The following is a 228,163-nucleotide window of genomic DNA, read 5'->3' as shown; positions in this document are numbered from 1 at the left end:
CGCCGCGCCCGTAAGAGGCGACGACTGCGCAGACGGGGTGGCCGCTCTGCAGCAGGGCCGCCAGACCGGCGGCGCCCGCCCGGTCCATGTCTACGAGAATGGGTGACACAGCAAACACTCCTTTTCTCTGTGGTGGCCCCGGCAAAGGCGGAGGGCGGCCGGGGCCCTTGATCGACTCTAGTATACCAGAGGTCAAAGAGGGGGCGAAAGGACGGGCGTCCCTCTTTTTGCGTTTGTCCCCCTTGGGGGGATGTGGTATAATAAAAGCAATTGAAAGTTGACAGAACGGGCAGCGCGGGACGGCTCCCGCGCCGCTGTAAAGGGGGTGGGGAGATGGGCCGCGCGAGTGCACAAGAGCTGTTGTCCACCTGCCCGCCCGAGGTGGCCGCCGGCATTGAGCGGCGCACCTTTCCCCACGGGGCCCACCTGGTGGAGATGGGGCAGCGGGGGGGCCGGGTCTACCTCCTATTAGAGGGGGCGGCCACTGTTTCCACCGTGGGGGAGAGCGGCGCCGCCATGGTGCTGAGCATCTACCGGGCGGGGGACATGGTGGGCGAGGCCGAGGTGGTGGACGACCTGCCCGCCATGGGCCAGGTGGCCGCCCTGGGGGAGTGCCGGGTGGCCGCCATGAGCCGGGAGACCTTTCTGCGCTGGCTGAAGGCGGACGAGCGCTTTGCCCGCTTTGTGGTGGGCGGCCTCTCCCGCAAGCTCTACGACTTTTCCGACAAGGCGGTGACCAACATCACCACCCCCCTGCGCCACCGGCTGGCGCTGCTGGTGGCAGAGGCCCCCGGCGGGGTGCTGCGGCTGGACAAGGAGATCGTCGCCGCCCAGTTGGGCACCAGCGTGCGCAGCCTCAACCGCACCATCAAAGAGCTGGTGCAGGAGGGGCGGCTGCGCTATCGGGCAGGGGTCCTCTCCCTGGTGCAAAGGGGCGAATAAATTACAATCTTGTCACATTGCTCCAAAAACACCTTGGAGGAGTTGTGCAATCTGGTAAAGTGCGGTATAATGACCGCGTAAAGATGAGCGGTCGGCGCAGGGCCGGGGGCGGCGTGCCCAGTTGGACCCGCAGCCAAAATCGTAACAAATTCTTCATCTCCGTTTAAGCGGTTTGATGGGCGCCATCGGCTATAGTGATGGTGCGGGAATGAACACCACAGGACAACATGGGGGAATCACAGATGAATGTGTTGATTTTAACAGGTCACTTTGGGCAGGGCCATTTTTCTGCTGCCCAGACACTGGGCGATGAGATACGGCGTTCCTTCAGCGATGTGAACATCACCCTGCGGGACATCTTTGAATACACCATCCCCAATTACAGCAGCCGGCTCTACCAGGGCTACACCCTGCTGGTCAACCGGGCCGGGAAACTCTACAACTGGTACTACAAGTTCACCGAGAATTGGAAGCGGGACATCCACCCGCCCTTCTGCCGGTACTTTCAGGCCAAGCTCAAGACCCTCATCGCCGAGACAAAACCGGACATGATCGTCTCCACCCTGCCGTTTTGCTCCCAGTTGGTGAGCCAGTACAACCTGAAAAACGGCCAGAATATCCCCCTCATCACCTGCATCACCGACGTGAGCACCCACCGGGAGTGGATCAACCCCAGCACCACCATGTACCTGGTGCCCTGCGAGGCGGTGCGCCAAAACCTGATCGAAAAGGGGATCGCCCCGGGCAAGGTCTTCATCAGCGGCATCCCGGTGCAGGAGCAGTTCAAGGCCAACGTCCACCCCCTGGCAAAGGACGGCAAGCACCTGCTCATCATGGGCGGCGGGCTGGGGATGCTCCCCCGCGCCAAGTCCTTCTACCAGGGCCTCAACGGCCTCAAGGACGTCAAGACCACCATCATCACCGGCAAGAACCGGGACCTCTACCAGCGCATCCACGGCAGGTACGAGAACATCGAGGTGGTGGGCTACACCGATCAGGTCTACCGCTACATGCAGGAGGCGGATCTGGTCATCTCCAAGCCGGGCGGCATCACCCTGTTTGAAACCGTCTTCTCCGAACTGCCGATTTTGGTGTTCAGCCCCTATCTGCAGCAGGAGATCAAGAACGCGGCCTTTATCGAGAACCAGAAGATCGGCCTGGTGCTCCCCACCCGGCCGGAGGAGTGCGTGGAGGAGATCGAGCGGGTCATCCACAACGACACCCAGCTGGAGCGGCTGCGCGCCAACATGCAGACCTTCAAGGCCGGCATCGACTCCGACGCCATCCTCAAAATCGTCACCGGGATGCGCAGCGGGTTGGAGGTGCGCGCCTCGTGATCCCTCTCGCTACCACCCAATCGGTACTGGCGGCCGGCGCAGCCTGCGCGGCCGCCTATTTTGTGGCCCCCAGCCTCTCCTGCAAGGCCTTTAGCCGCTCGGTCTGGCGGCAGACCGGCCGCCCCGGCAAGCTGCTGCTCACCTTTGACGACGGCCCCGACCCCCGCTACACCCCGGCCCTTTTGGACCTGCTGGGGGAATGGGGGATCCCCGCCTGCTTTTTTGTGGTGGGGGAGAACGCCGCCGCCTGCCCGGACCTCATCCGGCGGATGACAGCCGAGGGGCACGAGGTGGGCATCCACTCCTACCGGCACGAGAACGCCCGCTTCCGCCGCCCCTCCTTTGCCGGGGCGGACCTGGAGCAGTCCCTCGCCGCCCTGCGGGAGCTGGGGACAGAGCCGCGCTACTACCGGCCGCCCTGGGGCAACTGCAACCCCTTTACCCTCTACGAGGCCCGGGCCCGGGGGCTGGAGACGGTGCTCTGGAGCGTCATGGCCCAGGACTGGGAGCGGGGGGCCACCCCCCGCCGCACCGCCCAGCGGCTGCTGAGGCGGGTGGGCAGCTCGTCGATCATCTGCCTGCACGACCGCAGCATGGGCAAGAGCGCCGACGACACCGCCCCGGGTCGGACCATCCAGGCCTTGCGGCTGGCGCTGCCCGCCCTGCAGCGGGCCGGTTTCACCTTTATTCTGCCGGAGGAGATGGCGCGATGAACCAGAGATCCCCCCTGGGCGACAAGAAGAAGTTCGCCCTCAACCTGACCCTCTTCGGCGCCCTGATCGCCCTGACCTTTGTGGTGCTGCTCTGGGGCAGCGACCTGCCCGCCCTCTGGGCGGTGATCCGCCGGGCAAACCCCCTCTACCTGCTGCTGGGGCTTTTGTGCATGTTCGCCTTTGTCAGCTGCGAGGCCTGCAACACCCACCTGGTGCTGGGCTCCCTGGGGAAAAAGCTCTCCTTTGGCCACTGCCTGCAGTCGGCCTTTGTGGGGTTTTACTTCTCCTCCATCACCCCCTCGGCCACCGGGGGGCAGCCCGCCCAGGTCTACTACATGCAGCGCGACAAGGTGCCCCTCTCCTTGGCCTCCCTGAACTTTCTGCTCATCACCGTCTGCTACCAGGCGGTGATGCTGGGCTACGGCGGGGCGATGTTCCTCCTGCAGCGCGACTTTGTGAGCCAGAACGTCAAGGGGATCGGCATCCTGCTGGTCTACGGCATCGCCGTCAACGGGCTGTGCATCGTCGGCATCACCTGCGCCATGTTCTCCCACAAGCTGGTGCGGCGCTTTTGCTACTTTGTGCTGCGCCTCCTCTGCCGCCTGCGGCTGTGCAAGCACTTTGAGGAGACCGCCGCCCGGCTGGACAGCCAGTTGGAGCAGTACCGCGAGGGGGCGGCCCACATCCGCCGCCACCCCACCGTGCTGCTGCGGGTCCTCCTCTACACGGTGGCCCAGCTCACCGCCCTCTACCTGGTGCCGGTCTGCGTCTACAAGGCGCTGGGGCTCTCGGGCTATTCGGCCCTGCAGATCCTGGCGGTGCAGGCCCTGCTGACGGTGGCGGTCTCCTCCCTTCCCCTGCCGGGGGCGGTGGGGGCCCAGGAGGGGGGCTTTGTCACCCTCTTTCGCCTCTTCTTCGGGGCCGAACTGGTGCTGCCGGCCATGCTCATGAGCCGGGGGATCAGCTTTTACGCCTTCCTCCTCATCAGCGGTGGGGTCAGCATGGCGGTCCACATCCAGTTTTTGAAACACCGCCAGCAGCAGCGGGCCGAGGTGAAGGCGGGGGGTTGAACCCGGGAACGAAAACTCCAACAGGGGCGGCGCAGGCCGCCCTTTTTTTGCGCTCGATCGGGCCCGGTGGCGGCGCTGCAACCGGGGTTTGCCCATCTGCCACCCCGGTTTGCTGGACGGATGGCGGCTTCACCGACTATAATGGACAGCGAGAGAGGAAGGGGAGTGGCAAGAGATGACCTTTGGGGAAAAGTTGCAGCGGCTGCGCTGCAGGGAAGGGCTCTCGCAGGAGCAGTTGGCCGCCTCGCTGGGGGTCTCCCGGCAGGCGGTCTCCAAGTGGGAGCTGGGAGAGGCGGTCCCCGGGACCGAGAATGTGGTGGAGATCAGCCGTCAGTTCGGGGTGAGCACCGACGACCTGCTGCTGGCGGAGAGGGACCTCCCCCCGGCCGCCCCGCCCCCGGCGGGCGAACAGGCTGCCTCTTATACACATCGAGATGGGCATAAGAGACATCAGACCATCTCTTTGAAGCGGGCGGGGTCGATTTCGGTGATGAGGGTACAGTTTTGGGGGTTGCCGCTGCGGCCGTCGAAGTCGTAGAGCAGCCCGCCCCAACCGGGCCCTGCTGATCGCCGGCGTCTGCCTGACGGCCCTGGGCGGGCTGGGGGACCTGGTGCTCTGGGTGCTCTCCACCATGATCGAGAGCGGCGTGCCCGCCGCCTCGATGGACAGCCTGGGCCGCATCTGGTACACCACCCAGCAGGTCTATGCCTTTTGGCCGTTCATCGAGGGGAACCGGCTGCAGGCAGTGCTGGGCCTCTGCACCCTCTCCCTGTTGGCAGGGGCGGCCCTGCTGGGTGCATTCCTCTGGCGCAGGCGGCAGGCGAGGGCAGCCGCCTGTAACCGGGGCGCTTGAGGAGGAGCGGTCGGAATGGAAAAGAGAGGGGGCGGAACTTCCCAAATGAGGGAGGCCGCCCTCTCTCTTTGGCGTTTGGGGACGCCGCCGTGTCCGGGGGAGGTCCCCCCGGACAGAGGATAGGAAAAGGTTCCTCAGCCACCCATCCCACCCGATAACTGCCCCATATTCCAATAGATGGGGGAGAGGGTCCCGTGGCCGCCTATCTCACCAATAGCTGTCCCACCTCCCAGCAGATGAGAAAGTGGCCCTCGCCACCACGGAGAGAGCGCGGCTGGAAGGGCAGCGCCCATCCTCCCACAAAAAAGGGGCGGGGGCGAACCTTCTGGGAGTTCGCCCCCGCCCCCCTTGAAAAGAGGAGAAGAGAAAATGAAAAAAGTGGGAAAGCATTTGAAACGGGCTGTTTTCTAGTAGAGCTGTTGTCTGCCCTGGGGGAAGGTCTGTGTGGCGTCAGACCCGCCGTAGCTCCCCTGGCCGCTCAGATCGTCCCCGCCGCCGGCCATCAGCTTTTCGAGGATCGGCTTGGCGGTGTCGATGGGGATGGCAAATCCCAGCCCCTCGATGCCGGTGCCCGAGGATTTGGCGTTGACGATGCCGACGAGTTCGCCGTTTTTGTCAAACAGCCCGCCCCCCGAGTTGCCGGGGTTGACGGCCGCCGAGGTCTGCAGCAGGGTCATGGTCTCGCCGTCGACGGTGATGTTGCGGTCCAGGGCGCTGATGATGCCGTCGGTGACGGTGCCGCCCAACGCGCCCAGCGGGTTGCCGATGGCCACCGCCAGGTCGCCCACCTCCAGGGAGGAGGAGCTGCCGAGCACGGCGGCCTGCAGGCCGCTGGCCTCGATTTTGATGACCGCCAGGTCGTTTTGCGAGTCGGTCCCCACCAGGGTGGCGGGGTACTGGGTGCCGTCGGAGAGGGTGACGGTGATCTTGGAGGCGCCGCTGATGACGTGGTTGTTGGTGGCGATGTAGCCGTCAGCGGTGAGGATGACGCCGCTGCCGGCGCCGGTGGCCACCGACTGCTGCACCCGGCCGTAGTAGCCCTGCATCGTCTCGGTGGTGATGGCCACCACCGAGGGGGCGGCCTTGGCGGCCACCGAGGAGACGGTGCCGCTGTTCTCGCCGGTGCTGGTGTTCTGGGTGGGAACGCCCTGGTAGAGGACCGGGGAGCTGCCCGAAAGCTGCCGGGTGAGCAGGTTGCCCGCCACGGTGCCGCCAAAGCCGAAGAGGCCGGCCCCCATACAGCAGGCCGTCACCAGGGCGGCGGTCTTGGCCTTGGCCCCCATCTTTTTCCGCGCCTTCTTGGGGGGCGGGGCGTAGGGGGCGGGACCTGCGGAATAGGGGGCGTAGGGCGAATAGGGGGCCGCTGGCTGGGACGGATCGGGGGGAGGGGAGGTGGGGTGCTGTTGATTCCAAAATTGGTCGTTCATGGCGGGTGGGCCTCCTTTTGTCTTGTTCGCTTTCGGTGATTCTAGGATACCGGCCCTCTGTGAAAGCTGGATGATGAAAAAATGAAGCAAAAAGGCGGATTTTGTAAAGGATCTGTTTCCGGACCCGCGAAATGGGGCGGGGGGATGAACAGGGTGTAAAGGGCGGCCCCAAGGGGCAAAAAAGCGGGCCCCGAGCTGAAGCCCGGAGCCCGCTTTTCCCCTTTGCCGCCAGCGTCTGTCAGCGGCCGGAGACCGAGAGGCCGTCCACCCAGACGGTGGGGGAGCCGATCTGCCCGGCGCCGCCCGGCGCGTCGAAGGCCAAGTCGTCGGCCAGCCCCCGCACGTCCTTCAAGAGCTGGTAGAAGTTGCCCGCCACGGTGATGCCCGAGACCGGCCGCCCCAGCTGTCCGCCGGTCACCAGGTAGCCCTTGGCCTCCAGCGAGAAGTCGCCGGTGGTGGGGTTGGCCCCGGCGTGCAGCCCCTTGACGTTGGTGATGAAGACACCCTCCCCCATCTCCGCCAACAGCTGTGCGCGGCTGCGGTCCGAGGGGGTGAAGTAGAGGTTGGTGGGGGTCACCCCCAGGGGGGCGGAGGCGCCTGCCTTGTAGGCGTTGGCGGTGGTCTCCGCCCCCAGCAGGGCGGCGGTCTTGCGGTTGTGCAGCAGGGTCTTGAGCACCCCTTTTTCAATGAGGTCCTTGCCGAAGGTGGGCACCCCCTGGTCGTCAAAGCGCCGGTGGAGGATGGCCTCCATGCAGAAGGGGTCGTCCCGCAGGGTGAGGACCGGGGCGGCCACCGCCTCCCCCTCCCGCCCCTTTAAAAGGGAGAGCCCCTTCACCGCCGACAGCCCGGAAAAGACGCCGGAGAAGGTGCCCAGCAGGTCGCAGGCCACCTCGGGTGCCAGGGCCACGGCGTAGCGGCCGGTGTCGGCGGGCTCGCTGCCGATGAAGGAGAGGGTGGCCTCCACCGCCTTCTGGGCGGCGCTCGGCAGGTCGAGGGCGGAGGGGTCGGGGGCGGAAGTCACCTCGTACTCGTTGTAGGAGCGGCCCCCCTCTTTGGCGGTGGGGCCGATGACCCCCACGGCGTAGCAGGTCTCGTCGGACAGGTCCAGCCCCCGGCTGTTGCTGTCTCTTATACACATCTAGATGTGTATAAGAGACAGCGCCGAGGGCGTCCGGGGCCCTTGGTGGACGCTAGTATACCAGAGGTCAAAGAGGGGGCGAAAGGACGGGCGTCCCTCTTTTTGCGTTGGTCCCCCTTGGGGGGCTCTTGGTTCACGACATGACTTCTTTACAAAATCCGCCTTTTTGCTTCATTTTTTCATCATCCAGCTTTCACAGAGGGCCGGTATCCTAGAATCCTGTCTCTTATACATCTCGAGGCAGGCCCGCTCGGCCGTCAGCACCTGGCGCTGCAGCTGGCTGTAAAGGGCCTCGGGCTCCGAGAGGCCGTCGGTCTGGGCGGCAAAGCCCTCGGCCGGGGCGCAGATCTCATCGATGTCTGCGTTCTGGGTGGCGCGGGCGCTGTCCAGGGCGCTCTCCACCAGCCAGCTCGCCTCCTCGGGGGAGAGGACCTGGGTGGTGGCGTACCCCATCCTCCCGCCGGCGAGCAGCCGCAGGTTGACGGCGAAGTCCTGGTCGCTGGAAAAGGTGTCCACCTCGCCCTCGTGGGCGGCCACCTCCATGGTCTTGTTGCGGACGCTGTAAAGCTCGAACGCCTCCGCCCCCGCCTCTCCGGCCCGGCGGGCCACCTCTTCTTTAAATGCATCGAAGGTCATGTTATTTCCCCCCCACTGTGATCTCTCTGACGCGGATGAGCGGCTGCCCCACGTTGGTGGGCACCGAGCCGCTGGCGGCCCCGCACATCCCCTGTCCGTGGGCCAGATCCTTGCCCACCATGTCGATGTCCAGCAGCACCTGGGAGCCGGTGCCGATGAGGCTGGCCCCCCGCACCGGGGTGGTGATTTCCCCGTGCTCCACCAGGTAGCCCTCGCTGACGGCGAAGTTGAACTCCCCGGTCACCGGGTTGACCGAGCCGCCCCCCATCTTCTTGCAGTAAAGCCCTTTGTCCATGGAGCGGATGATGGCCTCGTTCTCGTCGGGCCCGGGGGCGATGAAGGTGTTGCGCATCCGCGAGACCGGAGCGTAGCGGTAGGATTCCCGCCGGCCGCTGCCGGTGGAGGGAAGTCCCATCCGCCGCCCCCCCAGCCAGTCGACCATATAGCTTTTGAGGATGCCGTTTTCGATGAGGACGGTGCGCTGGGTGGGGTGGCCCTCGTCGTCGATGTTGGTGGAGCCCCAGGCCCCGGGGAGGGTGCCGTCGTCGATGGCGGTGACCTTCTCCCCGGCGATCTTTTCGCCCAGCCGCCCGGCGAACTCCGAGTTGCCCCGGCCCACCGCCTCCGACTCGAGGGAGTGGCCGCAGGCCTCGTGAAAGAGCACCCCGCCAAAGCCGTTTTCAATGGCCACCGGCATCCGCCCGCCGGGGCACTCGGGGGCGTGGAGCATGGTCAGGGCGGTGCGGGCGGCCTCCCTGGCGGCGGCCTCCACATCCACCTCCCCGGCAAAGATCTCGTACCCGGCGCTGCGGCCGGGCCCCTCGAAGCCGGTCTGGTTCTGCGCCCCGTCGGAGGCGACGGCGCTGATCCCCATCCGGGTGCGGGCGCGCCGGTCCTCGGCCCAGAGGCCCTCGGTGTTGGCGATCAGCACCCGCTGCACCCGGTCGGCCAGGGTGGCGCTGACCTGGGCGATCTCCTCCCCGCAGCTGCGGGCGGCCCGGTCGGCCAGGTGGAGGAGGGCCGCCTTCTCGGCGGTCTGGACCTCGGTGGGGGAGAGGCGGCAGGGGTGCAAGTCGTCAAATGACAGGGGGACAAAGGGCTGGGGCCGCACCAGGGCGGGGCCGTCGCAGCAGGCGGCAGCGGCCTCCCGGGCGGCCTTCAAAAGCCCCTCTCTGCCCACGTCGGCGGTGGAGACATAGGTGGAGCGCAGCCCCTTGACCACCCGGATGCCCGCCCCGCGGATGTGGTTTCGCAGGGCGTTTTCGATTTTTTGGTCGATGAGGTTGACCGAGTGGGTGTGGGTATCCTCCCAAAAGAGCTCGGCAAAATCCGCCCCCTGGGAACAGGCGGCGGCCAGCACCTCCTCCACCAGGGCGGGGGAGGGCGGTTGAAAACGGCGATCGGACACGGCGTATTACCTCCTTTGGCGCCCGCCTCAGCGGGGCGGGCAGGTGATTTGTACCATCGTCTGTTATTATAGTCAAAATTGTGCTAAAATACAAAGCGAATGAGCGCCCTTGCCGCCGGAAGGGGGATTGTAACCAAACGGTAACCCAATCGGGGCGGCGGGTGTGCTACAATACCGACAGAGGGACGAAACCGGAGGAGGGATGACCTGTGGCCCACAAAAACCGCCTGTCGAGGCGGGTCCTGCCGCTGCTGTTGGCGGCGCTTTTCTGCCTGAGCGGCTGTACCTTCGGCCTCTCCGCCTCGGTGGAGGACTTGATGAAGGCCCCCCTCTTTTCCAAGGAGCAGCAGGCCATCATCCAGGCGCTGAACCGGGGCACCAAGGGGGAGATCAAGCTCAGCTACCCCAAGGAGGGGGCGTACCGCACCCCCGTCGTTCTCTTCGACATCAACTCCGACGGGGTGGAGGAGGCGCTGGCCTTCTACACCGAGAAGGACAAGGTCAACGTCCACCTGGCGGTCCTGCAACTGCAGTCGCACGAGGACGGGGAGAGCGAGTGGAACATCGTCTTTGACCAGGAGGGGCGGGGCAACCAGATCGGCTTTGTCCGCTTCGACCACATCAGCCACCTCTCCTATTACAACATCCTGGTGGGGTGGAACGTCTTTGGCGAGAGCAACAACAGCCTGGCCATCTACGGCTACCAGCAGGGGGAGGACGGCGAGCACATCGTCGAGTTCATGAGCCGGGAGTACGAGCAGTTTATCTGCGAGGACATGGACGGCGACTACTTCTCCGAGCTGGTCTTCCTCTCGGCCTCCCGCACCGAGGAGGGGGTCAAGGCCGCGGTCTACAAGGACGTGGGCCGCTCGGCGGTGGAGAAGGTGACCGAGCAGACCCTGGACCCCCGCATCGTCGCCGTGCGAAAGCTGGCGGTGGGCAGCGGGGAGAGCGGCAAGCTGCTCTACATCGACGGGCTGACCAAGGAAAACCTGCTGGCCACCGAGGTGCTGGCCTACCAAAACGGCGTTTTGAGCCTGGTGCAGCGGGAGGCGGTGGTGAGCCAGAGCCAGCGCCAGAAGACCGAGCTCTACAGCCAGGACATCGACCGGGACGAGAAGGTCGAGGTCCCCATCTTTACCGCCGACAAGAAGGCCAGCCTGGTGCAGATGCGCCCGGCCTCCGGCTACCAGGTGGACTGGTACGAGGTGGGGGAGAAGCGGTTTGTCTACGACCGCACCACCTATGAAAACGAGGTCTACAAATTCCGGCTGACCCTGCCCGCCCAGTGGCAGACCGGGGTCACCTTTGAGAGCAACCTGGACAACACCGTCATCACCTGCAAGCGGGGGGATGCGGTCCGCTTCTCCATCCTCCGCCTCCCCCGGGACGAGAGCGCCCAGAGCTACCAGTCTTCCGGCTTTGAAAAGATCGGCAGCAGCGGCAACTACATCTACTACTGCAAGCCGCAGGAGGACAGCAACCGGGAGTCGATCCTCAACGTGGTCAAGAGCGGGTTTTCCATTCTCAACTAACGACAGACAGGAGGGGCTTTGCGTGGCAAAAAAGACGATTTTGGTGGTGGAGGACGAGGAGAACATCCGCGAACTCATCTGCCTGAACCTGCAAAAATCGGGGTTTGAGGTGCTGGAGGCCGGCACCGGCGAACGAGCGCTGGAGGTCTTTGCCGAGCGGGGAGAGGGCATCGACATGGTGATGCTGGACATCATGCTCCCCGGCATCGACGGGCTGAGCGTCTGCCGCCAGATCCGCGAGAAAAACAGCGCGGTGGGGATCATCATGCTCACCGCCAAGACCCAGGAGATGGACAAGATCAGCGGGCTGATGCTGGGGGCGGACGACTACGTCACCAAGCCCTTCAGCGTCTCCGAGCTGATGGCCCGGGTGGACGCCATCTACCGGCGGGTCTCGCTGCAAAACAGCCGCCCCCAGGAGGAGCTGGAGGTGGGGCCCTTCACCCTCAACCTCAAGAGCCGGATGCTCTTCAAGAGCGGGCAGCCGGTGGAGCTGACCCAGGTGGAGTACCAGATCATGGAGCTGTTCCTGAAAAACCCCGACGCGGTGTTGGGGCGGATGGAGATCTTGCAGAAGATCTGGGGCGACAACTACTACGGCGACGACAAGATCATCGACGTGAACATCCGCCGGCTGCGGATGAAGATCGAGGAGGAGCCCTCCCACCCCCGGCACATCAACACCGTCTGGGGCGTGGGCTACCGGTTCAAAGCGTAAAGAAGGCCCGCCCCGCCGCCGCGCGGGGCCCGGGCGCGAAGGGGAGTTTTCATGCAGAGCGTAACCAAGCGGTGGATGCTCAATTTTCTCACCATCATCGTCGTCATCCTCACCGTCGTCATGCTCCTCATCGTGGTGGGGGTGCGGGAGTTTTACTACTCCAGCGCCCAGCAGGTGCTGACCTCCCGCATCGAGGTGATGGTCAACGCCATCAAGTACCGCACCAGCGACGCCCTCACCCCCCAGGAGCGGGTGGAGCAGGTGATCACCGGCTTTGAGGAGAAGACCAAATACGAGGTGATGGCCCTGGACCGAAACGGCGCCCCCACCGTCACCTCCAGCGGGTTTTACCCCGGCGACACCTTCACCGGGGTGGACTACGCCCGCGCCCTGCAGTCGGACAACGGCTACGGGGTCTACACCGGCCGGGCGAAGGACGCGGGGAACGTGATGTCGGTGTGCTATGTGTCCGACAGCCTGGGGGACGGCGTGGGCGGTATCCGGCTGGTCTGCGACCTCTCCCTGGTGGACGGGGAGATCTTCAAGACCGCCCTCTTCTTCCTCCTCTTCTCCACGGTGGTGGTCCTCTTCGTGGTCCTCTCCAGCACCTACTTCATCCGCTCCATCGTCACCCCGATCGGGCAGGTGGGGGTCATCGCCACCAAGATCGCCTCGGGGGATTTCAGCGTCCGCCTCAAGACCCAGCACAACGACGAGATCGGCCAGCTGTGCAACATCATCAACTACATGGCCGACGAGTTGCAGAAGGCCGAAGAGGTGAAAAACGACTTCATCTCCCAGGTCTCCCACGAGCTGCGCACCCCCCTCACCGCCATCAAGGGCTGGGGGGAGACGGTCCTCGACGCCGACCCGGTGGAGAACCGGGACACGGTGGAGCGGGGCATCCACGTCATCCTCAGCGAGACCGACCGCCTCTCGGGGATGGTGGAGGAGCTGCTGGACTTCTCGCGGATGCAGAGCGGCCGGCTGACCCTGGTTCTCTCGAAAATCGACGTCCTGGCCGAGCTGGAGGACGTGCTCATCATGTTCGGCGAGCGGGCCAAGCGGGAGGGGGTCACCCTGGAGAGCGAGCTGCCCGAGTTCGTCTCCCCGGTGTTCGGGGACAAAAACCGGCTGCGGCAGGTCTTTGTCAACATCCTCGACAACGCCCTCAAGTACAGCGAGAAGGACGGGACCATCCGCACCTCGGCGGCCGAGGAGACTGGCTACGTGGTCATCCGCATCGCCGACACCGGCCTGGGCATCCCCCGCAGCGACCTGCCCCGCATCAAGGAGAAGTTCATCAAGGGCTCCAACAGCCGCCGGGGCACCGGCATCGGCCTGGCGGTGGCCGACGAGATCATCGCCCTGCACAAGGGCCTTCTGACCATCGACAGCACCGAGGGGGAGGGGACGACCGTCACCATCTCCATCCCGGTGATGGACAAAAAGGTGGATTCCACCACCATGCAGATCGCAAAAATAGATGAAGAGGAGATACGGCGTTATCGTGAACAGCAACAACGGGACAAATAGCGGGCCCCGCCGCACCAAGATCGGCGGGCAGGCCCTGATGGAAGGGATCATGATGCGGGGGCTGGACTGTTACAGCGTGGCGGTCCGCCGCCCCGACGGGGGGATCGAACTGGAGGTCAAACCCGACAAGCACCTGGCGCGGTGGTACAGCCGGGTGCCCTTTGTGCGGGGCATCTTCAACTTTGTCTCCACCCTGGTGCTGGGCTACACCTGCCTGATGCGCTCGGCCGAGATCTCCGGCGCCCTGGACGAGGAGGAGCCCCCCAAGGCCCCCGCTCCGGCGAACGAGGGGAGCGGCGAAGGGGAGAGCGCCCCGCCAACCGGCGGGGGCGAGGAAGCGCCCTCGGCAGCCCCCGCCCCGGTGGGCGAGGGGAGCACGCCGGAAGGGGCCGGCAGCGGGTTGGAGATGCCCTCCTCCCCGGCCGCCGCCCCCAACGGAGAGGGTGAGGGCGCGGATGCGCGCGGAGAGCGGCCCGCGCCCCTACATACCGCCGCCCCGGCGGCGGAGAAAGAGGAGAAGGGCTTGGGGGCCGGCTTCTCGGTGGCGGTCAGCGTGCTGGCGGTCTTTTTGGCCCTGGCCCTCTTCATGGTGCTGCCCACCGCCATTGTGGGGGGACTGGGCAAGCTGGTGGAGCTGGGCCGCTGGCGCACCCCGCTGGAGGGGCTGGTCAAGCTCTGCATCTTCCTGGGGTACATGGCCCTGGTCTCGCGGATGAAGGAGATCCGGCGGATGTTCGAGTACCACGGGGCCGAGCACAAGACCATCGCCTGCTACGAGCACGGCGAGGCCCTGACGGTGGAGAACGTCCGCCGCCACCGCCGCTTCCACCCCCGCTGCGGCACCAGCTTCCTGCTGATCGTCATCCTGGTGAGCATCCTGGTCTCCTCCTTTGTCTCCTGGCAGAGCCTCTGGCTGCGCATGGCGCTGAAGGTCCTCCTCCTGCCGCTGGTGATGGGCATCTCCTACGAGATCATCAAGTACGCCGGCGGGCACGACAACCTCCTCACCAAGGTCCTCTCGGCCCCCGGCCTCTGGCTGCAGCGCCTCACCGTCAAGGAGCCGGACGACTCGATGATCGAGGTGGCGGTGGCCGCCATGGAGGCCGTCATCCCCCAAAACGGGGAGGACGACCGGTGGTAGAGCCCCGCACGGTCCGCGCCCTCTGGCGGGAGGGGGAGGCCCTGCTGCGGGAGCAGGGGGTGGACGCCCCCAAGTTCGACGCGGCCGAGCTCCTCTGCCACGGGGCGGGCTTTCCCCGGGGCGAGCTGCCCCTGCACCTGCGTGACGAGCTGTCCGCGGCCGCGGTCCAGCGGGTGCGGGCCCTCTTTGCCCGCCGCGCCCGGCGGGAACCGCTGCAGTACCTGCTGGGCTGCTGGGCGTTTTACGGCCACCCCTTCCGGGTGGGGGAGGGGGTGCTCATCCCCCGGCCGGACACCGAGTGCCTGGTGGAGGCGGTGCTGGCCCGGGCCCCCCAGGGCCCCTGCACCATCGCCGACCTCTGCAGCGGCAGCGGCTGCATCGCCGTCGCCCTGGGGGCCGCCCTCCCCCAGAGCCGGGTGTTGGCGGTGGAGAAGAGCGGGCGCGCCTTCGGCTATCTGCAGGCCAACATCCGCCTGAACGGGGCCGCGAACGTCTGGCCGGTGCGGGGGGATGTGCTGCGCTACCAGGGGGTCTGCCCGCCGCTGGACGTGTTGGTGGCCAACCCCCCCTATATCCGCCCGGAGGAGATGGAGACCCTCTCCCCCGAGGTGCGCGCCGAGCCGCGGGAGGCGCTGGAGGCCCCCGAGCGGGGGCTGGCCTTCTACCGCCACTTTGCCGTCGCCTACCGCCCGGTCCTCCGCCCCGGGGGGCTGCTGGCGGTGGAGATCGGCTGCGGCCAGGGGGCCGAGGTCTGCGCCCTCTTTCGCGGCCAGGGGTATGAGGGGGTCACCTGCCTGCAGGACCTGGGCGGCCTGGACCGGGTGGTGCTGGGCCGGCGGCCAAAATAGAAGAAGCAGGGGGCTGCGGCGGAGCCGCGGCCCTCTTTTTTTGCCCTTTGGGGGGCGGGCGGCCCGGGGACGCCGGTTTTTTCTGCCAGGGACGGCAAAGGCCGCTGAACGCTTGCGGCAGCGGGAGAAATGCAGTATAATAGCTCTGTAATGGCAGTCGCGGCCCGGGCGGCGCGGCCGTCTTTTTTGGAACTGCTGTCTGCGCCATGCCCGCCCCGGCGGGAATGGTTCTATTTTTATCAACAGAGTGAACGAACGTTTGGGAGGACGATCCATGGCGGAAAAGAACAAGGCCAAGGAGACGGCTCAGGAGAGCCGTCAAAAGGCGCTGGAAACAGCTCTGGCCAACATCGAAAAACAATTTGGCGCGGGCGCTGTCATGCGCCTGGGCCAGCACTCCACCCTGAACATCGAGGCCATCTCCACTGGCAGCCTGTCGCTGGATATGGCCATCGGCGTGGGCGGGGTGCCCCGGGGCCGGGTGGTCGAGATCTACGGCCCGGAGAGTTCGGGCAAGACCACCGTGGCCCTGCACATCGCCGCCTCCGCCCAGAAGGAGGGGGGCACCGCCGCCTTCATCGACGTGGAGCACGCCCTCGACCCGGTCTACGCCGCCGCCCTGGGGGTCGACATCGACGCCCTGCTGGTCAGCCAGCCGGACACCGGCGAACAGGCCCTGGAGATCTGCGAGGCGCTGGTGCGCTCCGGCGCCATCGACGTGGTGGTCATCGACTCGGTGGCGGCCATGGTCCCCAAGGCCGAGATCGAGGGGCTGATGGGCGACAGCCACGTGGGGCTGCAGGCCCGGCTGATGAGCCAGGCCCTGCGCAAGCTCACCGGCATCATCGGCAAGACCAAGTGCGTGGCGGTCTTTATCAACCAGCTGCGCGAGAAGATCGGCGTCATCTACGGCAACCCCGAGACCACCGCCGGCGGCCGGGCGCTGAAGTACTACGCCTCGGTGCGCATCGACGTGCGCAAGGCCGAGACCCTCAAGGTGGGGGGCGAGTTCGTGGGCAACCACACCAAGGCCAAGATCGTCAAGAACAAGGTGGCCCCCCCCTTCAAGATAGCCGAGTTCGACATCATGTACGGCACCGGCATCTCCAAGGAGAGCGAGATCCTCGACATCGGCGTCAACATGAACATCATCCAGAAATCCGGCGCCTGGTTCAGCTACAAAGGCGAGCGGCTGGGCCAGGGCCGCGACAACGTGAAGAAGTACTTTTTGGAGCACCCGGAGGTGGCCCAGGAGATCGAGGCGACCATCCGCCAGAACGCGGCCGAGGCCGAAAAGTCGCTGATGCCCAAAAAGCCCGCCGCCCCGGCGGCCGCCCCTGCCCCTGCCTCAGCCCCCAGCGCCGCCCCCGCCCAGCCCGCCCCCGCCGTGATGGACATCGACATCGAGGTGGAGGACTAGGCCATGCCCGAGTGCGGCGAGATCACCGGGCTGGAAAAGACCAAGCGGGGCCGGTACAGCGTCTTTGTGGACGGGGAATTCCTCTGGTCGCTGGACGGGGAGACCCTGCTCAAGAGCCGGGTGCGCCCGGGCGCGGTACTGGAATACGCCTATTTGGAGGAGGTCAAGGCCCAGTCCGACGCCGTGGGCTGCCGGGAGAAGGCCCTGACCCTGCTGGGCCAGCGGGCCTACGCCCGGGGGGAGCTGGTGGAGCGGCTCTGCCGCGACTGGCCCCGCCCCACCGCCCGCCAGGTGGTCGCCCAGCTGGAGGAGGCCGGGCTGGTCAGCGACGGCGACTACGCCTTTCGCCTGGCCGACGAGCTCTACCGCTATAAGCACCTCTCCCGCCGCTTCATCGAGCTGGAGCTGCAAAAGCGGGGGATCGACCCCGCGCTCTGCCGGGAGGTGCTGGACGCCGGCGGCTTTGACGACGGCGCCAGCATCCGCGCCCTGCTGGAACAGAAGTACGCCGCCCGCCTGGGCGATCGGGCGCAGCGGCAGAAGGTGCTGGCCGCCCTGGCCCGCCGCGGGTTTGGCTACGGCGACTGCCGGGCCGCCATGGAAGAATACGACACCGATTACGAGACAGGAGACCCTTATGTCGATTAATGTGGGAATGGTCTCGCTGGGCTGCCCCAAAAACCAGGTAGACGGCGAGATCCTCTTAAACCTCATCCAACAAGATCCCGAGTTCGCCCTGCAGGGCGACCCCGAACAGTGCGACGTGGTGCTCATCAACACCTGCGGCTTCATCGACGACGCCAAGCAGGAGTCCATCGACACCATCCTCGAGTTCTGCGCCCTCAAAGAGACCGGGCGGCTGCGGTGCGTCATCGTCACCGGCTGCCTGGCCCAGCGCTACAAGGAGGAGATCCTGCGAGAGATCCCCGAGGTGGACGGGGTGGTGGGCATCGGCTCCAACGCCGAGATCGTCTCCATCATCCGGCGGGCCCTGGGGGGCGAAAAGGCCCAGTCCTTCGGCAGCGAATACGACCTGCCCCTGGGGGGCGGCCGCATCCTCACCACCCCGGCCCACTACGCCTACCTGAAGATCTCCGAGGGCTGCTCCAACCGCTGCACCTTCTGCGCCATCCCCTACATCCGGGGGGACTTTCGCTCCCGCCCCATCGAAGAGGTGGTGCAGGAGGCCGGCGAACTGGCCGATTTCGGGGTCAAAGAGCTGATCGTCATCGCCCAGGACACCACCCGCTACGGGGAGGACCTCTACGGCGAGCCCAGCCTGGCCCGGCTGCTGCGGGAGCTGGTCAAGCTGCCCTTCCGCTGGATCCGGCTGATGTACTGCTACCCCGACCGGATCACCGACGAGCTGCTCTCCATCATCCGCGACAGCGACAACATCGTCAAGTACATCGACATCCCCCTGCAGCACACCAACCGCGAGGTGCTGCGGCGGATGGGGCGCAAGGGGGACGACCGCTGGGTGCGCTCGGTCATCGAGCAGATCCGCCGCGAGGTCCCCGGGGTCTTTATCCGCACCACCCTGCTGGCCGGTTTCCCCGGCGAGACCGAGGAGCAGTTCGAGGAGCTCTGTCGGTTTGTGGACGACATGCGCTTTGAGCGGCTGGGCTGCTTTGCCTACTCCCAGGAGGAGGGGACCCCCGCCGCCCGGCTGGACGGCCAGCTCGAGGAGGAGGAGAAGCGGGCCCGCGCCCAGCTCATCATGGACAAACAGACCCTCATCATGGGCGAGTACTGCCAAAAGAAGGTGGGCGCCCAGGTCGAGGTGATGGTGGACGGCTACGACCCGGAGGAGTTTTGCTATGTGGGGCGCACCCAGTACGACGCCCCCGAGATCGACGGCACCGTCCGCTTCTCCTCCGAGCGGGAGCTGGAGCCCGGCGAATTCGTACAGGTGCTGGTGGAGGAGGCCGACGACTTCGACCTCTACGGCCGACTGATCGAGGAGGGGGGGAACGGCGATGAACCTGCCCAATAAGCTCACGGTCCTGCGGATGTGCATGGTCCCCTTCTTTGTGGCGGCCCTGCTCTGGCAGGGGCTGTGGCAGAACAGCTTCATCGCCCTGGTGCTCTTTGCCGCGGCCTCCCTCACCGACCTGTTGGACGGCCAGCTGGCCCGCAAAAACGGCCAGGTCACCACCTTCGGCAAGTTCCTCGACCCCCTGGCGGACAAACTGCTGGTGGTCTCGGCCATGATCTGCTTCATCGACATGGGGCTGGCCCACAGCGTGGCGGTCCTCATCGTCATCGCCCGCGAATTTGTGGTCAGCGGCATCCGCCTGGTGGCCGCGGGCGAGGGGACGGTCATAGCTGCCAACATTTGGGGCAAAGTAAAGACGGTGGCCCAGATGGCGGTGATCATCGGGGTGCTGCTGCTGTTGGGGCTGGGGCAGAACGGCCTTCTCCCCGCGGGGATCGACGTCCCCCTCATCAGCAACATCGGCATGTGGCTGGTGGCGGCGCTGACGGTGATCTCCGGCGCAACCTATGTGGTGGACAACATCGGCTGCATCAACGCCACAAAATAAAAAGACCTGCTTTTTGGCATTGTAGAATGAAATGGAATACTTTTCCATTCGCCTAGTGAAAGCGCCAAAAATCGGGGATAAAATGGGAACTGGGAAGCGAAAAATGGGGTTTATAACAGCTTATGAAGAGAATGCGCAGGAACGAAAAAGTATATAAAAGAAGACGGATCGCCGTGGCCTGTGTGGCGGCCGTGGTGGTGCTGGCGGCGGCCGTGGGGCTGACCCTGCTGCTCCACCCGTCCCCCCGCTTCACCTTTGACGGGGAGAAGGCCGCCGCCGGCACCATCACCGTCTCCTCTGCCGACATCAGCGGGGAGCTGGGGCGGGTCAAGGCATACGACTGGCTGGGAAAAGAGCGACCGGTGCAGTGTCCCGAGATCGGCTTTGCCGGGCCGGGGGAATACCCCCTGACCCTCACCGCCGAAGACGGCCTGGGCAAACAGGCCCAGTTCACCCTGACGGTGGTCTGGGAGGCGGCCCCCGAGGCCCCCACCGAGCCGGAGGAGGAGCCTGAGGAGCCCGAGACACCGTCCGGCGGGGAGGGGAGCAGCTCCTCCTCCCAGGGGGGGCAGTCCTCCGGCGGGAACACCGGCGAGGTGGTCTATTCCGGCGGGATCGTAGAGCCCGCCTCCATCACCCCGGAGGTCATCTCCAACCCCTCCGCCATCACCGCCATCGTCAACAAATACCACGCCCTGCCCGAGGGATACACCCCCAGCGACCTGGTGGCCATCACCACCAACTGCGGCAAGAACCTGCAGCTGCGCAAGGAGGCGGCCGAGAGTTGGGAGCAGATGATGGAGGCGGCCAAGGCCGACGGCATCACCCTCAAGGCCGTCAGCGCCTACCGCACCAAGGACTACCAAAACGGGCTCTTCACCCGCTACACCAGCCAGTACGGCAAGGAGTACACCGCCCAGTACAGCGCCTATCCCCGCCGCTCGGAACACGAGCTGGGGCTGGCCCTGGACATCAGCAACACCGCCGGCATCCCCGACAACTTTGAGACCACCGCCGAGGGCAAATGGCTGATGAAAAACGCCCACAACTACGGTTTCATCCTCCGCTACCCCGAGGACAAGGTCAAGATCACCCAGTACGGCTACGAGCCCTGGCACTACCGCTACCTGGGCAAGGACCTGGCCGAGACCCTCTACAAGAGCGGCCAGACCTACGAGGAGTACCTGGGGGTCAAATAGCAAATTGAATGACGCGACATGCGATGACGCGGGAAAGAGTACCCGGCATGAGAGGGCGGCGACAGAGAGGCGAGCAGCGAGCTGAGAGCGCGCCGGCCGCACCCGCCGGGGAAGGTGCCCCCGCCAGCACGCGGGCCGAACACAGGGGAGCGATCCCCCGTTCAGTAGGCCGGCGCGGTTTGGCCCCGTTAGCGGCCTCAAGAGCGAGAAACAGAAGTGGAACCGCGGACTTTTGGTACCCAAAAGCCGCCTTCGGTCGAGCGCCGGTGGACCCGGCGCCGCCGGAGGCGGCTTTTTTTGATAGAAAAGACGACAAACCCGATTGCGAGAGAAAGGGAGAAGGGCTTTTATGAAAATTTTCAACACCCTCACCAGACAGAAAGAAGAGCTGAAAACCATCACCCCGGGCCAGGTCAAGATCTACGCCTGCGGCCCCACCGTCTACAACTACATCCACATCGGCAACGCGCGGCCCATCTGCGTCTTTGACACCTTGCGCCGGTTTTTGGAGTACATCGGCTACCAGGTGACCTTTGTGCAGAACTTCACCGACATCGACGACAAGATCATCCGCAAGGCCAACGAGGAGGGGAGCGACTTTGCCCAGGTGTCCGAGCGCTTCATCGCCGAGTACAAGGTGGACGCCCAGGGCCTGGGGGTCAGAGAGGCCACCTACCACCCCAAGGCCACCGAGAACATCCAGAACATCATCGACCTGATCTCCTCCCTCATGGAAAAGGGATTTGCCTACCGCGCCGAGAACGGGGACGTCTACTTCCGGGCGGCCCGATTCGACGAGTACGGCAAGCTCTCCCACATGCCGCTGGAGGATCTGGAGGCCGGCGCCCGCATCAGCGTGGGCGAAATCAAAGAGGACCCTGTGGACTTTGCCCTCTGGAAGGCCGCCAAAGAGGGGGAGCCCTACTGGGAGTCCCCCTTTGGCAAGGGCCGCCCTGGCTGGCACATCGAGTGCTCGGCCATGGCCAAACACTACCTGGGCGACACCATCGACATCCACTGCGGCGGGCAGGACCTGATCTTCCCCCACCACGAAAACGAGATCGCCCAGTCCGAGTGCGCCAACGGCTGCGCGTTCGCCCACTACTGGATGCACAACGGCTACATCAATATTGACAACCGCAAGATGTCAAAATCCCTGGGCAACTTCTTCACCGTCCGCGAGGTGGCCGAGCAGTTCGGGTACGAGCCCATCCGCTTTATGATGATTGCCGCCCACTACCGCAGCCCCATCAACTACAGCGTCGAGGTCATCAACCAGTCTATCTCCGCCCTGGAGCGGCTCTACAACTGCCGGGACGAACTGGACTTCGCCCTCTCCCAGGCGGGGGCAGAGGGGAGCGACGCCCTGCAAAAGGCCGCGGACGAGGCCAAGGAGAAGTTCATCGCTGCCCTCTCGGACGACCTGAACACCGCCGACGGCATCGCCGCCCTCTTTGACCTCTGCAAGGAGATCAATCTCCGCCTCAACGGGGAGGAGCCCCAGCAGAAGGCCGCCCTGGAGCACGCCGCCAAGATTTTTGACGAGTTGGCCGGGGTGCTGGGCCTGCTCTACAACCGCAAGAAAAACGAGGTCACCCCCGAGATCCAGGAGCTGGTGGACCGCCGTCAGGCCGCCCGCAAGGCCAAGGATTTCGCCGAGGCCGACGCCCTGCGCGACCAGTTGGCCGCCATGGGGGTCACCCTCAAAGACACCTCTGAAGGGGTGCAGATCATCGTCAAATAGCCCCACAGGATAAAGGGCGGAAGAAAGGCGCTGGGATCGGGCGATCCCAGCGCCTTTTTTGTTTGAACGACCGGCAGGAGCGGAAAAATCAGTCCAGGGTGATCTCCCCGGCCAGGTCGGTCTCGAAGAGGGCCCGCACCTGGGCGGGGTCCTGGGTCTGGCCCAGGGCCCAAATCAGCTTGGTCACCGCCGCCACCGAGGTCATGTCCCGGCCCTGAATGACCCCCTTTTCCAAAATCCGCTTGCCGGTCTCGTAGACGGAGAAGTCGCTGGCCTCGTAGAGGCACTGGCTGCAGACCACCACCGAGATGCCGGCCTCGGTCACCTTTTGCAGCTTGCTCACCAGGTCTCGGTGGATGAAGTGCAGCCCGCCGATGCCGAAGGCCTCGATGACGATGCCGCGGTAGTCCATCCCCAGCAGCATGTCGAAGATGTCCGGGTTGAAGCCGGGGGTCAGCTTGATGAGGATGACCCGGCAGTCCAACTGGTCCTTTAGCTGGCAGAGACCGGCCGCCGGCCGCACAACCGAGGGGTTGATGCGCAGCCCGCGGGAGTCCACCTTGGCGGCGTAGGGGCAGTTGACGCTCTCAAAGGCGTCAAAGCCGGTGGTGCGCACCTTCACCGCCCGGCAGCCCAGGGACACCTTGCGGTTGAAGCAGAGGAAGATGCCCGGCTGTCCGCTGGCGGCCATGGCAAAGGCGTCGCGCAGGTTTTCCCAGGCGTCGGAGAGGGGGTCGGCCAGGGGGAGCTGACTGCCGGTGAACACCACCGGGATGGGGATCTGCGGCAGCATAAAGCTCAGGGCCGAGGCGGTGTAGGCCATGGTGTCGGTGCCGTGGGTGATGACGATCCCGTCGTATCCCAGGTGCCGCTGGTAGACCCGGCGGGCGATGACCTGCCACTCCTCCGGCTGGATGTTGGAGGAATCCAGGTTGAGCACGTCCTCGCTCTCCAGCTGGTACTGCTGCACCGAGGGGGCGATGCGCGACAGCAGTTCCCGCCCGTCCACCGCCGGGGCGAGCCCGTGTTCGGTGGGGGCCGAGGCGATGGTGCCCCCGGTGGAGAGGAGGAGGATCTTCTTTGACATGTTCAAAAACCCCTTTTCAGGTGAGATGTGGGCCCTGCCCTTGCCCCCACCGCTGCCGGAGGGAGCGACGGGCAAAGGGCAAAAAAAGAGAGGGGAACGATCTTCCCCTCCATTTTACATGGGGCCGCCGGCCATTGCAATGGCGGCGGAGAAACCCCTTCCTTTTTAAAGGGAAGGGGGACTTTGGCTCATTTTTCTTCGGTTTTTGAGGAAAGGGTCTCGGCCCTCCCGGCGGGCCATCCGCCGCAGGAACTCCTCTTTCCTCCACAAATTCCAGGGCGTCGGTCTTGCTGTCGATTGGAACCAGGGTTTTGGACTGGTATGGCGCGGCAAAGCGATGCAAGCCCTCTTGCCCGGCAAGGCTTCAGCGTTTGCTGTCGCTGGCGGGTGGGGGAAAAGGGAAAGGAGGGGGGCAAAGCCACCCCAATTTAAAGGGAAGGGGGACTTTGGCTCATCTTTCTTCGGTTTTTGAGGAAGAAGTCCCGGCTCTCCCGGTGGGCCATCCGCCGCAGGAGCTCTTCTTCCTCCACAAATTCCAGGGCGTCGGTCTCGCTGTCGATTGGAACCAGGGCTTTTGGTCGGTATGACGCGGCAAAGCGATGCAAGCCCTCTTGCCCGGCAAGGCTTCAGCGTTTGCTGCCGCTGGCGGGTGGGGGGAAAAGGGAAAGAAGGGGGGCAAAAGCCACCCCAATTTAAGGGGAAGGGGGACTTTGGCCCATTTTTCTTCGGTTTTTGAGGAAGAAGTCCCGGCTCTCCCGGTGGGCCATCCGCCGCAGGAGCTCTTCTTCCTCCACAAATTCCAGGGCGTCGATTTCGCTGTCGGCGGGCGCCAGAGGGGCCCGGCCGGTGTAGCGCAGCAAAAACATCCGGGTCTCCTGCCCGGTAAAGCCCAGACGCGCCGCCATCTCCGGCGGGAAGGAAAAGGAGATGGGCTCTGCGAAGGCGGCCTCCAGCACAAACGCCCGGCTGCCGGTCTCCTCCCACAGCTCCCGCCAGAGGGCCTCTTCGACCCCCTCTCCCGGCCGAACGCCCCCTTTGACAAACCCCCACTCGGGGGGGATGGCACCATCGCCCTGCCGGGCGTCCACCCGCACCTTTCGCGCCAGCAAAAACCGGCCCGCCCGGTCCCTGACAATGGCTCCCACCGCCTGTCGGATCACCGCATCCGTCTCCTTTTTTATAAAAGATACCGCACCGGCTGCCGGTCTGTCAAATTTTCTCGCCGGCGGGGGTATAACGGGGCGATTTTGGGGCAATGCTCTCTCTGTCAACAAGAGAAGGGGGAAGCGAACATGCAGCAGTACATAGAGGACAGGGACCGGGCGCTCTTTTCACTGGACCGTCGGCGGATCGAGGCCTACGCGCAGAAATACCAAATTTCCCTGCCGGGGGACAGCCGCTCCTTCTGGGCGGTGGTCTACAAGGCCATCCTCCAAATCGAGGGCGCGCCAGCGGGCCTGCGCCGGGCCGCCCAGGCGTGGCTGCGGTGCTGGGGGTACCGCGGGGCCGCAGCCTAGGCGCTTTAACTGGGCAAGGGGTGAGAGCAGGGGAGAGGGGAGAGGAAAAAGAAAAAAGGGGGCCGCCCGGACAATCACTTGTCCGGGCGGCCCCCTTGGCCGTCGGCGGGAAATGGGCGCAAAAAAATGCCGCCCCCGCTATTGCAGGAACAGCACCCCTGGTGGACGATGAGGGACTCGAACCCCCGACTTCCTGCACGTCAAGCAGACACTCTACCAGCTGAGTTAATCGTCCATATAACCTTTGTCCATTCGGAAAAAGAACAGAACCAGATTGTTAAAAGAACTTTAACGTCTCTTGTCCTGTGGTTGAAATTATAGTACAAGGCGGCGAAAAAAGCAAGTCCTTTTTTTCATTTTTTGCAACTTTTTTTGGCGGGGTGGGCGCGCTCCCTTTCCCGGGCTGCTCTGAGGGGGCGAAGGGGCCGGGGTGGAGGCCGGCGCGGGCCGCCCCCTGTCTCCCTGCCGGCCCACCCGCCGGGCGGGGGAGGGGGCTTCTCGTTTCCCTTGGGACAGGGCCGCTTTTCCGGTTGTTGCGCCGGGGAGTTTGTGCTATACTGATACCGTTCAAATTCTAAGATGGAGAAGTGTGCGTATGAAGATTCTGGGCATTGACCCCGGCTATGCCATCGTGGGCTACGGGGTGGTGGAGTACCGGGCCAACCGCTTTACCACCCTGGACTACGGGGCCATCCTCACCCCGGCCCACACCCCCTTCGGCGGGCGGCTGTGCACCATCTACGAGGAGATGTGTCGCATCCTCGACCTCCATCGGCCCGACTGCATGTCGGTGGAAAAGCTCTACTTCACCAACAACAAGACCACCGGCATCGACGTGGCCCAGGCCCGGGGGGTGGTCCTCCTGGCGGCGGCCCAGCGGGGGGTGCCGGTGGCCGAGTACACCCCCATGCAGGTCAAACAGGCGGTGGTGGGCTACGGCAAGGCCGTCAAGAGCCAGGTGATGGAGATGACCCGCGTCCTTCTCAACCTGAAGGCCGTCCCCAAACCAGACGACACCGCCGACGCCCTGGCCGTGGCCATCTGCCACGCCCACAGCTCCGGCTCCCTGTTGCAGGCGGCCATCGCCCGCCAGGGGCGCAGATAGCAAACCGTCCATTTTACAAGCCGAGAAAGGGGACATGTGCCCGTGATTTACAGCCTCACCGGCGAGGTGGCCGTCAAGACCGACAAGCTGGCCGTCATCAACTGCGGCGGGGTGGGCTTTTCCTGCAAGACCACCCGCAACACCATCGCCGACCTGCCCCACACCGGGCAGACGGCCACCCTCTACACCCATCTGGCCGTCAAGGAGGACGCCCTCGACCTCTACGGCTTTTCCACCCAGGCCGAACTCTCCTGCTTTCAACTGCTGGTGACCGTGTCGGGGGTGGGGCCGCGAAACGCCCTCTCCATCCTCTCCAGTTACCCCCCCGACCGGGTGCTCCTCTGCATCGCCAGTTCCGACGCCAAGAGCCTGACGGCCGCCCCCGGGGTGGGGCAGAAGCTGGCCAACCGCATCGTCCTCGAACTCAAGGACAAAATCAAGGGCCTTGCCTTCGGGGGGGGCCAGGGGGTCTCGCTGGAGGACATCACCCCCGCCGGGGAGGACAGCGAGGTGGGACAGGCTGTGGCCGCCCTCACCTCCCTGGGCTACACCCAGTCCGAGGCGGCGCTGGCGGTCTCCAAGCTGGAGCAGAGCCTGCCGGTGGAAGAGCTGATCAAGGGGGCCCTCAAGGCCCTGGCGGGAAGGAGGTAGCGCGCCTGTGGACAATTGTGAGATGGACTTTGAAAACCGGCTGGTGACCCCCGAATACACCCCCGACGAGGCCCAGTTGGAGCAAAACCTCCGCCCCCGCACCCTGGAGGAGTATGTGGGCCAGACCAAGGCCAAGGAAAACCTCTCGGTCTTTATCGAGGCGGCCAAGAAGCGGGGCGAACCGCTGGACCACCTCCTCCTCTACGGCCCTCCCGGCCTGGGCAAGACCACCCTGGCCTGCATTGTCGCAAACGAGATGAACGTGGGCATCCGCATCACCTCCGGCCCGGCCATCGAGAAGCCGGGGGACCTGGCGGCCCTGCTGACCAACCTGTCCGCCGGGGACATCCTCTTTATCGACGAGATCCACCGCCTCAACCGCAGCGTCGAGGAGGTGCTCTACCCGGCGATGGAGGACTACGCCCTGGACATCATCGTGGGCAAGGGGCCCAGCGCCCGCTCCATCCGCATCGACCTGCCCCCCTTCACCCTCATCGGGGCCACCACCCGCGCCGGGCAGCTGACCGCCCCCCTGCGGGACCGGTTCGGGGTGGTGCTGCGGCTGGAGATGTACACCCACTCCGAGCTGCAGAAGATCGTCTCCCGCTCGGCGGCCATTCTGGAGATCCCCTGCGAGGAGGGGGGCGCCCGGGAGCTGGCTGTCCGCTCCCGGGGGACCCCCCGCATCGCCAACCGGCTGCTCAAGCGGGTGCGGGACTTCGCCCAGGTCATGGGCGACGGGGTCATCACCGACCAGATCGCCGACGAGGCCCTCTCCCGGCTGGAGATCGACCCCCTGGGCCTGGACCAGAACGACCGGCGGATGTTGGAGATCATGATCCACAACTACGGCGGGGGGCCGGTGGGGCTGGACACCCTGGCCGCCGCCATGGGGGAGGAGGCGGTGACCATCGAGGACGTCATCGAGCCCTTCCTCATCCAACTGGGCTTTTTGGGCCGCACCCCCCGGGGGCGGGTGGCCACCGCCAAGGCCTACGCCCATCTGGGGCTCCCCGACCCCCGGCAGGCCCCGCCGGCCGACGACGGCCAGCAGCGGCTGGTCTAAAACGGGGCAAAATCGGCAAAAAAACACGGCTGCCGGGGCAAAAGGCGTCCGCTTTTTGCAATTTGTTCATATCCTGGTGGTATCTTATAGAGAATTCATTTTGGAGGAATCGAAATGGGCAAGTACTTTGGGACCGACGGTGTGCGCGGCGTCGCCAACACCAGCGAACTGACCTGCGAGATGGCGCTGGCCATCGGCCGCGCCGCGGCCACCGTGCTCACCGAGCACAGCCACAAGAAGGCGCGGATCATCATCGGCAAGGACACCCGCATGTCTTCGGACATGCTGGAGTCGGCCCTGGCGGCCGGCCTCTGTTCGGTGGGGGCCGACGTGGAGCTGCTGGGGGTGGTCCCCACCCCCGCCGTCGCCTATCTGGTGGGGGCCTACGGCGCCGACGCCGGGGTGATGATCTCCGCCTCCCACAACCCGGTGGAGTTCAACGGCATCAAGATCTTTAACGGCCAGGGCTTCAAACTGCCCGACGCCATCGAGGCCGAGATCGAGGACCACATCGACCACCCGGAGAAGCTGCATCTCAAAACCGGCACCGAGATCGGCAAGGTCCACGTCAGCACCACCGCAGTGGAGGACTACGTGGCCCACATCCTCTCCACCGTGGGGGAGCGGGCGGCCGCCGGGCTCAAGGTGGCCATCGACTGCGCCAACGGCTCGGCCAGCGCCACCGCCCACAAGCTCTTCACCGCCCTGGGGGCCTCCTGCACCATCATCAACGACCGGCCCGACGGCACCAACATCAACCTGCAGTGCGGCTCCACCCACATCGAGGGGCTGCAGCGGTGCGTGGTGGAAAACGGCTGCGACATCGGGGTGGCCTTTGACGGCGACGCCGACCGCTGCCTGGCGGTGGACGAGACTGGCGAGCTCATCGACGGCGACAAGATGATCGCCATCTTCGCCAAGGCCCTCAAGAAGAGCGGCCAGCTCAAGCGGGACACGGCGGTGATCACCGTCATGACCAACATGGGCTTTTTCGAGTTTGCCAAGAACAACGGCATCGAGACCGCTGTCACCACCGTGGGCGACCGCTACGTTCTGGAGGAGATGCTCAAAGAGGGCTACAACATCGGCGGCGAGCAGTCGGGCCACATCATCTTTTTGGACCACGTGACCACCGGCGACGGCCAGCTCTCGGCCTCGCAGCTGTTGCAGACGCTGGCCCAGAGCGGCCGCCGCGCCAGCGAGTTGGCGTCGGTGATGGCGGTCTACCCCCAGGTACTCATCAACCTGGAGGTGCCCAGCGACAAAAAGGACATCGCCGCCAACCCGGCGGTGGCCGCCGCCATCGCCGCGGGCGAGAGCGAGCTGGGGGAGAGCGGCCGTATCCTGGTGCGCGCCTCCGGCACCGAGCCGCTGGTGCGGGTGATGCTCGAAGGAAAGGACGACGCCCAGATCCAGCGCATCGGCGAGGCCATCGCCGACGCCATCCGGGGGCAGCTGTAAGCCGTGCGCCCGGCTGCGAACTGGCGGGACTACCAGGTGCTGGACTGCTCCGGCGGGGAGAAGTTGGAGCGGTGGGGCGACAAACTCCTCATCCGCCCCGACCCGCAGATCATCTGGAACACCCCGAAAGACCCCGCCCTCTGGGACAGGGCCGATGCCCGCTATCTCCGCTCCAAGACCGGCGGCGGCCGCTGGGAGTACCGCAAAAACCTCCCCGAGAGCTGGCAGATCCGCTACCGGGAGCTGACCTTTAAAATCTCCCCCACCGGCTTTAAGCACACCGGCCTCTTCCCCGAACAGGCCGCCAACTGGGACCTCTTCGACAGCCTGATCCGCGCCGCCGGCCGCCCGGTGAAGGTGCTCAACCTCTTTGCCTACACCGGCGGGGCCACCCTGGCCTGCGCGGCGGCCGGGGCCAGCGTCTGCCATGTGGACGCCTCCAAGGGGATGGTGGCCTGGTCGCGGGAGAACGCGGCCCTCTCCGGGCTGGGAGAGCGCCCCATCCGCTGGATCGTGGACGACTGCGAGAAGTTTGTCGCCCGCGAGATCCGCCGGGGCAACCGCTACGACGCCGTCATCATGGACCCGCCCTCCTACGGCCGGGGGCCGGGGGGAGAGGTGTGGAAGTTGGAGGACCAGATCTACGACCTGGTCTGCCTCTGCGAACAGGTGCTCTCCGACGACCCCCTCTTTTTCGCCCTCAACAGCTATACCACCGGCCTCTCCCCCTCGGTGATGGCCCACCTGCTGGGGGCCGTCCTCATCCCCCGCCGGGGCGGCCGGGTGGAGGCAGATGAGATCGGCCTGCCGGTGCAGTCCACCGGCCTGGCCCTCCCCTGCGGGAACACGGCGCTCTGGCTCCGCTCAAACGCTGAAAGCGTTTGAGCTTTGACACAGCCCTTCGCCAAACACCGTTTGGCGATTTTGCCCTTGGCAAAACCGGGCCGTGTCCCGCTGCAGGGAGTTTCCCGGTGAGGCGGTACTGTCGGGCGCGAACGGCTTCCCGGTATCCGGCGGCATTTGCACTTTGGCACCCCCCTTCGCCAGCCGCCGTTTGGCGATTTTGTCCTTGGCAAAACCGGGCCGTGTCCCGCCACCGGGAGTTTCCCGACGGGGAGGGGCTGTCGGGAATGGGCGGCTTCTCGGTCTCCAAAGGCATTTGTGCTTTGACACCCCCCAACTGTCGACTGCCATCTGGCAGTCTTCCCCCGGCAAACCGGCTTGTCTCCCACTTCCGGGAGCATTCCGGCGGGACGGCCCTGTCGGAAACGGGTGGACTTCCCGTTTCCGGCGAGGCGGCGGGACCGGGGGTAGACCAATTTTTGGAATAGAAATGGGGCCGCGCGCTGGCGCGGAGCCACGCACCGCCGGGCGTGCGCATCCCGTCCGCCCCGGCGACCCTTGATTCGGCCTGGAACCCCCCTGCCCGGCAGGGGGGACGGGACCGCGCGGCGGGGACTTCCCCGCACAGACAACCAGTTAGGAGATACATTGGAGAAAATGGCAGAGAACTTACTCGAGTGCAGAGACCTGGTCTTTCGGTACAGCAGGGAGGGGCAGCAGGGCGAAACCGTCCTCAAAGACCTCTCCCTCTCGGTGCCGAGCGGCCAGTTCTTGGCTGTTTTGGGGCACAACGGCTGCGGCAAATCCACCCTGGCCAAGCACCTCAACGGCATCCTCCTCCCCACCGAGGGGACGGTCCTGGTCGAGGGGATCGACACCCGCGACGACGAGCGGATCTTCGACATCCGCCAGAAGGTGGGGATGGTCTTTCAAAACCCCGACAACCAGATCGTCGCCACCATCGTCGAGGAGGACGTGGCCTTCGCCCCCGAAAACCTGGGCGTCCCGCCGGAGGAGATCCGCCAGCGGGTGAACTGGGCGCTGGAACAGACCGGGATGGCGAGCCGGCGGGAGAGCGCCACCTACCAGCTCTCCGGCGGGCAGAAGCAGCGGGTGGCCATCGCCGGGGTGCTGGCCATGGGCCCGGACTGCATCGTCCTCGACGAGCCCACCGCCATGCTCGACCCCCACGGCCGCCGCCGCATCCTCGCCACCCTGCGCGAACTCAACCAGGCGGGGATGACGGTGGTCCTCATCACCCACTACATGGACGAGGCCGCCCAGGCCGACCGGGTGGTGGTGATGAACGACGGCGAAATTTTGATGGACGACAGCCCGGCGGCGGTCTTTGCCCGGGTGGAGGAGCTGCAGGCCATCGGCCTGGACGTGCCCCAGACCGCCGAACTGCTCCACCAGCTGCGCCGCGAGGGGATCGACTGCCCCGAGGACGCCCTCACGGTGGAGGACTGTGTCGAGGCCCTCTGCGGCCTGTTGGGGGGGGTGGACAGATGAGCGCGCCGGTGATCGAGACCCGGGGCCTGGGGTATGTCTACAACCCCGGCCTGCCGACGGAGAAGGTGGCCCTGAGGGACGTCAACTTGCAGATCGAGCGGGGGGAGTTCGTGGGGGTCATCGGCCAGACCGGCTCGGGCAAATCCACCCTCATCCAGCAGCTCAACGGGCTGCTGCGCCCTACCTCGGGCCAGGTCCTCATCGACGGGGAGGACATCTGGCAGGACAAAGAGCAGCTCCGCAGGTTCCGCTTCAAGGTGGGGCTCTGCTTTCAGTACCCCGAGTACCAGCTCTTCGAGGAGAGCGTCTACAAAGACATCTCCTTCGGCCCCAAGAACATGGGCCTTTCGGAGGGGGAGGTGGACGCCCGGGTGCGGGACGCGGCCCGCTTTGTGGGCTTGGGGGAGGAGATGCTGGACAAGTCCCCCTTTGAGCTCTCCGGCGGGCAGAAGCGCCGGGTGGCCATTGCCGGGGTGCTGGCCATGGACCCCGAGGTCTTGATCCTCGACGAGCCCACCGCCGGCCTCGACCCCCGGGGCCGGGACATGATCCTGGGCCAGATCAGGGCCTATCACGCCGAAAAGGGGAACACGGTGCTGCTGGTCTCCCACTCGATGGAGGACGTGGCCAAATTCGCCACCAAGGTGCTGGTGCTCAACGACACCGGGGTGCTCCTCTACGGCACGGTGGACGAGGTCTTCTCCCGGGCCGAGGAGATCCGCGCCATCGGCCTGGGCATCCCCCAGATCACCCAGGTGTTCAGGGCCCTGCGGCAGCGGGGCTACCCGGTGAGCGACACTGTCTACACCGTGGCCCAGGCCAAAGGGGAGATTTTGCGCCTGTTGGCGGAGAGGGGGGCGGCGAGATGATCAAGGACATCACCATCGGCCAGTACTTCACCGGCCACTCCCCCCTGCACCGGATGGACCCGCGGGTCAAGCTGCTGCTGACCATCGCCTATGTGGTGGCCCTCTTTCTGACAAACAGCTTCTGGGGCTACCTGCTGGCGGGGGCCTTTCTGGTCTTCTGCTACGCCCTGGCCAAAATCAAACTCAAGGTCATCCTGCGCAGCCTCAAGCCGGTCATCCCCCTGGTGCTCTTCACCGGCATCCTCAACATGTTCTTTGTCACCGGCGAGCCCATCTGGGAGTTCTGGGTCTTTCACATCACCTGGGAGGGGCTGCGCTTTGCCGCCGTCATGTCGGTGCGCATCGTCTGCCTCATCGCCGGCACCTCCCTGCTGACCTACACCACCTCGCCCATCGCCCTCACCGACGGGTTGGAGCGGCTGCTCAGCCCCCTGAGCAAGCTCCACTTCCCCGCCCACGAGCTGGCGATGATGATGACCATCACCCTGCGCTTCATCCCCACCCTGGTGGAGGAGACCGACAAGATCATGGCCGCCCAGAAGTCCCGCGGGGCCGACATCGACTCCGGCGGGCTGATGAAGCGGGTCAAATCCCTCATCCCCATCCTCATCCCCCTCTTTGTCTCCTCCTTCCGCCGGGCCGACGAGCTGGCCCTGGCCATGGAGTGCCGCTGCTACCGGGGGGGCGAGGGCCGCACCCGGATGAAGCAGCTCAAACTGCGGCTGGTGGACGGCGGCGCCACCCTCTGCATGGCCGCGGTGGTGACCGGCTGCATCCTGCTCAACTACCTCTAAACCACCCACGGGAGGGGCCTATGCGAAACATCCTCATCGCCCTGTGCTACCGGGGCACCGCCTACCACGGCTTTCAGGTGCAAAAAAACGCCCCCAGCGTCTGCGCGGCCATCCAGGACGCGCTGGAGCGGGTGCTGGGCCACCGGCCCGACGTGAAGGGCTGCTCCCGCACCGACGCGGGGGTGCACGCCAACATGTTCTGCCTCTCCTTTGGCACCGAGCGGCCGATCCCCTGCGAAAAACTCCCCCTGGCGCTGAACTTTCACCTCCCCGCGGACATCGCCGTCTACCACGCCAGGGAGGTGCCGCTGGGCTTTCACCCCCGCTACGACTGCCTGGGCAAGGCGTACAGCTACCGCCTGCTGGAGAGCCACTGCCGCCCCCCCTTCGGGGCCGACCTCTGCTGGCAGCAGGCCGGGCGGCTGGACGAGGGGCGGCTGAACGCCATCTGCCGCCGGTTTGAGGGCCGCCGCGACTTTCGGGCCGTCTGCTCCCCCAAGACCGAGCAGGAGGACACCGTCCGCTGTTTAGAGGAGTTCTCGGTCCGCCGGGAGGGGCCGCGGCTGATCTTCACCGCCCGGGCCGACGGCTTTCTCTACAACATGGTGCGCATTTTGGTGGGCACCGCGGTGGAGATGGAGCGGGGCCTCCTCCCCGACGACGTCTGCGCCCTATTGGTCGGCAGGGACCGGCAGAGGGCCGGGCAGACCGCCCCGGCCCGGGGCCTCTACCTGGACCGGGTCTTTTACGACCTCCCCGGCTGGGAAGCGGTGCGCTTCCTGGCCCCCACACTCTGGTGAGAAAGAAGGTGACTCCCCGTGCGGGAACTCTCTGACATCGAACTTGCCCGCCGCAAGAAAAAGCGGAAGAAGACCGTCAAAAAGTTGGCCCTGTTGGCCCTGCTGGCGGTGGTGCTGGTGGTGGGGTACAGCTACCGCCACCTCCTCACGGCGGAAAACCTGGGCGCCGTCTGGGGCAACATGACCTCCAACCTGCAAAAGGGGGAGGGCTACCCCCTGGATCTGGGCAGCGGGGTCCCCAGGGACCTGCAGTGCTCCACCATGGGGGCGCTGGAGGTGCTGACCGACAACGAGATCATCACCTACAACAAGACCGCCAAGCAGGTGAAGAACATCCCCCACAGCATGGACGAGCCCCAGATGAAGGTGCGGGGGGGGAACACGGTGGTCTTTGACCGGGGCAACCGGGAGTTCGCCCTCTACTCCAAGACCACCCAGGTCTACAAAAAGACCGCCGAGACGACCATCGTCGACGCCGACGTGGACGCCGGCGGCAACGTGGCGGTGGCCACCGGGTCGGAGCGGTATCTGGGCCAGGTCTCGGTCTACGACCGCAACCAGCAGCTGCTCTTCAGCTGGTCCTCCTCCAAGGAGTACATCCTCTCGGTGTCCATGGGCAGCGGGGGGAATTTGGCGGTGGCCTGCGTCAATGCGGTGGACGGGCGGGTCACCACCGTGGTCTACGCCCTGAACATCCACCGGGAGGAGGAGCTCTCCCGGACCGAGTTCCCCGGCTCCCTCGCCCTGCAGATGCGGTGGGAGGGCAGCTACATCCAACTGGTCTGCGACGACCAGGTCTTCGCGCTGAAGAAGGACGGCTCCCTGGCGGGGAGCACCGCCTTTGAGGGCAGCGTCCTCGCCATTGGCAACATCGGCGGCGGAGACTACGCCGTGGCCCTGGGGGACAACACCCAGAGCCACCTGAACAAGGTGCTGCTGGTGGGGCAGAAGGGCCAGGTCAAGGCCACGGTGGAGGTGGGCCGCGAGATCGTGGGGGTCTACGCTTCCGGGGGGAAGATCGCGGTCCTCGGCCACAGCGACCTCACCGTCTACAAAAAGGACGGCACTGTCCTCTCCACCACCGACATCGGCAAGCCCTGTCTGGACTTGAGCGGCGCCGGCAAGACCCTCTTCGTGCAGACCAACGACAGCCTGGAAAAACTGACTTTGTAGCCCCTTCAGCCCCTGCCCTGGTGGGGGAAGGGGGACCGCCCGTGACCCACCCGCCTCAGGGCCGACCGCCGAGAGAGGAGAATGCACGTGATTTGGCTGCTCTACGATTTGGCCGCCCTGCTCATCGTCGTCATCGCCGCCTGCGCGGCCGCCAAGCGGGGCTTTATGCGCACCCTGGTGAGCTTTGTGGGGGGGCTGGCGGCCCTGGTCGGGGCCTATTTTGCCAGCGAGCCGGCGGCCCGCTGGGTCTTTGCCCGCTTTGTCCGCCAGCCGGTCTACGACAGCGTGCTGCAAAACCTGCAGGGCTTTACCGGCACCGACGCGGGGGCCGCCCTCCAACAGGGGATGGGGAAGTGGGCCGGCTGGCTGGCCCACCTCAGCGGCGAGGAGGGGCAGATCGCCGCCCACCAGCTGGAACAGTCCCTCTCCAAAGGGGTCGAGGGGATGGCCGCCGCCGTCACCGACTACGCCTGCGGGCCGGTGGTGGTGATGGCCCTGCACATGGCCTTCTTCCTGGTCTTTCTCATCCTCTTCGGCATCGCCGTGGGGCTCATTGCCCGGGCCTTCGACATCTTCAACCACCTCCCCCTCATCAGCGGGGCCAACCACTTTCTGGGGGCGCTGCTGGGGGTGTTGCAGGGCTGCCTTATCCTCTTTCTGGCGGCGGCGGTGCTGGGGCTGCTCGTCTCCCTCACCGGGGGCTGGCCGGGCGTCAACGGCGAGGTCATCTCCCAGTCATATCTTTTTAACATTTTCTACAAAATGGGTCCATTTATTTAGGGTGGATATTTGGTATACTGTCCTTCGGGCACCAGGGAAGGATCGATTTGTAGGCGGGAGGGCGTGTGCTCTCCCGTTTTCTTGATGATTCCAGTACCCTTTTTTACCAGATTGGTGTATAATGATTTCGTTATTCCGCGCCCCCGGGCGGCTTTGCCCGGCGGGAGCCTTCAAATTTAGGAGTTATTGTTATGCTTTGTTCGCGCTGTAAAAAACGTATGGCCGTGGTCTTTATGACCCGGATGGAGGGGGACAAGACCATCAACGAGGGTCTCTGTCTCACCTGCGCAAAAGAGTTGGGGGTCAAACCGGTCAACGACCTGCTGGATAAAATGGGCATTGGGGACGACGACATCGAGGCCATGAGCGAGCAGCTCATGGAGCTGGCCGGCCAGAGCCCCGAGGGGGAGGAGTCCGACTTTGAGGCCGGCGGCTCCGCCACCTTCCCCTTCCTCAACATGTTCCAAAACGGCGAGGTGCCGGAGACCAGCGCCGAGCCCCCCAAGGAGGGCCAGAAACAGCCCTCGAAGAAGAAAAAGGGAGAAGCCCGCCCCAAGCGCAAATACCTGGACACCTACTGTGAAAACCTCACCCAGAAGGCGCTCGACGGGAAGCTGGACAACATCGTCGGCCGGGACAGCGAGGTCTACCGGGTGACCCAGATCCTCTCCCGCCGCACCAAGAACAACCCCTGCCTCATCGGCGAGCCCGGCGTCGGCAAGACCGCCATCGCCGAGGGGATCGCCCAGCGCATCGCCTCGGGCAACGTCCCCGCCCGGCTGGCCGACAAGGAGATCTACCTGATGGACTTGACCTCCCTGGTGGCGGGCACCCAGTTCCGGGGCCAGTTCGAGAGCCGGATGAAGGGCCTCATCAGCGAGGTCAAGGGCCTGGGCAACATCATCCTCTTCATCGACGAGATCCACAACCTGGTGGGCACCGGCGATTCCGAGGGGTCGATGAACGCCGCCAACATCCTGAAGCCCGCCCTCTCCCGGGGGGAGATCCAGGTCATCGGCGCCACCACCTACGACGAGTACCGCAAGTACATCGAGAAGGACGCCGCCCTGGAGCGCCGCTTCCAGCCGGTCAAGGTGGAGGAGCCCTCGATCGAGGACGCCACCGAGGTGCTGCGGGGCATCAAGCAGTACTACGAGCGCTACCACAAGGTCAAGCTCAGCGACAACATCGTCGCCGCCGCCGTGGAGATGTCCGAGCGATACATAACCGACCGCTTCCTCCCCGACAAGGCCATCGACCTGATCGACGAGGCCTGCGCCTGCGCCTCCCTGGCCAGCAAAGAGCTGGCCGAGTACGAGAAGCTGGGCAAGGAGTACGACGCCCTGCAGCAGGAGCAGCGGGACATCGAGAGCGCCCAGGAGAAGGGGGAGGAGATCGACTACGAGCGGCTGGCCGAGGTCAAGAGCCGGGTGCTGCAGCTCAAGGACCGGCTGCTGGAGCTGGAGCCCGCGGCCTGCTCGGTCCAGGTGACCGAGGACGACCTGGCCACCGTCATCCAGCTCTGGACCGGCATCCCCGCCTCCAAAATCAAGGAGACCGAACTGCAGAAGGTCGCCGGTTTGGAAGAGGCCATCCACCAGAAGATCGTCGGCCAGGACGAGGCGGTGGACCAGCTCTGCAAGGCCATCAAGCGCCACCGGGTGCAGTTGACCGACAAGCACCGCCCCGCCTCCTTCATCTTTGTGGGCCCCACCGGGGTGGGGAAGACCGAGCTGGTGAAGGTCATGTCCTCCATCCTCTTCGACTCGGTGGACCCCCTCATCCGGCTGGATATGTCCGAGTACATGGAGAAGCACTCGGTCTCTAAAATCATCGGCTCCCCTCCGGGGTATGTTGGGTACGACGAGGCCGGGCAGCTCACCGAAAAGGTGCGGCGCAAGCCCTACTCGGTCATCCTCCTGGACGAGATCGAGAAGGCCCACCCCGACGTCCTCAACATCCTCCTGCAGATCCTAGACGAGGGCCGCATCACCGACGCCCACGGCCGCCGGGTCAACTTTGAAAAGACCATCATCGTCATGACTTCCAACGCCGGCAGCGAGCGCAACCAGAACGCCATGGGCTTTGCCAAGACCAAGGCCGAGGTCTCCCGCGAGAACGCCAAGAAGTCCCTCTCCGAGTTCCTGCGCCCCGAGTTTTTGGGACGGGTGGATGAGATCATCGTCTTTGACCCCCTGAATGTGGAGCAGTACGCCAAGATCGCCGGGATGCAGATGAAGGAGCTGGCCGAGTCGATCGCCAAGCGGGGGATCGCCCTGCGCTACGGCGACGACGCCCTGCGCTTCATCGCCCAGAAGGCCTTTGACGAGAAGGCCGGCGCCCGCAGCATTGCCAAGTGCATCCGCCGCGAGGTAGAGGACCCGGTGAGCGAGCTCATTGTGCAGCAGTTTGCCGCCCCGCCCACCGACATCGCCGTCACCGTGGGCGAAGAGGGCCTCATCGTCGCCGCTATGTGAAGATTTTAGCATCCAAAAGAAAAGAGGCGCCCCTGCGGGATTTTGCCCCCGCAGGGGCGCTTTTTGTGGCTGTGGGGAAGGGGGGAGGGAGAGAGGGCGTCCCCCTGACCGCCGCTTCGCATCTGTCTCGCGAACGCCTTAATTTTGTGCCCCAATTGTCTTGACAAAAAGGGGGTCAATGTGGTAAACTAACTATCGCTGCCACATGCGGGTGTAGTTCAATGGTAGAATTCCAGCCTTCCAAGCTGGCTACGTGGGTTCGATTCCCATCACCCGCTCCAGCGCTCCTGCCGGTTTGCCACAAGGGCGGCAGTCGCCACAACTATGCGCCTATAGCTCAGCAGGATAGAGCAACTGCCTTCTAAGCAGTGGGTCAGGAGTTCGAGTCTCTTTAGGCGCGCCATTATGGTGGGTATGGTTCAGCTTGGTTAGAACGCCAGATTGTGGCTCTGGAGATCGTGGGTTCGAATCCCACTATCCACCCCATACGTGTGTTTAAAGCTGTGAACGACCTTCACAGCTTTAAACATTTTATTGGACCGTCGCCAAGGGGTAAGGCAACGGACTTTGACTCCGTCATTCCGCAGGTTCGAATCCTGCCGGTCCAACCAGCGGCAAGCTGCCGCTCCCAAGTCACGCACCTCACTTTGTGGGGTGCGTTTTGCTTTGTACCTGTGTTTTTGACGGGCATCTTTTTTGGCAACTCGGATTCGGATGGGGGTCTCGACGTGCAACCTGCATTCGGGCCTTTTTTGATGCGGTTTTGCACTCGCGCTGAAAAGGGGCGCCCTTTTGTGCGGGGCAGGCGTAGATTGCATCTAGAACGCCCGCCACTTTGTGAGAGGGGCCGCCTTGCGCCCATGCCCACAATATAAAATCGACAGAAAACAAGAGGGGATGCCGACCGGCATCCCCCTTTTTTGTCCACCCGGCAATTGGCGCGCAAAGCCGCAGGACGGCCCGCAGTAGGCGGGCGAGAAGGGCGCCTTCGGCCGCCTCTCTCCCCCTGGCCCCTTATCTCCCCAACAAAAAGCCCTACCGCGCCCATTCCCGGATCTGCTCCAGAAAGGCCTTGACGGCGGGGGAGAAGGTCTGATATTTCTTGGTGGCGATGTACAGCCCCACCGACAGTTCCGGCTCGATGGGGCGAAAGGCCAGGTCGCGCCCCTGGGTGTTCACCAGCCCCTCCAGACAGAGGGCGTAGCCGATCCCCCGCTCCACCAAGAAGGTGGCGTTGTAGATGAGGTTGTAGGTGGCGACGACCTGAAGGGCGGCGCTGTCCACCCCGAACCAGTCCAGGTCCTGGCGGCCGGAAAAGGTCTGTTCGGCCAAGATCAGCGGCAGAGAGCCAAGCTGTTCCACTCCGATGGCATCCTGTTTGGCCAGGGGACAGTCCCGCGGCATCAGCAGGCCAAAGGTGTCCTTTTGGTGGATGTTCAGGTAGTCAAAGCGCTCCTGGCGGATGGGGCCCAGAAGCAGCCCCATGTCCACCAGCCCCTTGTCCAGCCGCTCCAAAACCGAGTCGGCGTCGCCGCTGAAGGTGTGCAGCCGCACCTCCGGGTGCTGCCGGTGAAAGGTCTGGTAGACCGCGGCGATCCGGTCCATCGCCGCGGTCTCGCCGCAGCCGATGGTGATGTCCCCACTCAAGATCTCCCCCTCGGTGTGAAAGGCCGACTCGGTGCTGCCGATCAGCTCCAAGATCTCCTGCGCCTTGTTGCGGAGAAAGTTGCCCTCCTCCGTCAGGGTCAGCCGCCGCTTCCCCCGAATAAAGAGCTGTTTGCCCAACTGCCGCTCCAGGTCCATCATCTGTTTGGAGAGGGTGGACTGGGTGAGGTGCAGCGTCTCGGCCGCCCGGGTGATGTTTTGCTCCCTGGCGATGGCCAGAAAGTAGTGCAGCAGTCTGGTCTCGATCATCTTTCACTCGCCTCCCTGTACAGGTCGTTTCGCCCTTATGATACCCCGCAATACCATTCCTGTCAACGATGGTAAATGATGCACAACAACTGTTTGCTATTTTGTGCCGGCCCGTGTATCCTGTTGGCAGAGGGAGGGAGAGGAGATGGAGAGAAAAACATCCTCCGCCGCCGACACCGAGCGCTGCCTTTTGGACTGCGGCTTTCCGGGGGAGGCGCGGCGGCAGTACCTGCGCTGCGCCACCGACCGGCTGCCGCTGCTCTACCGGCAGCGAAGGGCTTTGATGGACGACCTGCACGCGGTGCAGCGAAAGGTGGACGCGGTGGACTATCTGATCCGCGCGGTGGAGCGGGCGTCCGGCCGGCAGCGGTGAGAGCGCCCGGCCAAACGGAAGAAGGGAGCGAGCAATCGTGAAGAGAGCGCATCTATTGGCCGCCGTTTTAGCGCTCTGCTGCCTGGTGGGGTGCGGGACAGACCCGCATGCACCGGCGGCAGAGAGCCTGCCCCCGGCGGGCGCGCCGTCGGCGGAAACCGCCCCGCAGGCCGAAGGGGAGGAGCAGCCCACCAGAATCGCCGTTCGCGCAGACGGGTGCGAAATCGTCTACGAGCTCGGCCGGAGCGCGGCGGCCCAGGGCCTTTGCGACCAGCTTCCTCTGACGGTGGAGGTGGAGGACTTCAGCACCAACGAGAAGATATTCTACCCGCCCCAGGAGTTGGAGGTGGCGGACGCCCCCCTGGCCGAAGGCGGGCGGGGGGTGCTGGCCTACTACGCGCCCTGGGGGGACGTGGTGCTGTTTTACGGCCCCTTTGACGGGAGCGGCCAGCTCTATGAACTGGGGCGGGCCGTCTCCGGGGAAGGGGACATCGAGACCTTGAGCGGCTCCGTCACCATTTCGGTGTGGGGCGAGGAGAGGGGGGAGCGCTGAGATGACAGAGAGGGTGCGGCTGCCAAACGGGGTGGAGATGCCCATGGTGGGCTTTGGGGTATTCCAAATCACAGACCCGGCAGCCTGTGAACGGGCCGTTTTGGACGCCGTCTCGGTGGGCTACCGGCTCATCGACACGGCCAGCTCCTATGGCAACGAGGCGGCGGTGGGACGGGCCATCGCCCGCTGCGGCCTCCCGCGGGAGGAGCTGTTTGTCACCACCAAGGCCTACATCCAGCAGATGGGGTACCGGCAGACGATGCGGGCCTTCGACGAGTCCCTGCAAAACCTGGGGCTCGACTACCTGGATCTGTACCTGGTGCACATGCCCTTTGGCGACTACTACGGCAGTTGGCGGGCCATGGAGGAATTGTATCGGGCGGGCCGGGTGCGGGCCATCGGGGTGTGCAACTTCCTCCCCGACCGGCTGCTGGACCTGTGTTACAGCGCCGAAATCGCCCCCCAGGTCAACCAAATCGAGCGGCACCCCCACTTTCAAAGGGGGGAGGAGCTGGCCCTGATGGGGGAACTGGGCGTCCAGCCACAGGGGTGGGCCCCTTTCGCAGAGGGGCTGAAGGGGATGTTCGCCGAGCCGGTGCTGGCGGCCATCGCCCGGCGGCACGGCAAGACCCCCGCCCAGGTGATTTTGCGCTGGGACCTGCAACAGGGGGTGGCGGTCATTCCCAAATCGGTGCACCGGGAGCGGATGGCGGAAAACCTGGCCGTCTGGGACTTTGCGCTGGACGAGGGGGAGATGGCCCAAATCGCCGCCCTGGACAGGGGCCGCCCCACCCTGCTGGACCCCAGGGAGCCCAGCGAGGTGAAGCGGGTGTACGACTATCTGCGAAACCCGGTGCTGACCAGCCTGTAAAGGGGCCGACGGCCCCGGACAAAACAGAGACCGGCCCGCGCAGCGCGCGCGGACCTTTGGGAGGAATCAAAGATGAAGCGATCGTCCTTTTTGCTGACACTGGTGCTGGCGCTCTGCTGCCTGGCGGGCTGCGGCGCGCCGGCAAACGGGGGCCAGTCCGACCCCTCGCCCAGCCAGTCGGCCCCGACGGGAGAGAGCGGGGAAAGGCCGCAACGGGTGCTGGTGGCCTATTTTTCGGCCACGGGGAACACCGAGACCCTGGCCCGCTATGCGGCACAGGCCCTGGGCGCAGACCTCTATGAAATCGAGCCGGAAATCCCCTACACGGCCGACGACCTGAATTACAGCGACGGCGGCAGCCGCGCCAGCGTCGAGATGGGAGACGCCGCCGCCCGCCCGGCCATCGCCGCCCGGATGGAGGGGATGGAGGGGTACGACGTCGTCCTTTTGGGCTACCCGATCTGGTGGGGCCAGGCCCCCCGGATCGTCAGCACCTTTTTGGAGAGCTACGACTTTGGCGGCAAGACGGTGGTGCCCTTTTGCACCTCCGGCAGCAGCGACATCGGCTCCAGCGCCGAGCAGCTGCACCCCCTCTGTGGGGAAGGGGTCACCTGGCTTACCGGCCGGCGGTTTGCCGGCGGCACCTCCTATGAGGAGATGGCCCAGTGGGTCGGCGACCTGGAACTGCCGCCGCGGGCAGAACAGTGATGAAGGAGGAGATGGACGGGATGAGCAGACAACTGGTGGCGTATTTCAGCGCCAGCAAGACCACCGCAAAATTGGCAAAGACACTGGCCTCCACCGTGGGGGCGGACCTGTATGAAATTTGCCCGGAGCGGCCCTACACCCCGGCGGATCTGGACTGGACGGACAAAAATAGCCGCAGCAGCGTGGAGATGAGAGACCCCTCTTCCCGCCCGGCCATCACCGGCCGGGTGGAGGGGATGGAGGAGTACGGCGTGATTTACCTGGGGTTCCCCATCTGGTGGTACCTGGCGCCGACCATCATCAACACCTTTTTGGAGAGTTACCGCCTGGACGGCAAGGTGATCGTCCCCTTCGCCACCTCCGGCGGCAGCGGGATGGGCCGCACCAACCAGGGGCTGCAGGGCTCCTGCCGCGGGGCCGACCTGCGGGAGGGCAGGTGCTTTCGCGCCGGCGCGTCGTCGGCGGAGTTAAGGGCCTGGGTCGATGGGTTGGGGCTGTAAAGGGATCCCTCTTTTCACCTGTTGGCGGCGGCCGTCCGCCCAGCGGGAACACCGCCTGCTTTTGGCGGGCATTTGAACAGCTCACCGGCAGAAAAGAGAGGGGGCACCCGTCCCCTCTCTTCTTCTGCATTCGCCAATAGGTGCCGGAAAATGCCCATCGAATTATACAAATAGTTTTATATTCATAAAATACAACAAAAATCTTTATAAAATGCCCTTGTATCCCGCCGAAAAGGGGCCATAATGGGGGAAAAGAGTCCCTTTTCGGGAGGAGGAATTTTGATGACTTACGCCGTCGTTTTTACCAGCCGGACCGGCAACACCCGCCGGGTGGCCGAGGCAATCCGCGACGCTCTGCCCGCCGACGGCTGCCTTTCCTTTGGCCCGCCGTCCCCCGCGGCGGCCGGGGCTGAGCTGCTGTTTGTCGGCTCCTGGGCCGACAAGGGGGACTGCGCCCCCGAGGTGGCCGCCTTTTTGGAGGGGTTGTCCGACCAGCGGGTGGCCCTGTTCGGCACCGCCGGGTTTGGCGGCTCCGACGCCTACTTTGACCAGTTGGCCGCCCGCTTTGCCGCCCATCTGCCCGGCGGCTGCCGTCTCACCGGGCACTTTTTCTGCCAGGGGAGGATGCCCCTCTCGGTGCGCCGCCGGTACGAGCAGATGCAGGCCGAAAACCCCGGCAATCCAAAGACCGAGGGGATGCTCGCCAACTTCGATGCGGCCCTTGCCCACCCCAGCGCCGCCGACCTGGCCGCGGCCGCGGCCTTTGCCAGGGAGCAGGCGAGGAGGTAAAGCACTGCACCCTCCTTTTTTGAATCTTGGCAGGGAGTAGAGGACGGGTCTTTCCGCCGTTGGGTGGCCCCCCATTGGTTTAAGCATCTTCTCCTTAAAGAGGGGAAGGGACCGCCCGGCTGCCCTTTTTTCAGGGGAACAGCTCATCTATGGCCAAGAATGCCCGTTTTACCGGGGGGAAGGGCAAACCGGCGGGAAGTCCCTTTCCAGGACAGCCGCTTTGTCCCCCCTCTCCTGGCCCCGGTTTGAAGCCGGAGGGAAGGGGCGCGGGCAGGCGTTCCCCTTCACACAAAAGAGCCCTCTCCAGGACGGGAGAGGGCTCTTTTCGGTACGGGGAAACCCATTTACAGCAGGGCGAAGTGCTCGCTCTCGATGACCGGCTTCATGGCGCAGAGGCAGAAGGGGTGCCCGGCGGGGTCGAACATCACCCGCCAGCCGTCGGAGAACTGCTCGGCCGCCTCGGTCGCGCCGCAGCGAAGGGCGTATTCGACCGCGCTCTCCAGGTCGTCCACGGCAAAATCCAGGTGGGCCATCTGCTGTTGGGCCGCCGGTTCCTCCGGCCAGACCGGCGGCAGATAGGCGGGGTTTTGCTGAAAGGTGATGCCGGGATAGGCCCCCTGCTCGGCGCCCGCAGGGCCGATGCAGGCCCAATCCTCGTTGGAGAAAAAGAGCTCCCACCCCAGCAGCCGGGTGTAAAATGCCGCCAGGGCGGCGGGGTCCTGACAGTCTATGGTAAAGGCGTACATCTTGATCGTCGGCTTGTTGTCCATGTAAACAGTCCCTTTCAATTCACTGAGAGGCGTCAGCGGCAGTCCTCCGGCCGCCTGCGGCCTGCGCCCTGTTTTTGGTCGTTCAAGTTGGCCTGCAGCAGCCGGGCCAGCGCCGGGCAGCCACAGTCAGACGCGAGGGCGATGCCCCATTCCAGCAGCCGGACGGCGGTCTCCAGCGGCAGCTCGTCGGCATTTCCCACCGCCCACCAGGGGAGCGCGGCGGCGGGCTTTTCCGGCTTTGCCGTCAAAAACAGGTAGCCCACCAGCTCTTCGCCGCGAAAGACAAAGCCAAACTGGGGCAGCTTCCCCCTCTGCGAGCGGTCCATCTCCCGCCGCAGGGCCGCCTGCCCCCCTTTGGCGGGGCAGAAGCCGAGCCGCGGCAGCCGCTCCAAGACGGCGTCCCTGTGCGGTTGGGGGATGTCCAGATAATTGACGATTTTTTCCATGCCGGTCTCTCCCTCTCCCCGTCTGCCGGGGCTACTTCTCCAACAGCCGCTCCTCAATCAGGCAGCCGGCGATCTCAAAGGCGCGAATGCGCCGGGTGGCCAGAGTGAGCTGCGAGCGGTACCGCTCGGGGCGCTCCTTTGCGGCCAGCGTTTTCACCGTCTCCCGCAACTTGTGCAGGGTCGAATCGATTTGTCGCTTGGCTTCCGTCAACTCTTCTCTTGAAAAATCCACCTTGTACCTCCTCTGCCGGTCAGCGGGTCTCCTCGTTTTTTGGGGGGAAGCGAATGCTTCCAATCGGGCGGGGGAGTCAGCGGGATGCCCGCAGCTGTGATTGCCGAGGAGGGGCTGATGCGCTTTTTGCACTGCGCGCCGCCGACCCCGCGGTCCTTCCAAAACCGGTGACTGCTCTGCCCGGCAGTGCTTGCAGTTGCCGTGTTCACCGGGAAAGGCGGCCTGCGTGTGGGGGAAGGGGGTGCAGATGCGGCCGGTCTGCCCGGCGGAATGGGAACATGCACTTCCCCCAGCACAAGGCCGCTCCCAATCTCGCCGCCGCAGGTGCAGTCCCCCGCGCGGGGGGCGACCAGCGAGACCAGTTGGCCGAGTTGTTGGACCCCGCATTTCAATCCACGTCCTTGCGCGGGGTGAGACCTGCACGGGCGCGGCACTGCGCCTTGACCCGGCAATTTCAATCCACGCACTGGTGCGGGGCGGGATGCAAGGCAGATAGGCGACTCAAGAGTTCTTATCGCGGCCTAGAATAAAGTCAGTAGTCGTTTGGTAATAATCGGCGAGGGCGACAAGAAGGCGTACGGGGATTTCGCGCTTTCCAGTTTCGTAATTGCTATAAACGCGCTGGTCGATGCCGAGGATGGCAGCAATCTCTTTTTGTGTCAAATCTGCATCTTCGCGCAAATCTTTTAGTCTTGGGTATCGCATTTAATCACCTCAAGACTAAGTTTATCTGTGAAATCTGAAAGCAATTGACTTTACTAACGATTGATAGTAATATTGTGTTATTACCTGTCTCTCCTTTGTGGGAGAGGAGGGTAGGGATTGGGTTCATTTGTACGGCCGAGAATATAATCTGTACTAGTATGGTAATAACTGGCCAATCGAATGACAAAACGAGTGGGAATTTCTCTTTTTCCAGTTTCGTAATTGCTATAAACTCGTTGGTCGATGCCGAGCACAGCCGCGATTTCCTTTTGTGTCAACTCGGCATCTTCGCGCAAATCTTTGAGCCTTGGATAGGACATAAAAATCACCTCAAGGCTACCTTAATCTACTATCATACAATAGTGCTTGCGATACTATCTTGTGATAGTAAAATAGTAAAATTGGAAACCTTTATTCTCGTTTTGCACCCCCGAAAAGGGGTGCAAAAATGAGGTGTTTATTGGGGGTGCGACAGACACTACAATGGATGTAAGGAAGATGGACGGTGATTGCGGTGTTTGAAGTGAGAAAAGAGGAGTATGTCAGCAAGACCTTCCGGCTGAAAAAAGAGCTGGTGGACGAGCTGGCAAAGTGCGCTTCAGAAAACGGCATCTCGGTCAACGAGCTGGTCTCCCAGTGCTGCCGCTACTCCCTCGACAACATGGAGGTCAAGCACCCCGCGGGGGCTCGCGGCGCCTTATGAGGGCCGGGCGGACGAGAGAGGAGCGGGCGGTGCGCCGGCTCTACTGGGGGTTTCAAAAAGCCGTCCTGCGGATGGACAGGGAGATGTCCTACGTCTTTGACCAGCTGGCAAAGGTGTGGAAAGAGCCGCCGGGGGTGCGGGAGGCCCGATTCCACCTCCGCCTCCCGGCACCGGCACTGGTCTGCCTGGCCCTCGCGCCGGTGCTGACGGCGGTGCTGGCCGGGGCGGGGCGTGCGCTCGTTCTGGGCGCGGCGGCCCTGCCGGTGGCCCTCTCGCTGGGGGTGGAGTGCTGGCGGCGCTGGCGGCTGCGGCGGATGTCCCTGATGGACATCCATGTGCGCTGTCAGTGCATCCTCCGCACCGCGCGGGAGCTGGACGGCGCGATCTACAACGCCGTTGACAGGGGTGAGGGGTGACCTTGCGCCCCTTTGTATAAAAAGAGCGCCGTCCCGGTCGGCTGACTGGGGCGGCGCTCTTTTGCCGGGAAGGACGGGCGGGGGGTGCGCACTTTTAGGGAGCAGTTTGCCGGGCGGGGGAGCCTCACCCCGCGCCGACGGGTGGCACAGGCGGCTTTTCTCCTTGCCGAAGGCGGGCGGGGAGGGGGGCGATATTTCGGCATAAGGCGGGCGGTCGGGGCGGCCCCCTGCGCGGTCGGGGGCCAAAACAGGGGAGGGCCCCTTCGGCGCGGCTGCCGGAAGGGGCCCTCCCTCTTGGGCGGGGGTCATCTGCGGTCGGTGCGGTACTTTTCTAGCGCCCGGGCGATGTCGCCGTGGATGAGGATGCTCAGGCGGCCGACAATGGCCTGGGGCTCGTCCTTCATCCCGCGGCGGATCCAGTCCAGGAGGATGCCCACGAAGGCGTACTTGTAGAAGTCGGCGATGAAGCGCTTGTCCTCCTCCCGCACCGGCAGGCCGACGGCCTGCTCCTCCACCACCCCGATGAGCAGGTCGTAGGTCACCTGGTAGAGGTAGCGCTCCACCTGCTCCCGGCTGATGGAGTGGTAGGCGTTCATAATGAGGGGCTTGTTGGCCAGGGCCATCTGAAAAATCTGCAAAAAGCCCTGCTGCCAGGTGTCGTAGGTCTTTTGGCCGCCGATGGCCGCCTCTGCCTCCGCCAGGAAGATCCACTCCACCAGGTCGTAGATGTCCTGAAAGTGGTAGTAGAAGGTCTGGCGGCCGACCCCGCAGTCCTCGGCGATGTCGGTGACGGTGATCTTGTCCAGCGGCTTTTGCAGCAGCAGCTTCTTCAGCGAGGCGGCCAGCGCCAGCTTGGTGGTCTGTGACATGGGCAGTTTCCTCTCCTTCTTCGGTTGGCGGGGGTCAGAGGGACGCGATCAGGGCCCGGTAGCAGTCGGCCGCGGCGGCCACCTCTTCCAGGGGGATCCGCTCGTCCCGCTTGTGGCAGAGGGCGTCGTCCCCGGGGCCGAGGATGACGAAGGGCAGCCCCGTCTGGGGGATAAACTGGGACGCGTCGGTATAGAAATAGAGCCCCTTTTCCCCGCCGGGCAGGCCGCAGGCGGCCAGGGCCTCCCCCACCGCGAGGGCGAAGGGGCTGTCGGGGTCGGCTGCCACCGAGGGGCGGTCGTTTTGCACCCGCAGGGAGAGTTTCAGCCCCGGCCGCTGGGCCTCCAGCGCCCGGGCCACCTGGTCGGCCCGGGCGAGGACGTCGTCGCTTTTCAGGCCCGGCAGGGTGCGGATGTCCAGGGTGGCGGAGGCGGCGTCTGGGATGACGTTGGTCTTGACCCCGCCGGACAGGGTGGTGAGGCTGACGGTGGTGCGCCCCAGGAGGGGGTGGGTCTCGCCGCTGTCCAGGGCGGCGCGCAGCCCGGCGGCAAAGGCGGTCACCCCGTCGATGGCGTTGACCCCCAGTTCCGGCCGGGAACCGTGGGAGGAGAGGCCGAGGGCCTCCACCTCCAGCCAGAGGCAGCCCTTTTCGCAGCTTCCCGGGTGCAGGCCGGTGGGCTCGCAGATGACGGCGGCCACCGCGCCCGCAAAGGCCCCCTCGTCCCGCAGCAGGCAGACCCCCATGCCGCTGGTCTCCTCGTCGGCGGTGAAGCAGAGGCGCAGGTCCAGCGGGGGAAGGACCCCCTCCCGCAGAAAGGCGAGGGCGGCGGCGACCATGGCGGCGGCCCCGCCCTTCATGTCCACCGCGCCCCGGCCGTGGAGATAGGCGCCGTCGAACGCGCCCTCAAAGGGATCGCGCTGCCAGAGGGGGGCGTCGGGCACCGGCACGGTGTCCAGGTGCCCCACCAGGCAGAGGGCGCGGCTGCGGTCCCTGCCCGGCAGGGTGATGACCATCGAGTCCCGCCCCGGGCCGTGGGGGTAGCGGCGCACCTCCACCGGCAGGCCGGTAAAACACGCCTCGATGCGGTCGCAGACGGCGGCCTCGTTCTGCCCGTCCGAGCGGATTTGGACGAGCTCGCTCAAAAGGGTTTTCAGTTCCTGCATTTCCATGGGCAAAGGCTCCTCTCGGTTGGCGCGCGGCCCCGGCAGAGGGGCGCGCGTGTGGGTTTGGGGAAAAGGGGGCGGGTGCGTTGGCCCGCCCTTTTTGCGGGTCGGGACGGCAGGGGGAGAGGGTGCGACGCGTTCGGCGGGGATGGGCTCGCCGCCCTGTGGGGGAGTGGGGGAGAGCGGCGCTGCTGCCCGGCCGCGTTTTGGCCTGGGCGCTGGGGTGGGGAGTGGGAGAGAGCGGTGTTGGCCCTCTTCTCGATGGCAGGGCGTCCGCCCATTCCCACCTCGCCTCGCCCCGCGCAAAAAATGCCCCTGTGTGGCCCTAAGTGATTTGGTCTGTCAGACGGAAAAGGGGGATTTTCGCTGGGCGCGGCGGGCCGATGGCCGGCGGGTCGGCGGAGGCGGCTCCTCTACTCCGCCCTGTCCCAGAGGGGCAGGTTTCCCACCCCAAAGGGGTGCACCTCCCCCAGGTGGGAGAGGAACCGTCCGGCCCCGGCCCCGCTGCGGACACACCGCCCCTCAAAGGCGGCGATCTCGCCGTTGACGATGGTGCAGACCGCCCGCTTGGCCCCCTGGTCACAGAGGACCACGTTCGCCCGCGCCCCGGCCCCCAACTGCCCCAACTTCTCGGCGAAGAAGGGGACGCCGGTGATTTCGCTTAAGTAGGCGGCGGGGTTTTGCGTCATGGTGGCCACCGCCCGCGAGAGGGGGAGCACCCCGTTTTCCGCCAGCTCCAGGATGGCGGGCAGGTTGTCCCGGGTGTCGCCAAAGCCCTTCATGGTGCAGTCGCCCTGTCCGTCGGAACAGAGGATGGAGACGGTGCCGTCGGCCAGGGCCTCAAAGCAGAGCGCCTGCGCCTGGGGGTCGATGCGCAGCCCCTCCCGGTTGCCCCGGCCGGGCCGCAGCATGGAGGAGACCAGCTCCCCGGTGACGTTGGGCTGGCGGCAGAGGGCCAGCACCCGGCACATCCCCTCCGCCCCACCGGCGTGGGTGCCGCAGCCGGCGGCCGAGGCGTGCCCCAGGTAGAGGGGCCGCCCTTTCGAGAGGGCCGCCATCCGCTCGGCGTGGGCGGGGTCCTGGGTGTGGCTCATCAACAGCAGCCGGGCGCGGGAGGTGACGGCGAAGAGCCGCTCGATCTGCGCGTCCGAGAGGATGAGGTGGCCCATGTGGTCCTTCACCCCCATCACCAGCGCCCCGGTGGCGGCGGTCAGGGGGGCGCGGGAGAGTTTTTGCAGGGCGGTGTCCCAGGGCAGGTCGCCGGCGAAGTAGGCCGTCAACTCGCCGTCGTCCAACTGGCAGGCCAGCAGGCTGGCCGCCCCCAGGTAGCAGCCCCCGCTGAGGGGGAGGCCCCGGTCAAATTCCCCCCCAAAGAGGGCGGGGGCCATAAAGGTGTTGCCCGCCCCGGGGGTGAAGGCGGCGGTCACCCCGTGGCAGACGGCGTTTTGGATGGGGGCGGTGCTCACCTCGAAGAGGTCGCCCATGTGCAGGTGCATGTCGATGAGGCCGGGCAGCACCAGCAGCCCCCGGCAATCCACCACCCGGTCGCCGGGCCGGGGGTCGATGTGGGGGGCCGCCTCGGCGACGCGGTCCCCTTCCAGGGCCAGGTCAAAGGGGCCCTCCCGCCCATTTTTGGGGTCGACCAGGTAGCCGCCTTTCAGGAGCAGTCGCCCTGGGGCCGCCGGGGCGGGACAGACCCGCCCGCCCGCGGCGGTGGCCACCCCCTGGGGCCGGGGGACAGATGGGTAGAGAGACATGGAAAACCCTCCTTTTGAAAGGCGCGCTCGGGCAGAGGCCCGGCGCGGGTGTGCGGGTGAACGCTCAATTGAGATTGTGTGGGGTTTGCGCCGTTTCCCTGGGACATCTTCGCACCTTGCATGGGTGCGGGGGATAGCGGTGGGGTCGTCACCGCCGCCGAAAAATGGAGACCGCACCTCATTTGGGTGCGGGGACTTGCCTCCCGCGAGCGCTCCAAGTGTGCCGATGCCGGGCGGGGCCAGTCAGACGCGGATGACCGAGGCCGCCGAGGAGAGCCCCCCGCCAAAGGCCACCAGGCAGACCAGGTCGCCCTTTTTCAACTGCCCCGAGCAGTTGAGGATGTCTAGCGCCACCGGCACGCTGCCGGAGGAGGTGTTGGCCACGTGATCGATGTCCACCACGAACTTCTCCATGGGGATCTTCATCAGTTTGGAGGCCGACTGGATGATCCGCAGGTTGGCCTGGTGGGGGACGAAATAGGCGATGTCCTCCACCGACACCCCGGCCTCGGCCGCGGCGGCCCGCACCGCCTTGGCCAGGGCCTTGACGGCAAAGCGCATCACGGCGCTGCCCTTCATGTAGAGGTCGGTGTTGTGGGGCGCGCCGGCCTTGCAGAAGGGGGTGTCCTTGCGGGGATGGTGGCAGGTGAGGACGTGATCGGTGTCGGTCACGCAGTCCACATAGCAGGAGAGGAGACCCGCCTCCTCCCCCCGGTGGAGGACGACGGCCCCGGCCCCGTCGCCGAAGAGGACGCAGGTGGAGCGGTCGCTCCAGTCGATGAGCTGGCTGTTGCAGTCGGCCCCCACCACGATGGCGTTGGCAAAGCCGCAGGTCTCCATCATCCCCCGGGCGGCGGCCAGGGCGTAGAGAAAGCTGGAGCAGTTGGCGTTGACGTCAAAGGCGGCGGCCCGCTCGATGCCCAGCCCCCGCTTGACGTTGGCCGCCACCATTGGGACCGAGGTGTCGGGGGTGACGGTGGCGCAGACCACCAGACCGATCTCCTCCGGCGCGAGACCGCTGCGCTCCAGCGCCTGGGCGGCGGCCCTGGTGGCCAGGTCGGTGGTGGTCTCCTCCTGGGCGATGTGGCGCTGATGGATGCCGGTGCGGCTGACGATCCACTCGTCGCTGGTGTCCAAAAACTGGGTGAAGACCTCGTTGCCGACGGTGAAGGGGGGCAGATAGCGGCCGGTGGAAAGCAGGGAAATGGGCATGGCGGTACGCTCCTTTTATGGTGCCGGGCAGGGCGGGCAGGTCCGCGGCGGCCCGTTTTTTTATCTTTATTTTACCATATTGGGAGGGGGAGTTCAAACGGGGGGAGGGGGTGGAACACCAGGAGAGGCACTGCTGAGTAGAGGAGAAGGGGAGGGTAAGGAGACTGCAAAAGGGGACTGTCTCGCCGGTTTTTAGGAGGGGTGTACGGAGCAGGGGGGAGAAAAGAAGAGAGGAGAAAGGAGAGAAGGCGCTGCCGGGCGACGCGAAAGGGGAGAACAGGGAACTTAAAAAAAGCCGCTCTATCGGCTTTGGGAAGGGGGTCAATGGGGAAGCGGCGGGGCGCGGGCGCCCGTGAGAGTGCGGCGCATCTGTCCCTTGCGCTCGTTTGTTGCTCTGCCTGTGGGAATGCCTCGGGCGGGGCGGCCTGTCCTACCGGAGACCTGGCGTCGCCGGGAAAGAGGAGTGGCGATCCGCAAAGGGGCGGCAATTGTGGTATACTGGTTGCAGACAACCATGGCGCTGCGGTATAGGCGGGGCAAACTGGGCCTGGCCGCACTGCGCCGTGCGCGCGGAAAAGAGGGACAGACGCCCGGTGGGGCGCTGTCCGCCGCAAAAAAGGAGGGGATCGCCGTGCAGATGCAGCGGCTGTTTTCAGAGCTCTGCCTGCTTTTGCGGCGGGAGCGGGTCACCTGCGAGGAGATGGCCCGCCTCTACGAGGTGGCGCCGCGGACCATCTACCGGGATATGGATGTCTTGAGCGGCGCGGGCATCCCGGTCTACACCCAGCGGGGCCGGGGCGGCGGGGTTGCCCTACTGCCGGGCTTTGCCCTGCCCCGCACCCTGTTGACCGAGGCTGAGCAGGGGGCGGTGCTGGCGGCTTTGCAGGGGGCGGCTGCCGCCGGGGCCGAAGGGGCCAGCGCCCTGGACAAGCTGTCGGCCCTCTTTGCCCGGGGGGAAGAGGAGGAGCACTGGCTGGCGGTGGATTTCTCCCCCTGGGGCGGGGACCGGGCGGCGCAGGAGACCTTTTACCTGCTCAAAGAGGCCATCCTAGGGCGGCGGGTGCTGGCCTTTCGCTATTACAGCGCCCGGGGAGAGGCCACCCAGCGGGAGGTGGAGCCCCGGCAGCTGGTCTTCAAGGGGCAGGCCTGGTACCTCTGGGCCTGGTGCCGCAAGCGGAGGGACTGGCGGTTTTTTAAGTTGCTGCGGATGGAGGGGGTGCGGGACACCGGCGAGCCTTTTCCCCCCCGCCCAGCCCCGCCCGAACTGGCCGAGGTGGAGCCGGACGGCTTCGGCCGCCCCGTCTCCCTGCGGCTGCGGTTTGCCCCCTCGGCCGCCTTCCGCCTGGCGGAGGAGTTTGCCCCCTCCCAGCTGCAGCGGCAGGCCGACGGCAGCGCGGTGGTGGAGCTGGATTTTCCCGAGGGGGAGTGGCTGTACAGCTATCTCCTCTCCTTTGGGGAGGGGTGTCTGGTGGAGTCCCCCGCCTCGGTGCGTAAAGAATTGGCCCGCCGGGCGGCCGCGGTGGCGGAGGCCGCCGGGTGGGCAGACGGAAAGAAAAGCTGAACCCCCGCCGCGACGGCGGGGGCAGCCCTGCCACTCCGGCCGTCCCCCTTCGCTTTTTGCTAAGAGGGGGACTGGGGTGAAGTTCCCCCCTTTGCCGCGCCGCAAGGGCAAAAAAACCCTCCCCGGAGTGGGGAGGGCGGCGCTGTCTTTAGGGGTGTAATTAGTAGGCCTGGCGGCGGCGTTCGCTGCGGAGGGCCCGGCGGCCTGCCACTACTGCTTTTCCTCTTCTCTCTCTACCGGGAAGAGGGACTGAGGTGAAGCTCTCCCTCTTTGCCGCGCCGCAAGGGCAAAAAAAGCCCTCCCCAGAGCGGGGAGGGCGGTGCTGTCTTTAGGTGTGTAATTAGTAGGCCTGGCGGCGGCGCTCGCTGCGGAGGGCCCGGCGGCGCTCGGCGGCCTGCCACTCCTGCTGCTCCTCCTCGCTCTCTATCAGGAGGGGGGGCACCGGGGTGGGATCCCCCTCTTTATCCAGGGCGACCATCACCAAATAGGCGGTGTTGATGAGCCGCCGCTCTCCGTTCAGGGATTCGACAAAGGTGTCCACCCGCACCTCCATCGAGGTGGTGCCGGTGTGGGTGACCCGGGAGATGAGGACCACCATCTCCCCGGCATAGGCGGCCGACTTGAACTGTAGGTTGTCGATGGCGGCGGTGGTGACGTCCCGTCCGCTGTGGCGGCGGGCGGCCACGGCGGCAGCCACGTCGATCCACTCTACCAGCACCCCGCCGAAAAGGCGGCCCGCGCCGTTGATGTGGCCGGACATGACGATGTTGGTCTGCTCGGAGCGGGAGAGGGACGAGGGTTTGGGAGTTCGGGGCATAAAAGCGCCCTCCTTTCTGTGGGCTGTATTTCAAACAGGTTTTAGTATACCACGTTTCGGCAAAGTGGGGTGCAAAAATTTTGGCAGGCAAAAAATTTACAGGGCGGTCACACAACCGGGCGAATCGGTGGTAAAATGGACCGGAAAAAAGACACGGGGGGCGAAGAGGATGAACAAGTCCAAGCGATGGGTGCAGATGGGGGCGCTGGCCCTGGCGATTTTGCTGGGCCTGGGGGCCATCGTGGGGGCCTGCATGCCCCTGCTTTTCTAGGGGGCCGCCGCGCCGCCCGATCACAGATGAGAAGAGAGCCGCAGGGTGCGGCTCTCTTTTTTGTCTGTTTACAGGTGGAAGGGCGCGGCGACGGCGGCAGGGCGGACGATAGGGGGGCGCCGGCCAGATCCCCGCTGGCAGGCAGGGGAACAGACACCGGGGCTTGGGAACTGGTTGCCGCCAGACAACAGGTCGAGCTGCACCGCTGGCTTGCCGGGAAAGGGGGAGGGAGACCACGCCCACCTGCGGAGGAGAGAGACCTTGGCGGCAGAGGAGCGGGCGAAGCGTTCCCGTCTGTGGCCGATTTTGGCAGCCGGTGACGCTGCTTGCCACCGGGACGGTCATTCGGTTTCCCCCTGCTGCCGGAGAGGAGGGCCCGCCGATCCCCCGGCTCCCCTGTGGGAGGGCCCCATACCGAGTGCAACACTCCGGCCCAGAGGGGGCGTAGTCTGTCAGCGCCGCCCCTGGGTCAGGCGGTAGCTCATCTCCAACAGGTCGGTGAGCTGCTCCCAGGGGACCGAGCCGTCTAAAAGGACGCTAATCCAATGGTCCTTGTCCATGTGGTAGGCGGGAAGGATGCCCCGCTCCCGCCGCAGGGAGCCGACGAGCAGCGGGTCGCACTTGACGTTGAGGATGTCCACCCGCCCCTCGCCGGGCAGGCCGAGGGAGCGCGCCGGCACCTCCATGAGGAGGGCATACCAGCGCCGGTTCTCCCGGTGGCGCAGCGCCAGGTGGTTGGGAAAGCGGGCCCAGAGGGTCTCCGGCTCGGTGCCGTAGCGCGCTCTGGCGCGCTCTAAAACGGCTACTCTGTCCACTGGGTGCACGGCGGACACTCCTTTCTCGGCGGACGGGCCGCCTTTTTAAACGAGTATAGCGGGGGCAGCGGGTTTTGGCAAGGGCGGGCGCGAAAAAGGAGCCGCGCTCTCACGGCTCCTTTTTTGCGTTGGAACAGATGGGGTCGTTTGGGGCCCTTTGCGCTATCGCCGCCTACCGCTGCAGGTGTTTCCAGCCGGCAAAGTGGCGTTTGCAGAGCACCGCGACGAGGAGGGAGGCGGTGAGGATAGCCAGCCAGGTGGGTAGGGCGGAGGCATCCCCCGTCTGGGAAGCGCCGTCTTCCGGCCCTTGGGTCGGGGGCGCGGCATCGCCGCCGGAGGGATCGCCCTCCTCCGGGCTCGGGGTGGGGGTCGGGGGTGTCTGCCCGCCGCCGTCCGGCGGCGCTGGGTCCACTGGGTCATCGGGCGCGGGAGGCGTTGGCTCGTCGGGATCGGGTTTTACCGGGTCTTCGGGGGCGGGGGTCACCGGCTCGTCGGGGTCGGACTCTACCGGGGCCTCGCGGTAGAGGGCGCGAACGGTGGCCTCGGCGCTGGCGGTAAAGGCGGTGTTGGCGGCGGTGGTGTCGGCAAATCGGCCCTCGCCCGACACCAACTCCCAGCGGTCAAAGACCATCCCCTCCGGGGCCGGGTCGGCAGTGAGGTAGGCGGGCTGGCCGATGAGCTGGTTGCCCGAGCCGCTCCCCCCGTCCACCGCAAGGGTGTAGAAGCGCCCGGCAGGGGCCACCAGCACGTCAGTGGTGGGCCGATCGCCGACGCCGAAGGTCTGGCCGCCGCCCTCTAGGGGGATGATCTCCCCGTCCTGGGGGCGGGCGATGGTGGGGAGAGGGGTGTCGGCTGTTTTCAGCGAGAAGGCGATCTCGCCGCCCGCCTGGACAGCGGGAGCGCCCCCGCTGGAGAGGGCGTAAAAGAATCGATCCTGCCCGGAAGAGAGAGGTGTCCCGTCAAAGAGGAGGAGGTCACCGCTGGTGACAACGGCGGGAAGGGGGATGTTCTCCCCCTTGACGGGAAGGGCGCGGGCGGTTACGCAGGAATTGCCTGTGATGACGATCTTTCTGTCTGACTGGATGGGCGTTTCTCCCGCCGCGCAGACGTTCACACGGGAAGAGGTGATGGAGAGAGCGTGGTTTTCGTTTTGTGAGCGAAGGACAATGGGCCCATTTGCCGTGAGATCGCTGCCATTGATGAGATTTATACTGCCGTTGGTCGACTCCATCCCGTCGCAAAGGGCGATACAGTTATTAAAACTGGCACTTGGAGCGGTGATTTTTTTGCAAGTCAGAGTCTGAATATTGGATGCACTGATTGCCCCCGCAGCGGCCAGGTCCCCGTCTACTGTCAAGAGGCCATCCTCCACGGCATGAGCTTCCTTTACCAGGGATAGGGGACCCGCGCTGCTGGACAGTGCAGTGAGATGACTTGCCCCATCAAGGCCAATAAAAATGCCGACGGTTTCTCCCTCTTGTCGGATAAGGGGTTCCAACGTGACACAGTGCGCTCCCCGGTCAACTTTGTTCAGCTCTATGTATCCGGCCCCAGACGTAACTTTAATGTGCACGTCCTCCTGCACTGTCCCACTGAGCCGACAGTTGTTTTCGAGAATGAGGATGTGTGAGACTGGGTCATAGGTATACTGAGCCCGCCCCGTCCCGGCAGTGTGCGTCATACCTATCGACAGCGGGGGCGCATATTTTACCTGCAGCTGGTCAAAACCAGCGGATGCGGTATAGGTGGCGCTGCCATTTGAAAATGCTAGGTACATATTGTTGCGGGTGATGTCGAGGGGGTCGCTTCCAGTGGAGGTCACGGTGACCTGATCCCCCTCTTTGCAGTAAAACCCGTCGAAGTCTCCCCGGCCGGAGATGGACTTGCCCGATGGGGCCGAAAGGGTGACTGCCTGGGCGGCATTGCCGGTGAGTTCCACCCGGCGGTAGAGGGGGTTGGCGGCTCCCGCGCTCGGGGTAAAAGAGGGCCGCTTGCCCCCCTGGGCGGCGAGGTAGACCCCTCCCTCGGCTTCGGTGAGAAGACCGGTGGCTCGGGCGTCCCCGCTGAGGTAGATTTGATTGCAGGTGATGGCGTCGGCCCCGTCGATCACCCCGCCGGCGGCTGTGAGAGCGCCAATGGAGCAGGCGCTCCCCACCTCGCCCATGAGGCGGGGAGAACCCGCATCGCCGCCGCTGAGTTGGAGTTGGTCCACGCGGGCGGCATTTGTGAGTTTTAGTTGGTAGTCGCCCGGCCGCATGATGAGGGTGCCGACATGGGCCGCCAGATACATTTCATCGGGGGGGTCCTGCGGCAGCTGTATGTCCAAGGTCCCGATCTCGCCGCCCTGGCACTGGAGGAGGAAGCCGACCGAACAGCTGGGGACCTCGGTTTGGGCCTTGAGGGATCCGACGGTGCCGCCGCTGACGATCAGCCGCCCCGCACGGAGGTTCAACTGTCCCACGTGGCCGCCGGAGATGCTGACGTAGGTGTTGCCGGACGAGGGCGCGCCGCGGTCCGCTTCCATGGCGCTGATCCCCGACACCTCCAGCCGGTCGATGGAGGCGGATTCTCGGATGTTCAGGCGGCCCAGCTTCTGCAGTACTCGGCCGTCGCCCTCGCAGCGGACCGAGCCTTCCACCTCCAGAGAGGCGTCCTCTTCCCAGACCAGTTCTCCCCGGACGATCAGGGTAGCCCCTTTTTCAATGGTGATGGTCCCCGGGTACAGACAGTCGCCCGCATCGGCGTTGGAGCCGATGGAGACCTGTTCTCCCGCCGGCACGACATAGGTGGTCCCCGCCTTTAGCGTGCCCATTTCGGGGGTGAGGGGAACTTCGTCCCCCGCCGCCAGGGGCGAGAGCCACAGGACGCCGGCGAAGACCAACAGGGTCAGGGCGATCCCTGCGACGCCAGCCCAGTGCCGCAGGGTGAGACGCGCGTGTTTCACAGAAAATAGCCTCCTTTTAAAGGAGAGAAAAGGCAGGGCGTAAGGGGAGGCGTCAAAGAAGGTGTGCTTTTCCGTTCTCTTGCAGACAGCAGATAAAATTGCCCTATTTGACGATTGATTTGATGAATCAATCGTCTTTTTTGTCGTTTTTCTCCTTTTTCGTTGTGCCATACCGTTTCTATGAGCCGAACGGAAAAGCACACTTTTTATACAGTATACAGGCTTCCTCAAAAAATGACAAGAATCCTACAAAATAAAAGAAAAAACAGCGCTTTTTAACTGGAAGAGGGACTTGGAACGCCGCATCTGCCGTCCGCCTTTTGCGCCCCGTTGTCTTGCAGCGGAGAGGGGCAACCAAACCAAAAAGGCGCAGGGCGGGCCCGGAGGCCCGCCCTGCGCCGGCAATCGGCTTTGAAAAGGGGGTTACAGCACCACGATCTCGCTGTCGCGGATGTGGGAAGATCCCTCGGGGGTGCGCCAGACGGCCCCCTCGTAGGCGCGGAAGGGGGGAGCGCCCTTGAGCTCGGAGATGAAGGCGCCGATGAAGTCGTAGGGCAGGTGGCTGACAATGGGCCGCACCCAGGTGTGTTCGGGGGTGGGCAGGGCGATGATGTGGGCCCCCTCGGCAAAGGTGCCGGGGGCGCAGTCGGTGATGACATAGACCTTGCGGCCGATGTTCACCGCGCACTGCACCAGCTCCTTGGTGCGGGAGAGGGAGGGCGAGTCGGCGAAGATGGTGATGAAGGTGCCCAGGGTGGAGGGCTCCTCGGTGAAGTAGTTGATGTGGCACCAGTCCTCGCAGTCGTCCCCGGTGACGAGACCGCCGAAGAACTCCACCATCTTGGCCTGGCCGAAGACGGCGGTGGAGCGGCTCTCCCCGTCAGAGACAAAGTCGAAGGCGCGGCAGTTCTGCAGGTCCTGGGCGGCGGCGAAGCAGGCCTCCTCCATTGCGGGCAGGGCGGCGGCCGCCTGGTCGAGATGGGCGGTGATGCAGGAGGTGAACTGCTCGTGGGTGAGGTCGTTGGAGCCGTTGACCCGGCCGATGTGGTGGGCCAGGCAGAACAGCGCCAGGGTGGAAGCCACGTAGGAGCAGACCCCGGGAGCGGGCTCGAGCTGGGGCATCCCCAGGGGGAGGACGTAGTTGGCGGAGGTGGCCACCGGCGACTCCGGGTTGTCGGAGATGGCCAGAGCGACCCCGCCGTGTTTCACCGCCCGCTGCAGGCACTCGGCCACCCGGCTGACGGTCCCCGAGATGCTGATGCCGATGACCAGGGCCCCCTCGATCTTTTCGGCGGGGAGGTGGCGGGCAAAGTCGGTGGCCTTGACGGCGGTGCACTTGACCCCCGACAGGGACTGGAAGGCCGGCAGGGCCGAGAGCCCGGCCAGATAGGAGTCGCCGCAGCCGGTGATGTAGACCCTGTGAACGGCCAGCAGCTCCTCCGCGGGGATGACCTCGCTGATTTTGGGGGCGGCCATGTTCTGCAAAATCAATTTGCCGAATTTGGGGGTGTAGCGGCTCTGGCGTGCGCCGGCGCTGTCGTACTGTTTTTTGTCCATGGTGGCGTTACCTCCTAAAAATTCCGCCGGGTAACGGCGGAGATTGGGTTCATATTCCTAATCAGTATAGCACAGATGGGGGGGAGGGGGCCGCCAAAATTTCGGGCCTCTTTTTGTCGATTCTGGCGGGGGAGGGAGAAAAATAGCCACAAAAAACGGTTGACATTTTAGAGGATCGGGCATACACTATCAATTAGTTGATTAACGATTAATCAGTTTACATTTAGCTGGCAAAATAGTGTGCCGCCGCGCCTCCCTCACCGGCAGGGGAGACGGCGGCCGCCCTGCCGGCAGGAGAGGAGAGACTCATGGGAGACAAACTCAGAGACATTGTCTGGCGGATCAACCGGCTGCACGTGCTCCACCGCATCTACCTCAGCCGGGCCGCGCTGGAAAACGGCCTCTACTTCGGGCAGCTGCCCATCCTCGAAAACATCATGGACCACGACCTCTGCACCCAGAAGGAGCTGGCCGCGTGGATGCGCATCTCCGCCCCCTCCATCGCCACCTCGGTCAAGCGGCTGCAAAAGCACGGGCTGGTGGAGAAGCACAGCGACCCCGAGGACCTGCGCTGCACCCGGCTGCACGTCACCGAGAAGGGGCGGGCCTACGCCGCCTCCAGCCGGGCGGCCTTTGACCAGGTGGACGAGCGGCTGTTTGCCGGGTTCACCCCGCAGGAGCTGGAGGAGCTGCAGGGCCTTCTGGAGCGGATGATCGACAACCTGGGCAGCGAGTACCGCGACCGCCCCTGGCGGGAGCTGATGGACACCGCCCGCTCCCTGCGCCACCAAGTAGAACAAGAGGAGGAAAAGGATGGTTAGACAACTGGCACCCTACACGAAAAAATACCGTTTGTACATGATCCTGGCGCCCATCTCGGTCATCTTCGAGGTGCTGCTGGAGATCCGCATCCCCTACTACATGTCCAAGATCGTGGACGTGGGCATCAATACCGGGGACATGGACTACGTGCTGCGCACCGGGGGGATGATGGTGCTGATGGCGATTCTGGGGCTCTGCTTCGGGGCCACCAGCTCCCGCTTCGCCTCTATGGCCGGCATGGGCTTTGGCAGCGAGCTGCGGCGGGGGCTGTTTGAGAAGGTGCAGTCCTTCTCCTTTGCCAACGTGGACAAATTCAGCACCGCCTCCCTCATCACCCGGCTGACCACCGACGTGCAGACCATTCAGATGGCCTTTATGATGACCATCCGCATGCTGGTGCGCGCCCCGGTGATGCTGGTGGGGGCCACCATCATGGCGGTGCAGATCAACGGGGAGCTGGCCCTGGTGTTCCTGGTGGCCATCCCCATCCTCGCCAGCCTGCTGGCCCTGATCGCCGTCAAGGCCTACCCCCAATTTCGCAAGATGCTCGATCGCTATGACAACCTCAATGCCTCGGTGCAGGAAAACCTCATCGCCATCCGGGTGGTGAAGGCCTTCGCCCGCTCCGAGTTTGAAAAGGGCAAGTTCAAAAACGCCAACGACGCCCTCACCGCCGCCCAGCGCAAGGCCGAGCGGATCCTCAACTGGAACATGCCGGTGATGCAGCTGACCGTTTACAGCTGCATCGTGGCCATCCTCTGGTTCGGCGGGCAGAAAATCGTGGTGGGCAACATGCAGACGGGCGAGCTCATCAGCTTTGTCAGCTATGTCAACCAGATCCTCATGTCCCTGATGATGATCGCCAACGTCTTTGTCAACCTGGTGATGAGCCGGGCCTCCCTCCAGCGCATCTCCGATGTGCTGGCCGAGGAGCCGGACATCCAGGACGGCAGCGGCGAGGCCCAGGCCGCCGACGGCTCCATCGACTTTGAAAACGTCTCCTTCAAGTACAACAAGGACGCTTCCGAGAAGGTACTCGAGGGGATCGACCTCCACATCGCCTCCGGGCAGATGGTGGGGATCATCGGCGGCACCGGCAGCGCCAAGAGCACCCTGGTGCAGCTGATCCCCCGCCTCTACGACGTGAGCGAGGGCCGCATCCTGGTGGGCGGCCGGGACGTGCGCGACTACAAGATCGCCGAGCTGCGCCAGGCCGTGGGGATGGTGCTGCAGAAAAACGTCCTCTTCTCCGGCACCATCCGCGACAACCTGAAGTGGGGCGACGGGGAGGCCAGCGACGAGGAGATCGCGGCCGCCGCCCGGGCCGCCCAGGCCGACGACTTTGTGCAGTCCTTCCCCGACGGGTACGACACCGATTTGGGGCAGGGGGGCGTCAACGTCTCCGGCGGGCAGAAACAGCGCCTCTGCATTGCCCGGGCGCTGCTGAAAAAGCCGAAGATCCTCATCCTCGACGACTCCACCAGCGCCGTGGACACCGCCACCGACGCCAGGATCCGCCAGGCCTTTGCCACCGATCTGGCGGGGACCACCAAAATCATCATCGCCCAGCGGATCACCTCGGTCTGCGACTGCGACCAGATCATCGTCATGGACGGCGGGAAGATCGCGGCCGTGGGGACCCACGACGAGCTGATGAAGACGAGCGAGATCTACCGGGACGTCTACGAGTCCCAGCAGAAGGGGGTGGCCTAGGATGCCGAGACCGCGCACCAATTTTCAAAAACCCAAAAACGCCAAAAAGACCCTGGGCCGCATCTTCGGCTATATGCTCCACCGCAAGTGGATGCTGCTGTTGGTGCTCTTCACCGTGGCCGTCAGCTCGGGGGCCGGGGTGGTGGGCAACTACCTGCTCAAGCCGGTCATCAACGAGGGGATCATCCCCCTCATCGGCGCGGCCAACCCCGACTTCGGCCCCCTGATCCGGCTGCTGTGCACCATGGGGGCGGTCTACCTCTGCGGGGCGGCCTGCACCTTTGGCACCAACCGGATGATGATGCTGGTCTCCACCGGCACCCTCAACGAGATCCGCAAGGACCTGTTCGAGCACCTGCAGGACCTGCCCATCCGCTACTTTGACACCCGCACCCACGGCGAGACCATGAGCCGCTTCACCAACGACGTGGACACCCTGCGGGAGGCCCTCACCATGGGGGTCACCCAGCTCATCACCTCCACGGTGACAGTGGTGGGCACCTTCACCATGATGCTGGTGCTCAGCCCCCTGCTGACGCTGCTGATCGTTTGCATGCTGGCGGTGATGTTTGTCATCATCAAGTTTGTCACCAAGCGCAGCGCCCACTTCTACAAGGTGCAGCAGAAGGAGCTGGGGAGCGTCAACGGCTACATCGAGGAGATGATCGAGGGCCAGAAGGTGGTCAAGGTCTTCTGCCACGAGGAGGAGGTCAAGGGCGAGTTTGCCCGCCGCAACGAGGATCTCCGCCAGGCGGCCACCAACGCCAACACCTTTGCCAACATCCTGATGCCCATCATGGGCAACCTCTCCTACGTCAACTACGCCATGACCGCCGCGGTGGGCGCCTTTCTGGTGATCACCGGGGGGATGGACCTGGGGTCGGTGGCCTCTTTCTTGCAGTACACCCGCTCCTTCTCCCACCCCATCACCATGATTTCCCAGCAGTTCAACGTCATCCTCGCCGCCCTGGCCGGGGCCGAGCGGATCTTCGAGGTCATCGACGAGAAGCCCGAGGCCGACGACGGCTACGTGCAATTGGTTTTTGCCGAGGAGGGGCCGAACGGCGAGATCGTGGAGTGCGACCACCACACCGGCAAATGGGCCTGGAAGCACCCCCACGGCGACGGCACCCTGACCTACACCTGGCTGCGGGGGGACGTGCAGTTTGACGACGTGACCTTTGGCTACGACGAGAAAAAGACCGTCCTCAACCACGTGACCCTCTACGCCAACCCCGGGCAGAAGATCGCCTTTGTGGGCTCCACCGGCGCGGGCAAGACCACCATCACCAACCTCATCAACCGCTTTTACGACGTGCCCGACGGCAAGATCCGCTACGACGGCATCAACATCGGCAAAATCAAGAAGGCCGACCTCCGCCGCAGCCTGGCCATGGTGCTGCAGGACACCCACCTCTTCACCGGCACGGTGCGGGAGAACATCCGCTACGGCAACCTCCACGCCAGCGACGAGCAGGTGGAGGAGGCGGCCAAGCTGGCCAACGCCGACGGCTTCATCCGCCACCTGCCCCAGGGGTATGACACCATGCTCCACTCCGACGGGGCCAACCTCTCCCAGGGGCAGCGGCAGCTGCTGGCCATTGCCCGGGCGGCGGTGGCCAACCCGCCGGTGCTGATCCTCGACGAGGCCACCTCCTCCATCGACACCCGCACCGAGGCCCTGATCGAAAAGGGGATGGACCGGCTGATGCAGGGGCGCACCGTCTTTGTCATCGCCCACCGGCTCTCCACCGTCCGCAACTCCAACTGCATCATGGTGCTGGAGCACGGCGAGATCATCGAGCGGGGCAGCCACGACGAGCTGTTGGCCCAGAAGGGCAAGTACTACCAGCTCTACACCGGCCAGTTTGAGCTGGAGTAGAGGGAGACGGGCCCTGATTCAAACGGGGCCCTAAACCGGCGAAAACCCGGTGCGCAGGTCCGGCCTCTGCCCGAAGGGCATGTGGCGGCCGCGCACGGCGCCCCCCATTCATCTGTGGTCATGCTGCAGATGAACGGGGGGCGTTTTTGCGCCTGTGGGGCTCTTTCCCGGGCCGACGGTGCCCGCCTCTTGACGGAGGGGGAGCGCCCTCGCGGTATTCGGTGTCCCGGCAAGGGCGGGGGCACAGAGGAGGAGCTTTCTGTCTTCGATGAGGGCCCTCCACAGCCCAAAAGGGAGGTGGCCCCTCTCCATGGTTCAGGCCGCTGGAAGGCGTTGGGTACACCCCGCGCCAGCGGACCATCTTCCCGGGCGGCGGTGCACGGGGCGCGGGGAGACGCCGGGCCGTCTATCCCGGGAGGCAAGACCCACCCCCGTTTGCAGGCGAAAGGGTGGCCGGAGGGGGTCGCGCAGCCGGCACCCTGTCCGCCGTCGGACTCCCTCTTTCCCCAACCCGGCCCCCAGCCGACCGGCCCCGCTTTCCTTTTTCGGCCCACGGGTGTAGGATAGGGGGAGAAGCTGGCTCCGGCCATTGACGGCGGGGCGGCACCGAGAGGAAAGAGGGGGAGCGATTTTGAAGACCATTGCCATTGTCACCGGGGCCAGCGGCGGCCTCGGCCGCGCCTTTGTCGAGCAGTTGACGGAGAGGCCGCTGGACGAGATCTGGTGTGTCGCCCGAGACGGGGAGAAGCTGGCCGCCTTGAGGGCCCGCTGGGGGGAGCGGATCGTCCCCCTGTCCCTGGACCTGGCCGCGGTGGAGAGCGCCCAGGCGCTGGAGCGCCGGTTGCGGGAGCAGCGGTGCGCCGTCGCCTACCTGGTCAACAGCGCCGGCGTGGGGGAGGAGCTGGCCCCCACCGGCCGCTTTTCGCCGGAGCAGGCGGCCCGGCTGGTGGCCGTCAACTGCACGGCGGTGACCTCCCTCTGCGCAGTCTGCCTCCCCTTTATGGCGGCGGGGGGACACATCCTCAACATCGCCTCCCAGTCGGCCTTTCAGCCGGTGCCCTACCTCAACCTCTACGCCTCGTCCAAGGCCTTTGTCCGCAGCTATACCCGGGCGCTGCACGCGGAGATGCGGGGGACGGGGCTCACCGCCACCGCCGTCTGCCCCGGCTGGGTGGACACCGGGATGCTGGCCCGGGAGGTGGGGGGCGTGAAGGTGCGCTATCCCGGCCTGGTGCCCCCTGCCCCCGTGGCGCGAAAGGCCCTGAAAGACGCCGAGCGGGGCCGGGACCAGTCGGTCTGCACCCTCTATGTCAAGTGGATGCACCTGGTCGCCAAACTCCTCCCCCAAAGGGCGGTGATGTGGGGCTGGACCAAGTCGGTGCAGCGGTATCTGTGACCCCTGCTCCTCCGCCCCTGCCACCGCCCTCGTCCGGGCGGGGGGCCAACGGGGCAAATAAAAGGGGGCGGGCCCTCTCCCCTGTGGAGAAGGGCCCGCCCCCTTTTGCCGCCTGTGGGCCGCCTTTAGGCGCCCACCAGCTCCTTGGTCTCTTCCAGCGCGTAGGAGAGCTGGTCGGGGCAGGAGGTGCCGTTACGGCACTGGGTGCCCCGCAGCAGCTCGATCACGTCGTCCACCTTGCGGCCGACGCAGAGCTTGGACACCCCGGCGGTGTTGCCGGCGCAGCCGCCCACGAACTCCACGCTCTTGATGATCCCGTCCTCCACGTCGATGGTGATCTGACGGGAGCAAACGCCTTTGGGGATATAGGTGTGTTTCATTTTACAGTCTCTCCTTTTTGCCTTTCAGTATGATTTCCAGCTGGTCGCCGGCGGTGTTGCCGGTGCCCAGCGGGTTGTCCTTTTGGGGGGCGTGGCCGTGAAAGTCGGTCCCGCCGGTGACCAGCAGCCCGTATTCCGCCGCCAGTTGCCGCAGCCGGGCCTTGTCCGCCTCGGTGTTGCGGGGGTGGTCGATCTCCAGCCCGTCCACGGCCCCCTCCCGGCAGAGGGCCTCGGCCAGCGCCATGCTCCGGTAGACCGAGGGGTGGGCCAACACCACCCAGCCGCCGCTGCGGCGGGCGATCTCCAGCACCTCGTAGACGCTGGGGTAGTCGATGGGCTCAAAGCAGCTGCCGGTGCCGGGGTCAAAGAGCTGGTGGAAGAGGGGGCCGCCGTAGCGGGCGTCCTCGGCCACCCCCTTTTGCTGCAGGGCCTGCATCATGTGGGGTTTGTAAAGGCACTCACTGTCGTAGCTGCGGGCGAAGATCTCCTCCAGCGTCAGTTGGGGGTAGAGGGCGCAGAGCCGCCGGGCCATGACGAAGCCGGCCTTCATCCGCGCCCGCCGGGTCCGCTCGCAGAGGGCCTCGATCTCCGCGGTGTCCCGGGGCAGGTAGCACAGAACGTGCACGCTGCGGCCGTTGGCCGGGTCCCGGGCGGACAGCTCGATCCCCTTGATGATTTTCAGGCCGTATCCCGCCGCCAGCTCGGCAGCGTAGTCGTAGCCGTGAAAGGTCTCGTGGTCGGTGATGGCCAGGTGGTCAAGCCCTGCCTGGCGGGCCAGTTTCAGCAGTTGCGGGATTTCCATGGCCCCGTCGGAAAACCGGCTGTGGCAGTGCAGATCGGCGGACACGACGCCCCGCCCCCTCTCTTCGATATGGATTTCCCAAAAAGTATACGACAAAAGCCCAAAAAAGTCCAGAGGGGAGGGCGCGGCCGATTTTTCGCCCCCCTCCTTTGCCGCGGCAGGGAAAAATAGGTTTGGACAAACCCCGCCCCCTCCCGTATAATAGAAGGCAGATAAACGGGGCCGCCGCCCCGCAATACAAGCAGAAAGGGGGTCGCCCGCCGTGTACCAGCTCAACTACCAGTCCTACGCCCAGGCCGCCGCCGTCCCGCAGCGGGCGCTGCAGCTGATGGCCGCCGGCTGCCCGCAGGAGATGGCCCAGGTGTTCTGCCACATCCTCGCCGCCCAGCCCGCCACCATCGCCCCGCTGGAACTCTCCCAGCAGCTGGGGCTGAGCGTGCTGCAGGTGGACCGGGCGCTGGAGTGGTGGGCCAGCCAGGGGCTGCTGGTGCGCAGCGAGGCCCCGGCCCCCCAGGCCGAACCGGTCAAGACCGCCGCCATCGGCACCACCACCCGCCTCTCCCGGCAGGAGGTCAACGCCATTGCCGCCGACAGCGAAGAGGTGCAGTTTTTGTTGGGGGAGTGCCAGTCGGTCTTCGGCCGCCCCATCTCCCCCACCGAGGCCAACATGCTCGTCAGCCTCCACGCCCTGCACGGGCTGCCGGTGGCGGTGATCCTCATGCTGGTGGGCTACTGCCGCTCGGTGGGCCGCTGCAAGGTGGGCTATATCGAGCGCACCGGCATCGGCTGGCTGGAGAGCGGCATCGACACGGTGGAGAAGGCGGACGCCCACATCCAAAAGCTGCTGCGCAGCCGGGACGCGCAGGAGCGGGTGCGCAGCCTCTTCGGCATCCACGACCGGGTCCTCACCAAGAAGGAGGAGCAGTTTTGCTACACCTGGCTGGAGGAGTACGGCTTCCCCGACGAGGTGGTGAAGGCGGCCTATGAGATCTGCGTCGACCGCAAGGGCAAGGTGCTCTTCTCCTACATCCACTCCATCCTCAAGTCCTGGTACCTCAAGGGCTACCGCACCCTGGGGGAGGTGCAGGCCGAACAGCGGCCTACCGCCCCCGGCAACAGGGGGAAGGGGTTTGCCCCCTCCTTCGACGTCGCCGCCCTGGACCAGTCCCGCACCCGCCTGCCGACCGCCAAAAAGAGAGAGGGGGAATAGCCCATGGCCTATGAAAAAGCCGTCTACGACCGGGTCCACCAGCTCCTGTCCCAGCGCCGCCGCGCCGCCTTTGAGGAGCAGGCCCGCCGCCGGCGGGAGTGCTACGAGCGGTGCCCCCGCCTGGCCCAGGTGGACGGGGAGCTGCGCCGCACCGGGGCCGGGGTGGCCAAGGCCGTCATCTCCGCCGGCGCCGACCGGGGGGAACTGCTGGAGGGGCTGCGCCAGCGGGGGGCCGCCCTCGCCGAGGAGAAGGCCCGCCTCCTGCGGGAAAACGGCTGGCCGGAGGACTACCTCAAGCCCCCCTTCACCTGCCCCGACTGCCAGGACACCGGCGTGGTGGGCAACCGCCGCTGCCATTGCTACGGCGCCCTTTTGCGCCAGGTGGAGGCCGAGCGCATCAACCGCCAGTCGGGGCTGCGGCTGTGCTCCTTCGACAGTTTTGACCTGCGCTATTACAGCAGGGAGGGCCGCCCCGGCGACACCCCCTTTGAGGTGATGGGGGAGGTGCTGGCCTACTGCAAGGACTACGCCGCCCACTTTGGTCTGCACAGCCCCAACCTGCTGATGATGGGGGCCACCGGGCTGGGCAAGACCCACCTCTCCCTAGCCATTGCCAGCCAGGTCATCCAGAGGGGATTTTCCGTCCTCTACGGCAGCTTCGGCAACTTTGTCGCCATTCTGGAAAGAGAGAAGTTCGGCGCCGACCGGCAGGGGGACACCCTGGCCTCCCTGCTGGGCTGCGACCTGCTCATCCTCGACGACCTGGGTAGCGAGTTCTCCACCCCCTTTGCCGTCTCCACCCTCTACACCCTGGTCAACACCCGGCTCTCCGCCGGGCGGCCCACCATCGTCAACACCAACCTCACCTTTGCCGAGATCTCTCAAGCCTACACCGACCGCATCACCTCCCGCCTGGCGGGCTCCTACGTGGACGTCCGCTTTGTGGGCAGCGACGTGCGGCTGGCCATGAAAAACGTCCTTTAAAGGCCGTGGATAGGGCCGCCTTTTCCCCAGCGGGAGAGGGCGGCCCCCGCTGCAAAAGGAGGGACCCACCATGAAGAGAAGTTTCTGGAAAGGGGCGGCGGCCGCCCTGCTGACCTGCGCGCTGCTGCTGAGCGGCTGCGGCGGCCCCCCGGCGAAGGAGGGCGCCCTTCCACTGGACGCGGGGGGCGATCGCCAAAACCTGCCGCTGGGGAAGCCGGTGACCGGCCCCGTCCCGGTGGTCATCGACTGCGACCCCGGGACCGACGACGCCTATGCCCTGGCCCTGGCCGCCAGCTGTGAGCAGCTTGACATCCGCGCTGTCTGCGCGGTGCAGGGCAACGCCCCCCTCGCCCACACCGGCCCCAACGCCCTGGCCCTCTGCGCCTACCTGGGGATCGACTGCCCGGTCTCCCAGGGGGCGGCGGCCCCCCTCTCGAGGGAGGCGGTCACCGCCGAGTACGCCCACGGCAGCAACGGCCTGGGCGGGGTCAAGCTGCCCGACCCCGGCAGGGCGTTTGACAGCCTGCCCGCCTGGGACCGGCTCTACCAGGAGGCGGTGGCCGCCGGGGGAGAGCTGCAGGTCATCGCTCTGGGCCCCCTCACCAACGTCGCCACCGCCCTGCAAAAATACCCCGACCTGCCCCAGTACCTGGCGAAGATCACCGTCATGGGCAGCAGCCTCAGCGGGGGCAACATCACCGCCCAGGCCGAGTTCAACGTGTACAGCGATCCCGAGGCCTGGCAGGTGGTGCTGGCCAGCGGCGTCCCCCTCACCGTCGTGGGGCTCGACGTCACCACAAAGACCTATTTGAGCCAGGACAACTTGGCGGTCCTCCTGGAAAAGGAGGGCCGCGCCTCCGCCCTGCTAAAGGGGATCGCCGATTACGCCGCCACCCGGAGCAGCCAGTCCGGCCTCACCCTCAACGATGCCCTGGCCGTGGCCAGCGTGGTCAACCCGCCGGTGGTCACCACCCAGGCGGCCGACCTGCGGGTGCAGGCCAGACCGGGATCCGGAGTCGACGGAAAGACCACCGCCACCAACCCCAAGAAGGGGGAGGGGGGCAACTGCCAGCTGGCCCTGAGGGTGGACAACGCCCTCTTTCAGGCCATGCTCCTGCGAATGATGGACTTTTATGCCGCCGGTTGAGCGGCGGCGCCCCCTGCGGCCTGTCCGGCGGACAGGCCGCTTTTTTTGGCGGAGAGGGGGGCGGGCGGTGACAAACGGCCCCCCGCATCCGTATCCATTGGTGAGAGGAGGCGGTGCGCGATGAAGGAGCGGTGGGCGGAGGTCTATGTCCCTCAGGGGATGCCTGCGGGGGAGCGGGTGACGGCCGTCCGCTTCTGGGGGCTGTGCGTCACCTGCGGGCGGGACGACGGCGAGGACTTCATCGCCCTGCCCGCCCTGGAGGAGGGGCAGCGCCGCGCCCTCGACATCCCCTTTGCGGTGGAGGGGGTGCCCTTCCGCCTCACCCAGATGTACCGCCGGGGTGAAGAGGTGACGGTGCAGTTTCAGCAGGAACTGTTTGAGGGGGGCGAGCTGAAGGAGGCCTGCGCCGCGGACCTGACCGGCCAGAAGGCCGCCTTCCAGGAACTGTTTGACGGCAGCCCCCTGTCCAGCGAGGAGCTGTTTCCCTGGCGGTGCGCCCTCTTTGACCGCGACAGAGGCAGCGCCTCCTTCCCCGCACAGGGGGAGGGGCCGGTCCGCTTTTATCTCTTCTCGGCGACCCTGAAGCGCTCGGGCAGCTTTGCCGCCCGGTTTCCCTGACGGCGGCCGCACAGAAGAAAAGCCCGGCGCGCAGCTCTCGCTGTGCGCCGGGCCTTTTTCAAGCGACTAAACCATAAGCCGGGTTCTGTCATGTGTGACGATCTATCTCGACTGCGCGTCGCCGCGCAGCTCTAGCCACCTTGTCGAGGACGGGTCGGGCGCCCATCTGCCCTCTGTGCGGTGTTGCTCCGGGTAGGGTTTACAGAGCCGCACAGTCTCCTGTGCGCTGGTGAGCTCTTACCTCGCCTTTCCATCCTTACCGGGGGGACCCCGGCGGTTTCTTTCTGTTGCACTTTCCCTAAAGTCGCCTTCGGCTGCCGTTAGCAGTTACCCTTGCCCGATGGAGCCCGGACTTTCCTCACGCGGGCCCTTTCGAGCCTCGCGCGCCGCCACATGGTCTACTCGCTGGAAAACAGAGATCAGTTGCTCAGGGGGACGCCGTTGGCGTCGGTGCCGATGGAGCCGGTGAGGATCAAGATCCCCTCGATAAAGCCCCAGAGGCTGGCGATGCCGCAGCTGCACAGGGTCAAAACCAACTGCAAGACCGCCTTGCCGGTGTAGCCCAGGTAGAAGTTGTGGGCGCCGAAACCGCCCAGGAGGATGCCCAGCACCCCGGCCGCCACCTTGGACTTTTGGGGGTAACCCGGCACGTACTGGCGCGCCCCGCAGTAGGGGCAGACGGCGGTGCCTGCGGGCAGGAAGTTGTTGCAGGTGCTGCAGTAGTGCCCCTGGCCGCCCTGCTGCTGGTAATACCCCTGGCCCTGCTGCTGGTAGGACTGCTGATAGGGCTGCCCCTGTTGCTGGTACCCGCCGGCTTGCTGCTGTGCCCCGGCCCCCTGGCCGGGGTCTTTGGCACAGCCGCAGACCGGGCAGAAGGTGGCGTCGTCGGGGAGGTATGCGCCGCACTGTTTACAGGTCATAGCGATGTTCCTTTCGCGCGCGGGCCTTGCCGCCCGCCGTTGTGTCGTTTGCAGTTGTCACGCTGTTTCGAGCGTGTCTATTATAGCAGGAGTTCGGCCCGTTCGCAAGCCAAACCGCCACTTTGCAATTTGGGGTGCCCGGTCCTTGCAATTTTTCACAAAGCAAAGCCGGTTTGCCGCCCAGTGAACTATAAAATGCTCTGAAAGTGGCGGCGATTGGCGGCTTTCTCGCAAAAATAGTTGCATTGGCGGGGTTTCCCGCAGTACAATAACTCCATACTGTACCGATATAAAGTATGAAAGCACACCCTGCGGGGAGAAGAAGGAGGAAATGAGTATGTCCTTTCAAAGCGAGTACCTCACCACAGTCTACGACGCCGTCTGCAAGAGAAATGCCGGGGAGCCGGAATTTTTGCAGGCCGTGCGCGAGGTGTTGGAGTCCCTGGAGCCGGTGATCCAGGCCCGGCCGGAAATCGAGAAGTGGGGCGTGATCGAGCGGATGGTCGAGCCCGAGCGGATGATCGTCTTTCGCGTCCCCTGGGTGGACGACGGCGGCAGGGTGCGGGTCAACCGGGGCTTTCGGGTCCAGTTCAACTCGGCCATCGGCCCCTACAAGGGCGGCCTGCGGCTGCACCCCACCGTCAACGCCTCGGTCATCAAGTTCCTGGGCTTTGAGCAGGTGTTCAAAAACAGCCTGACCGGGCTGCCCATGGGCGGCGGCAAGGGCGGCTCCGACTTTGACCCCAAGGGCAAGTCCGACCTGGAGATCATGCGCTTTTGCCAGAGCTTTATGACCGAGCTCTACCGCCACATCGGCCCCGACACCGACGTGCCCGCCGGGGACATCGGCGTGGGCGCGCGGGAGGTGGGCTACCTCTTCGGCCAGTACAAGCGGCTGAAAAACGAGTTCACCGGCGTCCTCACCGGCAAGGGCCTCACCTACGGGGGCAGCCTGGTGCGCACCGAGGCCACCGGCTACGGCCTGTGCTACTTCACCCAGGAGATGCTCGCCAAGATGAAGGGCGACTCCTTCGCCGGGAAGACGGTGGTCATCTCCGGCTCGGGCAACGTGGCCATCTACGCCGCCCAGAAGGCCACCGAGCTGGGGGCCAAGGTCATCGCCCTCTCCGACTCCGCCGGCTACATCGTCGACGAGCGGGGCATCGACCTGGCGGTCATCAAGCAGATCAAAGAGGTGGAGCGCGGGCGCATCCGCGAGTACGCCGCCCGGGTCTCCGGCGCCACCTACACCGAGGGCAGCCGCGGCATCTGGAACACCCCCTGCGACATCGCCCTCCCCTGTGCCACCCAGAACGAGCTGGACGCCGACGGCGCGGCCGCCCTCATCAAAAACGGGGTGATGGCCGTGGCCGAGGGGGCCAACATGCCCTCCACCCCCGAGGCCGTCGAGGCCTTCCTGCAGGCGGGGGTCCTCTTTGGGCCCGCCAAGGCCGCCAACGCCGGCGGGGTGGCCACCTCCGGGCTGGAGATGAGCCAGAACTCCATGCGCTACAGCTGGAGCGCCGAAGAAGTGGACCAGAAGCTGCAGGGTATCATGGTGGGCATCTTCCACAGCGCCTACGAGGCCGCCGAGAAGTACGGCCGCCGGGGCAACCTGGTGGTGGGGGCCAACATCGCCGGCTTCACCAAGGTCTGCGACGCCATGCTGGCCCAGGGGGTCGCCTACTAGGGCGTCTCTCCCGCCCGGCGGGCGATTGACAACCGCCCCCCGCGTGTTACAATGGAAAAAAGCCATGAAAAAAGGAGAGAGTACCATGACCGAAATCAAATTCGAGCGGGCCGCCGCCCTCAAAGCCAAACCCCAGGACGAGAGCAAGCTGGGCTTCGGCTCGATTTTCACCGACTACATGTTCGTGATGGAGTACACCGAGGGCCGGGGCTGGCACGACCCGGTCATCAAGCCCTACGGCCCCCTGCCGCTGGACCCGGCCGCCATGTGCCTGCACTACGGGCAGGAGGTCTTTGAGGGGATGAAGGCCTACCGCGCCGCCGACGGCCGCATCCTCCTCTTCCGCCCGGAGGAGAACTTCAAGCGGCTCAACACCTCCTGCGAGCGGCTGTGCATCCCCAAAGTGGACGAGGCCTTCTGCCTGAAGGCCCTGGAGCAGTTGGTGGAGATCGAGCGCGACTGGGTGCCCCACATCCCCGACGCCTCCCTCTACATCCGCCCCTTCATCATCGCCACCGAGGGCAAGCTGGGGGTGCACGCCTCGAACAGCTACTACTACGTGGTGGTCCTCTCTCCCTCCGGCCCCTACTACGCCGCCGGGCTCGACCCGGTCAAGATCTACGTCGAAAAGTCCTACGTCCGCGCCGTGCGGGGCGGGATGGGCTTTGCCAAGACCGGCGGCAACTACGCCGCCAGCCTCAAGGCGCAGGAGGAGGCGTCTGAGCAGAAGTACGCCCAGGTCCTCTGGCTCGACGGGGTCGAGCGGCGCTACATCGAAGAGGTGGGCGCCATGAACATCTTCTTCGTCATCGGCGACGAGGTGGTGACCCCCGCCCTGCAGGGAAGCATCCTCCCCGGCATCACCCGCAAGTCCGCCCTGGAGCTGATGGCCAGCTGGGGGCTGACCGTCAGCGAGCGCCGCCTGGCCATCGACGAGGTGGCCGAGGCCTACGACAAGGGCCTGCTCAAGGAGTGCTTCGGCACCGGCACCGCCGCCGTGGTCTCCCCGGTGGGCGAGCTCAAGTGGGGCGACAAGGTGATGGAGATCGGCGGCGGCCAGATCGGCCCCGTCTCCCAGCGCCTCTACGACACCCTCACCGGCATTCAGTGGGGCAAGGTCGAGGGCCCCGCCGGCTGGTCGGTGGAAGTCTGCAAGTAAGCGGGTTAACAGCCCAAGAGATCCCCTGTGCCCGGGCGCACAGGAGAGGCCCCGGCCACCCGCGCCGGGGCCTCTCTTTTGCCGCGGCGGGGGGCGAAGGGCGAAACGAAAAAAGAGAAAGGGGAACTGCAGCGTGAAAGAACTGACCCTCTCCTCCCCCTGTTTTGAAGAGGGGGGGCTCATCCCCATCGAGTGCACCGGCTACGGGGCGGACCGCTCCCCCGAGCTGGCCCTGAGCGGGCTCTGCAAGGAGGCGGTCACCCTCGCCCTGCTGATGGACGACCTGGACCACCCCATCCCGGCCTACAACCACTGGGTGGTCTGGAACATCCCGCCCGTCATCCTCCTCCTCGGCGGCCTGCCCGGGGGCGATCCGACGGGTCCCCTGGGCCTGGCGGTGCAGGGGGTGGGCTACGGCAAAAATCGGTACCGGGGACCCAAGCCCCCCTTTCACTGGTCCCACCGCTACCGCTTCCAGGTCTTTGCCCTCGACTGCCGGCTGAAGCTGCACCCCACTTCGCGGAAAAAGCAGCTGCTGAAGGCCATCCAGGGCCACGTGTTGCAGGAGGCGACCCTTACCGGGCACTTTCGCTGATTTCCATTTGAATGGGGAAGAAAAACAGGGGACCGCTGTCGGCGGTCCCCTGTTTTGTCCGTCAGCGGCGATTTTTCCGCCGCAGGAGCCGGTCCAGCAGCAACCCGTACCCCAGATAGCTCAGCACAAAGAGCAGGTAGTAGGGCAGCCACCGCGCCAGCGCCTGCCAGCGGGTGAGGGAGACCCCGCTGGAGAGGGGGGAGAGCACCCCCGGCGCCAGCCAGTGCAGCAGGGCGGTGAGGGGCAGGTTGGCCAGGGGCAGCAGGTTTTGCCAGCGGGAGGAGGACAGGGCGCACTCCCTCGCCAACACCAGCAGAATGCCGATCGCCGGAAACCAGAGCCCACAGCGGGCATACCATTTCTTCACTGTCCTTCCCCCTTCCATATCACCCGGCGGTCGTCCCCTCGCCCCGCTCCCAGCCGATCCAGGGGGCGCGGGAGAAGGGCTCCTCCCCCATCTGCCGCCCCTTTTGGTACTGCAGGGGGGTCACCCCGAAGCGGCGGCGGAAGGCGGCGCAGAAGGCCCGGTAGTCGGCAAAGCCAGCCGCCAGGGCCAGGTCCAGCAGTCCGCCCTCCCAGCCGTCCAGCTGTCCCAGGGCCCAGTCCAGCCGCAGGGACTGGAGGTGGGCCTTGAAGCCGGTGCCCAGGCAGCGCCGGAACAGCCGCGACAGGTGGGTCGCCGAGAGCCCCAGCGCCGCCGCCGTCCCCTCCAGGCTCACCGGCTCCCGAAAGTGCCCGGCCAGAAAGTCCAGGGCCTGGCGGCAGCGCTCCCACTGGCGAACGCTCCCCTCCCCCGGGGGGGCGTCCGCCGTCCGGCAGTCGCGCAGCAGGCAGTGCAGCAGCTCGCAAAACCGGGCGTTGAGCAGCAGGTGCCCCAGGGGGTCGCCCGCCGCGGCCTTCCACTGGGCGAGCAGGGCGGCCATCGCCCCGGCCAGGGCGGGGTTTTCCACCGGCCCCCGCAGGAAGCCGGTCCGGTCGAACCCGGCGTCGTTTTGCCGCAGCAGGGCCGGGGTGAAAAAGACCGAGATCCCCTCGGGCGCGTCCGTCTTGTGGGGGGTCAGGCTGTGCACCTCGCCCCCGGGCACAAGGGCCACCGCCCCCGCCGGCAGGGAGAAGCTCTCCCCCTTGAGCACCAGCTCCACCGGGGTGGAGAGGTAGCAGTTGACCTCCAGCTCGGGGTGCCAGTGGGCGGGGACCGGGTGGATGCCCGTCTCCCCGTGGATGTAGAGATTGCCCAGCAGCCGCCCGGTGGGCCGCATCTGCTCCCAGATCGCCTCCGTCATCTCGCATCCTCCTCTCCTCCCTCTCAGGGTAGCCGATTGGCCCCGAAACTGCAACGGAAAAACGCAAGTTTTGCCTATTTTTTTTAGGGAATGGGAAGGAAAGTCCCCCTCCCGCTGCGGTACAATGCAGTCAGAGACAGCCGTCCACCCGCTGTGGGGTGCGGCGGCCAAGAAAAAGGGAGGGCAAAGAATGCACCAAATCGAAGAGATCCTGCAGAAGATGACCCTGGCGGAGAAGGCCCGCCTCTGCACCGGCGCCACCCACTGGAAGACGGTGGCCATGCCCCAGTACGGGGTGCCCAGCCTGGTGATGGCCGACGGCACCAGCGGCCTGCGGCTGCAGCAGGGGAGCGAGGACAAGGAGGAAAACGACCTCTACGAAAACGTGATGTTTTTCTCCTTTGACAGCGAAGAGGCCCTGGCCCGCACCATCCCCAGCACCTGCTACCCGGCGGGCTCGGCCCTGGCCTGCTCCTGGAACCCCGAGCTGGCCCGGGAGGTGGGCGCCGCCATCGCCGAGGAGTGCAAGGCCCAGGGGGTGGGGATGCTCCTGGGCCCGGGGATGAACCTGCGCCGCCACCCCCTGGCCGGCCGCGGGTTCGAGTACTATTCCGAGGACCCGGCCCTCTCGGGGGAGATGGCCGCCGGGATGGTGGAGGGGATCCAGAGCGGCGGGGTGGCCGCCTGCATCAAGCACTTTGCCTGCAACAACGCCGACTACAAGCGCACCTGGATCGACTCGGTGGTGGAGCCCCGCGCCCTGCACGAGATCTACCTCGCCGGCTTCGAGCGGGCGGTGCGAAAGGCCCGCCCCTGCGCGGTGATGGGGGCCTACAACAAGGTCAACGGGGTGCAGGCCTGCGAGAGCGAGGAGCTGCTCACCCACATCTTGAGAGAGCAGTGGGGCTTTGACGGCCTGGTGATGAGCGACTGGGTGGCGGTCAAAAACTCCAAGGAGGCCTTTCGGGCCGGGCTCAACTTTCAGATGCCCCCCAGCAAGAGCTGCGTCGACGCCCTGGTCGCCGGGGTGGAGGACGGCAGCATCCCCGCCGAGCGACTGGACGAGAGCTGCCGGCAGATCCTCAAGCTGGTGCTGCACTACAGCAAAGAGGGGAAGGAGCGCCCCCAAATCGACTGGCAGGCCCACCACCAACTGGCCCGCAAGGCGGCCGCCCAGTGCGCCGTGCTGCTGAAAAACGACGGGGTCCTCCCCCTGGGCCCGGGGATGAAAAAGGTGGCGGTGCTGGGCAACCTGGCCAAAAAGCCCCAGTTCAACGGCACCGGATGCGCCGCCATCAACGCCCGCTGCCCCGACATCCCCTTTGACGAGCTGGCCGCCCTGGCCGCCCCCGGCTGCCAGCTGCAGTTTGCCCCCGGCTACACCGCCGACTACCGGACCGACCCCGCCCTGCTGGCCGAGGCGGCCAAGGTGGCGGCCGAGGCCGAGGTGGCCCTGGTCTTTGCCGGCGCCTTCCTCCCCCCCGAGGACGACGACTTCAACCGCAAGACCATGGCCCTGGAACCCGCCACCGAGGCCCTTGTCGAGGCGGTGGCCGCGGTGCAGCCCAACACGGTGGTGCTGCTCTACAACGGCGAGTCGGTGGCCATGCCCTGGATCGACCGGGTGGCCGGGGTGCTGGACCTCTGGTTCTCCGGCGAGGGCAGCGGCCGCGCCGCCGCCGAGATCGTCTGGGGGCTGCAAAACCCCAGCGGCCGGCTGCCGGTGACCCTGCCCAAGCGGCTGGAGGACACCCCGGCCTACCTCAACTTCCCCGGCGCGGGGGACAGCCACTTCTACTGCGAGGGCATCTACGCCGGCTACCGCTACTACGACAAAAAGCGGGTGGAGCCCCTCTACCCCTTCGGCTACGGCCTCTCCTACACCGATTTTGCCTACAGCGAGCCCCGGCTCTCCACCCGGGAGCTGGCGCTGCCCGGCCGGGTCTGCTTCTCCTGCCAGGTGGAGAACACCGGCTCCATGGCCGGGGCCGAGGTGGTGCAGCTCTACCTGCGCGACCGCTGCTCCAAGCTGCCCCGCCCCGAGCGGGAGCTGAAGACCTTCTGCCGGGTGGAGCTGGCCCCCGGGGAGAAAAAGCGGGTGGAGCTCTGGCTGGACAGCCGGGACTTCTGCTACTATGACCCGGCCTGCGGCTGGGTGGCCGACAGCGGCGAATATTTGCTGCAGGTGGGCCCCCACTCCCGGGACATCCGCCTGGAGGAGCGGCTGCAGCTTGTCAGCGACCGGGCGGCCCCCTTCATCATGACCACCGACACCCACTACACCGACTTGCTGGAAAACCCCACCGCCCGCCGGGTCTTTTACGACTACCTGGTGGAGAAGGGGCTGCTGTTGCCCGAACAGATCGGCCCCGCCCTGGACGAGCACTTCAAGGTCATCTTCTGGGGGATGGCCCAGCACCTGGACGGCGCCACCGGCGACCGCTTCACCCCGGCCATGGCCGAGGAGCTGACGGAAAAGATCAACGCCGCCCTGGCCGCCGAGAGGTAGGCCAAAAGGACCCCCGCGAGGGCAGATATGCAGTCTTGCCAAACCGCGTCAACGCCGCCGCCCGGCCATTCGGGCGGCGGCGTTTTGCTTTTTTCGGCCGGATGCGCTATACTGATTTTTGTTTTGCGCCGCGCGCAGAGAGGGGAGGGGAGAGCGGTGCGCCGATTTGTCTACCCCATCGGCCCGGCGGAGGCCGGGCGGACGGTCAAGTCCCTTTTAAAGGGAAAGGGGTATTCCAGCCGGGCCCTGACCCGCCTGAAAAAGGACCCCCTGGGGCTGCTGCGAAACGGGGCGCACGTCCGCACCGTGGACCTGCTGGCCGAGGGGGACAGGCTGGAAGTCACCCTGCGGGAGGAGGAGAACACCTACGCCCGCTGCGACACCCTGGTCCCCATCCTCTGGGAGGACGAGGACTTCGTCGCCTTCGACAAGCCGGCGGGGATGCCCTGCCACACCTCCTGGGCCCACCCGGCCGACACCCTGGCCAACGTCTTTGCCGCCCACTGCGACCGGCTGGGAGTGCAGGCCCCCTTTCGGGTGCTGGGGCGGCTGGACCAGGACACCACCGGCTGCGTGCTGGTGGCGAAAAACCAGCTGGCGGCCTCCCTGCTGGTGGCCCGCCCGGCCTGGGTGAAAAAGGTCTACCTGGCGGCGGTGTCCGGCGCCCCCCAGCCCCCTGCGGGGAGGGTGGACGCCCCCATCGCCCGGGCGGGGGAGGACAGCGGCCTGCGCCGGGTGGACCCGGCCGGGCAGCGGGCGGTGACGAACTACCGCACCCTGCGCCCCCTGCCCGGCGGGCGCAGCCTGCTGGCCTTTTCCCTGGAGACCGGGCGCACCCACCAGATCCGGGTGCACATGGCCCACCTGGGCCACCCCCTGCTGGGCGACGCCCTCTACGGCGGGGACTGCGCCGCCCTCTCCCGGCAGGCCCTGCACTGCGCAGGGCTGGCCTTTTTCCACCCGGAGAGGGGGGAGTGGGTGCGGCTGTTTGCCCCCCTGCCGGCGGACATGGCCGCCCTCTGCGGCCCGGTGGGGGAGGAAACCCTCCCCTTTTGGCGGCAGGAAGTCCCGGAATAGGGGAAAAATGGGCTTCTTTGCAGGGGGAAATCACAAAAAGTTACAGAGTTTGTAACTTTTCAAAAGGCGAAAAAACCGCATGGCAAAGCCGTTTTTGCCATTTTTGATTCGCTGGAAGATACTTGAAATCGGGGAAAAGGGGTTGAAATCTTACAGCACAGAGGTATAATAGTAACCAAGTTGTAACCTTTCTGTAAGATTTGCAACCACTACAGCGAGTAAGGAGTGATTGGATGTCGCATCTGTCTGGCGGCCTGTTTGGCAAGAAGCGTTCCGTTGGCGAGCAGGACCACAGCGGGGGCACCGGGAAAGAGAAGAGAGATTGGAAGCGCACCTGTCGATACATCCTCCAAAGGGTTGACCGCTACGGCTGCTATGTCGGCACCGTGGCCATACACCGGTGGGCCCGGTTCACCAAGGTGATGAAGAAGTTCTTCACCTCCCTGGGGATCGCCCTCCGCCGCCTCCCCCACAACATCCGCAAGAGCTTCGCCCTCTTTTTGGTCTGGGCGAAAAAGCATATCGCCTACCCCCTGGAGCGGGCCTTTCACCACGTGGTGCAGGGCGCCAAAGAGGTGCACCGGGCCCACAAGGACCCCAACCGCTCCGGCCGCGAACAGCTGGGCCACTGGTATGGGCGCACCAAACCCACCCTCTTTAAGGTGCTCAACTACCTGATGCCGGTGGCGGCCCTGGGGGTCAGCGCCGCGGTCATCGCCCTCATCCTCAACTTCAACTTTGTCCTCAAGGTCGAGTACAACGACCAGGTGGTGGGCTACGTGGACAGCGAGACCACCTTCAACGAGGCCAAAAAGGTGGTCAACGACCGCATCGCCATCAAGGACGAGGAGGGGAGCGAGTTCATCAAGAGTCCCACCTACTCCATCGCCGTGGTCCCCAAGGCCGAGGTGGTCACCACCGAGGCCCTGGCCGACACCCTGATCGCCTCCTCCGGCGAGGAGATCACCGAGGCCGCCGGCCTCTATGTGGACGGGACGCTGCAGGGCGCCGTGGTGGACGCCACCGCCCTGCAGGCCGAGTTGGCGGCCATCAAGGCCCCCTACGTGGAGGAGTACCCCGAGGGCACCGTCGACTTCTCCAAGTCGGTGGAGATCAAGACCGGCCTCTACCCCAACGAGACGGTCAAGAGCGACGAGGAGATCATCGCCCTGCTCCACTCGGAGGAGCAGGCGGAAAAGACCTACACCGCCGAGTCGGGGGACACCCCCATCGGCATCGCCGCCAAGAACAACGTCACCCTCTCGGAGCTGGTGGCCCTCAACCCCACCATTGAAGACAGCCTCTACGCCGGCACCCCGGTGCGGGTGCAGCGCTCGGTCCCCTACCTGCAGGTGAAGGTGGTGCGGGAGATCACCTACGAGGAGTCCATCCCCTACGAGACCGAGACCAGCGAGACCAACAGCTACAACAAGGGCTACGAGAAGGTCGTGGTCCAGGGCCAGGAGGGGGTCAAGGAGATCACCGCCAAGCAGACCCTCATCGGCGGCGAGGAGACCGACAAGGAGATCCTCGCGGCCAAGGTCATCTCCGAGCCGGTGACCGAGAAAAAGGTGGTGGGCACCAACGTCCCCGCCCCCTCCTACTCGGGCAGCACCCAGACCTATAACGGCAGCGGCCCCACCGGCAGCGGCTCCCTGCGGTGGCCGGTGGCCGGCGGCTATGTCAGCTGCGGCTACTGGGGCTACTACGGCCACACCGGCATGGACATCGCCGCCCCCAGCGGCACCGCCATCTACGCCGCGGACGACGGGGTGGTCTCCAAGGTCAGCACCAGCGGGCCCTACGGCTACCACATCATCATCAACCACGGCAACGGGATGCAGACCCTCTACGCCCACTGCAGCGCCCTCTACGTGTCGGCCGGCCAGTCGGTCTCCCGCGGGCAGAAGATCGCCGCCGTGGGCCGCACCGGCAACGCCACCGGCAACCACTGCCACTTCGAGGTGCGCGTCGGCGGCTCGGCCAGGAACCCGGCCAGCTACGTCTAAGCGCCCGATCGCCTTTTCCCCAGCGGGGCAGCTCAAAAGAGCTGCCCCGCTTTTTTTGCAGGGGCGGTTGTCCTTGTAAGGGGGGCGGAGGGGATGGTATAGTGGGAGACAGAAACGGCCGCCGGCGCGCCCGGCGGGAAAAGGAGAGGGTCGACCGATGTACGAGCTGTCCGCGCGGGCTTTTCGCGGCGACATGATGGATGCCATGGCCGCCGACCGCAACTTTTTTCACGCCCACCCGGAGCTGGGCTTTGACCTGCAGGAGGGGTGCGATCACATCCGCCGCCAGCTGGAGCACGAGGGCTACGCCCCCAAAGAGATCTGCCCCTGCGCCCTGGTGGCCACTGTGGGCAGCGGCCGGGGGAAGACCATCCTCCTGCGGGCCGACTACGACGCCCTGCCGGTGGACGAGCCCGCCGGGCACCCCGCCCGCTCCCAGAACCCGGGGGCGGCCCACACCTGCGGGCACGACGCCCACGCCGCCATGCTGCTGGGGGCCGCCCGCCTCCTCAAGCGGGTGGAGGACCAGATCGAGGGGACGGTGAAGCTGGTCTTTCAGCCCAACGAGGAGGGGGTGGACAAGAGCTGCCCCGGCGCCAAGGCCATTGTGGACGCCGGGGTGCTGGAGGACCCCCCGGTGGACGCGGTCCTGGCCCTGCACGCCCTGGCGCCCTATCCCCTGGGGGCGGTCTGCGCCCACCCGGGGCGGGTGCTCACCTCCACCGACAGCTTCCACATCACCGTCAACGGCCTGGGGGGCCACGGGGCCATGCCCCACAACTGCGCCGACCCCATCGCCGTGGCCGTCCGCCTCTACCAGGCCCTGGAGGAGCTGGTGGCCCGGGAGACGCCCCCCTCCGCCACGGCGGTGCTCACCGTCGGCGGCATCCGCGCCGGGGGGCCGGGGGGGATCATCCCCTCCAGCTGCGAGATGTGGGGCACCCTGCGGGCCTACGACCCGGACCTGCGCACCCACCTGCTGCGGCGGATGGAGGAGCTGTGCTGGAAGCTGCCGCCCCTCTACCGGGCCACCGCCTCCATCGAGCAGCAGCTGAAACTGGGCTCCATCCACACCGACAGCGCCCTTTTGGCCGAACTGGCCCCCTTTGTGCGGGAGATCGTCCGCCCCGAGAAGATGGACCTGGCAGCCGGCCCGGTGATGCCGTCGGAGGACTTCTCCTTTCTCTCCAACCGGGTGCCCACCGCCCACCTCTACCTGGGCTTTGGCGAACCGGGGGACGGCGGGGCGGACGGGGCCGAGAAGTCCGCCCTCTTCCTGCGCGACCGGGCCCTGCCCACCGGGGCGGCCCTCTACGCCAACTGCGCCCTGGAATGGCTGCACAAAAACCGCCTGCCGGGCTGACAAAATTCCCCTCTCCCAACCCCCGCCGACCGGAATCTGGAAAATTTTTTGGGGCATTCTACTAGGGAGCCCCCGCCCGGGAAGAGCCGCCGAAAAATGCGCCGCACTCTCTTTTCAACAAACGGCAAAGATGGTATACTATAATTTGATTTACCGGGAAGGGCCTTTGCGCCCTTTTTCGGGACGTCACCGGCTTTTGCCGACCCAACAGACACAGCAGGCCGCCCGGCGGCCAGAGCAGAAACGACTGCAGAAGCATACCAGAGGGGCTGTCCCGCCCGGGCGGGCGAAGGGCGGCCGCCTCTTTTCGGCCACCGCGCCCACCCCCTTCGGGGCCCTTGGCGCGGGTTTGGGAGGCGGGCATCTGCCCGCAGATAAAGGGAGAGAGTTTGGATTTGGAAAAGATCGTTATTCGGGGCGGAAAGCCCCTCATGGGGGATGTGAACATCAGCGGCGCCAAGAACGCGGCGGTGGCCATCCTGCCCGGGGTGGTGCTGGCCGAGGGGCCCTGCATCATTGAAAACGTGCCCGCCATCAGCGACATCGCCACCACCGTGGCCATCTTGCAGTCCATGGGGGCCACCGTCACCCCCATCACCAAAAACACCCTGCAGATCGACCCCACCACCATCAACTGCACCGACGTGCCCCACGAGCTGACCAAGTACATGCGGGGCTCTTACTACTTCATCGGCTCGATTTTGGGCCGGTACGGCGAGGCGCGGGTCGCCCTGCCGGGGGGCTGCAACTTTGGGGTGCGCCCCATCGACCAGCACCTCAAGGGGCTGGAGGCACTGGGCGCCCAGGCCACCATCAACGACGACGTGATCCACGTCAAGGCCGACCGGCTCATCGGCGCCCACGTCTACTTCGACATCGTCTCGGTGGGGGCCACCATCAACGTGATGCTGGCCGCCGTCAAGGCCCAGGGGGTCACCATCCTGGAAAACGTGGCCAAGGAGCCCCACATCGTGGACCTGGCCAACTTCTTGAACTCCATGGGGGCCGACATCCGCGGCGCCGGGACCGACGTCATCAAGATCCACGGGGTGGAGCACCTGGGCCAGACCGAGTACGGCATCATCCCCGACCAGATCGAGGCGGGCACCTACATGGTGGCCGCCGCCGCCACCGGCGGCGACGTGCTGGTGAGCGGGGTGATCCCCAAGCACCTGGAATCCATCACCGCCACCCTGCAAAAGGCCGGGGTGCAGGTGACCGAGTACGACGAGGCGGTGCGGGTCAAGAGAGAGGGCCCGGTCTGCAAGTGCAACGTCAAGACCCTGCCCCACCCGGGCTTCCCCACCGACATGCAGCCCCAGATCACCGCCCTGCTCTCGGTGGCCGACGGCACCAGCATCATCACCGAAGGGGTGTGGGACAACCGCTTTGCCTACACCGAGCAGCTGCGGAAGATGGGGGCCGACATCCAGGTGGACGGCCGGGTGGCGGTGGTCAGCGGGGTGCCCGCCCTCCACGCCGCCGCCATCCAGGCGGTGGACCTGCGGGCCGGCGCGGCGGTGGTCATCGCCGCCCTGATGACCGAGGGCACCAGCGAGATCAGCGACATCCGCCACATCGAGCGCGGCTACGAGGAGATCATCTCCAAGCTCCGCGACCTGGGGGCGGACATCAAAAAGGTGGAGGAGTGACCTCCCGTCCCCCTTTGAAAAAGGAGATTTTATGACTTCCATTTGTTCGCTCTACAGCGGCAGCAGCGGCAACAGCACCTACATCGGCGGCGAGAGCGGCGGCATCCTGGTGGACATGGGCAAGAGCTGCCGCCAGACCCTGCAGCAGATGGCCCGGCGGGAGATCGACCCCGCCGGGTTGCTGGGGGTCTTCATCACCCACGAGCACATCGACCACGTGCGGGGGCTGAAGGTGTTTTTGAAAAACCGGCCGGTCCCCCTCTACGCCTCGCCGGCCACCGCCGCCGCCCTGCGCCAGAAGGACGCCCTCCCCCCCGAGGTGGAGGTCCGCTACATAGACGAGAGCTGCCCGGCCCGGCTGCCCGGCTTCTCGGTGGAGGCCATGGCCACCAGCCACGACTGCGAGGGCAGCCAGGGCTACATCGTCACCACCGACGAGGGGCGCAAGATCACCGTGGCCACCGACATGGGGGTGCTGCCCGACCGGTTTTACGAGCGGGTGGAGGGCAGCGACGCGGTGCTCATCGAGTCCAACTACGACGAGGACATGCTCCGCGCCTGCGGCTACCCCTACTACCTGAAGCGGCGCATCATCTCCGAGAGCGGGCACCTCTCCAACGACTGCTGCGCCGACGCGGTGGAGGAGCTGACCCGCCGGGGGGTCAGCCGCTTTCTGCTGGCCCACCTGAGCATCAACTCCAACTTCCCCGGGCTGGCCTTCGAGACCAGCGCCGCCAAACTGCGGCAGATGGGGGCCCTGGTGGGCGCCGGGCAGGACGTGATGCTGGAGGTCATGCCCCGGGACGAGGCCTCCCTCCTCTGGGCGTTTTGAGATGATGCGGGTCAATCTGCTCTGCGTGGGCCGGTGCAAGGAGCGCTACCTGCAACAGGGCTGTGCGGAGTACGCCAAGCGGCTGCAGGCCTTCTGCAAGCTGAACGTGATCGAGCTGCCGGAGGAGCGGCTGCACGACAGCATCGACGAGGTGATCCGCGGGGAGGGGGACCGGCTGCTGGCCAAGATGAGCGGCAGCTACGCCATCGCCCTCTGCGTGGAGGGGCGGCAGATGTCCTCCCCCGCCTTTGCCCAGCTGCTGTCCGGCCTGCCCCTCTCGGGGCACAGTTCGCTGGATCTGGTGATCGGCGGCAGCTACGGGCTGGACGAGCGGGTCAAGGCCGCCTGTCAGCTGCGGCTCTCGGTCTCGGAGATGACCTTCCCCCACCAGCTGTTTCGGGTGATGCTGCTGGAGCAGCTCTACCGGGCCTTCTGCATCGGCGGCAACATCAAATACCACAAGTGAGAGAGGAGCGCCTGTCCGGCGAACGAGCCGGGCGGGCGCTTTTTGGCGCCCGCTGCGGGACGGGTGGGGGAGAGAGGCCCCGGCACAGGGGAGGGGGCCCTGGCCGGGGGGCCTCTCCGCGCGGCCCCCTTTTCTCCATTGTACCGGGGAATGCTGGTCGAAAACGTCCTGTTGTACCGGGGAGGGGTGTGCCTGTTTCCGAACAGGCGGGCGCAGGGGAAGCAGGGCCGCCGCCCCCCGCCCGGCGCAAAAGCCGAATGGCCAGAGGGGTCCGGGTGGAGATGGCGTGGCCGCCGTATCTGCCGCACCTCTGCCCCCGCCGCACAGCCCCGCCAAACGCCCCCGCACCGGGGAGAGGAGCGAGGAGGGAAGCCCGTTGGCCCTCCTGGCATAGGGGCAATGGGCAGGGCAGAGGCGGGGGGATAGGGGGAGGAGGAGAGCGGACTCCCGTGCTTTCCGGCCCTCCATCGGAGCCCTCTGCCCACTTCCGATGCTGAGGCGAGGAGCCGAGCAGAGTTGGGCGGCGGGGAGAGGGCCTTTCCAGGCTGTCCGCTCTTCCGGCAGTGCGGATTTCCAGCTCTTGTCCTCGCCCCCAGGCCTATCCCCGGCGTCGGGACAGGGGGTAAGGGGAACCGTGCGACAGGCGAGAGCAAGTCCTCCACCGCTTCCCCGCAGAGCAGCTTTCCGGGCTCTCCACCCTTCCGGCAGTGAGGATTTCCAGTTCTTGTCCTTGCCCCCAGGCCTATCTCCGGCGCCGGGACAGGAGGTAAGGGGAACCGGGCGACAGGCGAGAGCAAGTCCCCCACCGCTCTCCCCGCCGGGCGGCTTTCCGGGCTCTCCGCCCTTCCGGCAGTGCAGATTTCCAGCCCTTGTCCTCGCTCCCAGGCCTATCCCTGGCGCTGGGACAGGGGGGCAAAGGGAACTGGGCGACAGGTGGGAGCAAGTCCCCACTGCTCTCCCCGCAGGGCAGCTTTCCGGGCTCTCCGCCTTTCCGGCAGTGCGGATTTCCAGTTCTTGTCCTTGCCCCCCAGCCCTATCCCCGGCGTCGGGACAGGGGGTAAGGGGAACCGGGCGATAGGCGGGGGCGAGTCCCCACCGCTCTCCCCGCAGGGCGGCTTTCCGAGTTCCCCCCTCCGGGAGGGTGTGCGATTCTCATGCCCCACTCTCGAGGCAGGGACGGGGAGCTGAGGGAACAGGTGGTGGGGGGAGAGGAGAGAGGCCTTCCCGCCCCCGCCCCCCTTCGAGCAGTACTGATTTCCAGCGCCCATACCCCAAGTCCTCTCCCCGGTGCAGGAACGGGGGAGAAGACGGGACCGGATGGCAGGCGATAGAAAGGGCAACTTCCCAGCCCTTCCTTCCCAGTCCCTTCCCCCAGCACTGGGACGGAAAACCGAGCGGGGCCTTTGCGCGGGCGGAGAGCAGAGCCGGGCGCGCCCCGCGGAAGAGGCAGTCGGAAAAGCCGGCGCGCCTCCCCGGCAAGCCAGCACGCCTCCATTGCAAGTCGGTGCGTCCCCCCGGCAAGCCGTCGCGCCGCCATCTGTTTTCAGAGAGGGGAGGAAAAGGGCATCCCGGCCCAGGCCGAACGGCCGGGGGGCTTTCGGGCGAGGACGGCACTGCCGCCGCCCCCCGCCAAACGCCCTCCCCCCATTGACAGGGCCGTTTCCGCCGGGTATGATGGGGGCAGAGAGGGGGGATCGCCATGCCGGAGCGGAAAATCGCGGTGGGCTACCGGCAGAACGACGCCCTCCGCCAAAGCCTGAATGCCCTCACCGAGGCGGTCTTCGGCCTCTCCTTTGAGGGGTGGTATCGGGCCGGCTACTGGGGGGAGGGCTACATCCCCTACTCCGTCGTGGAGGGGGAGCGGGTGGTGGCCAACGTCTCGGTCAGCCCCATGGAGTTCTGGGTGCGGGGGCAGCGGCGGCGCTACCTGCAACTGGGCACAGTGGAGACCCACCCCGCCTGCCGGGGGCAGGGCCTCTCCGCCCGGCTGCTCCGGCGGGTGCTCGCCGACTGGAAGGGGCGGTGCGACGGCCTCTTCCTCTTTGCCAACCCCAGCGTGTTGGACTTCTACCCCAAGTTCGGCTTTGTCCGGGCAGAGGAGCAGCGCCTCTTTCGCCCCTTGCGCGGGGCGGGGGAGGGGACGGCCCGCCCCCTGGACACCGGCGACCCGGCGGTGCAGCGGGAGATCTTCTCTCTGGCCGAGGGCGCCCCGACAGGGGCCGACATCTGGCAGGTGGGCGGGGGCCCGCTCTGCCTGTTCTACGCCCTGGGCCCCTTGCAAAACGGCTTTTACCGCCTGCCGCGGGGCGGGGTGGCCGCCGCCACCTTTGCGGGGGAGACCCTCACCCTCTGGCAGCACTGGGGCCCCGACAGCCTGAACGAGGCGGTGGCCGCCCTGGCGGGGTCGGCGACCCGGCGGGTGGAGCTGGGCTTCTGGCGGGACCGGGCCCCCGGCTTTGCCCCCATCCCCTGTGCGGGGGAGGACGCGCTCTTTGTGCAGGGGGATTTTGACTGGCTGCCCGAGGGGCGCATCCCCCTGTGCAGCCACACCTAGCGGCGGGCGCACTGCGCCGGAAGGAGGCGTTTGCAATGCTCTTTTGGATCGGGCGGCCGGAGATCTACATGGGCTACTCCCTGGCGGAGAGCACGGCCATCACCCGGGCTCTGACGAAAGCCGGCATCCCCTACTGCTGGCGCACCCCCAACAGCGACCGGATGGGCCGCTGGGACTGGGGCGGCGACGGCAGCGGTTCCCGCTTTGAAAAGCCCTATTACATCTACGTCAAAAAGCAGGACAAGAGGAGGCGGCGGAGCAGATCGTCGCCCAGGTACGGCGGGAGCAGAGGGGCCGCTGACCCCCATCCCGCAGCAAAAGAGGGCCCGGCGGAAGGAAACTCCCTTCCGCCGGGCCCTCTTTTTTGCGCCTACCAGCCGCCCTGCCGGTCCAGTTGCCGGTACTGGATGACCTCGGCCATGTGGGCCTCGGCGATCTGGTCGCAGCCGTCCAGGTCGGCCACGGTGCGGGCCAGCTTGAGCAGCTTGTCCCGCGCCCGGGCCGACAGCCCCAGGGTGTCAAAGGCCTCCCTCAGCAGCCGCTCGGCCCCGGGGGTCAGGGGGCTGACTCTTATACCCCTCTAGCTCCGCTGCCTGCCTGCCGCCACCCGCGCCCGCACCGCGGCGGAGGCTTCCCCCCGCTCCCGGGAGGAGAGGTCGCTGTACTCCACCGGCTCCACCGCCAGGTGCAGGTCGATGCGGTCGAGGATGGGGCCGCTGACCCGCCCGCGGTAGCGGGCGATCTGGCCGGCGGTGCAGGTGCAGGGCCGGGTGGGGTGGTGCAGGTAGCCGCAGGGGCAGGGGTTGAGGGCGGCGGTCAGCATGATCTCGCAGGGGAAGGTCAGGGTGTGCTGGGCCCGGGTGATGGTGACCGAGCCGTTTTCCAGGGGCTGGCGCAGGGCGTCCAGCGCCCCGCGGGAGAACTCGGCCAGCTCGTCCAGAAACAGCACCCCGTTGTGGGCCAGGGAGATCTCCCCCGGCCGGGGGGTGGGGCCGCCCCCGGTCAGCCCCACCGGGCTGATGGTGTGGTGGGGGGCGCGAAAGGGCCGCCGGCGCACCAGGGCGGTGTCGGGCGGCAGCAGCCCGGCGATGGAGTGGACCATGGTGGTCTCCAACTGCTTGGCAAAGGTCATGGGCGGGAGGATGGAGGGCAGCCGCTTGGCCAGCATCGACTTGCCGGCCCCCGGCGGGCCCACCATCAGCAGGTTGTGTCCGCCGCAGGCCGCCACCTCCAGCGCCCGGCGGGCCAGGTACTGGCCCTTAACGTCGGCCAGGTCGGGGAGCATCTCCTCTCCCTTCGGCACGCTCCCCCGCCCGCCGGCAAAGGGGGCGATGGGGGCCACCCCCGTCAGGTGGGCGACCACCTCCCCCGCCGTGGCCGCGGGCAGGATGTCGATGCCCTCCACCACCCCGGCCTCCCAGGCGTTCTCCCGGGGCAGGAAGAGGCGGGTGAACCCCCGCCGCTTGGCCTCGATGGCCATGGGCAGCACCCCGGCCACCCGCCGCAGGTCGCCCTTGAGGGAGAGCTCCCCCAGAAAGGCCGACCCGGGCAGGTCCGCCCTCAGCTGCTGCGAGGCGCAGAGCACCCCCAGGTAGATGGCCAAGTCGTAGACCGAGCCGGCCTTTCTCACGTCCGCCGGGGCCAGGTTGACGGTGAGCCGGCTGACGGGGAAGGAAAAGCCGGTGTTTTTGACGGCGGCGCGCACCCGGTCCCGCGCCTCTTTGACCGCCGCGCCGGGCAGCCCCACAAGGTCGAAGGCGGGCAGTCCGCGGGCGGCGTCCACCTCCACCGACACCGGGTAGGCGTGCATCCCGTACACCCCAAAGCTGGAAAGCGCGCAGAACAACCGCCTCGCCCCCTCTCCTCGCGCGTGTGCCGGACCGCTGCCCGGCCGCGCCGTTGGATCCATTATAGCGCAGAATTTGTCGAAAGGAAAGGGAGGGGGGCGACGGGACAGCAAGAGGAGGGCCGAGGTTTTGCAAATCGTAAGAAATTTGTGCGGCCCTCCGTCATCCTTTGGCGCTATCCTGAGGGGAGCAAGAGAGGGGGAGTGCCCGGTGACAAAACGCGGCAAGAGAGGATTTCGCTTTCGCTGGTGGATGGGGGCCCTGCTGGCCTTTTTGCTGCTGCTGGCCCTCTGGTGGCAGCAGACCTGTGCCCTCGTCACCACCGAGGTGGCGATCGAGAGCGGGAAGGTGAGCGCCCCCCTGACCCTGGTGCAGCTCAGCGACCTGCACGGGGCCACCTTCGGCGGGGGCAACCGCGCCCTGCTCTCGCGGGTGAAGCGGCAGGAGCCCGACGCCGTCCTGGTCACCGGTGACATGTACACCCGGGACGACGAGCGGGGCAGGGCCACCGCCCTGGCCCTGCTGGAAGAGCTGGCCGGGCAGTACCCGGTCTACTTTGTCCCCGGCGAGCACGACGGGGAGGAGGGGTTTCTCTCCGCCCTGCGGCAGCGGGGGGTCACGGTGCTGGACTACGAGACCGCCGAGCTGACGGTGGGGGAGGAGACAATCCTGCTCTACGGCATCGACAACCAGTCCTACACCGGCACCTTTGACCTGCACAACGCCTTCCCCTCCCCGCCGGAGGACCGCTTCAGCATCCTGCTGGCCCACATCCCCAACGCCCGGGCCTTCTTCGCCTTTGGCGCCGACCTGACCCTCTGCGGAGACACCCACGGCGGCCAGGTGCGGCTGCCCCTGCTGGGCCCGGCCCAGGTGGACGGCCGCTGGTTCCCCCGGCTCCAGGGCGGCCCCATCTACGACAAGGGCCTCTACACCAAGGGGGATACAAACCTCTTTATCTCCAGCGGGCTGGGCAACTATCCCCTGCCCCTGCGGCTCTTCAACCGCCCCGAGGTGGTGCGCATCACCATCCGCCCCGCAGAGTAGGGGGCGGTGTGCCACTGTGCGAGTTGTGCCACCAAATACAGGGGGTCTGTATACAGAAAGCAAAAATCTGCGCAAAGGGGGAAAGCCACAAAGAGAAAACGTCCCTATATACCCCTTTTCATCGGTGGCACAGTTGCACAGGTGGGGAAAAAGGGGATGGATAAGCCGAAAACGGCGTGCGAGATGGGGTGGCACACGGTCGCACTGCCGGCACAGCCCCGCCGGGCCTGTGATTTGCAGACCGGTTTTTCCCGTCTCCCGCCGCCCCCGGCGCGGGGACAGACCGCCCGCCGTTGAAAAGACGGTGATGCCACTGCCCGTTTGGCGGGAGCAACCGCCCGCCCCGCGGGGAGGGTCTCCCGCCGCCGGGCCGGGTGTCGGGAGAGATGGCCCCTCCGCCCGGAGGGTGGGGGCGCTCTCCCTCTTTTTCCGGGGGAAGGGGAGTGGCGCCGCCAAACCCGCTTGTCCCACTGCCGCCCGCCGGGAGGAGACCGCCCGTTCCCCGGCGCACCGGGGGGCGCTCCGTCCCCCCTTTTGAAAAGGCAGGGATGGTATCGCCAAATCGAGTGGCTCCTTTCAGGGGAGAGCGTCCCAGGTACGAGGAAAACCGGTCCCTCTTACCGCCCAAACATCCGCCCCGCAGCCTTCTCCACAGGAGAGGGCAGCCCCCTCTTCTTCCATAAGAAGGGGCCATGCCCGCTGCTGGGTACGGGGAAAAGACCGTTTCCCTCCGGCACGTCCAGAGGCATCCTGCCCCCCCTTTCCGGGGGAAGGGGAGCGGCACCGCCAAACCGGATTGCGCCCTTTTAGAAGAGAGGACCCCCTGCATTCCTCCTGCGTGCAGAGGATCGCCCCTTCCTGCTGCCCAGATGTCCGCCCCCGCAGCCCCCTCCTCCACAGGAGAGAACAGCCCACATCTTCTTCCATAAGAAGGGGCCATGCCCGCTGCCGGGCGCGGGGAAAAGACCGTTTCCCCTCGACACGTCCAGAGGCATCCTGCCCCCCCTTTCCAGGGGAAGGGGAGAGGACATCGCCAAGCCGGATTGCGCCCTTTAAGAAGAGAGGGACTCCCTGCATTCCTTCCGCGTGCAGAGAGTCGCCTCTCCCTGCTGCCTAGATGTCTGCCCCCGCAGCCCCCCTCCTCCACAGGAGAGAACAGCCCCCCTCTTCTTCCATAAGAAGGGGCCATGCCCGCTGCTGGGCGCGGGGAAAAGACCGTTTCCCCCTCGGCACGTCCAGAGGCATCCTGTCCTCCCTTTCCGGGGGAAGGGGAGCGGCACCGCCAAACCGGATTGCGCCCTTTAAGAAGAGAGGGACTCCCTGCATTCCTCCCGCGTGCAGAGGATCGCCCCCCCTCCCACCCAAACATCCGCCCCCCTCTCCCTGAAAAAACAGAGACCCCATCGCCCAACCGAGCCGCCCCTTCCAGGGAAAGAGCGTCCCGGCACCTGAAAAACCGACCTCCCCCCCTTCCACATCCCCCGTCCAGCGAAAGAGCCGCACCGCCCGTCTGGGCCGTGCGGCTCTCCCTCTCTTTTGCGTCCGTTCAGGGGGCGACCGTCACCTCGCCTGCCGAGCGGTTACCCAGACTGTCGGCGATCTCGGCGCGGTAGACGCCCTCGGGCAGGGCGAAGGAGAGGGTGTCCCCCTCGCTGCGCACCGGCAGGTAGACGGCGCCGTCCTCCCCGGTGCAGCGGGCCTCTGCCAGCCCGTTCTCTTCGGCAAAGGTCAGCTTCACCAGCCCCCCTTCCCGGCGGACGGAAATCAGCCGGGGCCCCTCCCGGTCCACGTCCGTCACCGCCACCTCTCGGGCGGCAGTGGCAAGGGGGCCGGAGACCTCGAGCCGGTAGCGGCCGTTTTCCCGCACCGCCGCCCGGTAGACGCCGTCCTCCCCCCGCTCCAGGGGGAGGGCCGCGCCGTCCGGGGCGATGAGTCGGGCGCGGGTGAGGGCGGTTTTCCCCTCCACCGAGACGACCTTCTCCCGCGCCGGCCCCTTGGGGGAGAGGGAGGCCGAAAACAGCGGGGGGAGGGCCGCGCCCCCGGCGGCCACCAACACCCCCGCCCCCACCTCCGCCGCGGGGAGGAGCCAGCGGCTGTGGCCGGTCTGCGGGCGGGTGCGCCGTCCCCCCAGGGCCAGCGGCAGGGGGAGGAAGGCGGGGAGCACCCCCTTTTTCATCTTTTGGGCCGCCGATTTGAGCAGCCTCTGCACCGTCCGCTCCGACAGGTGCATGGCCTCGGCGGTCTGGCGCACCGTCTTTCCCTGAAAGTGGCGCAGGGAGACGGCCTCCAACTCCTCCTCCCCGAGCCAGCCCATGGCCTCCCGCAGCAGTTCCTGGGCCTCCCAGTCCTCCAGCGCACTGACCGATTCCGCCCTCTCCTGGTAGGGGGGCAGCTCCTCCAGCGAGCGCAGCCGCGCCCGCTCCTTGGACTTGCTGCGCCGCCGGTTCATGCAGAGGTTGTAGGTGACGCGGTTGAGATAGGCCACCAGCCCCTCGGTCTGGCGCAGCTTGTCCAGGTTTTTCCACAGCACCAGATAGGCCTCCTGCAACAGGTCCTCGGCCCCCTCCTCCTCTCCCAAATAGCGGCGGATCTGGCTGAGCTGAATGGGGGCGGTGGCCCGGTAGAGCTGGTCAAAGGCGGCCTGCTCTCCGGCCTTGGCCCGGTCCAGCAGCTCCCCCAGTTCCCGGTGTGACAGCATCGCTTCATTTCCCCTCTCTCCCGACATCGTTTCAACTGTCATTATAGCAGTTTTATGGCCGGAAAAAGAGGAACAAAAATTTCCTTTTTATTTTGTCGTATCCTGTCGCCTTCAGACATTATAAATAAGTAAGGTGTAGTGCAGACAGAGAAAAGGAGCGATTGCAATGCGACAACAAAAGCGGGCGAAGCGGAGGGGCGGGCAGGTGCTCGCCGCCGCTTTGGCAACCCTGACCCTGCTGGGCGCCCTCTCCCTCACCGGCGGGCGGGGGACGGCGGGCGCCACCGGTGAGACCACCGACCAGTATATCGGCGCCACAGATTTGAAACAGGTCTTTACCTGGAACAACGTCAGCGGCTTTGTGGGGGACAAATATGGGGTGCACGACAACGACGTATATATTTCAGACGCCACCGTTTGGATACCGCACGGAAGCGCACCGGATAGACTCAAGACCTCCATCAGTCAGGTGCATAGCAAGGGGTGGCTGTCCCTCCAATCGGACTGGACGGTGGACGTTGACTTCACGATGATCATGACGGCCCTCACCACCGGTAGTGAGCACATCAGCATCGCTCTCGCGGTGCCCGATGGAAAGATCCTCTCTCTCCTGGTCTGGAAGGTAAACGGCAATTATGAGATGGCCTTTTACAGCATGCCGAGTTCCACCCAGCCACAGACGCTGGTGAAGAAGGTCGACTTGACGAAAGACTATTTCAACCAGCCCGGCAAGCTCCAGATACAGTACAGCAGCGCGACTCAGCAGGTGACGGCCACCCTGCAGAGCGGCGGGCAGAAAGCCACCCTCTCCTGCAGCCCCTACGTCATCCTGCCGGCGGGGACGGAGACGGCCCAGCTCGCCATCACCGGCGGGGTGGACTATCCCAAAGAACTCACCTTTCCCGGCGGGTTTGAACTCTCGATGAAATTCAACTCCGCGGCCTACACCCGCTACTACCCGGAATTTGTGGAGACCAAGCTCCTCAAGGCGGACGGCAGCGCGTTCGACGAGGGCGAGGTGCCGGTGGACGGCGACACCGTCGTCGTCCAGGCCACGGTGAAAAACATCAACAAAAACGCCGACGGCCAGGCCGTCCCCTGCACCCTCAAGCTGCTGCAGGGAAATAAAGACTACCCCACCGCCGGCATCGTCCCCCTGACCAAGGCCGAGGGGCAGGAGATCAAGGCCAACGATACGGCGGTGGACGCCGGGACCGACATCGCCAACGCGGGCATCCCCTTCAAGATGACCGGCGCGGGAAACAACGTCATCACCTACAAGGCCAAGATCCAAAACCCCACCGGCGCGGCGGTGACGGTGGGCCAGCAGATTGCCGATACCTTCTTTCAGTCCCGGTGCTATTCCAAGGCCGAGCTGGTGCCGGCGGTGGAGCTGGTGCCCTTTGACCCGAACGCCGAGTCGGAGCCGGACAAGCCCACCCCCGTCCCCGGCACCGACTACCACTACACCCGCACCCCGGCCAACGAAAACGGCTGGAACCGGGGGCCGGTGGAGGTGACCTTCTGCCCCGGCACCTTTGACCAGTTCCACATCAAAAAGGGGAGCGAGCTGGAGGCCGCCCTCGACTCCACCACCCCCCAAAAGCAGTACGCGGAGGAGACCAGCGGCATCCCGGTGACCTATCAGGCGCGGGACAGCGGGTCCGGGGCCGTCTCCACCACCGCCAGCGATACCATCCGGGTGGATGTCACCGCCCCCGCCCTGACCACCGCCGACGGGGATTTGACCCTCACAGACAGCCTTTCCGGCGTCTGGAAACTGGAGCGGCAGAACCCCGCCACCAAGGCGTGGGAGACGGTGCAGGCCTTTGCCCTGACCGATGGCAGCGGGGCCGCCACCCAGACGGTTGCCCCCGCCAAAAACGGGCTCTACCGGGTGCTGGACGCGGCGGGCAACCCCTCCGCCCCCCTGGCGGTGACGGTGAGCGACCCGCCGTCGGTGGACCCCGCCGACCCGGACCAGCCGGGCCCCAGCGGCCCCGAGACCCAGACGGATGAGGAGGGGCTGGTGCACGCGGTCTACACCGACCAGATCACCCAACTGGTGACCGATCCGCCGGCCTTCGGCGGCACCCTCACGGCGGACAAGCTGCGGGAGATCATCGCCTCCCGCTACACCTTCGGCGCGGGGTCGGCCACCCTTGCCATGACCCGGGACGGGCGGGACATCTCGGCGGCCGGCCTGCCCACCACCGCCCCCGGCGCCTGCCTGGGCAGCTACACCGTGACCGACGCGGACGGCAACACCACCACCCTCCAGCTGACCTACGCCTTTGTGGAGAAACCCAAGCCGCCCGCCATCCTCCCCACCGACCCGGAGGACCCGCCCCAGGGCCCCCAGGAGGTGATCGACCCGGACAACACCGTCCACCACACCTACACCGACCGGGTGACCGAGCTGATTACCGACCCGCCGGCCCATGGCGGCAGCTTCACCCGCAGCGACGCCCTGGGGTATATCCGCGACCACTACGACTTTGCCGCCCAGGGCAGCAGCCTGATAGACCACACCCTGCATATGGAGCAGGGCGGCGCGCCGGTGGAGGGGATCTCCACCGCCGTGCCCGGCTCCTGCCTCATCACCTACACGGTGAAGGACCGGGGCGGCAACACCACCACCCTCGTCCTCACCTACGCCTTTGCCCAGCGCAGCGAGCCGCCGGTCATCGAGCCGGCCCACCCGGAGCGCCCCCTGCCCGCGCCGGAGGAGGCGGTGGACAAAGGCGGCGCCGTCCACCACAGCTACCGGCAGAGCGTCACCGAGCCGGTGGCCTATCCCCCGGCCTTTGACGGGACCCTCACCGCCGAAAAGGCGCTGGCCTGGGTGCGGCAGAACTACCGCGTCCTCCCCGGCGGCGCGGGCCTGGGGGAGGAGGGGCTCACCCTCTCCCAAAACGGGCAGGACATCACCGCCCAGGGCTTTGCCACCGACCGGGCCGGCTCCTGCCTCATCGCCTACCGGGTCGTCGACGAGTACGGCAACACCGCCACCCTCTACTTGACCTACACCCTGACCGACGGCAGCGCCTCCGGCGACGTGACCCCCCTGCCCGACGGCGGCAACGGCGGGGGCCAGGGGAGCGGAGAGGGGACCGGCCCCTACACCGGGGAGGGCGCGCCGATTTCCAGCTGTGGGCTGCACTGGCTGGCCCTGCTGGTGGGCGCTGTCTCCCTGCTCTACGCCCTGCTGCTGCGGCGGGGGAGAGAGCGGCTGCGCTGGTGGGACAACCTGGCCTTTTTGGCCGCCGGCGGGTTTGAGGGGCTGGTGCTCCTGCTGGCCCGCTGCCCCCTCGATCTCCCGGCAGTGGTGCTGGGCGCCTTCCTGGTGGCCCTGGCGGCCCTGCTGGCCGGATCGGCCGGCCGCCGGGCCGAAGACCGCCCCCTGCACCAGTAAAAAAGAGAGGCCCCCGTGGGGGCCTCTCTTTTTGGTTTGCCGCCCAACAGATCGGGGGAGGGGAGCCCCTTCTTTCCGCCGGAAAAGGGACCGTGGCCGCCGGGCCTTTTCTCCCATCTCAGCGCGCCCCCTCCCCCAAGACATGGATGGGGTGTTTCCGCAGAAAAGCGGGCAGTTCCGACGGATTGAACGCCAAAGGGCGGCCCTCCACCTCCTCATTTCCCTCTTGCAGGGGCTGAGGGCGAAAGTCGGACCGGGCAATCTGTCCCCGCTCCCCCCGCCGAAGGAGCGACTGGCAAAATGCTGGGGGCAAAATGGACAACAGAGACATCCCCTCGCCGCCGACGCGGCCTGGCCCTCCCGCGCTCCCGGAACCCCGCCTCCATTCCCCGCCAACTGCCCCCTACCGAATCGGCAGTTGTCAGAATGCGGGGCAAAAAACCGGCGGCAGGAGCATCCCACTCCTGCCGCCGATACGGCCCGGCCCTCCCGCGCCCCCGGAACCTCGCCTCCATTCCCCGCCAACTGCCCCCTCCGCCGAATCGACAGTTGTCAGAATGCGGAACAAAAAACCGACGGCAGGAACACCCCCCTCCGCCGACGTGGCCCGCCCCTCCCGCGTCCCCGAAAGCCCATCCCCACTCCCCGTCAATTGCCCCTCCCGCCGCCGACGCGGCCCGGACCTCCTGCGTCCCCGAAAACCCGTCCCCACTCTCCGTCAATTGCCCCCCGCCGAATCGACACTTGTCAGAATGCGGGGCAAAAAATGTGAGGCAAAAAACCGGCGGCAGGAATATCCTCCTCCGCCGACGTGGCCCGGCCCTCCCGCGCCCCCGGAACCCCGCCTCCATTCCCCGCCAACTGCTCCCTCCGCCGAACCGACAGTTATCAGAATGCGGGGCAAAAAAATGAGAGGCAAAAAACCAGCGGCAGGAACATCCCCCTTCCACCGCCTACATGGCCCGGCCCTCCCGCGCCCCCGAAAACCCGTACCTATTCCGCGCCCCCGGAACCCATCCCCATTCCCCGCCAACTGCCCTCCCGCCGAAGCCGCAGTTTACAGAATGCAGGGGATAAAACCGACAAATCTCCCCCTACTCCCCGCAAAAAGGTAAAATCCAAAGAGGGCCCGGCCGGGAAACGCCCCGGCCGGGCCCTCTTTCCAATCAGAAGGGGAAAATCGCCTTACTTTTTGGCAAACACCCTGGAAACCAGCTTGCCCAGCTCCACCAGGGGGATGGGCAGCAGGCTCAGTCCCGCCACGGCCAACCAGGCTTTGGCGGGCAGCAGGTACATCCCGAACACCCCCGCCACCGGCGGGATCAGGGAGACCAGCAAAATCAGCGCCAGGCTGCAGAGCACCGCGCCGTTGAGGTACTTGTTGGCAAAGGGATTCTGGGCGAAGAGGGAGCCCTTGGCGCGGATGTTGTAGACGTGCACCAACTGGCTGCAGGCCAGCACCAAAAAGGCCATGGTCCGCCCCTCTTCCACCAGGTCGCTGCCAAAGACGTAGCGGCCCAGGGCATAGCCGGTGACGGTGAGCCCGGCGATCATCAGCCCCTGCAATACAATGTGCACCCAGAGGGCGGGGTTGAAGATCCCCTGGCTCTTGGGCCGGGGCGGCTCGTCCATGACGTGTTTGTCCACCGGGTCCATCCCCAGGGCCAGGGCCGGCAGCCCGTCGGTCACCAGGTTGACCCAGAGCAGCTGGATGGCGGTGAGGGGGGAGCCGAAGGAGAGGAGCATGGAGCCCAGCACCGTCAAGATCTCGCCGATGTTGCAGCTGAGCAGGAACTCGATGGACTTGACGATGTTCTGGAAGATGCCCCGCCCCTCTTTGACGGCCACCACGATGGTGGCGAAGTTGTCGTCGGTGAGGACCATGTCCGCCGCGCCCTTGGCCACGTCGGTGCCGGTGATCCCCATGGCGCAGCCGATGTCGGCGGCCTTGAGGGCGGGGGCGTCGTTGACCCCGTCGCCGGTCATGGAGACGATCTGCCCGTTTTTCTGCCAGGCCTTGACGATGCGGATCTTGTCCTCGGGGGTGACCCGGGCGTAGACCGAGAACTCGGCGATGCGCCGGTCCAGCTCCTCCTCGCTCATGGCGGCCAGCTCCGCGCCGGTGATGGCCCGCTCGCCCTCCTTCAAAATGCCCATCTGCCGGGCGATGGCCGAGGCGGTGACCACGTGGTCGCCGGTGATCATCACCGGGCGGATGCCCGCCTTCAGGCAGGTGGCGATGGCGTCCCTGGCCTCCTCCCGGGGCGGGTCGATCATCCCGATGAGGCCCATCAGGGTCAGCCCCTGCTCCAGTTCGGCCGCGTCCTCCGGCAGGGGGAGGAGGGGGATGACCTTGTGGGCCACGCAGATGACCCGCAGGGCCTCGCCCCCCATCTCCTCGTTGATGCGGCGGGCGGTCTCCACGTCCCCGGCCACGCAGCGCTCGCTGAGGATGTCGAAGGCCCCCTTGACGATGACGTGCAGCTGGTCGTCGATCAGGTTGACGGTGGTCATCAGCTTGCGGTCCGAGTCGAAGGGCAGGTCGAACTGGCGGGGGTAGGCGGCGTTCAGGGCCTCCTGCTCCTCGCCGGCGCGCAGGGCGGCGGCGACGATGGCGGTCTCGGTGGGGTCGCCGATGTGCTTGAAGGTGCCGTCGGGCTGGGCGGAGACGGTGCCGTCACAGCAGAGGGTGCCCAGCTTGAGCAGGGCCACCGCCGGGTCGGAGGGCCGCTCCTCCCGGGAGATGTCCTCGGCCCGGTCCTCGCCGTCCACCCAGGTCTGCAACACGGTCATCCGGTTTTGGGTCAGGGTGCCGGTCTTGTCCGAGCAGATGACCGAGGCGCTGCCCAGGGTCTCCACCGCGGGCAGCCGGCGGATGATGGCGTTTTTCTTCACCATCCGCGACACGCCCATGGCCAGCACGATGGTGACGATGGCGGGCAGCCCCTCGGGGATGGCGGCCACCGCCAGGGAGATGGCCGTCAGCAGGATCTCGCCGATGGGGGTGCCCCCCAGCAGCCCGATGACGAAGATGACCGCGCAGACGGCCAGGGCCACCAGCCCCAAGATCTTGCCCATCTGCTCCAGCTTGTGCTGCAGGGGGGTCTGGCCGTCTTCCTCCCCCGAGAGGAGGGCGGCGATGCTCCCCATCTGGGTGGACATGCCGGTGGAGGTGACGATGGCGGTGCCCCGGCCGTAGCTGACGCTGCAGCCGCTGTACACCATGTTGTGCCGGTCGCCCAGGGGGGCGTCCTCCGGCACGGTGCCGGCCGCCTCCTTCTGCACCGGCACCGACTCGCCGGTGAGGGCCGACTCCTCGCACTGCAGGCTGGAGGCGGCAATCAGCCGGGCGTCGGCGGGGACAAAGTCCCCCGCCTCCAGCACGATGATGTCGCCGGGCACCAGCTCGGTGGAGGAGATGACCTCCGCCTGGCCGCCGCGGATGACCCGGGCGTGGGGGGTGCTCATGTCCTTGAGGGCCTCCAGCGCCTTTTCGGCCTTGCTCTCCTGGGCGACCCCCAGGCAGGCGTTGAGGAGGACGATCCCCACGATCACCACCGGCTCCAAAAAGTCGCCGTGTTCATCCACAAAGGCCATCACGGTGGAGACCACCGCCGCCAGCATCAGGATGATGACCATGGTGTCTTTGAGCTGGGCCAAAAATCGCTGCAGCAGGGTCTTGGGCTTTTTGCCCTGCAGCTTGTTCTCTCCCACCCGGCCCAGCAGGTCGGCCGCCTGGCTGGGGGAGAGGCCCTTTTCCAGGTCGGAGTCGAGCTGCCCGGCAATCTGCTCCGGGGTCTGGCTGTGCCATGTCACGTTTACAACACTCCTTTTTTGCTGTCCGCCGCTCCCGCCGCGCCCCGGGGGCGCAGGGGAAAACCGGCTGTTATCAGTATGCAAAGGTTGGCGCGGGGGAATACCACCATCATAGCTTTCTTTTCTTCTTTTGGCAACTATTGGCGGGCTCTGTCGGCCCTTTTTTCCGCCTTTTGCCCCCGCCCGTGTTGACAAGCCCCGGCCGGGGCGGGTATCCTCTCTTATATAGGAAAAACGAGGGGAGGGCCCGCGCCCCGCCCCACCGGAGAGGGAGAGAGACCATGACCTACTTTCAGTGCGACTACGTGGAGGGATGCCACCCGGCCATCCTCCAAAAACTGTGCGAGAGCAACCTGGAACAGACCCCCGGCTACGGCGCCGACCACTACTGCGAGAGCGCCCGCCAAAAGATCCGCGCCGCCTGCGGAAGGGAGGACCTGGACGTCCACTTCCTGGTGGGGGGGACCCAGGCCAACACCACCGTCCTCGCCGCCCTGCTGCGGCCCCACCAGGGGGCCCTCTGCGCCGAGAGCGGGCACATCGCCTGCCACGAGACCGGCGCCATCGAGGCCACCGGCCACAAGGTGCTGCCCCTGCCCTCGCGAGACGGCACCATCACCGCCGCCCAGGTGGACGACTACTGCCGCGCCCACTTCACGAGCGATGTCAGCGAGCACATGGTGCAGCCGGGGGCCTGCTACATCTCCCACCCCACCGAAAACGGCACCCTCTACACCAAAACCCAGCTGGAAGAGCTGGCGGCCGTCTGCCGCCGCTGGGGGCTGCCCCTCTACCTGGACGGGGCGCGGCTGGGCTACGGTCTCGCCAGCCCGGAGAGCGAGCTGGACCTGCCCGACCTGGCCCGGCTCTGCGACGTCTTCTACATCGGCGGCACCAAGTGCGGCGCCCTCTTCGGCGAGGCGGTGGTGATTTCCGATCCAGCCCTCAAAAAGGACTTTCGCTACTTCATCAAGCAGCGGGGCGGGCTGCTGGCCAAGGGGCGGCTGCTGGGCATCCAGTTCGACGTCCTCTTCGAGGGCGGGCTCTACCGCTCCATCTGCAAGCGGGCGGTGGAGCAGGCCATGGCCATCCGCAAGGCCTTCCTCGCCGCGGGGGTGCCCCTCTACTTCGACTCCCCCACCAACCAGCAGTTCTTCGTCCTCACCCCCGCGCAGGGGGAGGCCCTGGGGCAGGACTTTGCCTTCGAGAGCTGGGGGGAGCTGGATGATGGGCGGACGGCGGTCCGCTTCTGCACCAGTTGGGCCACCCGGGACGAGGACGTGCAGGCCCTGGTGGGGGCCATCGCCGCCCTCTAGCAAAAAAGCCCATGGGAGGGCGATTTTTTTCAAAAAAGTGGGACAAACCGTCTTGCATTTTAAAAACGGTTGTGCTATTATCTTGAGAGTAACGTTTCTTTGGTGAAAGAGGTGACTGCGTTGAAACAGGGGATTCATCCGAACTACGACAAAGCGACCATCCGTTGCGCTTGCGGCGAAGTGATCGAGACCAGATCCACGAAGGGCGACATCCGCGTCGAGGTCTGCTCCAAATGCCACCCGTTCTATACCGGCAAACAGAAACTGGTTGATACCGGCGGACGTGTTGACCGCTTCAAACGGCGCTTTAATCTGGATAAATAGCTTTTGGCGTGTCCAAAAAATGAGGGTGGTGTGGTTCACACCGCCTTTCTTTTTGTCCCGCCAAAGAGGGGAGGAGGGCCCAGCGTGGACCAGCAGAGCTACCGCACCCCGGCGGGGGAGGCGGGCGACAGTGTCACCATCAAAAAGTCCCAGTTCATCGGGCAAATTGCCCCGGCATCCTCGCCGGAGGAGGCCATGGCCTTTGTCGAGCGGGTGCGGGGGGAGCTGCGCGACGCCCGCCACCACGTCTTTGCCTACGACCTGCGCTGCCAAAACGGCCAGCGCTGCAGCGACGACGGCGAGCCCCAGGGCACCGGCGGCAAGCCCACCCTGGAGGTGCTGCAAAAGGGGGGGATCACCGACGCGGTGATCGTGGTCTCCCGCATCTTCGGGGGCGTCCTCCTGGGGGCCGGGGGGCTGCTGCGGGCCTATTCCAAAGCCGCCTCCCTGGCGGTGGCGGCGGCCGACATCGTCACCGTCTGCGCCTGCAGGCAGGTGGTGGTCGCCCTGCCCTACGACTTCTACCCAATTGTGGAGAACCTGCTGCCAAACTACCCCCTGCGCCAGGAGGGGTGCGACTTTTTGGAGCAGGTGACCCTGCGCCTCACCGTCCGCGCCGACGCGGCCGAGGGCCTTTGCGCCGACTTGGTGGAGCGCAGCGGCGGCCGGGTGACCCCCCAGCTGGGGGAGGTCGTCTTCTCCCACCTGTAAAAAATTTGCGGCGGGGTGACAGGAATCGACCCCTTTCGCCCTCTTAAATAGGGGGAGGGGCGCAGCGGGGGAGAAAAATTTGCAAAAAAAGGGTCCCGGAAAGAAGGAAACCGCCCGGCCGTTGGCGTATATAGAGGTAAAGGGGTGAATGAAGATGACCGTTTGCGAGATGACCCAGAGGATCGAGCGGGAGACCCTGTCCCCCCACGCCTCCCTGTCGGAGGAGAGCCGGGGCCGGCGCGCCCCCGCCCCGGAGGACGGGATCCGCACCCCCTACGCCAGGGACCGGGACCGGATCTTGCACTGCAAGTCCTTCCGGCGGCTCAAGCACAAGACCCAGGTCTTCCTCTCCCCCCAGGGGGACCACTACCGCACCCGGCTCACCCACACCCTGGAGGTGTCGCAGATCGCCCGCACCATTGCCCGGGGCCTGCGCCTCAACGAGGACCTGACCGAGGCCATCGCCCTGGGGCACGATCTGGGGCACACCCCTTTCGGCCACGCCGGGGAGCGCACCCTCAACGAGCTGGCCCCCTTTGGCTACAAGCACTACCTGCAGTCGGTGCGGGTGGTGGAGCGGCTGGAGAAGGAGGGGCGGGGCCTCAATTTGACCTTTGAGACCAAAAACGGCATCGCCTGCCACACCCGCGGCAAGGACGCCTGCACCCTGGAGGGGCGGGTGGTCCGCTTTGCCGACAAGATCGCCTACATCAACCACGACATCGAGGACGCCATCACCGCCGGCATCCTGGAGGAAAACGAGCTCCCCTACGACTGCGTGGCGGTGCTGGGCCGGGGGAAGAACCCCCGCATCACCACCATGGTCCGCTCCCTGCTGGAAAACAGCGGCGAGGACATCCGCATGGGCCCGGAGGTCTACCGCGCCTTTGACGCCCTGCACCGGTTCATGTACCAGGTGGTCTACACCAACTCCGCCGCCAAGAAGGAGGAGGGGAAGGCCTGCGAACTGGTGGCCCTCCTCTACAGCCACCTGGTCAAACACCCCGAGAAGATGCCGGACTTCTACCGGCAGATCGCCCGGGACGAGGGGGCCGAGCGGGCGGCGGTGGACTACATCTCCGGCATGACCGACGGCTTTGCCGTCACCGCCTTTGAGCGCATCTTTGTGCCCCGCTCCTGGCGGCTGGAGGACAGCCTCTAGGGCCCGCCCCCCGCTCTTTGCAGAGAGCCGCGCGGCCGCGCCCCCTCTCTCGGCGGGCGGGCCGGGCGCCCCTTTTTGGCCCGGGGGGGATCGCGCTTACATCATAGCGCCAAAACGGTTCAAAATATGGCAGAAAAGGAGGGGAGAGACCGTTGATCCCAGACAGCTTTATCACCGAACTGAAATTCCGAAACGACATCGAGGACGTCATCTCCCCCTATGTCCCCCTCAAGCGGGCGGGGAGCAACACCGTCAAGGGCCTCTGCCCCTTCCACTCCGAAAAGACCCCCTCCTTTGTGGTCTACAAGGACACCCAGTCCTACTACTGCTTTGGCTGCGGGGCGGGGGGCGACGTCATCACCTTCATCCGCAACATCGAAAACCTCGACTATGTGGAGGCGGTCAAGTGGCTGGCCCAGCGCTGCGGGATGCAGGTGCCCGAGCAGGGGGTCGACGACTCCATGGGCAAACTCAAACTCCGCATCCTCGAGGCAAACCGCGCCGCCGCCCGCTTTTTCTACGCCGTCCTCAAGACCCCGGCCGGAAAGCCGGGGCTGGACTACCTGCGGGGCCGGGGCCTCACCGACGAGACCATCAAGCACTTCGGCCTGGGCTACGCCCCCGACAGTTGGTCGTCCCTGCGGGACGCCCTGCGCCAAAAGGGCTTTTCCGACAGCGAACTGCTGGCGGCCGACCTGGTGGCCCGCTCCAAAAAGGGCGGGACCTACGACAAGTTCCGCAATCGGGTCATCTTCCCCATCATCGACGTGCGGGGCAACGTCATCGCCTTTGGCGGGCGCAACCTGGGGGACGAAAAACCCAAGTACCTCAACACCGCCGAGACCCCGGTCTTTCACAAAAACCGCAACCTCTTCGCCCTGGGCTTTGCCAAAAACCACAAGGGGGAACCCTTCATCCTCGCCGAGGGGTACATGGACGTCATCGCCATGCACCAGGCGGGCTTCCCCACGGCGGTGGCCACCCTGGGCACCGCCATCGGCGAGAGCCAGGCCCGGCTGATCGCCCAGTACACCGGCGAGGTCATCGTCTCCTACGACGCCGACGAGGCGGGGCAGGTGGCCACCAAGCGGGCGGTGGGCTTTTTGGCCCAGACCGGGCTGAAGATCCGCATCCTCACCATCCCCGGGGCCAAGGACCCGGACGAGTTCATCAAGAAAAACGGCGCCCACCGCTTCCAGCGGCTGCTGGACGAGGCCAAGGGCTCCACCGAGCACGAGCTCTCCCGCATCGAGGGCCGCTATAATCTGGAGGACCCCGAGGGCCGCATCGCCTACCTGCGGGAGGCCGCCCAGGCCATCGCCGCCCTCCCCACCCCAGGGGAGCGGGACGTCTACGCCGGGGTCGCCGCCGAGAAGAGCGGGGTCAAAAAGGACAACGTCCTCCTCCAAGTCGAGGACATCCGCCGCTCCCGCCACCGCAAGGAGCGAAAGAGGGAGCGGCAGGAGCTGGTGAACACCGTCCTCGACCGGCGGGACACCGTCAACCCCCAGGCGGCCGCCAACCCCCGGGCCGCCACCGCCGAGGAGATGCTCATCGCCACCGCCGTGCGGGACGGCCAGTGGGCCAGGTACATCTTTGCCGCGGTGGAGGAGGGGGACTTTGTCACCGACTTTGACCGCCGGCTCTACGGCCTGCTCAAGAGCTGCCCCCTGCCCGAGGGGCCGGATCTGACCTATCTGACCAAATTCCTCACCCCCGAAGAGCTGGCCCGGGTCTCCCGGATGCTGGCCAAGAGCGCCGGGCTCAAGGTGGGGAAAGAGGACGTGGACTTCAACATCCGCAACCTGAAAGAGGAGAGCCGCAAGCTCACGGCAGAGCGCATCGCGCAGACACCGGAAACCCAACTGGGCGATCTCATCGCCGGTTTGAAGGACAAAAAGAAATAGGAGAAGCGAATATGTCGAAAACCGAAAACGCCGCAGCCATGCTCACCATCGCCGAAATGGCGGTCAAAAAGGGAAAGCTCACCACCCAGGAGCTGACCGACCTCATCGAGAAGTACGACTTCGATGTGGAGGAGGTGGACAAGCTCTACGAGCTGCTCGAATCCAAAAAGGTCGAGATCATGGACGACCTGGTCCCCGACCAGGACATCGACCCGGAGGAGGACTTCAAGCTGGTGGCCGCCGCCGAGACCGCCCTCCCCGAGGAGAAGATCTCCTCCAAGGAGATCGAGGAGGGCAAGCGCTACGCCACCGCCGCCGACGGGGCCAACATCGACGACCCGGTCAAGGTCTACCTCAAGGAGATCGGCCGGGTGCAGCTGCTCACCTCCGCCGAGGAGGTGGAGCTGGCCAAGCGGATGGCCGAGGGCGACCCCTACGCCCGCAAGCGCCTCTCCGAGGCCAACTTGCGGCTGGTGGTCTCCATCGCCAAGCGGTACGTGGGCAGGGGGATGCAGTTTCTCGACCTGATCCAGGAGGGGAACCTGGGCCTCATCAAGGCGGTGGAGAAGTTTGACTACACCAAGGGGTACAAGTTCTCCACCTACGCCACCTGGTGGATCCGCCAGGCCATCACCCGGGCCATCGCCGACCAGGCCCGCACCATCCGCATCCCGGTGCACATGGTGGAGACCATCAACAAGGTGAAAAAGGTCTCCAGCCAACTGCTCCACCAAAACGGGCACGAGCCCTCCGCCGAGGAGATCTCCAAGGTGCTGGACATGCCCGCCGACAAGGTGCGGGAGATCATGCGGGTCGCCCAGGAGCCGGTCAGCCTGGAGACCCCCATCGGCGAGGAGGAGGACAGCCACCTGGGCGACTTCATCCCCGACGACGACGCCCCCGCCCCGGCCGAAGCCGCCTCCCACACCCTGCTGCGCGAACAGCTGGGCGAGGTGCTGCAGACCCTCACCCCCCGGGAGGAGAAGGTCCTCCGCCTCCGCTTTGGCCTGGAGGACGGCCGCTCCCGCACCCTGGAAGAGGTGGGCAAGGAGTTCAACGTCACCCGCGAGCGCATCCGCCAGATCGAGGCCAAGGCCCTGCGCAAACTCCGCCACCCCAGCCGCAGCAAAAAACTCAAGGACTTTTTGGACTAGGGGAGCCTCCTCTCCCCGCAAAGGCCCCCCTTCTTGACGCCCGGTCAGACCCACACAGAAGGGACAGCTTCTATGTGAGAAGCTGCCGAACAGCGCGTAAAAACACCCCCTGCTGCCGTGCGCAGCAGGGGGTGTTGTTGCGTCCGGACCGGCAGGACGGCAAAGAAAAATGCAAAAAGTGTAGATTTTCGCTCAACTTGATTGACACTAAGTATATATCAAAAAAAACCAAAATGCAAGGGAGAATACAGTTTGTTTTAACAGTTTGCAATAAAAGACGAAGAGGGATCGCGGCGAATGGTTAGGTACACCTAATCTGGTGAGAGGGAAAATTGCTCGACAAGAAATGTGGAAGGAGATGCTTTGATATGCGGCATCATGCGCAAATTTCTTTTTGGCAGCGATCGGCGGCGCTGGCACTGGCTGCCATTTTGGCCCTCACCGCCTTTCCCGCCCTGGCCGCGGAGGGGGACGAGGAAAAGCCGGCTGAAGACGAGGTGGTGCAGTGCACCGATTTCAGCGAGATTTTCACCACTACAATACAAAATATGGGTGATCCTCTTCTAATAAACGGAAACACCATCCACCTGGCGGATGGTGTTCATGAATATCAATCTCCCACCGACTCGACATCTTGGTCTAGCCAGTCACAGATTCAGTCGGAGTTTCCCGTTTCTCTAAAGGCCGATTGGGAATTTCTCGCTGACTTTACCATTGACAACTTCGGCTATGGCTGCTGTAATTCCGGTGGCTTTTTTGTTGGAGACTATCTTTTTTTTGTGGGGGCATCGGGAACAAGAGTTGGAATTGGGGTGCGGTATAGCGATACTTTTCCCGCTTTGACAGCACTTACCACCACCCAGGTTTACGGCACCAAGCGGTACCGCTTCTCCTACAGTGCGGCGGCCCGCAGGTTCACCATCGAAATCGCCGACCCGGCGGATGTCGACGAGAATGGGCTGCCGAAAGTTGGCAGCAGCAGTTATTATACGGTAAATTATGCCAGCCCCTTTGCCGCCAGCCTTGAAGACACATCAGTCATTTTCTACGGCGGCGTTGACAATAAACAACAGGGCGCAGACAAACGCCTCCCCGACGACAAGCAGATCGAGGCGACCTTCATCCGCGCGGCCTACACCGACTACAAGCCCGTCTTTGTCTCCACCACCCTGCTGGACAAAAACGGGGCCCCCTTCCCCGAGGGGACCGTCATCCAAGACGGCACCGAGGTCACCATCCAGGCCAAGGTGAAAAATGGCTACGAAAACGGCGGCACCGTCCAGTGCCACCTGCAACTCTCCGACAGCAAGGACTACCCCACCGCCGGCCTTTCCTTCCCCGATACGGCCGACCAGACGGTGACCATCAACGGGGTGGAGACCGCGGATGTGAACATCACCGGCGAGGGCATCCCCTTCGACTGCTCCCCCACCGAGACGGTCATCACCTACAAGGCGGTGGTGGACAACCCCGACGGCATGGCAGTCACCGTGGGGCAGATGATGCTGGACGACTTCTTTCAGTCCAAGCGCCATTCCGGCGACACCCTGATCCCCCCCATCGAGCTGGTGCCCCTGGACCCCGAAAAGCCGGTGGAGGAGCAGGGGGAGGCGGGGAAGGACTACCACTACACCCGCACCCCGGCCAACGAAAATGGCTGGAACAACGCCGACGTGTCCATCGTCTTCTTCCCCGGCGACTTCAGCGAGTTCCACATCGTGGACAACAAGAATGTGAGCGATGTGCACTATCTGGTCCCTGGCAACACCACCCAGGCCTTCACCGATGAGCTGGCGGGGAAGGAGCTGGGGCTGCAGGCCCACAACCCCACCACCGGGGAGATGTCCACCCTGAAAGACGATACGGTCAAGATCGACAAGACCGCCCCCGCCCTCGCGGCCGGGGCGGGTGGGGCGCTGACCCTGACGGACGGCCTCGCCGGGGTCTGGAAGCTGGAGCGGTACGACGCGGCCGGCAAGAGCTGGGTCACCGCGCAGGAGTACCCCCTCACCGACGGCAACGGCGCCGCCAGCCAGACCCACGCCGTCGCCCAAAACGGCAGATACCGGGTGGTGGACGCGGCGGGGAACGCCTCCGCCGCCCAGGCGGTGACGGTCAACGACCCGCCCGCCGTCACCCCCGCCGACCCCGGCGCCACCCTGCCGGTGCCCGAGCAGAGCACCGACGAGAACGGCCTGGTCCACGCCGTTATCCATGACAGCATGCAGGAATCCATCGACCGGGAGGCCCCCCTCTACGGCGGCCGCTTCACGACAGAGGACGCCAAGGACCTCTTTGACAGCCGCTACGGCTTTTCCTCCAATGTGGACAGGGACGACGGGCTGAGCTACCGGTACACCATCTCCCAGGGGGGCAAGGATGTCACCGGCCAGGGGGTGGATACCACCCAGCCCGGCGCCTTCACCGTCACCTGTGTGGCCACCGACGCCGACGGCAACACCACCACAGTGGTCCTCACCGACACCCTCATCGATCGCTCGGCCCCGCCCACGGTGGAGTGGGGGGAGGACCCCGACCCGCCGGTGGGCCCCTCCTTTGACCCCCTCAAACCCACCCCCAAGCCGGTGGTCAAAGAGGACACGGAGACCGGCAAAAAGCACGCCTACATCTACGACACCGTCACCGAGGCGGTGAAGGAGCCGGGGGCCTACGGCGGCAAACTCACCGCTGAGGTGGCGGCAGAGATCCTCTCCGGGCGCTACCGGTTCGAGACCGCCCAGGGGGACGAGGTGTTGACCTACGGCCCGGTCACTGTGACGGTGGAGGGGAAGGCGGGCAGCCTCGACACCGCCAAACCCGGCAGTTGCCTCATCTCCCAGACCGTCACCGACAGCCAGGGAAACCAGACCACCGTCTATCTGACCTATAACCTGCTCGGCAGGGACCTGCCGCCCGCAATCGACTACAACCCCGGGGACGAGACGGTGGAGCCGGGCAGTGTGCTGGACGAGCCGGAAATCATTGAGGACTGGCAGAACGGCACCAAGTACGCCACCGTAAAGGACCGGCTGGTGCAGGCAGTCTCCAACCCGCCCCTCTCCGGCGGTTCGCTGGACGGCGACGAGCTGCGGGCGCTCCTCCAGAGCCGGTACCAGTTCACCTCGGCCCAGCCCGACGGGGCCCTCAAGGAGATCCGCTTCGCCGTCACCCAAAACGGCAAGGCGGTCGAGACCATCGATACAACCCGCCCCGGCGACTACCTCATTACCTACACCCTGGAGGACTCCTCCGGCAACCGCACCTCCCTCTTCCTGCAGTACAGCCTGCGGGAGGGGGAGTGGGGCGGCCAACTCGCAGGTGGGGGAGCAGAGGCAGAGGGCCCCTACACAGGCGAACGCTCCAACGGGCTGCCGCTGTTGTCGCTGGCGGCGGCAGGGGGGCTGCTGGCCCTGCTTGCGCTGAAAAAGCGGGCGGACAGACAGGGATAAACCGACCGCCTACCCCTTTTGACGGCAAAGGGACTCGGGCAGGGCGCTTTGCCTGAAACAAAAGTCGGAGCGCCCCCCACCCCGGCAGCCCCCCCTCGCCGTTGCCGGCAGGCCCGCAGCGGCGGCGCCCCGCCGCCTCCCAAAAAGGCCCCTTTCCGCCCGAGCGGCGGAGAGGGGCCTTTTGCCGCGGGAACGGCGAACCGCCATTTGACAAAATGCCCCCGATTGGGTATACTAAAACAAATGTATAGTGATTTTGTGTAGTTTTAGGAGAAGTCCCATGTATTTTACCCGAGAGACCGATTACGCCGTGCGGATCGTGCGGCACCTGGCGTCGGTGGGCTGCCGGACCGAGGCCAAAAAGATTTCCGAGGCCACCGGCGTCACCCTCCGCTTTGCCCTCAAGATCCTCAGCAAGCTGGTGTCCGGCGGGGTGGTGCGCTCCTACAAGGGCACCCAGGGCGGCTACGAGCTGCAAAAGCCCGCCTCTGCAATCACCCTGCGGGAGATCGTCGAGATCATCGAGGGCCCGGTCTACTTGAGCAAATGCCTCCACGAAGAGGGGGAGTGCAGCTGCGGCGACAAGCAGGGCTGCAAGGTGCGGAGTGTCTTTGCCGAGATCGCCGACACCGTCAACCAGAAGATGGAGGGCTATACGGTGGACCAGTTCCTCTAGCTCCCGCCCTTTGGGCAGAGAGAAAGGGGCCGGTGGGAAAAATCCCACCGGCCCCTTTTTGGCCGCTTATTTCTTTGCGCCCCCCGCGTCGGCGAGGCGGAACTCCAGGATGCGGTTGGAGACCCCGCGGTAGTACTGAATGTAGACGGTGCTGTCGTCCTCCGGGTTGCGGTAGACCGGGCTGCCCACAAAGGCGGCGTAGTTGGTGCCCAGTTCCTTTTTGGGGGCGCGGTTGGCGCTGCCGTCCTTGACGGCGTTGCCCGCCTGCGCGAACCCCTCTTCCGGCAGGGCGTCCACCTCGCCCACCTCGGTGTAGAGCTTACCGCCCACCACCAGTTGGGGGGCGGCCCCCTCCTCGTCCACCGGCACGTAGGTGCAGCGCATCACGTAGTCCTGTCCCCCCAGGGGGAACTGCAGGTAGAGGGTGTCGGGGCTGTCCTCCCGGCGGACGACCTTGGCCCCCACCAGGTCCTGCCAGTTGGCGGCATAGTCCTTTTTGGGGGCCTTGCCCGGGTCGCCGGAGTTGGTGATGACCCCGGACACCTTCCAGCCCTCCCCCTCGGGGGGGAGGCTGTCCACATAGCCGGCCTCGGCGTAGTAGCGCCCGTCCAGCCGGACCACCGGCCGGTAGATGGAGGCGTCGCTCTTGGCCTGGTCAAAGCGCAGGTAGCTGGTGATGCCGCCGGAGGCCAACTGCAGGTAGAGGGTCTCGGGCGCGTCTGCGCTGCCGTAGAGGCTGCTGCCGATGAGCTCCACCGCGTTGGAGTAGTAGGGGAGGGAGGGCCGCTCGTTGGCGAAGACGGCGTTTCGCACCTCGCCCACCTCGCCCCAGCTCTCGTCGGGCAGCCGCACCGGGGTGTCGCCCCGGTTCTCCACGTAGATGGAGCCGCCGTAGAGCACCATCCGCTTGCAGGTGACACTGTCCACCGACCGCTCTTTCCCCAGCCCTGTGCCGAAGAGCAAAAGGGCCAGCGCCAAAAAGATGGCCGTCGCCGCTCTCTTCACACCGCACGCCTCCTCATCGCCTAAAAATGGCCGGGCCGACGCCCCCTCGGCGTTCCCCGGCGCCCGGCGGGGGGACAGCAGCCCCTCCCGCCGGGCGGTTTCTCTGACAAGATTATACCAAAAATGCACCGCTTAAGCAAAGGCGAAAAAAACGCCTTCTTTTTGGGGAAAGTGTCCCTTGCAATTTCGGGGGGAAAGCGCCATACTAAGACAGGAGAAACCGTATCACATGAGACCGTTTGACAGCCGGGGGGAAGAGGCCATGACCGAGCAGGAGAGAATACGCGAACACGTGCGCGCCTACTACGAGCACTGGTACCAGATGGACAGCCTGTACAGCGCCTGGTGCCAGCAGCACGGGTTGCAGTTCAACACCGTGGTGGCCCTCTACGTCATCCGCGACAACCCCGAGGGCTGCACCCAAAAGCACATCTGCGAAAAGACCGCCCTCCCCAAGCAGACGGTCTCCTTCATCCTCTCCGGGCTGGAGCGGCAGGGCTACATCCGCCGCCACCAGAACGAGCGGGACCACCGCAACAAGTCGGTGCAGATCACCCCCGCGGGGGAGGCGGCCCTCTACCCGGTGCTCGACTCCCTCTCCGCGGCAGAGGAGCAGGCCTACTGCCTCCTGAGCGAGGAGCAGCGCCAGGCCATCACCGAAGGCCACCAGCTGCTGCTGCGGGCCATGCGCCAGGCCATGGCGGGGGAGGGCCCGTCCGGGTCCCGCTAAAGGGAAAATAGAGAAAGAGGGAGGGGGCTTTCGCGCTTGCAGGCAGCGTGGGAGGCCCCCTCTCTTTTGCCCCGGATGCCCCTCCCTCCTCCCCCTTGGACACGGCCGCACCGTTCCCCTTGTTTTGACCTGTGGCGGCCCGCCCTTTGGCCCTGGGCAGCGCCCGCGGGAACCTCTCCGCCCGCCCCTGCATGCCCCCTCGCCCTCTCGCCGCCCTTTCCACCAGCAGCCCCGCCCCTTCTGGCCCGTGTGAGCCCTTTTGCCCCGCTCGGCCTTTGCGGGAGGACGCCCCCAGCTCCCCGCGCGCGGCCCAGTCCTCTTCTCCGCTGTGCGGCTGTCTTCGAGCGCCCCTTTCCCGCAGTCTGTGCCGCCGCTCCCGCGCGCCGTCCCTTCATCTGCGCAGACTCGATGGGGTCTCTCTGTCCCGCATGGCCCTCGCGGCTTTCCGCTCTTGCCCCTGTGAGCTGCTCTGTTCGCGCTGTTTCGCACCGCTGTCCCCGCCGCCTCTGTCTCCAGTCCTCCGTCCTCCGCGTGTCCGCGCCATGTGCTCTGCCCTCTGTGGCCTTCACGCGCTTTTGCCGCCCGTTCCCTCGCCCTCTTCGCCGTCCCGTGCGGCTGCCCTCACGGGCCCCCTACCCGCTGCCCGCCCCAAAGGGGAAAGGGGTGTTTGTCCGTCCCCACAAAGCCTTCTTCCCGCCCCCGCGTTCTGCCCCTTTCGCCCCAGCCGGTTTGCACCGGGCGCTTTCCCCGGTCGCCCCCTGTACAGCGCTCTCTGCCGCTGTCCCCGCCGCCTCTGTCTCCCGTCCTCCGCCCTCCGCGTGTCCGCGCCATGTGCGCTGCCCTGTGTGGCCTTCGCGCGCTTTTGCCGCCCGCCCCCTCGCCCTCTCGCCGTCCCGTGCGGCTGCCCTCACGGGCCCCCTACCCGCTGCCCGCCCCAAAGGGGAAAGAGGCGTTTGTCCGCCCCCACAAAGCCTTCTTCTCGCGCCCGCGCTCTGCCCCTTTCGCCCTCCCCCGGTTTGCACCGGGCGCTTTCCCCGGCCGGCTCCCGCGCAGCGCTCTCTGCCGCTCCCCCGGGCCATCCTGCCACCCCGGTCTCCCCACAGTACCCCGCCCGCCGCCCTCTCCCTCGCCCCTGCGTCAGACGGCAGGGGAGGGGGGCAAAAGAAAAAGACCCCTTTTTCCCTTTGGGAAAAAGAAGTCCTATAAAACGACGAAAATCAGTTGACAGAAGAGACAACTTGTACTATACTGATATACTGTATCAAAATGGATATTTATGTCTTTGCTAAAAGGCATTATATCATTAACCGCTGGCGAAAGCAACCTTTATTTTTGACAAAATGAACGGGTCGATTTTGTAAAAAACAGGTTGTGCAATAGAGGAATGGAGTGATCGAGCCTATGGTGAATGTCAAGCCTGTCCAACTGGGGAAAAACGTGAGAATGAGTTTCTCCAAGATCAACGAAGTGCTGGAAATGCCCAACTTGATCGAGGTGCAGAAAAACTCGTATCAATGGTTTTTGGATCAGGGCCTCAAGGAGGTCTTTTCTGACGTCTCGGCCATCACCGACTACACCGGCAACCTGGTGCTGGACTTTGTGGACTACCGGCTGGACGAAGAGGCCAAGTACTCGGTGGAGGAGTGCAAGGAGCGCGACGCCACCTACGCCGCCCCCCTGCGGGTCACCGCCCGGCTGCTCAACAAGGTCACCGGCGAAGTCAAGCAGCAGGAGATCTTCATGGGCGACTTCCCCCTGATGACCGACAGCGGCACCTTTGTCATCAACGGCGCCGAGCGGGTCATCGTCTCCCAGCTGGTGAGGAGCCCCGGCGTCTACTACGGCATGGATCACGACAAGACCGGCAAAGAGCTGTTCTCCACCACCGTCATCCCCAACCGCGGCGCCTGGCTGGAGTACGAGACCGACTCCAACGACATCTTCTATGTGCGCATCGACAAAAACCGCAAGATCCCGGTGACGGTCTTTATCCGCGCCCTGGGGCTGGGCCGCAACTCCGAGATCATCGACTTCTTCGGCGAGGACCCCAAGATCATGGCCACCCTCGACAAGGACACCACCGACAGCGTGGAGGAGGGCCTGCTGGAGACCTACCGCAAGCTCCGCCCCGGCGAGCCCCCGACGGTGGACAGCGCCCAGACCCACATCGACAACCTCTTCTTCGACGCCCGCCGCTACGACCTGTCCAAGGTGGGCCGCTACAAGTACAACAAAAAGCTGGCCCTGTCCTCCCGCATCACCGGACAGAAGCTGGCCGAGCCCGCCATCGACCCCCTGACCGGCGAGCTGCTCTGCGAGCCCGGCGTCGCCATCAAGCGGGACGTGGCCGAGCGCATCGAGCGCAGCGGCCTGGACACCGTGGTGCTGGACGTGGAGGGCCGCCCGGTCAAGTGCATCTCCAACGGGATGGTGAACATCGCCGATTTCGTGGACTTTGACTGCACCGAGCTGGGCATCCGCGAGAAGGTGCGCTTTGCCGTCCTGCGGGAGATCCTCGAGGCCGCCCAGTCCGACGACGAAAAGCGCGAGCTCATCCGCGAGCGCAAGGACGACCTGGTGCCCAAGCACATCATCATCGACGACATCTTCTCCTCCATCAACTACCTGCTCTGCCTGGCGCAGGGCGTCGGCACCACCGACGACATCGACCACCTGGGCAACCGCCGCATCCGCTCGGTGGGCGAACTGCTGCAAAACCAGTTCCGCATCGGCTTTTCCCGGATGGAGCGGGTCATCCGCGAGCGGATGACCCTGCAGGCCCAGGACCTGGAGGTGGTGACCCCCCAGGCGCTCATCAACATCCGCCCGGTGGTGGCCTCCATCAAGGAGTTCTTCGGCTCCTCGCCCCTCTCCCAGTTCATGGACCAGACAAACCCCCTGGCCGAACTGACCCACAAGCGCCGCCTGTCGGCCCTGGGCCCCGGCGGCTTGTCCCGCGACCGGGCCGGGTTCGAGGTGCGCGACGTCCACTACAGCCACTACGGCCGGATGTGCCCCATCGAGACCCCTGAGGGCCCCAACATCGGCCTGATCTCCTACCTGGCCAGCTTCGCCAAGATCAACGAGTACGGCTTCATCGAGGCCCCCTTTAGAAAGGTGGACAAGGCCACCGGCGTGGTCACCGAAGAGGTGGTCTACATGACCGCCGACGTGGAGGACAACTACGTGGTTGCCCAGGCCAACGAGCCGCTGGACGACGAGGGCCACTTCCTCCACAAGAAGGTCAACGCCCGCCACCGGGACGAGATCCTCGAGATCTCCCGCGAGAAGGTGGACTACATGGACGTCTCGCCGAAGATGGTCCTCTCGGTGGCCACCGCCATGATCCCCTTCCTGGAAAACGACGACGCCAACCGCGCCCTGATGGGCGCCAACATGCAGCGCCAGGCGGTGCCCCTGCTCAAGACCGAGTCCCCCATCGTGGGCACCGGGATGGAGTACAAGGCCGCCGTCGACTCGGGCGTCTGCGTGCTGGCCAAGCGCGCCGGCGTGGTCGAGGCGGTCAGTGCCGACGAGGTCCTCATCAAGACCGAGAAGGGCGAGCTCGACCGCTACAAACTCATCAAATTCCTCCGCTCCAACCAGGGCACCTGTTTCAACCAGCGGGTGATGGTCTCCAAGGGCGAGAAGATCGAGGCCGGCCAGGTGCTGGCCGACGGCCCCGCCACCGCCGGGGGCGAGGTCGCCCTGGGCAAAAACGCCCTCATCGGCTTCATGACCTGGGAGGGCTACAACTACGAGGACGCCGTCTTGATCAACGAGAAGATCGTCCGCGACGACGTCTACACCTCCATCCACATTGAGGAGTACGAGCTGGAGGCCCGCGACACCAAGCTGGGCCCCGAGGAGATCACCCGCGACATCCCCAACGTGGGCGAAGAGGCCCTCAAGGACTTAGACGAGCGGGGCATCATCCGCATCGGCGCCGAGGTGCAGGCCGGCGACATCCTGGTGGGCAAGGTCACCCCCAAGGGCGAGACCGAACTCACCGCCGAGGAGCGGCTGCTGCGCGCCATCTTCGGCGAGAAGGCCCGCGAGGTGCGCGACACCTCGCTGAAGGTGCCCCACGGCGAGTACGGCATCGTGGTGGACGTGAAGGTCTTCACCCGCGAGAACTCCGACGAGCTCAGCCCCGGGGTCAACATGGTGGTGCGCTGCTACATCGCTCAGAAGAGAAAGATCTCGGTGGGCGACAAGATGGCCGGCCGCCACGGCAACAAGGGCGTCGTCTCCCGCATCCTGCCCCAGGAAGACATGCCCTTCCTGCCCGACGGCACCCCCCTGGACATCGTCCTCAACCCCCTGGGCGTCCCCTCCCGAATGAACATCGGCCAGGTGCTGGAAGTGCACCTGGGGATGGCGGCCAAGGCCCTGGGCTGGAAGGTCATGACCCCGGTCTTTGACGGCGCCCACGAGCAGGACATCACCGAGGCCTTCAAGCAGGCGGGGATGCGGGAAGACGGCAAGACCGTGCTCTACGACGGCCGCACCGGCGAGCCCTTTGACAACCCGGTCACCGTCGGCTACATGTACTTCCTGAAACTCCACCACCTGGTCGACGACAAGATCCACGCCCGCTCCACCGGCCCCTACTCCCTGGTCACCCAGCAGCCCCTGGGCGGCAAGGCCCAGTTCGGCGGCCAGCGCTTCGGCGAGATGGAGGTCTGGGCCCTGGAGGCCTACGGCGCCGCCTACACCCTGCAGGAGATCCTCACCGTCAAGTCCGACGATGTGGTGGGCCGCGTCAAGACCTACGAGGCCATCGTCAAGGGCCAGAACGTGCCCCAGTCCGGGGTGCCGGAGTCCTTCAAGGTGCTGATCAAAGAGCTCCAGTCCCTGGCGCTGGACGTGCGGGTGCTGGACAAAGAGGGCGAGGAGATCGACCTCAAGCAGAACTTTGACGACGAGGACATGGGCATTCCCAGAGTGGTGGACGACGAGGCCTTCTCCCACGTGGCCGTGGACAGCGAGGTCAACGAGAACCTGACCATGGAGGATGTGCCCGAGGACGCGGGCAGCGAGATCGGCCTGGAGGACAGCGGGGAAGAGCTCTTCTCCGAGCTGGCCGACGGGGCCGAAGAGCTGGTAGACGAAGAATAATCCGACTGGTTATAGAAGAAGGGGTCGCCAATGGAATTTAATGTGTTTGATTCGATCAAAATCGGCCTTGCTTCGCCCGAGCAGATCCGCGAGTGGTCCTACGGCGAGGTCAAGAAACCCGAGACCATCAACTATAGAACCCTGAAACCCGAGCGGGACGGCCTGTTCTGCGAGCGGATCTTTGGGCCCACCAAGGACTGGGAGTGCTACTGCGGCAAGTACAAGCGCTTGCGGTACAAGGGCAAGATCTGCGAGCGCTGCGGCGTCGAGGTCACCCGCTCCAAGGTCCGCCGGGAGCGGATGGGCCACATCGAGCTGGCCGCGCCGGTCTCCCACATCTGGTACTTCAAGGGCATCCCCTCCCGCATCGCCCTGATGCTGGACATCTCCCCCCGGCTGCTGGAGAAGGTGCTCTACTTCGCCTCCTACATCGTGGTGGACCCCGGGTTCACCCCCCTGGAGAAAAAGCAGCTCCTCTCGGAAAAAGAGTACTGGGACATGCGGGAGAAGTACGAGGACGAGTTCAAGGCGGGGATGGGGGCCGAGGCCGTCAAGGCCCTGCTGCAGGACATCGACCTGGAGCAGCTCAGCAAGGAGCTGAAATCCGAGCTGGAGACCGCCACCGGCCAAAAGCGCATCCGGCTGCTCAAGCGGCTGGAGGTGGTGGACGCCTTCCGCGTCTCGGGCAACAAGCCCGAGTGGATGATCCTGGACGTGGTCCCGGTCATCCCCCCCGACATCCGCCCCATGGTGCAGCTCGACGGCGGCCGGTTCGCCACCTCTGACCTGAACGACCTCTACCGCCGGGTCATCAACCGCAACAACCGCCTGAAACGGCTGTTGGAGCTGGGCGCCCCCGACATCATCGTGCGCAACGAGAAGCGGATGCTGCAGGAGGCGGTGGACGCCCTGATCGACAACGGCCGCCGCGGCCGCCCGGTCACCGGCCCCAACAACCGCCCCCTGAAATCCCTCTCCGACATGCTCAAGGGCAAACAGGGCCGCTTCCGGCAAAACCTGCTGGGCAAGCGGGTCGACTACTCCGGCCGTTCGGTCATCGTGGTCGGGCCGGAGCTGAAGATGCACCAGTGCGGCCTCCCCAAGGAGATGGCGCTGGAGCTGTTCAAGCCCTTTGTCATGAAGCGCCTGGTGGAGACCGGCGCCGCCGGCAACATCAAGAGCGCCCGCAAGATGGTGGAGCGCGCCAAGAACGAGGTCTGGGACGCCCTGGAGATCGTCATCAAGGACCACCCGGTCCTCCTCAACCGCGCCCCCACCCTGCACCGCCTGGGCATCCAGGCCTTTGAGCCGGTGCTGGTCGAGGGCCGCGCTCTCAAGCTGCACCCCCTGGCCTGCACCGCCTACAACGCCGACTTTGACGGCGACCAGATGGCCGTGCACGTCCCCCTGTCCGCCGAGGCGCAGTCCGAGGCCCGCTTCCTGATGCTGGCCGCCGGCAACCTGCTCAAACCCTCCGACGGCCGCCCCGTCACCGTCCCCACCCAGGACATGGTGCTGGGCTCCTACTACCTGACCATGCAGAAACCCGGCGAGCCGGGGGAGGGGATGGTCTTCCGCGACCAAAACGAGGCCCTCATGGCCTACCAGGAGGGCATCCTGGGGCTGCACGCCCCCATCAAGGTCCGCCGCGAGAGGGAGGTCGAGGGGGTCAAGCACCAGCGGCTCATCGACACCACCGTGGGCCGGCTGATCTTCAACGACCCCATCCCCCAGGACCTGGGCTATGTGGACCGCAGCGACCCCGAGAAGCTGCTGGACCTGGAGATCGACTTCCTGGTCACCAAGAAACAGCTGGGGCAGATCATCGACCGCTGCATCCAGGTGCACGGCACCGCCACCACCGCCGAGGTGCTCGACGAGATCAAGGCCCAGGGCTTCAAGTACTCCACCAAGGGCGCCATCACCGTCGCCGTCTGCGACGCGGTGATCCCCCCGCAGAAACAGCAGTACCTGGACGAGGCCGACCAGAAGATCGACCAGGTGGTGGCCCTGTACAACCGGGGCTTCATCTCCGACGACGAGCGCTACAACCAGGTGGTCGAGATCTGGGACGAGTGCACCACCAAGGTCTCCGACGCCCTGACGGCCAACCTGGACCAGTACAACCCCATCTTCATGATGGCCGACTCCGGCGCCCGCGGCTCCATCAACCAGATCCGCCAGCTCGCCGGGATGCGCGGCCTGATCGCCAACACCTCGGGCAAGACCATCGAGCTGCCCATCAAGGCCAACTACCGCGAGGGCCTGAACATCCTGGAGTACTTCATCTCCTCCCGCGGCGCCCGCAAGGGCCTGGCCGACACCGCCCTGCGGACCGCCGACTCGGGCTACCTGACCCGCCGCCTGGTGGACGTCTCCCAGGACGTGATCGTCCGCGAGGAGGACTGTGGCACCCATGACGGCATCATCATCGAGGACATCCGCGACGGCAAAGAGATGATCGAGCCCCTGCAGGAGCGCCTCACCGGCCGCTACGCTGCCGAGCCCATCTGCCACCCCGAGACCGGCGAGGTGCTGGCCGACCGCGACACCCTCATCACCGACATCCTGGCCGAGAAGATCGTGGCCGCCGGCGTCACCAGCGCCAAGATCCGCTCCATCCTCACCTGCCACAGCGCCCGGGGCATCTGCGCCAAGTGCTACGGCGCCAACCTGGCCAACAAGAAAGAGGTCTCCATCGGCGAGGCGGTGGGCATCATCGCCGCCCAGTCCATCGGCGAGCCCGGCACCCAGTTGACCATGCGCACCTTCCACACCGGCGGCATCGCCTCGGCGGAGGACATCACCCAGGGTCTGCCCCGCGTCGAGGAGCTGTTCGAGGCCCGGCGTCCCAAGACCATGGCCATCATCAGCGAGATCGACGGCGTGGTCTCCATCCGCGAGATCAAGAAGGCCCGCCACGTGGTGGTCACCAACAACGAGACCAAGGACGAGCGCAGCTACCTCATCCCCTACGGCAGCCGCCTGAAGGTGGCCGAGGGCGACCAGGTCAAGGCCGGCGACGCCTTTACCGAGGGCTCGGTCTACCCCCACGACGTGCTGGCCATCCAGGGCGAGACCGCGGTGCAGAACTACCTGATCCAGGAAGTGCAGCGGGTCTACCGCCTGCAGGGCGTTGACATCAACGACAAGCATATCGAGGTCATCGTCCGCCAGATGATGAAGAAGGTGCGGGTGGACAACGCCGGCGACACCAACCTCATCTCCGGCTCGGTGGTGGAGAAATCCGACCTCATCAAGGCCAATTTGGAGATCGACCGCCGCATCGCCGAGGGCGAGGTCAGTCTGCAGAAGGCCGACTACATCCCGGTGCTGCTGGGCATCACCAAGGCCTCCCTGGCCACCGACAGCTTTCTCTCGGCCGCCTCCTTCCAGGAGACCACCCGGGTCCTCACCGACGCCGCCATCAAGGGCAAGGTCGACCCCCTCACCGGCCTCAAGGAGAACGTCATCATCGGCAAGCTGGTCCCCGCCGGCACCGGGCTGGACGTCTACAACGACGTGGAGCTCACCCATCAGTCCGCGGGCGACCTGGTGAGCAAGGTGGCCCCCTGCGAGTACCAGCTCGACGGGCTGGGCGACTAGATCCGACCCCGTTTTCCCCCAAGGGGGGAGAAATCCGGGAAAATCGGGGGAAACGCCCCGCTTTTGCGGGAAATTTTCTCAGATTTGACTGGCAATATTGCCTAAATGCTTGACAATAATATTGGTGAAGTGTTAAACTTTGAATGTTGAGCAAATAGGGCTTATGAGAGGGCGCGTTTGCTGAAAACGCGCCCTTTTCATATAGAAAAAAACATTTTATCAAAGAGGAGGTGCAACATGCCAACATTCAACCAGCTCGTACGCAAAGGCAGACAGGTCTCGGTGAAGAAGTCGACTGCTCCCGCCCTGCAGAAGGGGTTCAACTCCATCAAAAAGGCGCAGAGCGATATGTCTTCTCCCCAAAAGAGAGGGGTCTGCACTGCCGTTCGTACCATGACCCCGAAAAAGCCGAACTCGGCGCTTCGTAAGATCGCCCGTGTGAAGCTGACCAACGGTATGGAGGTATCGGCCTACATCCCCGGTATCGGCCACAACCTGCAGGAGCACAGCGTCGTCCTGATCCGCGGCGGTCGTGTCAAAGACTTGCCTGGTGTCCGCTACCACATCATCCGCGGTACTCTGGATACCCAGGGCGTTTCCGGCCGGATGCGCAGCCGTTCCAAGTACGGCGCCAAGCGGCCCAAGGCTGGTGCTTCGAAGTAATCAAGACTTTTTTTGCCATGTGTCGGCGTTTTTATAAATGCCTGTCCTTGGCAGCACGGGAGTTTTGTCGCTTTCGAGTACCTGTGAATTCATTGATATGAAGGAGGGAAGAAAAGTGCCAAGAAGAGGTAAGATTGCCAAGCGCGACGTGTTACCCGATCCGCTGTACAATTCCAAGATGGTGACCCGCCTGATCAACAGCATCATGTATGATGGCAAGAAGGGCGTGGCCCAGAAGATTGTGTACGGGGCATTTGACATCGTAAAAGAGAAGACTGGGAAAGACCCCCTGGACGTGTTTGACGAGGCCATGGAGAACGTCATGCCCGTACTGGAAGTCAAGGCCCGCCGTGTCGGCGGCGCCACCTACCAGGTCCCCATGGAGGTCCGTCCGGCCCGCCGGCAGACCCTGGGCCTGCGGTGGATCACCCTGTACGCCCGCAAGCGTTCGGAGAGGACCATGAAAGAGCGGCTGGCCGCTGAGCTGATGGACGCCGTCAACTCCACCGGCGGGTCCGTGAAAAAGCGCGAGGACACCCACAAGATGGCCGAGGCCAACAAGGCTTTCGCCCACTATCGCTGGTAGTGTTTTCAATATTCTCAGCAAACATCTGCACAGAATCGTGCAAACCCTGATAAGGAGGGCATTATGCCAAGAGACGTTTCTCTGGAACTGACTAGAAATATTGGCATTATGGCTCACATTGATGCTGGTAAAACCACCACCACCGAGCGTATTCTGTACTATACGGGTATCAACCACAAGATCGGTGAGACTCACGACGGTGCGGCAACAATGGACTGGATGGAGCAGGAGCAGGAGCGCGGTATCACCATTACCTCCGCTGCTACGACTACCCACTGGAAGGGCCATCGCATCAATATTATTGACACCCCGGGCCACGTGGACTTCACCGTTGAGGTGGAGCGCTCTCTGCGCGTGCTCGACGGCTCGGTGACGGTGTTCTGCGCCAAAGGCGGCGTGGAGCCCCAGTCCGAGACGGTTTGGCGGCAGGCCGACAACTACAAAGTCCCCCGCATGGCCTTCGTCAACAAAATGGACATCATGGGCGCCGACTTCTACAATGTTGTCGCCATGATGAAAGACCGCCTGAAGTGCAACGCCGTGCCCCTGCAGCTGCCCATCGGCGCCGAGGAGACCTTCAAGGGGATCGTCGACCTGATGACCATGCGCGCGGAAGTCTACTACGACGACCTGGGCAACGACGTTCGCGACGAGGAGATCCCCGAGGATATGCGGGAGCTGGCGGACAAGTATCATGCTGAGCTGGTGGAAGCAGTCGCCGAGCTGGACGAGGACCTGATGATGAAGTACCTCGACGGCGAGGAGCTGGAGATCCCCGAGATGAAGAAAGTCATCCGCCGGGCCACCATCTCCAATGAAATGGTTCCGGTTCTGTGCGGCACCGCCTACAGAAACAAGGGCGTGCAGCTGCTGCTCGACGCCATCGTCGAGTACATGCCCTCGCCCACCGACATCCCCGACATCAAGGGTGTCAACCCCGAGACCGACGAAGAGGAGACCCGTCCTTCCGACGACAACGCCCCCTTCTCGGCTCTGGCGTTCAAAATTGCCACCGACCCCTTTGTGGGCAAGCTCTGCTTCTTCCGGGTCTACTCCGGTACCCTGGATGCGGGCACCAGCGTCTACAACTCGGTCAAGGGCAACAGCGAGCGGGTCGGCCGCATCCTGCAGATGCACGCCAACCACAGAAAAGACATTGAGAAGGTCTACGCGGGCGAGATCGCTGCGGCGGTCGGTCTGAAAAACACCACCACCGGCGACACCCTCTGCGACCCCAAGGCCCCCATCATCCTCGAGTCTATGGAGTTCCCCGAGCCGGTCATCCGGGTCGCCATCGAGCCCAAGACCAAGGCCGGGCAGGAGAAGATGGGCATCGCCCTCTCCAAGCTGGCTGAAGAGGACCCGACCTTTAGGACCTACACCGACGAGGAGACCGGCCAGACCATCATCGCCGGCATGGGCGAGCTCCACCTGGAGATCATCGTCGACCGCCTGCTGCGGGAGTTCAAGGTCGAGGCAAACGTGGGCAAGCCCCAGGTCGCCTACCGCGAGACCATCCGCCGCGAGAGCGACGTGGACCACAAGTACGCCCGCCAGTCCGGCGGCCGCGGCCAGTACGGCCACGTCAAGATCCGCGTTCGCCCCAACGAGACCGGCAAGGGCTATGAGTTCCTCAACAAGGTCGTCGGCGGCGCCATCCCCAAAGAGTATATCCCCGCCGTTGATTCCGGTATCCAGGGCGCCATGCAGACCGGCGTGCTCGCCGGTTACCCGGTGGTCGACGTGGTGGTCGAGCTGTACGACGGCTCTTACCACGAGGTCGACTCCTCCGAGATGGCCTTTAAGATTGCCGGCTCCATGGCCTTTAAAGAGGCCATGCGCAAGGGCGACCCGGTCATCCTGGAGCCCATCATGAAGGTTGCGGTCATCGTCCCCGAGGAGTACATGGGCGATGTCATCGGCGACATCAACTCCCGCCGCGGCCAGATCCAGGGCATGGAGTCCCGCCCCGGCGCCCAGCAGATCAACGCCTTCGTCCCCCTGGCCGAGATGTTCGGCTACGCCACCGACCTGCGCTCCAAGACCCAGGGCCGTGGCCAGTACACCATGGAGCCCAGCCACTACTCTGAGGTTCCCAAGTCCATCGCCGAGGGGATCATGAGCAAACGGGGCAAAAAAGAGGACTAGTTCCCCGCCCTGCGCCCGGCTTTGGGCCTTGCATTTCCCCTGGCAAGTTGCTACAATAGGGGTACATTGAGAGGTCTGTCTGACAGACGATAATTGCGCTATTACAAGCGAAGAAAAAGGAGGAACACCAATGGCTAAGCAGCATTTCGAAAGAAACAAACCCCATGTGAACATTGGTACCATCGGCCACGTCGACCATGGTAAAACCACCCTCACCGCCGCCATCACCAAGGTCCTGGCAATGAAGGGCCAGGCCCAGTACGAGGCCTACGACATGATCGACAAGGCCCCCGAGGAGAGAGAGCGCGGCATCACCATCAACACCGCTCACGTTGAGTACGAGACCGACAAGCGCCACTACGCGCACGTCGACTGCCCCGGGCATGCTGACTACGTCAAGAACATGATCACCGGTGCGGCCCAGATGGACGGCGCGATCCTGGTTGTCTCCGCGGCTGACGGCCCGATGCCCCAGACCCGTGAGCACATCCTGCTGTCCCGTCAGGTCGGCGTTCCCTACATCGTTGTCTTCATGAACAAAGCTGACCAGGTCGACGACGAAGAGCTGCTGGAGCTCGTCGAGATGGAGATCCGCGAGCTGCTGAGCAGCTACGACTTCCCCGGCGACGACATTCCGATCATCAAGGGCTCCGCCCTGCAGGCCATCGAGTCCACCAGCACCGACATCAACGCCCCTGAGTACGCCCCCATCCTGGAGCTCATGGACGCTGTTGACGAGTATATCCCCACCCCCGAGCGCAAAGCCGACCTGCCCTTCCTGATGCCCATCGAGGACATCTTCACCATCACCGGCCGCGGCACCGTCGCCACCGGTCGTGTGGAGCGCGGTCAGCTGAACACCGGCGACGAGGTCGAGATCGTTGGTCTGGCCGACGAGAAGAAGAAGACCGTTGTCACCGGCATCGAGATGTTCCGCAAGATCCTGGACTACGCTGAGGCTGGCGACAACATCGGCGCCCTGCTCCGCGGCATCCAGAGAGATGAGATCGAGCGCGGCCAGGTCCTCTCCAAGCCCGGTTCCATCCACCCCTACACCAAGTTCTCCGGCCAGGTGTACATCCTGAAGAAGGAAGAGGGCGGCCGTCACACCCCGTTCTTCAACAACTACCGTCCCCAGTTCTACTTCCGGACCACCGACGTGACCGGCGTCATCTCCCTGCCCGAGGGCACCGAGATGTGCATGCCTGGCGATAACGTCACCATGGACGTCGAGCTGATCACCCCCATCGCCATCGAGGAAGGCCTCCGCTTCGCTATCCGCGAGGGCGGCCGCACCGTTGGTTCGGGCGTTGTCACCGGCATCCGCGACTAGTTTCTAGCCTTAAAAAGCGCTTCGGCAATTTTGCCGAAGCGCTTTTTCTCTGCCCCGTTGCCCGCCGCCCCTCTCCCCGCACCCTGCCCCCTGTCCGTCCCAGCCGCTCTTCTTCGCTCCCCTTCAAGGCCAGAAACCCGCCCTGCCGGCCGCATCCTGAGTCCACCCATCTACCGCTCCTACTGCTTTCGGAGCAGATGCCGCCCCGGTAAACACCCGGTTTTTTCATTTTTCTTCGGGGGGAAGGGGAGGCAACGCGCTGCTCCTTTGTTTTTGAAGAGCATTGCCCGCCGCCCCTTGCCCCGCATCCTGCCCCACCTGTCCGCCCTTCTCCGCCCCCCTCAAGGCCGGCAGCCCGCGATGGAGGCAATATCCTAAACCCTGCCTAGCCGCCGACTCCCTCGCTTCCAGGCCGGATATTGTCCTTGCAAACGTCTGGTCTTTATATCTCTCTTTGGAGAGGGGAGCGGTGCCCCCCCTGTTTTCCTATTTTTGAAGAGTGCCCGGCGCGCCCTTCTGCGATGGAAGGGCAGCAGGAGGCGGAAAGAGAGAGCCCCCAGGGGCCTATCAAAGTACGGCTGTTGCCAAAAAGGCGAGACCCTCTTTCTCCACGACCTGCCCGCCGTCCCTTGCCGCGCAACCTGCCCCACCTGTCCGCCCCACCTGTTTTTCTCCGTCCCCCTCCAAGACTGGCAGCCCGCCCGGAGTGCTGTATCCCGCTCCTACAAATTGGCCGCTCCCCTCGCCTCCAGGCCAATATCCTCCTTGCAAAAGCCCCGTTTTTTAACTCCATTTGGACGAAAGAACCGCATCCCCCTATTTTAGGAGACCCCCCTCGCCCCCCTTCGCGACAGAAGGGCCGGAGGGAGCGCGCGAGAGCTCACAGAAGAGCTGCTTTTCCCCGTCCCAGCCCTCTTTTTCCCCTTTTCGGCTCCCGGCCAACAAAATGTTCACCAAATTGGTATTTTACTGCTGCAAAGGCGGGAAAATGTGGTATACTAATACCGTTCAAAATTGTTTTGTGAAAGATGCGGAGAAAGAATATGCTGCAATTACAACACATCTCCCTGCAGGTCGAAGACGGCGCCAACAGGGAGATCCTCAAAGACGTCAACCTCACCGTTGACGACGGCCGCTTTGTGGTCATCACCGGCCCCAACGGCGGCGGCAAATCCACCCTCGCCAAGGTCATTGCCGGGATCCTCGCCCCCACCGAGGGGCGCATCCTCCTAGACGGCCGGGACATCACCCAGGCCTCCATCACCGAGCGGGCCAAGATGGGCATCGGCTTTGCCTTTCAGCAGCCGGTGCGCTTCAAGGGGCTGACGGTGCGCGACCTCATCACCCTCGCCGCCGGGAGCGAGACCCTCTCCGACTGCGACATCGGCCGCTACCTGCGCTCGGTGGGCCTCTGCCCCCGCGACTACATCGACCGCGAGGCCAACGCCAGCCTCTCCGGCGGCGAGATGAAGCGCATCGAGATCGCCATGGTCCTGGCCCGCAAGACCCCCCTCACCATCTTCGACGAGCCGGAGGCCGGCATCGACCTCTGGAGTTTCGGCAACCTCATCGACGTCTTTGCCGACTTGCGGCGGGAGACCGAGGGCTCGGTCCTCATCATCTCCCACCAGGAGCGGATCCTCAACATCGCCGACGAGATCGTGGTCCTCTCGGGCGGGTCCCTCACCATGCACGGCCCGAAGGACGAAATTCTGCCCGGTCTCCTGCGGGGGGACCGCTGCGCCTTTTGCAGAGGGGAGGAGTAACCCGTGAACGACATCACCAAACAGCTGCTATCGCTCATCAGCGATTTTGACCCCGAGACCGGCTTCACCGGGGCCTTCAACATCCGCGAGGACACCGGCTGCGCCGGCCGCCAGAACAGCCAGAACATCGAGATCAGCTCCAAGTCGGACAAGCCCGGCATCGACATCCGGGTCAAACCCGGCACCAAGGGGGAGACGGTCTACATCCCCGCCTGCGTCACCCACAGCAAGGTGGACGACCTGGTCTACAACGACTTCTACATCGGCGCCGGGGCCGACGTGGTGGTGGTGGCCGGCTGCGGCGTCCACACCGACGGGGAGGAGAGCTCCCAGCACAACGGCATCCACCGCTTCTACCTCGAGCCGGGGGCCCGCGTCCTCTACCGGGAGAAGCACATCGGCACCGGCGAGGGCAGCGGCCAGCGCATCATCAACCCCCAGACCTATGTGGAGCTGCAGGAGGACAGCTACCTGGAGATGGACACCACCCAGATCAAGGGGGTGGACTCCACCCAGCGCCTCACCACCGGCGTGGTCGGCCCCCGGGCCCGGCTGGTGGTCCGCGAAAAGCTGATGACCCACGGCGAACAGTACGCCGAGACCAATTTCGAGGTGGACCTCAACGGCGAGGACAGCGGCGCCGACCTCATCTCCCGCTCGGTGGCGAAGGGGCACTCCAAACAGCTCTTCCGCTCCCGCATCAACGGCAACGTCCGCTGCACCGGGCACTCGGCCTGCGACGCCATCATCATGGACGAGGGCACCGTCTCCGCCATCCCTGAACTCACTGCCAACGACCTGGACGCGGCCCTCATCCACGAGGCGGCCATCGGCAAGATCGCCGGCGAACAGCTCACCAAGCTGATGACCCTGGGCCTCACCGCCGAGGAGGCGGAGGCCAAGATCATCGAGGGCTTTTTGAAGTAGTCTCTCAAACCTCGGCTGTGCGGCCTTCCCCGCCCCTCTCCCGCCCATTGCGGGGGAGCGGGGCGGGGAGGGGAGACGGCCATCCGCCCCGCCCGACCGCCCCTCTCGAGGAGGGGGGCGCGGGCCTCTGCTCGACGGCTGTCCCATACGCCAACAAAAGATCACGCAAGGGGGAATACCTGTGCTTTTGCGCCTCTACCGCTCCAAAGACCTGGACGGGGTGCTCGACCTCTTTTACCGGGCCGTCCACGGCTGCTGTACCCGGGACTACACCCAGGCCCAGCTGGACGCCTGGGCGCCCCAAAACCCGGACCGCTCCCGCTGGCAGAAGACCCTCACCCAGCACTACAGCCTGGTGGTGGAGGGGGAGGGGGGACTGGCCGCCTTTGGCGACCTGGACGGCAGCTATCTCGACCGCCTCTACGTCCACCCCGACTGCCGGGGCCAGGGGCTGGCCGCCCTGCTGGTGGACGCGCTGGAGGCCCGCGCCCTGCAGGGCGGGGTCAAGGTGCTGCGCACCGACGCCTCCATCACCGCCCTGCCCTTCTTTCTGGCCCGGGGGTACCGGGTGGTCAGGGAACAGCAGGTCAAGCGGGGGGAACAGACCCTCACCAACTACGCCCTGGAGAGGGAGCTCTAGCGCCCCTCCCCGCACAAAAAAGGCCCGTCCCCACCTTGACAACGGCGGCCGGCGGCCTATAATGAGAGTAGAAAGTCTGTTTCAGGGCGGGGTGCGATTCCCCACCGGCGGTGACAGGGCCCTGCCCTGAAGCCCGCGACTCCTCCGGCCCCCGGCCGGCGGACTGATTCGGTGTGATTCCGAAGCCGACGGTATAGTCCGGATGAGAGAAACGGCGCATCTTTTCTGCGTCCGCACGCCCTCGGCCTTTTCAGACCGAGGGCTTTTTGCGTCCCAGACAGACCTTCCAAACACTTTTTTTGGAGGGATTATTATGTCCAGACAAACCGCCAACCGCACCCGCAAGCTCACCACCATGGCCATGCTGGCCGCCATCTCCATCGTGCTGGTGGCCCTCATCCACTTCCCCATCATCCCCGGGGCCGCCTTTTTGGAGTACGACCCCGCCGACGTCTCCATCCTGGTGGGCACCTTCCTCTTCGGCCCCTGGGCGGGGCTGGCCCTCACCGCCGTGGTCTCGGTGATCCAGGGCCTCACCGTCAGCGCCGGGTCGGGGGTCATTGGCATCCTCATGCACTTTCTCGCCACCGGGGTCTTTTCGGTGCTGGCCGGCTCCCTCTACCAGAAATGGCACACCCGCAAGGGGGCGCTGGTGGGGCTGCTGCTGGGCTCCCTGGCCATGACCGCCGTCATGTGCCTGTGCAACCTGGTCTTTACCCCCCTCTTCATGGGGGGGACCGCCAAGGACGTGGCGGCCATGCTCATCCCCATCATCATCCCCTTCAACCTGGTCAAGGCCCTGGGCAACAGCGCCATCACCTACCTGGTCTACAAGCCCATCAGCAAGCTGGTTTTCGGCAGGGAAGGACCGGTGTTGACAACCTCCGCCAAATAGCGTATACTGATTTTCGCACAATTGAATATCACTTATCAAGAGTGGCTGAGGGAACAGGCCCTGTGAAGCCCGACAACCTGCCCCCCGCGGGGGTGCAAGGTGCCAAATCCTGCGGGTAAAGCCGAAAGATAAGCTTCGCATAAAAGCTCGGTGTTTGCCACCGGGCTTTTTTTCGACCCCGGCAAAAGTGATCTCTTCAATGGCAGAAAAATGCGTGCATTGAAAGGAAGGAAAAAACTGTGAGCATGAGAAAACTCTTCACCTCCGAATCGGTCACCGAGGGGCACCCCGATAAGATCTGCGACCAGATCTCCGACGCCGTCCTCGACGCCATCATGGAAAAAGACCCCGCCGGCCGGGTGGCCTGCGAGACCTGCGTCACCACCGGCATGGTGATGGTGATGGGGGAGATCACCACCAGCTGCTATGTGGACATCCCCAAGATCGCCCGCCAGGTCATCCGCGACATCGGCTACACCCGGGCCAAGTTCGGCTTTGACTGCGACACCTGCTCGGTCCTCACCTCCATCGACGAGCAGTCCCCCGACATCGCCCTCGGGGTGGACAAGGCCCTCGAGGCCAAGACGGGGGAGGAGGACGCCGGCACCGGCGCCGGCGACCAGGGGATGATGTTCGGCTTCGCCTGCGACGAGACCGAAGAGCTGATGCCCCTGCCCATCTCCCTGGCCCACAAGCTGGCCAAGCAGCTGACCAAGGTCCGCAAGGAGGGGGCGGTGGACTACCTCCGCCCCGACGGCAAGACCCAGGTCACCGTCGAGTACGACGGCGACACCCCGGTGCGGGTGGACACGGTGGTCATCTCCACCCAGCACGGCGACGAGGTCACCCTCGAGCAGATCCGGGAGGACATGATCGAGCTGGTCATCAAGCCCATCGTCCCCGCCGCCCTGCTGGACGAAAAGACCAAGTACCTGGTCAACCCCACCGGCCGCTTTGTCATCGGCGGGCCCCAGGGGGACAGCGGCCTCACCGGCCGCAAGATCATTGTCGACACCTACGGCGGGTACGGCCGCCACGGCGGCGGCGCCTTCTCCGGCAAGGACCCCACCAAGGTCGACCGCTCCGCCGCCTACGCCGCCCGCTATGCCGCCAAGAACGTGGTGGCCGCCGGCCTGGCCAAAAAGTGCGAGGTCGAGCTGGCCTACGCCATCGGGGTGGCCCACCCGGTCTCGGTGCTGGTGGACACCTTCGGCACCGGCGCGGTCAGCGACGACAAGCTGGCCGAGGCGCTGGTGAAGGTCTTTGACTTCCGCCCCGCCTCCATCATCCGCGACCTGGACCTGCGCCGCCCCATCTACCGCCAGCTGGCCGCCTACGGCCACCTGGGGAGAGAGGACCTGAACGTCCCCTGGGAGAAGACCGACCGGGTCGACGCCCTCCGGGCCGCCGTTTCGGCGCAGTAGCCCCTTTTGCGGCCGCACGGGCGGCCGAACCAATTTCACCTGCCGGCAGGGGAGCCGGGCGGGCCGGGCGGCCTGCCCGGCCCCTTTTTTGTCCGGGACAGATGAGGGGGAGCTGCCTGCGCCCAAACGGCGGTTTTTCGCCCCCTTCGGGGAAGGGAGGGCCGCTGCCGCCCCAGCACTTTTTCCCCGCTTTTCCCACAAAAAGGGGGCGGGAGGGGCACCTTTTGCCCCTCCTTCCCATACACTGGCGCAAGAGGTGATTGAGTATGGAATTCGTCGCAAAACTCCTGCTGGTGGTGCTGGCGGCCGTGGGGCTGGCCGAGTGCGTGGGCCTGCTGGGCGACCTGATCGACCGCCGCCGCAAGCTGCCCCTCTACCTGATCGCGCCCCTCCCCGCCCGGCCGGGCGACTGTGAGAACGCCCTGCGCAGCCTTCGCCGCACGGTGGAGCGCAGCACCTTTGCCTGCAAGCTGGTCCTCACCAGCCCCGGCGAGCTCACCGAGGAGCAGCGGGAGATCCTCGGCTTTTTCTACGGCAGCGAGGACTTCCCCGAGGTCTGGGAGACATTCGACCCCCGCCAACTGGGTTTGCATTGAGAGGGCAGTTGGGGTATACTGGTACACGGAATACAGGACGTATCGGCCGCCAGAAGGCGGCCCTTTTTGAAGGGGGAAGGGGACAAGGTGGAACGCGCAGAGCAGCTCATCCAGCTCGCCGGCACGGTGGAGGGGGTGGTCTTTCGCAACCGGGAAAACGGCTGGTCGGTGGTGGACATCTCCTGCGAGGGCGAACTGATCACCGCCGTGGGCGAGTTCTCCGAACTCAGCGAGGGGGAGGAGGTGGAGCTCACCGGCGTCTTTGTCAACCACCCCACCTTCGGCCGCCAGTTCAAGGCCAGCCTCTGCACCACCAAACTCCCCGCCACCGCCGGGGCCATCCTCAAGTACCTGGCCTCCGGGGCCATCAAGGGCATCGGCCCGGTGACGGCCCGCCGCATCGTCGACCGCTTCGGCAGCCGCACCTTCGAGGTCATCGAAAAGGACCCCGACGCCCTGGCGCAGGTGCAGGGCATCTCCCTGAAAAAGGCGGAGGACATCCATCTGGAGTACCAGCGGGTCTTCGGCATCCGCTCCCTGCTGGCCTTTATGGCCCAGTACGGCTTTTCCGCCGCCGAGGCCATCAAGGTGTGGAAGTTCTGGGGCCCCCAGGCGCAGGAGCTGCTCTGCGAAAACCCCTACCGCCTCTGCCTCTCCTTCATCGGCATCTCCTTTGACCGGGCGGACGCCATGGCCATCCAGCTGGGCCTCTCCCCCGAATCGGGGGAGAGGGTGCAGGCCGCCGCCGCCCACGTGCTCCGCCACAACACCCAAAACGGCCACACCTGCCTGCCGCGGGAGAAGTTGGCCGCCGTCACCGCCAGCTACATCGGCCTGCCCCCCGAGCGGGTGGACTTTGAAATCGGCGAGATGCTGGAGCGGGAGAACCTGGTGGAATACACCGGGGACGAGCGGCCCATGATCTTTTTGCCCGACTACTACCGGGCCGAGGGCTACATCGCCACCCGGCTGCAGATGCTCATCTCCTTCATGCCCGACAACGGCACCCAGTGGGACCGGCAGATCGCGGCCCAGGAGAAGGCGCTGGGCATCGTCTACGCCGACACCCAGAGGGAGGCCATCGCCCAGGCGCTGCGCCAGGGGTTCGTGGTCCTCACCGGCGGGCCCGGCACCGGCAAGACCACCACCATCAACGGGATGATCGAGCTCTTCGAGAAGGACGGCCGCAAGGTCGCCCTCTGCGCCCCCACCGGCCGCGCCGCCAAGCGGATGAGCGCCGTCACCGGGCGGGAGGCCAAGACCATCCACCGCCTGTTGGAGGCGGGGTACCAGAAGGACGGCACCCTGGCCTTCACCAAGAACGAGGAGGATCTGCTGGACTGCGACGTCCTCATCCTCGACGAGGTGTCGATGGTGGACGTCCTCCTCTTCGAGGCGCTGCTGCGGGCGATCAAGCTCAACTGCAAGCTGGTGCTGGTGGGGGACTACGACCAGCTGCCCTCGGTGGGGGCGGGCAACCTGCTCAAAGACATCATCGACTCCGGCTTTTTCCCGGTGGTGCGGCTCTCCCACATCTTTCGCCAGGCCGCCCAGAGCGCCATCGTCACCTCGGCCCACGAGATCTTGGAGGGGCAGGTGCCCGACCTGGCCCAGCGGGACAAGGACTTTTTCTTCCTCCCCGCAAGGGACAAGCCCTCCGGCCTGGCCCTCATCCGCGACCTGGTCACCACCCGGCTGCCAAAGGCCTACGGCCTCTCTCCCGCCGACATCCAGGTGCTCTCCCCGGGCCGCCGGGGGGCCGCCGGGGTGCAACAGCAAAACCGCATCCTCCGGGAGGCGGTCAACCCCGCCCACGGCCAGTCCGAGATCGGCTATATGGGGATGAGCTTTCGCCAGGGGGACAAGGTGATGCAGACGCGCAACAACTACGACATCGTCACCACCCAGGAGGAGACCGGCGAGAAGGGGACCGGGGTCTTCAACGGCGACATGGGGCAGATCGAGGAGATCGACCGCCAAAACGGCCTCATCCACATCCGCTACGAGGACAAGCGCGCCGCCTACACCCCCGACATGCTGGGGGAGATCGAGCACGCCTATGCCGTCACCGTCCACAAGAGCCAGGGGAGCGAGTTCGACGCGGTCATCCTCTCCCTGTTGGAGCCCAACCCCAAGCTCTACTTCCGCAACCTCCTCTACACCGCCGTCACCCGGGCCAAACAGCTGCTGGTGATCGTGGGCAGCCGCCGCGCCGTGGAGATGATGGTGGAGAACAACCGCAAGACCCTGCGCTACAGCGGGCTGGGCTCCTTTCTGCGGGACATCCTCGGGTGAGGGCCCTTGCGGCGGCCCTCCGCCTGCTCTACCCCCGGGTCTGCCCCTTCTGCGGCGACGCCATCCCCCTGGGACAGCGGGTCTGTCCAAAATGCACGTTGCAAAGCCACCGCATATCGGATACAATAAACCGTAAGGGCGTGTTGGAGGCGCAGGGGGAGACCCTGCTCTACGCCGAGGGGGCGATCGCCCCCTTCTGGTACCAGGGGCCGGTCCGCCGGGCCATCACCGCCTACAAGTTCTCCGCCCGACTGGGGGCGGCCGAGGTGCTGGCGGCCCACATGGCCGACACCTGCCGCGCCGTCCTCCCCCTGGAGGAGATCGAGGGGGTCGTCTGCGTGCCGGGCCGCCCCCGCCAGCGGCGGGAACGGGGGTTTGGCCACAGCGAACTGCTGGCCCAGCACCTGGCCCGAGAGTTGGACATCCCCTATTTGAAGGGGGCGCTGGTCAAGCTGTTCGACACCCCCTACCAGCACCGGCTGGGCCTCCCGGCCCGCAGGGAGAACCTGCTGGGCGCCTTTGAGGTGGCCGACCGGGCGGCGGTGCGGGGCAAGACCCTCCTCCTCTGCGACGACATCGTCACCACCGGCGGCACTGCCGCCGAGTGCGCCAAGATGCTGCGGGTCAGGGGCTGTGAACGGGTGTATTTCTGCGCGGCGGCAGCCGCAGGTAAGGAAAGGAATAGGGAAGCAAATGGCAAATTATGATATTGGCTTTGACCTGGGGACCACCTCCATCATCATCTATGTGGTGGGCAAGGGGATCGTGGTCAAAGAGCCGTCGGTCATCGCCGTCAACCAAAAGACCGGCGAGGTGCTGGCCATCGGCGAAAAGGCGCAGGAGATGGCGGGCAAGACCCCGGCCCACATCGTCGCCAAGCGCCCGCTTGAAAACGGCGTCATCTCCGACATCGACATGACCGAAGAGGTGGTCAAGTACTTCATCCGCAAGGTCAGTTCCTCCTACGTGGTCAAGCCCAAGGTGGCCATCTGCGTCCCCTCCTCGGTGACCAACGTCGAGTCGCGGGCCGCGGTCAACGCCGCCCTCTCGGCCGGGGCCCGCAAGATCTTCCTGGTGGAGGAGCCCATCGCCGCGGCCCTGGGCTCGGGCATCGACATCTCCAAGCCCCGGGGGCGGATGGTGGTGGACGTGGGCGGCGGCACCGCCGATATCGCCGTCATCTCCCTCAACGACGTGGTGCTCTCCACCTCGGTCAAGTGCGCCGGCACCCAGTTTGACGAAAAGATCATCAACTACGTCCGCCTCAACCGCAAGGTGCTCATCGGCGAGCGGACCGCCGAGCGGGTCAAAAAGGAGATCGGCGCGGTGATGGAGGGGGTCCTCCCCGAGACCGAGATGGAGGTCAAGGGCCGCAGCCTGGAGACCGGCCTGCCGGTGAAGATCACCGTCAGCTCCTCCGAACTCACCGCCACCCTCAACGAGTTTGCCATGAGCATGGTCACCACCATCAAGGGCATCCTCGAAAAGACCCCGCCCGAACTGGTGGGCGACATCTGGGAGGACGGCATCATGCTCACCGGCGGCGGCAGCCTCATCAAGGGCCTGCCCGAGCTCATCTCCAAAGAGACCGGGGTGCGCTGCTACGTGTCGGAGACCCCCATCGACTGCGTGGCCATCGGCACCGGCATGGCCCTGGATTTGATGGAAGATGGGTACAGCATCAACTACGACAGGGACTATTGATTGCGCTTTATACAATTTGTAGTTGCATTTTGGCGGATTTTATCAAAAAAATAGATTTTTTCAAAAGAAAAAAGCGGATGGACTTCCATCCGCTTTTTTGCATCTTCCCCGCCGGACTGCGCAAACTGATAGGGAAGAAGCGGCCGCCGCGGCTGCAGGGACTGCGACGGCTGTTTTTTCCAAGCAAAAAAAGGGGGAATGACCGGTGGAGAACATTACAGAGAAAGAGCTGTCCGGCATTGAGGACAGCCTGACCATGGAGCAAAACCTCATTGCCAAGTACCAGATGTACGCCTCGATCTGCGCCGACCCGCAGGTGAAGAGCAAGTGCGAGCAGATGGCCGCCAAGCACCAGAACCACTTTGACAAACTGCTCTCCTGCCTGTAAGGCAGATGGGGAAAGGGGAACGGAAGATGAACAACATGATGGATGACAAGTCGATTTTGACCGACATGCTGAGCTCGCAAAAACAGATCACCGGCATCTACAACACCTTTGCCGACGAGTGCGCCACCAAGCAGATGAAGGGCGTGATGATGGACATCCTCGCCGAGGAGCACCAGATCCAGATGGAGGTCTTCGAGGAGATGCAGAAGCGGGGCTGGTACCAGACCCCCGCCGCCCAGGCCGACAAGGTCAACCAGGCCAAGCAGAAGTTCACCAAGGAAAACGCCCAGTGCAACGCCGAGTGCGAGCACGAAATCAAAATCGACACCGCCCGCTAAAGCCGCCCGCACCGCAGAAGAGCTGCCGCCGAGAGAATCGGCGGCAGCTCTTTTTGGGCTCAGAAGGCAAGGAGGCGGAGAGGTCTGTTGTCGCACCCGCGAGGGGGGCGACTAGCTTCGACGAGACTGACCGCTGTGTCTGCCCAATTTCAATCCACGCACCCACATGAGGTGCGACCCAGATAGCCATACTGGTCGGCGCACCAAGATACATTTCAACCCACGCCCCCGCACAGGGTGCGACCCAGCCCAGCGGTCTTTTCAAACCCCATCTCTTATTTCAACCCACGCCCCCGCACGGGGTGCGACGCAGTCTGTACATAAGATATTAACCTCCTTGTTTATTTCAACCCACGCCCCCGCACGGGGTGCGACAGCAAACTTGTATAAAAGCGAATACCTGTTTTCCCCTTTACTATATCTTTTGTACAGACCCTTGTCAATCATCTCGCAATTTCTTTTGCCGCCCATCCTCTTTCTCCATTTTCTCCCTATTTTGTCAGTGCGAGCCTGCCGGGAAATCCCTGTGCGTTTGCCATTCGCACTGCCTTGAACGCAGATCCCTTCTCTCTGTTTTCTCCAAAAGGCCATTGCTTGCAAGGGCTCGCGTTGGCGGGGGAAGTGCAGCGGCGGAAATGGCCCTCTGTCTGGGGCGACAAAAAGCCGCCCCGGCGCTGTCCAGCGCGTCAAGGCGGCCATAAAAAGCGGCTCTTTTTATTTGACCAGCGTCACGTCCAAATGGGGGTAGGCGATGGGGATGCCCTCCCTGTCAAAGGTGCGCTTGATCTCCTCGAGCAGGTCGTATTTCAGGGGGAAGACCTTCGCCGGTTCGGTCCAGACCCGCACGGCGATCTCCAGGGCGCTGTCCCCGAACTCCGACAACCGGATCAGGGGGGCGGGCTCCTTGTAGCTGTCCGGGTGGGCGTAGACGATCCCCTTGAGCAGCTCGATGGCCCGCTCAAAGTCGGCCTCGTAGGGGATGGGGACCACCAAGTCCAGGCGGCGGCTCTCCTCGCTGGAGGCGTTGATGATTTTGGAGCTGGTCACCTGGCCGTTGGGGATGTAGATGCCCCGGTTGTCGATGGTCAGCAGCTTGGTGTAGACCACCCCGATCTCCAGCACCGTGCCCGAGGTGCCGTCGAGATCGACAAAGTCCCCCACCCCAAAGGGCTTGGTGATGAGGATCTGCAGCCCCCCGGCCACATCGGTCAGGCTGTCCTTCACCGCCAGGGAGACGGCGATGCCGGCCACGCTGAAGATGGCCAAAAAGCTCGACAGTTCGATGCCCAGGGAGCTGCCGGCGGTGAAGAGCACCAGGAACCAGAGGACGATTTTGAGGACAGAGGAGAAAAACTTGTAGGCGCTGGGGGAGAGGTTGCGGCGCACGACCACCCGGTCCACCAGCCGCAGGATCACCTTGATGGCGATATAGCCCACCAGCAGGATGAGGGCGGCTTTGGCCAGCGAGGGCAGCATACTCAAAAACCAGTTCCAGACCCCCTCCAGGGTGAGGCCCTGGGGGATTTCCGGCAGATTGACGGCGGAAGATGTGTCCATAGCGGGGTCCCTCCTAACACAGACGGTTTTGACGATTTCACCCTATCACATTTTGCGCAAAAAGGCAATCGCCGCCCTGCCCGGCGGAAAGGGGGGAGGGGAGTTGGACGAGTTTGACAAAACAAAGACAACTTCTCCGTTAAAAAATCGGCAGTCATTTGTTAAAAAATTATTCACTCCGAATTGAAATAGACGGGCCCTTGGGGTATAATGTATTCGATTGGAATTTTCACAAAATGAATATAGAAAAGGAGATCGCGATATGGACTTTGCAATTCTGGTCACCATTACCGGCATGGTCGTGGTTTTTGCGGCCCTCATCTTTTTGACCTTCTGCATCTGGCTGATGGGCAAACTGTTGAGCAGCTTCACCAAGCCGAAGCAGCCCGCCGCCCCCAAAACCGAGGCCAAGCCCGCCGCTCCCGCCCCCAAGGCGCCCGCTCCGGTGGCAAACGCCACCGCCGGCATCCCGGGCGAGGTCGTGGCAGCCATTTCCGCCGCAGTTGCCAGCATGATGGGCGGCAAGCCCTTTGCCGTGCGCAGCATCAAGCGCAAAAAGCAGACCCGTCCCGCCTGGGGCGCCGCCGGCATTGTGGAAAACACCCGCCCCTTCTAAATCCCGTAACCGAAACAGAAAGGAAATGAAGCCATGATTCAACAAGCTTTGGACGCCATTGGCGGCATCCTCACGTCGTCCGGCTTTGCCAACTGCAGTTGGCAGAACCTGGTCATGATCGCCATTGCCTGTGTGCTGATCTATCTGGCCATCGGCCGCGGGTTCGAGCCGCTGCTGCTGCTCCCCATCGCCTTCGGCATGCTGCTTGCCAACATCCCGGTCGCCAACCTCAACTCCTACGCGGCCCCCTACATAGACCCAGTGACCGGCAAGGAGATGGCCGGCAGCCTGATCTACTACCTCTATCAGGGCGTGAAACTGGGCATCTATCCGCCGCTCATCTTCCTGGGCATCGGCTGTATGACCGACTTTGGTCCCCTCATCGCCAACCCCAAGAGCTTCCTGCTGGGCGCTGCCGCCCAGGGCGGTATCTTCTTCACCTTCATCGGCGCCACCATGCTGGGCTTTACCCCGCAGGAGGCCGGCTCCATCGGCATCATCGGCGGCGCGGACGGCCCGACCGCCATCTTCGTCACCAGTAAGCTGGCCCCCGACCTGTTGGGCGCCATCGCCATTGCGGCCTACTCCTACATGGCCCTGGTCCCCATCATCCAGCCGCCCATCATGAAGCTGCTCACCACCAAGAAAGAGCGCGCGGTGGTGATGGAGACCCTGCGGCCGGTCTCGAAGATCGAGAAGATCGTCTTCCCCATCATGGTCACCCTCATCGTCTCCTTCCTGGTGCCGGATGCCGCCCCGCTGGTCGGCATGCTGATGCTGGGCAACCTGATGCGGGAGAGCGGCGTGGTCGAGCGCCTCTCCAAGACCGCCCAGAACGAGCTGATGAACATCATCACCATCTTCCTGGGGGTCACCGTCGGCGCCACCGCCACGGCCGAGCGGTTCCTCGACCCCAAGACCCTCAAGATCATCGCCCTGGGCCTCATCGCCTTCTGTGTCGGCACCGCCTGCGGCGTGCTGCTGGGCAAGCTGATGTACGTCCTGAGCAAGGGCAAGATCAACCCCCTCATCGGCTCGGCCGGTGTCTCGGCTGTGCCCATGGCCGCCCGCGTCTCCCAGAAGGTCGGCCAGAAAGAGAACCCCGCCAACTTCCTGCTGATGCACGCCATGGGCCCCAACGTGGCCGGCGTCATCGGTTCGGCGGTCGCGGCCGGTGTCCTCATCAACATCTGCAAATAGCCATTTCGCGGCGATCTCCCCTGCACTTAAAAGAGCGCCCGAAGCCTTGTGCTTCGGGCGCTCTTTCTCTCTGTGCCGCCGCCTGAAAGGGGGGGCCTTTACCGCATGGACACCGCCACCAGGGCCACCCCCAGGGCAAACAGCCCGCACAGGTAAAAGACCACCACCAAAAAGGTCTTTTTCTCCTTCACGGCGCGCCACCCGGCCACAAAGCTGATGACGCTCAACAGCCCCAAGATCACCGGCATCCACAGGTCCATGGCCAGCACCTGCGCCAGGCAGAGGGCGGAGAGGACCAGCACCAACACCGCCAAGATCAGCTGTACGAGACTTTCCTTTTTCACGGTGAAACACATCCTTTTCGGCCGGCGGCAGCCCCGGGGAGAGAGACGACAAGCCGCCCTTTTTTTCTATTATACGACCAATTTCGCCATCTGTCCACGCCGCCGAAAGGAGAGAGTCAGCATCCAATTTGCGGGCCGAAAATCGGCGCTTTTTCTTTTATTGGATGGGGAGATGTGGTACAATAGGGAAGAAAACGCGGTCCCCCCTTGGCGGCGGCCGCCCCGCGCCCCGCCCCTTTCCGGCGGCGCCGGCGCGCCCTCCCATCACACCCGCAAGGAGATTTTTATGACAGACTACCAGTCCCAATTTTTGACCCTGCGCAAGCAGTATATCGACTACCGCTTTCGGGGCCTCAACGAGATGCAGAAGAAGGCCGCCCTCACCACCGAGGGCCCCATCCTGATCCTAGCCGGCGCCGGCAGCGGCAAGACCACCGTGCTGGTCAACCGGGTGGCCAACCTGGTGGCCTTCGGCCAGGCCTACCACAGCGACAAGGTCTACGGCACCCCCACCGAGGAGGACATCCTCAACCTGGAGAGCGCCATCCAAAACGGGGACGAGATCCCCGCCGAGACCTTCCGCAAGCTCTCGGTGAACGCCCCCCGGCCCTGGAACATCCTCGCCATCACCTTTACCAACAAGGCCGCCGGCGAGCTCAAAGACCGGCTGATCGCCATGATCGGGGAGGAGGCCAGCGACATCCAGGCCAGCACCTTCCACTCGGCCTGTGTGCGGATCCTGCGCCGGGGCATCGACCGGCTGGGCTTTACCTCCAACTTCACCATCTACGACCAGGACGACGCCCTGCGGCTGCTCAAGACCATCTTGAAGGAGATGCAGGTCGACGACAAGATGTTCCCCCCCAAGGCGATGCTGCACAACCTGGGCCGCCTCAAGGACAGCATGGTGGACTGGGAGGAGTACGCCGCGCAGGAGCACCCCGACTACAAGCTCCGCGTCACCGCCCAGGTGTACAAGCGCTACCAGGACGCCCTCAAGCGGGCCAACGCCGTGGACTTTGACGACATCATCTACCACACGGTGCGGCTGTTCCAGCAAAACCCCGACGTGCTGGAGTACTACCAGCAGCGCTACCGCTACATACTGGTGGACGAGTACCAGGACACCAACCGGGTGCAGTTTGAGCTGGTGAGCATGCTGGCCAGGGGGCACCAAAACCTCTGCGTGGTGGGGGACGACGACCAGTCCATCTACAAGTTCCGGGGCGCCACCATCGAGAACATCCTCAACTTTGAGGGCACCTTCCCCGGGGCCGAGGTGATCCGGCTGGAGCAGAACTACCGCTCCACCCAGAACATCCTCGACGCGGCCAACAGCGTCATCGCCAACAACACCGCCCGCAAGGGCAAAAACCTCTGGACCGACAAGGGCGATGGCGCCAAAATCGTCGACTACACCGCCCGGGACGAGTTCGGCGAGGCCGAGTTCATCGGCGACACGGTGGTGAAAAACGTCTCCGAGGGGCGATACCGCTACGGCGACCACGCCATCCTCTACCGGATGAACGCCCAGTCCAACGCCATTGAAAAATATTTCGCCAGGGCGGGGGTACCCTATAAAATAATCGGCGGCCTGCGCTTTTACGACCGCAAGGAGATCCGGGACCTGGTGGCCTATCTGAGCGTCCTCAACAACCCCTCCGACGCCATCCGCCTCAAGCGGATCATCAACGAGCCCAAGCGGGGCATCGGCGAGGCCACCGTGGCCAAGGCCGAGCAGATCGCCGCCGGGCTGGGCCTCAGCCTCTACGAGGTGCTGCGGGAGGCGGAGAGCTACCCCGCCCTCTCCGGCAAAAAAAAGGCCATCGCCGCCTTTACCCAGGTGATGGACGGGCTGATTGCCGCCAGGGAGAGCGAGAAGATGTCGGAGCTGACCCTGCGTCTGCTGGAGGAGACCGGCTACGCCGCCTCCCTGCGGGCCCAGGGCTTTGAGGGGGAGACCCGGCTGGAAAACATCGAGGAGTTCGTCTCCAACGTGGTCCGCTACGAGCAGACCGCCGAGGAGCCCAGCTTGCAGGAGTTTTTGGAGGAGATCGCCCTCATCACCGACATCGACAACTTCGACCGGGAGGCCGACAGCGTGGTGCTGATGACCATGCACGCCGCCAAAGGGCTGGAGTTCCCCAACGTCTTCATCGCCGGGATGGAGGACGGCATCTTCCCCGGGCGGCAGTCCCTCTACTCCCCCGAGGAGCTGGAGGAGGAGCGCCGGCTGTGCTATGTGGGCATCACCCGCGCCAAGGAGAACCTCTACCTGCTGCACACCCGGCAGCGGATGCTCTTCGGCCAGACCCAGCGCAACCAGCCCAGCCGTTTTTTGCAGGAGATCCCCGAGGAGTATGTGGAGCACGAGGGGGCGGAGGAACTGCCCACCGGCCTCTTCGGCGGGGGCGCCGCCAAACAGGTGGGCCACTTCCGGGCCCAGAACAACCTGGGGCTGGGGGGGCAGACCGGCCGCCCCGCCGCGGCCGGGGGCGGCAATACCTATCAGACCGACGACCTGGTCTCCCACAAGGTGTTCGGCCGGGGGCGGGTGCTGCGCACCACCCCCATGGGGGGCGACACCCTGCTGGAGATCGCCTTTGAGGGCGCCGGGGTGAAGAAGATCATGGCGAATTTCGCCAAATTGGAAAAACTGTGAGGAGGTCTTGCCGGTGAGCGGCAAACTGTTTGTCATCGAAGGGCTCGACGGCAGCGGCAAGGGCACCCAGACGGAGCTTTTGACCCGGCGGCTGCAGGGGGAGGGGCGGGCGGTGAGAAAGCTCTCCTTCCCCCGGTACGGGGACCCGGCCGCCGGGGCCCTGACCGAGTACCTGCACGGCAGCTACGGCCAAAAGCCGGAGGACGTCAACGCCTACGCCGCCTCCACCTTTTTCGCCGTGGACCGCTACGCCAGCTTTCGCCAGGACTGGCGGGCGGCCTATCTGGCCGGGAGCTTGATCCTCTGCGACCGCTACACCACCTCCAACGCCGTCCACCAGACGGCCAAGCTCCCGCGGGGGGAGTGGGACGGCTTTCTCGACTGGCTCTACGACTTTGAGTTCGGCAAGTTGGGCATCCCCCGCCCGGCGGCGGTCTTCTACCTGGACATGCCGCCCGAGGCCTCGCAGAAGCTGATGGACAAGCGCTACGCCGCCAGCGGCGAGAAGGACATCCACGAACAGGACCTGGCCTACCTCAACCACTGCCGCCAGGCCGCCCTCTACTGCTGCCAAAAGCTGGGGTGGACGGTCATCGACTGCGCCCGGGGGGGCGTTCCCCGCCCGGTGGAGGAGATCGGCGAAGAGCTGCGCGGCGCGGTCGAGGCCGCCCTGTAACAAAAAAAGGAGTTAAAAATTGTATGTTGTCATTTAAAACGCCGGAGATCGAAGACCGAAAATGGGTCCAGCCCCTGCTGGACCAGAGCCAGTACACCAGCGATGAGTACACCTTCAGCAACATGTTCATGTGGTGGGAGGGGTACGGCATCCAGTTCACCGAGTACGAGGGGATGTTTCTCGCCCGCAGTGTGGAGGGGGAGACGGTCAACTACATGTTCCCCGCCGGCGCGGTGGACGTGGGGGTGTGGTATGCGGCCTGCAAGGCCGACGCCGACGCCCTCGGCAAACAGCTGACCATCGGCGGCGCGGGCCCCAAACAGGCGGCGCTGCTCACCGGCCATTTCGGCGACCGGGTGCGGTTGGAGTACAACCGGGACTTCTACGACTACGTCTACTTACAGGAGAAGTTGGCCACCCTTTCGGGGAAAAAGTACCATTCCAAGCGCAACCACATCTCCTACTTCGAGCAAAATTACAACTGGCGTTTTGAGATCATCGACGAGGACAACATGGCCGACTGCCTGGCCATGAACGAGGAGTGGTGCCGCCAGAACGGCTGCACCCAGAGCGAGAGCCTGCAGATCGAGTACTGCGCGGTGAAAAAGGCCTTTGCCCACTGGGACGAGCTGGGTCTCTTCGGCGGGCTGATCCGGGTGGACGACCGGGTGGTGGCTTACAGCTTCGGCCACGCCCTCAACGACACCATGGTGGACGTGCACGTGGAGAAGGCCTTCTCCGACTACCGGGGGGCCTACCCCATCATCAACCGGGAGTTCGCCCGCAACCTCTGCGGGGGCTACACCTACATCAACCGGGAGGAGGACCTGGGCGAGGAGGGGCTGCGCAAGGCCAAGCTCTCCTACCACCCCGAGTGCATGGTGGAGAAGTTCATCGCCCGGGTGGCGGACTGATGCTCCGCCTGGCAGGGCCGGGGGACTTCGCGTCCCTCTGTGCGATCTGGCGGGCGGGCTTTGGCGACGGGGAGGAGTACGTCCGCCTCTTTTGGCAAAATTGGCGGGAGAGCTGCCGCCCCTACCTCTGGCAGGACGAGGCGGGCCCCGCCGCCGCCCTCTTCCTGCTGCCGGTGGAGTACCGCCGGGGCGGTGAGCGGGTCCCCCTCTGGTACCTCTACGCGGCGGCCACCCTGCCCCAGCGGCAGGGGGAGGGGATTATGTCCCGGATGCTGGAGGAGGTCTACCGCCGGGAGACCGGCGGGCGGGCGGGCATCGCCCTGGTGCCGGGGGAGCCCTCCCTCTTCTCCTTCTACGGGGCCCGCGGCTACCGGGAGTGGGGCGGTCTGCGGCGGCTGACGGTGGCGCGGGGCGAGTGCCCGGGCCCCCCCCACCCCCCCCCCCCCCCCGCCCCGCCGCCCCCCGCTGGGGGAGGCCCCGCGCCCCCGTTCCACCGGCAGTCCCGACTGCGGATTTCAGTGGGAGTGGTCCTGTTTGATGAGCCCCATCCGGTAGGCGGCCAGCAGCTTGCGCAGGCCGTCGATGTTCTCGCGGATCTCCTGCCCCACGTCGGTCTCCCCCACCTGGATGCGGTGCTCGGTGGCCTGGGTGAGGACGGTGGTGGAGAGGATGTCCCGGTCCTGGCGGATGGCCTCCTTCACCCCCTCAAAGGGGCTGTGGGAGACGATGCGCAGCCCGTAGGAGTTGTAGATGAGGGTGTATCCGGCGATGCCGGTCTTGGGCTGGTAGGCCTGGCAGAAGCCGCCGTCGATGACGATGAGCTTCCCCCCGGCCTTGACCGGGTTCTCCCCGTCCTTGGTCCGCACCGGCACGTGGCCGTTGACGATGTGGCTGCCCGGCCCCCCCAGGCCGAACTCCCGCAGGATCTTCTCGCAGATGTCCGGCCGCTCGTAGAGGAGGTAGTAGGGGTTCTTGGGCTCCTCCCAGGTGCGCGCGTCGTCGCAGAGCAGCCGCTCGAAGGTGGCGATGCGCTCCCGCCCGAAGAGGGGGGAGTTCTTGCCGCACCACAGGTACCAGAGATAGTCCTTCCCCTGCTGGCGCTGGGGGGAGTGGGGCTGGGCGTAGTAGCCCTGGCGGGCCAACCCCTCGGCGTAGTCGAGAAAGGCCCGGCCCGCCAGCTCCTCCCCCTCGCAGGAGAAGGGGAGGAAGCTGCCGTCCGGCCGCAGGGGGACGCAGCCGTGGAGGAGCAGGTTGTCGTTGAAGCACTTGTAGAGCCCACCCTTGGCGTAGAGGAACCGGACGTGCCGCTGCAACTTCTCGCTCTGCAAAAAGGAGAATTTCAGCTGTTCCATCACCCGGGCCTCCTCCTCGCTCAGGGCGTAGGGGTCGGCGGGGTCGACGGTGGGGAAGTCGGTGTCCTTGAGGGGGACGTCCCGCCCGTCCAGGCGGACGGTGCCCCGCTCCCGGTCGATCTTGTGCAGCAGCATCCGCTCCCCCATCAAAAAGCCGGGGTTGCGCAGGATGATCTGCCCCTCCAGCTTGAACTGGATGACGGCGATGGCCTTGTGCATGCAGGCCACCCGGTGGATGTCCTTGGGGCTGTAGCCGCGGGTGGCCTCCCCCTTGGGGAGGAAGGCGGCCATGTCCCGGCCGCCGTAGGTCTCGGCGGCGAAGAGGGCCAGGGGCCGCAGGCTGATGCCGTAGCCGTTCTCCACCACCGCCAGGTTGTTGTAGGTGATGGAGTTGTTGAGGACGTTGGCGATGCAGGTGCGGCTGCCGGCGGCGGCCCCCATCCAGAGGACGTCGTGGTTGCCCCACTGGATGTCCACGCAGTGGTGGGCCATCAGCGAGTCCATGACGATGTCGGCCCGGGGGCCCCGGTCGTAGATGTCCCCCACGATGTGTAGTCGGTCGACGATCAGCCGCTTGATGGTGCCGCAGAGGGCGGCGATGAAGGCGTCCCCCCGCTCGATCTCAATGATGGTGGCGATGATGTTTTCGTAGTAGCGGCCCTTGTTGCGCTCGTCGTAGGTGGTGTGCAGCAGCTCGTCGATGATGTACTCAAAGTCGGGCGGCAGGGCCTTGCGCACCTTGGAGCGAGTGTACTTGGAGGCCACCAGCCGGCAGACCTCCACCAGCCGCCCCAGGGTGAGGCGGTACCACTCGCCCAACTCCTCCTGCGGGGTCTCCTCTTTGACCTCTTTGAGCTTTTGTTCCGGGTAGTAGATGAGGGTGGCCAGGGCCGCCCGCTGGGCCTGGGAGAGGGTGTTCTGGTAGAGCAGGTCCACCTTTTCGCGGATGGCGCCGGAGGCGTTGCCCATGATGTGCAAAAAGGCCTCGTACTCCCCGTGCAGGTCGCTCATAAAGTGCTCGGTCCCCTTGGGCAGGTTGAGGATGGCCTGCAGGTTGATGATCTCGGTAGAGGCCGACTGGATGGTGGGGTACTGGCGGGCCAGCACCTTTAAAAAGCGCAGGTCGTCCAGCACCTGGCGGCGGGTGATGTTCACAGCGCGGCCCCCCTTTACAGCCGGGGGAGGGGCAGCCAGGCCAGCACCTTTTGGATGAACTCGTCCCAGAAGGCCCAGTCGTGGACGCCGGGCCCCTCCTCCTCGGTCACGTCAAAGCCCAGGGCCCCCAGAAAGTCGGCAAAGGCGGGGGTGTAGGGGTAGAGAAAGTCCTCGGTCCCGCAGCAGAGGTAGGCGGCGGGCAAGGGGGCGTCGCTCTCGGCCAGCCCCTGGGCCAGGGCGTAGAGGTCGTGCTCGCTCCCCGCCACCTGGTCCAGTTCGCCAAAGGCGGCGGCGATTTTGACAAAGGCGGGGTCGTCCTTCCACTGGCCGGCCAGGGCCGCCGCGTCCAGCGCCCCCGAGAGGCTGGCGAAGGCGGCGTAGCGCTCGGGCAGGGTGAGGGCCAGCTTGGCCGCGCCGTACCCGCCCATGGAGAGCCCGGCAATGAAGTTCTGCTCCCGCCGGGGGGAGAGGCCGAAGGAGGCGCGGCAGAAGCGAGGCACCTCCTCGGCGATGTAGGTGAAGTAGGGTCCGGCGGGGGAGAGGTCGCTGTAAAAGCTGTTCTGGGCCGAGGGCATGACGAGGGCCACCCCCGCCTCGGCGGCATAGCGCTCAACGCTGGACTCGCGCAGCCAACTGGTGCAGTCCCCCGAGAGACCGTGCAGCAGGGTCAACACCGGCAGCCTGTCCTGCACCGGGGCGTAGAGCTGGTCGATGGGGGTCTCCTTGCAGACGTAGTCGGGGGGCGAGGGGAGGCAGACGGTCAGCTCGGTGGGGGTCTGCAACACCTTGGAGAAAAAATGACAGTGAAACAGGGACATATGGAACACTCCTTCCCATTTGGTCGGGGGAACAGTTGCACAAAAGGCAGAGGACGATGATGTCCCCTGCCTTTTTGCAAACTCGATCTACTTTTCTTCTGCGTTCGCGCGCTCCAGCCAGATATTGGCGATTTCCAGCGCCCCCCACAGCCCCTTCTTCTCGCTGCTCTTGATGATGCGCTCGATGGGGGAGAGGTTGGTGTCGGTGAGCATGAGGGAGAGCCGAACCTTGTCGGCCATCTCCTCGCCCTGGTAGGTCTGCTTGCTCAAAATCTGCATATACACGATGTATTTATCGTCCATGCTGCCGAAATACAGCTCGTCGCCGCAGCGGGCGAGGGGTTTCCCCTGGTATTTCAGCGCCGTTTGCACCTGTGCCATCCCGGTGACCTCCTTTATTTGTTCTTCACTAGAGATAGGCAACGCGGAGAGCCCTCCCCGCGTTGCCGCACAACTCCCTATTGGGTACTTTTTATCAGTATACCATCGCCCTGCGGGTTTGTAAAGGGAAGGGGCTGTCGGTTCCTGTCGCGGGCAGGTGCCTCAACAGCGAAGTTCTGTCGCTCCCGCCAAATTGCCTTGAAAAAAACAGGTCTGTCAGGTATCATGAAAAAAGGTTCCTTTTAGGCAGAGAGGGCGCACGGGAACAGTGGGAGGGGGAGACGGGTATGAAGGGATTTTATTGGGTCCTGCTCATCGTGGCGGTCTGCTTTTGTGTGGCCGGGCTGATGGGGCATCCCGCGGCATGGGGCGCCGCGGCCCTGTGCTTTTTTGCGGCCGTCATGGTGATCGTCGGACAGCAGAAAAAGCACGGCGATGGGAAATAGCCAGCCCCCAGTCGGCATTTGTCGAGGAGAAATAGATGAAGAAAACATTGGCCTTTATACTGTCATGCGTGATGATGTTCCATTTTACAGGGTGTCAAAACGGCAATAAAGGGGATATGGGCAACGGCAGCAGCCCAGGGAAAAACAGCAGCAGCGGGTCAACTGAAATCACTTGGGATGAGATTTCAGCAGACGGCGTAGACGAAGAAAAGCTGATGGAGGCCGTAGACACAGCAGTCTTGGAACGGGTGGCTGCTCTGTTGCAGGAGTTGACCGGCGAAATAGAGAAAAGGGAAAGAGAAGACCCGGAATTTGCTTTTGGCGCCGGTTGGTACACCTACACGTTGGAGAGCGAGCAATTTCAAGAAGTCTTAGAGATGGGGAACGCAGCGGCAAAACCGCTGTATCTGATCCTGTACAAGAGCCCGCATCAAGGCCTGTATGAGTATATCTGCTGCATGGCGTTGGAGAGGATCACCCAGGTAGAAATAGAGGATTGGAAGAACGCAAAGGATTTCATAGAGCAGTTCAGCAGCAGGATTCTGGAGGAGAGATAGCGCAGGAGGGGCCTGTAAAAATGACGCTTTTGTTGGGCCGAATGGCCCACCGCCCAATAAGCCGGTCTCCATCCCCCATTGCCACCGGGCATTTCCAGCACATAAGGACAGACAGCAAAAAAGCGGGCGCGACCTGAAAGGTCGCGCCCGTCTCTTTATTTGTCCGGCCATTTTGGGGAAGGACCGCCCCTCCCGCGCAATGGCAACGCGTTTCCACAACAGGGGAGGGCTTGCCGGGCAGGGCGAGGGGGGAGGGCAAGGGCGCAAGGGAGGGCGAGGCCAAGGGCAGGCGGTTCAGCCCTTTTGCGGGCGGTTTTGCCGCTCCAAGTCCAGCAGCAGCCGCTTTCTGTCCAGCCCGCCGCCGTAGCCGGTGAGGGTCCCCCCCGCGCCGATGACCCGGTGACAGGGGATGACGATGGGGATGGGGTTGCGGTGGTTGGCCGCCCCCACCGCTCGGCTGGCCTTGGGCCGACCCACCCATCCGGCGATCTCCCCGTAGCTGCGGGTCTCGCCGTAGGGGATCTCCTCCAGCGCCCGCCAGACCGCCTGCTGAAAGGGGGTCCCGGCCGGGGCCAGGGGGAGGGAGAACTGCCGCAGCTCGCCTGCGAAATAGCGTTCCAACTGCGCCCAGGCCTCCTCCAGCAGGAGGCTTTCCCCTTCGCGGTAGCCCCCGGGGGGCTGCTGCCCCGCAAAGAGGATCAGGGTGATGGCGCCGTCCTCCTCCCCCACCCCCAGGGGGCCGATGGGGCTCTCTCTCCAACAGATGGTCTTCATAGACACCTCTCCTTTGACAACGCCTTTCGGCGGTACTGCCCCGGCGACAGGCCGACCTGCCGCCGGAAGGCGGCGTAAAAGGCCGACAGGCTGGCAAAGCCCACCGCCTGGGAAATCTGTAAAACGGGCGCGTCCCCCTCTTTCAGGGCCCGGCAGGCCGCCTCTACCCGGCGGCGGGTCAGAAAGGCGGCGGGGGTCTCGCCCCACTGGCGGCGAAAGAGGGCCCGCAGGTGGTCGCCGTTTACCCCCAGGGCCCCCGGCAGCGCGCGCAGCGCGTCGGGCCGGGAGAGGTGCTCCTCCAGCCACCCGGCGGCAGCCCGCGCCAACTCCTCCTCCGGCCGGTAGGCGGCCAGGTCGGGGCGGCAGCGCTTGCAGGGGCGGAATCCGGCCTCCTCAGCGGCCCGGGCGCTGGGAAAGTAGCGGATGTTCTGCCGGTCGGGCAGGCGGGAGCGGCAGGAGGGGCGGCAGTAGATGCCGGTGGTTTTCACCCCGTAGAAAAAGCGCCCGTCCCAGGCGGGGTCGCAGTCCCGCACCGCCCGCCATCTCTCCTCGTCGTCCATCTGCCGCACCCCTCTCTGCCTCTCAGTGTACCATGTTCCGGCCCAAAAATCTTCCTGTTTGGCGGGAAGAAATTCGGCGGGGCAGAAAAAATGGCGGGGCCGCAAAAGGGCCCCGTCATCGGGTGCAGGTTTACTGCCGCTTTCGGGCCCGGGAGAGGGCGACCGCCCCCGCGGCGAGGAGGGCCAGCGCCCCCGCAGCCAGGGGGAGACCGACGTCGCCGGTCTCAGTCGGCAGCCCCTCGTCAGGGGTGGGAGCGGGCGAGGGGGCGGGGCGCACTTCTCCATCCGGTGTCCCCTCCAGGGGGATCCACCGGGGGTACAGGGTGAGCTCCCCCTCCACCCGGTCGGCGGCAAAGTCCCAGGGGAGGGTGCAGCCCTCGTCCTGGTACCAGCCGCCAAAGCGGTACCCCTCCCTTGTCGGGTCCGCCGGTTGGGGCAGCAGGCCGCCGACAGCGGCCTCGATGTCCGCCAGCCCGGTCCCGGCAAAGTGGACGGTGCAGCGCTTGGGGGCGACCGCCTCGTCCCGGTAGATCAGGGTGTAGGTGGAAAAGCGGTCGGTCAGCACGGTGACAGTGGCGGCGCTGCCATCCACATCCTCCAAGATCTCGGCCGACCAACTGCCATCGGGGGCCTGGTGGGTGCGCAGAACGGCGTGTGTCCGGGCGATGCCGTCGGGCGCTTGCAGGGCGGGGGGAAGGGTGAAGGTGAGGGAGATGGGCGCGGCGAGCCGCTCGACCGGCACCACCTCGGTGTCTTCCCCCCGGGTGATGATTTTTTGCAGGGTGAGGCTGTGCTGGTCGGCCAGGACGTACCCCTGGGCGGCGGTCTCGATGGCCGCTTGCTCCCGGCCGTCGGGGGCGGCGCTGCCGCGCTGCAGGGAGAGGCGGTAGTGGCTGATTTCCCCCGCCTGCAGGGCGGCCGCCTCCTCCTGGCTCATGTTGGAGAGGAGGGCGGCGGGCCGGTTGAGGGTGAGGGCGGGGTGATCCGGCCCCTCCACTGCCACGGTGGAGAGCTGGGCCAGGGCGGCGTTGAGGGCGTCCTGCGCCCCGGCGGAGAGCGCGGTGCCACCCTTTTTCAGGGCCTCGGTGTGCACCTTGGCGGCGAGGACGGCCTCCTCTGCCGCGGCCTGCTCTTCGGGGGCGAGATCGCCGTCCAGCGGGGGCAGGGTGCCGATCATCTCCTCGGCCTCCTCCGCCCGCAGGGGGGCGAAAGTGACTTGCAGGGTGTGGGGCCCGCTGATTTGGGGGAAGGTGTAGCGCCCTGTCGCCGCCACCGGGACGCCGTCTGCCAGAACGGTGTCCACCCGGTAGCCGGGGTCGGGGGTGAGGCGGTAGACCGCGTCCTCCCCCCAGAGACCCTCTCCCTCCCGGCTGACGGCGCCGCCCACCCCCGCCTCGACGGCGATGGCCGGGGCCGGGTGGAGGGTCAGCGCCACCTCGCCGCCGGTGCCCCGGTAATTGCCGCTGTCGGGCTCAAAGGTCCAGCGGTAGTTGGCGGTGCCGGCCACCGGGGTCTGGTCCTCCTCCCAGGCGATGGCGCCGGGAGTGCTCCCCTCGCCCAGAGCCAGGGAGGGAAGACCGGACTCCAGCGGGGCGTCCCCGGCGCAGACGGGCAGCACGGTGGCGTCGGCCGGCTGGATGTCGAGGTAGAAGTAGTGGGTCTGGCTCTTGTAGAAGTTGGTCTTGGTGGCGTAGTCGTAGCCGTAGACGGTCACCTGGTACCAGTCGCCGCCACCGGGGGCGCTGTCGGCCACATCGACGGCGGTCCAGCAGTTGTCGGTGGACCACCTGTCTTTGTCCTTTTGGTAGTTGTGGACCTTGGTCCACATGCAGTAAAAAAAGACCTTGTCGCCCTTGAGGGGGTGGGAGATATCGATTTTCAGCTCGACGGGCTGGCCGTCGTACACCTTGGAGACCCGGCTGTCGCTGGGGGTCAGCACCGGGTCAGCGTAGCCGCGAACGGGGTAGAGGGTGGCGCCGCTCACCGCGCTGGCGAGGGAGACGGTGCTCCCCCCCTCGGCAAAACTCCACCGGGTCAGGTAGCCGCTGCTGCCGTCGTCCGCCGGCAGGGCAAAGCCGCTGTCCGTCGCCCAGTGGCCGTCTGCGTCCTTGACCAGGTTGAGGGGGCGGCCGAAGAGCCGCTCAAGGGCGGGGGCCGAGCCGTCGGCATAGGAGACGTTTATCGGGTAGCCCAGCAGCTTTTTGGCGTCGGCATAGGTGAGGGACTTGGCGTAAGCGGCGTAGTTTTCCTCGGTGCAGAGGAGGGCGGTCAGCCGGGCACAGTTGCGAAAGGCGGTGCCGCCGTTTTCCAGAACGACTGTGGGGTCTGTGGGGAGGACGGCGGTGGAAACGTTGGTCCCGTAAAAGGCCTGGGAGCCCAGGAAGGTCAGCTCCTCGGGCAGGGTCAGGGTGCCGGTGAGGGCGCTGCAGGACTGAAAGGCCTGGGCGCCGATCTTCTTGAGGGACTTCGGGAGGGCCAGTTCCCCCGACAGACCGGTGCAGCCCGAAAAGGCCGCGTTTTCAATGGTGGTCAGCCCGGCGGGAAAGCGCACCCCCGTGAGACCGGTGTTGTACTTGAAGGCCCCCTGCCCCAGGGTGGTGAGGGCGGCGGGCAGGTCGAGGGAGCCGGTGAACCGGCAGCCCATAAAGGCCTGTTTGCCGATGGTCTCCAGCGAGGCGGGGAGGGCCAGCGGGCCGGTGAGCTCGCTGTGGCTGTCAAAGGCCATCTCCCCGATCTGGACCAGGTGGGTCGCCTGGGAGAGGTCCAGCGAGGTGAACCGGCAGTCCTTGTACGAGGGGTGGGTGTTGTTGTAAAAGGCCAGATCGCCGATGGCGGTCACCGGCTTTCCGCCGATGGTTTCGGGGATGACGATGGCGATGTCCCCCCTCTGCACCTCGGTGAGGGAGGCGAGGTAGCCGTCGTCAAAGCCGGTGACGGCGACCCCGTCCCCCGCCTCCGCCCAGGTGAAGACCGCCCCGGTGTAGGGGGCCTCCTCCGCCCAGGTGGAAAGGGACAGGACAGCCAGCGCCACCAGCAGGACAAGGGCGACCGCCCCCCGTCGCCTCTTTGCAAATCTCACGATAAAACCCCCTCTTTTTGCCAAGCGTCCTCGCGGCAGGGCCGAATGCGGCAACCGGCTGTCATCCCTGTGCGAAAGAAGACCCTGTGGCTTTGCGTCCCTGCGTTTTGCAGGTTTGCCTGTTTGGTTCACTTTATGAAGTGTAAAATTATGACCCCTTTATGATACACCTTTGTCAGGGCTTTGACAAGGAAAACAAAAAAGGGGCGCGAACTCCCGAGGGGGGAGTCCGCGTCCCTTTACCGCCGCCCCCGGCGGGGGCGACAGACGGATGTTGGATGGCAGAGCGCCTATTCGCCCAGGTAGGATTTGACCAGGGTGCGCAGCAGCTCGTCGCGGTCCAGCTTGCGCACCAGACTGCGGGCGTTGTCGTAGGTGGTGATGTAGGTGGGGTCCTCGGACAGGATGTACCCCACGATCTGGTTGATGGGGTTGTAGCCCTTGTGTTTCAGGGCGTCGTAGACCTGGGTGAGGATGCGGCGGGTCTCGTCCTCCTTGTCCTCATAAATCGAAAAGGTCATGGTTTTGTCCTGCATAGCGATCACCTCTCTTTGTAGGATACACTATCCTGCCCCAAGAATCAAGAAAAATGCCGTCCACTTCTGGAAAATATTAGCTGCGCAGGGTGATGCCCAGGGGCTCCAGCGCCCCCAGCACCCGCTCCACGGCCGCGTCGGCGTGCTCGTCCTTGAGGGTCTCGCTGTCCGAGCGGAAGATCAGCTTGTAGGCGACGCTCTTTTTCCCCTCGCCGATCTGCTTGCCGCGGTAGATGTCGAAGAACTCCACCCCTTCCAGCAGGCTGCCGGCGCTCTCGGCGATGGCGCGGGAGATGTCGCCCACCAGCACCGACTCGTCGCAGACCAGGGCCAGATCGCGGGTGGTGGCGGGGAACTTGGGCAGCGGCCGGTAGCTGATCTCCCTGCGGGCGTTTTTCAGCAGCCCCGCCAGGGGGATGCGGGCCAGATAGACCTTTTGCTTGATGCCGTAGTTCTGGGCCACGTGGGGGTGGACCTCCCCCAGGGTGCCCGCCTCTTCCCCGCCCAGCAGCAGTTTGGCGCAGCGGCCGGGGTGGAAGGTGGGGTCGCCCTTTTCGGGCAGGAAGGAGGCGTCTTTCACCCCTGTGGCCTCCAGCAGGTTCTCCACGACCCCCTTGAGGCAGTAGAAGTCGCTCTCCCCGCCGTACATCCCGATGAGGACGGCCTCGCTCTCGTCGGGCAGGTCGTCGGGGCCGCCCTGTTTGCGGTATTCGGTGGCGATCTCATACATCTGGCAGCAGAGGTTGCGGTTGGCGTAGTTGCGGGCCAGCACCTCCAACATGGAGGGGATGGCGGTGGTGCGCATGACGCTGGTGTCCTCGCCCAGGGGGTTGCGGATGGTGACGCTGTCGCGCAGGGGGCTCTCGGCGGGCAGGTCGATCTTGTCGTAGTATTTGGGGCTGATGAAGGTGTAGGTGATGATCTCGTTGAGCCCCATCCCCACCAGGGCGCCGCCCACGGCGCGCTTGAATTTCTGCTCCTCGGTCAGCTCGGCCTCGTCGGCGGTCTTGGCCAGGGTGGCGGGGATCTTGTCGTAGCCGTAGATGCGGGCGATCTCCTCGGCCACGTCGGCCTTGTGCTCCACGTCGGCGCGGAAGGTGGGCACCACCACGTCGCCGCCGTCGATGCCGAAGCCCAGGCGGGTCAGGTATTCCTCCATCTCGCTGCGGGGGATGTCGATGCCCAGAAAGCGGTTCATGTAGCCCTCGTCCAGGGCGATCTTCCAGGGTTTCAGCGGGTTTTTGTAGCAGTCGATCACCCCGCCGACCACCTCGCCGCAGCCCAGCTCTTCCACCAGCTGGCAGGCGCGCATCAGGGCACTCATGCAGGCGTTGGGGTCGAGCCCCTTCTCGTAGCGGGCCGAGCTCTCGCTGCGCAGCCCCAGCTTCTTGCTGGTGCGGCGGACCGAGGGCCCCGAGAAGCAGGCGGCCTCGAAGATGACGGTGTTGGTCTCGTCGCTGATGCCCGACTGCTCGCCGCCCATGATGCCGGCGACCACCGAGGGGCCGGCCTCGTCGGCGATGACCAGCATTTCGGGGGTGAGGGTGCGGTCCACGTCGTCCAGGGTGACCAGGTGTTCGCCCTCTCTGGCGGTGCGGACGATGATGTGGTGCCCGGCGACCCGCTCGTAGTCAAAGGCGTGCATGGGGTTGCCGTACTCCAGCATCACGTAGTTGGTGATGTCGACGATGTTGGAGATGGGGCGCACCCCGCAGACCCGCAGCCGGTCGCGCATCCACTTGGGGGAGGGGCCGATCTTGACGTTTTTGATCACCCGGGCGGCGTAGCGCAGGCAGAGGTCGCTCTCCACGTCCACCTTCAGGTAGTCGGCGATGTCGCCGCTCTCGCGCTCCACGGTGGGCTCGGGCAGGCGCAGGGGTTGGTCCAGGGTGGCGGCGGTCTCCCGCGCCAGGCCGATCATCGAGAGGCAGTCGGGCCGGTTGGAGGTGATCTCGAACTCCACCGACAGGTCGTCCAGCTCCAGCGCCTTCACAATGTCCTGGCCGACGGCGGCGTCGGGCTCCAGCACCATGATGCCGTCCTCGCGCTGGTCCGGGCAGTCGTGGACGGTGAGACCCAGTTCGGCAAAGGAGCACATCATCCCGTCGGAGATCTCGCCCCGCAGCTCGCCCCGCTGGATGTGCACCCCGCCGGGCAGATCGCTGTCGTGCAGGGCCACCGGCACCTTGTCGCCGGGTTTCAGGTTGGCCGCCCCAGTGCAGATCTGCAGGGGCTCACCCCGGCCCACCTCCACCTGACAGACCACCAGTTTGTCGGCGCGCGGGTGGGGGGCGATGGAGACCACCTGTCCCACCACCACGTTTTTGATTTCGTCGGCCAGACTGGACCAGCCCTCGACCTTGGAGCCCGAGAGGCTCATGGCCTCGGCGTAGGCGCGGGGGGCGAGGTCGCAGGGGGTGTAGTCCTGCAGCCATTTATAAGAAAGGTTCATACTCGATTCCTCCATCTGTTTGTGTAAGAAAATGGGGTGTTGCCGCCCCTTTTGCGCGGGGCGGAGAGACCGCCCGGCGGCTTCCCGCCGCCACCAATTTACCAGCGGCGCGGCTGCTGTCCTTGAGGTATCGGGGCGTACCGGTCAACCCCTCGGCACTTGTATCCGGCTTTCTCGCAGCCATGCCGCTGTATCTGGTGTGCTCGGCAGCCAGCCGTTCTCGGGCGCTCCCGCCGTCCACCCGTCTTCCCAGCAGCGTTGCTGTCCCTGGGGCATCGGGGCACCGGCCAGCCCTTCAGCACTTGTGTCCGGCTTTCACGCAGCCCTGCCGCTGTATCTGGTGCGCCCGGGAGCCACCCGTTCTCGACGCTCCCATCGCCCGCCAATTTCCCGGCGGCGCTGCTGTCCCTGGGGTATCGGGGTGTCGGCCGGCCCTTCAGCGCTTGTATCCGGCTTTCTCGGGAGCCCTGCCAGCGCATCTGGTGTGCTCGGCAGCCAGCCATTCTCGGCACTCCCGCCGCCCACCAATTTCCCAGCGTCGCTGCTGTCCCTGGGACATCGGGGTGTCGGCCAGCCCCTCAGCACTTGTATCCGGCTTTCTCGGGAGCCCTACCGGCGCATCCGATGCGCCCGGACAGCCAGCCCCTTTTGCGCGGGGCTGCCGCGCATCTGTTTTTCCGGCAGCTCTGCCGCCGGAAAAACTCCTCTCGCGGCCTTCGCGGCGGAGCGAAGGCCGTGCCGGGGGAGTTTGCGAGGGGGACGGCAGTCCCCTTCGCACCCTTTAGAACTGGTTCAAAAACCGCAGGTCGTTGTCGGAGAACAGCCGCAGGTCGTCGATGTTGTAGCGGCGCATGACGATGCGCTCCAGACCGATGCCGAAGGCGAAGCCGGAGTACTCCTCCGGGTCGATGCCGCAGTTTTCCAGCACCTTGGGGTGCACCATCCCGCAGCCCAGCAGCTCGATCCACCCCTCGCCCTTGCAGAGGCGGCAGCCCTTGCCGTGGCAGGCGAAACACTGGGTGTCCACCTCGGCCGAGGGCTCGGTGAAGGGGAAGTGGTGGGGGCGAAAGCGGGTGACGGTGTCGGGCCCGTAGAGCTTTTTGATGAAGGTGTTGAGGGTGCCCTTCAGGTCGGCCATGGTGATGTTTTTGTCCACCACCAGCCCCTCGATCTGATGAAAGACAGGGGCGTGGGTGGCGTCCACCGCGTCGGAGCGGTAGACCCGCCCGGGAGCGATGATCTTGATGGGGGGCTTTTGCTGCTCCATCACCCGCACCTGCACCGGGGAGGTCTGGGTGCGCAGCAGCACCTTGTCGGTGATGTAGAAGGTGTCCTGGGTGTCCCGGGCCGGGTGGTCGGGGGGGAGGTTGAGGGCCTCGAAGTTGTAGTAGTCGTACTCTACCTCGGGGCCGGTGGCCACCGAGAAGCCCATCCCCAAAAAGATTTCGGTCAGGTCGTCGAGCACCTGGGTCAGGGGGTGTTTTTTGCCCAGTTTGGGCGCCTGCCCGGGGATGGTGACGTCCAGGGACTCGCTCTCCAACTGGCGGGCCAGCTTCTCGGCCTTCAGCTGGGCGGTCTTCTGGGCGATGGCCTCCTCAATGCCGCCGCGCACCCGGTTGGCCAACTGGCCGACCACCGGCCGCTCCTCGGCCGAGAGACCGCCCATCTGCTTCAAGATGGCGGTGAGCTCGCCCTTTTTGCCCAAGTATTTGACCCGCAGCTCGTCAAGCCCCTCCTCGGCGGCGGCGATCTGGGCCAGCGCCTCCTCTTCGATCCTCTTCAGTGCCTCTTTCATCTCTGTACTCCTTTTTTGTGGAGGGGCGTGGGCCCCTCCCGTTTTTTGGCCGCTGCCCCGGCCGGGGAACGGGGGAGAAAACAAAACGGCCTTCGCCCCCTGTTATAGGGACGAAGGCCGTGTCAACAGCTTCCGCGGTACCACCCTGATTTTTGCCAATAGAGCAAACACTCTTTTAACCGTAACGGGGCCTGCCGTCCCCGCCTATTGAGTCAAGCCGTTCAGCGGGGCCGCTCGGAAGGGAACTTCGCCGCCCGCCCGCCCCGGGCCCTTTTCAGCGGCCGGGCCCTCTCTGTGAGGCGGTCTGTGGACGGTTACTTTCCTTCGTCACTGCGTTTACTGCCCCTACTCTACCACATTTTTTGGGCGGTTTCAACACCCCGTCCGCCGAATTTTTGAAAAGTCGGACAGAATTTGGTATAGTGGGAAAAGACGGCGGCGCGCGGAATGGGCCCTTTGCAGCCCATTTACTGGAAACTCGCCTTTGCCCGGGTCGCCGATACGCTGTTTATACTTTTTATAAAGAAGGGGGACTGGCTGTGCTGCGCTGTGGGGTGGACATCGTCGAGATCGAGCGGGTACGCCGCTGCCTGGAAAATCCGCGCTTTTTGGCGCGCTGTTTCACCGAGAGGGAGCGGGCGCTGTTGGCATCTCGCCGCCACCCGGCCGAGACGGCCGCCGGCATCTGGGCGGCCAAGGAGGCCTTTGTCAAGGCCCTGGGCACCGGCTTTCGCGGGGTCGGCTTTCAGGACATCTCGGTGCTACGGGACCGCCGGGGCAAGCCGGTGCTCTCCCTCTCCCCCCGCGCCCAGGCGCTGGCGGGGGGCGGGGCCATCGACGTGAGCATCAGCCACGACCGGACCCAGGCCGTGGCCTTTGTGGTGATGCTCTAGCCCGCCCCGGCACATGAACGGCCCCCTCTCTGCATAGAAGTAGAGGGAACCAGTTTGTGGGAAAGGCGGGAGAGGCGATGACGCGGACAAAGAGAGGGTGGGCCGCCGCCCTGGCGCTACTGTGCTGTCTGGGCGGGCTGGCCGGCTGCAAGAAGGACGGGGGAGCGGGGGTGAAAAACCCCACCACCGCCTTTGAGGGGGCCTTTACCTGCGATGTGACGGTGGAGAGCGAGGGCTTTTCCTGCGCCCTCGACCTGGAAAAGACGGCGGAGGGCACCTACCAGTTCACAGTGCAGAGCCCAGAGACCCTCAAGGGGTTGGGCTGCATCATCACCATCGCCGACCTCTCCTTCACCTACGGGGGGCTGCGCATCAACCCCGGCGGGGCGCCGATGCGGGGGACGGCGGTGGCCAACGTCATCAAGACTCTGTTCAAGGCCCAAAACTGCAAGGTCACCGAGAAAAAGGGCCGCATCACCGTGCGGGGGGAGGATGCAAACGGCCCCTACACCCTCACCTTTGACGGGGAGACCCTCGCCCCCCTGGAGATGACCTACGGCGGCGAGGGGGAGCGGGCCAAAACCCGCATCGCGGTGGAGAACTTCAAGGCCGTCTCGTGAGGGGGGCAGTCCCTCTGTCCGGGCCGCCGGTCCGGTTCGCGGCCATTTTTTAGACGCAAAAAGGCGGGGAAAAGCCGGTCGGCCGGCTGCTCCCCGCCTCTTTTTGCGCCCTCCCTTCAGGGGCGGGCGGCAGAGCGGTCCGGCGGCCACACCAAAGCCACTTCCAAAAAATAGAATGGGGTACACCTCCCGTGTTTAAGGGGAGCCGCAGCGGGCCAAACTATGGGTGCAGGCAGCAGCCGCGGACCGCGGCGGGCGACTTTCGCAATTTTCTTTTGGGAGTGTGACAGACGTGAATACCGTCAAGCGCGGGGAGATCTACTACGCCGACTTGAGCCCGGTGGTGGGCTCGGAACAGGGGGGCGTCCGCCCGGTGCTCATCGTCCAAAACGACGTGGGCAACCGCCACAGCCCCACCGTCATCGCCGCAGCCATCACCAGTCAAAAAGACAAAAACCACCTGCCCACCCACATCTCGGTGACCGGGGGGACCTGTGGTCTGGCCAAGAACTCCATCGTCCTGTTGGAGCAGGTCAGGACCCTCGACAAGACCCGCCTCAAGGAGCGGATGGGGCAGCTGGATACGGGCGCTATGGATCAAATCGACCACGCCTTGAGCGTCAGCTTTGGTTTGGGGAACCCCCATACATAAAGCGGCCTGGGGGCGTGTGACACCGCAAAAAGAGGGGCGGCCGGGAGTATTCCCGGCCGCCCTGTGGCGTCTTATTGGAGAAGGGAAAGGGGGTTAGAGGAGCCCCATGAGGTACTCTTTAAAGCCCGCCCCGTCCATCTCGGTGACCACCGTGGAGTTGGGGCGGTGCTTTTCGAGTCCGAAGGCGTCGGTGACAAAGCGGCGCTCGATCGGCTCGAAGAGGGTGGCCCCCCGGGTGAAGCGGCCCTTGCAGTCCACCTGGGTGTAGCTGGGGAAGCTGGTCTTGATGAGTTCGGGCCGCAGTAGCGCCGCCATGGCGGCGGCGCCGGGCAGAGTGAAGCGGCCCTCGCCCTGCCGTTTGCGCGCCAGGTCGATGGCGGTGCGGTTGCAGTCGACACAGAAGGCGCCGGCTTCGCTGCGGGCGCGAAAGCGGGCGATGTCGTCCTCGTCAAAGCGCATGTCGCCCCAACAGGCCTCCAGGGTGACCAGGGTGAAGGGGATGCCGGAGGAGAAGACCACGCCGGCGGCCTTGGGGTCGCACATGATGTTGAACTCCGCCCAGACGGTGTGGGGGTTGTTGTAGGGGTGCGCGCCCCCCATGATGGTGATGTGGGGCGCCTTTTTCACGGTCTCCGGCTCCTGGAGGATGGCCAGGGCCAGGTTGGTCAGGGGGCCGATGGCCACCAGCTCGATGTCGCCCGCCCCCTCCCGCAGGAGGCGGAGGATGGCGTCCACGGCGGACCCCGGCGCGGGGCTGTCGGCGGGTCGGCGCAGGGTGCCCAGGTCGCCCATCCCGTCCTGTCCGTGCACCTGGTCGGCGTTTTCATATTCCCCCTGCAGGGGGCGCCCCGCCCCCTCGTAGACCGGCGGGCGGTAGGTGCCGGCGTAGTCGATGGCCTGCAGGCAGTTGTAGGTGGCCCGTTCCACCTCGACGTTGCCCGAGACGGTGGTGCAGGCCAGCACCTGGACCCCCGGGTCCCGCAGGGCCATGACGATGGCCACCGCGTCGTCCGACCCAGTGTCGGTGTCGAGAATGATTTTTTTCACAGCTCTCTCTCCTCTCTACGCGATCAGCGCGATCATCCACTCTTTGAAGGCCCTCTCCTCCAACCGGTGGACCACCCGGCAGTTGAAGGGGGGGAGGGTGGACGCCTTCGAGGCGGTTCCCACCCGGTCCCGGGGCCGCCGGTCGTTGACGGTGGCCCCGTAGGCCAGTTCGCTCCGGCACTCGATGCGGGTGTAGCTGTCAAATTGCTCGGCCACCAGGTCGGGGCGCAGCAGCACGGCGGCGGCCGCCGCGTCGGGCAGGGTAAAGTAGGGCTCGCCGTAGCGGGCGCTGGCCTCGTAGAGGGTGCGGTTGCAGTCCACACAGAAGGCCCCGCAGCGGGAACCGGTGGCCTTGATGCGGGCGCAGTCGTCCCGGGTGATTTTTGCCTTGTCCCGGCAGGCCTCGATGGTGACCATGGTGATGGGGACGCCGAAGGTGAAGACATAGTCGGCCGCCTCGGCGTCCTCCCAGAGGTTGAATTCGGCCAGGTGGCCGGTGTTCCCCTTGGTGTAGGCCCCGCCCATCAGGGTGATATGGGTGTAGCCCCGCATGGCCTCGGGGTCCTTCATCATGGCCAGGGCGACGTTGGTCAGGGGCCCCAGGGCCAACAGCTCCACCCCGCCCCTGCGCCCCAGGGCGATCAGGGCGTCCACGGCGTGCTCCTTTTCGGGCAGGCGGGCGCTGGGGACCAGGGTGCCCAGGTCGCCCATCCCGTCCTCCCCGTGCACCCCCTCGGCCGAGATGTGGGGGTGGTAGAGGGGCTTGGCGCACCCCTGGTAGACCGGCGGGGTCCCCCGCTCGGCGTAGTCGATGGTCATCAGGGCGTTTTGGGTGGCCTGTTCGACCCCCACGTTCCCCGCCACGGTGGTGATGGCCAGCACCTCCACCGCGGGGTCGCGCAGCGCCAGCACCAGGGCCACCGCGTCGTCGGAACCGGTGTCGGTGTCGATCACAATGGGTCTTTTCATCTGTCTGCTCTCCTCTCTCGCCGCCCAGGGCGGCCGGTTGGGTTCCCTTGACAACAGTATAGAGCGGCCGGTAGAATGAAAACAGGTCAATTGACCCGAAGGAGAAAAAGATGCGGGAATTCTTTGAGCGGATGCCGGAGGACCTGAGCGGCGGGCTGCACCGGCGCACCTTTCGCAAGGGGGAGCCGGTGCTGTTGGCGGGGGAGGAGAACCGCTGCATCTACATGGTGGAGCGGGGGACGGCCATGGCCTGGGTGGCGGACGAGAGCGGGGCCACCGCCCTGGTGGACCGCTACGGCGAGGGGGACATCTTCGGGGAACTGGAGATCTTCTGCGAGGGGCTCAAGACCATCGAGGTGGTGGCCGCCAGCGACTGCACTGTTCTGCAGTTGGACCGGGACGACCTGCTGGCCTGGATGGAGCGGGACTTTGCCCTCACCACCGCCCTCATCCGCCACCTGGCGCAGCAGATGCGGCGGTACGCCGCAAACGCCACCCAGCTGCAGCTCCTGCGCGTCAAGGAGCGGGTGCGCGCCTGCCTGCAGAGCTGGCGGGAGATGGGCCGCCGCGGGCCGCTGGACAAACAGGCCCTGGCCGCTCAGGTAAAGGCGCCGATGCGCAGCGTCAACCGGGCCCTGGCCGCCCTGGCAAAAGAGGGGCTGGTGCGGTGCGGCCGGGGGACGGTCACCCTCCTCCCCCCGGGGGATGAGGGCGGCGCGAGATAGAGATCAAAGAGCAGAGGGCCCGGCGGCTTGTCCGTGCCCTCCGCTCTTTTTGTGGCGGCATCCCCCCGGCGGCTTGTCCGGGCCCTCTGCTCTTTTGTGACGGCATCCCCCTGGCGGCTTGTCTGGGCCCTCTGTTTTTTTGTGGCGGCGTCCCCCCGGCGGCTTGTCCGTGCCCTCCGCTCTTTTGTGGCGGCATCCCCCGGCGGCTTGTCCGTGCCCTCCGCTCTTTTGTGGCGGCATTCCCCCGGCGGCTTGTCCGTGCCCTCTGCTCTTTTTTGTGGCGGCGTCTCCCCGGCAGCTTGTCCGGGCCCTCCGCTCTTTTTGTGACGGCGTCTCCCCGGCGGCTTGTGCGGGCCCTCTGCTCTTTTTGTGGCGGCATCCCCCCGGCGGCTTGTCCGTGCCCTCTGCTCTTTTGTGGCGGCATCCCCCCGGCAGCTTGTCCGTGCCCTCTGCTCTTTTTGTGACGGCATCCCCCGGCAGGGGTCAAAACAGCGAGAGCTGCTCGGCGCGGGGGGGCTTGTAGGCGCGCACGATCTCCTCCATGGTGTAGAGCAGGCCCCGCCGCTGGCAGGCGGCGGAAAAGACGCCGTAGAGCTCCCGGTGGCGGGGGGAGGCGCACCAGTAGGCGTCGCCGTACAGGTCGCGGTACCGCTCCGCCAAACCGGGGAAGTGCCGCTCCAACTGGCGGTAGTAGTGGGCGCGCTGGTTTTGCCGCAGGGTGACCCCAAAGGCCGGGTAGATGAACCGGGCCCCCGCGTCTGCCGCCCGGCGCACCAGCTCCACCACCTGGTCCGGCTCGTCCTCCAGCAGGGGGAGCACCGGCATCAGCAGCACCCCGGCAAACACCCCGGCGGCCGACAGTTGTTCCAGCGCCCGCAACCGCCGGGCGGGGGAGGGGGCGCGGGGCTCCACCCGGGCGGCCAGCCCCTCGTCGGCGGTGGAGAGGGAGAACTTGACGATGACCGGCGCCTGGGCGGAGAGCTCGGCCAGCAGGGCCCGGTCGCGGGTGATCAGGTCGCTCTTGGTGGCGATGGCCGCGCCAAAGCCGTGCCGCAAAAAGAGGGCCAGGGCCTGCCGGGTCAGCTGCTGCCCCTCCTCAAAGGGGTTGTAGCTGTCGCTCATGGCCCCCAGGCTCACCACCCCGGTCTGCCGCTTGGTCGCCAGCTCCTGCCGCAGCAGGGGGATGGCGTTCTCCTTGGCGCGCACCCGGTCAAAGTCGTCGATGCGGTAGCACTCGCTGCGGCTGTCGCAGTAGATGCAGCCGTGGCAGCAGCCCCGGTAGAGGTTGAGGTTGTACTCGGTCCCAAACCAGGCGGGGGAGCGGGTCTTTTGCAGCAGGTGTTTGGCGGGCACGGTCTCCAAGGTTGGTTCCTCCTCGCGCGGCCCCGGACCGGGGCCGGTTTCTCCCTTGCAGTATCGCACACAATACCGGCGGCAGTCTGTCCGGTATGGGGCGCGGCAAAAAAGAAGGGCTGTCGCAGTGCGGCAGCCCCGTTCTTTTTCTTATGAACTTGTCTTATAAAAATTGTGGGATCGCCCGTGCCAGGGAGTTTTTTGATGGCCACCTCTTTTGGGAGAGGACGGTGTCAAATACCCACATACGGCCGGTATTCGCCTTTTATAAAGCACTGCACGAAAACGCTGGGTCAGAAACACATCCTTGCTCGGCGGTTTGGACGCCGGGGGTCAGGTCTTACGCAGGGGTCTCTCTGCACCGCTGCAGAGGGCTGGTAAAACAAACACTTCAAGGTGCGGGACGTTTGTCGTGCGCAGGATACAAATCAATCGGCGCATTTACACGCTTTGGTTCGCTTTGGGGAACTGTGAAGTCACACGCTGGGTGATCGGTCGAGGGTCACCAGGACAAACCGCCGAGGGAACTCACAGAGAAACGAGCAAAGACGCGGCACGGGCAATCACCACAATGCTGTGGGTCAAACTGCTGCACTGGAATCTCCTCCATTCTGTCTGTCATTCTGCTTCCCTATTGCACTTTCAGTATATTCGATTGGCCGCCGGATGTCCATTTGCATTTTCGTTAAAGTGATTGCCTGGTTTTTGTGCAAGATGGTCGATTTATTTAGAAGGTGTGAACAAATAGAGAAGGGACTGTCAACATTTGGGCAGAAAAGAAGGGCGGGCCGTTTTGGGCCCGCCCCTCTGAGAAGACGGTTATTGGGGTCGATGTCCCGCTCCCTCTGGCGGCGGGCAGGACCCGGCGGAGGGGCAGCCCCCGCAGCCGCCCGCCTGTCTGCCCGCGCAGCCGGAACAGCCGGCGCAGCCCCCGCCCCGCCGCTTCTGGCGGCGCAGGAAAAAGACGACGGCGGCCACGCAGAGGGCCAGCAGCCCCAGGACCACCCAGTCGGCAACGCTCATGAAAAACACCTCCCAAGAGAAATCAGCGGATGAAGAGACTCCCCACCTGGTAGATCAGCAGGGCGACCAGATAGGCCGCGCCGGTCTGGTAGAGGGAGGCCAGCAGCGCCCCGCGGGTGCTGCCCAGCTCCCGCCGCTCGGCGGCGAAGGCGGCCACACAGGGCATGTAGAGGACGGTGAAGGCCAGAAAGGAGAAGGCCGACAGGGGGGTGAAGATGGTCCCCAGGATCTGGCCCAACTGGGCGCCGCTCTGGGCCCCGGTGAGAACGGTGAGGGTGCTGACCACCGTCTCCTTGGCGGTGATGCCGGTGATCAGGGCGGTGGAGGCCCGCCAGTCCCCAAAGCCCAGGGGGGTGAAGAGGGGGGCGACGAAGGAGCCGATGGAGGCGAGGATGCTGTCGGCGCTGCTCTGCACCGCGTTGAGCCGCCAGTCGAAGCTCTGCAAAAACCAGATGATGATGGCCGCCAGGAAGATGATGGTGAAGGCCTTGCGGATGAAGTCCTTGGCCTTTTCCCACATGTGCAGGGCCACGCTTTTGGCCGAGGGGATGCGGTAGGCCGGCAGCTCCATCACAAAGGGGACCGGCTCCCCCTGAAAGAGGGTGCGCTTGAGCAGCAGCCCCGAGAGAACGGCCACCAGGATGCCGGTGAGGTAGAGGGAGATCATCACCAGCGCCCCGTTTTGGGGGAAGAAGGCGGCGGTGATCATGGCGTAGATGGGCAGCTTGGCGCTGCAGGACATGAAGGGGGTGAGGACGATGGTCATCTTCCGGTCCCGCTCGCTGGCCAGGGTGCGGGTGGCCATGATGGCGGGCACCGAGCAGCCGAAGCCGATGAGCATGGGCACGAAGCTGCGGCCGGAGAGGCCGATCTTGCGCAGCAGTTTGTCCATCACAAAGGCCACCCGGGCCATGTAGCCGCTGTCCTCCAGGATGGAGAGGAAGAAGAACAGCAGCACGATGATGGGGAGGAAGGAGAGGACGCTGCCCACCCCCACGCAGACCCCGTCGATGAGGAGGGAGCGCAGCCAGTCGCTGACCCCCACCCGCACCAGCAGGTCGCCAAAGGCGGCGGTGGCGGCGGCGATCCCCTCTTCCAGCAGCCCCTTGAGGGGCTCGCCGATGACCCCGAAGGTCAGCCAGAAGATGAAGAACATGATGCCGAAGAAGATGGGGATGCCCAGGTACTTGTGGGTCAGCAGCCGGTCGATCTTTTCAGAGCGGATCTGCTCGTGGGTCTCCTGGTGCTTGATGACGCAGTCGGCGCAGATTTTTTCGATGTAGCTGTACCGCATGTCCGCCAGGGCGGCCTCCCGGTCGGTGCCCAGGTTGCGCTCCATCTGGTGGATGATGTGGTGGACGATGTGGTACTCCTCCCCGCGCACCCCCAGGGCCTCGTGCATCGGCTTGTCGCCCTCCACCAGCTTGGTGGCGGCGAAGCGCAGCGGGTAGCCGGCGGCCTTGGCCTGGTCCTCGACGATGTGGGCGATGGAGTGGATGGCCTTGTGCACCTCGCCGGTGCAGAAGTCCAGCTTTTCCGGCGGCGTCGGGTTTTTGATAACCTTGCCCACCTCGTCGAGCAGGTCGGATATCCCCTCTTTTTTCGAGGCGGAGATGGGCACCACCGGCAGCCCCAGGTGCTCGCTGAGCTTTTGCACGTCGATGGAGTTGCCCGAGGCCCGCACCTCGTCCATCATGTTCAGGGCGATGACCATGGGGATGCGCAGCTCCATCAGCTGCAGCGTCAGGTAGAGGTTGCGCTCGATGTTGGTGGCGTCGACGATGTTGATGATGGCCAGGGGGTTCTCCTTTAAAATAAAGTCCCGGGTCACCACCTCCTCCGAGGTGTAGGGGGAGAGGGAGTAGATGCCCGGCAGGTCCACCAGCACCGCGTCCCTCTGGCGCTTGATGGTGCCCTCCTTCTTCTCCACCGTCACCCCGGGGAAGTTGCCCACGTGCTGGTTGGCGCCGGTGAGGGCGTTGAAGAGGGTGGTCTTGCCGCAGTTCTGGTTGCCCGCCAGGGCCAGCAGATAGCTCATCTGCCCCACCTCCCTTTGTGGTGTTCCGCCTGCCTGCCGCCGCGGTGATGGGGGTGGTCCCCCTCCGATTCGGGGCAGTGTGCGGCGCCGCAGTGGTGGGGATGCTCTCCCGCCGATTCGGGGCGGTGCGCGGCGCCGCGTCGGCGGGGGTGCCCCCCCTCCGATTCAGGCCGGTGCTCGGCGGCGCGGGGGAGGGCGGTTTCCCCCACCCCCTCCACGGCGATGTTGGCCGCCTCCTCCTTGCGGATGGTCAGCACGTAGCTGCGCAAAAACAGCTCGATGGGGTCGCCCATGGGGGCGATCTTGCGCACCGAGACCCGGGTGCCGGGGGTCAGCCCCATGTCCAGCAGCCGGCGGCGGAGGACCCCCTCGCCCCCCACCTGGGTGATGACGCCCCCCTGCCCCGGTGCCACTTTGTCCAATGTCATACCTGCACTTCCCCTCTTCACACGTCACTAAGTTAGTCCCTGCTTACAGGATACTATTGCCTGTCGGCATTGTCAAGAAAAAGGGAGGCCGTCTGTACAATTTTCACAACTTTTTTTGAAAGCGGCCCCGCAAGGGGTTTCCGGGTTGGACAAACGGCGCGGCGGGTGTCATACTTGCAAAAAAAGGGCCGGCCCCCGCGGCCGGCGAAGGAGGAGTGAAAACGGTGAAACAGGTCTGTTTCAAAAATGCCAACATCGTGGACGTCTTGGAGGGCCGCTGCTTTGCCGGCGACGTGCTAGTGGAGGACGGCAGGATCGCCGCGGTCGGGGAGGTGGGCCCCCTGCCCGAGGGCTGCCGGGTGGTGGAGATGGGCGGCCAGTACCTGGCCCCCGGCGCCTTCAACTGCCACACCCACATCACCATCAGCAGCGACGCCGACATGGGCCTCATCGGCGGCAGCGACGCCCGGCTGACCCTGCTGGCCATCCAGAGTTTGCAGGGCTTTCTCAAGGCGGGGGTCACCTTCATCCGGGACGTGGGCGGCTACTCGGGCATCGACATCCTGCTGCGCGACGAGATCCGCGCCGGGCGGGTGCAGGGGCCGGACATGCTCGCCTGCGGCCGCTGCATCTGCATCACCGGCGGGCACAGCTGGACCCTCTGCGGGCTGCAGGCCGACGGGGCGGAGGAGATGCGCAAGGCCACCCGGGACCAGCTGCGGGCCGGGGCCGACTGGATCAAGGTCATCGCCACCGGCGGCATCATGACCAAGGGGGTGGAGCCCGGCGCCCAGCAGATGGACTTGGAGGAGATGGAGGCCGTGGTGCGAGAGGCCCACAAGTGCGGGGCCAAGGTCTGCTCCCACGCCCAGGGGGCCTCGGGCATCCGCGACTCGGTGCGGGCGGGCATCGACTCCATCGAGCACGGCTGCTACCTGGACGGGGAGACCATCGCCCGGATGGTGGAGCAGGGCACCTGGTTTTGCCCCACCCTGGCGGCCAGCCACTTCATCCTCTACGGCGACAGCCCGGTCAAACAGCCCGACTACGTCATCCGCAAGACCAAAGCGGTCATCGACTCCCACATCCGCTCCTTCAAGGACGCCTATGCCGCCGGGGTCAAGATCTGCATGGGGACCGACGCGGGCACCCCGTCCAACCCGCCGGAAAACAGCTGCAGCGAGTACGTGCTGATGGTGGAGAAGGGCGGCCTCACCCCCCTCGAGGCGCTGCGCATCGGCACCATCGAGTCGGCCAAACTCTGCGGGGTGGAGGAGAGCCTGGGCTCCGTCACCCCGGGCAAGCGGGCCTGCTTTGCCGTCTACCGGGACGACCCGCTGCAAACCATCGCCACCGTCACCGACAACCGGATGACCATCAAGGACGGGGAGATCGTCTACCGGGCCTAGGGCCGGGGGAAAAGCGTCCCTTTCAGGGGGCGGAGCGAGGGGCTCCGCCCCCTTTTTTGCAGGGCGGGGGTTGACAGGCAGGGGGAGAGATGGCATCCTATTGGTACAATCATGTACTTTTTGCGGGCGGCCGCCCGCCCTGGGAGAAAGGAGAAAAACAGGTGATCACCTACCGGAGCATCCAGCCGTCGGACCATGCCGAGCTGGGCCGCATCATCGTCGATACCTGGAAGTTTGACCAGTTCACAGGGGGGCCCGAGGGGGCCGCCCACTTCGGGCAGAGCTACCTGCTCTCCTGCCTGCTGCGGGAGAGCTATACCTGCGTGGCCCTGCGGGAGGGCCGGCCGGTGGGGGTCATCGTGGGCTCCGACTGCCGCAAGGGCAGGAAGCGGTGGCACTGGGGGGCCTACTTCCGCGCCCTCCGCCACGCCGTCCCCCTCCTCTTCGACCGCTCCTTCCGCAAAGGGAACGGGGAGTGGTCGGGCTACGGCGAGACCCTGGCCGCCCTGGACCGGGCGGTCGGCTACCCCTTTGACGCCGAGCTCTCCCTCTTCCTGGTGGACGAGAGCTGCCGCGGCCTGGGCATCGGCAAACAGCTCTACCGAAATTTGATGGAGCACTTTGCCGCCGAGGGGATCGAGAGCTTCTACGTCCACACTGACACCGGCTGCAACCACCGCTTTTACGAGGCGCAGGGGCTGCAAAGGCTGGCCGAGGCCGCGACCGAATTTTCCTACGCCGGGGTCGAAAAGGTGACCGTCTTTGTCTACGGGCAGAAAAAATAGGGTCGCCTGCACAAAATATCCCCTTCTTTTTTGACGAAAGCTGCAATTGGTAAAGCGAAAGGCCTTGACAGGGGGTGCGGGCTTTGCTATACTCAATGTAAAGAAAAACACTTTACACGCTGATGGCCCTGCGCCGGGCCTCCGGCGTGTCTTTTTGAGAGGGGGGAGCGGCCCGTGTCCAAAAATTTGGAGATCGCCCTGCTGTGCGACTTTTACGGGGAGCTGCTCACCGAGAAGCAGCGCGACTGCATCGTCCTCTACTACGACCAGGACCTCTCCCTGGGCGAGATCGCCGAGAACACCGGCATCACCCGCCAGGGGGTGCGCGACTCCATCAAGAGGGGGGAGGCCACCCTGCTGGAGATGGAGGAGAAGCTGGGCCTCTGCCGCCGCTACCGCCAGATGTATCAGGGGCTGGAGCGGATCACCCAGGAGGCCAAGAACATCTCGCTGCTCAACGACAACTACAACTCCTCCGCCGAGATCGAGCGGTCGGTCAAAGCGATCCTGGAGACCGTCAAGGAAATCGGCGAATAGGGGAAAGGGGGGAAACACCGTGGCCTTTGAAGGACTATCTGAAAAGCTGTCCGCCGCCTTTAAAAAGTTAAAGCAGAAGGGCAAGCTGGGGGAGAAGGACGTCAAGACCGCCATGCGGGAGGTCCGCCTGGCCCTGCTGGAGGCGGATGTCAACTACAAGGTCGCCAAGCAGTTTGTGGACGCGGTGACCGAGCGGGCGGTGGGCGCCGCCGTCTTCGAGAGTTTGACCCCGGCCCAGCAGGTCATCAAGATCGTCCACGAAGAGCTCATCTCCCTCATGGGGGGGGAGGTCAGCCGGCTGCACATCCCCTCCAAGCCGCCCTGCGTCATCATGATGTGCGGCCTGCAGGGCTCGGGCAAGACCACCCACTCGGGCAAGCTGGGCAAGCTGCTCAAAAGCCAGGGGCACCGCCCGCTGCTGGTGGCCTGCGACGTCTACCGCCCGGCGGCCATCAAGCAGCTGCAGGTGGTGGGCGAACAGGCCGGGGTCCCGGTCTTTGAGATGGGGCAGGGCGACCCGGTGGAGATCGCCAAAAAGGCCCTGGGCCACGCCAAGGACCACGGCAACGACATCGTCATCCTCGACACCGCCGGCCGGCTGCACATCGACGAGGCCCTAATGGCCGAGTTGGCCGCCATCAAGGCGGCGGTCGGGCCCGACGAGATCTTGCTGGTCATCGACTCCATGACCGGCCAGGACGCCGTCTCGGTGGCCGAGAGCTTCAACCAATTACTGGAGATCACCGGCGTGGTGCTCACCAAACTCGACGGCGATACCCGGGGCGGCGCGGCCCTCTCGGTCAAGGCGGTCACCGGCAAGCCCATCAAGTTTTCGGGCACCGGCGAGAAGCTGGACGACTTAGAGCCCTTCTACCCCGACCGAATGGCCTCCCGCATCCTGGGGATGGGGGACGTGCTCACCTTCATCGAAAAGGCCCAGACCCAGTTCGATGAAAAGCAGCAAAAGGCCATGGAGGAGAAGTTCCGCAAGAACAAGTTCGATTTGGAGGACATGCTCGTCCAGCTCGACCAGATGCGGAACATGGGCAGCCTGCAACAGATCGTGAGCATGCTCCCCGGGGGAATTGGAAACAAGCTCAGCGGGGCCGACCTGGACGACCGCCAGATGGACCAGGTGCGGGCCATCATCTGCTCCATGACCCCGGCCGAGCGGGCCAAGCCCAAACTCATCAACCCCGGCCGCAAGCGGCGCATCGCCGCCGGCAGCGGCACCCGGGTGGAGGACGTCAACCGCCTGCTCAAGCAGTTCGAGACCATGAGCAAGCTGATGAAGCAGTTCAGCCGCCCCGGCAAGCGGCGGCGGATGATGCCCTTTATGTAACCCCTGTGTAACCACATGTAACCTTTGTGTAACCTTTTTTATTGGTAGATTCCGGCCCGGGAGACCGGCCGGTGCTATAAAAGAGCGCGGCCTTGCAGCCGCCGACCCCATTTATTGCACAGCAATAAAGAGAACAACATCATTGGAGGAATTGTATCATGGCAGTGAAAATCAGACTGCGCCGGATGGGCGCCAAGAAAGCCCCCTTTTACCGCATCGTCGTGGCCGACTCCCGCTATCCCCGCGGCGGCCGCTTCATTGAGGAGCTGGGCTACTACGACCCGACCAAAGACCCCAAAGTGGTGAAGATCGACATGGAGAAGGCCCAGAAGTGGATCGCCAACGGCGCCCAGCCCACCGACACCGTCAAGAGCCTGCTCAAACAGCAGAGCGCTGAGTAATTTTGCCCGAGGAGGTCTGTGGCATGGAAGAACTGCTCATCACCCTGGTGACCGGCCTGGTCGAGGACAAGGCCGCCGTCCAGGTGCAGAAGGACGAGCCCAATGAAGAGGGCGTCACCGTCTACCACATCCACGTGGCGGCCGACGACATGGGCCGGGTCATCGGCAAGCAGGGGCGGATCGCCAAAGCCATTCGCACTGTGATGCGGGCGGCCGCTGTTCGCGTCGGCGAAAAGGTCCAGGTGGACATCGACTAGGGTACTTCACACCGTAGGGAAAGCGAGGGCGACTTTGCTTTCCCTACTGCCTTTATGGGGCCGCCTCTGGCGCGGCCGAGGGAGGACGAGATGAAACAGGATTTGGAAGTGGGGAAGATCGTCACCACCCACGGGGTGCGCGGCGAGGTGCGCATTCAGCCCTGGTGCGATTCGCCGGACTTTCTGTTGGGCTTTGAGCGGCTCTTCACCGAGGGCCGGGCCGAGACCCTGCAAATCGAGCGCAGCCGGGTGCACAAAAACGTGGTGGTCTGCAAGTTCGAGGGGATCGACACGGTGGAGCAGGCCACCCGCTACATCGGCAAGGTCCTCTACATGGACCGGGGCGACGTGCAGCTGCCCGAGGGCAGCTTTTACGTGCAGGACCTGGTGGGCCTGACGGTGAAGGACGCCGACACCGGCGAATGCTACGGCACCCTCTGCGAGGTCAGCCAGACCGGGGCCAACGACGTCTACCACATTGAAAAAGAGGGGCGCGTCACCCTGATCCCCGCCATCAAAGAGGTGGTTCTGACCATCGACCTGGCCGCCGGGGAGATGCGCATCCGCCCGCTGGAGGGGCTGTTTGCATGATGACGATCGACATCGCCACCATCTTCCCCGAGATGGTGATGGCCGTTTTGGGGGAGTCGATCATCGGCCGGGCCATGGCCGACGGGCTGGTGGACATCCGCTGCCACAACATCCGCGACCACACCCTGGACAAGCACGGCCGGGTGGACGACTACCCCTACGGCGGGGGGATGGGGATGGTGATGCAGCCCGAGCCCATCTTCCGCTGCTTTGAGGCGGTCTGCGCCCAGCGGGGAGGCCGGCCCAAGGCGGTCTACATGTCGCCCCAGGGGCGGGTCCTCACCCAGCAGGTGAGCCGGGAGTACGCGGGGGAGGGGTCCCTCTTTGTCCTCTGCGGGCACTACGAGGGGGTGGACCAGCGGGTCCTCGACGAGATCGTCGACGAGGAGATCTCCCTGGGGGATTTTGTCCTCACCGGGGGGGAGATCGCCGCCATGGCCTTTGTGGACTCGGTGGTGCGGTTGTGCCCGGGGGTCCTCTCCAGCGAGGACTGCTTCACCGAGGAGAGCCACTGGAACGGGCTGTTGGAGTACCCCCAGTACACCCGCCCGCCGGTCTGGCAGGGCAGGGAGGTGCCGCCGGTCCTCCTCTCGGGGCACCACGCCAACATCCAGCGCTACCGGCGGGAAGAGGCCCTGCGCAACACCTGGAAAAAGCGCCCTGACATGTTGCAAACAGCCCCCCTGGACGGGGTGGACCGGGCCTTTTTGGAGGCCCTGGCAGTCCCCGGCGGGGAGTGGGAGGAGACGGTATGATCGGCACCCTGATCAATGTGGGCACGGTGCTGCTGGGCACCGGCGTCGGCTTCCTCTGCAAAAAGGGGATCCCCCAGCGCATCGAGGACGCGGTGATGAAGACCATGGGGCTGGCGGTGATCCTCATCGGCCTCACCGGCACCCTGGGCGCCATGGGCCGGGTGGAGGGGGGCGCGGTCTCCTTCGACGGGGGGCTGCTCCTCCTGGTCAGCCTGGTGCTGGGGGTCCTGGCGGGGGAACTGCTGAAGATCGACGACCGGCTGGGCCGGTTCGGCGGCTTTGTGGAGCGCAAACTCAAGATCAAGGGCTTTGCCCAGGGGTTCGTGCCGGCGGCGGTCATCTTCTGCGTGGGGGCCATGGCCATCCTCGGGGCGCTGGAGGAGGGGCTCACCGGCGATTACAGCATCCTCCTGGTCAAGAGCACCCTCGACCTGGTCTCGGCGGCGGTCCTCACCGCCTCCCTGGGGCCCAGCGTGGGCTTTGCCGCCCTGGCGGTCCTCCTCTACCAGGGGGCGCTGACCCTGGGGGCCGGGGCCCTGGCCCCCCTGATGACCGACGCCCTCATGGGGCAGATCTCCATGGTGGGCAACGCCATCATCCTGGTCATCGGCATCAACTTCCTCTTTGGCGAGCGGATCAAAACGGCCAATTTGCTGCCCGCCATCCTTGTACCGCCACTGTACAACCTGCTGATGATGTTTATAAAAATATAGAAATGTTGTACAAAGCCCGTTCCCGGGGAAGTGGCGGTATTATCGCAAAAGCAGAAAATCCCCTCTAGCTGCTGACAAATCCCATGGGGATTGCTATAATGAGGTCGTTTGAAAATCGCAGTGTATCCAAAATGTCCCGGCGCGCGGCCGGGGGAAGTCAGCCACACCGCCCCAAGACAAGCGGGGGCAGAATTTACGGACAAGGAGTCTATCGCTATGTTTGTGAAAGATGTTGTTGTAGAAAACCAGGTCGGTCTGCACGCCCGCCCGGCCACCTTCTTTATTCAGAAGGCCAACGAGTTCAAGTCCTCCATCTGGGTCGAGAAGGACGAGCGCCGGGTCAACGCCAAAAGCCTGCTGGGCGTCCTCTCCCTGGGGATCGTGGGGGACACCGCCATCCGCATCCTGGCCGACGGCAGCGACGAGCAGCAGGCCGTTGAGGCCCTGGTGGCCCTGGTGGAGTCTGGCTTTAAAGAGTAGGCATTTGGGATATGCGATCGGGCGCCGCCGGGCCTTTCCGGCTGCGCCTTTTTTGCGTCTTTGCAGAGCGGGAGGAGGAGCGCCATGACACTGGAACAGCTGCGGCAGAAATCCCATCAGCTGCCCCTGGAGCCGGGGGTCTACATCATGAAGGACAAGACCGGTCAGGTCATCTATGTGGGCAAGGCCAAAAAGCTGAAAAACCGGGTTTCCAGCTACTTCATGGCGGTGGAGAGCCACCTGCCCAAGGTCTATCAGATGGTGATGCACGTCAACGACTTCGACTTCATCGTCACCCAGAGCGAGTTCGAGGCCCTGGTGCTGGAGTGCAGCCTCATCAAGCAGTACAGCCCCAAGTACAACATCCTCTTAAAGGACGACAAGGGCTACCACTACATTAAAATCACCCCCGGCGACTGGCCCGACATCCAGGCCGCCAAGCAGAAGATCGACGACGGCAGCACCTATATCGGCCCCTACACCAGCTCCTTCATCGTCACCCAGAGCGTGGAGCTGGCCAAAAAGGCCTTTCTGCTGCCCAGCTGCAAAAAGCGCTTCCCCCAGGACATCGGCCGGGAGCGGCCCTGTCTCAACTACCACATCAAGCAGTGCTGCGGGGTCTGCACCGGCAAGATCAGCCAGGCCCAGTACCGGGAGATGGTGGACCGGGCCATCGCCTACATCACCACCGGGGCCGACAAGATCATCAAAGACCTGCAATCGGAGATGCAGCGATACAGCGAAAACCTGGAATTCGAGAAGGCCGCCGCCGTGCGGGACCAGCTGCAGTCGCTGCAGCGGCTAAACGAGCGGCAGAAGGTGGTCTTTGAGAGCAAGGTGGACATGGACGCCATCGCCCTGGCCAAGGGGGAGGGAAAGGTCTGCGTGGTGGTCCTCAAGTTCCGCCAGGGCCGACTCTCCGACAAGGACGAGTACCTTTTAAAGGACGACGGCGCCCCCGCCGACATCCTCAACGAATTTGTGGCCCGCTACTACACCACCCGCGCCGACCTGCCCAAGGAGGTGCTGCTGGAGCTGGAACTGCCCGACCGCCCCCTCATCGAGCAGCTGCTGAGCGAGCGGCGGGGGAGCAAGGCCGAACTGCTGATTCCCCAGCGGGGAGAGAAGCTGCGGCTGGTGAAGATGGCCTACGACAACGCGGTCACCGGCATCTCCTACCGCAGCCGCCGCCCGGCGCGGGAGATCGCCGCCCTGGACGAGCTGGCCAAGCTGCTGGGGCTGGAAGAACCCCCCGCCTATATCGAGAGTTATGACATCTCCAATCTGGGGGAAAGCTACAAGGTGTGCGGGATGGTGGTCTTCAAGGACGGCCGCCCCTACCGCCGGGCCTACAAGCGCTTCAAGATCCAGACGGTGGTGGGGCAGGACGACTACTCCTCCATGAAAGAGGCCCTCACCCGCCGGCTCACCCGGCTGAAAAACGGCGACGCCGACGAGGGTTTTGCCACCACCCCCGACCTGATCCTCCTCGACGGCGGCAAGGGGCACGTCTCGGCCATCCGTCCCCTGGTGGCCGAGATGGGGCTGCAGATCCCGGTGTTCGGGATGGTCAAGGACCAGAAGCACCGCACCCGGGCCATCGCCCTGGACGGTTCGGAGGTGGCCCTCTCCTCCTTCAAGGCGGCCTTCAAGCTGGTCACCACCATCCAGGACGAGGTGCACCGCTACGCCATCTCCTACCAGCGCAAGCTGCACAAGAACTCGGCCCTCAAGTCGGAGCTGACCAACATCCCCGGGGTGGGGGAGAAGCGGGCCAAACAGCTGCTGGGGGCCTTTCAGTCGCTGGAGGAGATCTCCCTGGCGCCGGTGCAGGTGCTGATGGACCGGGGCAAGCTGCCCAAGAGTGCCGCCCTGGCCGTCTACAACTACTTCAATGGGAAGTAGTGCCAGCCCCTGCAAAGGCTGTCGAAAAAACTTGACAACCCCTTTCCCATTCGGGATAATATGAACAGTAACAGGAGAGAGCGGACCACCGGGCGCGCCCGGGCCGTCCGCACGAGGAATCTGCCATGAGAGTCATTACCGGAACAGCCCGGGGCGTCAAGCTGGAGACCGTCCCCGGGCAGGATGTCCGCCCCACCGCCGACCGGGTGAAGGAGGGGCTGTTCAGCGCCATCCACTTTGAGCTGCCCGGCCGCACCGCCCTCGACCTCTTTGCCGGCTCCGGCCAGCTGGGGATCGAGGCCCTCAGCCGGGGGGCCAGCCTCTGCGTCTTTGTGGACCAGGACCGCCGCAGCCAAGAGGTGATCAAGCGCAACGTCCAGGCCGCCAAGGTGGCCGAGCGGGCCCGCGTCATCCAGGCCGACGCCCTGGCCTACCTGGCCCGCTGCCGGGAGCGCTTTGACTTCGTCTTTGTCGATCCCCCCTACCACTGCGGCCAGTACGGCGAGATCCTCACCGCCCTGGCGCCGGTGCTGGCCCCCGGGGGCAAGGTGCTGGTGGAGGGTGAGCGGGACCTGCCCTTGGAGGAGAGCTACGGCCTCCTCCTCAAACAGAAGAGCTACCGCTACGGCAAGACGGTCGTCTCCCTCTACCAGAAGGGGGAGGAGTAGATGCGCACCGCCCTCTGCCCCGGCAGTTTCGACCCCATCACCAAGGGCCACCTGGACATCATCCTGCGGGCCTCCCGCCTCTTTGACCGGGTGGTGGTGCTGGTCTCGGTCAACCCCGACAAGCGCACCGCCTTCTCGGTGGGGGAGCGGGTGGAGCTGATCCGGGCGGTCACCGGCGACCTGGCAAACGTCGAGGTGGACGCCTACCAGGGGCTGCTGGTGGACTACGCCCGCCAGGTGGGGGCCACCGCCTCCATCCGCGGCCTGCGGGCCGTCAGCGACTTTGAGTACGAATTTCAGATGGCCCTGGCCAACAAAAAGCTCGACCCCCAGCTGGAGACCATCTTCCTCAACACCAATTCCAAGTACATGTACCTCAGTTCCAGCCTGGTCAAGCAGATCGCGGCCTTTGGCGGCGACATCGACGACTTTGTCCCCCAGGCGATCATCGAGCCCATCAAACAGCGGTTGAGTAAAGGAGTGTCAAAATGAACATCGACGAGATTTTGGATTTGCTGGACGAGGCCCTGGAGGATGCCTGGACCCTGCCCCTCTCCGGCGGCCGCCGGGTGGTGGACATTGAGAAGATGCGGGAGCTGACCGACGACATCCGCCTCAACCTGCCGGCCGAGGTGCGCCAGGCCAAGGCCATTGTCAACGACCGGGCCGAAATCATCTCCACCGCCAAGAAGGAGGCGGCCTCCATCGTCAAAAAGGCCGAGGACAAGGCCCGCGCCATCGTCAACCAGGACGACCTGACCAAGGCCGCCCAGCAGAAGGCGGCCGAGATCATCAGCCAGGCCCAGATGCAGGCCCGGGAGATGCGGCAGGCCGCCACCGAGTTTGCCGACAACCTGATGAAGAGCACCGAGCAGTTCCTGGTGGCCTCGATGGAGGAGGTCAAGGAGACCCGCACCAAGCTGCGGGGCCGCAAGAAATAGCGCCTGTTCTGCCTGCGTTCGCGCCGCGGGGGACCCAATCGGTCCCCCGCGGCGCTTTTTTTGCGGGCCGACCCGACTGACCGGCGGGGGATGGCGCGGTCGCGCGGGAGAGGCGGCCTGCCGGTACCAGCCACCCTGCCCCGCTGTGGTCGGGAGAGGGAGGAGGGGAGGGGGGGCTTTGCAGGCAATCGCCCTTTCCGTCTGCGGCAACTTCTGCCGGGTGGCAACCCCCCATTTGGAGAGGGAGCCGTCCTCGCTTTTTCGATCCCACCCACGGGGAAGGGGGCGGAGCGCCGCCGCCGTGCGGGGGGCATTCCGCCGGTGCCGGGCGGTGGCGGTGTGGAGAGGAGAAGGGGGAAGTCACCTCTGAACGGCCGTCCCTGCGCGCTTTTGTGGCAAACCGCTTTTGGGGGATAAGGCGGTCCAGGAGGGGAATATGCCCTGTGTTTTCCGGGCACGCCCGGCCGGAGAAAAAGGGGGGCGGCTCTCGGGCGAACGCGCAGCCCCCTCTCTCCTAGCAAAGGGGGGCGCTTGATCCCAGCAAAGGAAGCGCTCGATCCCAGCAAAGGGGGCGCTCGATCCCAGCAAAGGGGGCGCTCGATCCCAGCAAAGGGGGCGCTCGATCCCGGCAAAGAGGACGCTCCCTCCTGGCAAAGGGAGCGCTCGATCCTGGCAAAGGAGGCACTTGATCCTGACAAAGGGGGCGCTCGATCCCGGAAAAGGGGGCGCTCGATCCCGGAAAAGGGGGCGCTCGATCCCGGCAAAGGGGACACTCGATCCCGGCAAAGGGGACACTCGATCCCGGCAAAGGGGGGGCGCTCAATCCTGGCAAAGGAGGCGCTCAATCCTGGCAAAGAGGACGCTTTCTCCTGGTAAAGGAGGCACTCTCTCCCGGCAAAGGGGGCGCTCAATGCCCCCTTTGCCTCTCTAAAAAAGGAAAGACCTCCCCTTCCTCCCACCGGCGACCCTGTCCCCCACTTTCCCCCACCGCCCAGAGAAGAGAGGAAAGGACTGGAAAAGAGCGCACAAAAAAGAAGTGTTCTTCTGTCGTTTTTGTGAAAAACGACCTGAAAAAACGGCGGTTAAGGAAACAATTGGAAATGTAAACATTCCAAAAAAACGAGCCCGGCCCTTGATTTTTGAGGGGACGGGCCCTATAATAGGTTCAAGTGGTGAAAAGTGGTGGAAAAAGGCACGAAACACCACAAAGGGGGTGAGGAGATGCTCATCGGGGAGTACAGTCACAACATCGACCCCAAGGGGCGGATGATCTTTCCGGCCCGGCTGCGGGACGATTTAGGGGTGCGCTTTGTGGTGACCAAAAGCCTGGGCGACGCCTGTCTGGCTGCCTATTCCTACGAAGAGTGGAACCTCCTCGCCGAAAAGATCAAGGGCCTGCCCATGTCCAAGGCCCGGCCCTTCCAGCGCATCCTCTTTGCGGGCGCGGTGGAGTGCGAGCCGGACAAGCAGGGGCGGATTCTCCTGCCCGCGGCTCTGCGGGAATACGCCGGGCTGGAAAAGGACGTGGTGGTGGTCGGCGCCTCCAACCACGCCGAGATCTGGGACAAGTCCCGCTGGGATGCGGAGTGCGCCAAACTCGATTCCGACGACATCGCCGGGATCATGGACGAGCTGGGCTTCTAGCCCGCAGAGGGGGGAGAGAGCCGGTGGAATTTTCCCACAAGCCGGTGCTGCTGGGGGAGTGCCTGGAAAACCTGGCCATCGACCCCGCCGGCATCTACCTGGACGGCACGGCCGGCGGCGCCGGCCACTCGCAGGAGATCGCCAAGCGGCTCACGACCGGCCGGCTCATCGCCCTGGACAAGGACCCCGACGCGGTCAAGACCGCCAGCGCGCGGCTGGCCCCCTACCCCTGCGCCCAGGTGGTGCAGGAGGACTTTAAAAACGCCGCCCCCGCCCTGGACGAGCTGGGCATCAAGGCCATCGACGGCGCCCTGCTGGACCTGGGGGTCTCCTCCCACCAGCTGGACACCCCCGAGCGGGGGTTTTCCTACCGGGCGGACGCCCCGCTGGACATGCGGATGAGCCAGTCCGGCCTCTCGGCCTACGACGTGGTCAACGGCTATTCCCCCGAAGAACTGACCCGCATCCTCTTCGCCTACGGCGAGGAGAAATACGCCCGGCAGATCGCCCGCAAGATCGAGCGGCTCCGGGAACAGCACCCCATTGAAACCACCGCCCAGCTGGTGGAAGCGGTCAAGTCGGCCCTTCCACCCGCGGTGCGGCGAAAAGAGAAAAATCCTGCCCGGCAGACCTTTCAGGCCATCCGCATCGAGGTCAACGGGGAGTTTGAGAGCCTGGCCGCCGGGATGGAGGCCATCTTTGACCGGCTGGCCCCGGGCGGGCGCTTCTGTGTCATCACCTTCCACTCCCTGGAGGACCGGATGGTGAAGCGCCAGTTCGCCAGTTGGACGGTGGGCTGCACCTGCCCGCCCGACTTTCCCGTCTGCGTCTGCGGCAAGAAGCCGCGGGGCAGGCTGATTTACAAGAAACCCATCACCGCCACCCCGGAAGAGCTGGCCGAGAACCCGCGCAGCCACAGCGCCAAGCTGCGGGTCATCGAAAAGCTGCCGGAGGCGGGCGGACCCATTCCCACGGAGAGAGGATGAAGTGATCATGCGAAACACCAGCGAGGCGCAGGCCTACGACCTGTCGCTCTTTGAAAACCGGGAGCCCCGGATGCGGGTCATCAAAAATGAGAAGCCCCTGCCCCAGAAAAAGAGCACCCCGGCGGCCAAGATCCTGCTGGCAGCGGTGGTGGTCATCCTCGCGGGGATGATGCTCTACTCCCGGGTGCAGTTGGTGGAGCTGGGAGACGATCTGCGGGCGGCCAAGACCGAACTGGAGAGCACCCAGAGTGAGACCACCCGGCTGAACATGCAGGTGGAGAGCAAGATGTCCCTCGCCCACGTGGAGGAATACGCCCAGAACACCCTGGGGCTGGTCAAGGTGGACAACCAGCAGGTCGAGTACGTCAGTCTCAACCAGGAGAACAAGGTCTATGTGGCAAAAAACGACTCCCCGGCCAAGGGCATCCTGGGGACCATCGGCAGCAAAATAAAGGAATACCTGGGCCTTTAATCCAATAGGAATGAGTTGAGAGGGTTGAGAGAAAATCTTGACCCTTTTTTTGGCAAAGGGGGCAGAGAGCTGCATTATGAAACCGACGAAAAAGATGCACATGCGGGTCTATATCATCCTCTTTTTGGTGGTGATCATCGGCTTTGGCACCGTGTTCGGCAGCCTGGTGAATATACAGATCTTCAAGGGAAAGGAATACCGCGACCTGGCCAGTGAACAGCAGCTGCGCGACACGGTCATCAACCCCACCCGGGGCGACATCACCGACCGAAACGGCAACGTTTTGGCCACCTCCAACACGGTGTGGAACGTCATCCTCTCCCCCAACGACATCAAAGACGACGCCCAGAGGGAACTGATCGCCTCCGGGCTCTCTGCCATTTTAGAGGTCGAGAAGGACGAGATCCTAGAGAAGAGCCACAAGAGCAACTTCCACGAGTACCTCAAGAAAAAGGTGGACAAAGAGACCGTCGACAAGGTGCTCCAGTTTGCCAGCGAGAACAAGATCGGCGCCATCTACACCGCCGAGGACACCAAGCGCTACTACCCCTACGGCAACTTCTGCTCCACCGTGCTGGGCTTTGTCGGCAGCGACAACCAGGGCCTGGCCGGGGTCGAGAGCTACTACGACAAATACCTCACCGGCACCCCGGGGCGGGTGGTTTCGGCCAAGAACGCCCGCGGCACCGAGATGGATTTCGAGTACGAAAAGATCTACGACGCGGTGCAGGGCAACACGGTGGTCCTCACCATCGACGAGGTCATCCAGCACTATCTGGAGAAATATCTCCAAGAGGCGGTGGACGAACACCACGCCTCCGAGCGGGGCGGCGGCATCGTCATGAACGTCAAGACCGGCGAGATCCTCGCCATGGCCACCAAGCCCGACTTTGACCCCAACGAGCCGATGGAGCTCTACGACCCGGCCGCCCAGGAGCGGGTGGCCAATTTGGAAGGGGACGAACTCAAGACCGCCCTCGCCAACGAGCGCTCCCGCCAGTGGCGCAACAAGGTCCTCAACGACCTCTACGAGCCCGGCTCGGTCTTTAAACCCATCACCGCCTCCGCCGCCCTCGAGGAGGGGGTCGTGAGCCAGGACAGCGGCTTTTACTGCCCGGGCTACTACATGGTCGCCGGGCGGATGATCAAGTGCGCCAGCTACGCCAAGGGCGGCCACGGGCAGCAGAACTTCATGGAGATCATGAAGAACTCCTGCAACCCCGGCTTCATGATGACCGCCGAAAAGCTGGGGGCGGAGAAGTTCGCCACCTACTTCAAGGCCTTCGGCTTCACCGAAAAGACCGGCATCGACCTGCCCGGCGAGGCGCAGAGCATCTACCACCAGACCTTCAGCGCCGTGGACCTGGCCTCCAGCTCCTTTGGCCAGACCAACTCGGTGACCCCGCTGCAGATGGCCACCGCCATGTGCGCCGTGGTCAACGGCGGGCACCTCTACCAGCCCCATGTGGTCAAGCAGATCCAGGACAAAGACGGCAACGTGGTGGAAAACTACGAGCCCACCGAGGTGCGCCAGGTCATCAGCGAGTCCACCTCCAAGCAGATCGCCGAGATCATGGAACACGTCATCGCCGACCCCAACGCCTCGGGCAAAAACGCCTACGTCAAGGGCTTTCGCATCGGCGGCAAGTCCGGCACCTCCCAGAAGCTGAGCTCCGGGCAGGAGTCGTCCTACGTGGCCTCCTTCCTGGCCTTCGCCCCGGTGGACGATCCCCAGATCCTGGTGCTGATGTTCCTGGACGAGGCCCACTCTTACAGCATCTACGGCTCCTCGCTGGTGGCGCCGTCGGTGGGCAAGCTGATGGCGGACATCCTGCCCTACATCGGCATCGACCCCCAGTACGAGGAGGGGGACGCCGCGGCCATGGTGTCGGCCCCCAAGGTCACCGACAAGACGGTGGAGGCGGCCGAGACCGACCTGCGGGCCAAGGGCTTCAAGTACAACAAGGTCGGCAACGGCGACTCGGTCGTCAAGCAGTACCCGGCGGCGGGCACCGCCATCCCGGCGGGCTCCACCATCACCCTCTACACCGAGGAGGACGCCGAGCAGACCATGACCCGGGTGCCCAACCTGGTGGGGATGTCGGCCTCCACCGTCAACCAGGTGGCCACCAACGCCAAGATCAACATCAAATTTTCCGGCGGCGGCTCGGACAACACCGGCTCGGTCTCGGTGGCCCAGTCGGTGGCCGAGGGGGAGGAAGTGCCCATCGGCACGGTGGTCACGGTGGAGCTGCGGGATAAGACCGTCAGCGACGACACCGCCGACTAGCCCCTGCAAAAAAAGACGGCCCGTTTTGCATTGGCGGGCAAAATAGAGTATACTATTTACTTTTAGGGGGGCTCTTTCACCCCCCCAGAAGGGCGGCCTCTCCGCCCCCGTTTGGCGGGGCGGGCAGAGGCGCCATGACCCGGAAATCCAAAACGGTTGGAGGCAGTAGCGCAATGGTTTTAGCAGAACTCTTACAGGCGGCGGGGCTGCCCGCCCCGGCCGCTGCCGGCGGCGCCCAGGTGGCGTCGGTGGTGTCCAACTCCCGCAAGGCGGTGGAGGGCAGCGTCTTTTGCTGCATCGTCGGCGGCAGCGCCGACGGCCACGACTTTGCCGCCCAGGCGGTGGAGAAGGGGGCTGTCTGCGTGGTGGCCCAGCGGGACCTGGGGCTGCCCTGCCAACTGCTGGTGGAGGACACCCGCGCGGCTTACGGCGCCCTCTGCGCGGCCTTCAACGGCTTTCCCGCCGACCGGCTCAAGATGATCGCCGTCACCGGCACCAACGGCAAGACCACCGTCACCACCCTCATCAAACAGGTGCTGGAGTACACCGGCGCCAAGGTGGGGCTCATCGGCACCATTCAAAACGAGATCGGCGAGGTGAAGCTGCCGGCCAAATTCACCACCCCCGAGCCCGACGACCTGCACGGCCTGCTGGCCAACATGTGCCGGGCGGGGTGCGAGTACGCGGTGATGGAGGCCAGCTCCCAGGCGCTGGACCAAAACCGGCTGGCCGGGGTCACCTTTCAGGTGGGGGCATTCACCAACCTCTCCCAGGACCACCTGGACTACCACGGCACCCTGGAAAACTACTTTCAGGCCAAGGCCAAACTCTTCGCCCAGTGCCGGCAGGCGGTCACCAACCTCGACTGCCCTTACGGCCGCCGCATCCCCCAGTTGGCCGGCATCCCAGTGCTGACCTGCTCGGCCCAGGGAGAGGCCGATCTGACGGCCAGCGACATCTGCCAGCGGGCCGACGGGGTCTCCTTCACCCTCTGCTACCGGGGGGAGCGCTGCCCGGTGGACATCAAGATGCCCGGCCTCTTCTCCGTCTACAACGTCCTGAGCGTGGCCGGGGTCTGCCTCTCCCTGGGGCTGCCCCTGGCGGTGGTGGCCAAGGGCCTCTGCCACTGCAAGGGGGTCTATGGCCGGGCGGAGGTGCTTTACAGCGGCGACTTCACCGTCATCTGCGACTTCGCCCACACCCCCGACGCCCTGCAAAACCTGCTGGAGACCATCAAGCCCTTTGTCAAGCGGCGGCTGATCGTCCTCTTCGGCTGCGCGGGCAAGCGCGACCGCACCAAGCGCCCCAAGATGGCGAACACGGTGGCCGACTTCGCCGACTTGATGGTCATCTCCTCGGACAATCCCCGGGACGAGGACCCCTATGTGATTTTGGAGGACACCGTCGCCGGGGTGCGGGACCGGGGCGTCCCCTACCACCTGGAGGTGGACCGCTACTACGCCATCCGCTGGGCCATCGACGAGGCCGGGCCGGGGGACGTGGTGGTCCTCTGCGGGAAGGGACACGAAAACTACCAGGCCATCGACACCTGCACCGTCTACTTCGACGAGCACGAGATCGTCAAGCGGGCCCTGGAAGAGAGGAGGGAGCGCCCATGAAACCGCTGCGCTTACAGGCGATCGCCGAGGCCATCGGCGCCTCGTACACCGGGGAGCTGACGGTTTGTGATGTCAGCAGCGACACCCGCGCCATCGGGGAGGGGAGCCTCTTCGTGGCCATCCGGGGGGAGCGCTTTGACGGCCACGCCTTTGTGGCCCAGGCCTTTGAAAAGGGGGCGGCGGCCGCCGTCCTCTCCGACCCGGCCTTTGCCGTGGAGGGCAGACCCTGCCTGGTCTGCCCCAACACCCTGGACGCCATGATCCAGATCGGCGGGCTCTACCGCCAGCTCTTTGACGTGCGCTGCGTGGGGGTCACCGGCAGCGTGGGCAAGACCACCACCAAGGAGATGCTCTACGCCGCCCTCTCCCCCTTTGGCAAGACCCTCAAGACCGAGGGCAACCAGAACAACGAGATTGGGATGCCCCGCACCCTCTTTGGGCTGACGGACGACACCCGGCTGGCGGTCATCGAGATGGGGATGAGCGGCTTTGGCGAGATCGAGCCCATGACCCGGGCGGTGCGCCCCGAGGTGGCGGTGCTCACCAACATCGGCGTCTCCCACCTGGAGAAGCTGGGCACCCGGGAGAACATCCTCACCGAGAAATTGAGCATCACCCGGGGGCTGCAGGGGGTGCGCACCCTGGTCCTCAACGAGGACAACGACCTGCTCTCCACCGTGGAGCGGGCCGACGGCGCCCGGCGGATCATCCGCATCTCCCTGTGCGACCGGGACGCCGACATCTGGGCCGACGCCCTCTCTTCCGACACCGACCGCACCCACTTTGTGGTACACTATGCCGATGGCGCGGCCTACCCCGCCTGCATCCCCTGCCTGGGGCAGCACAACGTCTACGACGCCCTGCTGGCCCTGGGGGCGGCCGAGGCCTTTGGCTTTGAGCGGGCGGCGGCGGTGGCGGGGCTGGAGGACTACCAGACCGCCGGCATGCGCCAGCGGGTAAAGAAGCTGGCGGGCATCACCGTCATCGAGGACTGCTACAACGCCAGCCCCGACTCGATGCGGGCCAGCCTCGCCCTGTTGGGGCAGAATTTCGGCGGCGCCCGCAAGGCCGCCGTCCTGGCCGACATGCTGGAGCTGGGCGAGCACTCCGCCCAGATGCACCGGCAAGTGGGCAGGGACGCGGCGGCCGAGGGGATCGACGCCCTGTTTTGCTACGGGGAGCAGGCCCGGCTGATCGCCCAAGGGGCGAGGGAGGCCGGCTGCAAGGCGGTTTTCTGCTTTGATGAAAAGGACCGGCTGGCCGAGGAGCTCTGCCGCTGGCTGGCCCCCGGGGACTGCGTTTTGGTCAAGGGCAGCCGGGGGATGAAGCTGGAAGAGGTGCTGGAGATCGTCTACGGGGCGATGGAGTGACCCGATTTGGAATAGAAGCCGGAAAAAACGGGCAAAAAGAGAGGAGAAGGCGGCGCCCTGGGCGCTGCCGGGAGGGAAGCAATGAGTCAACTACCAGTGGTATTGGCGGCGGTGTCCGCCTTTGTCATCACCGCCGTCACCGGGTATTTTTTGATCCCCTTTTTAAAGCGGCTGCACTACGGCCAGACCATCAAGGAGATCGGCCCCACCTGGCACAAGGACAAGGGCGGCACCCCCACCATGGGGGGCATCATGTTCATCATCGGCATCGTGGTGGCCACCGCCCTGGGGGCCTGCACCCTGTTTTGGGGGGATAAGACCGCCCTGCAGACGGTGGGCGCCCAGCAGTGGAGCCGGCTGATCTACGGCATTTTGATGGCCCTGGGCTTTGGCTTTGTCGGCTTTTTGGACGACTACATCTCGGTGGTGAAAAAGCGCAACATGGGGCTGCGGGCGCGGGAGAAGTTCCTGCTGCAGCTGCTCATCGGCGCGGTCTACCTGATGGCCCTCTACTTCTCCGGCAGCCGCTCCACCGCCCTGCGCCTCCCCTTCTTCGGCGCGGTGGAACTGGGTTGGCTCTACTGGCCGGTGGCCCTCTTCATCATTGTGGGCACGGTCAACGCCGTCAACCTCACCGACGGCATCGACGGGCTCTCGGGCTCGGTGACCTTTGTGGTGGCTTTGGGCTTCCTGGTCCTCTCGGGGATTTTGGGCTATGCCGGGTTCACCCTGCTGGCTGCGGCGGTGGCCGGCGGCTGCATCGGCTACCTGCTCTACAACTTCCACCCCGCCAAGGTCTTTATGGGGGACACCGGCTCCCTCTTTTTGGGGGGCATCGTGGTGGCCATGGCCTTTGGCATCGGGCTGCCGGTGGTGCTGGTCTTCACCGGGATCGTCTACATCTGCGAGACCCTCTCGGACATCATCCAGATCGGCTGCTACAAGCTGACCCACAAGCGGGTCTTCAAGATGGCCCCCATCCACCACCACTTCGAGATGAGCGGGTGGAGCGAGGTCAAGATCGTGACGGTCTTTTCCCTGGTGGCCCTGGCCGGCTGCGTGCTGGCGGTCTTCTGGGTGCTGGGGATGTGAGAGAAAAGCGGACAGTGTGAGCGGCGGCGTTGCCCGCCGGTGTGAGAAATGGGGTGATCGCGGGTGAAAAAGCGGAACCGGGAACTGCGCAAGCAAATTCGCGAGGAGCGGGGGAGCGGTGGCCAGGCCGTCCGGAAATCCGGCCAGATGGACACCACCTTTTTGGTGTTGGTGCTGGTGCTGGTGATCTTTGGGCTGGTGATGCTGTTCTCGGCCAGCTACGCCTTTGCCTACTACAACTACGGCAACTCCTTTCACTTCATCCTCCGCCAGGGCATCTTCGCCGTGGGCGGGGTCACCATGATGCTGGCCATCTCCAAGATCGACTACCACATCTACGAGAAGTTCAGCTACATCCTCATCGGCCTCTCGGTGGTGCTTTTGATCGTGGTGCTCTTTATGGAGCCCCTCAACAACGCCCGCCGCTGGATCAACCTGGGCTTCACCACCTTTCAGCCCTCGGAGGTGGCCAAGTTCGCGGTCATCGTCCTCTTTGCCCACCTGATCAACGTCAACTACAAGCGGCTGCAGACCTTCCGCTACGGGGTGCTGCCCTTTATGGCGGTGCTGGCGGTCATCTGCGGGCTGATGGTGCTGGAGCCCCACCTGTCGGGCACCATCCTCATCGTCACCATCGGCTTCACCATGATGTTCATCGGCGGCACCGGCACCAAGTGGTTCGTCATGGGCGGGGTGGCCATCGTCGGCGCCCTGGCCTTCCTCCTCCTCTTCACCCCGCTGCTGGAACACGCCATCCCCCGGCTGGAGATGTGGCAAAACCCCTTCATCGACAAGCAGGGCGACGGCTGGCAGACGGTGCAGTCGCTGCTGGCCATCGGCTCGGGCGGGGTGTTCGGGCTGGGGCTGGGCAACTCCCGCCAGAAGCACCTCTACGTGCCGGAACCCCACAACGACTTCATCTTCTCCATCCTCTGCGAGGAGTTGGGGCTGGTGGGGGGGCTGATCGTCATCATCCTCTTCATCCTGCTGGTGGTGCGGGGCTTTGCCATCGCCATGAAGGCCAAGGACAAATTCGGCAGCATGCTGGCGCTGGGGCTGACCTTTCAGGTGGGGCTGCAGGCGCTGCTCAACATCGCCGTGGTCACCAACACCGTGCCCAACACCGGCATCTCCCTGCCCTTCTTCAGCTACGGGGGCACCTCGCTGTTGATGCTGCTGGGGGAGATGGGGATCGTCCTCTCGGTCTCCCGGCACGCCAACATCGAGAAAAAATAGCCGTTTGCCGCGAAAGGGGCGGCGGGCCCCGCTGTCCGGGGCCCGCCCAGCGCCTTTCGCGCTTTGGCATTTTCAAAGGCCCTTTTCACCGGGCCGCGAAAAGCCGCCGTCTGGGGCGGCAGAAAGTGGGGAAAGTGAAGCTATGCGCGTACTCTTAGCAGGCGGCGGCACCGCCGGGCACATCAACCCGGCCATCGCCATCGCCAACACCATCAAAAAGCACCACCCCGACGCCGAGATCGCCTTTGTGGGCAACAAGGGCTCGATGGAGGAGCGGCTGGTGGGCAGGGAGGGCTATCCCCTCTACACCATGAAGGTGCTGGGCTTCCGGCGCTCCTTCTCGCCGGGCAACATCGCCCACAACCTGCAGGCCCTGGGCTGCCTGGCGGCCTCGCCCGGCCGCTGCAAAGCGATCCTCAAGGACTTTGCCCCCGACCTGGTGGTGGGCACCGGTGGCTATGTGGCCGGCCCCATCCTGCAGGCGGCGGCCAAGCGGGGGATCAAGACGGCCATCCACGAGCAAAACGCCTTCCCCGGCATCACCAACAAGCTGCTGGCCAAAGAGGTGGACAAGGTCCTGCTGGCGGTGCCCGAGGCCCAGCGGTTTTTGCAGCCCAAGGGGGACTGCGTGGTCACCGGCAACCCCATCCGGGAGAGCGTGCTGCTGGCCATGCCGAAGGAGAGCCGGGCCCACTACCAGCTGGAGGGGAAGATCTGCATCCTCTCCTTCGGCGGCAGCCTGGGGGCCCGCCCCCTCAACGAGGTGGTGGCCGACTTGATGGCCTACACCCAGAAGCACTGCCCCAACGTCTGCCACATCCACGCCTACGGCGGGAGCGGGCGGGACGCCTTTGTCGCCCGGCTGCGGGCGGGCGGGGTCGAACTGCCCCGGGCGGGGCTGGACTGCCGGGAGTACATAGAGGACATGGACCGCTGCCTGGCGGCGGCGGACATCGTCATCTCCCGGGCAGGGGCCATCACCCTCTCGGAGATCGAGGCGGCGGGGAAGGCGGCCATCCTCATCCCCTCCCCCTACGTGGCCGAAAACCACCAGTTCAAAAACGCCCAGGTGCTGGAGCGGGCGGGCGCCGCCGCCATCATCGAGGAGAAGGACCTGACCGGCCCGGCCCTCATCGCAAAGGTGCGCTCCCTCATCGAGCACCCCGAGACCATCGAGGCCTGGGGCCGGGCCAGCAGCAAGCTGGCCATCGTCGACGCAAACGAGCGCATCTACCGGGAGCTGGCGGAGCTGCTGGCCCGGTAGCCCCCTGCCGCCACCCGCCGTTTTTGCCCCGCTTTTTGCGAAAAGGACCCGCCCAAACGGCGAAATCACACAAAATCCACCCCGGGCATACCCTGGTGCATACCCCCTGCAAGAGGGGGGACAGCACTGGCGGAAAGGGATGGTTTTGTGGCGATGTACCGATTGGAAGGGGGCCGCCCCCTGCGGGGAGAACTGGCCGTTCAGGGGTCGAAAAACAGCTGTCTGCCCATTTTGGCGGCAGCCCTTCTGGTGGGGGGGAAGGTGGTCCTCCACCGCTGTCCCGACCTGGCGGACACCCGCAGCATGGCGGCGATCCTCGAGTACCTGGGCTGCCGGGTCCTGCGGTCGGGAGGGGAGTGGGAGGTGGACACCTCCTGCGCCTTCTACCGGCCCCTCCCCGCGGCGCTCACCCACTCGCTGCGCTCCTCCTCCATCTTCATGGGGGCGCTGCTGGGCCGCTTTGGCCGGGTAAAGGCCGCCTACCCCGGCGGGTGCGATCTGGGCCGCCGCCCGCTGGACTACCACCTCTCCGGCTTTGAGCGGCTGGGGGCGGTCTGCCGGGCAAACGGCTCCATCGAGATCGAGGGGCCGCGGCTGACCGGGGCGGTCATCGAGCTGCCCTTCCCCAGCGTGGGGGCCACCCAAAACCTGCTGCTGGCGGCGGTGGCCGCCCAGGGGGAGACGGTCTTGCGCGGTGCGGCGCGGGAGCCGGAGGTGGTGGACCTGATCCAATTCCTCACCGCCTGCGGGGCCCAGATCGCGGGGATGGGGACCGGGGAGCTGAAGATCCAGGGGGGGCGGCCCCTCCACGGCTGCGAGTACACGGTGATGGTGGACCGCATCGCCGCCGCCACCTACCTCTGCATGGGCGCCCTCTGCGGGGGGGAGATCGCCCTCACCAACACCACCCCCATGACCCTCTACAACATCCTCCCCCTCTTTCAGAAGATGGGCTGCGAGCTGGCCCTGCGCTACGACCGGGTGGGCCTGCGCTCCACGGGGAAGCTGCGGGGGCTGGGTGGGCTGGTGACCGCCCCCCACCCGGGGCTGCCCACCGATATCCAGCCCCTGCTGACGGCGGTGCTGGCCGCCGCCCAGGGGGAGACCGAAATGAGAGAGACGGTCTTTGAAAACCGCTTTGCCTACCTGCCCCAGCTGCGCAAGCTGGGCGCCGAGGTGGAGCTCAAGAGCCCGAGGCTGGCCCGCATCCCCGGCGGCAGCCGCTACACCGGCGGGCGGGCCGAGGCAGTGGACCTGCGGGGGGGCGCGGCCCTCTGCATCGCCGCCCTGCGGGCAGGGCAGAGCGAGATCGGCGGCATCGAACACATCCTGCGGGGATATGAACAGTTGGACAGAGCCGTCCAGGCACTGGGCGGACGGATGGAAAAGGTTTAGCAGATGAAAAAGAAGCCAAAAAAACAGGTCAAAAAACAGGCACAGCGCCGGGACATCCCGCGCACCCACAACACCGGGTACACCGAAGAGGGCTTTTACCGGGCCGTCGCCATGACCCAGGAGGAGTTGGAGGAGCGGGAGCGGATCAAGCGGACAATCGCCCAAAAGCGGCAGAAGCGGCGCCGCAAAAAGGCGGCGTTCCGCTTTTTCCTGCTGTTTTGCTGCCTGCTGGTGGTGGGGGCGACGGTGGCCGTCTCCATCTTCTTCAAAATCGACACCATCCGCTTTGAGGGGGAGATCACCGCCTACACCGCCCAGCAGATCGAGGGCGGCTGCCCGGTGAGCGTTGGGGAAAACCTCTTTCGCTTCAAGGCGGGGGAGGTGCAGGAGGCCCTCTACCGCAAGTTCCCCCTCCTCGACGACATCCAGGTGGGACGCACCCTCCCCACCACCGTGACCATCACCGCCAAGGACGCGGTGGCCCGCACCGCTGTCAAGCAGGAGGGGGGCGGCTATACCCTCCTCTCCGAGTCGGGGCGGATCATGGCCAAAAACCAGGTCTCCCTGCCCGAGGGGGTCTACCTCATCTCCGGGGTCAAGGCCAAGCAGGGCGAACTGGGGGAGATGCTGCAGTTTGACGACCCGGACAAGCTCCCCCTGCTGGAGGAGATCCACCAGGCGGTGAGCGCGGTGGGGTTGGAAGGGCTGCAGTCGGTGGACCTCAGCGACACCCAGAACATCTCCCTGCGGGTCGGAAAGTACTTCCTGGTCAAGCTGGGGTCGGACTACCAGCTGGAGTACAAATTGCAGCTGGTGCACGAGATCATCGTGCAAAAGGACCTCTCCCCCGAGCCCACCATCCTCGACGCCTCCATCCCCGGCAAGGTGACGGCCAAGACCGGCACCGCCGCCGTGCAGGCGCTGGGGCGACGGCCCCGCTGCCGCCCACCCCCTTGCCCCTTCGGGCGGCTGGCCGACCCCCAGGACCTGCCTCTGCCGCCGGGGATCAGCGGCGGGTACACCCCTTCCCTTATACACATCTAGATGTGGATAAGAGACAGGAGGACACCGGCGAGGGGGGCGAGGGGGCCGCCCAGTGACTGGGGTGGCAAAAGAGACGAAAACCGGCGGCGGGCAGCCCGATTTCCTGTGTGAAAGTGTAAAAAACCCTTGCTATTTTTCGTGACATCTGTTAAATTTAAGAGTAGGTAAACATTTTTTTGAAAATGCCGTCACGGCGGAGATGAAAACCCTTTCACCCCGCGCTGTGCCTTGTGATACAAACATTTTAGGGGGACGAAAACAGTGAGCTTTATTCTCGATGACGATTTCGACCAGGTCGCTTCCATCCGCGTCGTTGGCGTGGGCGGCGGCGGCGGCAACGCCGTCAACCGGATGATCAACGACGGGATGAAGGGCGTGGAATTTATCTCTGTCAACACCGACCGCCAGGCGCTCAACCGCTCGGTGGCCACCCAGAAGATCCAGATCGGCGACAAGCTGACCCAGGGCCGCGGCGCCGGCGGCTTCCCCGAAAAGGGGCAGAAGGCAGCCGAGGAGAGCCGTGAGACCATCGCCTCCGCCCTCAAGGGCACCCAGATGGTGTTCATCGCCGCCGGGATGGGCGGCGGCACCGGCACCGGCGCCGCGCCGGTGGTGGCCGAAGTGGCAAAAGAGCAGGGCATCCTCACGGTGGGCATCGTCACCAAGCCCTTCCCCTTTGAGGGCAAGCGGCGGATGGAGCAGGCCGAAGAGGGGATCGCCGCCCTGCGCGAGCACGTCGACTCGCTGGTGGTCATCCCCAACGAGCGCCTCAGCCTCATCTCCGAGACCCCCATCACCCTCATCAACGCCTTTGCGGCGGCGGACAACGTCCTCAAACAGGGCGTGCAGTCCATCACCGACCTGATCAACGTCCCCGGCCTGGTCAACCTGGACTTCGCCGACGTCACCACCGTCATGAAGGACGCGGGGCTCGCCCACATGGGCGTCGGCCGCGCCAGCGGGAAGGACAAGGCTGTCGACGCGGCGGCTGCCGCCATCTCCAGCCCCCTGCTGGAGACCTCGATCTCCGGGGCCAAGGGGGTCATCATCAACATCACCGCCTCCCCCGACATCAGCCTGGACGAGGTGTCCATCGCCTCCAACGAGATCACCAAGGCCGCCGACCCCAACGCCACCATCATCTGGGGCGCCGCCTTTGACGAGAGCTACCAGGACGAGATGCAGATCACCGTCATCGCCACCGGCTTTGACGAGAAGAACAAGGCCGATTTCGGCATTCCCGACTACACCTTCAAGTCCCGGGACGACTCGATGGAAGAGGACATCGACTCCATCATGAACATCTTCAAAAACAAGGGCAACTGATCGTCGCCCCTGCGAGAGCGGGAACCGGCCCCGAGAGGGAACGGTTCCCTTTTTGCTGCCTGCGGGGGTAATTCGATTGTTTTTTGAGGGCGGGCGTGGTATACTGGCAACATCGAAACCGAGCAGAGGGTGGGTGTCATGGACGGATTGTTTAAGAGCGCGATCGGCGGCTTCCGCAAGGCGGATGTGCTGGCCTATATCGAGCAGCTCAACGCCGAAAACCAAAAGGCCAGCAGCGAGCTGCTGAGCCGCATCGACGAGCTGGAGGGGGAGACCCACACCCTGCGCGACGAAAACGCCGCCCTGCGGGAGCGGATCGACAGCCTGGACGGGCTGTTGGAGCAGGAGAGGGAGGGCGCCAAAGAACTGGGGGAAAAGGTGGTCTTTCTCAACTCCCAGATCAACGCCCAGCGGGACAAGCTCAGCCGCAGCGACCTGGAGATCCATGGTCTCCACTCCGAGCGGGACGAGCTGCAGGAGATGGTGCGCCAGTACCAGGAGAAGCTCAAAGGCTATGAGGAGCGCCAGGGCGAAATTTCGGGCGCTCTGGTGGAGGCCAAGCGGATGGCCGCCGACCTGGTGCGCCAGGGCAAGCGCCAGGGCCGGGAGGAGCGGGACCGGGCCCTGGCGGAGCTGGAGTCCCTCTCCCGGGAGATGGGCCAGCTGGGGGACCAGGTGGCCGGGTTGAGCGAGACCCTGCGGACGGCCGCGGCGCAGATGCAGGGCAACCTCCGCCGGATGGAGGACACCGTCGAACTCTACCAGCTGCGGCTGGAGGAGATGCGCGGCCAGCTCAGCGGCGGCAAGCTCCCCGCCATCGCCCCCGCTGTCGCCCCGCCGCCCCCCAAAGAGGCGCCTCCCGCCCCTGCCAAAGGGGAGGAGCCCCTGCCCAAAAAGGCGGCGCCGGTCCAGCCGGAACCGCCCCTCTGCCGGGAGCGCCCCGTCTTGGTGAGCACCGGCGGCCAGGCGGGCGGGCTGCTCAAGACCATTGCCAAGCTGCTGGGCGGCCGCTGACAGGCAAACGGGGGAGGACTGCATGCCCCCTTTGCAATTTGCGCGCGCCAAAGCAATCAAATCGCTCAAACGAGAGATCGCCTCTGGGAGGCGGTCTCTTTTTTTTGCGCAAAAGTGTGGCGGCGGCAAATCCTGGGCAGAATAAGGGGGAATGGCCGCCGGACGGCGGCAGAAAAGGCAAAGTGGTGATGAGCGATTGATCCCGATTCTGTTTTTGGGGCCAAGTGGGGACAGAAGGATCCCCCGGGCGGTGGAAAAGCTCCTCTTTCGGGGGGAAGCCCTCCTCTGCCGCAGCGGGCAGACCGCTGTATTTTCCCGGGAAGGGCGGACGTACGGCCTGTTTGAGAGCGAGGGCTGGGACGCCCTGCGCTGGCGGCAGAGCCTGGTGGTCATCAAAGAGGGGGCGAGGGGCGCACCCCTCCCGCCCAACGCCCTTGCCGGCGGCTTTGTGGTGCGGCAGGAAGACGCTCCCTGGCTCCACCAGACGGGGGAGGTGCGGGGGCAGGTCGTCAGCTGTGGCATGTCCCTGCGGGACACCCTCACCTATTCCAGCTGCCAGGACGGCCAGCCGGTGGTGAGCCTGCTGCGGCCCATCCACGGCCCCTTCGGGCGGCTGGCCGACCCCCAGGACCTGCCTCTGCCGCCGGGGATCAGCGGCGGGTACACCCTGTTGGCGGCGGCGGCCGTCTCCCTCTTCCTCGGGCTCCCGCCGTCGTCAAACACCCTTTAAAATGCAGAAAAAGATGAGAAAACATTTCCAGTTATAGTGTTGGCGGGTGCGGCCATACTACTATTGCAAACGCAAATAACATCTATTTTTTAAGGAGTGTATGTATCATGTCTAGCAATAAAATTGTTGTTCCCGAAGCTCGCGAAGCGATGGACAAGTTCAAAATGGAAGCTGCCAACGAGGTTGGCGTGAACCTGAAACAGGGCTACAACGGCGACCTGACCTCCAAGCAGGCCGGTTCCGTGGGCGGCCAGATGGTCAAAAAGATGATCGAAGCTTACGAGAACTCCGCGAAGTAACTTCGCCTCTCGCTTTTTTCTCTCGCAGGGAGCGCCCCGCCAATCGGCGGGGCGCTTTTCCCGTGGGCGGAGGGAAGAGAGGGAGTTGCTTTACCACCTTTTTTTGCGAGGAAAAAATAAAAAAGAAATGCAAAAACAGGTTGACTTTTCCCTTTTTTGGGGTATAATAAATACTGCTGACGCCAAGAAAATATTGGGGTATCGCCAAGCGGTAAGGCAACGGACTCTGACTCCGTCATTCCGAAGGTTCGAATCCTTCTACCCCAGCCAGCAAAGGTCCACATCGATCGATGTGGACCTTTTTTCTTTTGAAAAAGCGGCTGCCATGCCCCTGCGGTTTTCCAATCAACAGGTCTTTTGTCCTTTGCCCACCCGCTGTCATCTGGTATGATGGAGACAAGACTAAATTGTTTGGAGGCGATCCCTGTGACGCGCATTCCCGTGCTCATCGACTGCGACCCCGGTGTGGACGACGCCTTTGCCTTGGCCCTCGCCCAGAGCTGCCCCCATTTTGACATCCGGGCCATCACGGCGGTCTACGGCAACATGCCCTTGAAGAAGACCCTCTACAACGCCCGCGCCCTCAACGAGGTGCTGGCCATCGGCGCCCAGGTGGCGGCGGGGGCCAAAGAGCCCTTTTTTAAGAAATACGACCGGGGCGACGACTATGTGAGCCCGATCCACGGCAGCACCGGCATCGCCAGCATCCTCCTGCCGGAGGGCCGCCAGCCCCTGGATGAGGACGAGGCCTGCGACGTCATCTACCGCGAGGCGGTGCGGGCGGAGGGCGAACTGCTCCTCTTTGCCGTCGGCCCCCTGACCAACGTGGCCAAGGCCCTGATGCGCTATCCCGACCTGCCGGGCCTCATCTCCCGCTTCTACATCATGGGCGGCGGCATTGAGATGGGCAACCAGAGCCCCTATGCCGAGGCAAACATCTTTAAAGACCCCACCGCCGCCCGCATCTGCTTTGAAAAGCTGCCCACCCACATGGTGGGGCTCAACGCCACCTGTGACGGCGCCCTGAGCGAGGCGGATCTGGACGAACTCATCGCCGCCTGCGGCGACGGCCCCAAGGCCGCGCTGCTCAAGGAGCTCTTCGCCTATTCCCGCCACAATGCCTTTGTCAAAGGGCAGGATTCCAACATCATCCACGACGCCATCGCCGTGGCCTGGGCGATGGACGGCGCCGTCTGCGGCGGGGAAGAGCGCCATGTCTGGGTGCGGGACGATGCCGGTGACCGGGACGGCGAGACGGTGGCGGACCCCGCAGGAGTGGCCCCCGCCAATACCTGGGTGGCCATGACCACCGACACCGCCCGCTATAAGGGGCTCTTGCTGCAGATGTGCCGGTACTACCGGGAGATGGAGTAGCGTTGTCCGACGCTTGAAAGTCTGCAAAATCCCCATCCACCACCCGCATGGGGGGCCGCAGTTGTCGAGGTAAAAAAGACCGTCTTTCAGACGATCCCGATCCACCCGCCTGTGTGGGGTGTGAGCAAAAAAAGTGTTGTCCGATCGGACAGCACTTTTTTAGTTGCGTTTATTTCAGCAATCCCAACCGGCCTGCCAGGGTGGCGATGGTGCGGCCCAGGGGGAGCTCGTAGAGCTCTTTTTTGGAGAAGCACCGCAGGGCCAGCACCAACACAAAGTAGCAGCCGACGGCCAGCAGGATGGCCACCAGGGTGCAGACCAGGTTGCTCTTGACCAGCAGGTGCAGCAGGTGGTACCCGCCCCAGGCCACAAGCCCCATGAGGGCGGAGGAGAGGAGGGGGGCCAGGAAGATTTTTTTCAGGTTCTGCCGGTGGGGGAGGCGGGCCCGCAAAAACCGCCAGTTGAGCAGGCAGGTGGTCATGGGGAAGGTGATGTTGCCAATGACCAGGGCGTACACCCCCAGGTCGGTGAACCAGAGCAGCCCCAAAATCAACACCAGGTGGATGGCCAGGGCGATGGCGGAGTGCTTGACCGGGGTGCGCATAAAGCCCAACCCCTGCAAGATGGCGCTGGTGATGGTGGAAAGGACGTAGAAGACCGCGGCCGAGGACCCCACCTCCAGCAGGTGTACCGCCAGATCCCGGTAGGTGACCAGGCTGGGGAAGAGCAGGGTGATGATCGGCCGGGCCAACACCGCCAGCCCCACCGCGCAGGGCAGGACGATGACCGTGTTGAACTTGATCACCGAATCGGCCTTGCGGCAGACTTCGCGGTGGTCCCCCAGGGTCTGGGAGGCGACGATGCTGGGGATGACCGAGGCCGCCATGGCCGAGGCGATGGCCACCGGCACGTTGATGAGCAGCACGTACTGGGAGTTGAAGACCCCCTGCAGCGAGCTGACGGCGGTGGCGGCCATCCCCTTGGCCTGCATGATGTTGCCGAAAATCAGGTCGTCGGCGGTGTTCCCCAGCTGATAGACCGTCTGGCTGAGGATCACCGGGAGGATGGTCAGCAGCAGGATGCGAAAGACCTGACCGCCGCTCTCCTCCACCTCGGTGCGGTCACGGCGGATCTGGCGCATGACGGTGGGCCGGTAGAGGGCGTAGACGACGACCAGCAGCAGTAGGGCGGTGGCGGCGCCGGCCAGGGTGCCCACCGTTCCCCCCGCCGCCCCGCGCGAAGCTGTCTGCGAGAGGCTGGGGCTGGAGGTGACAAAGGCGTAGGCCGCCCACACGCTCACCACCGCGTTGACGATCTGCTCAAAGATCTGCGAGAGGGCGGTGGGCATCATGGTGCCCCGCCCCTGGAAGAAGCCGCGCAGGGTGCCCACCATCGACATGATGAAGGTGGTGACCGCCAACACCCTCAGGGGGGCGGCCAGCCCGTCCCTGGCGTAGAGGTTTTCCAGCCAGCCGGCGCCGAAGTAGAGGACCAGGGAGACGGCGGTGCTGGTGGCCAGCCCCAACAGGAGGGTCTTTTGAAAGACATTGTGGGCGTTGCGGTACTGCTTTTGAACGATCCGCTGGCTCACCAACCGGGAGAGGGCCAGCGGCAGGGCGTAGGACGAGAGGGTGAGGGCAATGTTGTAGATGCCGAAGGCCACCGAATAGATGCCGTTTCCGTCTTCCCCCAGGATGTTGGCCATGGGGATGCGGTAGACCATTCCGATGAGGCGGACCAAAATCCCGGCCACCGCCAGGATGGTCCCCTGTACCAGAAAGTTCTGCTTTCGTTTGGATGCCATGGGCTTCCCCCTTTTACCGGCGGCCGGGGCAGACGGGCTGCCCCCTGGGAAAATGCGGTTTGGCCGCCAAAAGTTCCTATCTAGTTTACCACAAAACGCCGCCCATTTCTCGGGTTTTCTGAAATTCCGAGACCGCGCCTCTGCCGGGCTGCCGGCGAGGGATCACAGGGCGAGGCGCTGCCCCACATGCAGGGGGAACAGGCGGTCGCCCAACGCCCCCTGCAGCCCGGCAAAGGGACCTTCCCCGGTGCAGTGACAGGTGTAGTAGCGGGTGTGGGGGTAGGCGGCCAGGGCCCGCCCTACCGCCTGCACTTCCGGCGCTCCGGCGGCCTGGCCGCTGCGGGGGCTGGTCAGGTGAAAGCCGCTCACCACCGCGTCCGGGGCCCGCCCCAGGTGCTGGGCGCAGCAGGACACGATGTTTTCGATCCCCCGGTGGGCGCAGCCCGAGAGGAGAAGGGCGGTCCCCCCCTCCTGCACCAGCAGGTACTGCTCGTGCAAGAAGGGATCGGGGCCCAAAACACCGTCCTCTTCCAACAGCAGGTTTCGATTGGTGGAGGGCCAGTGCTCCCGCCGACATAAGTCGGAAAAGAGGAGCAGACCCTCTGCGGGGCGCTCCTGCGCGCCGGTGAACACCAGCCGGGGGGAGGTGGCGAGGGCGGGGTCGGGCCCGATGGGCCGACAGCCGTCGCCGGAGCGGGAGAAGAGGGGGGCAAAGCACCCCTCCCGCAGGTAGACGGAGGCGCGGGCGTTGCCCGCCAAAAAGGTGGGCAGTCCGCCGCTGTGGTCGTCGTGCCCGTGGGAGAGAAAGGCCATCTCCACCGACGACAGGTCGATCCCCAACGTCCGGGCGTTTTCCCAGAAGAGGCCGCTGGCCCCCATGTCGAAGAGGAGGCGGCGGCCGCCGGCCTCCAAATAGATGCTCAAGCCGTGTTCAGCGCCCAAAAACGGGCTGTCTGAGCGGTTTTCCGACAGGATGGTGAGGACCATTTGCCAACCTCCCTTTCTGCGCCTCTGGGGCGGATCGTGGGCCGGGCTGCCGCTACTGGCGCTGTGCGCCGTCCAGGGCGGCCAACCGCTGCTGCTCCAACTTGGCGGCCTTGAGCAGGAAGCGGTAGACGGGGGCCAGTTGGAGCAGCTCCCCCTCCAGAAAGGCCGCCAACCGGTCGGAGAAGAGCAGCTCAAAGTCTTTGCTGAAGGCGTTGAAGCCGATGTTGCGGCGCTCCAGCCACTGGCGCTCCGTGGCCGGGCGGTCGGGGTAGTGGGGGCGCTTGTAGAAATCGCCGTCCATCTCGTACTGTTTGCACTTGGCGAGGGATCTCTGCGCCCGGCGGTAGTCGGGGTCGCCCTCCAAAATCAGGCCGCGCAGGGTATTCATATACCCGGTGGAGGCGGCGTAGAACCCGCAGCCGTAGCCAAAGCCGCTCCCCGACAGGTCGAAGTAGAAGCCGGGGTAGTCGGTCCCGTGCATCCGCCCGCCCCGCTTGAAGATGATCCACATGTTGTCCCGGTAGAGGGAGGGGTCGTGGGTGTAGCGGGTGTCCCGCCAGATGCGGCAGATGGTGCGGTCCACCTTGGGCTCACACCCCAGCTCCCCGTCGATGGAGAGCATGCTGGGGGTCAGGGCCACCACCAGTTGGCGCAGCGGCTCCAAAACGCTCTTGCGGTAGCGGTCGTGGTGCTCGGCAAACCACTCCCGGCTGTCGTGCATTCGGTTTTCAAATAAGAAGTCCAGGGTGTCGGCGGAAAAGGGCATGAAAAAGACCTCCTGCTCTGCGGACCGCCCGGCGGCCGCACGATTTCACAGCAACAGGATACCACGAATCGGGGAAAAAGTCGAATGTTGGGGCCTGGTTTCCCCTCTCTTTGTCGGGGGACGGCAAAAAGCCCCCGGCCGGGCGGGCCGAGGGCTTTGCAGCGGGTTTTCTCAGCGGACTTTCAAGTCTCTCATGGCGATGGCCTCGATGAAGAGGGTCACCCCGCCCACCAGCAGGTAGCCGGCCACCAGGTAGTTGAGCACCAGGGCGGAGAAGAGGGGCAGCAGGAGGAAGGAGAGGGCGGCCAGGAGGTTCAGCACCCCGCTGACCACCACCCAGCCGTAGCCGGACACCCCGAAGTAGCCCAGCTTGCCGGAAAAGGAGAGCTTGTTGACCCCGAAGACCAGCATCAAGAGCCCCAGGAGGAAGGCGAAGGTGGAGAGGGTGACCTCGGTGGGGGCGGCGAGGAGCAGCGCCCCGATGAGGAGGTTGAGGACGCTGCTGACCAGCCCGCCGGCCTCCCGCAGGAAGGGGGGCGCGCAGAAGTAGTCGATGAGCTGGTAGACCCCCAGGGCGAGGATGAGGATGGCGGCCAGGGCGCTCATCACCCCGGCACTCTGCACCGGGAAAAAGGCGCAGAGAAGGGCGCAGACCACCAGCAGGATGCTGATGATGAAACTGGCGATGCGGACCGAGCGCAGCTTGCGGTTCCACCCCTCTATCAGGGCGTTGGTGTAGTCAAAGTCAGCGTCTATTCGGATCAAAATGATCCTCTCCTTTCTGTTTTATCTGATCGTCGGGGGCGATGCCCCCTTGACACCTCTATTGTAGCGCCTGGCGGGGGAGATGAACATAGACAGAGGGGGCGGAGTGTCCAAAGTTTGGACAGGCGGGGGAAGGTGTCCGGCTTGAAAAGAGGATATTTTCCTGCATATCGGCCTGGGCGGAGGGAAGGGCGCCCGATGAGCTGCAAAAAATACCGCCGGCATCTGCCGGCGGTATTTTCATATCTGGGAAAAAGCAAGGAGTTTTGGCGACTAGGGGCGCTGGCCCATGCCGCCTTCCAGGGTGAGGGTCTCGCCGGACATGTACTTGAAATCGGGCGAGCCGAGCTGCACGCAGACCCGGCCGATGTCCAGCTCGGGGTCACCGAAGCGGCCCATGGGCACCCCTCTGAGGTTTTTCTCGTAGGCCTCGGGGTAGGAGAGCTTGAAGTTCTCCAGCTGGGCGGTCATGGCCAGGGGGCAGACCACGTTGACGTTGATGTTGTCCTTGCCCCACTCGGTGGCCGCGACGCGGGAGAGGCCGCGGATGCCCTCTTTGGCGGCGGCGTAGGAGCACTGCCCCACGTTGCCGAAGAGGCCGGCGCCGGAGGCGAAGTTGATGACCGAGCCCTGGGTCTCCTTCAGGTAGGGATAGCACTCCCTCATGTAGTAGAAGGTGGCGTAGAGCCCGGAGTAGATGCCCAGGTCAAAGTGGTCTTTGGTCTGCATGGACAGGGGGATGCCCGAGGCCGACGCCTGGGCGTTGTTGATCAGCACGTCGATGCGGCCGAATTCGGCGATGACCTTCTGCACGGCTTCCTTGACCCGATCCTCCGACTCGTCGCTGGGGGTGACGTCCACCGCCAGCGGCAACACCTTGATGCCGTAGAGGCGCTCCAGCTCCTCCTTGGCGTCCAGCAGTTTCTGCTCGTTTCTGCCGGTCAGGACCAGGTTGGCCCCCTCCTTGGCATAGGCCACGGCAATGCCGTAGCCGATCGATTTGGCCTTGCCCCCGCCGGTAATGATTGCGACCTTTCCGTCAAAGATCCCCATTCTGCCCATCTCCTTAAAATCAATAAAATCCATCTGTCTGTACTGGGGTTTCTAAAGAGCATTGTACTCCTTTGTTAAAACATTGTCAATCGGGAATTTCGCACCTTTTCGCTCCCTGGCTCCACGGGCTGCCGCTCGGGGCAGCAGGTTTTTGCCCAGGGGTATTTTTGCCCCCAAACGGCCGATCTTGCAGAGATGCGGGGAACAAAAAAGGGCCCGGCAAAGCCAAACGGCCTTGCCGGGCCCCCGGAACAGGGGTCACAGGTATTTCTCCTCGTACTCTTCGATGGGGATGGGGCGGCTGAACAAAAAGCCCTGGGCCAGTTCCACCCCGCAGTCGCGCAGCGCCGAGAGCTGTTCCTCCGTCTCGATCCCCTCGGCCACCACCTGGATGTCCATCTTCTTGCAGATGTCCACGATCGACTCCACCACGGTGCGGGCCCGGCTGTTGCAGGCCACGTCGTCCACCAGGGTCTTGTCCAGTTTGAGCACGTCGAACTCCACCGCGGAGAGCAGGGCCAGGTTGGCGTACTCGGTGCCGAAGTCGTCGATGGAGACGATGAAGCCCGCCCGCCGCAGGTCGTCGATCAGCGCCTTGAAATTCACCCCGTCGGACTCCCGCACCGTCTCGGTGATTTCGATTTCCAAGTACTTTTTCTCCACCCCGTACTGCCGGCAGAGGTCGTCGAGCCGCTGCACAAAGTCCGGCTGCGCCAGGGAGCAGCGGGAGAAGTTGACCGACACCGGCATGGCCTGTTTCCCCTGGTCGGCCCACTCCTTGAGGCGGGAGCAGGCGAACTGAAAGACGTAAAAGTCGATCTGGCTCACCGTCTGGCTCTCCTCCAGCAGGGGGAGAAAGTTGCCCGGCAGCACCAGCGAGCCGGAGCGGGGCTGGTAGCGCACCAGGGCCTCGGCCCCCACGGCGGTGCGGTCGCCTGAGGAGATCTTGGGCTGCAGGTAGACCACAAAGCGGTTTTGCAAGATCTCCTTTTGCAGCACCTGCGGGTCGGACAGGTGGAGCACCTCGTCGCTGTGGTGGCGGTAGCGGTTGGAGGCGGGGTTTTGGCGGTAGAACTCCTTTTTGTCCTCGTACATCTCGGCGTCGGCGCTGGCGATGATCTGCTGCAGGTCTTCAAACTGCTGGGCCCAGCGGGCGCCGATGGCGGCCCGGCAGCTGGTTTTCACCCGAAATCGCTGCCGCAGCGCCTTGACCTGCGCCTCGAAATCGCCCTGTGCCATCCCCGGGCAGATGATGACAAATTCGTCCCCGCCGATGCGGTAGAAGTTGGCCCCCTTAAAGACCGCCTGCATCTGCTGGGCGCACTCGGCCAGCACCTTGTCGCCAAAGGCATGGCCGTGCCGGTCGTTGATGTCCTTGAGACCGTTGACATCCAGGTAGACGATCCCCACTGGCCCGGTCTGGGCGGTGAGGGCCTCGGCGTCCTCCATAAAGCGATTGCGGTTGAAAAAGGAGGTGAGGGTGTCGTAATAGCTCAGCCGGGAGAGCTCGTTCTCGCTCTCGGTGCGGCGGTGGGCGAGCATGAGGAAATACCCCAGCGTCTGCAGCAGCGAGGAGACGGTGCGCATGTTGAGGGAGTGGGGGTTGTCCACCCCCACGAAGCCCCGCAGCTGGCCGTCCTGCTCCAGGGGGGCCACCACCAGGCTGACGATGTCCTGTTTGCGCAGCAGCTCGTACTCCTCTGGGGAGCGCTCCCGCAGCTCCTCTATGTTTTCCACGGCCACGCACTCCTGGCGGTCGAAGAAGGGCATCCAGCGGTCGATGGAGGACAGGGGCATCCCCTGCAACAGCTCTTTTTGCGAGGCGATCCCGTCTGCGCACCACTCGTAGTCGTTGTAGAGCAGCCCCTCCCGCTCAAAAAACAGGTAGGTGCGGTCAGCCGACAGGTAGCGGCCCACCTGTTCCAGCACCAGGGGAACAGACTGATCCAGGTCGTGCTCCCGATAGAGGGCGCGCACGCACTCCATCAGCATCTGCTCGGCGTCGAGGGTCCGCTTGAGGGACTGCTTTTCCGCCTCCGCCTCGGTGATGTCAAAGGCGATCTCCAGCCGGGCGTCCCGGCCCTCCCACTCCAGCAGCCGGTCTTTGAGCAGGTAGTGCCGCTGGGTGATGGGGTTGGTGTACTCCCAGGTGTAGGTCTCGCCGGGGATCAGCTGCTGGCTGTTGCAGAAGGAGCAGGGCTGCGAAAACCCCTGCAGCACCTGGTAGCACTTCTGCCCCGCCACCTTGTCCAGGTGGAAGGTCTTGCGCCCCGTCTCGTTGATGAAGAGGAGCTCGTGGGTCTCCAGATCGGAGACGTACATCAGCTCAGAAATGTCGTCGAGGGGGGCGCGCAGGTCCTCCGACATCCGCGAGAGGCTCTCCTGCCGGGCGCGGTTGGCCTCTTCCTCCGCCTGCAGCTCCCGCTGCCGCCGGGCCTGCACCGCCCCGTACCAGGCCAGCAGGCCGGTCAGGGCCAAAAAGACGGCGCTGAGAATGAGCAGGGCCAGTTGCGCCCTGTCTACCTGCCGCTCAGAGTAGACTTCGGCGGCCGACACGGTGCGGTCGGCAAGCTCAAAATAGGACTCGCTCAGGCGGTAGAGCGCCTCTCCGTCGGCCCCCTCGCGCACCTGGGCGACGGCGTCCCTGATTTCCCGCCACCCGTCTTGCATCTGGGAGACCAGACCTTGGAAGGTGTCGTCCTTCAGCCGGGCGAGGCCGTTTTCTCCCTCGCCGGTGGCCAGTTCATTTAAAATGCCGTCGATCCGCTCGACGAGGGCGTCGTTGGGGTGGCCGGCCAGCTCTTCTTTGACCAGCCTCCGGGTGGCGCCCCGTACCACCCCCGCGTAGTTGATGACCCGGGCGTTTCCCTGTAACCCCCGAATCGACAGGACGGAGAGCAGTCCGGTGAGAAGCAGTGCAGCGGCCAGCAGGGCCGGCATCATTCGTTTGTGCATCTTGTCCTCCATGACCGAGGGTCCGCATCTATTTTGTTTATTATATCAATGTCTGTCGAAAAGAGCAACCGCAAAATAGGGTATTTGGGAAATAGAGGGGCGGCCTTGTGCCCTTGAAAACGGGGTGAGAAAACGGGGAAAAAAGCCGGTTTCCCGCTGGGAGAGCCGGCTTTGAAGGCGCCAAAAACCCCTTTCAAAAAATGACACCGATCTGCAAAAGAGAGGCTTTCGCCCTTCCGCCCCGGCAACCTCGGGGTCACCGGGACGGAAAAGAAAGGGACCGCTCTCCTCCCGCATCCTCTCCGGTTTGGGGGGATGCCGCGTCGGCCGAGGGCCGCCCGCCCATGCCGCCGGCGGCCCGGCAGCACCCGCCAGGGATATTTGGCCCCCGCGGCCCGAGCGAGTTCCCGGTGTTTTTCGCCGGTGTGGGCGGTGGTGTACCCCCTGGTGGTGGGCAGTACAGAAAAACTGTGGGGCCGCAGAGCGGTCTCTGCAGGAAGGGCCTTGCCGACAGAGGGCTGCGGTCGGACGATTATAGGGGGGAACAGCCGGTCGGCGGGTAGGGCGGTGGTTTTTGCCCTCTGGAGAGGGGGCAGGTCGGTCGCCTCGGCGGTTCCAGCGGCACTGAGCACGCGTTTGGCCCGGCGGAAAGCCCTATCCGCAAAGGGAAGGCCGTTTGAAGGACGGGGTTTGACTGGATCGCTAAGATAGAAAGAAAAAAGTCGCCGACACGTGTCGGCGACTTTCTTCTTGTGGTCGAGGTGCAATTATAGGACTTAGAAAATGAAAGTCAAAATTAATGGCTTTCAGGTAATTAGCAAGCTGTTTTTACATAGTATTCTGGGTTAAATGTTGTTCAATTAATGCTTTTGATAAAGACTGTAAGTTATTCATAAGTAAGAATGTAAAAATTGGAGACATTCGATAGTCACCAGGCGTTTCCATATAATAGCGCCAAGCAACAAAATCCTCCGAATGTGCATCTAATTCTTCTTCAAATGTTTTTCCCGAGGACGGCGTTATTTTCAAATACTCCTTATATTCTTCGTTCGGAAGTAAATCATATAAATATTTTAACCCATGTCCCTTTTTATACTCTATGGAAAAAAGAATAAGAATTGCCTTGAGAAATACTTCGCATGAAAAAGCAGCATTAACCATAGTTGGCGTTGACAAAATCGGATATCTTCCACCAATAATTTGTATTGAACCATCATCATTCTCTGTTCCCATACAGCGCTCTGCGCACTTCATAAAACGCCAGGCTTGATTATAAAAGTATTGTGCTTTTTTTAATACCTCTTTGCCCATAAAACCACCCCATATAAAACAATTTCGCTTTTATATATCTTATTGTATAAATTATATCACCAAAAACAAATCCTGTCAGTCATTCTCGCTGTTGGGCGTAATATAGATATAGTAAAAGGCCGTCGATAAATGTCGACGGCCTTTTACAATGGTCGAGGTGACAGGACTTGAACCTGCGGCCTCTGCGTCCCGAACGCAGCGCTCTACCAAACTGAGCCACACCTCGATGTTGTTACCTTCAATATTATACTCGTTCCCGCCAAAAAAGCAACCCCCATTTTGTCTTCATTTTCCCCTTTTCCCTCTTCGCCCGCCGGGGCGGAAAGGGGGGCTGCGGCATACACTGGCATGTGGGGCTGCGGCCCCGCCATCTTTCGGCTTTTTTAGAAAGGACCGATTTTTTTATGAGACAGAATTCCGAGAGCTGCTTTGTTCGCAGCTTCATCATCGTGGTGGCCGGCCTTCTCTTTGCGGGGCTGTCCTTTGCCGTGCTGGCGTCGGGGTACTTCTGCGCCAGTTCCTACATCTACGCCATCCTCATCTTCCTGGGGGCGGCCATGCTGTTGGGGCTGCTCTTTTCGACCCTCCTCGCCCGCCGCTCGGCCGAGCTCAAGGCCGCCTACTGCTGTTGCGGCAACCTCGCCGCGGTGGGGGCCGCCGGCACCCTGCTCTCCGGGCTGCTCTTCTCCCTCAATGAGGACTGCAGTTCGGTCATCTCCCGTGTCGGGGTCAGCGCCACCCTCTTCTTTTTCTTCCTGGCGGTTGCCGGTATCTTCTGCTATCTGCACGCCTATGCGGGCTGCCACCGCGAGAGCTGTGGCTGCTCGGGCAGCTGCGGGTGCCAGGGCGGCTGTGACTGTCAGGGATACGGCTCTTGCGCCTGCCAGCGGGGAGAGCAGGAGCGCTGAGCATCCCCTCTCCTTTTGAGACGACCTGTGAGAAACGGATACACGCGGCAAAAAAGCGCCTTTGAAGGCGCTTTTTTTGCGCCCATCGCCTCCCGGCGGTGTATTTTGCCCCCACCCGACCCAGACTGATGGAGAGGAGCGCCCTGCATGGGCGCAGCACTTGAAAGAAGGAGTGATCGGTTTGCAGGCATTTTGGAGCGACCTTCCCCGGGGGACGGCCTACCCGCCCCTGCAGCGGGACCTTGAGGTGGAGTTTGCCGTGGTGGGGGCCGGCGTTGCAGGGGTCACCGCCGCCTATCAACTGGCCCGGGCGGGCCGGTCGGTGGCGCTGTTGGAGAGGGGGCGGATCGGCGGCGGCACCAGCGGCCACAACACCGGCAAGCTCAGCTGTCTGCACGGCACCCGGCTGCTCACTATCTCTGACCGCTACGGGCCGAAGATGGCCGCCGCCTATCTGGCGGAGAACAAGCGGGGGGCCGCCTTTGTCCGCCGGATGGTGGCGGAGCACCAGATCCCCTGCCGCCTGAGCGAGGCCCCCTCCTATCTGTACAGCCAGACCCCCGCCACGGTGGACGAGTTGCAGCGGCTGGCCGCCCTCGCCCAGCGGCTGGACTTCCCCCTGACCGCGGTCAACCGCCTGCCCGCCCCCCTGCGGGTGGAGCTGGCCCTGCGCGCCGACGGCGAGGCCACCCTCAACCCGGTGCGCTACCTGGAGGGGATGGCTGCCCGCGCGGCCAAAGCGGGCTGTACCATCTGCGAACAGACCCCCGTGGCCAAGCTGGAAAAGCGGGCCGGCGGCGTCACCCTCACGGCGGAAAACGGCAGCCGCATCCGCGCCGGGCAGGTGCTCCTCTGCACCCACTACCCCCTGTACGAGGGGAAGGGGCTCTACTTCACCCGTCTCTACCCGACGCGCTCCTACGCCGTGGCCGCCCGGCTCGAGGGCGAGCCCTTTTGGGGCCAGTACATCAGCGCCGAGGAGCCGGTGCGCTCGCTGGCGGTCTGCCGCGACCGGGACGACCGCCCGGTGCTGGTGGTGGCGGGGGAGACCTGCCGCACCGGGCGGACGGCGGGGGATGAGTTCTCTACCCTGCAACTCTACGGCCTGCGCCACTTTTCCCTGGGGAAATTTGTCTGGCGCTGGGCCGCCCAGGACTACCGCACCCCCGACGAGCTGCCCTACGCTGGCGAGGTGGACAGGGGCGACCCCCGCGTCCTCTTCTGCGCGGGCTTTGGCAAGTGGGGGATGACCGCCGGCACTGCCGCCGGCCTCTATCTGGCCGGGCGCTGTCTCGAACCGTCCGGGGCCCCCTCGCCCCTCTACGACCCGGCCCGCCACAGCGACATCTGCTCCTTCTCCTATATAAAGGAGGGGGCGGCCACCGCCGCCTACTGGGTGGGGGAGCGGCTGCGCCCCACCGGGGACCTTCCGACCCGCCCCGGACAGGCGTCGGTGGTGCGCATCGGCGGCCGCCGGTGTGGGGCTTATCGGGATGAGGAGGGAAAGCTGCACCTGGTCTCCCTCACCTGCACCCACCTGGGCTGTGCCCTCCACTGGAACGCCGCCGAGACCAGTTGGGACTGCCCCTGCCACGGCTCCCGCTTCTCGGTGGACGGCGAGGTCCTCTGCGGCCCCGCCGACACCCCCCTTGCCCGGGTGGAGCTGCCCCCCGAAAAGGGGGAATAGAGGGGAGATCCTGCCCCTCCGGCGCGCTGTTTCCCCCTTTCTTTTTCACCGAATCGACAAAACCCGCCGCAATCTTTTGTCGGCTATTGACAAGGCTGGGCCGCGCACTCATAATAAGACTATTAGAGAATTGAGGAGGCATCTGCGCCATGCGTAAAGAGCTCGACAAGAAATACGACCCGGGGCAGGTCGAGGACCGCATTTACGACTTCTGGCTCTCCGGCGGGTATTTCCACGCCGAACCCGATCCCGATAAAAAGCCGTACACCATCGTCATCCCCCCGCCGAACATCACCGGGCAGCTCCACATGGGCCACGCCCTGGACGAGACCTTCCAGGACATCCTCATTCGCTACAAGCGGATGCAGGGGTACGAGGCGCTCTGGCTGCCGGGGACCGACCACGCCTCCATCGCCACCGAGGCCAAGATCGTCGAGGCCATGCGCCAGGAGGGGCTGACCAAGGAGGACCTGGGCCGCGAGGGCTTTTTGGAGCGCGCCTGGGAGTGGAAGGAGAAGTTCGGCAGCCGCATCATCGAGCAGCTGAAAAAGCTCGGCTCCTCCTGCGACTGGGAGCGCGAGCGCTTCACCCTCGACGAGGGCTGCTCCAAGGCGGTGCGCGAGGTGTTCTGCCGCCTCTATGAAAAGGGGCTCATCTACCAGGGGGAGCGGATCATCAACTGGTGCCCCCACTGCAAGACCTCCATCTCCGATGCGGAGGTGGAGTACGAGGAGCAGGCCGGCCACTTCTGGCACATCCGCTACCCCTTTGCCGACGGCAGCGGCTACATGGAGATCGCCACCACCCGCCCCGAGACCATGCTCGGCGACACCGCCCTGGCCGTCCATCCCGAGGACGAGCGCTACCGCGACTGCGTGGGCAAATCGGTCATCCTCCCCCTGGTGGACAAGGAGATCCCGGTGGTGGCCGACGAGTACGTCGACCGGGAGTTCGGCACCGGCGTGGTGAAGATCACCCCTGCCCACGACCCCAACGACTTTGAGGTGGGCGCCCGCCACGACCTGCCCATCATCAACGTCATGACCGAGGACGGCCACATGGCCGAGTGCGCCGGCAGGTACGCCGGGATGGACCGCTACGAGGCCCGCAAGGCCATTGTCGCCGACCTGGAAGCCGGCGGCTACCTGGTGCGCATCGAGGACCACACCCACAACGTGGGCACCTGCTACCGCTGCGGCACCACCGTCGAGCCGATGGTCAGCAAGCAGTGGTTCGTGAAGATGGAGGAGCTGGCCGCCCCCGCCATCAAGGCCGTGCGGGAGGGGGAGACCCAGTTTGTCCCCGCCCGCTTTGACAAGACCTATTACAACTGGATGGAGAACATCCGCGACTGGTGCATCTCCCGCCAGCTGTGGTGGGGCCACCGCATCCCCGCCTACTACTGCGACGGCTGCGGCGAGACCATCGTCGCCCGGGAAGAGCCCGCCTGCTGCCCCCACTGCGGCGGCAAGCTCCGGCAGGACGAGGACACCCTGGACACCTGGTTCTCCTCCGCCCTCTGGCCGTTTTCCACCCTGGGCTGGCCGGACAAGACCCCCGAGCTGGACTACTTCTTCCCCACTGACACCCTGGTCACCGGCTACGACATCATCTTCTTCTGGGTGGCCCGGATGATCTTCAGCTCCATCGAGCAGATGGGGGAGGTCCCCTTTAAGACCGTCTTCATCCACGGCCTGGTGCGCGACGCCCAGGGCCGCAAGATGTCCAAGTCCCTGGGCAACGGCATCGACCCGCTGGAGGTCATTGCCCAGTACGGGGCCGACGCCCTCCGCCTCACCCTGGCCACCGGCAACAGTCCCGGAAACGACATGCGCTTCTCCGACGACAAGATCATGGCCAGCCGCAACTTCTGCAATAAAATCTGGAACGCCGCCCGCTTCATCCTCATGAACCTGGGCGACGAGGAGCTGGAACCCGGCCTCCCCAGCGAGCTGGAGATCGAGGACAAGTGGGTGTTGAGCAAGTACAACGAGATCGTCCGCCAGGTGACCCAGAACATCGACAAGTTCGAGTTGGGCATCGCCCTGGGCAAGGTCAACGAGTTCGTCTGGGACATCGTCTGCGACTGGTACATCGAAATCGTCAAGCTGCGGCTGCAGGCCGGCGGCGAGCAGAAGAAAAACGCCCTGCGGGTCCTCTGCACCCTCTTTGAGGGCACCATGAAGCTGCTGCACCCCTTCGCCCCCTTCATCACCGAGGAGATCTGGCAGGCCCTGCCCCACCAGGGGGAGAGCATCATGACCGCCCCCTGGCCGGTCTACGACCCCGCCCTCTCCTTTGCCAGAGAGGAGGAGCAGTTCGAGATCATCATGAAGGCCATCCGCGCCATCCGCAACCGCCGCAGCGAGCTGCAGGTCCCCCCCTCCAAAAAGGCCAAGGTCTTTATCGAGACCGAGCGGGTCGAAGTCTTCTCCCAGGGGGAGGAGTTCATCAAGCGCCTGGCCTCCGCCAGCGAGGTGGCCGTCGCCCCCCAGCTGGAATTGGAGGGGATGGTGATGGCCATCACCGCTGAGGCCAAGATCGGGATGCCGATGGACGACCTGGTGGACCGGGAGAAGGAGCGCCAGCGCCTGGAGAAGGAGAAGCTGGGCTGCGAGAAGGAAATCGCCAGCCTCACCGGCAAGCTGCAAAATGAAAAGTTTGTCAGCCGCGCTCCCCAGAACGTGGTGGACGCCGAGCGCGAGAAGTTGGCCCGCGCCCAGGAGCGGCTCAAAAAGGTGGAGGAGAGCCTGGCCGCCCTCTAGCACCCCTCTCCGCGCCCTCACTGCCAAACTGCCAAATTGCCCTGTGCGGGCGGCGGGCCTTCCCGCCGCCCGCACTTTTTTTGCCCGCCCTTCAGGGCGGAGAAAGGGAGGTACACCATGACCTATGAACAGGCCCTCGCCTATATCCACGGCCGCCGCCGGGGCCTGCCCAAACCCGGCCTCGAGCGGATGCGGGAGCTGATGCGCTGGCTGGGCGACCCCCAGGACCGGCTGCGCTGCGTCCATGTCACCGGCACCAACGGCAAGGGCTCCACCACCGCCATGGTGGCTGCCGCCCTGCAGGCCGCCGGATACCGGGTGGGGCGAAATGTCTCCCCCTTTGTCCTCGAGTTCCGCGAGCGCTTTCAGATCGATGGGGAGATGATCCCCCCCGCCGCCCTGGCCGCCCTCACCGAGCGGGTGAAGGCCGTCTGCGATGCGATGGAGGGGGAGGGCCTCTACGCCAGCGAGTTTGAAATCAACACCGCCATCGCCTTTTTGTGGTTTGCCGCCGAGGGGGTGGACCTGGTCTGCCTGGAGGTGGGGATGGGGGGCGACACCGACGCCACCAACGTCATCCCCGCCCCCCTCTGCTGCGCCATCACCCCCATCAGCCTGGACCACACCGCCGCCCTCGGCCCCACCACCGCCGCCATTGCGGAGCGCAAGTGCGGCATCATCAAGGGGGGCGCGCCGGTGGTCTGCTGCGCCGGACAGGACGCGGCGGCCCTGGCCGTCATCCGCGCGCAGTGCGCCCGGCGGGGTTCCCCCCTCTTTCTCCCGGACCCGGCAGCCCTCCGGGTGGCGAGAAGCGGCCTCTCCGGCAGCACCTTTGCCTACCGGGGGCTGCCCTATGCCCTCTCCCTGGCGGGGGAGTACCAGCTACAAAACGCCCTCACCGCCATCGAGGTGCTGCGCGTCCTCACGGCCCAGGGGCTGGCGATCTCCCAGACGGCGATCCGGGCGGGGCTGGCCGCCGTCCGCTTCCCCGCCCGCTGCGAGCGGCTGGGGGAGCGGCCCACCCTCCTGCTCGACGGGGCCCACAACCCGGCGGGGATGGCGGCCTTCTGCCGGGTGGTCGCCGCCCAGGACGCCCCCCGCAAGGTGGCGGTGACTGGCCTTTTGAGGGACAAGGACGCGCCGGAGATCGGCCGCTCGCTGGCCGGGGCCTTCGACGCCCTCTACCTGGTGGAGCCCCCCAGCGAGCGGGCGGCCGATCCCGCCCAACTGGCCGCCGCCTTTTCCGCCCAGGGGCTGCCCGCCACCCCCTGCGCCTCGTTGGAAGAGGCCCTGGCCGCTGCCCGCACCGAGCTGCCGCCCGAGGGATTGCTGGCCGTCTGCGGCTCCCTCTACCTGGCGAGCGAGGCGCGGCCCCTCCTCCTGGCCATGGGAAGGGGAGAGAGGACGCCCGACAGGTAGAAGACCGTTTCGCCACTTGGGCGGTGGGGAAAATCGGCGCGGGCTTTTGGCGGGGTGGCCGGGAAGAGGTGGAACTTACCTCTTTAGGGCGCTTGCCTACCCGGCTCTACTTGGTAGCTCTCTCAAAGCTGCGTTGCTTTGATGGCTCGCTGGAAGGGGCCCTGGCCGCCTGTGCAGGGCTGCCGCCCGAGGGATTGCTGGTCGTCTGCGGCTCCCTCTACCTGGCGAGCGAGGCGCGGCCCCTCCTTCTGGCCATGGGTGGGGGAGAGAGGGCGCCCGACAGGTAGAAGACCGCTTCACCGCTTGGGTGGCAGGAAAAAGTGGTATGGACTTTGACGGGGTGGTCGGGGAGAGGTGGAACTCACCTCTTTAGGGCGCTTGCTTGCTCGGCTCTACTTGGTAGCTCTCTCAAAGCCGCGTTGCTTTGATGGCTCGCCGGAAGAAGCCATGGCCGCCCGAGCCAAGCCGTCGCTCGAGGAGTTGCTGGCCGTCTGCAGTTTCCTCCCGCCTGGGCAACACGCCATTTGAGGGAGGAAGGTGGACCCCTCGGGCAGCGGGGGGCAGGAGTCTTTCCCACCTGGACGGCGCTTCTCGATTGGCCCTCGTAGATGAGCGCCCCTGCGGCAGAAGGAGAGGGTGCGATCTGGGCCCAGGGGGAGCGGGACCGGCCGCTTTGTCGGCGGGGGAGACAGCAAAAAAGGGGCGAGGGGGAGAGCAGTTGCTGCTCTCCCCCTCGCCCCTTTGGCAAAGTCCCTACTTTCGCCTGACGGGGATCCAGATTTCGCTGAGGTAGGCTTCGTCGTCCATCCCCTTGGGGAACTGCGCGGGGTCGCTGTACCACTCGATGTTGTAGCCCGCGGCGATCTCGTAGTCCCCGCAGGTGGGCAGCCACTCGGAAAAGACCTGTTCGTGCACCCGGTGCAGGGCCTGGGGCATCGCCCCTTTGCAGGGGAACACCGCCCAGCGGTGGGCCGGGATCTCCCGGACCACAAACCCCTCCGGCGCGGCGGTGTTTGGCGGGCAGTCGTCCGCAATCAGGTATTCAAACTGGTCGCCCTCCATTGGCTCGTCAATGCAGATGCCGTAGGTGCCCTGTACCACATCCCCTCTGCCACTGGCAAAGTGCTCGGTCCAAAACTGCGGGATGGCCTGGTCTGCCCCCTCGTAGGAGAAGGTCTCCGACACCCCCAAAACGGGAAAGGAATCTCTGTCGACAATTTTGTACTCCATGCTGGGACCGCCTTTCAGTGAAAATTTGAGTTTCAGCGGGGCGAACGTCCGGACCGTCGCCCCGCCCCTGCGCACAGCCGTGGGGGTGGCACCGTGAAACCGGGCAAAGGCCTTGGTAAAGCTGTCCGGGGACTCGTAGCCGTACTTGAGGGCCAGGTCGATGACCCGGGCATCGGTGGAGGCCAGCTCGCTCCCGGCCAGGGAGAGCCGCCGCAGCCGGATGTACTCGCCCACCGAAAAGCCGCAGAGCATGCAGAACCCCCGCTGAAAGTAAAAGGGGGAGAGCAACGCCTGCCCCGCGATCTCCTCCATTGTGAGTTCGCCGTCGAGATGCCCCTCGATGTAGTCGATGGCCCTGCCGATCCCCGCGACCCAGTCCACTGAAACCGCCTCCTCTGTCTGTGTGTCCCCATCATACCGCATCGCTGGGGGAGAGACCCGACAGGACATGCTCTCTTCTGTCCGCCCGGCGGCTGGGGGATGACTGTCGACACCATTCTACCACATCTCCCGGTCTCTGCGACGGCAGCGGGCGGGGAAAAATGGAAACCGGGGCAGAGGCCCCCGTTTCGGCAAAAATTGCAGAGGACATCCCGTAGGATAGAGGTATTCCAGGGGATGTCCTCTTTTTTTTGTCAAATCCCAAAGGGGGACAGGCCCTGCCCGGGCGTCGCGCCCGGAGAACACGCGCGGGAGGTGCGCAGATGAATGTGAACTTGCAGGGGGACCGCGAGGCCCTCACCGCCTTTTTGGAGGGGGAGATCGACCACCACTCCGCCCGCTATTTTCGCGACTCCATCGACGAGCGGGTGGCGTCCCTCGGCCCCAAACTGCTGGTGCTGGACTTCTCCGGCATCACCTTTATGGACTCCTCGGGGGTCGGCCTGGTCATGGGCCGCTATCGGACCATGCAGCAACAGGGGGGCGAGCTGCGGGTGCAGGGGGCCAAGGGGACCATCCGGCGGATCCTGCTCCTCTCGGGGTTGGACAAGCTCGTCAGAATCGAATAGAGGAGGAAACCAGGAAGTGAAACCGACAAATGAAATGAAGCTGGCTTTTGAGAGCCGCTCCCAGAACGAGTCCTTTGCCCGGGTGGCGGTGGCGGCCTTCATCGCCCAGCTCGACCCCACGGTGGAGGAGATCAGCGACATCAAGACCGCCGTCTCCGAGGCGGTGACCAACTGCGTGGTCCACGGGTACAAAGACTGCATCGGCAAAATCTACATAACGGCAAAAATCTATCCCGACAACCGGGTGCGCATCATCATCCGGGACGCCGGCTGCGGCATCCCCGACATCGAGCGGGCCATGGAGCCCCTCTACACCACCTGCGACACCGGGGAGCGTGCGGGGATGGGCTTTGCGGTTATGGAGGCGTTCACCGACCGTCTGCAGGTGAGAAGTACGTCCGGAAAGGGGACCAGCGTCTATCTTGAAAAGCGCATCGCCAGCAAAGCAGCGAGATAAGTTCGTAGAGGAAAACCTCGGCCTCGTCCACGCCTGTGCGGGCAGGTTCCGGGGGCGGGGGGTGGAGTACGACGATCTCTACCAGGCCGGGTGCATGGGCCTCATCAAGGCCTGCGACGGCTTTGACCCCAGCCTGGGGTACAAGTTCTCCACCTATGCCGTCCCGGTGATTTTGGGGGAGATCAAGCGGCTCTTTCGGGACGGGGGGGCCGTCAAGGTCTCCCGCAGCCTCAAAGAGGTCTCCCTCAAGGTGGCCCGCCAGCGGGAACTCATGACCCACCAGCGGGGGGAGGAGCCCACCATCGCCGAGCTCTCCCAGGCCCTGGGCATCGAGGAGGAGAAGATCGTCGAGGCCATCGGCATCTACAACCCCACCGTCTCCCTCACCGCCGGGGACGAGACCGGGCAGACCATCGACATCCCGGTCCCCTGCTGCGAGGAGAAGATCACCGACAGCCTCTCCCTGCGGGAGGTGGTGGGCCGCCTGGAACCGGTGGAGCGGCAGATCGTGGTGCTGCGCTACTTCCAGGAAAAGACCCAGGCCGACGTGGGGAAGGCCCTCTCCATGACCCAGGTGCAGGTCTCCCGCAGGGAGAAGAAGATCCTCTCCCGCCTGCGGGAGATGCTCGCCGAATGACTGCAAAAAAAGAGCGCCCCGGCAGACCAGACCGTCTGCCGGGGCGCTTTGTATGTATTTTAATGGAGGGGGGAGCGCTAGGCCAGGGCCTTCACCTTTTCCTGCAACCCCGCGATCTGCACTGTGTGCAGGTCACAGGTATCGGTGTTTTGGTCTACGTGTTCGGCTACAATGCCAATCTTGTCCATTAAGTCCGTGTGCCCCTCCGCCAACTGTTTTAGCTGGGGAATTACTGTGTTTTCCTGGGTCACAGATGTCCGCGTCGCGGTCTTTCTCACCTGTTCCAGATGGCCTTCCATTCGGTCCATCCGACCTTCCATTCGGTCCATCCGGCTCTCCATCCGATCCATCCGTTGGCCCAATTGAATTTCCAGTCGATCGATTCGACGGTTGAGGTGGCTCTCCACCCCGTCGATTCGGTGATTTATTTGGTCCCCCATCCGTTCCATCTGCTGGGTCAGTTCGCCCATCATCTCGCTAATCTGCTTGAGCAGCTGCTCGTTCTCCAATTTTCCCTTCCCCTCCCTGAAATGAGTTGTCCTCATTATACCCCCCTCCCCCCATTTTCACAAGGGGGCGTTTTTCCCAAAAAAGAGACCGCCGGTTTCGGCGGTGCGGTCTCTCTGATGGGTCCTACTCTTTACTTATAGGGCATCTTGATTTCCTCCGGCAGGTCTTTGAGGGCATACTCACAGGCTTGCAGGACAATGGAGTTGAGAGGGACGCCAGTGTGCTTCTTGAGGGCGCAGAGCTGCTCGTAGAGGGGCTCTGTAAAGCGGGTGGTCAGAGCGATGTCCGCCCGCTTATAACTGATTGCTTTGAGTTCAAAGCCCATCGCCCACCGTCCCCTCTCCATCCTGTCCGTTTCATGCCATGGTTTTATCATATTCAAAATGGAGGGATATTTCTATAATCAAAAGTAGTATCATATTTGATGACACGGGCGGGTGCAGCCGCGACACTGGACGGATACCTTCCCGCCGCGCTATCCTGTGGGGGGAGGGGATGGGGATGAACAGCATCAAAAAGGCATACCGGCAGAGTCGGCCCTTTTTCGAGGGCCGGCGGCGGCACTCCCCCAGCTACCGGCGGGCTGTCGCCCAGTGGAACGAAATCGAGCGCGCCTTCAACCAGATAGGGGGCGAGCCCGCCCGCCTCTACGAACAGTTGGTGCACGTCCTTCTCGTCTGTGAGGAGCAGGAGTACCTCCACGCCTTCGAGGAGGGGGTGGCCGAGGGGCGCTGGCAGGGCCGGCAGGAGGGGCTCAAGGCCCTCAAAGCGCTCGAGTGCCAACTCTTCGACCAAATCGACGACCTCTCCTACCTGTGAGGGGCCTGCGCCCTCTGCTTTACAGAAAAGCGCCCTCCCCCCGCCGCACTGCTGTAGCCGGGGGAGGGCGCTGTTTTGCTGTGACCGTTTAGATTTCCAGCTGCCGCAACTCCTCCAGGTGGTAGGGGGTGCGCTGGTAGACAAAGTAGTTGAGCCAGTTGGTGTAGAGCAGGCTCCCGTGGGAGCGCCAGACAAAGGGCACCTCGCCCGCCGGGTCGTCCCCAGCGAAGTAGTTGCAGGGGGGCGCGGTGGGCAGCCCTGCCTCCCGGTCCCGCAGGTACTCGCCCCGCAGGGTGTAGCGGTCGTACTCCGAGTGGCCGGTGACAAAGAACTGCCGCCCGTTTTTGCTGGCGATGATGTGCACCCCCGCCTCCTCCGAGTCGGTGAGCAGCTCCAGCTCCGGCCGCGCCAGGATGTCCTCCCGCCGCAGCCCGGTGTGGCGGGAGTGGGGGGCCAGGAAGCACTCGTCAAAGCCGGTCAGCAGCGGGTGCTCCGGCTGCAGCACCCGGTGGTGAAAGAGGCCGAACTGCTTCTGCGCCAGGGGCACCTTGTCGATACCGTAGTGGTAGTAGAGCCCCGCCTGCGCCCCCCAGCAGATGTGAAAGGTGGAGTAGACGTGGGACTTGCTCCACTCCATCAGCTCGCAGAGCTCCTCCCAGTAGTCCACCTCTTCAAAGGGGAGCTGCTCTACTGGGGCCCCGGTGATGATCATCCCGTCGAAGCGCTCGTCCCGAATGTCCTCAAAGCTCTTGTAGAATTTCAGCAGGTGATCCCCCGGGGTGTTTTTGGACACGTGGGTCACCGTCTGCACCAACTCCACATCCACCTGGATGGGCGAGTTGGAGAGCACCCGCAGCAGCTGGGTCTCGGTCTCGATCTTCTTGGGCATCAGGTTGAGGATCGCGATGCGCAGGGGGCGGATGTCCTGGCTCACCGCCCGCTCCTGGGTCATGATGAAGATGTTCTCCGAAATGAGGGTTTCCGCCGCCGGCAGGCTGGCGGGTATGTTGATGGGCATGAGCCGCTCTCCTTTCTCTTATATAGTAGGGGCGAAGGCCCCCTTTGAGCGAATGGGAAAAGTATAGCACAGCTCCGCTCCGATTGCAAAGCGCGATCGTCCGCCGGGGCAGGGAAGGGGAAAAGGGGGGAGAAAGTTGACGAACGGTAGAAAATCCCCCCGAATCCCGCTGCAAAAAGGGGAAAATGATTACCTTGTGTATAACCCCGCAAAAAAGTGAAAAAAGCTGGCGAAAATCTATTGACAGCAAGAGGAGGCCATGGTATTATACAAAAGCTGTCCGGGAGGGAAGCGCACGGGAGTGCGGTTTTCGAGGAGTGGGCCCCGAGATTCGAGCCGAGAGGCGAGAAAAAAGGGGTTGACAAAAAGAAGGCGGCGAGATATAATAAAAGGCACGGCGAGATGCCGAACGGACCTTGAAAATTGAACAATACTGAAGCTTGAACGGACCTAAAAATCCGGTCTATCACGGACTGGATGCGTCTCTTTGAGAGACAACACCAAGCGAAGTAATTTTAAACGTCAAGTTTGAAATGAGCTTAGGTTTGAACGGTGGGAACACTGTTTAGATACAACTTTGATAAAGAGTTTGATCCTGGCTCAGGACGAACGCTGGCGGCGCGCCTAACACATGCAAGTCGAACGGACACATCCGACGGAATAGCTTGCTAGGAAGATGGATGTTGTTAGTGGCGGACGGGTGAGTAACACGTGAGCAACCTGCCTCGGAGTGGGGGACAACAGTTGGAAACGACTGCTAATACCGCATACGGTGGTCGGGGGACATCCCCTGGCTAAGAAAGGATCTATGATCCGCTCTGAGATGGGCTCGCGTCTGATTAGCTAGTTGGCGGGGTAACGGCCCACCAAGGCAACGATCAGTAGCCGGACTGAGAGGTTGAACGGCCACATTGGGACTGAGACACGGCCCAGACTCCTACGGGAGGCAGCAGTGGGGAATATTGCACAATGGGGGGAACCCTGATGCAGCGACGCCGCGTGAGGGAAGAAGGTTTTCGGATTGTAAACCTCTGTCTTGTGGGACGATAATGACGGTACCACAGGAGGAAGCCATGGCTAACTACGTGCCAGCAGCCGCGGTAATACGTAGATGGCGAGCGTTGTCCGGAATTACTGGGTGTAAAGGGAGTGTAGGCGGGATCATAAGTTGCGTGTGAAATGCAGGGGCTCAACCCCTGAACTGCGCGCAAAACTGTGGTTCTTGAGTGAAGTAGAGGCAGGCGGAATTCCCGGTGTAGCGGTGGAATGCGTAGATATCGGGAGGAACACCAGTGGCGAAGGCGGCCTGCTGGGCTTTTACTGACGCTGAGGCTCGAAAGCATGGGGAGCAAACAGGATTAGATACCCTGGTAGTCCATGCCGTAAACGATGATTACTAGGTGTGGGGGGATAACCCCCTCCGTGCCGGAGTTAACACAATAAGTAATCCACCTGGGGAGTACGACCGCAAGGTTGAAACTCAAAGGAATTGACGGGGGCCCGCACAAGCAGTGGAGTATGTGGTTTAATTCGAAGCAACGCGAAAAACCTTACCAGGTCTTGACATCTATCGCTATCCCAAGAGATTGGGAGTTCCCTTCGGGGACGGTAAGACAGGTGGTGCATGGTTGTCGTCAGCTCGTGTCGTGAGATGTTGGGTTAAGTCCCGCAACGAGCGCAACCCTTACTGTTAGTTGCTACGCAAGAGCACTCTAACGGGACTGCCGTTGACAAAACGGAGGAAGGTGGGGATGACGTCAAATCATCATGCCCTTTATGACCTGGGCTACACACGTACTACAATGGCCGCAAACAACGAGCAGCGAAACCGCGAGGTGGAGCGAATCTATAAAAGCGGTCTCAGTTCGGATTGCAGGCTGCAACTCGCCTGCATGAAGTCGGAATTGCTAGTAATCGCGGATCAGCATGCCGCGGTGAATACGTTCCCGGGCCTTGTACACACCGCCCGTCACACCATGAGAGCCGGTAACACCCGAAGTCAGTAGTCTAACCGCAAGGGGGACGCTGCCGAAGGTGGGGCTGGTGATTGGGGTGAAGTCGTAACAAGGTAGCCGTATCGGAAGGTGCGGCTGGATCACCTCCTTTCTAAGGAAGAGAGGGACGTTCGAGCTTCAAGTATTGTTCAATTTTGAAGGTCTGTGAAGACAGACTTTCAGGCAAGAGGAACCTTGTTGAAGACGGGGGTGTAGCTCAGCTGGGAGAGCACCTGCCTTGCACGCAGGGGGTCAGGAGTTCGAGCCTCCTCATCTCCACCATTGGTGGACGCGAGAGCCGAGAGGTGATCGTGGGAGGGACAAGGAGTACTGACTTCTAGGAAAGCGGAGCGCCCTTGAGTATGGGCTCATAGCTCAGGTGGTTAGAGCGCACGCCTGATAAGCGTGAGGTCGGTGGTTCGAGTCCACTTGAGCCCACCACGGCCTGGGAAACCGGGCAAAGACAAGGAAGACTCAAGCAAAAATGCACCTTGAAAACTGAATAAAGCAATAGACTGCGATAGAAATCTAAAGGGTAACTAAAGGCGAAAGTTTTTAGGTACACTACAATTTATGTCGAGAGAACAGCCGAAGAAAAAAGGTCAAGCTAAGAAGGGCGCAGGGCGAATGCCTTGGCACCAGGAGACGATGAAGGACGCGATAAGCTGCGAAAAGCCGCGGGGAGCTGCAAATAAGTATTGATCCGCGGATGTCCGAATGGGGCAACCCACCTAGAGTCATGTCTAGGTATCCTGTACTGAATACATAGGTGCAGGAGGTGAACCGCCTGAACTGAAACATCTAAGTAGGGCGAGGAAGAGAAATCAAACGAGATTCCGAAAGTAGTGGCGAGCGAAATCGGAAGAGGCCAAACCAGGGGTATGAATACCCTTGGTGTTGTGGACTTCATTTAGGATTGTGTGAGTTTAAGAGAACGGCATGGGAAGGCCGGCCAGAGAGGGTGAGAGCCCCGTATCTGAAAAGCGAGCACACCGAGCAGGATCCAGAGTACCGCGGGACACGAGGAAGCCCGTGGGAAGCCGGGGGGACCACCCTCCAAGCCTAAATACTACCTGGTGACCGATAGCGTATAGTACTGTGAAGGAAAGGTGAAAAGAACCCCGGGAGGGGAGTGAAATAGAACCTGAAACCCTGTGCCTACAAGCACATAGAGCACGTCAAAGTGTGATATGGTACTTTTTGTAGAACGGTCCGGCGAGTGTATGTATGCAGCGAGGTTAAGGGCTTAAGGCCTGAAGCCGCAGGGAAACCGAGTCTGAATAGGGCGAATTAGTTGCATGTATATGACCCGAAACCGGGTGACCTATCCATGTCCAGGTTGAAGTTGGGGTAAGACCCAATGGAGGACCGAACCGACCCCTGTTGAAAAAGTGGCGGATGAGGTGTGGATAGCGGAGAAATTCTAATCGAACCCGGATATAGCTGGTTCTCCCCGAAATAGCTTTAGGGCTAGCCTTGCGTTAGATTTCCGGAGGTAAAGCACTGAATGGGCTAGGGGCCGAGAGGTTACTGAACCCTATCAAACTAAGAATGCCGGAAAATCGATGCGCAGGAGTCAGACTATGGGAGATAAGTTTCATAGTCAAGAGGGAAACAGCCCAGACCCACAGCTAAGGTCCCCAAACAGGTTTAAGTGGAAAAGGATGTGGGGGTGCACAGACAACTAGGATGTTGGCTTAGAAGCAGCCATACATTAAAAGAGTGCGTAATAGCTCACTAGTCGAGTGCCCCTGCGCCGAAAATGTAACGGGGCTAAAACCTGTACCGAAGCTTGGGCATCGTCTTAGACGATGGGTAGGGGAGCGTCGCATGCGGGGTGAAGCCATAGCGGAAGCGGTGGTGGACTGCATGGGAGTGAGAATGCCGGAATGAGTAGCGCGAATCATGTGAGAATCATGATGGCCGAAAGCCTAAGGTTTTTGGAGGAAGGTTCGTCCGCTCCAAGTTAGTCGGGAGCTAAGGTGAGGCCGAAAGGCGTAGCCGATGCACATACGGTAGAGATTCCGTAACCACCGAAAGTTTTAAGCAGAGGGACACTCTGAAAGGGCATGACCCGGGCGATGGTAGACCCGGGCGTAAGGGACTGAAATTTAGTAGGGAAGCATGCTTGGACGGAGGCGAGAAAAGCTCTGGGAACAACTGAGGTGCCCGTACCGCAAACCGACACAGGTAGGTAGGAAGAAGATTCTAAGGCCAACGGGAGAAGGGTTGTTAAGGAACTCGGCAAATTGACCCCGTAACTTAGGGATAAGGGGTGCTCATGGAAACATGAGCCGCAGAGAATAGAGCCAGGCGACTGTTTAGCAAAAACACAGGTCTCTGCTAAATCGAAAGATGAAGTATAGGGGCTGACACCTGCCCGGTGCTGGAAGGTTAAGGAGATGAGTGCAAGCTTTGACCCGAAGCCCCAGTGAACGGCGGCCGTAACTATAACGGTCCTAAGGTAGCGAAATTCCTTGTCGGGTAAGTTCCGACCCGCACGAATGGTGTAACGATCTGGTTACTGTCTCAACAACCCGCCCGGCGAAATTGTAGTACCGGTGAAGATGCCGGTTACCCGCGACAAGACGGAAAGACCCCATGGAGCTTTACTGCAGCCTGATATTGGATTTCGGTATTACATGTACAGGATAGGTGGGAGACTGGGAAGCCAAGGCGTCAGCTTTGGTGGAGTCGACCTTGGGATACCACTCTTGTAGTGCTGGAATTCTAACTTGCGGCCGTGAAACCGGCCGGAGGACATTGTCAGGTGGGCAGTTTGACTGGGGCGGTCGCCTCCTAAAAGGTATCGGAGGCGCTCAAAGGTTGGCTCAGCATGGACGGAAACCATGCCAGAGAGTGTAAACGCACAAGCCAGCCTGACTGCGAGACTGACAAGTCGAGCAGGAACGAAAGTTGGAGTTAGTGATCCGGCGGTATGTGAGTGGAAATGCCGTCGCTCAACGGATAAAAGCTACCCTGGGGATAACAGGCTGATCTCCCCCAAGAGTCCACATCGACGGGGAGGTTTGGCACCTCGATGTCGGCTCATCGCATCCTGGGGCTGAATTCGGTCCCAAGGGTTTGGCTGTTCGCCAATTAAAGCGGTACGCGAGCTGGGTTCAGAACGTCGTGAGACAGTTCGGTCCCTATCTGTCGTGGGCGCAGGATATTTGAGAGGAGCTGTCCCTAGTACGAGAGGACCGGGATGGACGCACCTCTGGTGCACCAGTTGTCACGCCAGTGGCACAGCTGGGCAGCTAAGTGCGGAACGGATAAACGCTGAAAGCATCTAAGCGTGAAGCCGACCTCAAGATAAGATATCCCACTGAGTCAATCAGGTAAGACCCCTTGAAGACTACGAGGTAGATAGGCTGCAGGTGTACGCACGGTGACGTGTTGAGCTGGGCAGTACTAATCGGTCGAGGGCTTGACCTTGTGAAGCGGTTCTCATTCAGTCTATTC

Annotated in this window: 194 protein-coding genes, 9 tRNA genes, 2 rRNA genes, 1 other RNA gene, 1 pseudogene, 3 riboswitches and 1 other annotated feature; of the genes and pseudogenes, 146 read left to right on the top strand and 61 right to left on the bottom strand. The window is 64.7% G+C overall.

Annotation, left to right across the window (positions count from 1 at the left end):
- Positions 1-333: 333 nt before the first annotated feature.
- The 6 genes from BN3266_RS04530 to BN3266_RS04505 all read left to right on the top strand — a co-directional run bounded on the left by BN3266_RS04530 (position 334) and on the right by BN3266_RS04505 (position 4,916).
- Entirely contained in the window at positions 334-942 is a 609-nt protein-coding gene (locus BN3266_RS04530) for a Crp/Fnr family transcriptional regulator (RefSeq protein ID WP_082671655.1), read from the top strand.
- Positions 943-1,184: 242 nt separating this feature from the next.
- The gene (locus BN3266_RS04525; protein WP_059004112.1) at positions 1,185-2,279 is read left to right on the top strand and encodes an MGDG synthase family glycosyltransferase; all 1,095 of its coding nucleotides are present in this window, start codon (positions 1,185-1,187) and stop codon (positions 2,277-2,279) included.
- The gene (locus BN3266_RS04520; protein ID WP_059004110.1) at positions 2,276-2,992 is read left to right on the top strand and encodes a polysaccharide deacetylase family protein; all 717 of its coding nucleotides are present in this window, start codon (positions 2,276-2,278) and stop codon (positions 2,990-2,992) included. Before BN3266_RS04525 ends, BN3266_RS04520 begins: the two co-directional genes overlap by 4 nt.
- Complete coding sequence (locus tag BN3266_RS04515) at positions 2,989-4,062, top strand: lysylphosphatidylglycerol synthase transmembrane domain-containing protein (protein WP_059004108.1); 1,074 nt, start codon at positions 2,989-2,991, stop codon at positions 4,060-4,062. Before BN3266_RS04520 ends, BN3266_RS04515 begins: the two co-directional genes overlap by 4 nt.
- A gap of 175 nt (positions 4,063-4,237) precedes the next feature.
- Positions 4,238-4,600 carry a helix-turn-helix transcriptional regulator gene (locus tag BN3266_RS04510; RefSeq protein ID WP_059004105.1) on the top strand — a complete coding sequence of 121 codons (363 nt, stop codon included), beginning with the start codon at positions 4,238-4,240 and terminating at the stop codon, positions 4,598-4,600.
- A gap of 73 nt (positions 4,601-4,673) precedes the next feature.
- A complete protein-coding gene (locus BN3266_RS04505; protein WP_059004103.1) occupies positions 4,674-4,916 on the top strand; it encodes a hypothetical protein in 243 nt (80 codons plus the stop codon).
- A gap of 407 nt (positions 4,917-5,323) precedes the next feature.
- On the opposite strand, the gene BN3266_RS04500 is transcribed toward BN3266_RS04505, so the two are convergent.
- The 4 genes from BN3266_RS04500 to BN3266_RS04485 all read right to left on the bottom strand — a co-directional run bounded on the left by BN3266_RS04500 (position 5,324) and on the right by BN3266_RS04485 (position 9,525).
- On the bottom strand, positions 5,324-6,343 hold the full coding sequence (locus tag BN3266_RS04500; protein ID WP_059004102.1) for a S1C family serine protease: 1,020 nt from the start codon (positions 6,341-6,343) through the stop codon (positions 5,324-5,326).
- Positions 6,344-6,581: 238 nt separating this feature from the next.
- On the bottom strand, positions 6,582-7,481 hold the full coding sequence (locus BN3266_RS04495) for a TldD/PmbA family protein (RefSeq protein WP_059004099.1): 900 nt from the start codon (positions 7,479-7,481) through the stop codon (positions 6,582-6,584).
- Between the two features lie 171 nt (positions 7,482-7,652).
- A complete protein-coding gene (locus BN3266_RS04490; RefSeq protein ID WP_059004096.1) occupies positions 7,653-8,117 on the bottom strand; it encodes a PmbA/TldA family metallopeptidase in 465 nt (154 codons plus the stop codon).
- A 1-nt stretch (position 8,118) separates the two neighbouring features.
- On the bottom strand, positions 8,119-9,525 hold the full coding sequence (locus BN3266_RS04485; protein WP_368013943.1) for a metallopeptidase TldD-related protein: 1,407 nt from the start codon (positions 9,523-9,525) through the stop codon (positions 8,119-8,121).
- 209 nt (positions 9,526-9,734) lie between these two features.
- On the opposite strand from BN3266_RS04485, the gene BN3266_RS14215 reads away from it, so the two are divergent.
- The 11 genes from BN3266_RS14215 to cysS all read left to right on the top strand — a co-directional run bounded on the left by BN3266_RS14215 (position 9,735) and on the right by cysS (position 22,212).
- On the top strand, positions 9,735-11,060 hold the full coding sequence (locus tag BN3266_RS14215; RefSeq protein WP_021659971.1) for a hypothetical protein: 1,326 nt from the start codon (positions 9,735-9,737) through the stop codon (positions 11,058-11,060).
- 22 nt (positions 11,061-11,082) lie between these two features.
- A complete protein-coding gene (locus BN3266_RS04475; RefSeq protein WP_021659970.1) occupies positions 11,083-11,778 on the top strand; it encodes a response regulator transcription factor in 696 nt (231 codons plus the stop codon).
- 51 nt (positions 11,779-11,829) lie between these two features.
- Positions 11,830-13,314: a HAMP domain-containing sensor histidine kinase gene (locus BN3266_RS04470; protein WP_021659969.1), complete on the top strand. Its 1,485-nt coding sequence runs from the start codon at positions 11,830-11,832 to the stop codon at positions 13,312-13,314.
- A complete protein-coding gene (locus BN3266_RS14040; protein WP_059004094.1) occupies positions 13,289-14,455 on the top strand; it encodes a DUF1385 domain-containing protein in 1,167 nt (388 codons plus the stop codon). Before BN3266_RS04470 ends, BN3266_RS14040 begins: the two co-directional genes overlap by 26 nt.
- Positions 14,449-15,303: a peptide chain release factor N(5)-glutamine methyltransferase gene (gene prmC / locus BN3266_RS14035; RefSeq protein WP_059004091.1), complete on the top strand. Its 855-nt coding sequence runs from the start codon at positions 14,449-14,451 to the stop codon at positions 15,301-15,303. The genes BN3266_RS14040 and prmC overlap by 7 nt, the downstream gene beginning before the upstream one ends.
- Before the next feature lie 274 nt (positions 15,304-15,577).
- Positions 15,578-16,723 carry a recombinase RecA gene (gene recA / locus BN3266_RS04455; RefSeq protein WP_075109677.1) on the top strand — a complete coding sequence of 382 codons (1,146 nt, stop codon included), beginning with the start codon at positions 15,578-15,580 and terminating at the stop codon, positions 16,721-16,723.
- A 3-nt stretch (positions 16,724-16,726) separates the two neighbouring features.
- Entirely contained in the window at positions 16,727-17,371 is a 645-nt protein-coding gene (locus BN3266_RS04450) for a regulatory protein RecX (RefSeq protein ID WP_021659965.1), read from the top strand.
- On the top strand, positions 17,361-18,719 hold the full coding sequence (gene rimO / locus BN3266_RS04445) for a 30S ribosomal protein S12 methylthiotransferase RimO (protein WP_044992849.1): 1,359 nt from the start codon (positions 17,361-17,363) through the stop codon (positions 18,717-18,719). Before BN3266_RS04450 ends, rimO begins: the two co-directional genes overlap by 11 nt.
- Positions 18,703-19,269, top strand: coding sequence for a CDP-diacylglycerol--glycerol-3-phosphate 3-phosphatidyltransferase (gene pgsA / locus BN3266_RS04440; RefSeq protein WP_021659963.1), 567 nt, complete (start codon positions 18,703-18,705; stop codon positions 19,267-19,269). The genes rimO and pgsA overlap by 17 nt, the downstream gene beginning before the upstream one ends.
- Before the next feature lie 131 nt (positions 19,270-19,400).
- Positions 19,401-20,468, top strand: a complete 1,068-nt coding sequence (locus BN3266_RS04435; RefSeq protein ID WP_195891603.1) for a M15 family metallopeptidase — start codon at positions 19,401-19,403, stop codon at positions 20,466-20,468.
- 349 nt (positions 20,469-20,817) lie between these two features.
- Positions 20,818-22,212 (top strand): cysteine--tRNA ligase, encoded by a 1,395-nt coding sequence (gene cysS, locus BN3266_RS04430; protein WP_059004087.1) that lies wholly within the window; start codon positions 20,818-20,820, stop codon positions 22,210-22,212.
- Between the two features lie 88 nt (positions 22,213-22,300).
- Here cysS and BN3266_RS04425 read toward each other — a convergent pair whose 3' ends face one another.
- The 3 genes from BN3266_RS04425 to BN3266_RS04420 form a co-directional block, all read right to left on the bottom strand.
- Positions 22,301-23,299, bottom strand: a complete 999-nt coding sequence (locus BN3266_RS04425; RefSeq protein ID WP_059004086.1) for an asparaginase — start codon at positions 23,297-23,299, stop codon at positions 22,301-22,303.
- 428 nt (positions 23,300-23,727) lie between these two features.
- Positions 23,728-23,904, bottom strand: a complete 177-nt coding sequence (locus BN3266_RS13740; protein WP_154668974.1) for a hypothetical protein — start codon at positions 23,902-23,904, stop codon at positions 23,728-23,730.
- Between the two features lie 87 nt (positions 23,905-23,991).
- Entirely contained in the window at positions 23,992-24,459 is a 468-nt protein-coding gene (locus tag BN3266_RS04420; protein ID WP_059004084.1) for an NUDIX domain-containing protein, read from the bottom strand.
- A 132-nt stretch (positions 24,460-24,591) separates the two neighbouring features.
- On the opposite strand from BN3266_RS04420, the gene BN3266_RS04415 reads away from it, so the two are divergent.
- Positions 24,592-24,816 carry a hypothetical protein gene (locus BN3266_RS04415; protein WP_021659955.1) on the top strand — a complete coding sequence of 75 codons (225 nt, stop codon included), beginning with the start codon at positions 24,592-24,594 and terminating at the stop codon, positions 24,814-24,816.
- 159 nt (positions 24,817-24,975) lie between these two features.
- Here the strand turns inward: BN3266_RS04415 and BN3266_RS04410 are convergent.
- Positions 24,976-25,051: transfer RNA gene (locus tag BN3266_RS04410), tRNA-Val, on the bottom strand.
- 360 nt (positions 25,052-25,411) lie between these two features.
- Between BN3266_RS04410 and ruvC the strand changes: the two genes are divergently transcribed.
- From ruvC to BN3266_RS04330, 16 genes are all read left to right on the top strand, one after another.
- Complete coding sequence (gene ruvC, locus BN3266_RS04405) at positions 25,412-25,921, top strand: crossover junction endodeoxyribonuclease RuvC (RefSeq protein WP_021661278.1); 510 nt, start codon at positions 25,412-25,414, stop codon at positions 25,919-25,921.
- A 42-nt stretch (positions 25,922-25,963) separates the two neighbouring features.
- The gene (ruvA, locus tag BN3266_RS04400) at positions 25,964-26,572 is read left to right on the top strand and encodes a Holliday junction branch migration protein RuvA (RefSeq protein ID WP_059004082.1); all 609 of its coding nucleotides are present in this window, start codon (positions 25,964-25,966) and stop codon (positions 26,570-26,572) included.
- Positions 26,573-26,594: 22 nt separating this feature from the next.
- Entirely contained in the window at positions 26,595-27,638 is a 1,044-nt protein-coding gene (gene ruvB, locus BN3266_RS04395) for a Holliday junction branch migration DNA helicase RuvB (RefSeq protein ID WP_021661280.1), read from the top strand.
- A 114-nt stretch (positions 27,639-27,752) separates the two neighbouring features.
- Positions 27,753-29,099 (top strand): phosphoglucosamine mutase, encoded by a 1,347-nt coding sequence (glmM, locus tag BN3266_RS04390; protein WP_059004080.1) that lies wholly within the window; start codon positions 27,753-27,755, stop codon positions 29,097-29,099.
- 3 nt (positions 29,100-29,102) lie between these two features.
- Complete coding sequence (locus tag BN3266_RS04385) at positions 29,103-29,984, top strand: class I SAM-dependent methyltransferase (RefSeq protein ID WP_059004078.1); 882 nt, start codon at positions 29,103-29,105, stop codon at positions 29,982-29,984.
- Positions 29,985-30,599: 615 nt separating this feature from the next.
- Entirely contained in the window at positions 30,600-31,454 is an 855-nt protein-coding gene (locus BN3266_RS04380) for an energy-coupling factor transporter ATPase (RefSeq protein WP_059004076.1), read from the top strand.
- Positions 31,451-32,323 (top strand): energy-coupling factor transporter ATPase, encoded by an 873-nt coding sequence (locus tag BN3266_RS04375; protein ID WP_059004074.1) that lies wholly within the window; start codon positions 31,451-31,453, stop codon positions 32,321-32,323. The genes BN3266_RS04380 and BN3266_RS04375 overlap by 4 nt, the downstream gene beginning before the upstream one ends.
- Positions 32,320-33,117, top strand: a complete 798-nt coding sequence (locus tag BN3266_RS04370; RefSeq protein WP_021661286.1) for an energy-coupling factor transporter transmembrane component T family protein — start codon at positions 32,320-32,322, stop codon at positions 33,115-33,117. The genes BN3266_RS04375 and BN3266_RS04370 overlap by 4 nt, the downstream gene beginning before the upstream one ends.
- Positions 33,118-33,137: 20 nt before the next feature.
- A complete protein-coding gene (gene truA / locus BN3266_RS04365) occupies positions 33,138-33,917 on the top strand; it encodes a tRNA pseudouridine(38-40) synthase TruA (protein ID WP_059004072.1) in 780 nt (259 codons plus the stop codon).
- Between the two features lie 18 nt (positions 33,918-33,935).
- Entirely contained in the window at positions 33,936-35,090 is a 1,155-nt protein-coding gene (locus tag BN3266_RS04360) for a DUF5711 family protein (RefSeq protein ID WP_059004070.1), read from the top strand.
- 81 nt (positions 35,091-35,171) lie between these two features.
- Positions 35,172-35,870 (top strand): CvpA family protein, encoded by a 699-nt coding sequence (locus tag BN3266_RS04355; protein WP_082671650.1) that lies wholly within the window; start codon positions 35,172-35,174, stop codon positions 35,868-35,870.
- A 191-nt stretch (positions 35,871-36,061) separates the two neighbouring features.
- Positions 36,062-38,347 (top strand): ATP-dependent Clp protease ATP-binding subunit, encoded by a 2,286-nt coding sequence (locus tag BN3266_RS04350; RefSeq protein ID WP_059004066.1) that lies wholly within the window; start codon positions 36,062-36,064, stop codon positions 38,345-38,347.
- A 207-nt stretch (positions 38,348-38,554) separates the two neighbouring features.
- Positions 38,555-38,628 (top strand) — tRNA-Gly (locus tag BN3266_RS04345).
- A gap of 45 nt (positions 38,629-38,673) precedes the next feature.
- A tRNA-Arg gene (locus tag BN3266_RS04340) sits at positions 38,674-38,750 on the top strand.
- A gap of 5 nt (positions 38,751-38,755) precedes the next feature.
- Positions 38,756-38,833 (top strand) — tRNA-His (locus BN3266_RS04335).
- Between the two features lie 49 nt (positions 38,834-38,882).
- A tRNA-Gln gene (locus tag BN3266_RS04330) sits at positions 38,883-38,958 on the top strand.
- Positions 38,959-39,382: 424 nt separating this feature from the next.
- Here the strand turns inward: BN3266_RS04330 and BN3266_RS04325 are convergent.
- Entirely contained in the window at positions 39,383-40,261 is an 879-nt protein-coding gene (locus BN3266_RS04325) for a LysR family transcriptional regulator (RefSeq protein ID WP_082671649.1), read from the bottom strand.
- Between the two features lie 145 nt (positions 40,262-40,406).
- Here BN3266_RS04325 and BN3266_RS04320 point away from each other — a divergent pair, with 145 nt between their 5' ends.
- From BN3266_RS04320 to bilS, 6 genes are all read left to right on the top strand, one after another.
- Positions 40,407-40,634, top strand: a complete 228-nt coding sequence (locus BN3266_RS04320) for a hypothetical protein (RefSeq protein ID WP_059004065.1) — start codon at positions 40,407-40,409, stop codon at positions 40,632-40,634.
- A 37-nt stretch (positions 40,635-40,671) separates the two neighbouring features.
- On the top strand, positions 40,672-41,187 hold the full coding sequence (locus tag BN3266_RS04315) for a cyclophilin-like fold protein (RefSeq protein WP_242861716.1): 516 nt from the start codon (positions 40,672-40,674) through the stop codon (positions 41,185-41,187).
- A 1-nt stretch (position 41,188) separates the two neighbouring features.
- Positions 41,189-42,058: an aldo/keto reductase gene (locus BN3266_RS04310; RefSeq protein ID WP_059004063.1), complete on the top strand. Its 870-nt coding sequence runs from the start codon at positions 41,189-41,191 to the stop codon at positions 42,056-42,058.
- A gap of 72 nt (positions 42,059-42,130) precedes the next feature.
- Positions 42,131-42,766, top strand: coding sequence for a flavodoxin (locus tag BN3266_RS04305; RefSeq protein WP_059004061.1), 636 nt, complete (start codon positions 42,131-42,133; stop codon positions 42,764-42,766).
- A 20-nt stretch (positions 42,767-42,786) separates the two neighbouring features.
- A complete protein-coding gene (locus tag BN3266_RS04300; protein WP_059004569.1) occupies positions 42,787-43,266 on the top strand; it encodes a flavodoxin in 480 nt (159 codons plus the stop codon).
- A 282-nt stretch (positions 43,267-43,548) separates the two neighbouring features.
- The gene (gene bilS, locus BN3266_RS04295) at positions 43,549-44,055 is read left to right on the top strand and encodes a flavodoxin family protein BilS (protein WP_059004059.1); all 507 of its coding nucleotides are present in this window, start codon (positions 43,549-43,551) and stop codon (positions 44,053-44,055) included.
- 344 nt (positions 44,056-44,399) lie between these two features.
- Here the strand turns inward: bilS and BN3266_RS04290 are convergent, their stop codons facing one another.
- From BN3266_RS04290 to BN3266_RS13145, 5 genes are all read right to left on the bottom strand, one after another.
- Entirely contained in the window at positions 44,400-44,825 is a 426-nt protein-coding gene (locus BN3266_RS04290) for a VOC family protein (protein WP_059004057.1), read from the bottom strand.
- 32 nt (positions 44,826-44,857) lie between these two features.
- On the bottom strand, positions 44,858-45,271 hold the full coding sequence (locus BN3266_RS04285) for a hypothetical protein (protein WP_059004056.1): 414 nt from the start codon (positions 45,269-45,271) through the stop codon (positions 44,858-44,860).
- A gap of 31 nt (positions 45,272-45,302) precedes the next feature.
- Positions 45,303-45,503 (bottom strand): hypothetical protein, encoded by a 201-nt coding sequence (locus BN3266_RS04280; protein WP_021661306.1) that lies wholly within the window; start codon positions 45,501-45,503, stop codon positions 45,303-45,305.
- A gap of 501 nt (positions 45,504-46,004) precedes the next feature.
- Positions 46,005-46,208, bottom strand: a complete 204-nt coding sequence (locus BN3266_RS13150; RefSeq protein ID WP_021661308.1) for a helix-turn-helix domain-containing protein — start codon at positions 46,206-46,208, stop codon at positions 46,005-46,007.
- An 80-nt stretch (positions 46,209-46,288) separates the two neighbouring features.
- Complete coding sequence (locus BN3266_RS13145) at positions 46,289-46,528, bottom strand: helix-turn-helix domain-containing protein (protein ID WP_073261302.1); 240 nt, start codon at positions 46,526-46,528, stop codon at positions 46,289-46,291.
- Between the two features lie 185 nt (positions 46,529-46,713).
- Between BN3266_RS13145 and BN3266_RS04275 the strand changes: the two genes are divergently transcribed.
- Entirely contained in the window at positions 46,714-46,911 is a 198-nt protein-coding gene (locus tag BN3266_RS04275; RefSeq protein WP_242861715.1) for a hypothetical protein, read from the top strand.
- Between the two features lie 29 nt (positions 46,912-46,940).
- Positions 46,941-47,327 (top strand): hypothetical protein, encoded by a 387-nt coding sequence (locus BN3266_RS04270; protein WP_059004053.1) that lies wholly within the window; start codon positions 46,941-46,943, stop codon positions 47,325-47,327.
- A 305-nt stretch (positions 47,328-47,632) separates the two neighbouring features.
- On the opposite strand, the gene BN3266_RS04265 is transcribed toward BN3266_RS04270, so the two are convergent.
- The 4 genes from BN3266_RS04265 to BN3266_RS04250 form a co-directional block, all read right to left on the bottom strand.
- Complete coding sequence (locus tag BN3266_RS04265) at positions 47,633-48,196, bottom strand: TetR/AcrR family transcriptional regulator (protein ID WP_021661121.1); 564 nt, start codon at positions 48,194-48,196, stop codon at positions 47,633-47,635.
- Between the two features lie 34 nt (positions 48,197-48,230).
- The gene (locus tag BN3266_RS04260) at positions 48,231-49,364 is read right to left on the bottom strand and encodes a M20 family metallopeptidase (RefSeq protein ID WP_059004051.1); all 1,134 of its coding nucleotides are present in this window, start codon (positions 49,362-49,364) and stop codon (positions 48,231-48,233) included.
- A gap of 407 nt (positions 49,365-49,771) precedes the next feature.
- The gene (locus tag BN3266_RS04255; protein WP_059004049.1) at positions 49,772-51,115 is read right to left on the bottom strand and encodes an amidohydrolase family protein; all 1,344 of its coding nucleotides are present in this window, start codon (positions 51,113-51,115) and stop codon (positions 49,772-49,774) included.
- A gap of 243 nt (positions 51,116-51,358) precedes the next feature.
- Positions 51,359-52,327 (bottom strand): beta-ketoacyl-ACP synthase III, encoded by a 969-nt coding sequence (locus tag BN3266_RS04250; RefSeq protein WP_059004047.1) that lies wholly within the window; start codon positions 52,325-52,327, stop codon positions 51,359-51,361.
- Positions 52,328-52,817: 490 nt separating this feature from the next.
- Between BN3266_RS04250 and BN3266_RS04245 the strand changes: the two genes are divergently transcribed.
- Positions 52,818-53,888 (top strand): helix-turn-helix transcriptional regulator, encoded by a 1,071-nt coding sequence (locus BN3266_RS04245; RefSeq protein ID WP_195891602.1) that lies wholly within the window; start codon positions 52,818-52,820, stop codon positions 53,886-53,888.
- 340 nt (positions 53,889-54,228) lie between these two features.
- Here BN3266_RS04245 and BN3266_RS04240 read toward each other — a convergent pair whose 3' ends face one another.
- The 4 genes from BN3266_RS04240 to BN3266_RS04225 all read right to left on the bottom strand — a co-directional run bounded on the left by BN3266_RS04240 (position 54,229) and on the right by BN3266_RS04225 (position 60,292).
- Complete coding sequence (locus tag BN3266_RS04240) at positions 54,229-54,705, bottom strand: acyl-CoA thioesterase (RefSeq protein ID WP_059004044.1); 477 nt, start codon at positions 54,703-54,705, stop codon at positions 54,229-54,231.
- A gap of 723 nt (positions 54,706-55,428) precedes the next feature.
- On the bottom strand, positions 55,429-55,800 hold the full coding sequence (locus BN3266_RS04235; RefSeq protein ID WP_242861714.1) for an MmcQ/YjbR family DNA-binding protein: 372 nt from the start codon (positions 55,798-55,800) through the stop codon (positions 55,429-55,431).
- 163 nt (positions 55,801-55,963) lie between these two features.
- Positions 55,964-58,735, bottom strand: coding sequence for a hypothetical protein (locus BN3266_RS04230; RefSeq protein ID WP_059004040.1), 2,772 nt, complete (start codon positions 58,733-58,735; stop codon positions 55,964-55,966).
- A gap of 423 nt (positions 58,736-59,158) precedes the next feature.
- Complete coding sequence (locus BN3266_RS04225; protein ID WP_059004038.1) at positions 59,159-60,292, bottom strand: SIS domain-containing protein; 1,134 nt, start codon at positions 60,290-60,292, stop codon at positions 59,159-59,161.
- A gap of 308 nt (positions 60,293-60,600) precedes the next feature.
- Between BN3266_RS04225 and BN3266_RS04220 the strand changes: the two genes are divergently transcribed.
- The 4 genes from BN3266_RS04220 (at position 60,601) to BN3266_RS04205 (ending at position 66,105) form a co-directional block, all read left to right on the top strand.
- Positions 60,601-61,113 (top strand): MarR family winged helix-turn-helix transcriptional regulator, encoded by a 513-nt coding sequence (locus tag BN3266_RS04220; protein ID WP_021661200.1) that lies wholly within the window; start codon positions 60,601-60,603, stop codon positions 61,111-61,113.
- The gene (locus tag BN3266_RS04215; protein ID WP_059004036.1) at positions 61,106-62,827 is read left to right on the top strand and encodes an ABC transporter ATP-binding protein; all 1,722 of its coding nucleotides are present in this window, start codon (positions 61,106-61,108) and stop codon (positions 62,825-62,827) included. The genes BN3266_RS04220 and BN3266_RS04215 overlap by 8 nt, the downstream gene beginning before the upstream one ends.
- A gap of 1 nt (position 62,828) precedes the next feature.
- Complete coding sequence (locus BN3266_RS04210; RefSeq protein WP_059004035.1) at positions 62,829-64,709, top strand: ABC transporter ATP-binding protein; 1,881 nt, start codon at positions 62,829-62,831, stop codon at positions 64,707-64,709.
- Positions 64,710-65,340: 631 nt separating this feature from the next.
- The gene (locus tag BN3266_RS04205) at positions 65,341-66,105 is read left to right on the top strand and encodes an SDR family NAD(P)-dependent oxidoreductase (protein WP_207644005.1); all 765 of its coding nucleotides are present in this window, start codon (positions 65,341-65,343) and stop codon (positions 66,103-66,105) included.
- A gap of 125 nt (positions 66,106-66,230) precedes the next feature.
- Here BN3266_RS04205 and BN3266_RS04200 read toward each other — a convergent pair whose 3' ends face one another.
- On the bottom strand, positions 66,231-66,485 hold the full coding sequence (locus BN3266_RS04200) for a TIGR03905 family TSCPD domain-containing protein (RefSeq protein WP_021661194.1): 255 nt from the start codon (positions 66,483-66,485) through the stop codon (positions 66,231-66,233).
- Between the two features lies 1 nt (position 66,486).
- Complete coding sequence (locus BN3266_RS04195; RefSeq protein ID WP_082671646.1) at positions 66,487-67,332, bottom strand: PHP domain-containing protein; 846 nt, start codon at positions 67,330-67,332, stop codon at positions 66,487-66,489.
- A 217-nt stretch (positions 67,333-67,549) separates the two neighbouring features.
- On the opposite strand from BN3266_RS04195, the gene BN3266_RS04190 reads away from it, so the two are divergent.
- The 4 genes from BN3266_RS04190 to BN3266_RS04175 all read left to right on the top strand — a co-directional run bounded on the left by BN3266_RS04190 (position 67,550) and on the right by BN3266_RS04175 (position 71,246).
- On the top strand, positions 67,550-68,497 hold the full coding sequence (locus BN3266_RS04190; protein WP_059004033.1) for a DnaD domain protein: 948 nt from the start codon (positions 67,550-67,552) through the stop codon (positions 68,495-68,497).
- Between the two features lie 3 nt (positions 68,498-68,500).
- Positions 68,501-69,481, top strand: a complete 981-nt coding sequence (locus tag BN3266_RS04185; RefSeq protein WP_059004031.1) for an ATP-binding protein — start codon at positions 68,501-68,503, stop codon at positions 69,479-69,481.
- A 70-nt stretch (positions 69,482-69,551) separates the two neighbouring features.
- Complete coding sequence (locus tag BN3266_RS04180) at positions 69,552-70,628, top strand: nucleoside hydrolase (RefSeq protein WP_059004028.1); 1,077 nt, start codon at positions 69,552-69,554, stop codon at positions 70,626-70,628.
- A gap of 120 nt (positions 70,629-70,748) precedes the next feature.
- Positions 70,749-71,246, top strand: a complete 498-nt coding sequence (locus tag BN3266_RS04175) for a hypothetical protein (RefSeq protein ID WP_059004026.1) — start codon at positions 70,749-70,751, stop codon at positions 71,244-71,246.
- Between the two features lie 59 nt (positions 71,247-71,305).
- Here the strand turns inward: BN3266_RS04175 and rnpB are convergent.
- Positions 71,306-71,651, bottom strand: an RNA gene (rnpB, locus tag BN3266_RS06985) — RNase P RNA component class A.
- A 14-nt stretch (positions 71,652-71,665) separates the two neighbouring features.
- Complete coding sequence (locus tag BN3266_RS13430) at positions 71,666-72,166, bottom strand: TM2 domain-containing protein (protein WP_082671645.1); 501 nt, start codon at positions 72,164-72,166, stop codon at positions 71,666-71,668.
- 337 nt (positions 72,167-72,503) lie between these two features.
- Here BN3266_RS13430 and gdhA point away from each other — a divergent pair, with 337 nt between their 5' ends.
- From gdhA to BN3266_RS04155, 3 genes are all read left to right on the top strand, one after another.
- Positions 72,504-73,856 carry an NADP-specific glutamate dehydrogenase gene (gene gdhA / locus BN3266_RS04165; protein ID WP_059004024.1) on the top strand — a complete coding sequence of 451 codons (1,353 nt, stop codon included), beginning with the start codon at positions 72,504-72,506 and terminating at the stop codon, positions 73,854-73,856.
- An 85-nt stretch (positions 73,857-73,941) separates the two neighbouring features.
- Positions 73,942-75,015 (top strand): branched-chain amino acid aminotransferase, encoded by a 1,074-nt coding sequence (locus BN3266_RS04160; protein ID WP_082671644.1) that lies wholly within the window; start codon positions 73,942-73,944, stop codon positions 75,013-75,015.
- 133 nt (positions 75,016-75,148) lie between these two features.
- Positions 75,149-75,610, top strand: coding sequence for a YbhB/YbcL family Raf kinase inhibitor-like protein (locus BN3266_RS04155; RefSeq protein ID WP_059004021.1), 462 nt, complete (start codon positions 75,149-75,151; stop codon positions 75,608-75,610).
- 61 nt (positions 75,611-75,671) lie between these two features.
- On the opposite strand, the gene BN3266_RS04150 is transcribed toward BN3266_RS04155, so the two are convergent.
- Positions 75,672-75,977: a hypothetical protein gene (locus tag BN3266_RS04150; protein WP_059004019.1), complete on the bottom strand. Its 306-nt coding sequence runs from the start codon at positions 75,975-75,977 to the stop codon at positions 75,672-75,674.
- Between the two features lie 19 nt (positions 75,978-75,996).
- Positions 75,997-76,893 carry a helix-turn-helix transcriptional regulator gene (locus BN3266_RS04145; RefSeq protein ID WP_021661180.1) on the bottom strand — a complete coding sequence of 299 codons (897 nt, stop codon included), beginning with the start codon at positions 76,891-76,893 and terminating at the stop codon, positions 75,997-75,999.
- A gap of 190 nt (positions 76,894-77,083) precedes the next feature.
- Between BN3266_RS04145 and BN3266_RS04140 the strand changes: the two genes are divergently transcribed.
- The 9 genes from BN3266_RS04140 to BN3266_RS14560 all read left to right on the top strand — a co-directional run bounded on the left by BN3266_RS04140 (position 77,084) and on the right by BN3266_RS14560 (position 89,939).
- Entirely contained in the window at positions 77,084-79,402 is a 2,319-nt protein-coding gene (locus BN3266_RS04140) for a beta-glucosidase family protein (protein ID WP_059004017.1), read from the top strand.
- Between the two features lie 156 nt (positions 79,403-79,558).
- On the top strand, positions 79,559-80,479 hold the full coding sequence (locus BN3266_RS04135) for an RluA family pseudouridine synthase (RefSeq protein WP_059004015.1): 921 nt from the start codon (positions 79,559-79,561) through the stop codon (positions 80,477-80,479).
- Between the two features lie 233 nt (positions 80,480-80,712).
- On the top strand, positions 80,713-82,488 hold the full coding sequence (locus BN3266_RS04130; RefSeq protein ID WP_059004013.1) for a M23 family metallopeptidase: 1,776 nt from the start codon (positions 80,713-80,715) through the stop codon (positions 82,486-82,488).
- A gap of 157 nt (positions 82,489-82,645) precedes the next feature.
- Positions 82,646-83,851 (top strand): M20 metallopeptidase family protein, encoded by a 1,206-nt coding sequence (locus BN3266_RS04125; protein WP_059004011.1) that lies wholly within the window; start codon positions 82,646-82,648, stop codon positions 83,849-83,851.
- A gap of 395 nt (positions 83,852-84,246) precedes the next feature.
- Positions 84,247-85,503, top strand: a complete 1,257-nt coding sequence (locus tag BN3266_RS04120; protein ID WP_044992970.1) for a UDP-N-acetylglucosamine 1-carboxyvinyltransferase — start codon at positions 84,247-84,249, stop codon at positions 85,501-85,503.
- 31 nt (positions 85,504-85,534) lie between these two features.
- Positions 85,535-86,335 carry an MBL fold metallo-hydrolase gene (locus tag BN3266_RS04115; RefSeq protein WP_021660249.1) on the top strand — a complete coding sequence of 267 codons (801 nt, stop codon included), beginning with the start codon at positions 85,535-85,537 and terminating at the stop codon, positions 86,333-86,335.
- A 1-nt stretch (position 86,336) separates the two neighbouring features.
- Entirely contained in the window at positions 86,337-86,801 is a 465-nt protein-coding gene (locus tag BN3266_RS04110) for a 23S rRNA (pseudouridine(1915)-N(3))-methyltransferase RlmH (RefSeq protein ID WP_059004010.1), read from the top strand.
- 1,699 nt (positions 86,802-88,500) lie between these two features.
- On the top strand, positions 88,501-89,355 hold the full coding sequence (locus tag BN3266_RS04105) for a GNAT family N-acetyltransferase (RefSeq protein WP_059004008.1): 855 nt from the start codon (positions 88,501-88,503) through the stop codon (positions 89,353-89,355).
- Positions 89,356-89,390: 35 nt separating this feature from the next.
- Positions 89,391-89,939 carry a hypothetical protein gene (locus BN3266_RS14560; protein ID WP_438819060.1) on the top strand — a complete coding sequence of 183 codons (549 nt, stop codon included), beginning with the start codon at positions 89,391-89,393 and terminating at the stop codon, positions 89,937-89,939.
- Here BN3266_RS14560 and BN3266_RS04100 read toward each other — a convergent pair.
- Positions 89,936-91,201, bottom strand: coding sequence for a YifB family Mg chelatase-like AAA ATPase (locus BN3266_RS04100; RefSeq protein WP_368013942.1), 1,266 nt, complete (start codon positions 91,199-91,201; stop codon positions 89,936-89,938). The two genes, BN3266_RS14560 and BN3266_RS04100, sit on opposite strands and share 4 nt — an antisense overlap.
- Before the next feature lie 211 nt (positions 91,202-91,412).
- Between BN3266_RS04100 and BN3266_RS04095 the strand changes: the two genes are divergently transcribed.
- Positions 91,413-92,249 carry a metallophosphoesterase gene (locus tag BN3266_RS04095; protein ID WP_154668971.1) on the top strand — a complete coding sequence of 279 codons (837 nt, stop codon included), beginning with the start codon at positions 91,413-91,415 and terminating at the stop codon, positions 92,247-92,249.
- Positions 92,250-93,795: 1,546 nt separating this feature from the next.
- Here BN3266_RS04095 and BN3266_RS04085 read toward each other — a convergent pair.
- Positions 93,796-94,947 carry an RNA polymerase sigma factor gene (locus tag BN3266_RS04085; RefSeq protein ID WP_059004003.1) on the bottom strand — a complete coding sequence of 384 codons (1,152 nt, stop codon included), beginning with the start codon at positions 94,945-94,947 and terminating at the stop codon, positions 93,796-93,798.
- Between the two features lie 166 nt (positions 94,948-95,113).
- Here BN3266_RS04085 and BN3266_RS04080 point away from each other — a divergent pair, with 166 nt between their 5' ends.
- Positions 95,114-98,362, top strand: coding sequence for a hypothetical protein (locus BN3266_RS04080; protein ID WP_059004001.1), 3,249 nt, complete (start codon positions 95,114-95,116; stop codon positions 98,360-98,362).
- A gap of 1,185 nt (positions 98,363-99,547) precedes the next feature.
- Here BN3266_RS04080 and BN3266_RS04070 read toward each other — a convergent pair.
- A complete protein-coding gene (locus BN3266_RS04070) occupies positions 99,548-102,178 on the bottom strand; it encodes a cation-translocating P-type ATPase (RefSeq protein ID WP_059003997.1) in 2,631 nt (876 codons plus the stop codon).
- 281 nt (positions 102,179-102,459) lie between these two features.
- On the opposite strand from BN3266_RS04070, the gene BN3266_RS04065 reads away from it, so the two are divergent.
- The 8 genes from BN3266_RS04065 (at position 102,460) to BN3266_RS04030 (ending at position 112,877) form a co-directional block, all read left to right on the top strand.
- Positions 102,460-103,494 (top strand): threonine aldolase family protein, encoded by a 1,035-nt coding sequence (locus BN3266_RS04065; protein ID WP_021658715.1) that lies wholly within the window; start codon positions 102,460-102,462, stop codon positions 103,492-103,494.
- Positions 103,495-103,614: 120 nt separating this feature from the next.
- Complete coding sequence (gene rpmE / locus BN3266_RS04060; RefSeq protein WP_044992125.1) at positions 103,615-103,818, top strand: 50S ribosomal protein L31; 204 nt, start codon at positions 103,615-103,617, stop codon at positions 103,816-103,818.
- Positions 103,819-103,902: 84 nt separating this feature from the next.
- Positions 103,903-104,529: an IMPACT family protein gene (locus BN3266_RS04055; RefSeq protein ID WP_059003995.1), complete on the top strand. Its 627-nt coding sequence runs from the start codon at positions 103,903-103,905 to the stop codon at positions 104,527-104,529.
- A 154-nt stretch (positions 104,530-104,683) separates the two neighbouring features.
- The gene (locus BN3266_RS04050) at positions 104,684-105,691 is read left to right on the top strand and encodes a deoxyguanosinetriphosphate triphosphohydrolase (protein ID WP_059004564.1); all 1,008 of its coding nucleotides are present in this window, start codon (positions 104,684-104,686) and stop codon (positions 105,689-105,691) included.
- A gap of 152 nt (positions 105,692-105,843) precedes the next feature.
- Positions 105,844-107,598 (top strand): DNA primase, encoded by a 1,755-nt coding sequence (gene dnaG / locus BN3266_RS04045; RefSeq protein ID WP_059003993.1) that lies wholly within the window; start codon positions 105,844-105,846, stop codon positions 107,596-107,598.
- Positions 107,599-107,609: 11 nt separating this feature from the next.
- The gene (gene rpoD, locus BN3266_RS04040) at positions 107,610-108,752 is read left to right on the top strand and encodes an RNA polymerase sigma factor RpoD (RefSeq protein WP_059003991.1); all 1,143 of its coding nucleotides are present in this window, start codon (positions 107,610-107,612) and stop codon (positions 108,750-108,752) included.
- Between the two features lie 812 nt (positions 108,753-109,564).
- Positions 109,565-112,201, top strand: coding sequence for a hypothetical protein (locus BN3266_RS04035; protein WP_154668970.1), 2,637 nt, complete (start codon positions 109,565-109,567; stop codon positions 112,199-112,201).
- Positions 112,202-112,481: 280 nt separating this feature from the next.
- Positions 112,482-112,877: an RrF2 family transcriptional regulator gene (locus BN3266_RS04030; protein WP_059003987.1), complete on the top strand. Its 396-nt coding sequence runs from the start codon at positions 112,482-112,484 to the stop codon at positions 112,875-112,877.
- Between the two features lie 66 nt (positions 112,878-112,943).
- Here BN3266_RS04030 and BN3266_RS04025 read toward each other — a convergent pair whose 3' ends face one another.
- Positions 112,944-113,882: a hypothetical protein gene (locus BN3266_RS04025; protein WP_059003985.1), complete on the bottom strand. Its 939-nt coding sequence runs from the start codon at positions 113,880-113,882 to the stop codon at positions 112,944-112,946.
- Between the two features lie 229 nt (positions 113,883-114,111).
- On the opposite strand from BN3266_RS04025, the gene BN3266_RS04020 reads away from it, so the two are divergent.
- The 18 genes from BN3266_RS04020 to BN3266_RS03935 all read left to right on the top strand — a co-directional run bounded on the left by BN3266_RS04020 (position 114,112) and on the right by BN3266_RS03935 (position 139,042).
- Positions 114,112-114,612, top strand: a complete 501-nt coding sequence (locus BN3266_RS04020; protein WP_059003983.1) for a MarR family winged helix-turn-helix transcriptional regulator — start codon at positions 114,112-114,114, stop codon at positions 114,610-114,612.
- 1,401 nt (positions 114,613-116,013) lie between these two features.
- On the top strand, positions 116,014-119,733 hold the full coding sequence (gene rpoB, locus BN3266_RS04015; RefSeq protein WP_059003982.1) for a DNA-directed RNA polymerase subunit beta: 3,720 nt from the start codon (positions 116,014-116,016) through the stop codon (positions 119,731-119,733).
- Between the two features lie 30 nt (positions 119,734-119,763).
- Positions 119,764-123,339, top strand: a complete 3,576-nt coding sequence (gene rpoC, locus BN3266_RS04010) for a DNA-directed RNA polymerase subunit beta' (RefSeq protein ID WP_021658699.1) — start codon at positions 119,764-119,766, stop codon at positions 123,337-123,339.
- A gap of 237 nt (positions 123,340-123,576) precedes the next feature.
- On the top strand, positions 123,577-124,002 hold the full coding sequence (rpsL, locus tag BN3266_RS04005; protein WP_021658698.1) for a 30S ribosomal protein S12: 426 nt from the start codon (positions 123,577-123,579) through the stop codon (positions 124,000-124,002).
- 115 nt (positions 124,003-124,117) lie between these two features.
- Positions 124,118-124,588, top strand: a complete 471-nt coding sequence (rpsG, locus tag BN3266_RS04000) for a 30S ribosomal protein S7 (RefSeq protein WP_052537609.1) — start codon at positions 124,118-124,120, stop codon at positions 124,586-124,588.
- A gap of 63 nt (positions 124,589-124,651) precedes the next feature.
- Positions 124,652-126,736: an elongation factor G gene (fusA, locus tag BN3266_RS03995; protein WP_059003979.1), complete on the top strand. Its 2,085-nt coding sequence runs from the start codon at positions 124,652-124,654 to the stop codon at positions 126,734-126,736.
- A gap of 130 nt (positions 126,737-126,866) precedes the next feature.
- Positions 126,867-128,069, top strand: a complete 1,203-nt coding sequence (gene tuf / locus BN3266_RS03990) for an elongation factor Tu (protein ID WP_021658695.1) — start codon at positions 126,867-126,869, stop codon at positions 128,067-128,069.
- Between the two features lie 1,043 nt (positions 128,070-129,112).
- Entirely contained in the window at positions 129,113-129,835 is a 723-nt protein-coding gene (locus tag BN3266_RS03985) for an ABC transporter ATP-binding protein (RefSeq protein ID WP_059003978.1), read from the top strand.
- Positions 129,836-129,838: 3 nt separating this feature from the next.
- A complete protein-coding gene (locus BN3266_RS03980) occupies positions 129,839-130,762 on the top strand; it encodes a SufB/SufD family protein (protein ID WP_059003976.1) in 924 nt (307 codons plus the stop codon).
- A 181-nt stretch (positions 130,763-130,943) separates the two neighbouring features.
- Positions 130,944-131,402 (top strand): GNAT family N-acetyltransferase, encoded by a 459-nt coding sequence (locus BN3266_RS03975; RefSeq protein WP_075109675.1) that lies wholly within the window; start codon positions 130,944-130,946, stop codon positions 131,400-131,402.
- A 73-nt stretch (positions 131,403-131,475) separates the two neighbouring features.
- Positions 131,476-131,620, top strand: a riboswitch (FMN riboswitch).
- Between the two features lie 95 nt (positions 131,621-131,715).
- The gene (locus tag BN3266_RS03970; protein ID WP_059003972.1) at positions 131,716-132,297 is read left to right on the top strand and encodes an ECF transporter S component; all 582 of its coding nucleotides are present in this window, start codon (positions 131,716-131,718) and stop codon (positions 132,295-132,297) included.
- A gap of 29 nt (positions 132,298-132,326) precedes the next feature.
- A riboswitch (SAM riboswitch) is annotated at positions 132,327-132,432 on the top strand.
- A 110-nt stretch (positions 132,433-132,542) separates the two neighbouring features.
- A complete protein-coding gene (gene metK / locus BN3266_RS03965; RefSeq protein WP_021658684.1) occupies positions 132,543-133,721 on the top strand; it encodes a methionine adenosyltransferase in 1,179 nt (392 codons plus the stop codon).
- A gap of 266 nt (positions 133,722-133,987) precedes the next feature.
- Positions 133,988-134,317, top strand: a complete 330-nt coding sequence (locus tag BN3266_RS03960; RefSeq protein WP_021658682.1) for a hypothetical protein — start codon at positions 133,988-133,990, stop codon at positions 134,315-134,317.
- An 87-nt stretch (positions 134,318-134,404) separates the two neighbouring features.
- Positions 134,405-136,612: an SF1B family DNA helicase RecD2 gene (gene recD2 / locus BN3266_RS03955; RefSeq protein ID WP_059004563.1), complete on the top strand. Its 2,208-nt coding sequence runs from the start codon at positions 134,405-134,407 to the stop codon at positions 136,610-136,612.
- A complete protein-coding gene (locus BN3266_RS03950; RefSeq protein ID WP_154668969.1) occupies positions 136,609-137,319 on the top strand; it encodes a ComF family protein in 711 nt (236 codons plus the stop codon). The genes recD2 and BN3266_RS03950 overlap by 4 nt, the downstream gene beginning before the upstream one ends.
- The gene (locus BN3266_RS03945) at positions 137,306-138,316 is read left to right on the top strand and encodes a rod shape-determining protein (RefSeq protein WP_021658679.1); all 1,011 of its coding nucleotides are present in this window, start codon (positions 137,306-137,308) and stop codon (positions 138,314-138,316) included. Before BN3266_RS03950 ends, BN3266_RS03945 begins: the two co-directional genes overlap by 14 nt.
- Positions 138,317-138,521: 205 nt before the next feature.
- Positions 138,522-138,704 carry a ferritin family protein gene (locus BN3266_RS03940; protein WP_021661495.1) on the top strand — a complete coding sequence of 61 codons (183 nt, stop codon included), beginning with the start codon at positions 138,522-138,524 and terminating at the stop codon, positions 138,702-138,704.
- A 26-nt stretch (positions 138,705-138,730) separates the two neighbouring features.
- Positions 138,731-139,042, top strand: a complete 312-nt coding sequence (locus BN3266_RS03935; protein WP_075109674.1) for a spore coat protein — start codon at positions 138,731-138,733, stop codon at positions 139,040-139,042.
- A gap of 714 nt (positions 139,043-139,756) precedes the next feature.
- On the opposite strand, the gene BN3266_RS03930 is transcribed toward BN3266_RS03935, so the two are convergent.
- Positions 139,757-140,599, bottom strand: a complete 843-nt coding sequence (locus BN3266_RS03930) for a mechanosensitive ion channel family protein (protein ID WP_059003965.1) — start codon at positions 140,597-140,599, stop codon at positions 139,757-139,759.
- A gap of 262 nt (positions 140,600-140,861) precedes the next feature.
- On the opposite strand from BN3266_RS03930, the gene BN3266_RS03925 reads away from it, so the two are divergent.
- Positions 140,862-141,215 carry an OadG family protein gene (locus tag BN3266_RS03925; RefSeq protein WP_021661490.1) on the top strand — a complete coding sequence of 118 codons (354 nt, stop codon included), beginning with the start codon at positions 140,862-140,864 and terminating at the stop codon, positions 141,213-141,215.
- Between the two features lie 33 nt (positions 141,216-141,248).
- Positions 141,249-142,415 carry a sodium ion-translocating decarboxylase subunit beta gene (locus BN3266_RS03920; protein WP_059003963.1) on the top strand — a complete coding sequence of 389 codons (1,167 nt, stop codon included), beginning with the start codon at positions 141,249-141,251 and terminating at the stop codon, positions 142,413-142,415.
- 98 nt (positions 142,416-142,513) lie between these two features.
- On the opposite strand, the gene BN3266_RS03915 is transcribed toward BN3266_RS03920, so the two are convergent.
- Positions 142,514-142,759, bottom strand: coding sequence for a hypothetical protein (locus BN3266_RS03915; RefSeq protein ID WP_059003961.1), 246 nt, complete (start codon positions 142,757-142,759; stop codon positions 142,514-142,516).
- Between the two features lie 286 nt (positions 142,760-143,045).
- Here BN3266_RS03915 and BN3266_RS03910 point away from each other — a divergent pair, with 286 nt between their 5' ends.
- The 4 genes and pseudogenes from BN3266_RS03910 to BN3266_RS14510 form a co-directional block, all read left to right on the top strand.
- Positions 143,046-145,421: an ATP-dependent helicase gene (locus tag BN3266_RS03910; RefSeq protein ID WP_059003959.1), complete on the top strand. Its 2,376-nt coding sequence runs from the start codon at positions 143,046-143,048 to the stop codon at positions 145,419-145,421.
- A 13-nt stretch (positions 145,422-145,434) separates the two neighbouring features.
- Positions 145,435-146,097, top strand: coding sequence for a dTMP kinase (locus BN3266_RS03905; protein WP_021661485.1), 663 nt, complete (start codon positions 145,435-145,437; stop codon positions 146,095-146,097).
- A 23-nt stretch (positions 146,098-146,120) separates the two neighbouring features.
- The gene (locus BN3266_RS03900) at positions 146,121-147,011 is read left to right on the top strand and encodes a DUF2156 domain-containing protein (RefSeq protein WP_059003957.1); all 891 of its coding nucleotides are present in this window, start codon (positions 146,121-146,123) and stop codon (positions 147,009-147,011) included.
- Positions 147,011-147,373, top strand: a pseudogene (locus BN3266_RS14510) (GNAT family N-acetyltransferase); the annotation flags it as partial. The gene BN3266_RS03900 and the pseudogene BN3266_RS14510, both read left to right, overlap by 1 nt.
- Before the next feature lie 153 nt (positions 147,374-147,526).
- On the opposite strand, the gene BN3266_RS03895 reads toward BN3266_RS14510, so the two are convergent.
- The 3 genes from BN3266_RS03895 to BN3266_RS03885 all read right to left on the bottom strand — a co-directional run bounded on the left by BN3266_RS03895 (position 147,527) and on the right by BN3266_RS03885 (position 150,717).
- Entirely contained in the window at positions 147,527-149,518 is a 1,992-nt protein-coding gene (locus tag BN3266_RS03895) for a fructose-bisphosphatase class III (RefSeq protein ID WP_059003956.1), read from the bottom strand.
- Between the two features lie 14 nt (positions 149,519-149,532).
- Positions 149,533-150,336, bottom strand: a complete 804-nt coding sequence (locus BN3266_RS03890) for an alpha/beta hydrolase (protein WP_075109673.1) — start codon at positions 150,334-150,336, stop codon at positions 149,533-149,535.
- An 87-nt stretch (positions 150,337-150,423) separates the two neighbouring features.
- A complete protein-coding gene (locus BN3266_RS03885; protein ID WP_021660709.1) occupies positions 150,424-150,717 on the bottom strand; it encodes a hypothetical protein in 294 nt (97 codons plus the stop codon).
- A gap of 287 nt (positions 150,718-151,004) precedes the next feature.
- On the opposite strand from BN3266_RS03885, the gene BN3266_RS14030 reads away from it, so the two are divergent.
- Both BN3266_RS14030 and BN3266_RS03880 read left to right on the top strand, forming a co-directional pair.
- Positions 151,005-151,163, top strand: coding sequence for a hypothetical protein (locus tag BN3266_RS14030; RefSeq protein ID WP_186336292.1), 159 nt, complete (start codon positions 151,005-151,007; stop codon positions 151,161-151,163).
- A 35-nt stretch (positions 151,164-151,198) separates the two neighbouring features.
- Positions 151,199-151,720, top strand: a complete 522-nt coding sequence (locus BN3266_RS03880; RefSeq protein ID WP_059003954.1) for a hypothetical protein — start codon at positions 151,199-151,201, stop codon at positions 151,718-151,720.
- Positions 151,721-152,014: 294 nt separating this feature from the next.
- On the opposite strand, the gene BN3266_RS03875 is transcribed toward BN3266_RS03880, so the two are convergent.
- The 6 genes from BN3266_RS03875 to pheS all read right to left on the bottom strand — a co-directional run bounded on the left by BN3266_RS03875 (position 152,015) and on the right by pheS (position 160,916).
- Positions 152,015-152,494: a methylated-DNA--[protein]-cysteine S-methyltransferase gene (locus BN3266_RS03875; RefSeq protein ID WP_059003951.1), complete on the bottom strand. Its 480-nt coding sequence runs from the start codon at positions 152,492-152,494 to the stop codon at positions 152,015-152,017.
- Positions 152,491-153,054, bottom strand: a complete 564-nt coding sequence (locus BN3266_RS13735) for a bifunctional transcriptional activator/DNA repair enzyme AdaA (RefSeq protein ID WP_075109691.1) — start codon at positions 153,052-153,054, stop codon at positions 152,491-152,493. The genes BN3266_RS03875 and BN3266_RS13735 overlap by 4 nt, the downstream gene beginning before the upstream one ends.
- A 130-nt stretch (positions 153,055-153,184) precedes the next feature.
- Positions 153,185-156,133 carry a leucine-rich repeat protein gene (locus BN3266_RS03865; protein ID WP_059003946.1) on the bottom strand — a complete coding sequence of 983 codons (2,949 nt, stop codon included), beginning with the start codon at positions 156,131-156,133 and terminating at the stop codon, positions 153,185-153,187.
- 46 nt (positions 156,134-156,179) lie between these two features.
- Positions 156,180-156,263: riboswitch (cyclic di-GMP riboswitch) on the bottom strand.
- A 160-nt stretch (positions 156,264-156,423) separates the two neighbouring features.
- Positions 156,424-156,669 (bottom strand): IreB family regulatory phosphoprotein, encoded by a 246-nt coding sequence (locus tag BN3266_RS03860; protein ID WP_021660717.1) that lies wholly within the window; start codon positions 156,667-156,669, stop codon positions 156,424-156,426.
- A gap of 76 nt (positions 156,670-156,745) precedes the next feature.
- Positions 156,746-159,121: a phenylalanine--tRNA ligase subunit beta gene (gene pheT / locus BN3266_RS03855; RefSeq protein WP_059003944.1), complete on the bottom strand. Its 2,376-nt coding sequence runs from the start codon at positions 159,119-159,121 to the stop codon at positions 156,746-156,748.
- Between the two features lie 781 nt (positions 159,122-159,902).
- Entirely contained in the window at positions 159,903-160,916 is a 1,014-nt protein-coding gene (pheS, locus tag BN3266_RS03850) for a phenylalanine--tRNA ligase subunit alpha (protein WP_021660720.1), read from the bottom strand.
- Between the two features lie 103 nt (positions 160,917-161,019).
- Positions 161,020-161,256, bottom strand: a binding site (T-box leader).
- Positions 161,257-161,455: 199 nt separating this feature from the next.
- Between pheS and acpS the strand changes: the two genes are divergently transcribed.
- The 3 genes from acpS (at position 161,456) to BN3266_RS03835 (ending at position 163,081) form a co-directional block, all read left to right on the top strand.
- Entirely contained in the window at positions 161,456-161,809 is a 354-nt protein-coding gene (gene acpS, locus BN3266_RS03845; RefSeq protein WP_059003941.1) for a holo-ACP synthase, read from the top strand.
- Positions 161,810-161,886: 77 nt separating this feature from the next.
- Positions 161,887-162,429: a hypothetical protein gene (locus BN3266_RS03840; RefSeq protein ID WP_021660722.1), complete on the top strand. Its 543-nt coding sequence runs from the start codon at positions 161,887-161,889 to the stop codon at positions 162,427-162,429.
- Between the two features lie 283 nt (positions 162,430-162,712).
- Complete coding sequence (locus tag BN3266_RS03835) at positions 162,713-163,081, top strand: type II toxin-antitoxin system PemK/MazF family toxin (RefSeq protein ID WP_021660723.1); 369 nt, start codon at positions 162,713-162,715, stop codon at positions 163,079-163,081.
- A gap of 93 nt (positions 163,082-163,174) precedes the next feature.
- On the opposite strand, the gene BN3266_RS03830 is transcribed toward BN3266_RS03835, so the two are convergent.
- Positions 163,175-164,128, bottom strand: a complete 954-nt coding sequence (locus tag BN3266_RS03830) for a nucleoside hydrolase (protein WP_059003939.1) — start codon at positions 164,126-164,128, stop codon at positions 163,175-163,177.
- Positions 164,129-164,143: 15 nt separating this feature from the next.
- Entirely contained in the window at positions 164,144-165,097 is a 954-nt protein-coding gene (locus BN3266_RS03825) for a nucleoside hydrolase (RefSeq protein WP_059003937.1), read from the bottom strand.
- Positions 165,098-165,207: 110 nt separating this feature from the next.
- Here BN3266_RS03825 and BN3266_RS03820 point away from each other — a divergent pair, with 110 nt between their 5' ends.
- Positions 165,208-165,822: a Crp/Fnr family transcriptional regulator gene (locus tag BN3266_RS03820; protein WP_059003934.1), complete on the top strand. Its 615-nt coding sequence runs from the start codon at positions 165,208-165,210 to the stop codon at positions 165,820-165,822.
- Positions 165,823-166,305: 483 nt separating this feature from the next.
- Here the strand turns inward: BN3266_RS03820 and BN3266_RS03815 are convergent, their stop codons facing one another.
- The 4 genes from BN3266_RS03815 to BN3266_RS14555 all read right to left on the bottom strand — a co-directional run bounded on the left by BN3266_RS03815 (position 166,306) and on the right by BN3266_RS14555 (position 170,664).
- Entirely contained in the window at positions 166,306-167,184 is an 879-nt protein-coding gene (locus BN3266_RS03815) for an SPL family radical SAM protein (protein ID WP_059003931.1), read from the bottom strand.
- An 810-nt stretch (positions 167,185-167,994) separates the two neighbouring features.
- Positions 167,995-168,198, bottom strand: coding sequence for a FeoB-associated Cys-rich membrane protein (locus tag BN3266_RS03810; protein ID WP_059003929.1), 204 nt, complete (start codon positions 168,196-168,198; stop codon positions 167,995-167,997).
- Positions 168,199-168,220: 22 nt separating this feature from the next.
- The gene (gene feoB, locus BN3266_RS03805; RefSeq protein ID WP_059003928.1) at positions 168,221-170,236 is read right to left on the bottom strand and encodes a ferrous iron transport protein B; all 2,016 of its coding nucleotides are present in this window, start codon (positions 170,234-170,236) and stop codon (positions 168,221-168,223) included.
- Complete coding sequence (locus BN3266_RS14555; RefSeq protein WP_082671637.1) at positions 170,233-170,664, bottom strand: FeoA family protein; 432 nt, start codon at positions 170,662-170,664, stop codon at positions 170,233-170,235. The genes feoB and BN3266_RS14555 overlap by 4 nt, the downstream gene beginning before the upstream one ends.
- A 224-nt stretch (positions 170,665-170,888) precedes the next feature.
- Here BN3266_RS14555 and BN3266_RS03795 point away from each other — a divergent pair, with 224 nt between their 5' ends.
- The 31 genes from BN3266_RS03795 to BN3266_RS03645 all read left to right on the top strand — a co-directional run bounded on the left by BN3266_RS03795 (position 170,889) and on the right by BN3266_RS03645 (position 200,603).
- Positions 170,889-172,073, top strand: a complete 1,185-nt coding sequence (locus BN3266_RS03795; RefSeq protein ID WP_059003926.1) for a metal-dependent hydrolase family protein — start codon at positions 170,889-170,891, stop codon at positions 172,071-172,073.
- A gap of 161 nt (positions 172,074-172,234) precedes the next feature.
- On the top strand, positions 172,235-172,858 hold the full coding sequence (locus BN3266_RS03790; protein WP_059003923.1) for a GNAT family N-acetyltransferase: 624 nt from the start codon (positions 172,235-172,237) through the stop codon (positions 172,856-172,858).
- 174 nt (positions 172,859-173,032) lie between these two features.
- The gene (gene ylxM / locus BN3266_RS03785; protein WP_059003921.1) at positions 173,033-173,395 is read left to right on the top strand and encodes a YlxM family DNA-binding protein; all 363 of its coding nucleotides are present in this window, start codon (positions 173,033-173,035) and stop codon (positions 173,393-173,395) included.
- 19 nt (positions 173,396-173,414) lie between these two features.
- Positions 173,415-174,737, top strand: a complete 1,323-nt coding sequence (ffh, locus tag BN3266_RS03780; RefSeq protein ID WP_059003919.1) for a signal recognition particle protein — start codon at positions 173,415-173,417, stop codon at positions 174,735-174,737.
- 158 nt (positions 174,738-174,895) lie between these two features.
- The gene (rpsP, locus tag BN3266_RS03775; RefSeq protein WP_021661151.1) at positions 174,896-175,138 is read left to right on the top strand and encodes a 30S ribosomal protein S16; all 243 of its coding nucleotides are present in this window, start codon (positions 174,896-174,898) and stop codon (positions 175,136-175,138) included.
- A gap of 23 nt (positions 175,139-175,161) precedes the next feature.
- Complete coding sequence (locus BN3266_RS03770; protein WP_059003917.1) at positions 175,162-175,395, top strand: KH domain-containing protein; 234 nt, start codon at positions 175,162-175,164, stop codon at positions 175,393-175,395.
- Between the two features lie 90 nt (positions 175,396-175,485).
- Positions 175,486-175,986, top strand: a complete 501-nt coding sequence (rimM, locus tag BN3266_RS03765) for a ribosome maturation factor RimM (protein WP_059003915.1) — start codon at positions 175,486-175,488, stop codon at positions 175,984-175,986.
- The gene (gene trmD, locus BN3266_RS03760; RefSeq protein WP_368013941.1) at positions 175,983-176,741 is read left to right on the top strand and encodes a tRNA (guanosine(37)-N1)-methyltransferase TrmD; all 759 of its coding nucleotides are present in this window, start codon (positions 175,983-175,985) and stop codon (positions 176,739-176,741) included. The genes rimM and trmD overlap by 4 nt, the downstream gene beginning before the upstream one ends.
- Positions 176,738-177,454 (top strand): DUF554 domain-containing protein, encoded by a 717-nt coding sequence (locus BN3266_RS03755; RefSeq protein WP_059003913.1) that lies wholly within the window; start codon positions 176,738-176,740, stop codon positions 177,452-177,454. Before trmD ends, BN3266_RS03755 begins: the two co-directional genes overlap by 4 nt.
- A 216-nt stretch (positions 177,455-177,670) precedes the next feature.
- Positions 177,671-177,934 (top strand): HPr family phosphocarrier protein, encoded by a 264-nt coding sequence (locus tag BN3266_RS03750; RefSeq protein ID WP_021661156.1) that lies wholly within the window; start codon positions 177,671-177,673, stop codon positions 177,932-177,934.
- A gap of 84 nt (positions 177,935-178,018) precedes the next feature.
- Positions 178,019-179,839: an excinuclease ABC subunit UvrC gene (gene uvrC / locus BN3266_RS03745; protein ID WP_059003911.1), complete on the top strand. Its 1,821-nt coding sequence runs from the start codon at positions 178,019-178,021 to the stop codon at positions 179,837-179,839.
- Between the two features lie 125 nt (positions 179,840-179,964).
- Positions 179,965-180,507, top strand: coding sequence for a 16S rRNA (guanine(966)-N(2))-methyltransferase RsmD (rsmD, locus tag BN3266_RS03740; protein WP_059003909.1), 543 nt, complete (start codon positions 179,965-179,967; stop codon positions 180,505-180,507).
- On the top strand, positions 180,508-180,999 hold the full coding sequence (coaD, locus tag BN3266_RS03735; RefSeq protein WP_059003907.1) for a pantetheine-phosphate adenylyltransferase: 492 nt from the start codon (positions 180,508-180,510) through the stop codon (positions 180,997-180,999).
- Positions 180,996-181,448 (top strand): ATP synthase subunit B family protein, encoded by a 453-nt coding sequence (locus tag BN3266_RS03730; protein ID WP_021661161.1) that lies wholly within the window; start codon positions 180,996-180,998, stop codon positions 181,446-181,448. Before coaD ends, BN3266_RS03730 begins: the two co-directional genes overlap by 4 nt.
- Positions 181,449-182,669: 1,221 nt before the next feature.
- Complete coding sequence (mraZ, locus tag BN3266_RS03725) at positions 182,670-183,092, top strand: division/cell wall cluster transcriptional repressor MraZ (protein ID WP_021661164.1); 423 nt, start codon at positions 182,670-182,672, stop codon at positions 183,090-183,092.
- Positions 183,093-183,115: 23 nt separating this feature from the next.
- A complete protein-coding gene (gene rsmH, locus BN3266_RS03720; RefSeq protein WP_059003905.1) occupies positions 183,116-184,078 on the top strand; it encodes a 16S rRNA (cytosine(1402)-N(4))-methyltransferase RsmH in 963 nt (320 codons plus the stop codon).
- A 1-nt stretch (position 184,079) separates the two neighbouring features.
- Entirely contained in the window at positions 184,080-184,550 is a 471-nt protein-coding gene (locus BN3266_RS03715; RefSeq protein ID WP_059003903.1) for a hypothetical protein, read from the top strand.
- 76 nt (positions 184,551-184,626) lie between these two features.
- Positions 184,627-186,840 (top strand): penicillin-binding transpeptidase domain-containing protein, encoded by a 2,214-nt coding sequence (locus BN3266_RS03710; RefSeq protein ID WP_021661167.1) that lies wholly within the window; start codon positions 184,627-184,629, stop codon positions 186,838-186,840.
- A gap of 173 nt (positions 186,841-187,013) precedes the next feature.
- Positions 187,014-188,459 carry a UDP-N-acetylmuramoyl-L-alanyl-D-glutamate--2,6-diaminopimelate ligase gene (locus BN3266_RS03705; RefSeq protein WP_059003902.1) on the top strand — a complete coding sequence of 482 codons (1,446 nt, stop codon included), beginning with the start codon at positions 187,014-187,016 and terminating at the stop codon, positions 188,457-188,459.
- Positions 188,456-189,829 carry a UDP-N-acetylmuramoyl-tripeptide--D-alanyl-D-alanine ligase gene (locus BN3266_RS03700; protein ID WP_059003900.1) on the top strand — a complete coding sequence of 458 codons (1,374 nt, stop codon included), beginning with the start codon at positions 188,456-188,458 and terminating at the stop codon, positions 189,827-189,829. Before BN3266_RS03705 ends, BN3266_RS03700 begins: the two co-directional genes overlap by 4 nt.
- An 81-nt stretch (positions 189,830-189,910) precedes the next feature.
- The gene (mraY, locus tag BN3266_RS03695; protein WP_021661170.1) at positions 189,911-190,921 is read left to right on the top strand and encodes a phospho-N-acetylmuramoyl-pentapeptide-transferase; all 1,011 of its coding nucleotides are present in this window, start codon (positions 189,911-189,913) and stop codon (positions 190,919-190,921) included.
- Positions 190,922-190,984: 63 nt separating this feature from the next.
- Positions 190,985-192,157: a putative lipid II flippase FtsW gene (gene ftsW, locus BN3266_RS03690; protein WP_021661171.1), complete on the top strand. Its 1,173-nt coding sequence runs from the start codon at positions 190,985-190,987 to the stop codon at positions 192,155-192,157.
- 142 nt (positions 192,158-192,299) lie between these two features.
- Entirely contained in the window at positions 192,300-193,421 is a 1,122-nt protein-coding gene (gene murG / locus BN3266_RS03685) for an undecaprenyldiphospho-muramoylpentapeptide beta-N-acetylglucosaminyltransferase (protein ID WP_059003898.1), read from the top strand.
- Between the two features lie 153 nt (positions 193,422-193,574).
- Complete coding sequence (locus BN3266_RS03680; RefSeq protein ID WP_082671634.1) at positions 193,575-194,816, top strand: UDP-N-acetylglucosamine 1-carboxyvinyltransferase; 1,242 nt, start codon at positions 193,575-193,577, stop codon at positions 194,814-194,816.
- A gap of 3 nt (positions 194,817-194,819) precedes the next feature.
- Positions 194,820-195,860, top strand: coding sequence for a cell division protein FtsQ/DivIB (locus tag BN3266_RS03675; RefSeq protein WP_059003894.1), 1,041 nt, complete (start codon positions 194,820-194,822; stop codon positions 195,858-195,860).
- Between the two features lie 261 nt (positions 195,861-196,121).
- Positions 196,122-197,186 (top strand): cell division protein FtsZ, encoded by a 1,065-nt coding sequence (gene ftsZ, locus BN3266_RS03670; protein ID WP_021658878.1) that lies wholly within the window; start codon positions 196,122-196,124, stop codon positions 197,184-197,186.
- A 138-nt stretch (positions 197,187-197,324) separates the two neighbouring features.
- On the top strand, positions 197,325-198,200 hold the full coding sequence (locus tag BN3266_RS03665) for a hypothetical protein (protein ID WP_021658877.1): 876 nt from the start codon (positions 197,325-197,327) through the stop codon (positions 198,198-198,200).
- Between the two features lie 250 nt (positions 198,201-198,450).
- Complete coding sequence (locus BN3266_RS03660; protein ID WP_044992213.1) at positions 198,451-198,930, top strand: hypothetical protein; 480 nt, start codon at positions 198,451-198,453, stop codon at positions 198,928-198,930.
- Between the two features lie 107 nt (positions 198,931-199,037).
- Entirely contained in the window at positions 199,038-199,229 is a 192-nt protein-coding gene (locus BN3266_RS03655) for an alpha/beta-type small acid-soluble spore protein (RefSeq protein WP_059003892.1), read from the top strand.
- 194 nt (positions 199,230-199,423) lie between these two features.
- A tRNA-Gln gene (locus tag BN3266_RS03650) sits at positions 199,424-199,499 on the top strand.
- 156 nt (positions 199,500-199,655) lie between these two features.
- Positions 199,656-200,603, top strand: coding sequence for a nucleoside hydrolase (locus tag BN3266_RS03645; protein ID WP_059003890.1), 948 nt, complete (start codon positions 199,656-199,658; stop codon positions 200,601-200,603).
- Positions 200,604-200,772: 169 nt separating this feature from the next.
- Here the strand turns inward: BN3266_RS03645 and BN3266_RS03640 are convergent, their stop codons facing one another.
- From BN3266_RS03640 to BN3266_RS03610, 8 genes are all read right to left on the bottom strand, one after another.
- The gene (locus BN3266_RS03640; protein WP_059003888.1) at positions 200,773-202,407 is read right to left on the bottom strand and encodes a putative polysaccharide biosynthesis protein; all 1,635 of its coding nucleotides are present in this window, start codon (positions 202,405-202,407) and stop codon (positions 200,773-200,775) included.
- Positions 202,408-202,569: 162 nt separating this feature from the next.
- Positions 202,570-203,394, bottom strand: a complete 825-nt coding sequence (locus BN3266_RS03635) for an MBL fold metallo-hydrolase (RefSeq protein WP_059003886.1) — start codon at positions 203,392-203,394, stop codon at positions 202,570-202,572.
- Positions 203,395-203,446: 52 nt separating this feature from the next.
- Entirely contained in the window at positions 203,447-204,160 is a 714-nt protein-coding gene (locus tag BN3266_RS03630; RefSeq protein ID WP_059003884.1) for a DUF2461 domain-containing protein, read from the bottom strand.
- Positions 204,161-204,331: 171 nt separating this feature from the next.
- On the bottom strand, positions 204,332-204,925 hold the full coding sequence (locus BN3266_RS03625) for a DUF308 domain-containing protein (protein WP_059003882.1): 594 nt from the start codon (positions 204,923-204,925) through the stop codon (positions 204,332-204,334).
- A 273-nt stretch (positions 204,926-205,198) separates the two neighbouring features.
- Complete coding sequence (locus BN3266_RS03620; RefSeq protein ID WP_044992937.1) at positions 205,199-205,978, bottom strand: SDR family NAD(P)-dependent oxidoreductase; 780 nt, start codon at positions 205,976-205,978, stop codon at positions 205,199-205,201.
- A 258-nt stretch (positions 205,979-206,236) separates the two neighbouring features.
- Entirely contained in the window at positions 206,237-208,933 is a 2,697-nt protein-coding gene (locus BN3266_RS03615; RefSeq protein ID WP_059004560.1) for a putative bifunctional diguanylate cyclase/phosphodiesterase, read from the bottom strand.
- A gap of 828 nt (positions 208,934-209,761) precedes the next feature.
- Positions 209,762-210,244 (bottom strand): HEPN domain-containing protein, encoded by a 483-nt coding sequence (locus BN3266_RS13730; protein WP_154668967.1) that lies wholly within the window; start codon positions 210,242-210,244, stop codon positions 209,762-209,764.
- A gap of 149 nt (positions 210,245-210,393) precedes the next feature.
- Positions 210,394-210,470, bottom strand: a tRNA-Pro gene (locus BN3266_RS03610).
- 178 nt (positions 210,471-210,648) lie between these two features.
- On the opposite strand from BN3266_RS03610, the gene BN3266_RS03605 reads away from it, so the two are divergent.
- The 4 genes from BN3266_RS03605 (at position 210,649) to BN3266_RS03590 (ending at position 217,023) form a co-directional block, all read left to right on the top strand.
- Positions 210,649-211,152 carry a hypothetical protein gene (locus BN3266_RS03605; RefSeq protein ID WP_059003881.1) on the top strand — a complete coding sequence of 168 codons (504 nt, stop codon included), beginning with the start codon at positions 210,649-210,651 and terminating at the stop codon, positions 211,150-211,152.
- 181 nt (positions 211,153-211,333) lie between these two features.
- Complete coding sequence (locus BN3266_RS03600; RefSeq protein ID WP_059003879.1) at positions 211,334-212,839, top strand: FAD-dependent oxidoreductase; 1,506 nt, start codon at positions 211,334-211,336, stop codon at positions 212,837-212,839.
- Between the two features lie 149 nt (positions 212,840-212,988).
- Positions 212,989-215,604 carry a valine--tRNA ligase gene (locus BN3266_RS03595; protein ID WP_059003877.1) on the top strand — a complete coding sequence of 872 codons (2,616 nt, stop codon included), beginning with the start codon at positions 212,989-212,991 and terminating at the stop codon, positions 215,602-215,604.
- Between the two features lie 117 nt (positions 215,605-215,721).
- Complete coding sequence (locus BN3266_RS03590) at positions 215,722-217,023, top strand: bifunctional folylpolyglutamate synthase/dihydrofolate synthase (protein WP_059003876.1); 1,302 nt, start codon at positions 215,722-215,724, stop codon at positions 217,021-217,023.
- Between the two features lie 753 nt (positions 217,024-217,776).
- On the opposite strand, the gene BN3266_RS03580 is transcribed toward BN3266_RS03590, so the two are convergent.
- Positions 217,777-218,634, bottom strand: coding sequence for an AraC family transcriptional regulator (locus tag BN3266_RS03580; protein ID WP_059003871.1), 858 nt, complete (start codon positions 218,632-218,634; stop codon positions 217,777-217,779).
- A 323-nt stretch (positions 218,635-218,957) separates the two neighbouring features.
- Here BN3266_RS03580 and BN3266_RS03575 point away from each other — a divergent pair, with 323 nt between their 5' ends.
- The 3 genes from BN3266_RS03575 to BN3266_RS03565 are packed head-to-tail and all read left to right on the top strand — an operon-like array spanning position 218,958 to position 220,357.
- Positions 218,958-219,263 (top strand): STAS domain-containing protein, encoded by a 306-nt coding sequence (locus tag BN3266_RS03575; protein WP_059003869.1) that lies wholly within the window; start codon positions 218,958-218,960, stop codon positions 219,261-219,263.
- 16 nt (positions 219,264-219,279) lie between these two features.
- Positions 219,280-219,720 carry an anti-sigma F factor gene (spoIIAB, locus tag BN3266_RS03570; protein ID WP_044993271.1) on the top strand — a complete coding sequence of 147 codons (441 nt, stop codon included), beginning with the start codon at positions 219,280-219,282 and terminating at the stop codon, positions 219,718-219,720.
- On the top strand, positions 219,686-220,357 hold the full coding sequence (locus BN3266_RS03565) for a sigma-70 family RNA polymerase sigma factor (RefSeq protein WP_192926571.1): 672 nt from the start codon (positions 219,686-219,688) through the stop codon (positions 220,355-220,357). Before spoIIAB ends, BN3266_RS03565 begins: the two co-directional genes overlap by 35 nt.
- Positions 220,358-220,434: 77 nt before the next feature.
- Here BN3266_RS03565 and BN3266_RS03560 read toward each other — a convergent pair whose 3' ends face one another.
- Together BN3266_RS03560 and BN3266_RS03555 are read right to left on the bottom strand one after the other, a co-directional pair.
- Complete coding sequence (locus BN3266_RS03560; RefSeq protein WP_059003867.1) at positions 220,435-220,902, bottom strand: hypothetical protein; 468 nt, start codon at positions 220,900-220,902, stop codon at positions 220,435-220,437.
- A gap of 95 nt (positions 220,903-220,997) precedes the next feature.
- A complete protein-coding gene (locus tag BN3266_RS03555; protein WP_059003865.1) occupies positions 220,998-221,192 on the bottom strand; it encodes a hypothetical protein in 195 nt (64 codons plus the stop codon).
- A 176-nt stretch (positions 221,193-221,368) separates the two neighbouring features.
- Here BN3266_RS03555 and BN3266_RS03550 point away from each other — a divergent pair, with 176 nt between their 5' ends.
- A complete protein-coding gene (locus BN3266_RS03550; RefSeq protein ID WP_059003862.1) occupies positions 221,369-221,686 on the top strand; it encodes a hypothetical protein in 318 nt (105 codons plus the stop codon).
- Between the two features lie 88 nt (positions 221,687-221,774).
- Here BN3266_RS03550 and metA read toward each other — a convergent pair whose 3' ends face one another.
- Complete coding sequence (gene metA / locus BN3266_RS03545; protein ID WP_021661044.1) at positions 221,775-222,704, bottom strand: homoserine O-acetyltransferase MetA; 930 nt, start codon at positions 222,702-222,704, stop codon at positions 221,775-221,777.
- A 577-nt stretch (positions 222,705-223,281) separates the two neighbouring features.
- On the opposite strand from metA, the gene BN3266_RS03540 reads away from it, so the two are divergent.
- The 4 genes from BN3266_RS03540 to BN3266_RS03525 all read left to right on the top strand — a co-directional run bounded on the left by BN3266_RS03540 (position 223,282) and on the right by BN3266_RS03525 (position 228,136).
- Positions 223,282-224,810: ribosomal RNA gene (locus tag BN3266_RS03540) — 16S ribosomal RNA — on the top strand.
- 94 nt (positions 224,811-224,904) lie between these two features.
- Positions 224,905-224,980: transfer RNA gene (locus BN3266_RS03535), tRNA-Ala, on the top strand.
- Positions 224,981-225,062: 82 nt separating this feature from the next.
- Positions 225,063-225,139 (top strand) — tRNA-Ile (locus BN3266_RS03530).
- Positions 225,140-225,298: 159 nt separating this feature from the next.
- Positions 225,299-228,136: ribosomal RNA gene (locus BN3266_RS03525) — 23S ribosomal RNA — on the top strand.
- Together the 16S and 23S rRNA genes with 2 tRNA genes alongside form the textbook arrangement of a ribosomal RNA operon.
- The last annotated feature ends 27 nt before the right edge of the window (positions 228,137-228,163 follow it).

Source organism: Bittarella massiliensis (ex Durand et al. 2017) (assembly GCF_001486165.1).
In the GTDB taxonomy this organism is placed as follows: Bacteria; Bacillota; Clostridia; order Oscillospirales; family Ruminococcaceae; genus Bittarella; species Bittarella massiliensis.
Note: the sequence above shows the minus strand (reverse complement) of the source record. Positions and strands in the feature narration are given on the sequence as shown.

Coding starts and splice junctions, on each gene's coding strand:
- BN3266_RS04530 (WP_082671655.1), top strand. CDS start 334: ATGGGCCGCGCGAGTGCACAAGAGCTGTTGTCCACCTGCCCGCCCGAG.
- BN3266_RS04525 (WP_059004112.1), top strand. CDS start 1,185: ATGAATGTGTTGATTTTAACAGGTCACTTTGGGCAGGGCCATTTTTCT.
- BN3266_RS04515 (WP_059004108.1), top strand. CDS start 2,989: ATGAACCAGAGATCCCCCCTGGGCGACAAGAAGAAGTTCGCCCTCAAC.
- BN3266_RS04510 (WP_059004105.1), top strand. CDS start 4,238: ATGACCTTTGGGGAAAAGTTGCAGCGGCTGCGCTGCAGGGAAGGGCTC.
- BN3266_RS04500 (WP_059004102.1), bottom strand. CDS start 6,343: ATGAACGACCAATTTTGGAATCAACAGCACCCCACCTCCCCTCCCCCC.
- BN3266_RS04495 (WP_059004099.1), bottom strand. CDS start 7,481: ATGTGTATAAGAGACAGCAACAGCCGGGGGCTGGACCTGTCCGACGAG.
- BN3266_RS04490 (WP_059004096.1), bottom strand. CDS start 8,117: ATGACCTTCGATGCATTTAAAGAAGAGGTGGCCCGCCGGGCCGGAGAG.
- BN3266_RS04470 (WP_021659969.1), top strand. CDS start 11,830: ATGCAGAGCGTAACCAAGCGGTGGATGCTCAATTTTCTCACCATCATC.
- recA (WP_075109677.1), top strand. CDS start 15,578: ATGGCGGAAAAGAACAAGGCCAAGGAGACGGCTCAGGAGAGCCGTCAA.
- BN3266_RS04450 (WP_021659965.1), top strand. CDS start 16,727: ATGCCCGAGTGCGGCGAGATCACCGGGCTGGAAAAGACCAAGCGGGGC.
- rimO (WP_044992849.1), top strand. CDS start 17,361: ATGTCGATTAATGTGGGAATGGTCTCGCTGGGCTGCCCCAAAAACCAG.
- pgsA (WP_021659963.1), top strand. CDS start 18,703: ATGAACCTGCCCAATAAGCTCACGGTCCTGCGGATGTGCATGGTCCCC.
- BN3266_RS04435 (WP_195891603.1), top strand. CDS start 19,401: ATGCGCAGGAACGAAAAAGTATATAAAAGAAGACGGATCGCCGTGGCC.
- cysS (WP_059004087.1), top strand. CDS start 20,818: ATGAAAATTTTCAACACCCTCACCAGACAGAAAGAAGAGCTGAAAACC.
- BN3266_RS04425 (WP_059004086.1), bottom strand. CDS start 23,299: ATGTCAAAGAAGATCCTCCTCCTCTCCACCGGGGGCACCATCGCCTCG.
- BN3266_RS04415 (WP_021659955.1), top strand. CDS start 24,592: ATGCAGCAGTACATAGAGGACAGGGACCGGGCGCTCTTTTCACTGGAC.
- ruvC (WP_021661278.1), top strand. CDS start 25,412: ATGAAGATTCTGGGCATTGACCCCGGCTATGCCATCGTGGGCTACGGG.
- ruvB (WP_021661280.1), top strand. CDS start 26,595: ATGGACTTTGAAAACCGGCTGGTGACCCCCGAATACACCCCCGACGAG.
- glmM (WP_059004080.1), top strand. CDS start 27,753: ATGGGCAAGTACTTTGGGACCGACGGTGTGCGCGGCGTCGCCAACACC.
- BN3266_RS04380 (WP_059004076.1), top strand. CDS start 30,600: ATGGCAGAGAACTTACTCGAGTGCAGAGACCTGGTCTTTCGGTACAGC.
- BN3266_RS04375 (WP_059004074.1), top strand. CDS start 31,451: ATGAGCGCGCCGGTGATCGAGACCCGGGGCCTGGGGTATGTCTACAAC.
- BN3266_RS04370 (WP_021661286.1), top strand. CDS start 32,320: ATGATCAAGGACATCACCATCGGCCAGTACTTCACCGGCCACTCCCCC.
- truA (WP_059004072.1), top strand. CDS start 33,138: ATGCGAAACATCCTCATCGCCCTGTGCTACCGGGGCACCGCCTACCAC.
- BN3266_RS04355 (WP_082671650.1), top strand. CDS start 35,172: ATGCACGTGATTTGGCTGCTCTACGATTTGGCCGCCCTGCTCATCGTC.
- BN3266_RS04350 (WP_059004066.1), top strand. CDS start 36,062: ATGCTTTGTTCGCGCTGTAAAAAACGTATGGCCGTGGTCTTTATGACC.
- BN3266_RS04325 (WP_082671649.1), bottom strand. CDS start 40,261: ATGATCGAGACCAGACTGCTGCACTACTTTCTGGCCATCGCCAGGGAG.
- BN3266_RS04320 (WP_059004065.1), top strand. CDS start 40,407: ATGGAGAGAAAAACATCCTCCGCCGCCGACACCGAGCGCTGCCTTTTG.
- BN3266_RS04310 (WP_059004063.1), top strand. CDS start 41,189: ATGACAGAGAGGGTGCGGCTGCCAAACGGGGTGGAGATGCCCATGGTG.
- BN3266_RS04305 (WP_059004061.1), top strand. CDS start 42,131: ATGAAGCGATCGTCCTTTTTGCTGACACTGGTGCTGGCGCTCTGCTGC.
- BN3266_RS04300 (WP_059004569.1), top strand. CDS start 42,787: ATGAGCAGACAACTGGTGGCGTATTTCAGCGCCAGCAAGACCACCGCA.
- bilS (WP_059004059.1), top strand. CDS start 43,549: ATGACTTACGCCGTCGTTTTTACCAGCCGGACCGGCAACACCCGCCGG.
- BN3266_RS04290 (WP_059004057.1), bottom strand. CDS start 44,825: ATGGACAACAAGCCGACGATCAAGATGTACGCCTTTACCATAGACTGT.
- BN3266_RS04285 (WP_059004056.1), bottom strand. CDS start 45,271: ATGGAAAAAATCGTCAATTATCTGGACATCCCCCAACCGCACAGGGAC.
- BN3266_RS13150 (WP_021661308.1), bottom strand. CDS start 46,208: ATGCGATACCCAAGACTAAAAGATTTGCGCGAAGATGCAGATTTGACA.
- BN3266_RS13145 (WP_073261302.1), bottom strand. CDS start 46,528: ATGTCCTATCCAAGGCTCAAAGATTTGCGCGAAGATGCCGAGTTGACA.
- BN3266_RS04265 (WP_021661121.1), bottom strand. CDS start 48,196: ATGTCACAGACCACCAAGCTGGCGCTGGCCGCCTCGCTGAAGAAGCTG.
- BN3266_RS04260 (WP_059004051.1), bottom strand. CDS start 49,364: ATGGAAATGCAGGAACTGAAAACCCTTTTGAGCGAGCTCGTCCAAATC.
- BN3266_RS04255 (WP_059004049.1), bottom strand. CDS start 51,115: ATGTCTCTCTACCCATCTGTCCCCCGGCCCCAGGGGGTGGCCACCGCC.
- BN3266_RS04250 (WP_059004047.1), bottom strand. CDS start 52,327: ATGCCCATTTCCCTGCTTTCCACCGGCCGCTATCTGCCCCCCTTCACC.
- BN3266_RS04240 (WP_059004044.1), bottom strand. CDS start 54,705: ATGCCCCGAACTCCCAAACCCTCGTCCCTCTCCCGCTCCGAGCAGACC.
- BN3266_RS04225 (WP_059004038.1), bottom strand. CDS start 60,292: ATGGACAAAAAACAGTACGACAGCGCCGGCGCACGCCAGAGCCGCTAC.
- BN3266_RS04220 (WP_021661200.1), top strand. CDS start 60,601: ATGGGAGACAAACTCAGAGACATTGTCTGGCGGATCAACCGGCTGCAC.
- BN3266_RS04215 (WP_059004036.1), top strand. CDS start 61,106: ATGGTTAGACAACTGGCACCCTACACGAAAAAATACCGTTTGTACATG.
- BN3266_RS04210 (WP_059004035.1), top strand. CDS start 62,829: ATGCCGAGACCGCGCACCAATTTTCAAAAACCCAAAAACGCCAAAAAG.
- BN3266_RS04200 (WP_021661194.1), bottom strand. CDS start 66,485: ATGAAACACACCTATATCCCCAAAGGCGTTTGCTCCCGTCAGATCACC.
- BN3266_RS04185 (WP_059004031.1), top strand. CDS start 68,501: ATGGCCTATGAAAAAGCCGTCTACGACCGGGTCCACCAGCTCCTGTCC.
- BN3266_RS04180 (WP_059004028.1), top strand. CDS start 69,552: ATGAAGAGAAGTTTCTGGAAAGGGGCGGCGGCCGCCCTGCTGACCTGC.
- BN3266_RS04175 (WP_059004026.1), top strand. CDS start 70,749: ATGAAGGAGCGGTGGGCGGAGGTCTATGTCCCTCAGGGGATGCCTGCG.
- BN3266_RS13430 (WP_082671645.1), bottom strand. CDS start 72,166: ATGACCTGTAAACAGTGCGGCGCATACCTCCCCGACGACGCCACCTTC.
- gdhA (WP_059004024.1), top strand. CDS start 72,504: ATGTCCTTTCAAAGCGAGTACCTCACCACAGTCTACGACGCCGTCTGC.
- BN3266_RS04160 (WP_082671644.1), top strand. CDS start 73,942: ATGACCGAAATCAAATTCGAGCGGGCCGCCGCCCTCAAAGCCAAACCC.
- BN3266_RS04145 (WP_021661180.1), bottom strand. CDS start 76,893: ATGACGGAGGCGATCTGGGAGCAGATGCGGCCCACCGGGCGGCTGCTG.
- BN3266_RS04140 (WP_059004017.1), top strand. CDS start 77,084: ATGCACCAAATCGAAGAGATCCTGCAGAAGATGACCCTGGCGGAGAAG.
- BN3266_RS04130 (WP_059004013.1), top strand. CDS start 80,713: ATGTCGCATCTGTCTGGCGGCCTGTTTGGCAAGAAGCGTTCCGTTGGC.
- BN3266_RS04125 (WP_059004011.1), top strand. CDS start 82,646: ATGTACGAGCTGTCCGCGCGGGCTTTTCGCGGCGACATGATGGATGCC.
- BN3266_RS04115 (WP_021660249.1), top strand. CDS start 85,535: ATGACTTCCATTTGTTCGCTCTACAGCGGCAGCAGCGGCAACAGCACC.
- BN3266_RS04110 (WP_059004010.1), top strand. CDS start 86,337: ATGATGCGGGTCAATCTGCTCTGCGTGGGCCGGTGCAAGGAGCGCTAC.
- BN3266_RS04105 (WP_059004008.1), top strand. CDS start 88,501: ATGCCGGAGCGGAAAATCGCGGTGGGCTACCGGCAGAACGACGCCCTC.
- BN3266_RS14560 (WP_438819060.1), top strand. CDS start 89,391: ATGCTCTTTTGGATCGGGCGGCCGGAGATCTACATGGGCTACTCCCTG.
- BN3266_RS04085 (WP_059004003.1), bottom strand. CDS start 94,947: ATGCTGTCACACCGGGAACTGGGGGAGCTGCTGGACCGGGCCAAGGCC.
- BN3266_RS04080 (WP_059004001.1), top strand. CDS start 95,114: ATGCGACAACAAAAGCGGGCGAAGCGGAGGGGCGGGCAGGTGCTCGCC.
- BN3266_RS04065 (WP_021658715.1), top strand. CDS start 102,460: ATGACCTACTTTCAGTGCGACTACGTGGAGGGATGCCACCCGGCCATC.
- BN3266_RS04050 (WP_059004564.1), top strand. CDS start 104,684: ATGACCGTTTGCGAGATGACCCAGAGGATCGAGCGGGAGACCCTGTCC.
- rpoD (WP_059003991.1), top strand. CDS start 107,610: ATGTCGAAAACCGAAAACGCCGCAGCCATGCTCACCATCGCCGAAATG.
- BN3266_RS04030 (WP_059003987.1), top strand. CDS start 112,482: ATGTATTTTACCCGAGAGACCGATTACGCCGTGCGGATCGTGCGGCAC.
- BN3266_RS04020 (WP_059003983.1), top strand. CDS start 114,112: ATGAGACCGTTTGACAGCCGGGGGGAAGAGGCCATGACCGAGCAGGAG.
- rpoB (WP_059003982.1), top strand. CDS start 116,014: ATGGTGAATGTCAAGCCTGTCCAACTGGGGAAAAACGTGAGAATGAGT.
- rpoC (WP_021658699.1), top strand. CDS start 119,764: ATGGAATTTAATGTGTTTGATTCGATCAAAATCGGCCTTGCTTCGCCC.
- rpsL (WP_021658698.1), top strand. CDS start 123,577: ATGCCAACATTCAACCAGCTCGTACGCAAAGGCAGACAGGTCTCGGTG.
- fusA (WP_059003979.1), top strand. CDS start 124,652: ATGCCAAGAGACGTTTCTCTGGAACTGACTAGAAATATTGGCATTATG.
- tuf (WP_021658695.1), top strand. CDS start 126,867: ATGGCTAAGCAGCATTTCGAAAGAAACAAACCCCATGTGAACATTGGT.
- BN3266_RS03985 (WP_059003978.1), top strand. CDS start 129,113: ATGCTGCAATTACAACACATCTCCCTGCAGGTCGAAGACGGCGCCAAC.
- BN3266_RS03970 (WP_059003972.1), top strand. CDS start 131,716: ATGTCCAGACAAACCGCCAACCGCACCCGCAAGCTCACCACCATGGCC.
- metK (WP_021658684.1), top strand. CDS start 132,543: ATGAGAAAACTCTTCACCTCCGAATCGGTCACCGAGGGGCACCCCGAT.
- BN3266_RS03960 (WP_021658682.1), top strand. CDS start 133,988: ATGGAATTCGTCGCAAAACTCCTGCTGGTGGTGCTGGCGGCCGTGGGG.
- BN3266_RS03945 (WP_021658679.1), top strand. CDS start 137,306: ATGGCAAATTATGATATTGGCTTTGACCTGGGGACCACCTCCATCATC.
- BN3266_RS03935 (WP_075109674.1), top strand. CDS start 138,731: ATGAACAACATGATGGATGACAAGTCGATTTTGACCGACATGCTGAGC.
- BN3266_RS03930 (WP_059003965.1), bottom strand. CDS start 140,599: ATGGACACATCTTCCGCCGTCAATCTGCCGGAAATCCCCCAGGGCCTC.
- BN3266_RS03925 (WP_021661490.1), top strand. CDS start 140,862: ATGGACTTTGCAATTCTGGTCACCATTACCGGCATGGTCGTGGTTTTT.
- BN3266_RS03920 (WP_059003963.1), top strand. CDS start 141,249: ATGATTCAACAAGCTTTGGACGCCATTGGCGGCATCCTCACGTCGTCC.
- BN3266_RS03910 (WP_059003959.1), top strand. CDS start 143,046: ATGACAGACTACCAGTCCCAATTTTTGACCCTGCGCAAGCAGTATATC.
- BN3266_RS03900 (WP_059003957.1), top strand. CDS start 146,121: ATGTTGTCATTTAAAACGCCGGAGATCGAAGACCGAAAATGGGTCCAG.
- BN3266_RS03890 (WP_075109673.1), bottom strand. CDS start 150,336: ATGTCCCTGTTTCACTGTCATTTTTTCTCCAAGGTGTTGCAGACCCCC.
- BN3266_RS03885 (WP_021660709.1), bottom strand. CDS start 150,717: ATGGCACAGGTGCAAACGGCGCTGAAATACCAGGGGAAACCCCTCGCC.
- BN3266_RS14030 (WP_186336292.1), top strand. CDS start 151,005: ATGAAGGGATTTTATTGGGTCCTGCTCATCGTGGCGGTCTGCTTTTGT.
- BN3266_RS03880 (WP_059003954.1), top strand. CDS start 151,199: ATGAAGAAAACATTGGCCTTTATACTGTCATGCGTGATGATGTTCCAT.
- BN3266_RS03875 (WP_059003951.1), bottom strand. CDS start 152,494: ATGAAGACCATCTGTTGGAGAGAGAGCCCCATCGGCCCCCTGGGGGTG.
- BN3266_RS13735 (WP_075109691.1), bottom strand. CDS start 153,054: ATGGACGACGAGGAGAGATGGCGGGCGGTGCGGGACTGCGACCCCGCC.
- BN3266_RS03860 (WP_021660717.1), bottom strand. CDS start 156,669: ATGCAGGACAAAACCATGACCTTTTCGATTTATGAGGACAAGGAGGAC.
- pheT (WP_059003944.1), bottom strand. CDS start 159,121: ATGAACCTTTCTTATAAATGGCTGCAGGACTACACCCCCTGCGACCTC.
- pheS (WP_021660720.1), bottom strand. CDS start 160,916: ATGAAAGAGGCACTGAAGAGGATCGAAGAGGAGGCGCTGGCCCAGATC.
- BN3266_RS03840 (WP_021660722.1), top strand. CDS start 161,887: ATGACGCGGACAAAGAGAGGGTGGGCCGCCGCCCTGGCGCTACTGTGC.
- BN3266_RS03825 (WP_059003937.1), bottom strand. CDS start 165,097: ATGAAAAGACCCATTGTGATCGACACCGACACCGGTTCCGACGACGCG.
- BN3266_RS03820 (WP_059003934.1), top strand. CDS start 165,208: ATGCGGGAATTCTTTGAGCGGATGCCGGAGGACCTGAGCGGCGGGCTG.
- BN3266_RS03810 (WP_059003929.1), bottom strand. CDS start 168,198: ATGAGCGTTGCCGACTGGGTGGTCCTGGGGCTGCTGGCCCTCTGCGTG.
- feoB (WP_059003928.1), bottom strand. CDS start 170,236: ATGAGCTATCTGCTGGCCCTGGCGGGCAACCAGAACTGCGGCAAGACC.
- BN3266_RS14555 (WP_082671637.1), bottom strand. CDS start 170,664: ATGACATTGGACAAAGTGGCACCGGGGCAGGGGGGCGTCATCACCCAG.
- rpsP (WP_021661151.1), top strand. CDS start 174,896: ATGGCAGTGAAAATCAGACTGCGCCGGATGGGCGCCAAGAAAGCCCCC.
- BN3266_RS03770 (WP_059003917.1), top strand. CDS start 175,162: ATGGAAGAACTGCTCATCACCCTGGTGACCGGCCTGGTCGAGGACAAG.
- rimM (WP_059003915.1), top strand. CDS start 175,486: ATGAAACAGGATTTGGAAGTGGGGAAGATCGTCACCACCCACGGGGTG.
- trmD (WP_368013941.1), top strand. CDS start 175,983: ATGATGACGATCGACATCGCCACCATCTTCCCCGAGATGGTGATGGCC.
- BN3266_RS03755 (WP_059003913.1), top strand. CDS start 176,738: ATGATCGGCACCCTGATCAATGTGGGCACGGTGCTGCTGGGCACCGGC.
- BN3266_RS03750 (WP_021661156.1), top strand. CDS start 177,671: ATGTTTGTGAAAGATGTTGTTGTAGAAAACCAGGTCGGTCTGCACGCC.
- uvrC (WP_059003911.1), top strand. CDS start 178,019: ATGACACTGGAACAGCTGCGGCAGAAATCCCATCAGCTGCCCCTGGAG.
- rsmD (WP_059003909.1), top strand. CDS start 179,965: ATGAGAGTCATTACCGGAACAGCCCGGGGCGTCAAGCTGGAGACCGTC.
- coaD (WP_059003907.1), top strand. CDS start 180,508: ATGCGCACCGCCCTCTGCCCCGGCAGTTTCGACCCCATCACCAAGGGC.
- BN3266_RS03730 (WP_021661161.1), top strand. CDS start 180,996: ATGAACATCGACGAGATTTTGGATTTGCTGGACGAGGCCCTGGAGGAT.
- mraZ (WP_021661164.1), top strand. CDS start 182,670: ATGCTCATCGGGGAGTACAGTCACAACATCGACCCCAAGGGGCGGATG.
- BN3266_RS03710 (WP_021661167.1), top strand. CDS start 184,627: ATGAAACCGACGAAAAAGATGCACATGCGGGTCTATATCATCCTCTTT.
- BN3266_RS03705 (WP_059003902.1), top strand. CDS start 187,014: ATGGTTTTAGCAGAACTCTTACAGGCGGCGGGGCTGCCCGCCCCGGCC.
- BN3266_RS03700 (WP_059003900.1), top strand. CDS start 188,456: ATGAAACCGCTGCGCTTACAGGCGATCGCCGAGGCCATCGGCGCCTCG.
- mraY (WP_021661170.1), top strand. CDS start 189,911: ATGAGTCAACTACCAGTGGTATTGGCGGCGGTGTCCGCCTTTGTCATC.
- murG (WP_059003898.1), top strand. CDS start 192,300: ATGCGCGTACTCTTAGCAGGCGGCGGCACCGCCGGGCACATCAACCCG.
- BN3266_RS03680 (WP_082671634.1), top strand. CDS start 193,575: ATGTACCGATTGGAAGGGGGCCGCCCCCTGCGGGGAGAACTGGCCGTT.
- BN3266_RS03675 (WP_059003894.1), top strand. CDS start 194,820: ATGAAAAAGAAGCCAAAAAAACAGGTCAAAAAACAGGCACAGCGCCGG.
- BN3266_RS03665 (WP_021658877.1), top strand. CDS start 197,325: ATGGACGGATTGTTTAAGAGCGCGATCGGCGGCTTCCGCAAGGCGGAT.
- BN3266_RS03655 (WP_059003892.1), top strand. CDS start 199,038: ATGTCTAGCAATAAAATTGTTGTTCCCGAAGCTCGCGAAGCGATGGAC.
- BN3266_RS03640 (WP_059003888.1), bottom strand. CDS start 202,407: ATGGCATCCAAACGAAAGCAGAACTTTCTGGTACAGGGGACCATCCTG.
- BN3266_RS03635 (WP_059003886.1), bottom strand. CDS start 203,394: ATGGTCCTCACCATCCTGTCGGAAAACCGCTCAGACAGCCCGTTTTTG.
- BN3266_RS03630 (WP_059003884.1), bottom strand. CDS start 204,160: ATGCCCTTTTCCGCCGACACCCTGGACTTCTTATTTGAAAACCGAATG.
- BN3266_RS03620 (WP_044992937.1), bottom strand. CDS start 205,978: ATGGGGATCTTTGACGGAAAGGTCGCAATCATTACCGGCGGGGGCAAG.
- BN3266_RS03615 (WP_059004560.1), bottom strand. CDS start 208,933: ATGCACAAACGAATGATGCCGGCCCTGCTGGCCGCTGCACTGCTTCTC.
- BN3266_RS13730 (WP_154668967.1), bottom strand. CDS start 210,244: ATGGGCAAAGAGGTATTAAAAAAAGCACAATACTTTTATAATCAAGCC.
- BN3266_RS03605 (WP_059003881.1), top strand. CDS start 210,649: ATGAGACAGAATTCCGAGAGCTGCTTTGTTCGCAGCTTCATCATCGTG.
- BN3266_RS03595 (WP_059003877.1), top strand. CDS start 212,989: ATGCGTAAAGAGCTCGACAAGAAATACGACCCGGGGCAGGTCGAGGAC.
- BN3266_RS03590 (WP_059003876.1), top strand. CDS start 215,722: ATGACCTATGAACAGGCCCTCGCCTATATCCACGGCCGCCGCCGGGGC.
- BN3266_RS03575 (WP_059003869.1), top strand. CDS start 218,958: ATGAATGTGAACTTGCAGGGGGACCGCGAGGCCCTCACCGCCTTTTTG.
- BN3266_RS03560 (WP_059003867.1), bottom strand. CDS start 220,902: ATGAGGACAACTCATTTCAGGGAGGGGAAGGGAAAATTGGAGAACGAG.
- BN3266_RS03555 (WP_059003865.1), bottom strand. CDS start 221,192: ATGGGCTTTGAACTCAAAGCAATCAGTTATAAGCGGGCGGACATCGCT.
- BN3266_RS03550 (WP_059003862.1), top strand. CDS start 221,369: ATGAACAGCATCAAAAAGGCATACCGGCAGAGTCGGCCCTTTTTCGAG.
- metA (WP_021661044.1), bottom strand. CDS start 222,704: ATGCCCATCAACATACCCGCCAGCCTGCCGGCGGCGGAAACCCTCATT.